Raw genomic sequence first — 230,686 nt, forward strand, 5'->3', positions numbered from 1 at the left:
AGAGAGGTAAACGTCGTCACTGTCTCATTCCCCTTGACGATCGTCGAGATATCCATTGTCTGGCTAACCCCTGAATCGTCAAGATAGGTCAATGTCGTACCGTCATAGTAAACATTGCCGCCGATCTCCTTGATCAGCTCCGTGATCTGGTTCGTAACATCCGTATTGTTAAGGATATCCTCGAAGTTCTGGATAATATCGGCAGGTACATTGATGACAGTGACCGTACTGTCCTCCGAGGTGTATTTATATTTGCCTTCTCCTAGAGAGGTAAACGTCGTCACTGTCTCATTCCCCTTGACGATCGTCGAGATATCCATTGTCTGGCTAACCCCTGAATCGTCAAGATAGGTCAATGTCGTACCGTCATAGTAAACATTGCCGCCGATCTCCTTGATCAGCTCCGTGATCTGGTTCGTAACATCCGTATTGTTAAGGATATCCTCGAAGTTCTGGATAATATCGGCAGGTACATTGATGACAGTGACCGTACTGTCTTCCGAGGTGTATTTATATTTGCCTTCTCCCAGAGAGGTAAACGTCGTCACTGTCTCTGCATCACCCACCAAATCAACCAGGTTCAGGACCGTAGCCGTACTGTCCTCATCCTTGTAGGTAAGGGTCTTCGCTGTAGCATCGTAAACAATACTGGTCAGCGTCTCGTTACCACTGATAAGGTTCTTGATCTCGTTCACCACATCCGTGTTGGAAAAGATATCACCTGCATTGCCGGTAACATCGCCTACAACATTGATGACAGTGACCGTACTGTCTTCCGAGGTGTATTTATATTTGCCTTCTCCCAGAGAGGTAAACGTCGTCACTGTCTCATTCCCCTTGATGATCGTCGAGATATCCATTGTCTGGCTAACCCCCGAATCGTCAAGATAGGTCAATGTCGTACCGTCATAGTAAACATTGCCGCCGATCTCCTTGATCAGCTCCGTGATCTGGTTCGTAACATCCGTATTGTTAAGGATATCCTCGAAGTTCTGGATAATATCGGCAGGTACATTGATGACAGTGACCGTACTGTCTTCCGAGGTGTATTTATATTTGCCTTCTCCTAGAGAGGTAAACGTCGTCACTGTCTCATTCCTCTTGACGATCCCTTTAAAATCGATTGTTATAGGGATTCCATTTTGATCGATAAATGAGATCTCAAAAGTTATCGGGTCATAGGTTATCGATGTTGCCGTTCCCGCTGAAGCTAAAACCCAACGAACACCATTGTTATAATAGATTCCCGGCACTACATCATTTCTCTTGGCTGTATTATACACCATCATTCCAGCCACATGTGCTGTTAGAGGACGTTCACTTGAAGAGGATTCCAAAGCTACCCGTGTGTGCAGCAGCCCCTTATTCTTACTAGCTAGATCCAAAATTGCATCAGCATTGACCGCAATTCCTCCCCCGTCAGTGCCATCAGAAAGCTTTTGTTGAGCAGTAGAAACAGAAACCATTAAGGTCAAAATGATTGCTAAACCAAAATATTTTATTTTCATAATTCCATATATTTTTACTCGATAGAATCTGATAAAAGGTTCAAAATCTAAGAGCTATAAATTCCTTATTAACTAAGCATAGTTCCTATTTACGCAACCCGTTTAACGCTTAAAAAAACTTTAAAATCATTTACCACCCTCATACACCACCATTTAAACTCATACCATCTATAGGTATTCATATCGATCTGCACCTGCAAATTCGTTGTTTCTACTTCAGCGAGATTAGTCGTCCAAAGAACTACATTATTCGCGTCAACCTGGAGATAGCTTCCGGGATTAAGCGAGATATTCAAATTGGTTTCATTCTCAAGGACCTGTGTAGCAAACGTCTGATAACTAACCAACTGTACTGAGGTCAGACGATTATATATCCGAGGGTCATAATAACCCGTATTGACGCCTGCCAAATTAATCTCTAACCCATCTATAGTGGGTAATGGAGCAAGTCCATTTGCCGTTACATAATCTCCCAAAATGAATGACCCCACACTACCGACAGAAACAGGTATGGAATAGATGGAAGTAATAGCCTCTCCAATAGCGAGTACTTTACCTCCAACTGACGCCGAACAACTTGAAACTCCAAACATCGAAGGGACAGCAAAAGTAGCTTTCTCTGGTGTCGACCCATTAGGAGTCCCTGTAACCGAATAAGTGATATAACCATTACCATGCGATAAGACCCCTTCCTGTAGCGTTGCTGTGAGTCCAGTGACCCCAGTAGAAGCAATTGGCGCACCTGCGGGATAAGCTCCGCCATTTCCTCCGCTATACGGAATAGTCATTGTACCAGAATATGGTACATCTTTCTCATAACTTTCTGGAGAGAGCTTCGCTTCTGAACAACGTAGCTCACCTATTATCGGGTTAACTGTGCTTATACTACTGAACAACTTCCACTCAGTACCACTCCAATACATATATCCTGTTGCTTTTAGTGCTCCAGTTCCCGTATTAAATATCATAAGCCCAACAGCTGGATTTGGAATTGTTATTATATCCGTGTTAGAAGATAAACCCACCCTTGGTCCCAGGAAACCTTTTTTACTACTCAGTGCATTTATGTTCAAGTCTAGAATCGCTGATGCCTCTGGTTCGGAAGCACCAATAGATACCTGCCCAAAAATAAACGTAGAATACAAAATTATTCCTAATGTAATAATTGCCTTTTTCATATTTTAACTAATTTCAACCATCGATGTGTTAATAATTTACCACAATCAAATAACGATGTTTAAATCGCTTCAACTGTTAATTTCACAAAAATGAAAAGTCTTAGAATTAGTTGTTAAAATACGGGTACATCTTAGGTACTACATATAAATACTACATAGATACATCAGCAGATAATCACCGGCAAAAATCAATTGATTAAACATTAAAGTAATTAATATTAAAGATACAAATTGATCAAAAAAGGTATTAGTGATATTGATCGATACACCATGTGCAGCAAGGACAATACCGTTTTGATACTAGTCCTATTTATTTATCACATAAACTCATTCTATCAAAATGGGGCTTCGACAGTAGGTTTGCAGGTTTCTATTTTCTCTATCCAGCAGTACAAATCTTCATCAGAAGGAATATCAAAAGACTTCCGCAATCTATTTTTCTTAGTTTGTACTGAGCGAACAGCAAGATTACAGTATTCCGCGATATCTTTAGTAGTGAACCCTAATTTCAGCAAAGAGCAAGTTTTGAATTCATCTGTAGTCATATTGGGATTAATCTGGAGAAGATTTGTGTAGAAATCAGGAAACACTAACTTAAACTTTGGAACAAAAGCAATATCATCTTCCATAGCAAGCTTTACGACATCTTCAATCTGGGATTTGCATCCGCTAGATTCCAACCTTCGATTGAGATCAGAAATAATATTCTTACTCTTTATCGCTTCTTCGTACAGCCTTACCGTCATTCTATTTTTTTGATTAACAAAATACCCGTAAAAACCTAGAAGAACCAGTATCTGAATAAAAGTGACCAATCGATGATTCTTCCTTAATTTTTCAGAAACCGGTGTATCATTCATGTTAAATAATGCGAAGTCGTAATGGTGACCTATATAGAACAGAACAAAAACTAAAACAAATATTGACACACAATACAAAATCAACTTCCGTTCCCCAAAAGTGTATAAAGTCATAAATAATAGCCCCCAATAATATGCAGTCAACCCACTATTGAAACCCGCCCGACAGGAGAAATAAAAAACTAAAAGAATACAAACTATAAATATAATATATAGTAAAACAGGAAGTGCACGAACTTTTATGGGGACAAACAAAAACCATAACAGAAGACCAATACCTAATACAAAAAGAACGAAAAAATCTATCGTATTCCCAAAATATAAGTCCCTAAAGGCGTCAATTAAGAAAACTCCTGAAACAAGTACCGTATATTGATTCAATATCTTGTAATCAATTGCAGTTAATTTGTCGACATCCCTTGCTATATTTCGATTTGAAATAGCTCTCCAAAACCTCCGAATTCCCATAATTTCACTTTTTATGAATTATATATTTTGTTTTTCAATACGTCAAGTCAATCCTCTGACAGACAACTCAATATACTTTGGTAGCTTGGTGTATTTCGTGAAAATGGCTTTCCCAGAAACACAGATCTATGTTAACTTATTAAAGATCCTAAAATTAGCTTGGTGCAATTTTTGCAAAAATAAGAATTAAACAGAACAAATTCAATAAATTGACTGAACACAACAAACTAAAAAACTACGTGTTATAACACGTAGACACATTTAAAAACACTACTCCATGGTAATATAGACCGTCTAATTTAAATGCAAGCAAAATATACCCTTTGTAATATACCCAAGTAATTAAATACTGGTAATCAAGCTTATTACTCTTCTTAATTTTTACAGTTACTTGCCTCCAATTTTTCCGTGGTTTAGATCTTGGTGTAATCTATTGATAATAAATCCCCACACATTAGCATCTACGGAAGAGATTTATAAAGAATAAGATACAGGAAACCATTAAATAAGTTTATCCCATTTACTTTGATAAAACAAAATACCCATTTCGCGTAGCTTTTCGCTATCTCTAATTCCCCTTATAGCACCGCGAGCGGTTATTTTTTGAACAAATACAAAGTAGATCCAATGACAATACAGGTCATCCTGCTATGTGCCGAATCCTTATTTGATCTGTGTTTTACCCGTTGCTTATCCATACCTTGTTCGGAACTGCTTCGCAACAGCTTCGTAACTTTTGTATCTTCTGCCTTATGATTCTCTACCTTTTCCCTAAGGAATACATAGAGAATAGATCGGGAATAGACAGAGAATCGATAGACATTTACTGAACGAGTGGCGAATACGGCCCGTACGAAGCAGCAGCGACTCTCCGGTCAGATGGATCGTCACAGCTTACAGAAGCATTATCTATCCGTAGTCCTTTCTCTGAGCATTGTAGGCACTTGGCCCGCTATTCGCATGCCTGTTCTTCGGTTGTTCCTTAGTTGTAGACCAAATGAAAAGCAACCAAAAAGCAACGAATAAGCAGAGAAAGACCCTCCTTGGCAACTACCAAGACCTGATCAAATACCACTTTTCCCCGATGAACTTCTGGTGAATCCCCGATGAGTCCCCGATGGTGATCGGGGACTCATCGGGGATTCACCGGGTTTTGGTAGAGTCAAGACCGAACAAAGTCAGGTCTTGGACAGAACTCAGTTGGTCGTCACTATTTATTTGTTCTATGGGGTGAATAGAAAAGCGGCTTTCAACTATGAGTGACATCGTTATTGAAAGCTACAAACTTACAACAATTGCCGTTTTTTCAATTAACGACGGGGTTCTCTTTTTTTGAGACCTTTTTAGACAGACTCCTGTAGATTACTGTGACTAGCGAGTAATCTGTTCGATCAGAATTTTGCTTCCTGTCTTGCCGTAATAGGTACAGGTCATTTTGTCCATACAGATTGTCCATTTTTCAATGCCACAATCCGCACACATTTTAATGAAGGTAATGAAATCGGTTTTGCCTTTCTGATGAGCCACCAGCACGTTTTTGAATTCTTCACTATTGGCGGTGTCAGCAATAGATAACGCTTCATAGGCTGCAGGTACCTGTGCCATGTAATTATCGGCACCGTAATAATTGATATGACCGTCCGAAACATAGGCTTCGTAATGTGTAACACCTATTGTCTTGATTTCTTTAACGTAAACAGGAAACTCAGCACCTGATTTCACCTTACTATGGGCTGCTTCGATTTGTTCTACTGTAAACACTCTGATATAATTTTAGTTGTTAACCGATTTGTTGAAGTATGCACAATTCTAATACCAAAACAGCTAAAATGTTTCTATTGTCAATTGATGATTAATCATGGCTCCTGCTAAATTTCCGCTCATCACGACATTGACTACAGATTGTATAGGTCTGGAATTATCACCTCAGGTCAATTTAAACAAGACTAGTTTCAGTAATTGCACTACCTAACCTTTAGGCTTATAAACCACATTTACGTCCGCCTCGTTTTTTTCCTTCGTGCCCTCTGTGCTTCGTCCATCGGTAATATACTGTCTTAATAATTCTGTAAGTACTGCTACGGTTTTTGGATGGCTATCGACCAAATTCTTTGTTTCCGACGGGTCTATACACATGTTATAAAGCTGTAAATCAGGCAACTTTACACCTTCTAAGTCCTTCGCTGTCGGATAACTCCACCCTCCTGAACCGGCTCCGAAAATAAGCTTCCACTCCCCTTTACGAATCGCAAAAACACCATCTCCGGAATGTAGGATGACATGATCTCTCAAATAGTGCTTCCCCACATCAGGCTTCATCAAAGGCAGTATACTATAGCTGTCCACGGCTTCATTGTCTTGCAACTTTACCCCCATTATATCTGCACAGGTACTCATAAAATCCGTGTGGCTCACCATTTTGTCGCTCACACTCCCCGCAGCGATCTGCGCCGGCCAATTCATTATAAACGGAACCCGATGCCCGCCTTCATAAATATCGGACTTAGTACCACGGTATATGCCACTGGGCTGATGCCCCAAACGTAAGGCTTCTTCCAAATCTGCGGCAGGAGCAAATCCGTTATCACTTGTGAAGACAATAAGTGTATTTTTATCAATATTGAGTTCCCCCAGCAGCACCATAATCCTACCGACTATAGCGTCGGTCATCAATACAAAATCTCCGTAAGCGTTCAACCCGCTTTTACCAATAAAGTCTGCACTGGGCAATATAGGTGTATGTGGTGAGGTTAACGATAGGTATAAGAAAAATGGACGCGCCGAGCTACTTCGTTCCCGAATATAACTCTCCGCTTCATCAGCCAATCTGTCCAAAACTTCTTCATGCTTAAAATCGTCACCGATAGGTCCTGCTCTCCAGAAACCTTTTCCCTCATTTTTAGCAATCGTATCGATCAATTTTGTCGTAACTCTATCGTTACGGATATATACATAAGGCGGAATATCCAATGAAGCAGATATTCCATAAAAATAATCAAACCCTTTTTCCAATGGACCTCCGGTGATAGGCTCGGTAAGGAGAACTTCATCTGCTTGATCTCTCTTCCATTCAAGTCCAAGATGCCATTTCCCAATACAGGCTGTATGGTAACCGTTTCTTTTTAACAACGAAGCTACCGTAGGTCGTGATTCCTCTATCAACGGCTTATCATAGCTCCACAATACACCGTTCTGAAGCTTAGACCGCCAAGCATACCTACCCGTCAAGATACCGTATCGACTTGGAGTGCATAATGAGGAATTGCTGTGAGCATCGGTAAATCGCATTCCTTCGCTAGCCAACTTGTCTATAAAAGGTGTCTGTATTTTAGATCTATTGTTAAAACTACTAATATCCCCATACCCTAAGTCATCTACCAGGATGTAGATAATATTAGGAAAATCCTCACGCTGAGCCATTGACACATCGATTTTGCCCAGTATGACTAAAAGTAAAACTACGATATAATTGACGATTTTATTCATGGTGTATTCGTTATTCAGATAACTCGATTGGGCTTTGGGGTTATATATACGTACAATAACCTCTGCAACAAAAACTAACTACCAAAAGATTTCTGACCAGGTTTTCTGCCCCAGTTAGACTTATCGATATCAAGATCATCATGGGCAATTTGCATCTCCTCTTTCAGCAAATCCCACAATTGTCGGACACGATTCTGTTCTTCCGGTCTATTCGCCAAATCATTCATTTCCCAAGGATCTTTCTTCAAATCAAAAAGCTGAACACGACTCTTACCATTCACGTTGTAGGCAATCAGCTTATACCCTTCCGGAGTTTTCACACTTCTGCTCCAATGACCATAAATGTTATAAATATTTTTACGTATGTGAGATTTTGGATTTTTGAAGATTGGCATTAAGCTTTTTGCTTCCACAGTCGCAGGCTGTACAGCTCCCAACCAATCGTATACTGTCGGCGTGATATCACTGAGATAGCTAAACGCATTAGACACTTTATTTTTTGGCACACCTGGGCCAGAGAATATAAGGGGGACACGAATACTATGCTCATACAGATTCTGCTTGCCCAAGAGCCCATGCTGTCCTACAGCCAAACCATTATCACCCGCAAAAACTATAAGCGTATTATTTCTTAATCCAGCTTTATCTAACGCGTCAAGAATCCGCCCCACCTGTGCGTCCATCTCGCTGATCATATCATAATAAAGCGCAATTTGCTCCTTGACTGCCTCTTCCGTACGCGGATGTGGCAGTAACAATTCGTCACGCACCTTTAATTCGCCATTATCAAATGGATGTACTGGTAAAAAGTTTGGTGGCAATGTTATTTCCGTAGCAATATGCATCCCCTTGAAAGCCGGAGGCGGTGTGCGAGGATCATGGGGAGAAGTAAAGGCTACATAGCATAGAAAAGGCTTCTCATGCGCAGTTTTACTTTCCAAAAAACGGATCGCAGCATTCGCATACAATTCTGTACTATAGGTATCGCTTTTACGACCAGCATCTTTAGGGTATTTGCCTTCCCTATTGTAATCGTATACGTAAGGATGAAACTGTCCTCCACTTTCTTCAAAATGCATACCTCCAAAAAACAGCTCACTTCCTGCACTAAAAAAACGATGATGCGACGTTTTGTCGCTATGCCATTTGCCACAGTGAAAAGTGGTATAACCTCGCTGGCGCAAAGCTTCGGGCAATCCCACAATACTATCAGGCACTACTGCACCATCATCTGGCAGCCTGTTGAGATACCTACCGGTTAGCATCATAATACGACTGGGCATACATATGGCCCCATGGTGTCCTCCCATCACATGAGCCTGGCGAAAACTTGTACCTTGCCTGACTAATTTATCCAGATTGGGCGTATGTATTTCATTATTTCCTAATGCTCTGATCGTATTATAACTTTGATCATCGCTATAAATTATAAGTACATTTTTATGTTGTGCCATCAACGATGTACTGATGAGGTGAATTAAAAACAACAACGTAACTAAAAAGCTTTTGATATAAAGTATGTTCATGTCTTTTTGATAAGTAAGCAATTGATTGCCTTAAAATTAAAGAAGATTTTCTATTTCCCGAAACTGAAAAAAGTATATCTAACGGAATGATTGGGGTCCGTGAAATAGAAAACTATTTTTAAAATCGGAAGAAAATGCTTTATAAAAATGTTTTTATGTGATCGTTATAACCATAAATAGCTAAAATATCTCCTTGTTCTAACTTTGTATCTGGTTTGGGTATACCATGCAAAACAGTAGTTACAACACTTTTACCAAATGTTGTTTCTTTCTCCGTACTTTTCAAAATAGTCAATACAAGCAGTTCATATCGTTCGCGGAATCCAATTTCTTGTATTGTTTTTCCGACATATTTTTCGGGCACTACAGCCTCCACAATGGAGTAGTTGCTATTCAACTCAAATGAATCTACAAGCCCCGACATACACAACCGTTTTGACCATCGTTCCGCCGATTCTTCTTCCGGATGGGCGATTTCGGATACTCCCAAAGCACCCAACACCTTTTCATGTAGCCGATTTACAGCCCTACTTATCAACCTTTTGACGTTAGCCTCTTTACATAATGCCGTAACCATAATATTCGCCCCTTCATCTTCCCCTATTGCTACGACAAACACATCTGTATTTTTGTGTGGCAAAGAGTAGAACGCCACCTCATCGGTAGCATCTAAACATACGGTATGTGTTATCTTCTCTTTAAGTGCAGTTACTTTTTCAAGACGACGGTCTACCCCTATTACTTCATTACCCTGAAGGGTTAGTTTCTCGGCGAGCGATGCTCCGAAATTCCCTAAACCTATGACTATAAACTTCATATTCTTAATATATTGTTAACTCTTCTGGAGCATATTTGTACTGTACATAATTTACTTTTTTTACAAATGCTATCAATACGGAAAGCATCGTTACTCGCCCAACAAACATGAGCAGAACTAAAATTATCTTGCTGCCCGTCATTAGGCCTGCTGTAACATTTAGCGATAATCCAACCGTACTGTAAGCCGAAAAGCATTCAAAAGCAATATCTAGCAGCGGTCTGTCCTGTTCAAAAAAAGAAATACCAAACACGGCCAATCCGATGACCATCAAAGACAAGAACATGGTTGCAAAAGCCCGCTGTATAGAAATCGCAGCTATCTCTCGACGAAAGACATCGGTTCTATTTTTGCCTCGAGCCAAACTCCAAACATTAAGTACAGCTACTGCAAATGTACTGGTCTTGATTCCTCCTCCTGTAGAATTTGGAGAAGCACCGATCCACATCAGCAGCATAACAAAAAGAATACTAGAAAAATGAAGCTGCGAAAAATCAATACTGTTAAACCCTGCGGTCCTCGGTGTAGTAGCTGTAGCAAAGGCTATTACCCACTTACCGATCCCGTCATGTCCAGCTAGTACATGCCCGTATTCATTAACATACAATACAAGAGTCGCAATAGCCGTAATCAATCCCGTAGTAATCAGGTTGATCTTACTATTGATCGTCATGATCCAAGGACGGTAGTAATTTTCGTTCAAAGTCCATTTTTTTAATAATCTATTCACCACATGCTTGAAGTATTTAAGCATGTTTATAACAATGGGAAATCCTAGTCCGCCAAAAATATAAATGCAGGCTACAGCCAGTTGAAAACCATAATTGTGAACCACGGCACTATCCATCAAGCCCAAGGGCAGCGTAGAAAATCCTGCATTACAGAAAGAAGAAACCGCATGGAATAAAGACGTGAAAGCTTTCTCCAGGATTCCCATATTACTTACGTCCCTCAAGCTCCAGAAAATAGTGGCGGCACCCACTAGCTCTATACCAAATGTGATCAATATAGTTCGTTTCAAGAGAACAAAAACTTCTCCCAGACGCTCGGTATTCGAGAAGTCACGTATAGCCAATTGGTTCTCATAACTACTTCCACCTTTGAGAAAATACGCGAACAATCCGGCAAATGACAAGATACCAATACCCCCAGCCTGGATAAGTAGCATAATGAAAGCATGTCCCCATATCGTAAAGTGAGTAGAGGTATCAACCACGACCAATCCTGTGACACACACCGCACTAGTGGCCGTAAATAAAGCATCTAGCCAGGATAGGGGCTTCTCTAGTGCAACAGGAAGCTTCAACAATATAGTTCCAAAAAGAATGAGCGCCAGAAAGCTGGAAATAAATAATTGCGCGGGATTAAATAGACGTTTTCGAATCACGTGCTAATTTAATAACAAAAGTATAAAAACAAACTCTTTTTATGAATGGATTAAAGTTATCGTCCAGATAAATTTAAGAATAGGCTCCTAAAATTGATTGACTACGAGCCTTTGCTGCTGGGGAGTTTCAGCTTGAATATTGGTCACTTACTCCATTCCTCGATTTTCTTCAACAATATTGGATATGCTGGGTATTCCATATCATGTCCATAGCCGTCCAATTCAAAAATGCTTACGTTAGTATGTCCGACTAACTTTAACATACGATATAAATAAGCATTTTCTTCGTACCTACCCATTAACTCCAACTCTCGATCTCCGGTAATAAGAAGTACTTTGGGGGCGTCTTTTCTTACCCAATACAAAGGAGCCAACTTATCTATTACTGGCTGAAGCCCGTTAATTCCAGCTTGCTTTCTTGCGGTAAAATGTGTTATAGTCTGCCCACTAAACGACACCACCCCCAACAAACTATCCGCAGAAATCCCTCTCCCTGCGAGTATATTTTTATCTAAACCAATCATAAGCGAAAGATATGCTCCCGCAGATATTCCTCCTACAACAATTTTACTTTTATTGCCGCCCACTTTTTCCACATTTTCAAATGCCCATTTCACGACATCGGCGGCGTCTTCAAGAATGTCTACCACATCTACTTTAGGTGCGAGTCTATAGCCTGCGCCAATGATGGCAATGCCTTTGTTCAATAAATAATCCGGCAACTGCTTTCCACCTCCAGTCAACCCTCCTCCATGAAACCATATTAGCGTAGTAAAATCTTCTTTATTTTCAGGATAATAAAAATCGAGTCTACATTTTTCCACTTCATAATCTGTTTGTCCATTAGTATATCTAACATCCTTTTCAATGCGATATGATATCCCCTGTCCATAGGAAACAATAGAAGAAAGCAGGAAAAATACAATAAGAATTTCTTTCATCATAAAAAATGGCTTAATTTAAAAACAGTAAAAGCCTATAAAGTAATTACAAGTCTGCTTATCTGTAACAAGTTATTTTGATGTAATTGCGAAAAATACAATTAATATCTTTTAGATTACAACTACCTATAATCTTTTCCTAAATCATTATTTCGTACTTCTGCCAACTTGGCTTTCAATTGAGTACGAAGATCCATCAAGACTTTTTCGTACCCAGGTTGTATTGCCAGATTCGTAAATTGTCTCGGATCTTGGTACATATCGTATAGTTCTATCCCAGATTCTCCTTGTTCGCCATACTGTATATAAGCCCATCTATCATTTCTAAACAGATAGGACTTTCCATTTTTTGAAACCGAAAAAACCGCATCTTTTACAGAGCGTCTAGGATTCTTCAATACAGGGCTCAAACTCTTCCCTTGAATATTACCCGGTATCGGCAATCCCGCCAATTCCGAAAGCGTCGGATACATGTCTACCAGCTCGGCAAACGATTCAGTCTTTCCTGGGGAAGTCTTCGGAGCTTTAATAATCATCGGAATCTGTACAGACTCTTCCAAAAGGCTAACCTTCATCCAATAATCATGCTCGCCGAGATGAAAACCGTGATCCGATACGAAAACTACAATCGTATTCTTTTCTAATCCTTCCTTTTTTAAGGCGTCCATAATCTTGCCGACCTGATTATCAACAAAAGACACTGAAGCGTAATATCCCGCTATGGCCTTCTTCTTTTGTGTCACGTCCATTTGTGCATTTTGAGTGGTCACATAATTAATTCCGGCTTTAGGAATGTCTGCCCAATCATTATCCACTATGGCTGGCGGGACAATCTGTTCCCAAGGATAATCGGCAAAATATTTCTCCGGTGCTACAAATGGTACATGCGGCCTTACAAAACCTACTGCGATAAAAAAAGGTTTGTTCCTATGTTCTCTGATTAATTCAATCGCTTTTTGAGCGGTCTTACCATCTGCCTGTACCAAATCATCTCCTGCAGCCCTAACAATTGTCATTACATTGCCACCTTTTCGCTCAATAGTTCCATCTGGGTTATTCTGTACCAACTCTGCCTTCCCTTCCGATAGCCATTCTGGCCCTTGGGAGTTAAATCGTTCCGTCCAGGAATCTGGATCATCTTCTCCATCCGTTCCCTTTTCGATATCAATAGGAACTCCCATATGAAAAATCTTGCCTACACGCGCCGTATAGTACCCATGATGTTTAAACCACTGCGTCATCGAAAAGCGATCAGAGCCGACCTGTTCTCTTCCGCTGACATAACCGTAGGTTTCAGTTGCGGAGGGGTAATACCCAAACATCAATGAAGCACGCGAGGGACCACAGACCGGAAACTGGGAATAGGCTCTATTAAAAACAATCCCCTCCCTTGCTAACTGATCGATTGCGGGAGTATTCATCACCTTATTGCCATACGCACCTAATGCCGAGACATTTAGATCATCGGCAATAATAAATAGCACATTGGGTTTACTACCGTTCTTTTGACCAAAAACAGTAATCGTAATAAAAAAACTAAAGACTAAAAAAGAAAATGCTAATATCCTCATCTTAAATCGTTTGTAAATATATTATTTATCTGGATAACATCACTGATTTTCCGCATGTTCTGTCAAGGCAAAATCCAAACAAAAACTATTGTTTTGAGCACGGGCAATTTTTGATTTATCTTTTGCAGTATCCTAGATAGCCATAGTGGCCATAAGGTTTCTCCATCCTCGTCAAATACAATAAATGGCCTTTCTAATCGTGTTAATTCGAATGTTCCTCTTCCTTCGATAGTAATACTACGTAAGGTTATGACAGCATACTCTTCGGCCTTCCCTTTTTATGCCGTCACTCGAAGTGTTCAGGGCCAATGCTCCGAATTGAGAGCACGTACCTTACTATTGGAACAGTATTTTACAACCACAAAAAATAATTCTTTCCGTTGGTCGGATTGTGTATTTGCTTGCACCCGACCGAGACAAGAAATAACCATAGGTACACGCACCCCTCTTTCATAAGCAGAATTTTCCACTGTTCAACGACAAATTGTGTCTATGAGGTCCCCCTAGCCTATCCTGCCAACCCATATCATCTGCCAAAAACAAATAATATTTGGGGCATCGCTATTTTGGGTCAATCCCATTTCTAGTCTGATCAACAAAATCAAAAAAAATAAAGCAGATCTGTTCATGTTAAGCAACTAAGTACACAAAATCGCTTTATTTAACGCCTGTTTTGTTCTTGTATCAACAAAGATTCCAATTCTTTACGCTTATCTGGATATCTATCAATCAGATTATGCTGTTCGGAGATATCTTTTGCTAAATTATATAACTCCTCTCCCTTTTTTCGATGCGCCGGAATATATTTCCAATCACCTTTAACAATAGCTAGATTACTATACCCTTCCTGTACCAATACTTCGCGACCTGTAGTAGACTTGCCTAAAAATACATTCAACATATTTTCACTATCGGAGGCTTCTCCTTTTGGCAATTGCTGATTGAACAGACTGGCAAAGCTAGATAAAAAATCTATCTGACAGACCAAGGCATCGGAAACGCCGCGTTTGATACCTTTCGGCCAGCTGATAATAAAAGGAACACGAGTCCCCCCTTCGTAGGCATCAGTCTTCCAGCCACGAAGCACACCATTCGGTCGGTGCTTACCATTTAACTCGACCGCTCTGTCGGCATAACCGTCGTCCAGCACTGCGCCATTATCGCTACTGAATATGATCATCGTATTATTAGCTAAGCCAAGTTCCTTAAGCTGTTTTGTGATCTGTCCAACCAACCAATCCAACTCCAGGATAGCGTCTCCTCTATATCCTAGTGGACTTAATCCTTTAAAAATTGTAGCAGGCATTCTAGGTACATGAATATTGTGCAGCGCAAAATATAAAAAGAAAGGATCATTTGAATTTTCGTTGATAAAATCCTGGGCCTTTTTCAAAAAAGCTGCACCCAATTCTTCATCTGTCCATCGAGATTGTCTCCCTCCGGACATATAACCGATACGTCCGATCCCATTTACGATAGTATGATTATGCCCCACAGAAGACTGTAACTTGAGGAGCTCAGGGTTTTCTTTTCCAGTAGGCTCGTTTCCAATTTTACCTTTGTAACTCACCTCTATAGGATCATAGCTATCCAATCCGATAACCTCATGATTTTCCATAAATACCGTGGGAACACGATCTGCAGTAGCCGGAAAGATGAAAGAATAATCGAACCCCACCTCATTAGGCCCTGGTTTGATGGATTGATTCCAATCTTTATCCACTTTGTCGCCAAGACCTAGATGCCACTTTCCAACGATAGCAGTTTTATAACCTGCGTTCTTAAAAACCTTCGGCAACGTAATCTTATCAACAGGTACAATAAGTGCCGCGTCCCCTGGTAGAATATTACGCCCTGGTTTTCTCCAAGGATATTCACCTGTCATCAGGGCAAATCGAGAGGGTGTACACGTAGCCGATGTGGTATGGCCTCGCGTAAACCGTAAACCATTTGCTGCCAATGCATCGATATTCGGAGTATGTACGGCTTTGGCCCCATAGCAACTAAGATCTCCGTAACCAAGATCATCGACATAGATCATAATTACATTGGGTCGATCTTTTTGTACTTGTGCCAATAAACTGTTTGAAGATGCTAGTATCAACATAAACACAGTCCGAATAAACACGCTAATTGAAAAAAAATGTCTGTTCATAATTACGTTACAAATCAAGTATAGTAGTTCTAAAAATAAAATATTTTATTGATTTTATTTTACAACCACAGTAAATCAATCGATTGTGTAACGCAAAAAGTACGCTCAACAAGACCGGATAGATAATAAGAAAACGGTATTAATTAAAAAAATCTGATAGCCATAAGCGCTGCTGTTAGTCGTACTATTGTAAAAAGAGTTTATCCTGCCCCTTCATCAACATTTTTAAGCGGAAAACACGCAGCAAGGCATTATCTTTGTACATTACTAGGAAGTGGAGCTATTGTACACAACCGAAAGATTGATAAACGCTCATAAATAATTACTTAGTATATGAAACAGCTATTAGCACTCACGGCCCTTGCGGTCAGCATTTTTTTACTCAGTAAAATCGGCTTTTCGCAGAAGACATCGGATTTAAAATCGTCAAACCCAAATACTATGGATACTACAAATACGCACAATCAGGTTATTTATTTTGCAGGGGGGTGCTTTTGGGGCACCGAGCATTTCTTCAAGCAGGTACGCGGCGTCACTGCGACTGAAGTTGGCTATGCCAATGGAAACACTGAAAACCCATCCTATAAAGAGGTCTGCACCGGCAATACTGGATTTGCGGAAACCGTCAAGGTGAGCTATGACCCAGAGGTAATTGATCTAAAACTATTGATCGACTTATTCTTTAAGACCATCGATCCTACCACGCTTAATAAGCAAGGTAATGACATAGGTACGCAGTACCGTACTGGAATCTATTATACCAATACTGCGGATATACCTGTTATTGAGAAACTACTTGCCGAATTAAAGAAGCAATACAGCACCGAGATTGTCGTTGAAGCAGAACCCTTAAAAAACTATTACGATGCAGAGACCTATCACCAAAAATACCTTGATAAAAATCCTGGCGGGTACTGCCACATAGGACCGGCAATGTTTGAACTGGCTCGCAAAGCCAATCCAGCTCCAGCGGCAACCTACAAGAAAGCGGACAAAGAGACATTGAAAAAGACACTTACTCCGCTGCAGTATGAGGTAACGCAAAATAATGCGACCGAACGTCCTTTTAACAATGAATATGACAACGAATTCAGGGAAGGCATTTATGTAGACGTAACTACGGGAGAACCTTTATTCATCTCGACCGATAAATTTGATTCCGGTTGCGGATGGCCAGCTTTTTCCAAGCCGATCAGCAATAGTCTTATTGAAGAGGTGTCGGACAACTCCCACGGTATGCGCCGTACAGAGGTGCGGAGTAAAACTGGTGATGCCCATCTTGGTCACGTATTCAATGACGGTCCAGCAGACAAGGGAGGATTACGTTACTGCATCAACAGCGCTTCACTCAAGTTTGTACCCAAAGAAAAAATGAAAGCAGAGGGTTACGAAAAGTACCTACCACTCTTGGAAAAGAAATAAAAGAACAATGCCCGGCATCAAATATGCCGGGCATTGTTCTTAAATCATCCCTCTTAACCTCGCCCAAGCCTTCAATCACCCTCCTACATCGGCTTAATATCGATCTGCAGGCCATAGGTGCTGATCTCTTTCATCCTTTCCTCCAATTCTCCCTTTACCTTTTGTTGGCATGCTAAGCGCAAAAAAACCATGAAACAAAAACAAAAAGTAACCCACTAGTCAGCAATAAGTTAACAAAACAACTTTATAATTACCTCTATTTTCAAATAAATTTTCAGAAAACCAAAACATTTACTCAGCGAGAATGTTTTACCACTGAGACCTATCTCTACATCTTAATTTTATGAACAACTAATGCATGTGATCTAGATCATTGTAATCGAGTACTTATAAACATCAAAACACAATTATGATTGAACAACCAAAAACTAAAACTGTTCGTGTTGTTGCAGTCCAGAAGACATTACGGCGAAGCCTCCTGATGTCCGGCGCACTGCTTCTCATCGGTAATCCGCTACTAGCAGTCCCTGCACTTTCTACAGACCTAGTTATGAATGTACACCTTATCTTCCAAGAAAATGAGATCGAAGGAACCGTCAAAGATAGTGCTACGAAGGCCCCGCTGGCCGGAGTAACCATTAAAGTTGTCGGCAAGTCTATTGCAACCTCGACCAACGATCAAGGTACATTCCAACTCAAAGCCGCTCCAAATGACTTAATTGAGATCAGTTACATTGGTTACGAAACCGCAAGAAGGGCTGTTCCTACCGGCACAGGCAGCTTACAGATCGAGCTGGTATCTGATGCCAGCAGCTTGGAAGAAGTCGTTGTAACGGGCTACGGCACCCAACGTAAGAAGGACCTCACTGGTTCTGTCGCTATTGTCGATGTAGCACAGCTCAAAGCCCAGCCTACTGCCACAGCGGTGGAAGCCCTGCAAGGTAAAGCCGCTGGTGTACAGATTGTCAATGACGGTGCTCCAGGCTCGACTCCGCAGATCAAAATCAGGGGCTATAGTACGATCAACAATAATGAGCCACTTTATGTTATAGACGGTGTGCCTTACGAGGGAAAATTAAGCTGGTTCAATCCCAATGATATCGAGACCATGCAGGTACTTAAAGATGCCTCTGCCGCGTCTATATACGGATCACGCGCCAATAATGGTGTAGTCATCATCACCACTAAAAAAGGAAGTTCCGGAAAACCACAGATCAACCTCGATGTATATGGCGGTATCCAAACCCCACAATATAGCCGTTATCCAAAAATGATGACACCGCAGCAGGTTTACGATATGAACAATAAGATTCATGGTACCAACCTACAATTGCCGGATTACCTACTTGCCGGAGCCAAAACATCACACGACATCACTCCCGCTGATGTAGACATGTCGCTTTACAATTATTCTCGGGACCAGTCCAGTTTTTATCAGATAACCAAAGCCAATAAAGAAGGAACAGACTGGCTCCGCGAAGTCTCCAGATCCGCACCGACACAAAGCTATCAGCTATCGGCCACAGGAGGAGGAGATAATGCGACCTACGCCATGTCGGGAGGGTATCTCAATCAAAAAGGAACTATTATCCACTCTCAGTTTGAACGGTTCAATGTACGTAGCAACACCCAATTCAAAGCTTTTGACAATAAGTTGCGTTTTGGTCAGAACATGCAATACAGCTTTACCAAAGGGGTAGGTATGGGTGTAAATCCCAACGCAGCAGGAGGATACATGGGAGATGCCAGTATCGTCGGATGGGCTCTTCGCGCACAACCCATTATACCAGTCTATGACGAAGGTGGCAACTTTGCCGGTAGTAAAGGTAAAGACCTTGGTAATGCCCGGAACCCCGTAGCCGAAGCCTATAGAGGCAAAGACAACGTCAACAAAAGTAATTTCTTCTTTGGCAATGCCTTTGGCGAGGTCGACATCATCAAAGGCCTTACAGGGCGAACAAGCTTTGGTTTGCGCTACGAAAACTGGGGAGGTATATCTATCACCTATCCTAATCCTGAGTTTTCAGAAGGTTCATACTCCAATAACTCAATGAGTGAGAGCCAAGGCTACAACACGGAATGGACCTGGACCAATACCTTAACCTACAACAAGAGGTTTGATAAACACAGTTTAAACATCCTCGCCGGTACAGAAGCGATAAACAGTAACAGCAGAGACATCTCAGGTAGTAGAAATAGTTTTTTCACCTTAGAGAGCTTGGATTATTTCTATCTGAATGCAGGTACTGAAGCCTTTGGTAATACAGGTACCGGATCTGTAGGCTCTTTGTTTTCTATTTTCGGGAAGGTTGATTATAGCTTCGATGATCGCTATATCCTAAGTGCCACGGTACGGAGAGATGGTTCATCCAATTTTGGCCCCAACAACAAATACGGCACATTCCCGGGTATCAGCGGGGCGTGGCGTATTTCGTCCGAGCAGTTTATGCAATCTGTTTCATGGCTTGAAGATCTAAAAATACGAGCGGGGTATGGAGTGACAGGCAATCAACGCATACCTGCCAACAATTACATAGCCCGCTATGCGAGTTCTATTACTCATTCTTCCTATCCCATAGGAGGCAAAGTACAGAGCGGGCTATGGCAGAGCCATTATGCCAACGAAGATGTCAAATGGGAGCAGGTCAACGCCTTTAACATCGGATTAGACTTTACCCTATTAAACGGTGATATCGACGGTACCTTCGATTACTACGACAAAAAGACGCAAGATATGCTTTTTAGGGTACCTCAACCAGCCACAGCAGTTGGACGTGCCACTTCTCCTTATATTAACATCGGGGACATGCGCAATCATGGTGTCGAGCTTTCTCTTGGATACCATTATGGACATAGACAGCAAAAAGATTTTACCTTAGATCTGACAGGTACCTTTAGTAAGAATATAAATGAAGTCGTTGCATTAGCACCATCTGTGTCTCAACAAAACTACGGTAAGTTCAGAGCCCTTGAGACAACCATCCTAAAACCTGGAGAGGTCTTTGGTGCATTCTACGGTTATCAGGTAGCAGGGGTATATAAAGATGCCACCGATGTCGCGAACTCTCCTAATTACGCCGATGAGAAAGCCCGCCCCGGAGGCTTGAAATATGTTGATCGAAATGGAGACAACGTAATCAATGCAGCCGATCGTACCATCATCGGCAACCCACATCCTGACTTTATCTATTCTCTATCCGTAAATGCGGCTTATAAAAAATGGGATCTAGCGCTGTTTTTCTATGGTTCTCAAGGCAATGATGTCTTTGACGCGACTGCTTATTTTACTGATTTCGGCACTTTTAATGGAGCACGCAGCACTCGACTACTTAATGCTTGGAGCCCTGAAAACCCCAACTCTAGTATGCCTTCTTTAACGAATAAACCATCGGAGTACGAATCTGCAACATCGAGCTATTATGTTAAAGACGGTAGTTTCTTAAAAATGAAGAACTTCCAGATCGGGTATACACTACCCGTCAAAACGTTATTTGGACAGAACAGCAATCTAGGAAAATTACGCATCTATGCCGGAGTCACCAACTTATTTACCATTACCAAATACGATGGGTTCGATCCCGAAGTGACCGCAACACCGAGCGATTACCCAGCCATTGGCGTAGACCTAGGGGTATACCCTCAATCGCGTCAGTACTTATTAGGATTGAATTTAGGGTTTTAATAAAAAAATATAAAGTCATGAAAAAAAGAAAACTATATATAACGATACTATCGGCCACCCTATTATTAAGCAGCTGCGGCAAAGACTTTCTAAACAAAGTACCTCAAGGCGAACTATATGGCGAACAGATCGTGAACGGAAATGGTGTAGAATCCTTATTATTAGGAGCGTACGGAATCATGAATGGCAACGTAAGCGGTTCATGGGGCAACTATGCTTCTGCTCCTAGCCAATGGGTATTCGGTGAAATAACCTCTGACAATGCACATAAGGGGTCGGATGAAAAGGATCAACCGGCAATGAACAACCTGGAATCATTGAAGCCTAGCTCCACCAATGATCAACTGCTGACTATGTGGCAGGTGTACTACGAAGGGGTCAACCGTTGTAACTCTACCTTAAAATTACTGAAACAGGATCAAAACGGCGCTAAAGATATCTCCGCGCAGCGAGCAATAGAAATAGAAGCAGAGAGCAAGATGCTACGGGGACACTATTATTTCTTTCTATGGCGAGTCTTCAAAAACCTACCTTATATCGATGAAAACACAACATCTGATGAGGCAAAAGTAAAACCAAACGATACCGATATTTATGACAAGATCATAGCAGACATCAAATTTGCGGTCGATAACCTTCCTATGACCAAATTCAAGAGTGAGTCCGGAAGAATGGACAAAAACATAGCGAAAGCTTATCTGGGCAAGCTCTACCTCTACCAAGGTAAACACGATCTCGCTTTACCTTTATTTGAGGAGGTGATAAGCGGCAAAGATCTTCTTAGCATGCCATTCCAAAACAATTTTGACATCGACAAGGAAGATGGTCCAGAAGCGATCATGGTATCCAAGCACGCCATCAATCCAAACGGATCGGCCGACAATGCTAATGTAGGCGATATGCTAAGCGGCTTATACGGCACATCACCAATAGGTTGCTGTGGCTTTTATCAACCTACAATTGACCTAGCAAATGTATACAAAGTCGATGCGAACGGCCTCCCCTATCTAAATGGAGAATACCGGACAGATCCTTATACATCAGACATGCTACTAGAGGGGAAAGACAAAACAGATTATACTGTTAACGTCAAACTTCGAGTAGACCCCCGTCTTGACTATACGGTAGGCCGCCGGGGTGTACCTTACCTAGATTATGGAATCATGCCTGGTGATGACTGGATACGCGACGCCTCGTTTGCAGGTCCTTTTGTCAGCATGAAGGCCATGATCAAAAAGAGTCAGTTTCCAGGAAATGTTGTTTCCGGCGAAAACTATATCACGGGATTAGATGTCAATATCATACGTCTAGCCGATGTGATCTTAATGGCTGCCGAGTGTGCCGTTGAAGCCTCTGATCTAGAAAAAGCCCGTAAGTATGTCAATATGGTGCGCGAACGCGCGAACACGCTGCCACGCAAGCAGGTGGGAGGTATCGCCGTTGCCGACTATCTTGTCAAGCCCTACCCTAGCTTTGCAGACCAATCGTACGCACGCAATGCCGTACGGATGGAGCGACGGCTAGAGCTTGCCCTAGAAGGCCATCGTTACTTCGACTTGGTACGTTGGGGCATTGCCAAGCAGATTCTTGAAAGCTACTCTACCTTTGAAGCTAAGTACCTGCCGTACTACGGCGGCCTGAGCTATCAGCCCCATAATGCGTACTTCCCTATTCCACAGACCGAAATCGATCGTAGCGGAGGCACATTAAAACAGCATAAAGAATATTAAACAGGAGAAGTCAGCCTACTGACAATTAACATTGAGCCGATTAAAAAGATAATCGGCTCAATTTATTGCATCCATTTTCGATACCCATACATCATTAGAATAATCAGGGGGTCCACCATACACTATCCCAATTACGTATTGACTTACGCTGCCTGTCGCTCCCTTATTTACTATTTTTTGATACCAAGACTATCCCAAGAAGTTTTACATTCTGATTGCTTTACTTCTACGCTCTTTTGTTCAATATAAGCGATTTTTCTGGATTGCCCCATCCCCTCATCGGGATGAAAATATAAGCCTGTATCTCTTATAAACTTCCAATAACGAGAAAAACTGTCTCTACCAACAGGTTGCTTCCAGGATTTACTAATTGCCAACCTACCTTCGATTTGTAGATCCTGACACATATTTTCACGAGATTATTTGCTCATCCTATAGACAGAATTACCTGCTAATATAATTAAAAATAACATAAACATATTATTGATATAATAAATCATAAAGTCCTGATAATAAGTATAAATTAAAAACAAAAACATTAAAACAAAATTTAATTTGGTTAAAAAACAGGGGTATATCATCCATAGACAACTAATTGTAAACTAAACCCACTTCGCATTGCCATGCACCATGTAAACATGTCTTTTTTCCTATTCTACCTTATTATTACTATTACCTTCGATGATGAGTATATACGACACCATTTTTTCTTTAACCGGTCCCACAGTGATTGATCCACCTGGCATAGACACTGTAGTTACCGAATACGTCGGCTTTTTTGAATATCTAGTTTCCCTTGCGGATAAGTTGGCTGATGATAGGCTTATTGAACGCTAGCCTAGATTTTGCAAAAAAACATTCATTATACCCCCTTTACGGGCGCACACCAGCTTACAAAGGAAGTACTAATAATCCTAGCTGAATAAACTGGCCTTGTATTTTGACTGCTTAATTCTTTAGAATAAGAACCGTTAAGAGTAAAATGATGTTTGAGCCCGATATATCGAGAGAGTTCCATTTTGCTTAGGTTCTTGGATAAAGAATAGCACAAAGAAATACAACCTTGACTTTTTCCTTCTTTTTAGTCAAGCAAAAAGGAGTCACCCTGCGCCGGTGACTTAGGCACATAAAGAGTCTTTAAAACATCACTCCTATCACCATTATCCCTGCATAGCGCAGCAAGAAGAAAACCGAGACATAAAGATTGTTGCCATGCTGTCAATTGATTAAAGTGATTATTTAAAGTGTTGGCGGAATACTCTGAACGGCCGCCACAGGAACTCCTGCAACCAAAGGCCGCACAATATAGCGGCGACACCAACCAGTAAGCCAAATACCGCCACCGTAAGGATGCCAAGATCGAGTACTGCCACCGAAGATCTATAGTTCGAAGAATCTTTTATGATAAAGTAAAAAATAATATAAAATAATTAAAACTATAAATATCAGAAGCTTAATATTTATAGTATGGATTTTCTATACAATATAAAAAACCTTAATTTCGTTGTTATTAGTATTGGCATTTTATTAGTTTTGATCAGTTTGTATTTTGATATCAGCTAAGTGATGAATGACGCATTAACCTTGTTATTGCGTCACGCTCTCACTTCACCTACGGAATATCGACTACAACAATACTCAGGTATTGTACAGATTATCCATCAGAGGGTAGTAAACCCCATTGATATGTTGGAACATATCAATCCCCTCCATGTGATGTAGAACATTATGGTCGAATCGACCGGTAGGTTCACCGTAAGCGTCTCTGCGGGGCACTCCCCGGTCAAAGGGATCCAGAGTCTGTTCTACTGTCGCCATTCTAAATCGCCTATGTGTAGCCCTGAGCAATAATGTGGCGGTACGCTGCCGATCGAATATGGGAATACTTCAGGAAACATCTCCTGTAGCGCGGTCAAATGCCACAGGTACAACTAAACCAAACATAAAATTTTGTTTTGCCATGATATTTAATTTTTGTTGATAGATCAACTTTGCGATAGCTACAGCTGAGGCCTGTCCAAAATGGTAGTATATGGCGTAAAGAGGCAGGAAAATGAACCTGATTAAAGAGGGTTAGATGGGGTTAGAGAGGTAGGCTATCCAACGCGATGTTCCTCTTCGTACTCGCGCATCTGCAAATCCATTAATCCACAACCTACCCAAAAGATACTGAAATGTACCAGAAAGGCACGGTAAAGCTACTAAAGAGCTCCTGGTATAGGTAAGATAGCGGCACATCGTGCAAGGCTATCGCCGTTATTGGTTTTATATTCTATTTGTTTTGTCAAAAAAAACCTAAACAACTACATTATCTATATATTATTAATACTCTAAAAACATGACTATTGAAGATTGAAAAGTACTAACTCCTGGGGAGGTGTCAAGCTAATTGGAGAATCATAGATTTACCATGGGATCAACACCTTCGTCCTGCATCTTTCATGAATTTGAAAAATCCGGTCGTGAAATCTCTTCGTGTTTTTAAAGACCATAGCCCCCTCTTTATATTTTGTTTGGGATCCGTCGGGAATTGGTTAGTTAAAAGACCTGAAGCGGGGAACTTCAGGTCTTTTTTGTATAAATACGTACGAGTTCTGTTTTGATCAAATATAAAGCTATTTAATAACGACATCTGCTCCCATAACTTTCTTATTTGAGCGAGATACATTGTTTTGATCTACAAGTAACTTCTTACTTTCCAATGCCTGCAAATTATTGGCCAGAATTTCGAGCTGAAGGGATGACATACCTTCGGTGCTCGCTGCCGAGGTACCTTTAAGCGAAAATGTTTCGCCAAAACCACCATGCTGTCCAAATGCAACAAATGACACTTCCGGATCAAACTGCCCTAAAGTAGGTCTTCCGTCAAAATCAAGCACCTGCGTACCTAATATAGATGATTTGACCGAATAACCGGCGTACGCGTTGCCTCCAATGTCAGACCAACTTCCACGCAAATTGCCCGACACCAATGAATTATAAATATGAAGGTTATTGTTATTGGCGGATGCATTGTGAATCCCCACACCGCCGGCAGCAGTAGCTGTAGTACCCGCCTCATTACCTGAAACGGTGGAGCTGATCAGATGGAAAGTGGTGGCCCCGTATAATGCTACACCACCGCCAAAGGCGCTACCTCCAGCCTTATTGCCATAAATTGTAGAATTTACTACGTAAAATAATGACTTTTCACGGGCATAAATACCTCCTCCTACTGCGTTATTACCAAATATACCTGTGATATTTCTGGCTATAGTAACATTATAAAGTATGTTCACACTTTCGACAGCAGTATTCAAGCTGTATAATCCGGCACCTACACCACCGATGCGATTCCCTACAACCTCGGAATCGTACATCACAAGACGGGAACCATCATTCCAGATACCGCCACCATTGGAAGCAGCTATCGTCGTATAATTATTCTTTACCGATACGTGATCCATAGTTACATCGGCTAATGATGTGATATAAACACCGGGAGCGTGATTTGCAGAACCATTATCAGTTACAGAAACATTCTTCAGCAATACCTTGGCCTTTGAGACAAACAAACCTCCTCCATGCTGCTTACTGACAACAGTTCCCGATGCATTGACCGATCCGGTACCTCCTGCCATACCTTTGGTAATGGTTATGCCATGCAACTCAACTTGCTGCCCTTGCGCTTTGGGCGCAATCACAGTAACAACGTGAATAGATTTGTTGTTCCCGTTAAACTCCGTCTTATGTAACTTAGGGTCTGCTACTGATCCATTGGTAGCCTGAGCGGGATACCCCCCTATGATACGCACATTCTCTGCAATTTCAAATGTAGCATCTTGGACTGATGCCCCTCCTGTCAATACCTGCGTAGGAATATACACACCTGCTGCCACATGGATATAATCGCCATTCACAGCTTCATCCAACGCCTTATGCAAAGAAGTAGCGTTCGTCCAGGAAAGCCCATCGGCAGCAGTTTGCCCATCTACGCGTACATAAAAATGACGTGTAACATCTGGAAGCGGATCTCCTGCGGATTGTTTAATTTGTATTTCGGCTCGTACCTCATCAGTAACATAGGCCACTACTTTACCTATACGTTCAGCCAAATCACGATTTCTTGCTGTAATAATTCCAACTTTTTCAGAAGATAGCCCATTGGGTTTCACAAAGGAAATCCAGCTATCATCGGTTTTCAATCTAAAAGGCAAGTTGCTATTCAGGTCTATCCAAAGTGTGTCTAATGTATTAGGAGCATCCAACGAGACACTGGCAAAACCGATACGGCCTGTACTAGGCGTAAAACTTTCGAGATCAATGTCTTTACACGAAACTAGGCAGAACAACCCGGATATTAGGATGAGAAAACTTTTTACAATACGATTCATAACATGTTCTATTTTGCTATTAACAATAAACCATTGGCCACAGCACGCTCTGCACCACCATTATCGGAAGGCCAATTGCGTAATTGAAACCTACCTATACTGAAATCTGCTGTACTTCGCTTGAAATAGGTACTAGAACCTCCGCCATCAAGATTAATAGCATCGTAGGCTCCAAGTGCTTTTAAGCATTTGCCCAACTCTTCGTAGCTCATACCATTGGAATAATGAAACCTGCGTCCGTCTACGACAAGCATAAATACCTTAGTTCCATCCTGAGAAACTCCAATGGCTGTACGCGGTTCCAAGACATCAGATGTCTGAGCTTGTAATATCCCATCAGCAACTAGAGTAACGCGTCCACCCACAGCTTCTTGGATCTCGCTTTTCACTTGTGCATAATCGGCCTGATTACCGACAAAAGCCTTTCCGCTCTTTAGTATAGCAAAGAAAGTATTCACTTGATCTGTAACGGTAGTCTTGATTGCGACACCTTCCTTATATACAATACCTTGAGGAGTACCGTTGGTCATATTGTAAAAATCAGCATTGATCCCTGCCCATACTTTATGCCCTTCATAATCCTCAAACGTAGCCTGCGCAGTCATGGGTTGCATACCAAACTGAGCAGAGTTATTGGGCGTCGAAACTTCAACACCGATGTTGGGATTGGTAAGATCTGCCTCAATGACAAATATTTTCTTCGCAAGACCTGTCTTCGATATATAGCTTATCTCTGTAGCACTGACCCCATCCACAATTTGATAGGTACTGTCCTGATGGATGTGCACCATAAGATCTGTCTGTTCGACAATTTTCTTACCTACCTCTGAGGTAGGTATAAGAGAATAGGTATCTTCTACCCTAATAAACTCTTCTTTATTGCTACAGGACAATACCGTGAGGGCAAGTCCAAGCGTTGTAGCCAATAAGGTTTTTTGTATTTGGATCATCTTCATAGTTAATAGCCGGGATTAGGTTCTAAATTTGTATTGCGTTGCAGTTCACTACCAGGAATAGGTAAAAGTGTCTGATAAGGTAAAATACCTAATGTACTTATAGCTTTTTCAGTACGGATCAAATCATAATACCGAAAGTTCTCACCCAAGAGCTCGAGCTGCCGTTCCCGAAGTAATGCCGTAATAAACTCGTTCTCCGAAGATGGTGCTACAGCAGGTAATCCGCGAAATTGACGTAGGGCATTTAAATAGGTCAAGCCTTTGTCTAAGCCTAATCCTTCCGCAGCTATAAGATACATCTCCGAAATACGGGATATGATAACCGGATCTCTCCCTGTCTGTCCGCTGGGATATTTGTTGACACAATCGGTCCCCGCAATATTGACGATGGTCATGTTACGCCGTTTATCCGTAGGAGCAAACAGATTGACCGTTTCGTTAGTGATTCTATAGTTTCCCTGCCCTTTATTCGGATGTGCATAGGAGTAAAATAGATCCGAAATATTAATGGATGACTCTTCGGAAAGGTTTTCAAATGCGAAGATGACCTCTGCATTAGCCTGCTTCCTAAAGATTTTCTCAAAGCTATCCAATGCATATTTACCAGAAGAAATAAGAGACTGTGCTGCCGCCGCAGCCTCTTGCTTTTTGCCCTGTGCCAGATACACACGCGCCTGCAAAGCCTTAACGGCATCTGCCGAAACATAATAATAAGATTTGGATGTTGTTAAGTATTTTGCAGCCTCAATAAGATTGGTTTCAATAAAGGCCCAAACCTGCTCTTTAGGTGTCCGGAAAGGCTTATCTAAAGTATTTCCAGGCAGTACCGGTACACCGCCCCAACGCGTTATAAGATTGTAATAATTTAAAGCTCTAAAATAATAAGCCTCGCCCAAAGTTAAATTACGGAGGCTACTTTCTGGCTGAGCGAGACAGATAGACAACACGTTATTGACCTGGTACAATGAGCTATAATAACCATTCCAGCCTCTAGAAACGATGGAGTTGAGTGGAGAAAGCGTAGCATTGATCAAATTAAGCGGTGAGCTATTGGCCCCTGTCTGCAAATCACCTCCTAAAAGATCAAAGATTATAAAATTGTGTACACCGGGATCATTCTGCATATTATTGTACATCCCTAGACGCAGAGCCGGTATATCGCTAGCTGTCACCGCATCTGGAGCCATAGCCGAGTGGGAATAGAGATCTAACTTGTCCGCACAGGAGCTAAACAACGATACCGTTGCAGCACATGTCAATATAAAGATATTTTGGAATTTCATGGTTTTATAGATTAATGTTTACGCCAAAGCTAAAAGTTCTAGGTTGAGGTACCCCAAATAGATCAACGCCGTAATATCGTGGATCAAGATTATTATTCACCTCAGGATCCCATCCAGAATAGTTTGTCAGTAGAAACAGGTTATCTACAGTAGCAAATACCCGAAGACCATTTAACTTAACCTGTCTTATAAATTGCTTATCAAAATTATAAGCCAATGTCATAGAGCGCAGACGGATGAAAGAGCCGTCTTCGAGAAAACGTGTTGAGTTTTTCGTATTATGACCTAATCCGACCAATGCTCTTGGGTACACATTTGTACTACCAGCCCCTGTCCATGCGTTTTCTACGTAGCTCAAATCTTTAGCGAAATTTGCTCCTAGATTGGCCATTCCTGTTGATTTCCATTGCGCATACACGTCAGCGCCATAGGAGTAGGTAAACAGAAAGTCCAATTGTACACCTTTATAGGAGAAAGAGTTATTCCAACCTCCTGTAAACTTGGGATTGGCATTTCCTAACACCATACGGTCGTTGTCATTGATAATATTATTGCCATCGACATCGCGCCAACGCACATCTCCGGCGCGCACCCCCAGTTCAAACTGCTCCTGTGGCACTTCGCCATCGTATTGAAATAGTCCATCCCAGTCGAATAAATAGAATGCACCAATACTCTCACCTACTTTTAACGCTCTATTATCACCTATCGCAATCGGTGTCTGGTCCTCCAGTAAAGAGGTAATACGATTGGTATTGTGGGCGATATTAAACGCTGACTTCCACTGTACTTGTCCCAGCGGCACATTGGTATTGATGCCAAGCTCGAGCCCCTTATTCATCATAGAGCCAACATTGCTCACGATACTCGTCATCCCTGTCGTAGCATGAATAGGCATGCTGTAAAGAAGATCGTATGTCTTTTTGTAATAAGCATCAAATACGATATTCAGCTTTCTTTTAAAAAAAGAGACATCAAAACCAACATCATACTGGTTTGCTTTTTCCCAACGTAGGTCTTTGTTACCAAAAGAAGAAACGGATATCCCGGATTCATTACCATAATTCTGTCCTCCTGACATAAGCGCTTGATAGGCATACTGCCCAATCCCCTCCTGATTTCCAGTGACACCGTAGCTTGCTCTGAACTTCAAATCATTTTCATTGATCCCCATAAACTCTTCATTGGAAATATTCCAGCCAAAAGAGAGGGAAGGGAAATATCCCCAACGATTGTCCCTATGAAATTTAGAAGATCCATCAGCCCGTAAAGTAGCAGTCATTAAATAGCGGTCTTTGTAGGAAAAAGTACCTCTTCCGAAATAAGACTCCAACGCATACTCGCCAATACCACCACTGGCGGCGAAAATTTCTGATGCTACAGATATGACCTGCAAAGATGGGGTCGGAAACCCGCGACCGTCAATGGACGAAGATCGGCTCATCTGCTTCTGATACGAATGTCCCAACATAGCCGATACAGTCAGCTCCCCAAACGTATTATTATAATTCAAAACGTTATCAAACACAACGTTTTGGATCAACCTGTTATAATCCAACAATCGACCTACTCCAGTACCATAAGGATGCTTTTGATTATAATAGGTATAATCATAGGTGTAACCGATATCTGCACTAAAAGATGATCTAAATGAAAAATGATCTAAAAAATTAGCCTGCCCATAATACGTACCCAGATATCTATAATTATCTACGTAAGCATCCTGCTCGTTTAGGATCTGTAACGGATTGTGTCGCGTCAGCTCATCTGTACCTCCCACATAATAATCGCCATTAGGCTTAAAAGGACGGTCGAAAGGGCGTTGTTCAATAGCACGCGCAATAATGGTAGACCCTAAGTTGGCACCAGGCACTTGGTTGTTTTTAATGAAATTCCCCATATTATTTGCCCCTACCTCTAGCCAATCAGCAAACTTGTGGCTGACTTTTGTATTCAGGTTATACTTACGAATCGCATTGTTCTTAACTACGCCCGACTGATCGGTAAGTCCCAGTCCAAAATAATAATTGGTCTTGGTATTTCCTCCTGAGAGTGCTGCATCATAGTTTTGAAAATACCCTGTCTGCAAGATCAGTCCTAACCAGTCTGTATCTGGAAGTCCCTGATAGGGATTTTGGATACGTATCTTATAATCACTGTCTCCTACTTTACGCCCGTATTGCTTATTGTAATTGTCCACACCGGCATTAAAGCTGGCTATATACTGCTCGGAATTAGCGAGCTTTATCTTATCCTTATTGGCAAACTGGCTAAAACCGCTTGTTACATTAATCCGTACATCATTCCTCCCAGCTTTACCAGACTTCGTGGTGATAAGTACAACACCGTTACTAGCGCGCGAACCGTAAATAGCAGCTGATGCGGCATCTTTCAAGATTTCGATGGATTCTATATCGGCATGATTAAACGCAGCTAGTGGACTGTAGGACTCTCCAAATGAAAATAACGCCATATCCGAAGTATTGATTGGTACTCCGTCGACTACGTACAAGGGGTTATTTCCAGCGCTGATAGAAGAATTACCTCGTATAGTAATTTTTTCTCCAGAAGCTAGATTGCCCGATCCCATAGATACATTTACACCAGCAATGCGACCTTCGAGTAACCTCGTGGGACTCGCCACCTGTCGCATATTCGAATCATCGATTTTAAGGCTTCCAACAGCGCTGGTCACCAGCGACCTACGCTGCGTGCCGTATCCTACCACAACGGTCTCTTCTAAAAGCTTCTCTTCAACGTTCAATATAACCTTCGGGGCTTCATGCATACGAATGGTGACAATCTTCGACTCATACCCCGTAAAACTGACACGTACGGTCGCTGATGTTCCTGTAATAGGCAAATTAAAATAGCCCTTTTCATCCGTTTGCGTAGCCTTGCTTCCATCGATGATTTGTACCGACGCGCCTGCTAGAGCTCCCCCTGTCTCCGTCACCACAAACCCGGCAACAAACTGTTGGATTACATCGATTTTTCGTAGAGCCGGAACTGGCGCAGGTTTGTCTTTTATAACGATGACACCTTGGTTCAGTTCATAGTCAAAGGGCTGTCCTTTGAAGATATCCGACAACAATTCTGCAAGATCTACATTTTGTGCCTTTATAGACACCCTATTAGCCTCACTTCTATACTGACCATCGAACAGATAGGAAACATTGGTCTGTTGTTTTATTTTTTTAAATACATCGACCAACTTTTCATTCTTAACATCTAAAGACACCCGCTGTAGGGAAGCAGCATGTACAGTGGGCATCACTGCTCCTAACTGCAGGGCCAAAGCCAGCCCCAACACTCCTTTTCTTCTTTTAAAAAAACTCATGAATTTGATTGTTTAATTAGTTTGATTACTCGCATATTATTTTTCTTGATTCGTAGCGATGGTGAGTCGGCCCTCCTTGACTATAATTTTGACATTCGAAGTGGTTTCGATCAGGTCTAACAGCTTCTTTAACGGCACATTTCTGTTGACCAACCCGTTCAATCTGTTTTCAGGAAGATTGTCAAGATTGACCTCGATATTGTACCACAGACCGATTCGGGTCATGACTTCGCCGATTGGCGTATTATCAAAGAAAAACTCGCCTTTACGCCAAGCCGCAACATCTTCTGCATTTTCTACAGTGGTATAGCGTATCTGCTTCCCAATATATGCCTGATGACCTGGAGTCATAAGGATTTTATCGTTATAATTGGATGTCGCCTCGACCGAACCTTCTATTAAAGTAACAATATCAGCCTGCTGTCCTTTGTATGAGGTAATATTAAACTTTGTCCCTAAGACTCTTGTTGATTGTTGGTCTGTGTGAACAATAAAAGGAGCTGATTTGTCATGTGAAACATCAAAATAAGCTTCGCCTGATAAGAACACCTCTCTTTTACCACTTGCAAATCGTGCAGGAAATCGTATAGCCGTAGCAGCATTAAGCCATACAGACGTACCGTCAGATAAAACCAACTGATAATACCCGCCTTTTGGTGTTACAATCTCATGCATACCAACTTCCTTCCCATCTTCTTCCCGATAAATACCTTCGTCTTCCAGCTTTGCTAAATCCTCCAAAGATGTCAGGGAATATACCTGTCCGGTCTCTGTGATTAAATTAGCACCAAACTTGCCCGGACCTACCTCGGCCAAATCAACCTCAGTCCTATTTATCGACTTCAGATAGTAGCCCCCCACCAACAACAAGGGTAAAAGCACTGCTGCTGCCCAACGTATGTACCGATGCCTAGAACGGCGTAAAGTCTTCACCTTTTGCTGCGCATGTATATTGATCCATATGCGGGATTCCATCTCTTCTAATTGTCTCGTAGACTTTTCTTTGGTAATATCGAGATCGGACTGCAAGTCATCGTAGTAATGCTCTACATGATCTATTTGCTTCTTGTCAGCTTTGCCAAGAAGATATTTTTGTATTATGTCTTTGAGGTTCTTTTTCATCATCTGTTCTTATACTAAAGACAGATGATAAACAGGAAAGCCCAGTGGGATGTAAAAAAATTAAAAGAAAAGTAGAATCAGAAACTTGAGTATACTTCGGATTGCAGAAATAGCTTTCCCAAGGTGGTTCCGAACTGTTTTTATAGAGAGTCCCATCACTGCTGCGATTTCATCTGTAGATCTATTTTCATGGTATCGCATGGCAAAAACTGCTCGCTGCTGTGGGGGCAAAGAAAGAATCTTTTCATGAACAGTATCGTAAGCTTCTTTCGTAAGTAGGTCTTTTAAAGGAGATGAATCATTCTGAATATTCTCTTCGTAGTCTGTGATTAAGGCGGGCTTATTTTTGAGAATGAAATTAAGGGTTTTATTCCTCGTTAGGACAAAAAGATAAGACTTAAGTTCCTGAATCGATGTCTTCTCCCTGTTTTCCCATAGCGTTGTAAAGATATCCTGTGTGATATTTTCAGCCTCGTCTTGATTGCGTAACCGTCTATAGGCTTCATTATAAACAAATATCCAATGCAAGCGGTACAGCTTTTCGAAAGCCTCATGACTCCCAGAAGCGAGTTGGTCAAGCAGCTGATGTTCTGCTTTATGAGAGCTGTTCAATTCATTTGGATTCACATTGGCAAATTTAGGATACCCGATATAAATCTTTTGTTATATCTAGGTTAAGTTATTTGTGCATCAAATTTATCACCATAAAAATATTGAATAAAAATCGATAAAAACAAAAATATCAACGTATTCTGATCTGTCAATGATCCCCCACGATGTAATTACGATTGCAATTGCGTAAAAAAACTAATCTTATCCAACTGTTCAATTGAAGCTAAAGACAAACAGAGCTATTCTGAAACAACTTTAGAAAGGAAAATTACGCAGTGGCCGATCATTCGTACCTTGTTAGTTGATACGTTCATAATACAGTATAACTGCACCTGCACTAAATGTTTTGGTTTTGATGAGTTTGAGGTTAATTTTATGGCTAATATTTTTAAATAGTGCCAATCCGCCACCTGCTATAACAGGGTGAATACAAAGTTGATATTCATCTATCAAATTGAGTTTGGTCAATGCTACAATCAAACTCGGGCTGCATACAAATATATCCTTTCCAGACTCCTGTCGAAGGCGTAAAACCTCTTTCTCCAGATCTTGACTAGCTAACTTTGCACTCCTCCAATCTATACTTTTCAGCATATGTGAAAAAACAAGCTTAGGTGTATTGTCTATAGCGATAGCGAAATCATCCATCGCTTTATCGCCTGTTGGATTGACCAACACGGTACGCCAAAACTCCATAAGCTGATAAGTTATTCTACCGAATAAAGCGATACTAGCCGTTCGCAACAGATCTGCATAGTGTTGATGTATCTCTTCGTCAGGGATACCTGAGGTATGATCGCAAAATCCGTCAATCGTCATATTCATTGCCGCTATTACTTTTTTCATAGGTGTTTAATTACTTGTCGATCCGCCAGCTTGGTTTGATTTTCAACAGCTCCAAGGATGTTTCGTATTCTTTCTTAGAGTATGCTTTTGAACCAAGAGACAAAATGATTGCTATATAAGCTCCATTATAGATTAGAATCACTTTCTTTCAAAAACTTATTTTTTATACAAGTCTATAAATAGATGTTGTGATAATATTTGTCATAAGGCAAGAAATTGAACACCTTAGGCAATAGTCATTACTTCTCAAAACACCGATCTGCTATTAGTTTTTGAGGAAAAATAACACCCATGTACGAACCTCGAAAAAAATCGCGACAGGAGGAATGACTCAAGGTACTTTTACTTTTTGATATGCATGTTGTATATATTGTAGGTACTTAATACACTGTAATCGGCCATACTCATGAACGAATATTTGAGGGGATAGTTGAAAATGTTTTCTGTTTGTTTGATCATCGCAAGCAGTTCCGTGACTGTTGATTGAACAGCTTTAGCCCCCTTTGGGTACTGAACGAAGCTCTCTTTGCCCCCTCCTCGATAATAAAATAACACCCGACTACGCTCTAGCACCTTTAGATCCGTATTATCTAGAGGTTTACTATCCAATAACTTTTCAAGGGCTAAATTTAGACTTACACGCGTAGAATCGCTCTCTCCCATAAGAATCAACTGACTGCCATAGGTGACCGATGCGAGCAGATAGGGATTGTAACCTTCTTTCTTTAACGGAGTAATTACTTGATCAGGGTATGCTTCATCATATTCTAAGTAATCAACGAAAAGTGTGAGCTTGTTCAGATTATTATAAAGCAATGTATTGTATTTCTTTTGGACGGTAGTCGAGTCAGAATGCCGAACGAGTGACAATACCTGTTGTACATCCTTGGAATAGCCTAAATAACCTTGAATCTCCGCATAATCGGCAAACGTAGTCTTCGAAAAATTCATACTACTGAACTGACCTGATTTCTTGAATTTATTAGCGTAAGTCAAAATCGAGTTGTAATTAGGCTCAAAGAAGCCTATATCTATGGATGGATCATTGTACGATAAAATATGGAATTTAGTATCTTTGGCTATTTTTTTCAAGCTTTCAAGCCGTAAGCCTTGTATTGTATCTTTAAGATGCCAGATACTCCCTAAAAAATAGTTCTCGTCAATATTTTGGTCGGTATAGTATTCCCTCATCTCGAGCCGAACCTGACGTTTCTCAAATATGGGTTTCGGATTAGGAGTAACTTCTTCAGTAGGCTCTTTGGGTATGCTCGCTTCTATTTCTTCAATGGCTGTCTTTTTTGAACAACTCAACCATAATAATGAGCAAATAGTAATCCAGAATATATTACGAATCTTCATTCTTTAAAATTAAACACGTTAAACATATGAAAAAATATCCTTTGAGGATAAAAAAATGTAAATTACTTAATAAAAATTAAAACACACTTCTTCTTTCAATGGATTTTTTTTCAGTTATGTCTTGTACCGTCATGCAATAGATTTTCTCTATTTTGACCAAAAATAATTAAATGGATGAGTAGCGCTACAAAATCCGTCTTTAGAATACAACGCAATTATATTGCTTGTAAAGACGAATTTATGTAGGTTTGATATACAAAACCGCAATTCATAATGAAGAATAGTACCAAAATAACAAATGCTAGTATAGAATCGTCAGGATTACCAAAAGACCCCAAACAGGTCATCGCAGAGTATATCTGGAATGGATTTGACGCAAAGGCAACTTCGGTAGTCATAGATATATCAAGCAATGAACTAGGTTATATTGAGCGTATCCGTATCATGGATAATGGTGAAGGCATCACTCCGGATTTACTGCCTTATTCATTTGGTAACTTTTTAGATTCACTGAAGAAAGCCGTACCTAAACGCACCTCCTATACACGCGGGAAGAAAGGCAAAGGACGATTTTCATTTTCTTTATTTGCGACACGTGCCACCTGGCATACCGTGGTATCCATAGGAAGTAAGCTAATGGCATATAGACTTACAATAGATAGAAATTCAAAAGAGGAATACGAAAGCTCAGAGCCACAGCTATCGCAAGCAGAAAGCACAGGCACAACAGTGGTATTGGAAGGTATATTTAGCGTGAACGCTTCGGTACTGGAATCAGCAGAATTTTTGGATTTCCTAGCTCAGGAATTTGGTTGGTTTTTACAGCTCAACAAAGAGCTTGGGTACACTATAAAAATAAATGGAAAAATTCTTTCCTATAATCAGCTCATCCAAGAGACAGATACAACATCGGTTACGATATATAGTCCAACACAAAATTCGTATCTATTTAAAGTCAACTATATAAGATGGAAGCAGCCGATAGGTGACCGCTACTACTACTATTTCCTTAACAGTCAAAAAATGGAGGTAGCCAAAGTGTTAAGTAGCTTTAACAATAATGCGATAGAATTTCACCATTCAGTGTATATAGAATCTATATTTTTCAACCATTTCGAACAATCGGAAATCGGCTTGTCCAATGAAGGCAATCTATTCAGTGAAAAAGAGCATCAGGTCGTATACCGTCGATTGATGGCGGAACTACGTGATCTTCTGGATCGTAAACAAAAAAAATATGTCCGTGAGCAAGCTGTAACCATCAAAATGCTTGAATTGGCTCAAAAAGATCTTCTCCCTCGATATAGCACGTCGGAAGAAGATAATAAGAGAAAAGCAATATTATTACAACTGGTACAAGAGCTTTACATTGTAGATCCACGTGCATTTGTCGGTATAAAACCAGATTTGGTACGAACGTACCTCGGCTTTTTAGATTTATTACTGCAAACAGAGCGGAGGATGGAGATATTACCGATAGTGGAACAGGCTATTCCCCTATCGGATAAAGAAAAGGAACGAATAAAGAAATTGCTGGAAATCAAATGCTAAGCTAAGACATGCCCTTGATTATTTTATGGATTTTGCTATCATCTAAGCGGTGTAAGAAATAGAAACGACCTTTCTTGTCATGGGAAAAGCGAGTGTTTCCCTGATCCGCTTATTTTTACATAAAAATCTATAGATGAATTCGACAAAAATATGGGCAAACCTCGGGGTAAATAATTTAGAAAGAACAACCAGATTCTATGAGGCATTAGGCTTTACCCCTAACGGAAAACACCCTGTTACAAAAGACCTTACGAGCTTCCTTATAGGAAAAGATAACTTTGTCATACATTTCTTTCTAAAAGATGTGCTTGAAGCTAATATGAAGGTTAAAATTGCCGATGCTGAAAATGCTATTGAAGTAATGTTTACGCTGTCTGCAGCCAGCGAAGAGGAGGTGGATAACTGGGCCAATATTGTAGAGCTGGCAGGGGGGAGACTTCTTTCTAGACCTCAGAAATTTGGAAAGACTTACTATGGCTTTGTCTTTGCTGATCCAGATGGACACACCTTTAACGTACTGCAGATGTAATTGTGCTGTTCTTGTATTTTAATGGACATATGCTTCAATAAATACCGAACTATGGTCTGTAACAGACCCGCATCGAAGTACAAGCCAAGTAGAAAACTCTTTCCTAAAAAAGATGCAAGCCTTCGAAATATACACCAAATAGCATGTAAAAGACCGTTTAGGTATCAAAATTGTACAGATACAATATCAGAACCTAAACGGTCACTAAAGAAATCTTATAACTCGATCAATCTAATCGAACTTGACCTTCGCAACTACAGGAAGATGATCCGAAGGGAAACGCATATGTAAGGCATCGACCAATGAAGCGTACTTCAACACCTGAACACTTTCGTTCACAAAAATATAATCGATGCGTTGTTTCATAGGAGCATCCCACTTGAACGCATTGGTAGTACCGACAGGTCCATAAGGTGCTGTCTGACTAATTTCGAAGGCATCTTTCAGGCTCTGCTTGATTGTAATAATAGGCTCACTATCAGGAGTAGCATTGAAATCCCCTAACGCAATGACCGGGGCTCCTTTTGAAATTTCGGCTATTTTCTTAAGCATTAGTTTGGCAGACTCTGCTCTTGCTTTTACCCCTTGGTGATCGAAGTGCGAACTAAATACAAAAAACCGCTTCCCATTCGCTTTATCCTTCAACATAACCCAAGAGCAGATTCTATTGCAACAGACCGCATCCCAGCCTTTACCAGGTTTGTCTGGCGTCTCGCTGTACCAGAAATCCCCCTTGTCCAAGACATCAAATTTATGTATATTATAAAATATAGCAGAATGCTCTCCTCCTTGTTGGCCGTCATCACGCCCCACACCAACATACTTGAGGTAATCAATACGTGATATATCATCGAGTTGATGTTTAAAACCTTCTTGTGTGCCGATGATATCCAGTTCATGGTACTTTAGCAGTCCATTGACCATATCTCTGCGATAAGACCATGCATCAAGACCATCTTTTTCGGTATCCATCCGGATATTAAATGTGGCTACCTGGTAAGTACGCTGTTCTTTATGCTGTGCTTGAGTTGTCCCGGCAATGCCAATTATCAGTAGGCATGCGATAACTAATTTTTTCATTCCCAACCTTTATTTTGTCCTAAATTATTGTTTCTATCTTTTGCATTTTGCGGAATTGGGTATAGATACTTTCTATCCTCCCATTTACGCACGCCTGGGTTCCATAATACCTCTCCTGAAGTGCCGTTGGACAATTGTAATTGGCCTACTGACGTAGAAGGACTTACATTAACGAATGCTATACCCGCCGTACTGGAAGTCGGCTTTTGTCCCTGGTAAAAATAAACATCCTTCTTACCGTCACCATTAAGATCATATTCCCCCAGTCCAGGCACATACATTCCATTCATTGCAGATGTCTGAAATAGCTCTCCCAGTCTCCAACGGATCAGATCATCGGTGCGCAACCCCTCAAAAATCATTTCAACAGCCCGTTCACGAATGATTTCTAGCAAAATAGGATCGCTAAATCGTCCTTTGTAGTAGTTAAGCAGGTAGGGATCGGCTACCGTAGGCAGTTGTCTTGCAGCCCCTGCAGGTATACCGGCACGCTCTCGAAGTGCCGCTATGGTATTATTCCACTCGCTTGGTGTCATCTCGCCTAGTTCGGCTAATGCTTCAGCTTTATTGAGCAGGATTTCTCCCCACCGCATAATGATGTGTGCATTATCGTTGCGACTTTCATCATCATACGGAAAGCGCTCATCATAACACCATTTAATAGGCTGGTACCCGGTATAAGTCTGTGTGAAATTAGGAGCCGAAATAACGGGCACACCATTCTCGGTACGTGCATAATTTCCTGAGCGAATCGTCTGCTTCAATCTTAGATCCCGATTTTTCACTTCGTCTACGAAGGGTTTTGTTTTGTAATTAGGGTCGTCGGTAAAACGCGAACCATCGGCATTGAGATACATCTTTACAAAATCGCGAGTAAGACTGGGCCTATTACCGTAGGTAGGACTGATAAACCTTCTATTGGCAGAACTAAAAACCTGTAAATTAGCATTGAGCACTACGGCTAGCAGAGTCTCATCAACAAAAGGTGTCTTCGCAATAAACAACTCTCGATAGGACTTTTCTACATCCGAGGATTTATGCAAGACAAATCCAGCGATCGCATTCGCTTCCTTGACCACTTCACGGTACCATTGTTGTGCGGTAGACTGTTTATTGTAATCTACATGGTATTTACGAAACGAAGCTTCATGCAAGCATATACGTGTTTTGTAGGCGCGCGCTACACTTTTGGTAATACGTGTAGCCGAAGGATCGGTAGTGAGCTCAATATGCTCTATAGCGTAATCCAAATCTGCCAGAACCTTGTCCATCACCAGAAATCTATCATCCCGTTTAGCATACAGTACAGCGTCATTATCAATAGCAATAGTCTGATCTACCCAAGGCACATCACCAAATCGCTTGACTTTTTCAAAATAGAACAATGCCCTAAAAAATCGCGCTACTCCTACAAAATGGTTCTTGTTTGCGACGGCGCTTTTATTCGCATTCTCGATAAAATAGTTGATATTCCTAAGGTCTTTCCAGTCCCATCCTCCACTGGTAATGGGGCTCAGTGCATTGGGCGTCAAAAAGTCATCTACACCATTGCGAGCGACAAGATCTGAGAGGTCGTCACGCTGAAACACCCCTACATCGGTACTGGGTAGGATATCGTAAAAGGAATTGGAATAAAGCTCCAGCCCTCCTACAGATTCAAATATCGCTTGGTTGGTAGCTGTATCTACTGGCATCTCTTCCAGATCGCATGATGCCATGGTAAACAGTGCAAATACAACAAAAATATGGTTAAGTGTTTTCATGTTTTCTATTATTGATTAAAATCCCACCATCAGACCGAAAGAAACAGCTTTCAACATTGGATAATTGTATCCGTCTCCACTGTTGCCCCCACTCAGATCTCTATCTGAACCATAAATATTAGTTACATCCGTATCCTTCGTCCATTTGTACATAGGAGACCAAGTCCAGATATTTTCTGCCGACATGTATAGTTTAAGATTAGATGCCTTTATTTTGGCGGCTACTTTTTGGGGGAGATTGTATCCTACCTGTAGATTGCGTAAACGGATATAGGCTGCATTTTGTAGAAACCTGTCATTTGGAGTATTCAATGCACGTCCTGAACCCTGAGCAATATAACCAACCAAACGAGGTAAGTAGGCATCATAATTGCCCAATTCTTCTCTAAACATATTGGCTTCATGCCATCTTGGATATGAATTGTATGGACGATTGTACTGCCCCCAGAAGCGGGACTCCGGCGCGGGATACCAATCTTGTTTTAAGACTCCTTGGAAAAATGCGGACACAAATATACCATTCCACTCTCCGCCCAGATTGACACCAAATGAGTATCTACTCGTCGAATTTCCGATAATAGTCTTATCACCCGAGTTGTCGGCCTCATTCAATCCTTGGTAGATCACTCCGTCACCATCCAGATCTTTGAATTTAAGATCCCCTGGATAGTTTTTACGGGTGTTGGTATTTGGGATATTTGATTGCGAAGGCGAATTCTTAATTTCTTCTTCCGACCGGAACAAACCTTCTACTTGATACCCCCAGATCTCGCCAAGCTTTTGTCCCACATAATAATCGTTCAAGCGCATGTCGGCATTGTTATACTTGGTAATCTCGGCTTGATAATCCGACAATACCACACGTAAATCATACTTAAAAGGCTTATTTTTCAACTCAAATTGATCTTTCCAGCTTACACTAAGTTCCCATCCCCTCGTCTCTAAATCCGCATAGTTGCCTTTTGGAACCTCTGTTCCGAATATAGCAGGCAGCGTCGGTCCCACCGTAAACATGTCGGTAGTAGCTCGCTTATAGTAGTCCATAGTAACCTGTAAGCGATTGCTGAAAGAGCCAAATTCAAGACCGATATTACTGCTTGCCGATTTTTCCCATGTTAAACCATCCGGCACCACATTGGGCTGCTCGGTCTTCTGCGGTCGTACACCATTTATAATTCTTCCCGACTGCGTAATTTTAAAGTTTTCCATAAAGGTGTAGGGATCGATATTTCCATTGCCTAACCTGCCATACGAGGCTCTCAGTTTCAGATTGGAGATGTATTTCGGATCCACTTTCCAGAATTCCTCTTCTGAAATACGCCAACCTGCTGATGCAGAAGGAAAGAATGCCCACTGTTGATCGGAAGGAAATTTAGAAGAACCATCGTAACGGCCATTTATCTCCAACAGATACCGTTCTTTGAAGTCATAATTGATTCGAAAAAAACCTCCTGCTATCGCCCATTTTCTGTAGCCTCCGGTAGTTACAATACTCTGCCCCAGCGCTAGGTTAATGTCGCTGGCATCGGCATATACGATACCATTGCGCTGAGCCGTCAGATTTTTATATTTCGACTGTTCGTAGTTGTACCCCACCAAGAAAGCTAAATGGTGACTATCTGCAAGAGCGGTCTTATAGTCTGCATAGATATTGGTAGCCATGTATTCGGTAGTTCTCCGTCTCTCCTGTAGATCGTTGGTATTGGTACCTGTATAACCGATCACACCTTCGTAGCGGCTGTATGGCACCTGAACTCTGTTCTGCTGCGATCCAATATCCGTGCTTTGAAAAGTAAAATCAGCTCTAAAATTCAACGATTTATCAAAAAAACTAGCTACAGCTCCTGTCCTATTTTTCAAAAAACGATGATCAGAGCTTATGCCATTCTTGCCAATATAGTGATCCCCTACCGTATAGGCAGATGAAAAGGACAAGGTGCCATCTGGATTTAGCAAAGGTGCCAGCGGGTGACCCTCGTCAGCAATATTGCGCCATACGCCACTCCCCTCGCCGACGTTGATCGGTTGAAAATATTGCATCTTGGAATATTCAGTATTGTTATCGACCTGTAACCAATCAGTCAATTGGATAGAACCCTTAGCGCGTAGGTTATACATATCATACTTGTCTTCGCTGTACCGAAACAGTCCATCCTGCCCGTTGTAGCGTCCACTCAGATAAAACACCGCCTTATCGTTGCCACCGGACAACGAAATATTATGATCCTGTGCGATAAAATTATCCTTATACAATTCCTTATACCAATCCGTACTGTAGAAGTACATATACTCTCCGGTAGTTGGGTTGACATCAACTCGCGGCAACGTGGGATCCTCCCATCGGCGCTTTATCTCCGCGAGATAGGCCTGCGAAAAAGGCAAGGTCTTGTTGATTGCTGTAGGTGTCGTACCACTATCATTCCAGCGGGACCAAGCATCATTAAAACCTTTGGCCCAGGGGTATGAGTCGGTAATATTGTCCGGAACAGTAGTTGGTGACTTGATAGAAAGATTCGTGCTGTAAGTGATTGATGTCTTACCTTCTTTAGCCGATTTAGTTGTAATTAATACCACACCAAAAGCAGCACGTGCTCCATAAATGGAAGCAGATGCAGCATCTTTAAGAACAGATATCGTCTCAATATCATTGGGGTTGAGCATCATGGGATCTCCCTCTACACCATCTATAAGCACCAAAGCATCCCCTTTTTGACCAATAGAGGTAGTACCACGTACATTAAAACCAGGTGATTGATTGGGCTTACCGTCGAGCATCTGAATATTCAAATTAGGCACAACCCCCACGAGCCCCTGCGCTACATTGGTAATCGGTCTATTTTCAAAAACTTCGGATGTCACTTGATCCACGGCACCAGTAAGATTTACCTTCTTCTGCTGACCATACCCCACAACCACAACCTCATCCATATCCTGCACGGACTCCTGCATAGACACCTGCGTCATCTTCCCTCTACTTAGCTTAATCTCTTTGGTCTGAAAACCTAGGATCGAAAACTGGAAAACTGGATCTGCGGCGGTGCTTTGGATCTCAAACTGTCCATTTGCATTGGTAAGTGTACGGTTAGTTTTGCCTTTTTCAGTGATTGTTACATTTTCTATCGGTTGCCCTTTGCTATCGGATACAACCCCCGAATAGGTTTTCTGCTGTAAAGCCACTATTGAAGATGATCCAACAGTAGGTCTTACAGTTTCCGTACCTCTTGTTAGTATAATGTCTTTATCGACAATTTGGTAGTTCAATTGATGCGCAGACAAAATACTCCTTAAAACTTTCTCTAAAGGCTCATTGCTGTAATTTACGTCTATCCTTTTCTTATTGGATAACAAGGACTGTGCGTAGAAGATGTTATAACCGGTCTGCTTTTGCAAATCTTTCAAGACAGATTCCAGCTTGACATTTTTCTTATTCAGTGTGATATGCTGTCCAAAAGTAAACGCATTAACTTGTAGACTTGCAGCCAATAAAAGCGGTATTGCCAACGACAATTTCATAGCTATTGGGATTTTGGTAGTATGCTCCTGCAAAACAACAGAACATCCTACCAGATTTTTTTTGTTAATTTGCATCTGGTTGTTTTTTTATTCGTTAATCTTTCAATCGATAGTCTTTTTATACGACTAAATTTCAGGGGCGGTCGCAACGCTCCTGAATCTTTAGCTATCCATTTTGAAATTATTTCATAACAGATACCCTCCTTTCTTTCAGTTCAAATTGAACACCCCCAGTCAGGGTAATTAGTTTTAATAGTTTATTAATGTCTGCGTAACGGGAGATCGTTCCTGAAAAATAAACCTCCTTAAAATCTCCCTGATAATCGACTTTTACGTCGTACCATCGGGCTATCGTAGCCATCACATCATAAAGATTAACATTGTCGAACGCAAAGGATCCATTTCGCCAAGCAACCGTATAAAATGGATCAATAGGCTTTACAGACACCTCATCTTTGTGCGGATTATAGATTGCTTGCTGATTAGGCTTTAGCAACTGTTGCTGTATATTGTCAAACCGCAATCGTACCGTCCCCTCGACCAAGGTAGTGCGTATCTCAGGGTCATAGCTATTGATATTGAATGCAGTACCCAATACCTCAAGCTCTTGCTGACGGGTCTTTACGATAAATGGAATATACTTTTGACCTATCGCCAGTCTAGCTACCTCAAAAAAGGCCTCGCCCTCCAGCTCCACTACACGTCGCTCCTTCCCAAAATTCAACGGGTATTTTAATTGAGATGAGGAATTGACCCAGATGTAGGTACCATCCGGGAGGCATAGTTTATACTCGCCACCTTTGGGCGTCACAATAGTATTATATATTACGCGGTCGGAAGGGCCGGTGCTAGTCAAGGTGTAAGATAGTTCGCCGTGCCTGTCCTTAGTAACGTTGTAGCCCTCAAGTACGATCGTTGTGTCTACATTAAGTTTATCCAAATCGATGAGTTCTCCATTATCCAATAGTAAATTTCCCTTCGGACTACCTGGCAAAACCACCCCCGAGATATCTGTTGACTCTTCCGTTCTCTTAGATTCAGAATAAAACAATAAGCTAAAACATAGTAGCAATAAGGCTGCTACCGTTCCATACCATAATCTAAAGTTTTTAAAATGCGATACAGGCACGCTGGATTCATTCACGGATCGCATAATACGATCAAACATACGCTCTGAGCGCAAAGAAGATAGTGCCTGTTGGGACTCTTCGTCCTTGAAGGAATCGATCAATTGATCCAACCACTGATCCTCAGCATCCTGGTTTACAAATTTTGTTAATGTATGTAGTTCTTCCTCACTGATATTTCCATCACGAAAGGCTATAAATAAACGGAATAACTGATCTTTTGTCACTGATAATACCTTGCTTTTAATATTATACTAGCTGAAGGGATACCGGGAGGACTATTATATCTTAGATTTTTTTTAAAACTATACGCATAGAGACAGGAAATCCACTGGTTTAGTGGTAAAGCAAAGTTAACATACTATTTATACCAGCAAGAATAAGTACGATAAACTATATAAGGAGAGAAAAGAAAACAAGAATTAAAACAAAAAAAGAAAATAATACTTTTGGAGTTGTAACCTTATTTTTTTCGAAGCAGATATAATCTGATTTTTGATTGTATTTCTCGATGCACCGGTAAAATCAGAAATCTCATCGTAACTAAGACCACTAATCTTATTGAGTGTATACATTTCCTTTTCCTTGACAGATAAATCTTCCATTGCAGACTGCAAGAGATTGCTGAGGTCATTAACCTCTAACTGCTGTTGGGTACAACGACTTGATTCTGTCCAATTTTGTTCGATATAACTGTTATATTTTGCTTGAACAAGTTTTTTACGAAAGATTTGAATCAGTTGGCGTTTGACAATAACAAATAGGTATGGATAAAGCTGCCTGGATTCTTTCATATTTTGACATCCCTTAAAAAGTTGGATAAAGGCTTCTTGTACGACCTCTTCGGCTTCGAAATCGCATTTGACTACCGCATAGGCATAACGGTACAACACCTGATGATAGCTATTGAAAACCTTTCGAAAGACGAATTCGTCTCCAGTTAAGAACTGCTGAAACTCATCATTTGTCAAATCCATATTCAATTGTCGATTCATGCCATTAGGTAACTATTTAAATCAGGTATAAAGTAAGCAATGATCCATCAACATTATATTAATGTACTTTTAAGTAAATGTTAATCTTTAGGACAGATGGAAGGCTTAATAATTGCAAAAACAATATCCTCCTATTTGGTTAACAAGTACCGAGATGATTTGTTTGGTTAGATAGGCCGTACAAAAGAAAAGTATTTTATCTACCTTTGTGATTTGATATATTAAATCATTCGACAGTGTCATTAGAGAAATTAAAGCTTAGTAAACGTCTTCATGCAACCATGAATGATCTGGGATATTTGACAGCAAAGGAATTCCAGTTAAAATCGCTCTCCCGAATTGTCGGTGGACACAGTATCATAGGTATCGCGCCAGAAGGGGCAGGAAAAACAACGACATATGTCCTGGGGGTATTGATGCGCTTAAAATACACACATGATGAGGCTCCTAAAGTGTTAATCCTGGCTCCTAACGAAGAAAAAGTTGCTGAAATAGTTGATCGTTTTCTAACGATCAGTGCCAATAGAAACCTCTATATCATGGGGCTCAAAACAGCCGGAAGTGTAGAAGAAGAGATTGAAGAACTGGTACGCGGCGTAGATATTGTAGTCGCTACTCCAACTCGCGCCCGTGCTATATATCTAAAATTAGGTCTTAATTTAAATCGTATCCAGACTTTTGTCATTGATGATGCCGACGAGATCATCAAGCAAGGAATGCAAAATACAGTAAGAGAACTGGCTCAAAGTTGTGGAAAAGTCCAATATCTGGCGTTTAGCACCGTAGAACATGAGAAGCTGCACCTGATGATTGATGATTTTATGCCTGTCGCAACGCTAATTGAGGTAGACGAACTGGGCGAAAAAACGACGGAAACACACGAACTGATACTATACCAGGTTCCTAACTTTACCACAAAAATAAATCTCCTAAACGCGTTGATGCGCGACGAAGAGGTATTTGATAAAGTAGTGGTATTTGTGAATAGTAGGTTGACAGCACAAAAACTGAGTGAAAGTCTACACGCTAAAAAGGGAGAAGCCACCGTATTACATCCTTTTTTTCATGACGACTCCGGGATTGATGACATCAATGAATTCAAACAAATCCCCGAGTGTAGGATACTGATTGTAGCAAATGAAGGAACAAAAGACATCGATTTAAGTGGGATACCATTTATATTTCATTTTGAAGTACCGGAGAATGGAGATGTTTTTGTCGATCACATTACAAAAAAATCTGACGACGAAGTCATTGCAATCACCTTCGCGACAGATATTGAGCTTCCAGAGGTGAAAAAGATCGAACAGTCTATAGGCAAAAAAATCCCCGTGATGCCTCTGCCGGAAGATCTTGTTATCTATCGTCCGTCCAATAATGCAAAGACCAAAAGCAAGATAGACGAATCTCAAGGCGGAGCTTTTCACGAGAAAAAGGAAAGTAATAGCAAGACCTACAACTACGGAGGCGGAGTAAAAGCCAAAATGACAATGAAAAATAAGAAACGGTAAATCTCAAAATACTGTATAGAATAAAAGCCGTATCACTACGGCTTTTATTCATTTTGCGAAAGGCAATATAACTATTTCCCCATCCTAGTGAGAATAGCTTCCATCTCTGACATCACTTTATTGATCTTTGCGATTGTCAGATCAAAAGGCTCGGATGTATTCATATTTACACCAGCATCTACCAATAAATCAACCGGATATTTAGTGCTACCAGAAGTTAGAAAATCAAGATATCTCTTACGGTCAGCATCGGTACCACGCAACACTTTCTCTGAGAGAGCCGTAGAAGCTGTGAAGGATGTCGCATACTGATATACGTAAAAATTGTAATAAAAGTGCGGAATATAAGACCATTCAGACTTCACGTAATCGTCGACGATACAGATATTCTTATCGTGTCCATAATATTTTCGAGTAAGTTTCAGATACATATTATCGAAGTCCTCGCCGGTCAGCGCTTCTCCCTTAGCGACTTTGTCATGGATCATGGATTCGAATTCAGCAAACTGCGTCTGGCGGAATAATGTACCTTTCGCACCTTCGAGGTAATTACCCAAAATAGCTAAACGTACCTTATCGTCTTTGATCTGTTTAAGCATGTAATCGTTCAATAGCTCCTCATTCAATGTGGAAGCTACCTCCGCAACAAAAATCGAATAATCCGCGTTGGCAAAATGCTGCTTTTTGTTCGTCAGATAACTATGCATGGTATGTCCCAGTTCATGAGTCAGCGTAGACATGTCATTGTACTTGCCGTTATAATTCATGAGAATGTAGGGATGCACATCGTAGGCCGATCCGTTGGAGTAGGCCCCCGATCGCTTACCTTCATTCGGATACATATCGATCCATCTTTCATTGAAAGCCTTTTTAGACACATCAGTATAGGCAGTACCTAAAGGCTTCAACGATTGTAGGATATTGCTGACAGCTTCCTCTACCGTATATTCTAAATCAACTTTGTCCACCAAAGGGGCATAAAGATCATAGTAATGCAAGGTATCCACCCCCATCATGCGTTTGCGAAGATTTAGATAGCGATGGAAGGTTTCTAAATTACCATTTACATTTTTGACGAGATTGTGAAACACAGCTGTCGAAATATTACCATCATCGAGAGCCCGTTCTAAAGTACTTTTGTAGTTTCTGGCTTTTGTTGTAAAGAGGGCCGCATTAATATTGCCATAAAGCTGAGCACCAAAAGTACGCTGAAACTCATTTAACTTACCAAAATAGGCAGCGAATACTTTACTCCGTACCTCACGGTCTTCACTAGCTCTGTACAAGGAAAAATTGGCTGCATTGAGCTTAACGCGTTTTCCTTTTAGGTCAACATCAGGATATGGGAACTCCGCATTCGAAAATGTATTGAATATATTTGCCGCATTGCCCGACATCAACGACGAATAAGCCATTATCTTTTCAACTTCCTCTGAGCCTCTATGTGCCCGTTTGCGAAGTAAATCCTTGATATAAAACTCATAAGTAGAAAGTGCCTTCTCCTGTCCAATAAAAGTTTTTAGCTGCTCTTCCTGTAGGGTTAGTAACTCAGGCTCCATAAACGAGGTCAACGCCCCGAATTCCGCAAATAGTTGTTGTAACTCTTGCTTCATACCTGCGTATTTGGTCACGCGTGTATCTTGATCCGATTTCATTGAAGCATATGAAGACAACCTAACCATGTCTTTAATCAACGCACTATTCAGATCCAATGCTTCCAGAAGTATGCTAGCAGACTGGGTCAATTTACCCTTGTAGGAAGCTACTTGTTGCATTTTCTGTTGTACACGGGCTTTCTCTTCCTTCCATACATCATCTGTAGCATACAGCGGGCTCAAATCCCATTTGTATTTATCAGGAAGTTCATCCCGAACCTTCATTTGGCTGACTGCAACTGTCGTTGAAAATAACATTGCAGCAGTAATCAATTGCGTTTTCTTAAACATAACTTTATCAATGTCTAGTTTGTGCCGCGAATTTACAAAATTTATCTTCCATTAGAATTAAAAACATCTGCACTTGAACCACATACACGGACATATCAAAAGCACTCATAGCACCTCTCTCCTATTTAACCAGAATCACCCCCCAAATTTCTTTGCAAAGTCCAAATAAGCGATTAATGCTTTTTGCAAAAATTCACCATAACCCTCTTTAACTAAAGTTCCATCTTCTTTAAAACAATCCTGTATATTAGCCAGATATACTTCCGGCTGTTGTAAGGTAGGCATATTGAGAAATGTGAGGACTTGTCTTAAGTGGTGATTGGCGCCGAATCCGGAAAGACCACTTATAGATGAAGAGATAACCATAGCCGGCTTGCCATTCCAGACGTTCTTGCCATAAGGGCGCGATCCCACATCTAGTGCATTCTTCAATGCCGCTGGTATAGAGCGATTATGTTCGGGAGTGATAAATATTACCCCGTCCAAAGATTTTACCTGGGACCTAAACGGGGCATAACTATCCGGCTCCCCGTTCACATCATAGTCCTGATTGTAAAGCGGGAGATCGGCGATGCCAATACGTTCAAACTGGTACCCCTCAGGCGTATGCTGACTTAAATAATCTGCGACCATTCCGGTGTACGCATCTCTGCGAATAGATCCGACGACTATACCTATTTTTTTTATTTCCATGACCTTAACCTATTTAAATGTATATCTCTCCTTGTATTAAACTTAAATATAGAACAGTGAGATGTTCCAAATGTTTGGACAGCCCCCCTGAAAATCACTACAACTAAAAAATTATTGTATTCAGGGATATGGCTCCACAAACAAACTATTAATTTTAATCGTTGGTTTTAATATAAAAAAGTATGCAGTTTGTTATAAAGAAAGATATCACAATCGACAAGGAAATAACTATTCAAGAATTTTCAGTTCAAAATTTTCCAAAATCCGTTGATTTCCCATTCCCGGAACGGCATCGAAGTATGGTAACACAGATCAAAACAATAGAAATCTCTGGTGATAGTATATTGTACAGTTCTGTTGAAGCGGTAAATGAATCCAAATAATTTTCAAATGCGGGTCTTTGGTGCTTTGCAGGGACTGGAAATGGAGATCGATGATTATTCGATAAAATGGAATGTTTTTTTTATTATGATCATGACTACAATGTGATTCAAAAAGCTAACTCAAAAGAATGCACTTCACGGATAGCGAGAAGAAATCAGCCAACATGGAAAAATAAATTTAAGCCTTATATTGCGAAGCATAGAATAACATAAAATAGTAAAAAATAACTAATGGATGAGAAACAACATACTATTCCAACATATCAATCAATTTATTCCACTGACGGAAAATGAATTTACAGAGATCATCGGCTATTTTGAACGAGAAGACATTCCAAAGAAAGGAATTTTAATGCGAGCCGGAGATCGGTTTGTGAATGATTACTTCATCTTGACGGGCTGTGTCCACATGTATTTTGTCGATCACCAAGGGGTTGAACATACGGTTCAATTTGCACTAAAAAACTGGTGGATAGCAGACTATATAGCATTACAAAGAGGGCAACCTACCGACTTCTATATTCAAGCGATAGAAAATTCGGAACTACTAAGTATATCTCTTCCAAATAGAGAAAAGCTTCTGCTCCGCTTTCCAAAAATGGAATCGTATTTCAGGGCAGTATACCAGATTGCCTATGGCTCATACCAGACGAGAATGAAATATATACTGAGTTATTCTAAAGAGGAAATATATCTTAGATTTAGGGATTCCTTTCCTGAATTTGTAAACAGCGTACCACAATACCTTATTGCCAGCTATCTTGGACTTTCAGCCGAATATGTAAGCAAATTAAGACGAAAAAATATTTCTTGAACCTGTTCAACTTTTTCCTCCATTGCAGCGCGTACTTTTGAATACACAAATTACGATATTATATGGCACAACGCTTAAACTACAGCTCATTTTCACCAGAAGCTTACCGTAAACTTTTGGAATTAGATGCATTGGTGGGAAAATCCCAATTAAGCAACCTTCTGGTACACCTTGTCCGACTGCGGGCATCACAGATCAATGGTTGCTTGTTTTGCATTGATATCCATTCCAAACAAGCTATACGAGACAGTGAAAGAGCTTTACGTCTACTCCATTTAAATACCTGGAAAGAATCCACGCTATTCTCTGAACGCGAAAAAGCAGCGCTATTATGGACAGAAGCGCTGACTACGCTTAGTCCTGAAAGCACGAACGACGACGTTTATGAATCGGTTAAATCGCACTTCGACGACATAGAAATCACGCAGCTGACCATGATTATTACAATGATTAACGCGCTTAATCGCTTTGGAGTAGGATTTCGCACGGCACCAGGGTCATTGGATAAGCTTCTAGGGCTAGACAACCTAATCCTATAGAATATTCTTCACTAAAAAAGCTTAGCAAAATCACAACCAACCCACAAAACATACTAATATAATTAGTATGTTTGTTTTATGGAGAGATTAGAAGAAAAGCTACGAATCCTCGCTGATGCAGCAAAATATGATGTCAGCTGCAGCTCATCAGGTTCAAAGAGAAAGAATACAGGCGGTATAGGTGATGCGTCATATTCAGGCATCTGTCACACTTATACCGAAGATGGCCGATGCGTATCCTTATTAAAATTGCTATTGACCAATCACTGTATATATGATTGTGCCTTCTGTGTGAGCAGACGGAGCAATGATGTACAACGTGCTGCATTTACAGTAGAAGAGGTCGTTAGGCTTACAATGAATTTTTATCGTCGTAACTACATAGAAGGCTTGTTTTTAAGTTCTGGCATATTCAAAAGTGCAGACTATACGATGGAGAGACTATTACGCATCGTCAAAAAACTACGTACAGAAGAACGCTACAACGGCTACATACATCTTAAAACCATACCCGGAGCGAGTGAAGAACTCATACAGGAAGCCGGTCTCTATGTAGATCGAATGAGTATCAATTTAGAGCTGCCTACCGATGCAGGGCTCCAACTTATGGCTCCAGAAAAGAATCATGAGTCAGTCAAAAAACCTTTAGCATTTGTCAATGACAAACTGAAACAATACAAAGAAGAAAAAAAACTTATTAAACATACGCCTAATTTCGTCCCGGCAGGACAAAGCACACAGATGGTTATTGGAGCGACAGCAGAAAGTGACTATGAAATCATGCAGGTAGCTGACAACTTTTATAAAAATTATAATTTAAAAAGAGTTTACTACTCTGGATATATCCCCATATCCAACACAAATAACCTCCTCCCTCAAATAGGGACAAAACCTCCGCTCGTACGCGAAAACAGATTATACCAAACAGACTGGCTTATGCGATTCTATGGATTCAAAATCCAGGAGGTACTGAATCCAGATTTTCAGCATCTGGATTTGGAGATTGACCCTAAATTAAGTTGGGCATTACGCAATCCGCAGTTCTTCCCCGTCGATATAAATAAGGCCGATTATTGGATGATCATTCGGATTCCTGGTATAGGAAGGCAGTCCGCCATGAAGATAATCCAAGCCCGAAAGTTCGGAAGACTCCACGAGTACCAAATCAAGAAAATGGGAATAGCTTACAACAGAGCAAAGCACTTTATGGTTTGTGCAGACTCTTTCATCCCGTTAGGTTCGATACAAATGGAAAGCGTTCGAAAACATATCTTACAGGGATCCAATCGCCAAAAGACCGTTACGCCTCAACTATCCTTATTCTAAAAATGATTTACAGGTACGACGGCAGCTATGAAGGTCTGCTGACAGCGATTTTTACAGTATTTGAATGTAGAGAGTTTGACGTACAACTACAAGTAGAATATGATTTTCAGGAGTCTCTATTTGAAACAGCTAAAAAGATCCCATCTGATGCAGTAAAGGCTAGACGTGTAAACGATGGCCTAACCAAGTTGCTCACAAAAAATGGAGCTATTGATTTTTGGCGAGCTTTTTTAGCAGAGGACTCTAAAATACATCAAATAATTTTTGAATTGATCATCGCTGTATTCAAAACTAATAGTCCAACGCTTTTGGACAACTACGGAGATGAACGTGTTTTACTATTCCGTCAAACACTTCGCAAAGTGAGCCGTGAGCGTCATCGTATGAAAGCTTTTGTTCGCTTTCATAAAGATTCTAATGGGATGTATGTGGCCATTATAGAGCCAGACTTCAACGTACTGCCATTGATTATTTCCTTTTTTAGGGATAGATATGCTGATCAGCATTGGCTTATCTATGATAATAAGCGCTGCTATGGTATTTATTATGATCTTTACAGTGTCACAGAAGTGACTCTAAGTGTGGAGCAATCAACTGCATTACAAAAATCAACAGGAACGATAACCTTAGATGCAGATGATAACTGTTACACCGTATTATGGCAGAGTTATTTTCAGAGTACGAATATAGAAGCCCGTAAAAACCTAAAGCTGCATCTTCGCCATGTTCCAAAAAGATATTGGAAATATCTTCCGGAGAAAACGAAAAAGAGCTAAAAAGTATCAAAATACATTCCTACAAATACGAACTATTTGTATAAGTCTGCTCAAATCTTTGTTTTTTTTGTAGATTCGCTGCTTTATACAAAAAATTAAGAATCTTAATATGAAAAATAAGACTACGAATATTTTGAGAATCGGTATCATTGGATATGGCAATCTTGGAAAAGGGGTAGAAAAAGCGATAAAGCAAAATCCGGACATGGAATTAGTAGCTATCTTTACAAGGAGAGACCCCTCATCGCTTGATTGTAAATCTCCGGTAATACCAATGAATCGCTTGACAGATTACGGTGACCTTGTCGATGTTATGATTCTATGTGGAGGTTCATCTACGGATCTACCTGAACAGGTCCTCGAAGTATCCAAACTGTTCCATACGGTAGATAGTTTTGACACCCATGCCAAAATACCAGAATATTTTGCCAACGTTGATGAATCCGCAAAATCGAGCAACACCTTGAGCTTAATCGCTACAGGTTGGGATCCGGGATTATTTTCCCTGGCCAGACTGATGGGACAATGTGTCCTTCCTGATGGTGAGGATTATACTTTTTGGGGAAAGGGGTTGAGCCAAGGGCACTCAGACGCAGTAAGGCGAGTAGAAGGTGTCAAAAACGGCGTCCAATATACTATTCCAATAGACCGTGCTTTAGCGTTGGTGCGGTCAGGAGAAAACCCTATTCTGTCAACAGCAGAAAAACACAAACGGGTCTGTTATGTCGTAGCAGAAACCGGGGCAGACCACAGTATTATTGAAAACACAATAAAGACCATGCCCAATTATTTCGCTGATTACGAAACAACGGTACATTTTATCAACGAAGAAGAGTTGAGACAAAACCACGGGGCAATGCCTCATGGGGGTATTGTATTTCGATCCGGCGTTTCCGGGAGTGGTGCAAAACAGCGCATTGAATTTAGTTTGGCACTAGAAAGTAATCCAGAGTTTACAGCAAGTGTGCTTGTAGCGTATGCCCGTGCCGTAGGCAAGATGGCCAGACAAGGACAATCCGGAGCTCGTACCGTGTTGGATATCCCACTATCGTACCTCTCGCCCAAATCAGACGAAGAGCTCCGTCGAACTTTATTATAATCATTTCGAGAGGTTAGATTTTTAACAAACACCATGGAGTTTTAAGGACAGCAAAGTAAACGTCACCTCGACCTTGTGGAGAGGTCTATGAACAGTACAGGATTAATATGTAGTTTCTACCTCCCTCCATATCGGTCGGGAGGTGACGGCATAGTCTACCAATCTGCATTGGTCGGATGCAATGCGACGGAGCATTATGAATCTAAGAAAAACGTGTATTGGCTTGTTTATTTCTTACTGATAGTCCCTAGGTCTTAACTATTAAAATGATATTCCGGATGTAATTTAAATGTATTTTGTAGAAAACATGCAATTACTACCGTAGATTAACTACCTTTGCGCCATGAAAAAAATAGCGGACTACAGAAGACTGTTAGATGTAGATAGCAAAGTTGATCTCAGTACATTGAAGTCGCGCTATCGCCAAATTATGAAGGAGTGTCATCCGGATAGATTTGCCAACGATCAGGAAGGCCTTTTAGCAGCAGAAGAAAAAAGCAAAGAAATGATCGAAGCCTATCATTTTTTAGTAAGTATCTGTCCTGAAACCTTAGAAAATCAACGACCTGTTTATCAGCGCACAATAACAGATTCATCTATCTCTGACTTTGATTGGAAGGGTCAAATTTTGACACTTACATTTCTTGATGGAAGTCAATATGAATATTTTAACGTACCAAGGAACGAGTATATCAAGTTGGTAAACGCCGATTCCCCTGCGCGTTTTGCCAAACGACACGTTTATCCAAAGTATTCGTATAGAAACGTACTAAAAACGAGTTAGCCTCCATATCAGAACTCCACTATATTGTATTATTATAAGTAGTGGAGTTTGTTACGAAGAGGTCATCACTAATCTGATGTAACAATTGTATTTATTCGATTAATACTATTTTAAAAGCAATAAAAACCTCCTAAGTTTACTGCTTTTAAAAACTTGATAAATGACCATTCTGACTTTTACCCTCATTCTTTTCCTAGGCACGTTTATAGCTGGTCTTTTAGGTTCATTGACAGGCTTGGGAGGCGGTGTCGTTGTCATTCCTTTGTTAACGCTTTTATTTCATGTAGACATCCGTTATGCAATCGGTGCAGCATTACTAGCCTCGATCGCCACTTCCTCAGGAGCAGCAACGACCTATGTAAAAGAGGGAATTACAAATATAAGATTAGGCATGTTTTTAGAAATAGCGACCACCATCGGTGCTGTGGTCGGTGCTATGATTGCCATCTATATGCCAACCAACACCATTGCAATTATCTTTGGTATTGTACTCATTTTTTCTGCCGTAATGACACTGCGTAAAAAAAATGAATATGCTCATGAAGGAGGTTCCATGCTTGCCGAAAAACTCAAACTTAATAATAGCTATCCAGTAGACAGTCAAAAGATCCCCTATAAACTGACCAATGTGGCCGGCGGCTTTTCGTTGATGGGGATAGCAGGAATTCTTTCGGGTCTTTTAGGCATAGGTTCTGGTTCTTTAAAAGTATTAGCCATGGACAGCATGATGAAAATCCCCTTTAAAGTGAGTACAACCACAAGCAATTTTATGATAGGTGTCACGGCTGCTGCATCAGCTGTAGTCTATTTACAACGCGGGTACATGGAGCCAGGAATTGCTTTTCCAGTCATTCTAGGCGTTCTCTGTGGGGCTATCACAGGGTCAAAGCTGTTGAAAAAGATGAACCCAAGAACATTACGCTTGATATTTGCCATAGCAATTACATTGGTTGCATTCCAGATGATTTTTAACGGCTTACAACATAAATTTTAACTATGAAACAAGTCTTCTCAAAGTATTACTGGAACGATAAGGATATCTCGATCTTAGTAGGACAGATCTTGCGTATTGGTGTTACCTTCGCCTCCGCTACGCTGATCGTAGGTGGTATACTATATTTGATGATACATGGACAGGAACCTATACCAAATTATAAAGAATTTGTAGGAGAATCTACTTCAAATACAACGATAACTGAAATTATCGTTGGTGCATTTCAGTTCAGGATACCTCAGATCATCCAATTCGGTGTACTGCTTCTTATATGCACCCCTATCCTACGAGTGATAGGCTCTCTTTTTGGGTTTGTTATCGAGAAAGACATCATGTACGTTGTTATTACTTTAATTGTTCTAGGTGTTATCATAGCCAGTATATTTAGCGGAGTAAAAGGTTAAAAAATAAAGAAAAAAACTATATAATTTTTAAAAAACACATGATGTCCAAATAAAATATCACGTAATAACACTAATACCAAATAAAAATTAACAATTTTTTAACACTTAATCTAAAATCTACATCTTATCTTTGAGCATTCATAATTTAGGTTAATAATTGGTTAGTTAATAACGCCTGTAGCTCCCCGCTACAGGCGTTTTTTTTGAATTTAGTAGGCTTCCAGATTTTTTTTTACAAGACACACAATATTATTGAACTATAGTCGTTATTATATCAAAAAGAGCAACAATTTTGAAGAGCTACTTTATTAGCGCTTTTTTAGATAAACGCTTTTTGATTGTATCTGCAAAGTTTGGACAATTGGTCTAAGCGAAAAAAGAAACAAAGAAACAGAAAAAAAAGGTACGCATACAAAAGGCCAGAAAGGGTTTAGAGAAGTCTAAACCCTTTCGCATTTCCACAATTACAACAAAATCAAACCATTCAATAGCCATCTGTTTTAAATAAAAAGAATTAACGTCAGCTAAGAAAAGTTTTACTAACTTACATCCAAAATATTTACATTTAAGTATTAAACACAACTTTCTTAAAATGGTAATAATTAACAATTATGAAGAGTACAAGTCCTATGAAGGGAAACAACTGGGCTCTTCCGATTGGCACAAAATCGATCAGGAACAGATCAACAGATTTGCAGATGCCACTTTAGATCATCAATGGATTCATATCGATCAAGAAAAGGCAAAAACAGATAGCCCTTTCAAGTCGACTATAGCACATGGGTATCTTACGCTTTCTTTAATCCCCTACTTATGGAAACAGATTGCAGACGTCAGAAATCTAAAGATGGAAATCAATTATGGTATTGAAAATTTAAAATTTGGACAGGCTGTATTAGTAGATAACGAAGTACAACTGCAAGCAAAAGTTAAATCGATACTTAACCTGAGAGGTACCGTTAAAGCTTCAATCGAAGCAACATTAATCATCAAAGACAATCCGAAACCGGCATATGTTGGCGATGTTGTGTTTCTATATCATTTCGAATAACTAACTTCTATATTCCTGGACAAGTGGGCCGATCACATTTCCACTCGTCCGGGATCTATAATATCCATGGGATCATATAGATCTTAAGATAGTACAGCACCCCTTAACGGGACACCACTTACGAAACTATCTAGTTCCTCACATTTAAAATCATATTCATGCACTTTTTTTAAAACCTGACTTACGATATGCTCGGGAGACTCGACACGCAATATACGATCTTCATCTTCAAGATCTAAACTTACCACTATCGGCATTTTTAAAGTTCTTAACCCCTCTAAAATAATAAGTTTATCAGTCAGCGTTTGAATATTTGTTTTGAAAATACTTACAAAGTTATACATAGCCATTACCGTTATCATACTTCTTTTAAATAGTAGTAAATCAAAAATCATGAATTTATCTGACCTATCTAACCAGTTTCAAGCTCAAACGGACAAAATAAAGGGCGAACCGTAACTACATATGTTATATGATATCCTTTGCTTCCAACCACCGAAGAAAAGTGGACGCTTTTTCTCTACTGACATATACTTTAGCTTCATGCGCCATACAAAGCTCCAAGGACAACTTTCTAGTTAAGGTATAACTGGCATGTCGTAGTGCTTTTCGATTGACCAGATTTTGTCTATTGGCTCGAAAAAAAACATTCCCCAATAGCTTTTCCAGATCATCTAAGCTTTTATTTACCGTATATTCTTTGGCCTCAAAAGTCTTAACAAATACATTCTCATATTCGATGTAACATAAGGCTATCTCTCCTGAAGACAAGGGTATTATACGGTCATGATGATATACGATTAAGGCATTATTATTAGTTTGCATCTGCCCTAGTAAGGCACTGTACACACCTTCTGTCCCGATACGCATAGTGGATACCACCTGGGTTAGTTGCCTTTGTAATCCAAAGTATTTTTGTATTGTTTGTTCAACTGCAGAATTTGATATAGGTTTTACGATATAATCAATTCCGTTTGTTTTAAACGCTTCCAGCAAATAATTATCATAAGCCGTACAGAAAACAATAGGCGCAGTGATATTGATCTCTTGAAAGATCTGAAAACTGAGACCATCCCCCAGTTGTATATCCGAAAAAATCAAATCAATCTTAGGATCGCTTCCAAAGAATACCAATCCTTCTTCAACCGATTGAACATGCTTTACGATTTCTGATTGGGGCAACACTTGCAGTAACGTCTGGGTCAAGTCTTCGGCTGCCAAAATCTCATCTTCTACTATAACTATCCTCATGACAGAATCCTAATACGCACTTCAAAAAAATCATTCGATTCATCAATTTCGACACCTTGTACAAACAAATATTTATACCTTTCTACAAGATTCCGAAGTCCGCTACCATTTGATTCCACTTTTTGATACTGAATATTTTTATTATTACGGACCACAATCCAGCCATCTCTTTCGTCAACGCGTATCCGAACCGGGTTCTGAACGGTAAATGAGTTATGTTTTAATACATTATCTACCAATGGTTGGATAGAGAATATAGGTAATTGCTTCGCTCTTACATCAGTTGAAACATCGACTTGATAATGCAAAGCTTCCCCAAACCGGATTTTCTGCATATTCAAATAATCTTCACAAAGCTTAATTTCCTGATCTATACTTGCCAGCTCACCATCTTTAACAGAAGCAATAGTAATTCGCAAGAAATCAGAAAGTTGCAGCAGATAATTTTGCGCCATGCCGGGATCCTTTACAATCAGTGTTTTTAAAGTCGCCAACGCATTAAATAAGAAATGAGGCTGTATCTGTTGCCGCATCATTAGGTTTATAGCCTCTTCTCTAGAACGCTCTAAACGAGAACGTTCCAGCTTATGATGTACTTTTGCATGCTCAGACATCAAGAAATAAAGCCACAGTAGAACAACAACATTTAACAAGCTACCTTGCACACTAATAAATGTAAAACTACGTAACGGACTCTGAACTAAAATACCACGCAACCGATCATCAGCAATATCAAAAAAGAGTTCTACACCATGAAAAAGCCAGATGATCCCAATTGCACTACCAAAACTTATCACCTTGACATATAGGGGGGACTTGACGGGGTCTTCTACCTTAAAATAGATATGAATACAGATATTATCTAACGCAACAATTAAGATAACTAAAAACGTAATGAAAATTTGAATAACACTACGCGTACTCATAAAACCTCCCGTAAAAGAGGCCAAAGCTATCAGTAAAGTTGCTGTCAGCGCAAAGACAAAACTTTGCTTTATCCACAAGCCAAAGGGGTAATCCATGTGCTTACATCTCATCATTAGTCTATTGAGTTCAATTAGTGATTCACGAAAGTACAGATTTTATCATAAAATCACGTAAAATCAGGATACATTGAGAAGTATCCCTAACCCCCAATTGTTGACCACAAAATAACGTAGCACAAGTAATCTATCTTACATAAAACCGAAAATTAAATGACCTAATTCTGCTGTATAACCTGGTTATTGTAACAAAACCAGTACAATACAGGAAAACTGATCTCTCACATACTAAAGACTACAAAATAACGTTATACCTGTAATTTCATAATTTAGGTTAATAATTGGTTAGTTAGAAACGCCTGTTGCTCCCCGCTCCAGGCGTTTTTCTTACCCTCATATATTACCCACATTGTATTTTACCCGTTCGTATTTCTTAAATCGCCTAGCTGTGGTACATTTTTCAAGTCAAATGGTGTCTCTTGATAGACATAATAATTCAACCAGTTGTTAAAAAGCAGATTTGCATGACTTACCCATCTTACCTTAGGTGGTAATGTAGGATCATCATCTGTATAATAATTTGATGGGATATCAATAGCTAATCCCTTATCACGATCACGTACATACTCCTCGTGTAGGTTATACGGAGCATATTCGGAATGTCCTGTCAAATAGAATTCTCGTCCTCCTCTAGAAGCTGCGATAGCTACCCCTGCATCATCAGATATTGACAACACCTCCACATCCTTACTTCTCTCCATATCCGACTGCGAAATAGTTGTATGTCTACTATGCGGGATAAAAAACTCATCATCAAAACCTCTAAACAGCGGGTTTGTTTTATCAAGAGCCGTATGCTGAAAAACACCGAATAGCTTTTTATCTAAAGGTTGCTTTTCAACGCCATAAAAATGATAGAGCGCTGCTTGAGAAGCCCAACAAATATACAATGTTGAAGTAACATGAGTTTTAGCCCAATCAAAAATACGTGTCACCTCCTCCCAATAAGTCACCTCTTCAAAAGGAAGCATCTCCACGGGAGCACCCGTAATAATCATTCCATCATAAAAATCATCAGAAACATCAGAAAAACCTTTGTAAAACATCTCTAGATGTTCAGCAGACGTATTTTTAGAAGTATGAGACTCCAAGCGTAAAAAATCAACTTCTATCTGCAAGGGATTGTTGGACAATAATCGGACAAAATCAGTTTCCGTGGAGATCTTAAGAGGCATAAGATTAAGAATAAGCAACCGCAACGGACGAATATCCTGCTCACTGGCACGGAGATCACTCATTACAAATATACTTTCGCTTTTTAAAAGTTCTATAGCGGGCAGGTTATCGGGTATCTTGACAGGCATACTAATTTACACTTATTTCACCTTAAATTCAGCAGTAAAAGTACCAAAAATACCCAGGAATTAAAAATCCACGACCAAGTAAATTAATCCCGTCCAAGGAAAATCTATTGCATTGTACAAATAGCTAAGACAGTTGCAGAAAGAAAAAAACAATCGTAAATTGCCTACTTTAATCCTGTTAACAAAGAAAACAGCAAAAGATAACCATTCTATGTCTAAAAAATTAACAACAACAATCGCAACAGCACTATTACTCTGCCTGACAGTTACACTGAGCTATGGGCAAGAAAGCAATAATGGCAAAAAACTATGGGCAAAATCCATTATCAACGAAAAAGCTCCTACATTAGAAGTTGAACAATGGCTTTCAGAGACTCCCGACACAAAAGGAAAATTTGTACTCATAGACTTTTGGGCTACTTGGTGTGGTCCCTGTCGAAGAGTTATTCCAGAACTTAATGAATGGCAAAAAAAATACAGTGATAAATTAATCATTATCGGAATATCCGATGAAACAGCCACCAAAGTTCAAAATGCAAAGAATATAAAAATAGATTACTACAATGCAATAGACACACAGGCCAGACTTAAAAAAGAACTTGAAGTCAAAGGAATACCACATTGTATTCTAATTGATCCAGAAGGTATTGTTCGCTGGGAAGGGTTCCCTACTCTTACAGACCATGAGCTTACTACCGCAGTCTTAGAGGACATTATGAAAAAGTATGACAAGAAATAATAAAAGGGGCATTCTGAAAAGCCCCTTTTATTTTAAATCAATTGGCGGAGAGCAATTTCATACGCTTTTGAAGATATATGTGTTCGCTCTTTTGAAATATCACGAATATTCTTCAGAGCATCCTGAATCACTCTTGACACATCAGAAAAGAGTGCATCATCATTTATTTCAATACCAGTCTGCATTAGGTAAGCAAACACTCTTGCCATCCCACAGTTGGCAATAAAATCAGGAATAACAGCCACATGCTGATCTGCATACTCCATTACAGGACCATAAAAGATCTCCTTGTCAGCAAATGGGACGTTGGCGCCACTTGCGATAACCTCCAAGCCGTTATCGACCAACTGTTGCACATGACTCTTCGAGACAAGACGGGAAGCCGCTGCAGGAACAAATATCTCGGCCCCTGCGCGCCAGACTTCTTCCTGCAATTTATCAAAAGGAATCATGTCCGGAGAAACAAGCTCATTACCATTACGATTCAGCAACAGTTGCGTGATTTCCTCCTCTCCAAACCCCTCCTTATTGATCAATCCACCGGCACGATCGATAATTCCCACGATGCGAACGCCCATCTTTGAAAGATAAAAAGCAGCAGCCGCGGCAACATTGCCCCAGCCCTGTATGATGGCTCTTCTGCCTTTACACCCGGTGTCATAAAGGTCATAAAAATGCCGTATCGATTCGGCGACACCAAAACCGGTAATCATATCCGCAACTTTGTACTTACGCTTCAAGTCAGGACTATAAAAAGTATCCTCCAACACTTTCGAGACACCATACCGTAACTGGCCTATCTGACGAATACGATCGCTTTCCCGAACGTTGAAATGCCCATTCAACACTCCCTCTTGTGGATGCCACAGTCCGTACTCTTCGGTTAAAGGGATCACATCATGAATCTCATCTACATTGAGATCTCCGCCCGTGCCGTAATAGTTTTTAAGCAAAGGAGTAACAACTTTAAACCATCGAGCTAACACCTCATTCTTTCTAGGATCCTTAGGATCAAAGTTTATTCCCGACTTGGCCCCACCTATCGCTGGTCCTGATACCGTAAATTTAACTTCCATGGTCTTCGCCAAAGACTCTACCTCATTGCGATCCAAGCCAGCACGCATGCGTGTACCTCCACCAGCAGCACCACCGCGCAAGGAGTTGATAACGACCCATCCCTCAGCTTCTGTCTCTCTATCTTTCCACTCAAAAACAATCTCGGGCCTTTTATATTCAAACTCCTTAAGTAATTCTTTCATAAATCAATAATCTCTAAAATCAACTATCTTTGTTCTACAAATTTCCCCTTCTTTCTTGCTCACGCTCTATAGCCTCAAACAAAGCTTTGAAGTTACCTGCACCAAAACTCTGTGCACCTTTACGCTGGATAATTTCAAAAAATAAGGTCGGACGATCTTCAACAGGTTTCGTAAAGATCTGAAGAAGGTACCCCTCTTCGTCCCGGTCTACCAAGATTCCCAAATCCTGAATGATTTTTACTTCTTCATCAATCGCACCGACCCGCTCCGGCAACATATCATAATATGCTTCGGGAGGAGCCCCCAAAAACTCTACCCCACGCGCTTTCAATGCTTTTACTGTAGAGACGATATCATTGGTTGCTAAAGCTGCATGTTGCACCCCTTCACCTTCGTAAAAATCAAGATATTCCTCAATCTGTGACTTCTTTTTGCCTTCTGCCGGTTCGTTGATTGGAAATTTCACATAACCGTTGCCGTTGCTCATCACCTTACTCATCAAAGCCGAATACTCCGTATTAATCTGTTTATCGTCAAATGATAAAATATTCACAAACCCCATCACATTCTGATACCAATCGACAGTCTCATTCATTTTGTTCCAATCCACGTTTCCAACGCAGTGATCAATGTAAAGAAGACCTGTCTCCTCCGGGTTATAGTCACTTACCCAAGCTTCGTAGCCCGGCATAAATGCGCCTTTGTAGTTCTTACGTTCTACAAACATGTGGACCGTCTCTCCATAGGTGTAAATTCCAGCCGTCCAAACCTCGCCATGCTCGTCTTGAGCGCAGATAGGCTCTTGGTACACTTTTGCGCCCCGCTTGGTTGTCTCTTCAAAAGATCTACGTGCATCATCCACCCAAAGGGCCAGTATCTTCACGCCGTCACCATGCTTTTTCACATGTTCTGAAATAGGATGTTCAGAACGCAGTGCTGTAGTTAGTACCAATCTTATTTTATTCTGCTTCAATACATAAGAAGCTCTGTCTTTAACTCCCGTTTCCGGACCTGCATAGGCCTCAGATTGGAAACCAAAAGCAGTTTTATAATAGTGTGCAGCCTGCTTCGCATTACCGACATAAAATTCAATATAATCGGTACCATTAATAGGAAGAAAATCCTGCGCCTTCGCAATTTTCTCCGCAAAAGTTTGTGTCATGATAATATGATATGTTTATTAATTAGTTACTAACTCATCCATGATTTATAATAATCTGGATCTTCCAGTGCCAAAGCATCTTCTGTGAGCATTAACGGCCTAAATGGATCTATCATTACCGCCAATTCATCTGTCCGTGTCTGGCCTATACTTTTTTCTACCGTTCCCGGATGCGGACCGTGCGGTATTCCGCCCGGATGCAGCGTGAGTTGCCCTTTGTCCACCGACTTACGGCTCATAAAATCACCATCCACATAGTATAAAAGTTCATCAGAATCCACATTACTATGATTATAGGGAGCCGGAACCGCTAACGGATGGTAGTCGTATAAACGGGGGCAGAAACTGCACAACACGAAGGTATCCGTTTCAAAAGTCTGATGTACCGGTGGTGGCTGATGCAGCATACCTGTGATCGGCATAAAATCATGTATAGAAAAAGCCCAAGGATAATGATAACCATCCCACCCGATAAAATCAAAAGGATGACTACCGTACACATAAGGATAAATCAACCCTTCCTTCTTTATTTTAACTTCAAAATCCCCCATCTCATCGAATGTTTTCAGATTTTCAGGAACACGGATATCACGTTCATAAAATGGGGCATGCTCCATCAGCTGACCAAATTCATTGCGATATCTTTTTGGGGTACGTACAGGAGAAAAAGACTCTACAATAAGCAGTCTATTACCTGTTGACTCAAAATGAATCTGATAAATAGTACCTCTAGGGATCACTAAGTAGTCTCCATAGGAAAAGCTAATTTCCCCATAACCCGTCTTCAATACACCTTTCCCCTCATGGATAAAGATAATTTCGTCAGCTTGACTATTCTTATAAAAGTAATCCTCCATCGATCGTCGAGGCGCTGCTAAGGAAATGTGGAGATCATGATTCACCAAAACCGGCTTACGGCTCTCCAGATAATCATCAGCCGGAGCCAAAGAAAACCCTTTTAAACTCGTGTGTTTGAGATGCTTCTCCCGTGCTATCTTGGGAGACACATCATAGGCTTCGCGAATTTGCTTGACCAAGGTAGGTGGGTGGCAATGATAGACCAAGGAGTAAACACTTGAAAATCCGTGCGTTGACACCAATTCTTCAGCGTATAAATCACCATTCTCCTTTTTAAATACGGTATGCCGCTTTGCGGGTACTTGCCCGAGTTTATGATAATATGCCATAATCCTCTAGTTTTAAACTGTCAAAAAATTAAAGATGAAACTACTCGACGAATATGTGTTCGAGTCTAAGAAGTAAATGTGTTAATATTGCGCAAATACAATATCCGCTATCATCGCTTTAATAAAAGCGATTAATCCAAAGGATAACTTAGCGTTATGTAAGCCAAAATTGCACATCGTTGGGTTTATAATAACGTAAAGGTAAAAATTTTATTCAATATTATTAAACGAAATATTTTAATTTTTGTAATCATACGTATATTTGCAGTATAAATCTATAATCGAATCCACTTTAACACCGCTCTTTTTATGAGAATTGTAACTTGCCTTTATAACAACACAGAACATCTTTCCCTATTGATAGCGGATAAGATATACCCTTGTTCAGCGTTAGATGAGGCATTACCAACTTCCATGCAGGATTTTCTTTTAGCTGGCGATCAGGGCATGGTTGCGCTACGTGCTCTGGAAGAAAAAATAAAACAAGGTGCCATCCACCCTCAAGGGCTATCGCTGTCCGAAGTTGCCTTACTGGCTCCAGTCCCAAATCCATCATCCTGCAGAGATGCCTATGCTTTTAGACAGCATGTTGCCACATCCCGGCGCAATCGTGGATTAGCAATGATTCCAGAGTTCGATCAGTTTCCTGTTTTCTATTTCACCAACCACCGTGCTATCTTTGGCCCCGGAGATATTCCCTGTATGCCTTTACATATGGAACAGCTTGACTTTGAGCTGGAAGTTGCCATAGTTATAAATAAGCGAGGAAAAAATATTAAGGCTGCTGATGCAGACGATTACATCGCCGGCTACATGATTATGAATGACATCAGTGCCCGTAAACTCCAAATGGAAGAGATGAAGTTGAATTTAGGACCTGCTAAGGGCAAGGATTTCGCAACCGCCATCGGTCCCTGGTTAGTGACTAAAGAGGAACTTCAGCCTTACAAAACAGCCCCCGCCAAAGGTCACACCGGTGATTGTTACAACTTAAAAATGACCTGTAAAGTCAATGGACACCAAGTCTCCTTAGGCAACCTGGCCGATATGGATTGGACTTTTGCAGAGATAATTGAACGCGCATCCTATGGTGTAGAGCTTTTCCCTGGAGATGTGATAGGATCTGGCACGGTAGGCACGGGTTGCTTTCTCGAACTGAATGGCACCGGACGCCTCGAAAATCCCGATCATCAGGATCAATGGCTCATGGAAGGTGATACCGTTTCTTTAGAAGTAACGGGATTAGGCATACTTGACAACAGAATTATTTTGACAACAGCGTAACCATAAAATAAGCACTACATTAATATAGCCAATATGAGTAACACGATAAGTTTTGATCCCAAAAAGGATCAAGCTATATTTGACAACCTGATTAAGTATGCGATCGCACCTAGACCGATATGCTTTGCCAGTACAATCAATAAAAAAGGACAGGTCAATTTAAGTCCTTTCAGCTACTTCAACCTGATGTCCCACCAGCCCCCTATCTGTGTATTTTCTCCATTAAGACGGATGCGTGATGGATCCACAAAACACACATTGGAAAACATGCTGGAGATTGAAGAGGTCGTTATTAACATAGTGAATTACGACCTTGTACAGCAGCAATCTTTAGCAAGTACAGAATACGCCGAAGGAACCAACGAATTTGAGAAAGCGGGATTAACCCCAATACCATCCCTCTATATAACCCCTCCCCGTGTGGCCGAATCACCTGTTCAACTCGAGTGCCGAGTGCAACAGATTATCCCTCTTAGTAAACTCCCCGGAGCGGGCAATCTTGTTTTAGCAGAGGTACTTGCCATGCACGTGCAAGAACACCTTCTTGACGAAAAAAACAACATACAACAACATGAATTAGATTTAGTCGCCCGATTGGGAGGTGATTGGTATTGTAGGGTTACACAGGACAATCTTTTCCTTGTTCCCAAACCGCTACGTAACCTGGGAATCGGAGTAGACAACCTTCCTGAAACTATCCGATTATCAAAAGTTCTAACTGGAAATCATCTGGGATTGTTAGCCAACGTAGAAACAATACCTCTTATTGATGATGTCTTAGCAATAAATACGGAGCATGCCGATATCGAGACGGTACATTTACATGCAGCACAATTGTTAGATCAGGGCTCCCTAGAAAAAGCCTGGCAAATCTTACTTCGTACCCTCTAATTGTAAAAAATGGTCAGGAAAAAAATGCCCTGACCATTTACACGACAGAACTATTCTTCAGCCAGCTTTATCAAACTGGCTTTTATATTTTGATTACCAAAATCTACCATCCCCGTATGTTGGGCAGCAATCTTTCCCTTTTTATCTAAGATTACCGTCATTGGGATAGAATTTGTTTCAAGCGCAGCAGGCAACGGCGTATGCAGTGTATATAGAGGTAGATCAAACTTGTTTTTAGCCATAAATTTAGCTGCTCCTTTAATATCCACATCGACATCTATTGCCATAAACACAATCTTGGTATTCGATTTCAGATCCAGAAATAGTGCATTCAAAGAAGGCATCTCCCGAATGCAGGGCGGGCACCATGTAGCCCAAAAATTCATCACCACTACTTTTCCACGGAGTGAATCCAACGTTGTAACGCCATTGTTAATATCGATAAAACTAGCTTTCACCACCTCCTCGATGGGTTCTGTAGCCAGTTCGACCGAGGTTTCCAAGTTATCTTCTTCTTTATCTCCCCTTTCTTTGGCGGTATTGGTACAACCGACCGTAAATAATCCAATCGAGATTAGTAGTATTAATTGTTGTTTCCTATTTAGCATAATATCTAACGTATTAATTCATTAAAGTTTTAACCATCTTTCCAGTTGTTAATTCCTCCGATGCGCGGTTTACAATACGATCTTCCAATCCAATACGACCAAATACCTCAATCAGATCATTGTAGGAAATACCAGTTCGCACGGATACACGTTCTGCCTTGCCATCTTCCCCTATTCTTACCACAAATATACCAGACTGGGCGTTGACCACTGCACCTTTGGGGACAAACATTGTTTTATGTTTTCTTTGCAAAGATAATTTCACATCGGCAAAGTCCCCCCCGATTAACCCTTTATCCGCATTAGGCACCTCAAACTCTAAGCTAAGTGACCGTGTCGTAGGATCAATGAATTTTGTATTTCTTTTAAGTTTTGTCGAGAATATCCGATTAGGGACGCTCAACACCTGAAACTCGGCTGTAGTGCTATCCGAAACAGATTTCCCATGCACTTCCGGCACTACGACTTTCAACTTAAGCTTATCATTACTCACCAAATTAAACATGGGTATTCCGTTGTCGCCTAAAAGAGCCCCTTTCGAAAAATTACGCTGGGTAATAATTCCAGAAAATGGTGCCCGGATCAGGAGATAATCTTCCATTTGCTTGGACTTTTGATAAGTCCCACCAGCTTCAACAACAGCAGCACTATCCCTTAGCATGTCGCCATATGCCTTCTCCAGCTCAAGAGCCGAAATAGCGCCTTTTTTACGTCTATCTACATCGTCCAGTCTCTTATAGCGGAGCTTACTCACTTCATAATTTGCCATCAGCTGATTCTGTTTTGCCCTATCGGCGGTACTCTGGATATCCATCTCCGGAGCCTCCATCCGTGCAAGCAACTGTCCTTTATGGACATAATCACCCACATCAACATGAATCTGTCTAACAAAACCCTTTACTTTAGAAAACAAAGCAACAGACTCTTGCGGTTGAAGTTCGCCTGTCAGTTTAAGACTGTATTCAGGCTGCAAGGACTGGGGGCGCGAAACCTCCAACTCCAGTAAATCCCTCTTTGTCTTATCCTTACCCTGCTTATCATCCTCCTTCGGTTTACAACCAAGGAATACGACGAAAACTAATAAAAAACTATATTTTACCATTTCTTTAATTATTATAAAACTTACTATTTACATCATCGGGATCCAGTGAAGGCGCTAGATAAGTAGCTTTCTTCATCATCAATGAAAATAAGAGTGGTATCATCAATAAGATGACAAAAGTAGAAGTGACCAACCCTCCGATTACGGCCTGTCCTAATGGAGCAATCTGTTCCCCACCATCTCCCATACCCAAGGCCATAGGAATCATCCCTGCGATCATTGCTGCTGCAGTCATCAGAATAGGGCGTAAACGGGATTTTGCAGCAACAATAGCCGCAAACTGGGCCGATATAAAATAGGTTTTGCGGTTCTGTTCTGCCTGATTGACTAACAACACAGCATTCGAGACAGACACCCCGATAGACATGATGATTCCCATGTAAGACTGCAGGTTCAATGTACTGCCAAAAAACCAGATAAAAAACGAACTGCCCGCAATTACAGCAGGTATCACGGAAAGAATGACCAAGCTAATACGGATAGATTGATAATAAGCGCTCATCATAAAGAAAATAACAACGATAGCAATAGACAACCCTATTAATAATCCAGACAGGGTCTCTTCCAGCAAGGGCAAGGTACCTTCTTTCCATATACGCATTCCTTTGGGTAAATCTCCAATTTCTAAAATAGCCTGATCGACAGCCGTGTTTGCTGTACCTAAATCCGTTTTATGGAGATCTGCCAATATCGTGACATAACGATTGGGGCCCCGCCGATTCACCTGACCAGCCACCGTACTATATGTAATAGTCGCTACATCTTCAAGTATCGGATAACCTTGGCCTTTTTGTAAAGGCATAGCGCGCAGATCTTCTACGGCCTGGATTAAATTCTCGGGCACTTGAACCTGAACCTGGAATACCAAACCAGACTTTGGATCCACCCATAGATTTTTATCTGTAAATCGCGTTGACGATGTTGTCGCTGAAATATTTCTAGACACCTGTTGTACCGTTAGTCCAAACTGAGCCAGACGGGTTCTATCCAGTTTGATGTCAATCACTGGGTAGTGCAGTGGTTCTGCAATCTGCACGTCTCTCAAGAACCCATAAGCAGACAACTTAGAAACCAACTTTTTAGCGTAAGATTCCGCGGCCTGAAGTTGCGGCGCGCTCACTTTAACTTCTACCGGTGTCATAGCTCCCTGCCCAATAATTTTATCCATCAACTCCATCGGTTCAAAATTTAGAACCACCGAAGGAAATTTTTCACGGATCCGTTCACGTATCTGCTCCTTAAGTTCGTCATTCTTTAGGCCGATCAGTTTCTTATTCAGCGACAACTGCAGAACCCCCTCTCCTGTTGTACTGTTGAACAAAAAAATGGGGTTTATTGGGTTTGCAGAAGGATGCATGCCTACAAATGCAGAGCTCATCTTGACGCTATTTACAGGTAGCATTTCTGTAATGGACTCTCCAATCTTACGAACTGTTTCTTCACTCGTCTCCAGTCGCGTTCCTTCAGGTAGCCTTATCCGTAGCTGAAAGTCCCCTCCTTCCGATCTTGGAAGAATATCAGTGCCCAATAACGAAAACATTAGAAAAATAGCGCCAATACTCAAGATCAGGTAGCCCATAGTAGGCAACATAGACCTACGGACGAGCGAACGAACTAAAAAAGCATACTTAACATTGATACGTTCCATAAAAGAACGCTTCTTACGGACAAATTGTCCATGTGTTTTGGATTTCATGATCCAATTAGCCATGATAGGCACGAAAGTCTGGGAAGCGATAAAGGATGCTATCATCGCGAAAGCAACGGCCAACGATAAAGGCATGAACATATCCCTAGGGATACCACTCATCATAAATGCAGGGGTAAGTACAGCCAAGATACTAAGTAAGATTAACAGCTTAGGAGCAGATATTTCCAAAAGCGCATCCAAAATGGCCCTAGGCTTCGATTTACCCAATTCCATATGTTGGTGAATATTTTCTATCGTCACCGTAGCCTCATCCACCAAAATACCTATTGATAGGGCCAAACCGCTCAACGTCATGATATTCACACTCTGTCCAAAGAAATATAGCGTTATCACCGCTGTAATAATAGCAATAGGGATAGTTAAGACAACGATTAACGCACCACGTACATCACCCAAAAAAAGGAAAACCATAAGTCCCGTCAGAAGAGCTCCCAACGCTCCTTCAAAAATCAGGTTAGATAGTGATCTCGATATATAAACCGATTGATCAAAAGCATAACTAATCTTAACACCCTCCGGCAAGAGGTTTTCCAACATAGGCAGCGATTTTTTCAGGTTATCGACCGCCGTTAATGTGGAGGCATCAGGCTTTTTTATGATGGGAAGGTACACCGAGCGCTTTCCATTTATCAATGCATACCCCACTGTTTGATCTGCTGCGTCCACGACTGTCGCGACATCTCCGACCAATAGTGTACCGCCAGCTACGGCCTTAATCGGCGTTTGCAAGAACTCTTCGACCCCATCAGCGATAGAATTGATGGGAGCCATCAGGTTTTTATCACCCAATCGTACATTTCCAGCCGGCGATGGCACCGAGTTTTTGGTTATGGCCAAGGTAATCTCCTCTGGACTAAGGCCAGAGGCTTTCATCTTTTGTGGATCAATATTCACGACCAGACTACGCATATTACCCCCAAAAGGGGCTGGCGCAGTAATTCCAGGTATATTCACAAACATAGGCCGCACCTTCGTGATTGCCATGGTTTGCAACTCGGTTACCGAATGCTTCTCACTATCAAATACCAATTGCCCCACAGGAAGTGAGCTACCATCAAAACGAACTACCATAGGCGGCACGGCTCCAGGAGGTAAAAACCCCATGGCACGGGACACCTGCATACTCAACTCGGCAGAGGCTTGAGACATGTCCGTTCCTGGATAAAATGTCAACTTCATCAACGAAAGCCCTTGGATACTTTTAAAATCCATTTCTTTAACGCCATTGACAAAAAGTAAAACCTTTTGAAACTCATTGGCCATAAAACCATCCATATAAGCCGGAGATAATCCGCCGTAAGGCATTGCTATGTACATAGCAGGCGACTCTATCTCGGGAAAGATGTCAATTTTTATCTTTTGGATCACGGGCCAGGAAAAATATGCAATCGCTATGATCACCATAATGAATGCAATAGGCTTCCTCAGCGCTGTTCTAATAATATTCATATGTAAATAGTTACTTCGTGATCCGCCAGTTGGCGGATCGGTTTGATTTTCAACGGCCATCCGCCAGCCGGCGGATCCAAACTATACGCATTTGTGTTTGTGTAGCCTGTGCTACATGGATATTTCATATCCTTATCATTGATTAAAAATGTTGGATGACCGGATTAAAGTCTGCTTCCAGGAAAGATCGCTTTATTACAATATTCCAATAGTTGTAATACTGTAGAAGATTCTGCTTTTCATTTTGAAGCAAAATGGCCTGTACCTGCAAAAGTTCCGCCAAATTGATTAATCCACCTTCATACCGTACCCTGTACATATCATAGGCTTCTGAAGCCTCTTTTTTGCTTCTGTCGGAGTCTATCAAACCGTCAGCAGTCCGCTTTTCCTGTGTGTCCAGATCCAATACACGCTTTTCAATTTCTCTATCCAATACCTGATACTCTTCGTTGACTTTTTGGCGTTTCGCCTCAAAAATCTTTTGGTCCGATTTTGCGGTAAACAACTGTTGCAGATTCCAACTGACACCTACTCCAACAAAGTAATTGTGTGCATAATTCCTAAACAGGTCACCGTAATTATTGGACGCGAAACCTTCTGGGGACACGCCCGAGCTACGACTGGAGACCGCTCCTATCCCCAGCACACGTGGTAGAGTCTGTCGCTTTGATTTCTCCACCAAATAATCCAGCTTTTCAGATTCTACTTTCTTTATTTCTAAAACAGGCTGAAGGATTAATCCAGGAGTGTTACCTTCCAATAGTGTAAAGAAGCGATCCGCTCGGCCTGCAGCAGTATCTATAGCATCACCCACAAACTCTGACAAAGCATACACGCTGCCTTTAAGCTGGCCCGATACCTGTGACAGCTCAGACAAAACATTATTTAACGAAGAGGAGACGAGAAGTGTATCTGCACTAGGGATAATACCACTTACCGCTAAATCCCGTGTCAACTCTAAGATATCCCGGTATCTCTTCAGGTGTACTTGATACCAATTAAAAAGCGTTTGATAGTATAAAAAATTGATGTACCGTTGGGAAAGCTCCTGCTGTATCAAGAGCTCATACTGATTAGATTCCCAAATCGAGCGCTTTACCGCAGCAGCTCCTAGATTTCTATCCATATTTTTACGCCCGAAATTGACTAGATCCCAATTAAGGCTACTCGTAGCATACTGATTGAAGGTGTTTGCGCTACTGCCCAGGGCATTGGAACCTGAGATATTGAAAATACCGGGCATGGGGTAGAATGCGCCCGACACATTATTTAAAGAGCTAAGTCCTTGTTGATATTGAAGCCAAACCTGAGGCTTATACCTTTCCAACGCCGCGGCACTGTCCAACCGGGCAATGCCGATTTCCCGGTCTTTAATAGAAAATCCCTTATAGTTTACTTTAGCTTGTTGCCAATAGTTCTGAAGCACCTGCCCATATACATCACTAGAGATAAGTGCAGCTACCATAACGAGCAAACAAGTCCATAACTTGTTGATCATGAATTAAATTTTATAGTACATAAACACAATTATAAAAAAGCCCTTAGGCGGTCAATGTGTCTGAATGCTATAAATTGAGTCGATTAATGAATATGAAAAGATTATTGGTCCCCGAACGAGGAACTTGTGGTAAGCGAATTTTAGCGTTATTCTTAGAAACGCTTAAAAATAGGAGACAGAAGAAAGCTATGAGGAATACAGCTGGCGAGAGCTCCCTCTCCGAATTGATAACCTTTGCTACACGCTCTTTTCCGTCTAACACACACCGAACTTCAGACGAATTCATAAGTTTAGATTGCTTTATACTTAATCCGGAAGAAGTCTGTTGCGTAGAATTTTGCTTGATAGATGCTTTTATCGGACAAGAGGTCAAAATAAAAACCATAAAAATCCCCACGATCCGCAAAAAGAATGCGAACGGACTATTTTTTATGACACCAAGATTATTCATCAAGGCAAACCTACATAAATTTACCACTATACGCAATATAATTGCGTTCGAATATAAAATTTTGTAGCTCTCCTCATCCTAAAAGACCTTCAATTGAGGAAAAATAGACTATTCCTTGAGACATCAAAATAGATGTAACACCTATTTTACGCTTCCCATTTTTCAGATACCGGACAGGCAAAGTTCCTAACAATAGCATATTAACAGCATCTACTCCCAAAAATTTCCATTTTACCACCTATCTTATGTAAAAAATATTTTTTTGTTAAAAAACGTTACGCAATCGATTGTTTTATCGAAAATTCATAATTTTGACTTCCTATTAACAGATTAAACTTGATACTATGTGTGGAATTGTTGGCTATGTAGGCCATCGTGAAGCATATCCTTACTTGATAGAAGGATTGCACAAACTTGAATACCGCGGATACGACAGTGCAGGTATTGCACTTCATTCGCAACAAGCGTTACTGATTTCCAAAACCGCTGGAAAAGTCGCAGCTTTAGAGGAACTGATCAAATCGACAGACCTTTCGTCTACAACAGGGATTGGACATACCAGATGGGCGACACACGGCGTACCTTCAGACTATAACGCACATCCCCATTCGTCCCAAAGTGGCAAGCTAGCCCTCGTACACAATGGAATCATCGAAAACTATGCTTCGATTAAAGAAGAGTTACTCAAAAAAGGATATGTTTTCAAAAGTGAAACCGATTCCGAAGTCCTTCTCAATTTTATTGAAGATATAAAGATCAACAACGACTGTCCCCTAGAAGAAGCAATCCGAATTGCGCTCAAACGCATTACAGGAGCCTACGTTATACTCGTCCTGGATCAGGACACGCCAGACACCATAATAGCAGCACGCAAAGGTAGCCCATTGGTCATAGGTATCGGCCAGGGCGAACATTTCTTAGGCTCAGATGCTTCTCCAATGCTTGGGCATACCAAAGAAGTGGTGTACATCAACGATTATGAACTCGCTATTATAAGACCTGACGAGCTTATACTCAAAAATCTAGGCAACGAACAGGTAACCCCATTTATTCAGCAACTCGACATGGAGCTCGCTAGTATAGAAAAGGCGGGATATCCACACTTTATGCTGAAAGAAATAGTGGAGCAGCCTAAAGCTATTAAAGATTGTCTTAGAGGAAGGGTTGATGCGGATACCCATCAAATAACGTTAAGTGGTCTTGAGAGGGTTAAGGACCAACTTCTATCAGCTCATCGAATCATTATTGTAGCATGTGGTACCAGCTGGCATGCGGCTTTACTTGCTGAATATTGGATTGAGGAATTATGTCGGATTCCTGTCGAGGTCGAGTATGCATCAGAATTTAGATACAGAAACCCTATAATTGATAAAGAAGACGTTATTATTGCTATTTCCCAAAGTGGTGAGACAGCAGATACGTTAGTCGCTTTGGAAAATGCCAAACAACAGGGCGCAACTATATTTGGAATTGTAAATGTTGTTGGTTCTTCTATTGCCCGGCTCTCCGATTCAGGAATATACACCCACGCAGGCCCAGAAATTGGGGTGGCCAGCACGAAAGCCTTCACCACACAACTCGTGGCATTATTGCTGTTCGCTATTAAACTTGCCCAATACAAACAAAAAATAGCTCCTGAACAAGCAGAATTATTGGTACGCGAACTTCAACTCATCCCCCAAAAAACTCAAGAAATACTGGATACGCAGATCGAAACAATTAAAGCCATAGCATATAAATACGCCAATGCCAGAGATTTTCTGTACCTAGGCCGTGGCTACAATTTCCCCATAGCACTCGAGGGAGCCTTAAAGCTCAAGGAGATATCCTACATCCATGCCGAAGGCTATCCTGCCGCAGAGATGAAACATGGACCTATAGCACTAGTTGATAAGAATCTTCCGGTATTATTCATCGCTACAAAAGATAAAATCCATGAAAAAATCATCAGCAATATGCAAGAGATCAAGGCACGTTCAGGGCAGCTTATATCTTTAGTATCCCGTGATGACAAGCTCGCCTCCTCCCTATCTGACGATGTTATCGAGATTCCCGAAGCGCACGAAATTGTCGCTCCAATACTCTCTACAATTCCATTACAATTATTAGCGTATTATATAGGTATTGCGAGAGGCTGTGACGTGGACAAACCTCGAAACTTAGCCAAATCCGTAACAGTAGAGTAGTATGACCTTCATCACACAAGAACCTTTAGCCAATCTTGGATATGGCTTTATTTCTCCGAAGCATATTCCGGCTCAGGCCGATGAATACTATATTAGGAATGAACAGTTGGGTACAGAAAAGGTCTTCCGTCCATTGACAAGCCTAGAGGTAAAAAAACTTACGGATCAACTTAACTACAGTTCCAATTGGTCGGAGGTGCTCGTTAGCGATCCATTTTTTCCAGAACAGATTCAAAGCTCAAAATTCTATGGATTAGTCCGTATCGGGCCAATGCGCCAGGCATATCTTTCCTATAGAGACCTTCGTCTCCCTTGCGGTATATACAACTCGACTATTGTAAGCTCAGACATTGGTGCATACTCCGCTATACATCATGTCCGTTACATGTCCCATTTTATTATCGGAGATAGTGTTATACTTTCCAACATCAATGAAATGGAAAGTAGTAACAGTGCCAAATTTGGAAATGGGATTCTCAAAGACGACGAGCACCCGGAAAAGCGAATATGGATGGAGCTCTGTAACGAAAATGGAGGTCGATCCGTAATTCCTTTTGATGGAATGCAGGCTGCCGATGTCTATTTGTGGTCACGCTATCGCAATGATAGCACCTTTCAGAATAGATTAGTTGAGATAACAGACAATAGCTTTTCCAAAAAAAGAGGTTACTACAGCACCATCGCAGATCATGTTGTTCTGAAAAACTCGAATACCATAAAAGATGTTAAAATAGGCCCCTTTAGCTATATCAAAGGAGTAAATAAGCTCAAAAATGTCACAATAAATTCCAGTGAAGAAGCGTTTACCCAAATTGGCGAAGGCTGTGAAATCGTAAACGGCATAATAGGCTACGGATGTAGAATATTTTATGGTGTAAAAGCAGTTCGTTTTATTCTCTCTTCCCATTCACAGCTAAAGTATGGAGCACGCTTGATTAACTCTTTTCTGGGTGACAACTCAACCATCTCATGTTGTGAAGTCCTGAACTCGCTCTTATTTCCCGCTCACGAACAGCATCATAACAATTCATTCCTTTGTGCAGCGCTGATCAAGGGGCAGAGTAATATGGCAGCAGGTGCTACCATTGGGTCTAATCACAATTCTCGCGCTGCAGACGGAGAGATAATTGCCGGACGGGGGTTTTGGCCCGGTCTATGCGTGAGTATCAAACATAACTCTAGATTTGCGTCATATACACTTTTAGTAAAAGGAGACTTTTTGCATGAATTAGATATCCGCATTCCCTTTTCTCTAGTCAGCAACGACATCGAGAAAAACCGTTTATTGATAGTTCCTGGATATTGGTTTTTATACAACATGTATGCCTTAATGCGCAATACGTTCAAATTTACATCCCGAGACAAGAGAACATTAAAAAATCAACACATCGAATACGATGTATTGGCTCCAGATACAATCAATGAGATGTTTGACGCATTGGATGAAATCAAAGTTGCAGTGGGGAAGACCTGGTCAGATTTGAATCCTCAAATGGATCCCAGAATATTAGGATTTAAGCTTCTGGAGGATCAGGATTTTGATCTTGATAAAAGAGAGATAAACCTGACCAATACCGAATATTCTACCCGAAAAGTCGTATTGATAAAAGTCAGAGCCTGTTACAGAATCTTTAAACGTATGATCCATTATTATGGCAGCACACACCTAGCCGATGCAATCGAAAATAGAACCTTTAAGTTATCGAACAACAAGCAGAATCCAACTGATATACAGCGTGCTAAATTTGAAAACATTGGTGGACAATTAGCTAAAAATCAACAGGTACAGACTCTCGTCGAGGATATAAAAAGCGGAAAAGTAGATTCTTGGAGCACCATCCATGAACACTATCACCTATGGAGTAGCACGTATCAAAGCGACAAAACTATTCATGCAATAGCCTCTTTGGCGGAAATAACGAACCTTCCAATCAGCGAATGGACCACCGATTTTATACAGGACTGTCTTGAACAGAGTCTTAAAACAAAGGAATGGATCTGCCAGGAAATAGAAAAATCAAGGGCAAAGGACTATGACAATCCGTTCCGCATGCTGACTTACAATTCCACGGAGGAAATGGAGACTGTAATCGGAAAACTAGCAGACAACAGCTTCTTAAACAAACAGCAAGAAGAATACATCGTCTTTAAAGAAAGAATAAGAAAATTATTAAATCAGGAATAAGTGTTCCGAAGCCCTCCCAACGAAACCGGAGGGCTTCCTTACTTAAATGCCTCTAAAGTTAAAGTATATAAAAAGTGACGAAATAGCCTATAAAAATAGTATATTGAATAAAATTCAACAACGTTCATTTCATGTTAAAGAGGACTACAAAATATATCGATATTTCAAACAGCGACAACAGCGTAACTCCAAATGGATTATACAGCATTTATATAGAACCGTTGGAAAAAGCCATCGTTGCCTCCATATTAATACTACATGGCATGCAAGAACATAGCGGCCGTTATCTGGAGTTTGCAGAATACCTCGGCAACCTCGGTTTTGCTGTACTCCTCTACGACCACGTCGGGCACGGCAACACTGCAGTCCATGCCAATGCACAGGGGTATTTTCAAAAAGAGCAACCACAAGATCGGTTAATTTCAGATGCTATAGGGGTACACCGCCATCTGAAGAACATGCATCCAGAGCTACCTCATTTTATTATCGGACATTCTATGGGATCGTTTATCACGCGCAATGTACTACAGCGGGTCGGGTCTGAATTTGATGGCAGTGTATGGATAGGTACCGGCGCTAAGACACCCGGGGCCGAAATCTTTAAGAGCTTACTGTCACTGCTAAATAAACTCAATCCAAAGAAACGGAGTAAGCTGATCAATGGAATCTTTAGCAAAATAAACAACAGTAAGTTCCAGAACGAAGCCGATTTTGACGATACTAGCTGGCTGAGCCTCAGCAAATCCAACAGACGACTATTTAAACAAGATAGTCGCTGCGGCATCCCATTTACCAACAACGCCTTTTACACCTTATTAACCATACTGTTACAAGCAACAAAAAAAGGTTGGTATACAAATATCCCAACCAATCTCCCGATACTTCTGGTCAGCGGTGAAAATGATCCTATCGGCGACTTTAGTAAAGGAATAAACCATACCGAACGACAACTTAAAGCGGCCGGTTTTAAAGATATCTCTACACAAATATACGCCGAAAAGCGCCACGAAATACTACAGGAAGATAACAAAGAACAGGTTTTCTCCGATATAGGACAGTGGCTTTTAGCGCATGTTCAATCAGTTAACGTCCAGTAATTTTTCGAATGCCCTGCGACGTGCTCCGCCTCTAAAACAGACTTCTCCACAATACACGTATCCGAGTTTATCAAATACTCGTAGCATCCCCACGTTATCATAGTTTGTATCCACCTTTATGCTTGATCGACCCCAAGATAAGCTAACTTTCTCGGCTTCCCGCATCATCCAAGTCCCCAAGCCTTTTATAGGGTTACTCTGTGAAACTGCCAATCTATGTATTACTGTATAAGGACGTATCGTGAGCCACTCCCCTTCTAATTTCTCATAGGCAGGCTCTATATCTCCAATAATAGCGATATAAGCCAGCAGTTCCGTTTCCGTTCGTTCAGCAACAAAACCATACCCCTTTTCAATATCTGCTAAGATAACGTCTCTATTGGGATACCCATCTTGCCATTGATCCGAACCTTCATCCTTACGTTTACGGATAGCTTCATCAAAGATGGGCCATATATTATCCACATCTGCTACGACAGCTTTTCTAAAGCCTATATTTTCGATCATTCGTCAAAATAAGGAAATAATAATCAACCTCCTTAACCTTTATCAACCTCCTTAACCTTATTAACCTTATTAACCTTTAACTGTAAAAGAATGACCGATCCCAAAAAAGATACCATCGCAATAATTCCCAGTCCCCATACAGAAGATTTTATCAGATCGACAGTCCCCTGCTCTATAACCAAGGTCCTGAAAATATGTAGGTAGTGCGTCAGCGGAATAAGTTTAGCAATCCATACAATCCAGTCTGGCATTTGACTCAGGGGCCAGGTAAACCCACTAAGTATGAAAGAGGGCGTTGCGATGACCATTAAGATTTCGGTCGCCTTCAGCTGATTCGGAATAGCTATACTGACGAGAATACCTAAAAAAGCAACTGCGAGTAAAAATAAAAAAGAAGCACCGAAAAAAGCTAATCCCTCTACATGCAAGGGCATTTTATAATAGGCGGAATAGCCATAATACAGTCCATAGATAAAGAATGACATGAGTATGTAAGGCATAATCTTTACAAGAATAAGGACAAAAACATTGGAACTTTTGGCGACCAGTTCTCTAAAAGTATTATTTTCAAACTCCGAGGCAAAGCTCAGCGCCAGCCCCAACATCATCACCTGTTGCAATACCGTCAGCAAAACCCCGGGCAACATAAAATACAGGTAATTACCACTACGTATATTCTGCTTTACCATAGTCGTTTTAAACGGTTCATACTGCTGTGTCGCCACATAACTAGGTACACCTTTCTTTTCCTGGGATTTTATCTGTATACCGGCTTTCATGGTCGCTGCACAGACATTGACCGCCATCATCGCATAATTAGAGGTCAGGGTATTCGAAGCATTTACAAACAACGTCAATTCGGTACTGCGGTTGTAGTTCACATCGGACGAAAAATTACGTGGGATATGCACCACCACGGTAGCCTCCTTTTTCATCGCTGCTTCCTTAGCACCAAATGGATCATTCATTAATTCAGCAACATAAATAACCTCATTTTCGTTGAACATATCGATCAACTGTTTTGACAAAGGGCTACGATCTTCGTCGACAACCACGATAGGGAGATGCGTTACTTTACCTTTCTTGTACACCCCTCCTACCAAAACACCATACATGATCGGAGCGCCTAAAAAGAGAATGAGCAAAACCTTATTTTGATAAAATAAGCCAAACTCTCTTTTGATTAAATGCCAAAAGTTCCTCATAATTATTTTTCGTCTTTAACGATAAAAGTAGCCTTTGTTAGCAGTTCTTTATTGTCTGTATTATTTGTCGGTTTCAACCGAACTTCAAAAAGGGTTTCCTGTTGCTCAAAATCAGGATATGCAGTACTGATGCTGGCATAGTTACTCAAAGATTTGATTGTCTCTACTTTTGCCGTTAGCGTCTTATAGTCGAGATAAGGGATAGCAAGCGTTTTGATCGCATTTTTTTGAAAGTCTTTAACACGGCTTTCTGGGACAGTCAACCTGAAGTAAGTACCATCTACTATGTACCCAGAAACTAGACTGTAACCAGCCAGAGCCAATTCCCCGACTTTTAAATTGATGTTTTCGATCGACATGTCCTGCGGTGCGATGATATATCTTTCTTTTGCTGCCACGTTGACCTCAGAAACAGCTCCTATAGCTCTCTCCTTCTGTCCCAATGCCATCTTCTGCTGCTCAATACGTGCTCCATGTTTCACATCGGCCAATTCTGCCTGGGCCGCTAAATATTGATTTTTTGCACCTTGGTATTTTGCATACACCTCATCATATTTTTGTTGGGCGACCAATGAATCCCGCAGCAGATTCTGCATGCGGTCCAATGATTTTTTTGCAAAATCATACTGTTCCTTCAGTCCGTCAACCTTCGCCTTAAGCTGGGTTAATTGTCCATCGGTAGCCCCTTTGACAGCCATATCATACTGCGCCTGGGCAGCCTCTAATGCGCCTTGTGCCTGAATAGATTTAGCATCTACTTCTGGAATCTCCAGAATTACCAAAGTATCTCCTTTATTGACCATCTGTCCTTCTTCCACCAAAATTTTCTGGATTTTCCCAGGTATCTTAGTAGTCACTGCGATCTGGTCCCGTTCGATTTTGCCTTCCAACACCTTTTGTTGCTTCGTATTATTACTCGAACATCCTTGTACAAATAAGGTAGCAAAGACTATATAAAGTATATTCTTCATCTTTAATAAATTATCTTATAATTGTTTCATAAAGGTTTCCATTCGCCTTTAAAAGCTCAGCCACCGCATTACGTTGATGGAGTACCTGGCTGTAATAATTCAACGATTGCTTATAAAATTCATTTTCAGCTTCCAGCCGTTCGGTGACATCGCTCAATCCTTCCTCAAACTGTCTCGAAGCCAGATGCAAATTATTCTTTGCAATAGCGACCTGCTGTTGATTCACGCCGATTTTTTTCATACTCAGCTCGTAGTCCGACCGGGTTTTACGCTGTAGTAAGCTGAGCTTTTCCCGCGTGTCTTCCAGCTTGTTTGAATTAATCTGGATATCCAACTTAGCCTTTTCAATAGCACTTTTATGCGATTTACCTTCAAACACGTTCCATTTTAAACCGATTCCTACAGCATAATTAGGGGCTAATTGCAAGTGATTGGTCTTCACTTTGACATCGCCGACCTGAGGCAAATCTTTTAAAGTAAACCGCGAATCAAATGCATTCAAATAAGAGACATTTCCAAAAGCAAACACTAATGGCAGTTTCGCCCCTTGTTCCTTTTTCAAAGCGTATCCATAGGCTTTTTGTGACGCTTCTAATGCCTGTATCTCTTTACGATTCATCACTGTTGCCTCCTCCAAAGCCAGAGCTATTTCAGTCAGTGGATAAACTACCATCTTCAGCTGATCCTTGTCCAGCCCCGTTAACTCTTCCAATTTAAAATATAGCAACTCCCGGCTACTGCTCACTTCGGCCTTTTTACTCTCCAATTCCAGCATGGCCAGTTTTATCTTGTCCCGATCATAAGGGATGGCCAATCCATTCTCAATGGCTTTAACAACCTTCAAGTGTTCTTTGTTCAGCCTACGTTCGGAATCCTTAATAAGAAGATCAACTTCTCTCAATAACATGAGTTGATCGAAGGAATACATTACCTCTTGAGCGATTTGATCCTTCCCAGCTTCACGCATCAAGGATTGAGCCTTAAATTTCTGCTCCAGAGCTTTCTGTCCATTAGTGATCTGTAGCCCACTAAAAATAACCTGCTTTGCCGTAACCCCAGCCATTGCAATCTGTGTAGAAAGGCTGGAGCGTTGTGACCCTTCAAACAGATTGATACCTGTTATAGGAAGCTGATGGGCGGATAGATCCAAATCTACTGCGCTGTTGAGGTAACCATATCCCCCATTGATAGATACTGTAGGCAGGAATTTGCCTTTCACCTCTTCCCTTTCCAAAACTACCTTTTGATTTTCCAGATAGGCATTCTGCAACCCTTTATTATGTTTAACAGCCTGTTCTACCGGCTGCTTAAAATCGGACAATTGCTGCTGCGCCTTTAGCTTCGGAAAGCAATATCCGAGAGAAAACAAGAGAAAAATACAATAAGACGTATATTTCATATCTATACAATTATTTCATATGTGTACAATTTGACTTTCAACTATCATCCGCCAGCTGGCGGATACAAAGCAAACTCATTTGTGTTTGTGCAGTCTATACTGCATGGGGTATTTCATATTCATAAACTAAAGACAAAAATACAGCTTATTTGTTGCTCGAATTTTAAGATATCTTAAAAAAAACTACTATTTTAAACCGCGTATTACAGATAATGTCTGCTGGGATACTCCCAGATAAGAAGCGATATGGCCTAATGTCGCCTGCTGAAACAACGCTGGATTTTCAAGCATTAATGACTGGTACCTTTCGCTAGCCGTCTCAAACTGCATATTATAAAACCGTCTAGAAAAACTTATCAATGAGTCCAATAATATTTTCTGAATAATATGATTCATGGTAATATTCGTCTCGGCCAGCTGCTTTATGGCTAAAAACGGAATCGCCATTACGACAGTATCCGTTAGTGCCTGAAAACCAAATACCGAGGGTTTTTGGTAAAAAAGACTCTCGATCCCCGTACCAAAAGTATCGGGTCCGAAAAAATAATGGGTTACATCGCGGTTTCCTTTGTTATAATAGATCCTCGTAAATCCAGTTTCTACAAAATAGACATGCCTCAAATAGCTGTCCGGCGCAAAGATGATATCTCCCTTACCATAACTTCTACTTTCTGCCGTTTGAGCAAAGAATAACTCCAGTTCCTCATTTATAGGGTATAGACTTTTCAAATAGTCAATAATTCTCATTTTAATTTCTTGTCAACATGATACAATTCAACTTGAATATATCCATTTGTCCCAAAAAAAGCAATGCCGATTCACTTTTTGTTTTTTATTAAGCCTATAACAAAAAAAAAGAAAAATATTTCTATCTTTGCACTTCCGTGAGTTACGGAATATTTAAATTAACATAACTATTTAAAAAATGCAACAGTACGAATCTGTAATCATTCTTACCCCGTTGCTTTCAGAAGATGCTGCGAAAGAAGTAATCGCAAAATTCAAAAGCATCCTAACAGAAGGCGGAGCCGAAATTATCGCAGAAGATAATTGGGGTTTGAAAAAATTAGCGTATCCAATCCAGAAAAAAACAACTGGATTTTATCACTTAACTGAATTCAAGGCTCCAGGTGAATTAATTAAAAAACTAGAGGTTGAATACAAGCGTGATGAGCGTGTGATGCGCTTCTTAACTATCGCTCTTGATAAGCATGCTATTGCTTACAGCGAGAAAAAACGCAGCGGTGCATTCAACAAGAAAGCTGAAACTAAAACTGAGGAGGTAGCAAACTAATGTCAAAAGAAAACATCCAATACGTGACAGCTCCTAAAGTAGAGGACAACCGTAAAAAATACTGTCGTTTTAAGAAAAACGGTATTAAGTACATCGATTACAAAGACGCAAACTTCCTAATGAAGTTTGTTAACGACCAAGGTAAAATCTTACCTCGCCGTCTTACAGGTACATCGTTGAAATTCCAGCGTAAAGTAGCTCAAGCCGTGAAACGTGCGCGTATCATCGGTCTAATGCCTTACGTAGCAGATTCATTAAAATAAGGAGGATACGATAAATGGAAATTATATTAAAACAAGATGTTAAACACCTTGGTGAGAAAGACGATATCGTAGTAGTAAAACCAGGTTTTGGCCGTAACTACTTAATTCCTCAAGGATTTGCTATTTTGGCTACGCCATCAGCAAAAAAAGTATTGGCTGAGAATATCAAACAAGCTCAGTTCAAACAAGACAAAATCAAGAAAGACGCTACAGAATTAGCTGCTAAATTAGAAAATGTAAAACTTTCTATTGGTGCTAAAGCTGGTGAAACTGGCAAAATCTTCGGTAAAGTAAACAGCATTCAGATTGCTGATGCGTTGAAAGCCCAAGGTTACGATGTAGATCGTCGTCGTATTACTTTCGAAGTAGAGCCTAAAACAATAGGTGACTACGTAGCTAACTTAAACTTACACAAAGAAGTTAAAGTTCAAGTTCCTTTCGAAGTAGTAGCTGAGTAATTCTAAAACTCACTAAAAATACAAAGGAGATAACAAATGTTATCTCCTTTTTTATTTTTTAGAACAATCCTCAAAAGCTTTAAATCCCCACATTGCCACAGCAACTGGCGGATCATAAAAGTTTTTAGTATTTTTACCCACAAATCAGAACTAAATCAGTATTTTAATATGAGGCCAAAAACAATCATCATTGCAATGCTACTGGCAATCGTTGTCATCATCTTATTTAACAATAAAGAAGAAAGTTCATTCTGGTTCTTTGGAGAGATTAGGACATCAAAGTTAATAATACTTGCTACTTTTTACGTGTTGGGGATGATTACAGGGGGTATCCTATTCAGACGTCGCAAAAAACACCCTAAAGAATACGCTGTTACTAACCCCAATCCCCCTTTAATAACAGATCAAAACACAAATCCAACATCACCCTACGCTCCCAATCCTCTTTCCGAAGAAGACCGGGAGTTTATCAGAAGAGACTAAGAATATACATGCAAGAAATAGCTATATTATTTGATATGGACGGCGTCATCGCGCATACAAATCCTTATCATTCCAAAGCCTTTGAGGCCTTTTTTGACAAGCACAATATTTCGTACAATCTCGCCCAATTTGAGCAACATATGTATGGCAAACACAACTCCTACATCATGTCCCATTTTTTCAACAGAAAAATAGAAGGGGAGGAATTAATAGATCTAGAAAGAGAAAAAGAGGGGCTATTCCGGGATATTTATGCGCAGTATGTCAAAGATATCCCCGGATATATCGACTTTTTAAAATTGCTAAAGCAGGAAAAAGTCAAAACAGGCGTTGCCACATCCGCACCACGAGCCAATATGGATCTTATTGTCGACGGGTTGAATATTAGAAATATGATGGACTCTTTTATGTGTAGCGAAGATGTCGAAAAACACAAACCAGATCCGGAAATATACCTCAAATCTGCCGCCAAACTCAACGTTCCGAAAGAGCGATGCCTTGTATTTGAAGATTCCTTTTCAGGGGTCAGCGCAGCAATAAATGCGAAGATGAAGGTCGTAGGTGTACTCAGCTCGCACAGCAAAAGCGAACTACCCCCGTGTGATTTATACATCTCAGATTATACAGAAATCCAGCTCCATAGTCTGCTAAATCTTATAGATTAATTAAAAAACTACTTATCTTTGCTATTAATGAATGTTGAAAATCTACTAGAGCGTGCACTTCAATTTGAGTTTCTTTCAAAAGAAGAAGGTATATTTTTATACCACAACGCAACCACCACAGCGCTGGCCCATGTTGCTAATCAATTGAGAAAACAACAAGTCCCACATGGCAAAGTTACTTGGCAAATAGATAGAAATGTAAATACGACAAATGTCTGTATCGCCAACTGTAAATTTTGCAACTTTTTTAGAAGACCGGGGCACGAAGATAGCTACATCACGGATATAGAGACCTATAAGCTTAAAATAGAAGAAACTTTTAAATACGGCGGCGATCAGTTATTACTACAGGGCGGGCATCATCCCGATTTAGGAATCGCCTTCTACCAAAACCTTTTCAGCGAGCTTAAAGAATTATACCCCACGCTGAAACTACACGCACTAGGACCTCCCGAAATAGCACACGTCGCAAAATTAGAGGGGATGTCCCACCTAGAAGTATTAACTGTACTCAAAGAAGCCGGGTTAGATTCACTTCCAGGTGCTGGAGCAGAAATATTAAACGACAGAGTACGTCGATTGATCTCCAAAGGAAAATGCGGTGGACAAGAATGGCTAGATGTCATGCGTGCAGCCCATAAGATCAATCTTCCAACCTCAGCTACGATGATGTTTGGTCATATAGAAACCATAGAAGAACGCTTCGAGCATCTTGAATGGATCCGACAAGTTCAAAGTGAAAAGCCCGCGGATAGCTATGGCTTTATAGCATTCATACCATGGCCCTTTCAGGACGATGGTACTTTGTTAAAAAGGCTACGCGGCATAGCAAATAATGTAACCGGCGATGAATATATACGTATGATTGCTTTAAGTAGAATTATGCTACCAAACATTAAAAACATTCAAGCATCCTGGTTGACTGTTGGAAAACCGGTGGCACAACTATGCCTACACAGTGGCGCCAATGATTTTGGCTCTATCATGATAGAAGAAAATGTGGTTTCAGCAGCTGGAGCACCACACCGCTTCACTTCAAAATCGATTCAAGACGCTATTAAAGAAGCTGGATTCGAACCGCAGTTACGCACACAGACGTATCAGTTTCGAGAGATGCCAGCATCAATGATTGAACAAGTTATAAATTATTAGTCTCCTGGAATGAAAGATATAATGCTCAATATTGAAGCCCTGATTTTCGCGTCTGAAGAGGGGATCTCCGCCAATGAAATCAAACATGTACTTCAGGATGCGCTGTTGATTGATATAAACAAAGACGAAGTGAATTCATTTCTGGATAAGATTAAGGCGAAATACGAAGATGAGAATTCCATATTCACACTCACTCCGGTCAACAACAAATACCAGTTTCTAACCAAAGTGGTATACCATGACGCAATTAATCAATTGCAAGCGCATAGGGATCGTAAAAAGTTAAGTCAGGCCGGACTAGAGACCCTGGCCATCATTGCTTATAGACAACCGATCACCAAGTTGGAAGTCGAACAGATTCGGGGAGTAAATTGTGACTATTCCATACAACGTTTGCTTGAAAAGGATTTGATAAAGATTGCAGGAAAGGCCGAAAGCATAGGAAAGCCGTTACTTTACGCCACCAGCGATCAGTTCATGAATCATTTTGGCATCAACTCTGTAAAAGATTTACCACAACTTAAAGATATCATAAACGAAGAAAACAGTATCGGCGAGATTATCGATTAAGGCCAGTCCCATTTTATTAAAAGTGAGCAACCTGATAATCAAACCTATATTTTTTAAAAAAAATTTTATGTTTTGATTTTCTTATCTAATTTTACGCTAGAATAAATAACAGAAAGAATTAGCTTACTATGATGAACGAGAGTGTCGAAAAGTTTGAAATTGAAGAGGAATTAGTCAATTTCAACGGTCCTGAGGACGATTCTGATTTTGATGATGAAGATGATTTCGGATTAGAAATGGATGCCAGTATGGGCGGGTTTGACGACTTTGACGATGAGGATGAAGATGATTTCTAGCGCTAAGTTGTAAGAAGATCCACTTATAATAGAAAAGGCGATTTTAAAAATCGCCTTTTCTATTTCTTATGAAGTTGCTCATAAAGATCAATCACTTTCTTTTGCAAATCAATTACTTCGATTTCCCGAAGCTGCAGTTTTCTATTTAATTCATTCAACTCATCCATTCTATCTTTATCGTCGTCCAAATCCGATGTAGACAGTAATTGGACTAAAGATAGACCAAATAATTTGGAAATCTGATTCAAACGTGATAAATTCACATCTGTAATTCCGGTTTCAATTTTCGAAAAAGCAGGAATAGATATATCTAACCTCTTTGCCACATCTTCTTGGCTCCAGCCTTTTTGATGTCTTAGTAATCTAATTTTCTTTCCTAAAGCATTCATTTGGTAAATGTTATGTTTTACCTCAAAAGTAAAAATAAATTGTTAAAATAAAAAGAAAAACAAAAACAGTTTAACTAACTTTCGTTAAAAATTTATCTGCAAATTTGAGCATATTAATTCCACTGTAATTACTAGAACTCATAAACAGCATATTATACCCCTTACTATCAAACACTTCCAGAAATCCGTATAAATCAACGGGATCCGTTATAACCAAAAGGTTAGGATGATTAAAGACTTTAACAATTCTATCTACGATATTATCTAAAACTACATTTTTTTCTTTTATACTGCTTTTATTGATAAAAACTATCGAAGTATCCGACTCCATCATACTGCTATCATACTGCTCTAGCTTGTCTCCCTCAATCACGTCATAGGGATTCAACTCGATAATGGTCAGTAATTTAAAAGAAGAAAACTGTTCTTTTATAGCATGTATACTGGACTTTAACTTCGTGGGTGTATGGGCAAAATCCTGATAAACAACAGACCCTTCAGCGCTTGCCACAAATTCCAGGTAACGTATTGAACTTTTAAAATTCCGGATAGCCTCATAAAACTCATCTCTCTTTATCCCTAACCACTCGCAGACCGTATAAGCCCCCGCAATATTTGACAGGTTTTGTTTGCCTATAATCTGTAATGGAATATCCTGATCGCCGATCTGCAAATAGGTGATCCCTTTGTTTATGGAGTAGTTAGGCAATCTATATCCATGTCTATTAATTTTACAATCCTTCGTCTCTCCCACGATCTTAACCACATTACTATCCTCCTTGTTATAGATCAATGTTCCTTTAGGTACGATGGTATCGATAAAAGTTTCGAACTGACCAAGATACTCCTCTTCCGTCATGAGCATTTTGAAGTTGTCCCACTGTATATTACTGATTAAGGCAATATTCGGATGATAATAGTGAAACTTAGAATGTAAGTCGATGGAAGAAGCATAAAACTCGTCCCCTTCTATAAGCATAATAGGAGCTGTAGAAGTCAGTTTAATCAGTGAATCAAACCCTTCAAGTTTAGCACCGACTAAATAATCAAAATCTCGTTTTAAATACTTAAGCACATGCATGATCATGCTGATTATGGTCGTCTTACCATACGTGCCGGCTATAACGACCCTAACCTTATCCATACTGTGCTCATAAACAAATTCTGGAAAAGAATAGATCTTGACTTTAAGCTCTTGGGCTTTCATTAACTCCACATTATCCGCCAATGCATGCTTTCCCAAGATAACAGCATCAATATCCGCAGTGATCTTATCCGCATTCCAACCAATCTGTTCAGGCAGTAAGGAAGCTTCCTGCAGACGTGATTTTGAAGGTTCTACAATTTGATCATCAGAACCAGTAACCTGATGCCCCAATTTGGCTAAGCTGATCGCCAAATTATGCATCACACTGCCCCCAATCGCTATAAAATGTATCCGCATGATTATCCTTTAACAAACTTTGCTGCACACCACTGATCCATAACCTTTCTTTCTTTAAAGAAGAGACCTAGGCCTTCACATTTATGCTTTATAATATCCAAATCTTCAGCTTCATAAAAACCACTTAAATACAATTCACCACCTTTTTCGAGTACAGATTCATAAGTATCTAATTGATCTAACAAAATATTCCTGTTTATGTTTGCCAAAATAGTGTCGTACATCCCCCCTTCTATCACTTCTTTAGAGCCGAGTCTACTTTCCAGATTCGTTACGCCGTTAAGCACTTTATTCTCTTCCACACTTTCCACACAGATCGAATCATAATCCACGGCCAATAGCGATGAAGCACCTTTCTTTGCTGCCAATATCGCTAAAATCCCGGTTCCACATCCCATATCCAACACCCGCTTCCCGTTAAAGTCATTGGCTAAGATAAAAGACAACATCATAGAAGTAGTCTGATGATGTCCTGTTCCAAAAGACATCTTAGGATCGATGACGATTTCGTACTTGTATTCCGGTTTGGCTTCGTGAAAAGTAGCCCGCACATAGCAGACGTCATCTACCAGGATCGGATTAAAGTTACTTTCCCAAAGTGTGTTCCAGTTTTCCTCTTCGATTTCATTTATAGAATAATCCAACTGATAATCCACGACCTGATCCAACAATAACGTTTCCAAGCGCTGAACATCCAGGTTTGAACTCGGGATATACGCGTCAAATCCCTGCTCACTATCTTCAAATGTATCGAATCCAATATCTCCAAGATCAGCAATAAGCAAATCCTTTTGCCAGTCCTGAATGTCAGCACTTATAAAATTAACAGCTGTATATTTCATATTTAAATAACTTGTTCTTTAATGGTCATATGGAATATCCGAAGTATATTATGCACGCTTTTATAACGAATGGGTGTGCATGCTGCTTCGCGGTCATTCGCGTTTGTACAGTCAATGCTACTGGATATTTCATTCTTTTAATTAAATACTTTCACAATTTCCAAGAAATCTCTAGATTTCAAGGACGCCCCTCCGATCAATCCACCATCGATATCTTTCTGCGCAAATAAGGTAGCAGCATTCGACGGGTTAGCACTTCCACCGTATAAAATAGTTGTATTATCCGCCACGGTAGCATCATAGCGGTTGGCAATTACCTCGCGGATATAAGCATGAACTTCTTGCGCTTGCTCTGGCGAAGCGGTCAATCCCGTTCCAATTGCCCAAACCGGCTCATACGCCAATACGATCTTAGCAAATTCATCTGCCGACAGGTGAAATACGCCTTGGTCTAATTGGGTTTTTATGACTTCAAAAAAGCGGTTTGACTCACGTTCTTCTTTCGTCTCTCCGATACAGAAAATAGGCTTTAAGTCGTGTTTTAGCGTCACATTAACTTTTTCTGCCAATAGTGCGTCAGTCTCTCCAAAATAAGCTCTACGCTCCGAGTGACCCAAAATTACGTAGCTCGCGCCAACAGATTTTACCTGGGAAGCCGAAATCTCTCCTGTAAAAGCACCTGACTCTGCCTGATGGACATTCTGGGCTCCTATACTCACATTCGTGACCGCAGCACCCAATTTGGCAATGGAAGACAGGTGAATAAAAGGACTACATACCACGACCTCCTGATCGCCTATAACTTCATCCTTCACCATATTGACGATTTCAGAAAAAAGGCTTAACCCATCTTCATAACCTAGATTCATTTTCCAGTTTCCTGCTACGATTTTTTTACGCATAATATTATTTTATTTAGTGTTGATTATTTACCTATACATTTCGCGATTCTTCATAAACAAGAGACAATATCTTCTCTTCTTCATGCCCAAAACACTCCCCTTTGACCAAAGCTTTCCGTTGTAGCATAGCTATAAACGCTGCAAAGATATAACGATCCTGGGTCAAATCAGTCAGCCAACCAAAGTCAGGCACAAATTTCGGAATAAAATTCGAGATTGCAATCTGAGCACCTACCCCAATCACCGTTCCTGTATTAATTTTACAACCAATTCCCAGCATAACATGGTCGCCAATAATTACGCCACACTTTTGGAGGCCCGTGTCTCTCATCCCCGCCTGCGAATAGTCATACAGACGCACGGTCTTCCAATCGTTTCTTAAATTGGAATTATTCGTTCCAGCCCCAATATTACAACCTTCCCCCACTACCGCACAGCCCAGATACCCCAGATGCCCTTTAGCAGAATTACCCCAGATAACCGTATTATTTAATTCGCCGCAAATTGTGCAGTTTACACCCACGCTTACGTTTGAATACACGACAGTCCCACTTTTGACACGACAACCTGCTCCAATAGCCGCAGGGCCATGGATCACCGCACCTGCCTCTATAACAACTCCCTCACCAATATAAATCGGTCCCTGCGTAGCATCTAAAATACAGTGTTTTAATACAGCATTCTTATCTATATAGATTGATGTGCCCAGAAAATGACTATCCGGATACCCATCAGCGCCGACAGCCTGTATCCCCATACAGTCCAGATCAAACCTGATCTGATCCGCATTATTTAAATAAATATCTTCCGGATAGTGCAGTCGATTGATCCTACTGTGGGACAAAACAGCTACAGCCCGCTCCAACGCAGGCACATTAAAATCATCTAGAGTCGCCAGCTTTAATGCGATCCAGTCACCATCATCCGATATAAGTTTTTGATTTAGCTGTAGACCCCATATTTCGTCCACTAATTCGGCATTGGGCAGCACGCGGCCATCAATGATTAAATAACCTTCAGAGTCCATAGGTGGCATCGGGAATTTCTCACGCAGGTAATCTTGCGTTAGATAAGCCACGTCGGCATCAAAAGCATGATGCCATTTTTGGTCCAAAGTCCATATTCCAACGCGAAGATTGCCCGTAGGGCGGGTTGTAGTCAAAGGTCGTAATCGTTCTCTAGAGGAACAATCGTCAAATAAAACAAGGGAAAAAGACATGTCTCTAAAATACAAAAAAATCCCGATAATGCACTTATCGGGATTTTCATACCATATATAATATGGTGATTACTTTTTGTTATAACGGCTACGGAATTTATCGATACGTCCAGCTGTATCAACCAATTTCATTTTACCCGTATAGAAAGGGTGTGATGTATGAGAGATCTCCAATTTAACCAATGGGTACTCATTACCATCTTCCCAAGTGATAGTTTCTTTAGTATCTACACATGATTTAGTTACAAAAGCATAGTCGTTTGACATGTCTTTAAAAACAACTAATCTGTAGTTTGATGGATGCAAATCTTTTTTCATTTTATCTTATGATTACTACTATATATTCAACAATTGAGGTGCAAAGATAATCTATTTAACAATAATTTGCAAAATAATATTTATCCACACCGGGATAATTATCCACTATGTAAAACAGAGGCGTACTTATCAATGGACAAAAGTAACATTATTTTAAAATATAAGGCGATTAATCGATCTTTTTTAGCTACGTTTTTGCTATTTTTGCTGATTATTTAAACAAACCTTCGCAGTAAGACGATATCATATCCAATATGTAGGGTTGTTTCTAGCCATATGGGCACACACATTTTTCAAAAAAATAACACATGAGTATTGCATTATCCGAACAGGAATTACAACGTAGACAAAATCTACAAGGCATCATTGACTTAGGCATTAACCCCTTCCCTGCCGACGAATTCAAGGTGAATGTTACTGCTGCTGATATATTAGAAAATTACGAACGCGACAAGATTAATTACAAGCATATTTTAATCGCTGGCCGGATCATGAGCCGTCGTATCATGGGCAACGCCTCTTTTATCGAAATCCAAGATTCTACAGACCGTATCCAAGTCTATGTAAAACGAGATGACCTTTGCCCTGGAGAGGACAAATCCTTATATAATACCCTGTTTAAAAAACTTTTAGATATTGGTGATATCATCGGTATCGAGGGCTTTGTATTCACGACCCAAAGTGGTGAAATATCTGTACACGCCGAAAAACTAACTGTACTTACCAAATCTTTGCGTCCACTTCCTGTCGTTAAAGAAGCCGAAGGCAAAACGTTTGATGCTTTTACCGATCCAGAGCAGCGCTACAGAATGCGCTATGTAGATCTTATCGTAAACGCACAGAACAAAAATATATTTGTCAAACGCACAAAGCTTTTCAACGCTATGCGCCAGTTTTTCAATGAGGCGGGCTATATGGAAGTAGAGACACCGGTGTTGCAGGCGATCCCCGGTGGAGCAGCTGCCAGACCATTCATCACGCACCATAATGCGCTAGATATTCCATTGTACCTACGTATAGCCAATGAACTGTATCTAAAACGTCTGATCGTTGGGGGCTTCGATGGTGTATACGAGTTTTCCAAAAACTTCAGAAATGAAGGAATGGACCGCACACACAATCCGGAATTCACCGCCATGGAAATATATGTAGCCTACAAAGACTACAACTGGATGATGGATTTCACAGAAAGACTTTTAGAGCACTGTGCTCAACAGGTCAATGGCGACACCAAAGCAGTATTCGGCGAACATCATATCGACTTCAAAGCTCCTTATCCACGCGTCACGATGACGGACGCTATCAAGCAGTTTACCGGATTTGACATTACCGGAAAATCCGAAGACGAGATCCGTGCTGCCGCCAAAGGAATGGGTATCGATGTCAACGATACTATGGGTAAGGGTAAATTGATCGATGAGATCTTTGGTGAAAAATGTGAAGGCAACTTTATTCAGCCGACATTCATTACCGACTACCCTGTCGAAATGTCTCCGCTTACAAAAAAACACCGCGACAACCCTGAGCTCACCGAACGCTTTGAGTTAATGATCTGTGGTAAAGAAGTGGCTAATGCCTACTCCGAGTTAAATGACCCTATTGATCAACGCGAACGCTTCGAAGAGCAACTCCGTCTTTCAGAAAACGGGGATGACGAAGCCATGTTTATCGACCAAGATTTCCTTAGAGCACTCGAGTACGGTATGCCACCAACTTCGGGCCTTGGTATCGGGATGGACAGACTGATTATGTTCTTGACCAATAACCCATCGATTCAAGAGGTCTTATTTTTCCCGCAGATGAGACCCGAGAAAAAGGAAGTAGCGATAGAACTAACAGGCGATGAAAAAGCCGTTTTAGACCTGTTGACGGAAGAACATTCCTCCCTATCAGAAATCAAAGAAAAAGCTGGTTTAAGTGGAAAAAAATGGGACAATGCCACCAAGAGTTTACGTCAGAAAGACCTGATCGACATCGTTTTGGATGGTGACAATAAATATATCTCCAAAAAATAAGAACTGTAAAAATAGAATAGCAAAAAGCAGAAATCTCTTGATTTCTGCTTTTTTTTTATCCGACTGTAGCTTTTCAAAAAAACCTTCCGTTATAATCCCAAACAAAAGCATTAAGAAAGATGAAAACAAATACTATTAAATTATTCTTTATTGCCCTCCTAAGTGTATCAGTGTTGAGTGGATGTCTTAAAGATAATGACGATATCAATAACATCCCGAGGGCAACGTTGACAATGGTCAATGCTTACACGCCTTCTCCATATATTATGCATATGGCAGACAACAACAACTTACAATCGGCGTACAACCCTTTGCATTATAATACATACGGCGTACCACCAACTTTTCTGTACACGGGAAATCGAAAAATCAAAACAATATCTGCCGAGAACAAAACGCTGATTGACACGGTATACACTTTCAAAGACAGCTCTTACTACACTTCTTTTGTGTATGGAACGGCAGAAAAACCAAAGCAGATTATTGCAGAAGACAAAGAAGTTGAGAATCTAGGTAGCAAATCAGCACTGCGTTTCTTTCATCTCGCAAACAATACAGGCAAGGTTAATGTTTATATAAATAGTAAGGAAACTCCCATATACAGCAACAGAGCTATCGAAGGTGTGTTGACCGGAGAGAACTTAGCACACGCTACCTTCGTGGCACAAAACAGCGGCAAAACCAATATTATTGTAACAGACGAAAGCAACAATACGCTGGTCGAACGTTCGGTAGACCTCGCTTCAGGTAGGTACTACAGCATTATACTGGCGGGAGACAAAAACTCAACAGAAAGACCATTATACCTTGGTGTCGTGGCGCAATATTAAAATTACATCTTAATTCTATATAGCGGGTATGTCTCACGGAGGCATACCCTTTTTTGTATTACTCGCTCCTTATAAAGTAGAAAGTCACAAAACAACCTAGCCCCAGGAATACTATAATCCCAATTAAAATGCGTCCTTGCATCTCCTTTCTGCTTCGCGAGGAAGTCTTCCATAAGCTGCTATTTTTTCGCTCGACCGCCTTGGTATTATTACTATCCATTACGGACGTCCAAGCCTGTTTTTGCAGCTTATTCTCCCACAGTGATAACAGACCTTGCCTTGCGCGTAATCCGCTATCAGGGTGATAATAGAAAACACTGTCGGCGCGGAATGTCCAATATCGACCGATGCTATCTACCCCCCAAAGGCTTCTGTATATTTATGCTGCTGATGGGTATAAGCCTGTTCTCTTTCGTAAAATTGTTGTTTTTTTTGCTTTGACTGTCTGGCAACCTAGAATAGCGTAGAAAAAGATCGCGAAAGCACCGATTCTGAATAGAATATAAGATATCATATTATTTGTTTCCATAATATTAATGTTTTATAGTCTTCTATGCCAGACGGGCATGACACTTGGTATCGGCCAAATGTTGTCTCGTCCTGAATTTTACCGATCACCGGAATAACACCATCACCTTCCTTAAGTTCTTCGTACGCCTATAAAATAAATAACGGTGTATCCTTATAAATTATGCAATTCGTAACTTTTGAAAACACAAGAGCCACAACCAGAGAACAAGCAATATATATAAAGATATTTCTATTTATTTTCGTTTCATTCTCAACATTTACTTCTAATCTTCCGCTGGTGTCACAGTGCTTATGGCATTCTAATCAGACTCCCCCTATCCATTACAACATAATTAGCAATCATCATTAAGCAAATCTAAAATACAAACAAAACAATAGTATCGTTCAAGAGATTCCGCCACATCAGAGTATATCCAGATTATTCAAATCTGCATTTAATATAACATATAATACTTGTAACTAATTTTCTTATTGTCTATTCGCTCGTTAACATAGTTTCTAAGTTTTCGGTCTAGAAGCGACGAAACACTGAATTCACAACCATCCCCCATCTTGAAAACTATATTGTAGTAATCAGGATTAATTAGAAAAGGAATATTACGCTCCGTCAATTTAACATGACAGTGATAGATAACACTTTTAGCTTCTGTCAAATTAACCTGCTCATGTCCCTTTAAAACCAATAATATCTCTTGGTCGAAGAGCAGCACCTTTTTTGTACTATCGCCTATCTGATATTTAAAATGTAGATAAAGAGTTGGCAGCATCATTATTGCAACCCCATAATAAAAATAGACGGGGAGATCTAACAAAAAGACTACTCCTAAATATACAACAACTCTGATTATCATAAAAGACAATAGAATTAAATCATTTGACACTGAGACTTTAATTTCTTTATTCATTGAAATTTCACTATCTATATTGATTTCTATTTCTGTGAATTATTTGAATTTTAACTTGATATAGCTGAAATCTACTCATAATATTTAAAATAGGGTTGATTAAAAATTATTCTTTCGTATTCAGAACCAAAAAGAACAGTATATTTTATTCCATAAAACATATTAGTATATGCGATGTCAATTAGCCTTTTTGACAGATCCTGAATAGCAATAGAAGTATCGGCATCATTTACAGTGATTTTCAGAGAGTCGGCTTGACGGCTATACCTGATGACAGAATCAATACTTACATTGATATTATCTCTACTATCTACGATAGTAGAGAAGAGAACGTTTTTAAGATTATCTTTCACTGTGATTTTTAGAGCTTCTATTCCCATAAAATAATCTGCGCGAAATCGAACTTCCTTTTTCTCATTGCACGAGATTATTAACAAAGAGAAAAGAAACAATAACAAATAAGTGATAAGATAATGTTTCATAGCATTTCTATTTTAAAGCCCGAAAAACGGCTCACATTACCCCCACCTCGTAAGCAATGATTACATTTATTTCGAACTCTTAGATTTTTCGAGACATTACCAATTGCTATTGTAGACTACTAGGTATTAACTCAATCGTAGTTAGCTTTTTCATTAAATTATTCCTTTTATTAGTTTCGATCTGTAATTAAGAACTTTTCACGATTTAACAATAAAAGTTCCAACTAGATCTAAAGAAATTTTCTTTAAATAATTCAGTCGCTTTAACCAATTATCAAACTTGATATAATTCTCAGCATCCATAACCTTAACTATGCTCGAATCACATCTACCCCTGAGAAAGAAAACCATTTTTTGTTCTGCACTAAAAAGTTAACCTCCTATTAACATCAGCTTAAAGATCAATGCTTACTTTTCGTAAAATCAAATTCGTTTATATGTTAACATCAAATAAAAGCCACTTAAAAAAGTGGTTTTTAGGAGTTTTGTTTTTAGTTATCGGTTTCTTTTGCTTTGAATTTTTCAGAAGACAAATAGGAGGATTTGCAGGTTCTTATCCCTTTGCAGAAGCATGGCAAATTACTGGATCTATCGAAGAAACTGAACGTAAATTAATAAAACTTCATGAAATAGAACCTGACTTATTTTTTGAAAATGGCAAATTATCCTTTAAAAACGACCATACAGGGTATTGGAAAAAAGTAGATTTTTACTATAAAGAAAGACAGGAAATTGTTCACGCCCTGATTAGAGATAATGGAAATAATACTAATATCTATTTAGTTAGTTTCGTCGATACGGTAACTGGCGATCTCCGTTTGATGAATAAAGATTTTGGCTTTTTTACCAACCTCAGTGAAATGAAAGTTTTTGAAAAAAACATTCTAAATAAAATAAACGCTATTAAATAATTTCAATATAAGCATCGGATAAAATAGCGAAATGAATACACAAGATTTTTCCAGATTCCCCACATCATTGGGATACTAATCGCACATCCACATGAAAGCTTACTTAATTGCATTCTCCTTACTATCGTGTTTCTATCTTGCATGTATACCAAAAAAACATGAAAGCAATTCGTCAAATTTTATCGACCAAATCTATAAAAAAATTAACACTATTACGGAAGGTGATACATTAGATTTAAACCCTCCAAAATTGTCCTTTGACAAAATCATCATTCTAAGTCATGAAAATAACACAACCCAATTGAAAACTGAAACATCGATACCGGATGATGCAAAACAGCAACCGTTTGATTTAAATCAGGGTAATTGGGCTATTATCTGGATAAAAGATTCTTCAATTATAGATAAAATAGAATTTTCTTCAGAGAAGTTAATGTTTAATAATATTGTAAATGGTGATGGTTTTAAAATCATCAAGCGAAAAGACTTGAAGAAAATATTAATTATTAACAATTCTGGTGATAAATTTCTGAACTCAGATAAAAAAGTTTTAGATACTGAACTTTTAAACTGAAGGTATCTTATTAGGTCCGTAATTATTACTGCACTATGTTTTTACATCAAAAGACTATATGTGGCAAAAAAAGCACCAATTACTCAACAACCTCTCATCAATAGCCTACCCCTAAAGTTCCCTTATATATTATCTATTCATTCACAACACTTCCAACTTTACCAATCCCCTGCCACCACTGTAATCTATCGCACTACTATATTGCAAAAAATGCCCTTCTGGAACAAATCCAGCCTCTATCCCCTCTCTTTCCATCATCCAAATTAACCATTCCCTTCTACTTTCCAGTACATTATCTTTAATTTCATGTATAATCTTGCTTTGCCGTATATTTCTTAAAATCCTGTTATAATCGCTGAGGATCCTCATTGGAAGAACGAAAAAGAAGATGTAGATGACTGGGCATGATACACCAGGAATAAATTCGCATTCCCTTTTCCTTTACACAGTAATTTAATGAATTAACAAGAATGTCAGCGTATAATCTCCGAACAAATACATCCCCCAATTGATTGTAGCAAAACTGACAAACTATACCCCTTCAGGATTATGGAATTTGTATTTTCGAGACATAATTGGTTGTCATTTTTCCACTAAGCTAAGATAAAAATGATATTAAAAAAATAGCATTGCTCAAAGGGTAAAGTTTAACTGTAATTATTTCAGAAAGACCTTGGGGATGGTATATGTTAGCAGCAGTGCGATGACTTATTCGTTAACAAAGAAATTCATCTCTTAACACCCGAAAAGAGAGAAAACAAAAAAGGATCCTCGAATGAGAATCCTTTAACCTGTGCACTCCAAGGGAGTCGAACCCCTAACCTTCTGATCCGTAGTCAGACGCTCTATCCAATTGAGCTAGGAATGCTTTTCGAAGCTTTGTAAAACCGTAGTTTTACGCCGTTTCAGTGATGCAAATATCAGCACTTTTTTCAATATTTCAAACATTTTTCTTCCTTTTTAGTCAAAAAAAAGCATTATTCTTTATATATTGCTGATAGTAATTGAATTACATTTTATTTTTTATGACAGAGCGTATTATTCATAGCAGCAAAATAAGAGTAGAAGATATCAGTCTATCTTATCACACCAAAAAGGCGACAGAGATAGAAGAACGTACTATTATTTTTATACATGGTTTCCCCTTTAACAAGAACTCTTGGCGGCCTCAAATGGAATCACTGGAAGACAATATCACGGGGATCGCAGTAGATGTACGTGGTCATGGACTGTCCACGAACGGACATGGTTTTTTCAGTATTGATGTCTTTGCAAAAGATATCATAGCACTTATCGCCAAGTTGGATCTCGAAAAAGTAACGCTATGCGGAGTCTCTATGGGCGGCTATATAGCGCTACGGATCTATCAGTTGATACCCGAAAAAATAGAAGGGCTCATCCTGTCGGATACCCACCACAAAGCAGACGACAATACAGCCAAGCAGAAACGTTTTGATAGTATACAGGCTATCCTGAGGCACGGCAGAAGACCCTTTGCCCTGGGGTTTATAGATAATATCTTTGTCCACAAAAACGAGGAGGAAAACCAAGAAGCGATAGAACTGATAAAAAGCAGTATTCGGCGAAATTCAATTCGAGGCATATGCGCTACCCTATTGGCGCTGGCATCCCGAACGGATAGTACGGAGACGCTAGAAAATATAAAGGTTCCGACCCTTCTGATCCGAGGTAGTGAGGATAAGATCACCCCGAAGAACCTAATGGAAGAGATGAGCCAACGCATTGCTGACGCAAGATACGTCGAAATAGAAAATGCGGGACATCTTCCAAACCTGGAACAACCGTTGGCTTTTAACAGACATATGAACAGTTTTCTTCTTCGGTAAGAATGACAGATTATCGACAGTGAGCTCGCAAGCTCGGTTTGTAAATTGTGCCGTCATCCCGACCGAAGTGGAGGGATCTAGAAGCTATATATTAACCCTATACAGTTGATAGACCCGTTCGATTCCGCTCCGCTACACTCAGGGTGACGTTACCTTTACTACCAATGACGAGAATTCAAACCTTTTTAAACAGCCTCTATGGTCAATGCGCCCACCGTCAAATTGCTGCGGGGATCGATCAATATAGCCCGTGCGTTCAACGCCAATTCGTTGTTTAAGTCAAAAACCACCTCGTCCGCTGCCTTTACGACAATCCGTCCGATATCATTTAATCCAATCCGCTCGTCATAAACCATCTCTTGCGTATTGACATCATACCTATACTTGATCTCGACCACCTTAACCTTGGTTACCTTGGTTTGATTTTGCAAAAGATAGACCTGATTTGTATCCAACGATTTGTTTTCAAACCAACTGATATTGGCTTCAAAACTACGCTCGGCGTAGGGTTGCGAATAGGCGCTAACAATAAAATCGCCTCTGGAAATATCAATATCGTCTGTCAGATGCACAATGACGGACTGCCCATCCTCGGCCTGCGCTAGATCCGCTTCATCAAAGGTAATGGCCTTCACCTTACTGCTTACGCCACTAGGTAATACGACAACGTCATCGCCTACTTTCAATCCCTCACCTATTACCCGGCCGGCATACCCTCTATAATCAGGCAGATCTGCGGTCTGAGGGCGTACCACCCATTGTACAGGGACACGCCAAGCGCCGCTGCCTTGGTCTGCAAACTGAACCGTCTCCAGATAACGCAGCAAGGTCGCTCCTGTATACCAAGGCATATGCTTGGAAGAAAACACAATATTATCTCCTTTAAGCGCAGAAACAGGCACAAAATCTACGTCCTGTAAGTTCAGATTATCGGCCAGACGCTGATAATCTGACTTGATCGTATCGAAAACAGACTGACTGTAATCGACCATATCCATTTTATTGACACAGACAAGCACCTTTTTTAAGGACAGTAGCTTCGCGATGAAGGAATGTCTTTTCGTCTGTTCGATCACGCCCTTGCGCGCATCTATTAAAATAATAATCAAATCAGAATTGGATGCACCTGTCACCATATTACGGGTATACTGAATGTGCCCCGGCGCATCCGCAATGATGAATTTGCGCGCCTCGGTCTGAAAGTACTTGTAGGCTACATCAATCGTGATACCCTGCTCCCGCTCGGCTTTCAGCCCATCGGTTAAGATAGCCAGATCTACGGTACCGTCGTCATTCTTGCGATTGGCCTTCTGGATAGCCTCCAATTGATCATCCAATATAGAATCTGTATCGTATAACAAACGACCGATCAATGTACTCTTGCCATCATCGACAGACCCTGCCGTTATAAATTTTAATATGTTCATTTCTTTTCTAATAATCAGAGACTAGAAATTAGAGACTAGACACTTCTGACATCTCATATCTCATATCTCAATACTATGTACTAAATACTAAACACTAAAAATATCCTTGTTTTTTGCGTTCCTCCATGGCTGCTTCAGATACCTTATCGTCCATCCTGGCCCCTCTTTCACTAACGGTCGAAGCTTTTATTTCGGCAATAATATCATCAAGCTCTACCGCGACAGAATCTACTGCTGCAGTACAGGTCATATCCCCTACCGTCCTGAAACGTACGGACCGGTGCTCGACCCTGTCCTCTGCATCGATCTGCAAACAGTCTGCACTAGCCATCCATTGCCCATTGCGCCATACCACATCACGTTCGTGACTGAAATAGATGGAAGGCAATTCTATTTGTTCCCGTTTTATGTAGTTCCAGACATCCAACTCGGTCCAATTGGAGATAGGAAACACGCGCACATTCTCTCCTTTATGTATCCTACCATTAAAGATATTCCACAATTCGGGGCGTTGACGCTTGGGATCCCACTGTCCAAACTCATCGCGTACCGAAAAAATACGCTCTTTGGCCCGTGCCTTTTCCTCATCTCGCCTCGCCCCTCCAATACAGGCATCAAAACCATACTGCTCGATCGTATCCAGCAAAGTCACCGTCTGCAATGCATTTCTACTCGCATTTTTGCCTTTTTGCTCCACAACGCGTCCTGCATCTATGCTATCCTGAACCGAGCCAACGATCAGCTTTTCGCCGGTTTGATCGATAAGCCAATCCCTGAATAAAATAGTTTCTGGAAAATTGTGCCCGGTATCAATATGTACCAAGGGAAAAGGAAATTTGCCCGGACGAAACGCCTTCTTGGCAAGGTGCACCAATGTAATACTATCTTTTCCCCCGGAAAACAACAAGGCCGGCTTCTCAAATTGTCCCGCGACCTCACGGAGAATATAAATGGCTTCTGCCTCTAAATGATCTAAATAATCCATTTTTATTTGACTTCTAACTTCTAACTTTTTATCCCGATACGTTTCACTACTTCCCGAGGCGTCGGGACAGGCGAGACTTCGCAATGCTCAGCTTCCACCGTGTAATCCACACTCTTTTTTACTTTTATCTTCCCACCACCACCGGCCTGCACGAAAATCTTCGCCCTTCTTTATGGCTCTGGTACAAGGTTGACATCCAATACTTGGAAATCCTTTATCATGCAACGGATTGTACGGGACATTAAACTGTTTTAAGAAAGCCTCCACATCTTCTAATGACCAATAAAATAAAGGATGTACCTTAACGATTGAATTCACGGCATCCCACTCTATAAAATCCATCTCCTCCCGATTGGCCGATTGCTCGGCCCGTATACCGGTGATCCAGATATCAAACCCCTTTATCGCCCGCTGCAACGGTTCGATCTTACGGATAAAACAGCACTCCTTCTTATTAGCAACGCTCTCGTAAAAACTAGAAGGGCCTTTGTCCGAAACCATCGCCTCCACCGCATCTGCCTGTGGATAAAAAGCTTTTATTCGTAAACCATACCGCTCTAGTGTTCTATTCCATACATAATAGGTTTCAGGGAATAGCCGCCCCGTCTCTAAGGTGAAAATAGATACCTGCCGGGGCTCTTTCGAAAGCATCGCAGTGATAACCTGATCTTCTATACCAAAGGACGTGGAGAACACGGTACGCCCACTATAATTTTGAGCAATATAAGAAACAATCTGCGCTGCATCTAAACCCGCTAACGCATTCTTCAATAAATCGATCATTCTATGCGTTATTTTATCAATTCACGTGTATGCGCATTAAGCGCTTTTACTTTTTCCTGAAAATCTCCTTTCAGCTGTTCGCGCATCTCGTGCATCAAGCCTAGCGTCTCATCGATCTCCTCGGGCAGCAAGTCGTTTAAAAACTCTTTCAAGCGCTTGGCAATAGTAGGCGACTTACCATTCGTGGAGATGCCGATCTTAAGATCTCCCTTGGTCACGATAGAACCTAAATAAAAGTCACATAGATCGGGCTTGTCTGCGACATTCAATAGTATATTACGCTGTCTGGTCAATGCGCGGACTTCTTCATTAAACGTTGGATTGTTGGATGCTAATACGACCAGATCGACCCCCTCCAAATCCTCCTCCCTAAAATTTCGCTCATACAACTCGACATACGGTCGATCGGCAATGTATTCCCGAAATGCATCAATCACCGTATGGGCCACCACCCGAATCTGGGCACCTGGACTGCTTTGCAGCAAGGCCGTGATCTTTTCCAAACCTATCGGCCCGGCACCGACTAGCAATACCTGCAATTGTTCGAGTTTAAGAAATATAGGGAACAATCTATTCATTTTATCCTTCCAAACATTGAATCTCTTTACGCAAATCATTAAATGCTTCATGCTTACGTACCACTTCGCCGATCACGAGTATAGCAGGGGCGCCTATATTAGATTTCTCGACCTCTGCCACGATAGAATCGATAGTTCCTAATGCGATACGCTCATTGGGTAAAGAACCATTTTGAATGACCGCAATAGGAAGCTCCGATTTTTGATGCGACTTATACAACGCAACAATCTGCTGTAACTTGGCATACCCCATCAACACCACAACCGTAGCATCTGTATCGGCGGCACGTGTAAGATCATGGGACAGGCTACCGTCTGACTTTGATCCTGTAATAACCCAGAAGCTCTCACTGATCCCACGGTAGGTCAATGGAATTTTCTGCAGACCGGTCAACCCGATAGCCGACGAAACGCCCGGAACCACCGCTGTGGCAATACCAAAGCCATGTACATAATCCAGCTCTTCGCCCCCACGGCCGAAAACAAAAGGATCGCCCCCTTTGAGCCGTACCACATGCCCATGCGTCAATGCATAATCCACCATCAGCCGGTTAATATAATCCTGTGAGGTAGACAATTGCTCGGCACGCTTGCCGACATATATCTTGGTACAGCCAGCTTTAGCATGAGACAATAACGATTCATTCACCAATGCATCATATAAAATGACATCGGCACTCTCTATCGCCCTTATTCCCTTTAACGTGATCAAATCTGGATCACCCGGACCTGCCCCTACTAGCGTGACAAATGGTTGTATCGTATTCATTCGTTATTCTCTTTTTTTAATTCAACTTTAGAACCGCTCTCCGTTCAGCTCCTTCATAATAAAATGCTGTCGCTTGGGTCAGATAAGCCTTTGCAAAATCCTTTGATGGTTCGTATTTATTAATCTGCAGCACTCGATCTGAAAAGGAGGTCGGAAATTGAAAATCACCGTTTGCAACATAGGTCTCATCGAAAGCATCGATCACGGCGATCTGTGTACTTGCGTTGATGCCCTTATCCAATAATAAAGCTTTCGCCGTCCACACGAACGCACTGTAGCTATGATAGATGGCATCGGCATATTGCTCCTTGTCCAGCGCCTGCTTGGCCCAATCTATTTTTTCCTCGGCCTCAAACAGCAAAGTAGCGACAAGGTCGATCACCACACCGGCACACTCGCCAACACCTATCGCTGTCGCAAAGGTATCCTGATGCCCCCAGTCGATAAACTCTTCGCCTGCCAATGTACTCAGATCTGACAATGGCTTCAAAAGCTTGTAAAAATAGTCTTTGCCAAATCGATCGTAGTAACTATGAAAATCTTCTTCTACGCCCTTATTTACCTTATAATCTGAAAGAATCAGATCGACCACCTGAAGAACACGTTTTGTAGGCACCTTTATGACGCGCTCGGCAACCCTTCCCTTGCCGTCACCAACAGTACCACCTCCAAGCATCACCTGCGCTGCCGGTACTACTTTACCGTCCGCTTTGACCGAACTGCCATGAAAGCCAATATGGGCCAATCCGTGTTGTCCACAGGAATTCATACAGCCCGAAATTTTTATTTTCAACCGTTGCTCTACTACAAACTCTTGATAGAACTCGTGTATATACCGTTCGAGCACACGTGCCATCTCTGTAGAATTAGAAATCCCAAGATTACAGGTATCTGTACCGGGACAGGTCGTAATATCGGCTGTACTGTCAAATCCAGCCTTGGCCAGATCCAGCGTAGTCAACAGGTTGAACAAATGAGGCAACGACTCTTCGCGGACATATTTGAACAGTAGATTTTGTCCCTGCGTAATACGGATATCATCCGCGACATGGCCTTTTATGCCTTCAACTAATTTCCGGGCTTTGTCTGTCGATACATCACCTGTCAAAACCTTTACATACACGCCGTAATAGCCATCCTGTTTCTGGCGAAACACATTGGTCGATCTCCACAAGGTATAGGACGTCTCGTCTACAGGCGATGTAGGCTCCACCTTATCGGTAGGCAACTCGGGTAATTCTACCGCGCTGCGATCCACCACGTAAGTCTGATTTTTATTTGCGATTCTTTCCTCCTCTATAAGGCGCAATACTTCCTCCAAACCCATCTTTTGGACTAAATACTTAAACCGGGCTTTATTACGGTTATTGCGCTCTCCATAGCGGTCAAATACACGAAGTGTAGCTTCCATATAAGGTATGATGTGATCTTCATGAAGAAAATCGAACACTTCCTCCGCCAAGATAGGCTGGGCGCCAAGCCCTCCTCCTAATAGTACCTTAAATCCGCGCTGCTCTACGCCATCAACCAGCTTGATCTTAGGGATAAATCCGAAATCATGTATATAGGAGAATGCTGTATCTTTATCTGATGATGAAAAGGCTATTTTGAATTTACGCCCCATCTCCGCACAGACGGGATTGCGCAGAAAGTATTCAAATGTTTGCTGGGCATAAGGCGATACATCAAAAGGTTCGTCGGGGCCTACCCCTGCCGTCGCCGAAGCCGTAACATTGCGAACGGTATTACCACAGGCCTCCCGAAGCGTAATATCATCAGCCGCCAATTTGGCCCAGAGTTCGGGTGTTTTATCTAAGCTTACGTAATGAATCTGTATATCCTGTCTTGTGGTAAGATGCAGGTTACGGCTCGCGTACTCGTCAGAGATCGCGGCAATCTTCAGCAATTGCTTAAATGTAACCTTCCCAAAAGGTAACTTAATGCGAACCATCTGAACACCTGCTTGACGCTGTCCATACACTCCTCTTGCCAAACGAAGCGATCTAAACTTTTCCTCGGGCAACTTCCCTTCCTGGTAAGCCCTAATCTTCCTATCTAGCTCAATTATTTCCTGCTCGACAATAGGATTCTCTAATTCAGTACGAAAACTCTGCATATTTTTTACCTAAAACATCATTAATCTTTAGCTTGCCATTCCTGTATTTTCATGAACGACGAAACAAATGTATAAAAGAAAAACTATAATAACTACATAATCTACCAAATTAGTATATATTTGTAAAAAAAGAGATGAACTGAAATTACCAAAGTCAAAAAATAGACAATGAACAAACTAACTATCAGTGTATTGATAACATTATCCTTATTAAGCTGTGCGCCAAAAAAATCAAACAGCTATGATAACAAGACTGGTTATTCTGGAAATATATCTATTTCTGGTGCTTTTGCTTTGTACCCAATTGTCGTTTTATGGAGTGAGGATTTTAAGAAAATACACCCGAATGTACGTTTTAATATTTCTGCCGGAGGCGCGGGAAAAGGGATCACTGATGTGCTGACCGATATGATGGATATAGGTCTGGTGTCGCGAGATCTGCACCAACAGGAATTAACAAATGGGGCCCTCCCCATATTTGTAGCAAAAGATGCCGTACTGGGCACCTACAACGCTAAACATCCAAATGCAAACCTCATTAGAGAGCGGGGCTTGACGCAGAAGGAACTGGAAGGTATCTTCGTAACACAACGGTATAAAAACTGGAGTGATATCGATACTAAATTTGTGAATCTCCCCATCCGCGCTTACGTAAGATCTGATGCTGCGGGAGCAGCCGAGACATGGGCCAAATTTTTCGGACAGAACCAAGAAGACCTAAAGGGTGTAGGCATATTCGGCGATCCCGGTTTGGCACAGGCCATCAAAGATGAACCAACGTCGATCGGCTTCAATAACATTAATTATGTATACGACCTGTCCAGCAAAAGAACGGCGGAAAACATAGCGGTCATTCCGCTAGACCAGAATGCCAATGGCAAAATAGATAAAGAGGAAAGCTTTTACGGTACTATTGATGAATTGACTAGCGCAGTGGCAGCGGGACAATACCCATCCCCACCTTCACGGCCTTTGGCATTTGTCGTTAAGAAGGGTAATATAAACCCACTGATGCGGGAATTTATCCGATTTGTCCTCGACAAACAACAACAAGAACACCTGCTCGCGAACGGGTATGTGCCCATGACCGCAGCACAACGGACTACCGAATTAGAAAAAATCAAAGCGGATACAGTGAATAGTAACAATAAAATAACGAACCGATGAGAATAAGACTATGGAAGGACCTATGGATACGAAGAGCATTTCTTACGTTGCTTATATTAATGCTATCCGTAATTGCCTTTATATGTATTGGATTAACCGTTAAAGCGCTGCCCCTTCTCGAGGATCAAAGTCTATTTTCTATATTGACAGATAGTATCTGGTCGCCGTTAAGGGGAAAATTCGGCTTCCTGCCATTTATTATGGGCACGGTGTGGGTAACTGTGATCGCGCTGGCGATAGCAGTCCCTCTTTGTATCCTGGCCTCCTTATACCTTGTCGAATATGCCTCCGATAGGCTCCGGAATACCGTGCTCCCCTTGATGAATGTGCTGGCCGCTATTCCTCCCGTACTCTATGGGGTCTGGGGCGTTCTATTTGTCGTACCACTAATAGGAAATTATATCGGTCCTTTTTTCGGAAGCTCGACATCGGGATACTCTGTAGTATCGGGAGGAATGGTGCTCGCGGTCATGATTTTCCCGATTATGATCAGTATTATGGTAGAGGTCTTGCAAACAATCCCTGCTGAATTAAAATCCGCATCACTATCTCTAGGGGCCACCAAATGGGAAACGATACAAAAAGTAATCATCAAAAAAGCAAGACCTGGGATAATCGCTGCCGTAGTACTGGCTATATCGCGGGCTTTCGGAGAGACTATTGCGGTATTGATGGTCTGTGGGAATATTCCGCAGGTGCCAAAATCTCTATTTGATGCGGGCTACCCAATTCCGGCATTGATAGCAAACAACTTCGGAGAGATGATGTCCATCCCCCGTTATGATGCGGCTTTAATGTTTGCGGCACTACTATTACTGGTCATCATCTTCGGGTTCAACCTGATTTCGCGTGTTATTCTAAATAAACTGGAGGGAAAAGTCTAATGTCAACTGTCAAATCAAGATTACGAAAAGAAAAAATTGCGAAACTATTGATGCAATTCTCAGGGATATCTATAACGGGTTCTCTTTTTTTAATAATTGGAATCATCCTATTTAAAGGACTCCCCTTTCTGAGCTGGGAAATGATAAGCCAAACTCCTCAGGGAGGCTTTTACATCGGAAAAGAAGGAGGCATATTAAATGCTATCCTGGGCTCGCTTTACCTGGCGGGATTGTCGACCATTCTTGCCTGTCTACTGGGTATCCCTATAGCCATATATCTGAATATTTACAGCAATCAAAGCGCTATAATGGTGCGGGCTTTCAGACTATTATTTGACGTGCTATTTGGCATTCCATCTATTGTGTATGGCGCCATAGCGTTCAGCATTATGGTGTGGTTTGGTATCCGCGCGTCCTTATTGGGGGGCGTAATAACGATAACGCTACTCACCATCCCAATAGTGGTACGTACGTTGGACGAATTGCTCAAAACGATCCCTTTGGACCTCAAAAACATAACCACATCGCTAGGGGCTACAAAATGGGAAACGGCACAGGTATTATTAAAATACATAAAACCAGGCATATTCACCGCTGTACTTCTGGCCTTTGGCCGAGCCATAGGTGATGTTGCAGGGGTCCTCCTTACTACTGGATTTAGCGACAACCTTCCGTTATATATTGATGAACCGGCAGCGACATTGCCACTGGCTATATTTTTTCAGCTGAGCAGTCCTATACCTGAAGTTCAAGGACGGGCGTACGCTTCTGCATTAATTTTAACATTTATAATTTTATTTATTGTCATATGCACACACATTCTAGCTTCCAAACAGAAGAAACACAAATTATAAGCTTCCCTGTGTTGCCGCACATACAAATCAAGGATTTGAATGTGTACATAGAAGACAAACATATATTAAAAAATATCAACCTCGATATTCCGAATAATTCAATAACCTCCATTATTGGCCCCTCAGGCTGTGGAAAAACGACCCTGCTCAAAACGTTGAATCGCCTTATGGATGACAGTAAGAATGTAAAAGTATCTGGATCGGTACTCGTAAACGGAGAGGATATCTATGCAAAAGACGCCGAAGTAACTCATATCCGGAAGAAAATGGGACTACTCTCCCAACGCCCTTTCCCATTGCCTATGTCGATCTTCGACAATATAGCCTATGGCCCGCGGATACATGGGGAAAGAAACAAAAAAGTACTGCACCATATTGTTGAAAATCAGCTGAAAAATGTAGGACTATGGGAAGAGGTCAAAGACAGGCTGGACAGCTCGGCAACCAGCCTGTCTATCGGACAGCAACAAAGGCTCTGCCTTGCACGGGGCCTCGCAGTCCAACCGGAAATCATTCTTGGGGATGAGAGCACCTCTGCCCTAGACCCCATATCTACACAGACCATTGAAAACCTGCTGATAGATCTAAAGAATGACTATACTATTGTGTTGGTAACCCATATCCTTAGACAGGCTCGTCGGGTTTCGGATTACATCATTTTTGTATACAACGGCGAGATAATAGAATTTGGAAAAACGGAAGATATTCTTTTGAACCCACAGCATGAACTCACCCAACAATATGTAAAGGGCTTTATAAGTTAAAAAGAGAGGCTGTTTAAACAGCCTCTCTTTTTATTACTTGATAAGATCTCGGAGTAGTGATATCGGTAAACTTGTGACCGTGCTATCCGATAGTTTTCCGGAAATGCGATTTATCGAAATTCCTTTATTAAATTGCACTCTCGACTTACCTGCTGTAGTCAGCTTCAGATCTTCGATTGCATACTTTACGCTGTCTTCCCCATTCTGTTCAAAAAAAGCATTTGAAAGCCCAGAATTATTCAAATATGCATCTATCTGATGATAATTTTTCGTATTCAACGCTAGGTTGCTTTTATCCAAATTGAGAGACAATACCTTTAAAGCTTCCAACTCATTCGGAGCCCAATCCTCCAAAGCACTTCCTAAATTAATGTTGGAATTTGTCAAAGATAGTGACAAGCTTTCGAGCTTTTTATTTTCTCCAAATCGGATCGTATTACGTATCCGGTCACCAAATATACGAAGACTATCTAAATTCGTTTCCAGGTTTCCGATTTGCATATTCGACAGGTGTACTTCGTCGATTACAGGTGCAAATACATAAATCGATATCATTGAAAATCGACTTCCCGGATTTGACTCAATCTTTAATCCTCCAGATGCATCAACACTACATACAACATGCCCTTCATTTCTCTTATCCACCTTTACAGCATAATCCTTGCTCTCGACCAAGTACAGGTTCACATAACTATACCCATCACTAGCAATATGGATATTATTAAATGTTTTTAGCTTATGGGTTACCAGGAAATGATCCTGAGCATTGGGGTCCTGCCCTTCCTTTTTTACGGATTCTGCATATTCCTTTGAATCTACATTAGTCGATGCCGTATACAACACCACAGCTCCTACAGGTATCACAAATAGTAATATCGCTAAAGTGATTAATAGCTTTGTACTTCTGTTCATAACTAACTTGTTTTAAAATTTTGATCTACAAATAATTGATAACGATCTTTCAACTCGTCCAGCCCTATATCCAATAAATAGATATTTCTAAAAACCCGAGGCAACTCTTCTTCTATAAAAATACCTTTCTTGTACGCCTGCACCTCGCTCTTTGAATTTGGACTAACAAAAAAACCAATCCCGCGTTTATTATAAATAATATTCCGCTGCTGTAAAAAATCATAGGTACGCATTACCGTATTGGGATTCACCTCCAGCTCAACAGCAAGCTCCCGTACCGACGGGACCCTATCCTCGGCCTTCCAATGTTCCAACATAATCTGCTCGCATACATGTTCTGCAATCTGCAAATAGATCGCCTTACCGTTATTAAAATCCATTTAAACCTCCTTCTCTTTCAATCTCAAATACCCAATCCCCCATACAGCGACTGTCACCAATACTCCTAGAACGCAGATAACTCTTAATATATATACCTCTTCACTAAACACTCCTTCACTAATACGTATAGTATCCTGTGTAAAAAACTGAATCACCTTTAGCATAAATAAGCTATATAATAAAATGTAAACCGTTAGTAAGACAGCTGATTTGATATACTGGAACTTCGTAAACATTATCGATCCCAAAAGGAAAAGGGCGCTTAATAAATAAGGCAAAAAGGTCATTAAATACACTTTAGGATTGATTTCTTGCTTATAAAAAAACATCAATTGATCAACTACGACCTCACGCCCGCTTTCCTGATCGAAATAGCTGTATGAAGAAGAAAAATTTGACCGGATATAACTGACAAAGCCTAGATCGACCAAAAAGAAAATCAACAGGTACGATACCGTGGTCAAAATGACCGTATAGAATATAGCTACACTGAATTTTTCCAGTCTTGAAGCGGGCAACAACAACTCAAATATAGCTTTAGGCTTTTGCCCAAGATTAGAAAAATAGGTTCCCGATATGATGGTGATAAATAATAAGCCCATAAAGACAAAAAGATAAGGGCGAAAAGACAACATAGACTGTAAAGCATGGTTATCTGCATTTTGTCGGTATACCTCATAGATACTATAGCCATAGAAAGCTACAAATATACCTGTCAGCACAGCCAATGACATCAGGTAAATTTTGCCAAATTCAATCCACTGTCTATGAATCAGCATACCTAGGCGGCGGCTATTAAGCGTATTGTTCATTGTTCGAGGTATTTAAAAGGTTTTCAAATTGTATCTTTTGTTCTAAAACAGCGTTAAACAGTAGTTCGAGGTCTACTTTCGAATGTTCCTCTCCGTGATTAACCGAAATCGTATTATAGCCTCCCATAGCTTGCTCTGCATAGATTACTGTCGAAGGAAGTTCGACCATTTTGCGAAACAAAAACGCATTGGCCAACTGATCGATGGTAGCATTCATCACGACCTTACGATCATTGAGTATGATCACAGTATCGATTAAATTATCCAGGTCGCGAACCTGATGCGTGGAAATAATAAAACATCGGTCGTCCGTCAAAGCCGACGCCATAACCTTTCTAAACTGCGCTTTAGAAGGTATATCCAAGCCATTCGTAGGCTCATCCATGATAATTAACTTTGTTCGACTCGCTAAACCAAAAGAAATAATGTATTTTTTCTTTTGTCCATAACTCATGTCCGCCAACCGCTGTTCATGAACAGGAATAGCAAACTCTTGAATAAGTTCTTTAAAATACTGGTGATCAAACTCGGGATAGAACCCCGAGTTTGCCTTTACAAAAGCATCAGATTTGACTGCGGGTAGATGAAACTCTTCCGGAATAAAACTGATCTGTTGCAATGTTTCTACCGATCTTTGGCTAGGATCTTTACCGAGAACGGCTATGCTCCCTCCTTGAGGATAAACCAGTCCTGCAATGTTTTTCAATAAGGTGGATTTCCCTGCTCCATTTTTCCCAAGTAATCCATAAATCCGTCCCCCCTGTAGACTTAAATCCAAGTCTGTGAATAAAGGACGGGATCGGGAATAGCTAAAATTTAAGTTTTTAATAGTTATCATACTAGTGTACTATTTAAATAATACACTAATATAGTTTAGATATTCCAACTTTCAAAAAATACTTATAAAAAAATATGGAGCGACCATGCATAGGTCGCTCCATATACGAAATTGTTATATTTCCTTTAATCAAAGCCCGGCATTAAATCACCCCAGCCTGTATAAGCTCTAGCGCCATTTCTTTTTGGAGCTTCTGTGCTTCTTCACGCGCACGTTCAGCAAAGTCCTTGCCGTTTGACGCGTATATAATACCTCTTGTACTATTAACCAATAGGCCACAGTCTTTATTCATACCGTATTTACAGACATCCTGAAGAGATCCCCCTTGTGCACCTACTCCCGGAACCAATAGAAAGTGATCTGGAGCATGCTCCCTAATTTTCAAAAAAGCTTCTCCACGCGTCGCTCCCACCACATACATCAGATTCTCATCTGTACCCCAACAGTTCACCTTATCGATGACCTCTTCAAACAGATGTTTACCACTGCTGTTCGAAAAATTCTGAAAGTCCTTGCTTCCTTCATTAGAGGTCAATGCCAACACGATAGCCCACTTGCCTTCAAAATCCAAAAAAGGGGTCACCGAATCTTTCCCCATATAGGGCGCTATCGTAATGGAATCAAACCCCATTCCAGAAACTGCTTCATCAAAAAAAGCCTGCGCATACATGTTGGAGGTATTTCCGATGTCACCTCGTTTGGCATCAGCGATACTGAAACAGCTTTTAGGAATTATCTGCCAGGTCTTCTGTAAAGACTGCCAGCCCCTTACACCATAACTCTCATAAAATGCAATATTGGGCTTATACGCTACACAAAGATCTTCAGTAGCCTCGATGATAGCTTTATTAAACGTAAAAATAGGATCCTCTTCTTCTAAGAGATGTTCCGGTATCTTCGTAATATCTGTATCCAATCCCACACAAAGGAAGGATTGCTTTTCTTTAATCTGCTCTATGAGCTCTTGTCTATTCATAAGTAAATAATTATTTCATGAGCTCGCAAACTCGGTTTGACTTTTAATGATCCTATGGAATATCCAAAGTATACTATACACGATTTTGTTGCAAAGTGTATGCTTCTTCGCGGCCATTCGTGTTTATACTGTTCTGTAACATGGATATTTCATTTAATTATTATTGGTTAATCAAGTTTTGAACAAACTCTTCTACTTCTTTCGTAGAATAATCGTACATACCTTCTTCCTTGGCCGCAATCTTTCCGTTCTTGTCTAAAATGACAGTAGTCGGAATAGAACCTCCTAACCAGTTGGTAGGAATCTCCCCATTTGGATATACAATAGGAAGCTGCAAATCCTGCTCTTTCAAAAACTTATCCGTCCCCTCGACGTCTCCCTCAATCTCCACGATTAAAAATTCTATCTGGTCATTGCCTTTGAATTTATCGTATAATGTCTGAATCGACGGCATCTCTGCTCTGCATGGAGGACACCAGGTCGCCCAAAAATTGATAAACAATACCTTTCCCCGAAGCTGTTCGGTATCGTATATCTTGTTATCAGCACCGACGAATGAGGCCTTATCGACTGCCGCAACAGCTGCACTTGGATTTACTTCGGATTTTGCCAAAGTGGCATCTTCAACAGGTTTTTCCAGTTTTGGTTTAAAAAAACCTATTTTCATCAGCTGCTGTTGGATAAAAATCCGGCTTGGCGACCATAAAATAAACCCCATTGCCAGAACAAAAACCACCCAGCTAATTATATTTTTTACTTTCTTTTTATCCGCCATAACGCTTATCGACTAGGAATCAAATTTTTCTAATTGTTTTAACAAAGTTGCGAAGTCTTTCGGGTAATCAGCCTCAAAGGAGTAACTCTTGCCATCGATGATAAAATCGGTCCTTTTCGAGTGAAGAGCAAAACGCTTCATGATAGGCTGTTCTTCCTCGTCTTTCGACATCGTAAATCCACGCTTCTTGATCTGAGATAGATATACGGGTTTACCACGGTACATTGTATCTCCAACAATAGCAGCATGTTGGGTAGCCAGATGTATGCGTATCTGGTGCATGCGGCCGGTTATAGGCTTACACTCTACCAATGTAAAATGTTTAAAATAACGAATACTATTAAAAATTGTCTCAGCGGGTTTCCCGTTGGCCCGATCGATACTTACATTTTTATTTCCCTGATTCAGAATAGGAAGATCAACTTTCAGGTTGTCAAATGTATGCGTGCCTTGTATAATGGCATGATATACTTTATTTACTCTTCGTTTTTCAAATTCGATAGAGACAAGACGGTAAGTTTCTGGATTCTTAGCAATCAGAAGTATGCCGGATGTATCTTTATCCAATCGATGACAGATCTGTGCATCCGCGTAATACCGCTTTGCTAAGCGAAGAATATTAACCTCACCTCCTTCACGCTCGTCCAAGGAAGCTATAAATGGGGGCTTGTTTATGACAATAAGGTTGTCGTCTTCGTGAATAATAAGATCACTGAATTTTGGATATTTAAATAAACGGGTATCGTTTTGAATCATAATACAAAAATATAAAAACTAGCCGATTATTTAGCAACCTGAGTTCGATTGTTATTTTACTGAATATCAATATTTATTGATGGACTTTATAGCTATGTTGCTATAAGATCGATTTGTAGCCCAGCAATGACGCCTCTTATTTGTCTTTGAGAGGTCCGTATTTTAATAAACACGGCGGTGATTTGATGACAGTAAAAGTAAATCTGTAATTGGTAGAAGGAGCGACGACAGCCGAAGGCAGATGCCTAGCAAACCAGTCTAGTTTTTAGATGCTGCAAAAGAAGGTTTATTAATCGAATTCAAGTTGGTAACACAAGGTTTTTACATTATTATGCCGACCAGCGGTATATTATTTATAATTTTGCAGCATAACATTTATATCATGTCCGTAAATAAAATCATTAAGCGCGTTACCGTTTCTATTATCAAAGAAATGAAATTACGTGGCGAAAAAATAAGTATGCTGACAGGCTATGACTATTCAATGGCGAGAGCTTTAGATGAGTCTGGAGTAGATATCGTTTTGGTAGGCGACTCAGCAGCCAATGTATTCGCTGGTTATGAAACAACGCTCCCTATTACATTAGACAATATGATCTATCATACCGCGGCTGTTGTTAGAGGCTGTCAACGAGCGATGGTACTGGCAGACCTGCCTTTTGGAACGTATCAGGGATCAATAGAAAAAGCCTATGACGCTGCTGTAAGGATGATGAAGGAATCCGGCGCCCACGCGCTTAAACTGGAGGGTGGAGAAGAAATAATCGACAACATAAAAAAGATAGTAAAGGCAGGTATACCGGTATGTGGCCACTTGGGATTAACTCCCCAATCGATCCATCAATTCGGTAGTTTTGGTGTCCGTGCCAAAGAAGATGCGGAAGCCGACAAACTAAAAAGAGATGCCTTAGCGCTACAACAAGCTGGGTGTTTTGCAATAGTTCTTGAAAAAATACCGGCTCAATTAGCAGAGGAAGTTTCTAAATCGCTACAGATCCCGACTATAGGTATCGGCGCTGGAGCTGGCTGTGATGGACAAGTGTTAGTAGTAAACGACATGCTGGGCATGACGAAAGACTTCAAACCGAAATTTTTACGTCAATACGTCAATCTTTACGAACAGATCACTACTGCTGTTGCTCAGTACGTAGCCGATGTAAAAGCGGTAGAATACCCCAACGAAAACGAACAGTACTAAAGAAATAAGCTTTGGGTAAAATCATCATTATAGGTATTTTGCTGGCGGTATTGATATACTTTATCCTCTGCCGGCTTAACTTTTTCAATTTCGGTAAAGTCCAAGAAATCCCCTTATCCCCTGGTGTGACAGAGATTGGAATCCCTACTCCTTTATTAAAACGGGGATTAAAACGCGTACTATATACCGTGGGGACAGGTATGATATTACTATGTATCATTCTACTTATTGCTGCAAAATTCAAAATTGCACTGATCATGCTACCGATAAGCCTATACCTTATCGGCCAATTTTTCGTATTCAACAATCATGTTAAGACAATCAGGAATCAAAAAATAAACTATGATTCTGAATCACAGGTGATATACATCGAATGGTTGGATGGCAGCTCCATTAAATTCAACTTGCTGACGGATATCAAAAAACTCAGTGAGGTACAAGCTGTGCAAAAAAACAACGGTATGTTGCTGGGCTATTACCAGATTGCAATCGGAACAAAAATGATATTTTTACCTTACCTCCTTTTAGAAAACCCGAAGAATAAGCTTTTCTTTGACAAATTGAAATCGCTCAGCAGACAGTCAGAAACTAAATTATTCCCAATCATCTAATGGCATGCCTGCTGAAACAGCTTGTCCTCATTACGCTTTTCCAACAACACACCAAAGGGCTAGGGCTGTACCGTCTTTTTTTAACCAGGGGAGTATAGGTGCTTACACACTGAAACACACTTCGGGGTACTTGACGTAATTTACATGTAGCATAATGGCTGAAAACAGCTGTTTTTAGAGCTAAAGATCAAATAAACACAAATTCAACCGATTTTGGTACAAACGTTGCTATATTCTTTTTTAATTATTAAGATTAGCCCTTATATGAAATATACATGTAGTACAGGACGTACAAACACATACGAGAATATTTTGGATATTCCCTATGACGATCAAAAGACAAACCAAGTGAAAGGAGCTCATTTATACAAATGAAAACAAACACTCTAAAATAATTATTTACATATGAAATTTTCACTTAGTATAAGCTGCGCAGGTAATTTTATGTTTTTTGTTATAGCGCTAACTTTGTTTGTTTCTTGTGACCGGCAGGCATCACCCAAAAACGTTGACAGCAAAAAAATAAAGCTCGATAGTATCGCCTTGGTAAAAAAAGCAGAAGAAGAAGAAAAACAAAAAGCTAAACCACGTACAGCATCAGATATCGTACTGACAAAAGATTTGATATACGACAAGTACACTTTAGAAGATAGATACAAATACAGGGACACTTTTAGGGTATTTCAATGGGAAAAGATTAAAGAGAAACTAGCATATATCGAAAATTTCCAACGTGAACATAATAACTACGGACTGGTCGTAAACTATAAAAACAGAAATGGAGAGGCCCCTACGGTAGCGAATTTCAAAAGGAATGCTTATAAAAGAGTATCCGATACTTTGGGTACCGAACGGTACCAATCCGCACCTTTATACAAACTAGGCGAGACAAAAACACCAACCATTTATGGAAGAGATGGGTCGTTGGTAAAACTATTATCCAGTGATACGTTAAAAATGGTTCGAATCAAGGGGCTCACCAATATTGATGGGGAATGGGATATCCCAAAACGCTATGTCAAATCTATCGGTGATACAGCTACTTTCAAACATGTTGTAGTTGTTGATGTTACAAATCAAAATATTTGTGCTCTAGAACACTCAGAAAAAGAATGGATCATCCGAAGTATGAATCCTGCAACAACTGGAAAGCATAATCCTCCTTATGCCATGGAGACGCCCGTAGGTATATATTTACTCCAGGAACAAAAAAACAAGATGTTCTACTACGCTGATGGCACTACAACAATAGCCGGTTATGCTCCTTGGGCCAGCAGATTTACAAATGGTGCATATATCCATGGAGTACCTACTAATGATCCAAAAGCTAAAATCATCGAACATAGTTGGACACTCGGTACCACCCCTCGATCACATATGTGTGTTAGGAATGCATCCTCGCATGCAAAGTTTGTTTATGACTGGATTAAGCCGTTTTCTTCCCTCGTAATTGTCATAAATTAACCATTTCGACAAGAATTAACATTTCTTAACATTTTTATAACACATTGGTAACGACCTTTGTATACGGAAGGAAATGTATGTATATGAAATACTCATGTTTAGCGCTAAGCAAAAACACTCATGAGTATTCCATATGTAAGATAAGGAACAAGGGAGACACATATGAAAAAAACAATAGCTATTATAGGACTAATATCACTTGCAGGTCTCTTTGCAATCCATAGTCATTCTAATCAACTAAAATCTCAACCGCTCGCTACTATCCAAAATGTAGACTCTTTAAAGGAAGAGAATAATCTATCCAAAATCGAAAAATTATACCAGGAAATTGCGCTAAAAGGAAAACTTAAATTTGAAGCATTTGAGATGGCCATGAACGGGTATGAAAATATGTCTTTTAAAAACAAAGATATTATCAGTATTATAGATTTTTCATTGCCATCGACCGACAAACGAATGGTCGTTATTGATTTGAAAAACAGAAAAGTACTTTTTCATACTATTGTATCACATGGTAGAAACAGTGGTGAGAAGTATGCGACTTCTTTTTCAAACAGACACGGTTCCTATCAAAGTTCATTGGGATTTTATAAAACCGCGAATACTTATCAAGGAGGGAATGGTTATTCTTTAGTACTTGACGGACTAGAAAAGGGAATTAACGACCAAGCTAGGCCACGGGCAGTGGTAATCCACGGTGCAGCATATAGTAGTCAGGCGGTTATTGATGCTACCGGGAGGCTCGGTCGCAGTTACGGCTGTCCCGCATTGCCCAGAGAACTGAATACTCCCATAATAAATACGATAAAAGACGGTTCAATGTTGTTTATTTACGCAAATAATAAAGAATACCTAGCTCAGTCAAAAGTTTTCAAAAAAGCACCTACAACATTAATCGCTCGAAAAGATATTGGTGAAACTGGAACAGCAAAAGGATCTTTAAATTAAACGCCTTTGTTTTTTTTTTAGCTATAAATTCGCTACTTTTAGCTGGAAGTCAATAAAATATTAATGAAGCGAATACTTTCTATTGATGGTGGTGGAATAAGGGGAATTATCCCCGGTATGGTAATCGTAGCCCTGGAGGAGAGACTAAAGCAGCTTAGCGGCAATCCGAAAACCAATATTTCAGAATATTTCGACTTTTTCTCGGGCACCAGTACGGGAGGTATATTGACTTCTATACTATTATATCCTTCAGACCAAGATCGTACAAAACCTAAGTATTCCGCAAGAGAGGCATTGGATATCTATTTAGAACATGGCGAAAGTATCTTCTATGCAAGTAACTGGCGAAGGTTCTTAAGCAAATTTGGTCTGGTGAGCGAAATCTATAATGAAGAGGTGATCGAAAAAGTATTATACGACTACTTTGGTGACACCAAGCTCAGTGAATTAATTAAACCCTGCATCATAACTGCCTACAACATAGAACTACGAAAAAACCAGCTCTTTAGGCAGCAAAAAGCCATAACTCACGGTGACTCGAGAGATTTCTATTTGCGGGATGTGTGTAGAGCAACCTCTGCGGCACCTACTTTTTTTTCAGTAGCCGAGATCTTCTCTCTCGCTAACACACGCTATGTCCTTGTCGATGGCGGACTATTTGCACATAACCCGGCCATCTCAGCGTTAATTGAAGTTTTAAAAAACTTCAATACCTTCAACATACACGACATACACATCCTTTCATTAGGAACCGGAGTTACAAAAAATGCTTACAACTACGAAGATTTCAAGAAAAAGTGGGCCATTTCCATCGGACCGGCCTTAGTCGATATCATGACGTCAAGTTCATCTGAAAGTAACGATTATTTTATCCGACAGCTATTCCGATCCGTAAATCGGGCCGATAATTACATTCGTATCGAACCAAATAATTTGTCATCCATAGCTCCAGGAATGGATGCCGCAAGTAAGTCCAACATCCAAAAAATTGTCGCACTGGCAGATAAGATAATAAGCGAGAATGAAGCGGTACTGGAAAAACTAGCGAAAGAACTGATTCATGATCAAAAGGAAGTGGAGCGACGAAAAAAGTCGGTATGGAATTTCCTTTCCAAAGGATAGTGTATAAAAAACCCTAGGCTGTAAGCTCCTACAGACTAGGGTGCAAAATATTTATTCTTTAATCAGTGCCCGATCCAAATGAACATAACCTCCATCTACATAAACGAGCTGTCCTGTGGTATGACTGGATCTACTGGACAACAAGAAAACAGCTGTATCTGCAATTTCCTCCGCTGTAGTCATTCGATTGCCTAATGGAATACGATCGGTGATTTTCTTCAACATTTCTTCGGGATTATTCAATGTCTTTATCCAGGTGTCGTATTGTGGCGTCGCTGCTTCAGCCACAATAATCGCATTCACACGTATACCGTAAGGTAATAACTCTACCGCCCATTCTCTGGTTAACGCATTCCGTCCACCATTTGACGCCGCATAAGCCGAAGTATTCCCTTGCCCTGTTTCCGCTGTTTTGGAACTAATATTAATAATAGCCCCTTTAGCTTCTTTCAGGGCATCCAATGCGTGATGGGCCATCAAGTAGTAATGAATCAAATTTTTATGTAAAGAAGCCACAAAACTTTCGTAACTTCCACTTGCCAATCCCACACCATCATTCTGTCCGGCATTATTGACCAATCCATCGATTCTTCCGAAAACACGTAGTGTCTGGGCTACGGCACGCGTACATGCACTCGGCTCTGATAACTCGGCCTCTATAGACAAGCACCTACCTCCAATAGCTTCAACCTCGTGTTGGACCACTAGATTGTCTTCCTGTCTACGCCCGACAATTACAGGAATAGCACCTTCCCTAGCCAAAGCCAGTACTATTGCACGGCCAATCCCCTTTGCTCCGCCCGTTACGATAAAAACTTTTTCTCTCAAATTAAGATCCATATTATTTCAAATTATAAAATCTAACGGCATTACCTCCAAAAAACTCAGCTTTTTCTATATCCGTAAAACCTTCTAGATAAGCTTCCGAAACTTCCAATATTTGCGCATATGTAGCGGCGAGTGTACTAACAGGCCAATCTGAGCCAAAACAGATCCGTTGCCTACCAAACGAGTCAATAGCGTGTTTGATAAATACCTCGAAATCTCCGATTGACCAGGCCTTCCAGTCCGCTTCGGTAACCAACCCTGAAATTTTACAGTACACGTTGGGAAAAGCAGAGAGCGCTGTAATAAATGCGGCCCACTCAGCAAACTCTCCTGTTGCGATAGCCGGTTTGGCCATATGATCCAGCATAAATTGTTGCTCTGGATTGTCAGTAACACATTTTAAAGTACTTGCGTAATGCCTTGGTCTAATCAATAAATCATACGTATAATTATATTTAGTCAGTGCCTTGATGCCGCGCAGAAATTCAGGTTGACTCAAAAAGTCCCCTTGAGGTTCTCCTTCAACAATATGACGAAATCCTTTGATAATAGGAAAATCAGAAAACTTTAGAAGCTGACTTTCGATATCATCCGCACGCAAATCGACCCACCCGACGACTCCTTTGATCATTTTGTAGGCTGTCGCAAGTTCTACCAAAAATTCTGTCTCCCGGACAGACTGATCGGCTTGGACGGCGACAACCCCATCTATTCTATTATCCTTAAGTGTCTTTGAGATATCATTCGGCAAAAAATCACGTTGAATAACCTTCATATCATCCGTTATCCACGCATCTTTGACCGAATCATACAACCAAAAATGCTGATGACAATCTATTTTCATTTCAGTTCTTTCTAGTCTCTAATTACTATTCTCTAGTTTCTAATCCTTATTTGCGCCAAGCCTTAACTTCCTGACGCTGCTCGCCCAAATAATCTGCTCCGAGTTCAATAACATCACCTTCTTTGAGGTAAATCGGCGGATTAAAACCGAGGCCCACTCCTGCTGGTGTGCCTGTTGAAATAACATCACCTGGCAGTAAAGTCATAAATTGGGAAACATAAGAAACAACATGTTGTACAGAAAAAATCAGATTTTTTGTATTTCCATCTTGATAAGTCTTACCATTCACCTTTAACCAGAGATGTACGTCATTGATATCGGGGATTTCTTCCTTTGTAGTCATGACGGGTCCCATAGGCGCAAAAGTATCACAGCCCTTTCCTTTATCCCAAGTCCCCCCCCTTTCGATTTGAAACTCGCGTTCGGAAACATCATTGTGCAATACATATCCGGCAACATAATCCAAAGCTTCCGATTCTTCCACATAAGTCGCCTTCTGCCCGATTACAATACCAAACTCCACCTCCCAGTCGGTTTTTACTGAATTCTTAGGAATCACAATATGATCATTGGGTCCCACTAAAGCCGTGGTAGACTTCATGAATATAATAGGCTCAGCAGGAATTGCTGCTCCGGTTTCGGCAGCGTGATCCTTATAGTTAAGCCCGATACAAACGATCTTCGAAGGTCTCGCAAATGGAGAGCCTAATCGGCTGTCCGCAGGTATCTCGGTCAACTTACCTTCGTTTGCTTTGACAAACTGCTCTAATCTCGCTAGTCCATTCTCCGCAAAAAACTGTTCGTTATAATCACTGCCAAAGGCAGATACATCATAATTCACACCATCAACCTGAACACCTATTTTTTCTTTACCGAACTCGCCGTAACGTATTAATTTCATATGTATTTAATTTTGTTTTTTTATCTGTCATATGGAATAGTAATAGGGATTTGTGCTTCGCCAGACATGAGTTATTCCATATGTATATAATATTTATTAGCAGATGGTTAAGCGCTTACAGCTACCTATTTTCCTGATTTAATTATTCAATTTTATAAATCCACCATCTATAGGATAATCATTTCCCGTGATAAAAGAAGCATCATCCGAACATAAGAATAATGCTAATTTAGCAATTTCTTCTGGTTTCGCCATTCTTCCGATAGGTTGGGATTGAGAGAGTTTCTCAAACATTTCCGTCTCTTTGCCAGGATAGTTTTTTGCAATAAACCCATCCACAAAAGGCGTATGAACCCGTGCCGGAGATATCGAGTTAGATCGAATATTATCCTTCATGTAATCTCTTGCTACCGACATACTCATCGCATAGATAGCTCCTTTGCTCATGGAATAAGCAAATCGATCCGAGATACCTACAACCGCAGCAATAGAAGCTAAATTCAAGATCGCACCCCCACCATTTTCTTTCATACACGGTACCACCGCGTATAGCGCATTGTAAGCGCCTTTAACATTCACATTAAACACACGCTCAAAATCAGCCTCCGCACAGTGTTCTAGATTCCCTACATGAGCTATCCCGGCATTGTTGACTAAGATATCTACCTTTTCTATTTTCGAGACAATTTCCTGAACCTGTCCTTGATCCGCTACACTGCATACGTGCAGCATCGCATTCCCACCTTTTTGATGAATCTCCTCTACGACAGCTTCACTTCCTGTCTGATCGAGATCCAATATATGTACAAAAGCCCCCTGTTCAGCAAATAACTCACTTATGGCTTTCCCTATTCCACTACCACCCCCGGTAACGATGGCCACTTTTCCAACTAATTTTGACATGCTATTTTGTGTTTATCATTAATACATAAGGTTCATCACCCTTTCGGACGGGCAGAACAATCTGAAGATTTGAACCTTCTAATTTATATTCTACTTTGTCTTTCGAATCAAACAAAACTATTGACTTAGCTTTTGCTGTAAAATCGGCTACATTAATAGTGTAGAGTTGCGTATTCAACACATGGAGATAAACTACATCCCCCTTACGCGTAAACGCATAGTCATCGGTAGGGCTAATATCACCACCTTGGGTACCATAAATACTATCTCCATACTTCTTCAACCATGCTCCGATCTCCCTTAAACGTTCCTGTTGATAATCCTGTATAGCTCCATTCGGCATGGGGCCTACATTCAACAATAGGTTTGAACCATGTCCTCCGGCTTTAACAAGATAGCTCAACACCTCTTTGAAGGTCTTTCGCTTTCGATCTTTAATATCAAAACCCCAAGATCCCGCAATAGTACCACAGACTTCTTTTGGCAGAGCACCTATATCTTCAGCCTTAGTACCAAATCCCGTGGTATTATGTCCAGGAAGATCCCGTTCAAACATCTGAAAATCTTCTCCTGCAATAGGGGCAATATGATGATTGTTCCCTACCAAACACTGTGGTTGTAGACGATGGATAAGGCTGTATATCTCATCGTAATGCCAGTTAGCATCTGGCTTGTCCCAATGACCATCAAACCAAATTCCGTCTATCTTACCGTAGTTTGTCAACAATTCTGTCAGTTGGCTTTTCATAAACCTTACATAACCATCCCAATTTCCCTTTGTCGAATCACGGCCAATAATCCCTTTACCTGTACGCCCAAAAGGCAAATAATCATCCCTTTTCCAATCGAGCAACGAATAATAGAACATGACCTTGATACCCTCTTTGCGGCAAGCATCCACCAGTTCCTTTACAATATCACGCTTAAAAGGGGTGGCATCTACGATGTTATAATTAGACTGCTTTGTATGCCACATCGAAAAACCATCATGATGTCTTGTCGTAAACGTAATATACTTGGCCCCGCTTTGCTTAAACAACTTCGCCCACTCTCGTGCGTCAAAGTCAATGGGATTAAAAAATTTAGGTAGTAATTCGTATTCATTTAACCCAAAGTTTTGATTATTCATTACCCATTCGCCATCTCCCAACACACTATAGACTCCCCAATGGATAAATACACCGAAACGGGCTTCTTCAAACCATCTTCTATTCGCTAAGTTTTCCTTAGTCGGTTGATACTGTTCTTGTCCCGATGATACGAACACCTGAAACAGTAACAAACATGCAAATACAATTTTTTTCATATGTGTATGATTATTGATGAGTTTTTGTTCAAACTGATATCAATGAACTCGGCCCACTCGCTTTGTTCTTATCTGCCATTAACTTGTACCGACACCTCGGGATGGAATACTCCTGGGTGTTTGCGCCTCGCTAAACATGCGTATTTCATCTGTAAGCAACATTTTAATAGTTATATCAACAGCTACTTATCTGTAGCAGAACTAGTATATAAAGACTACAACGATACACCTCTACGCCACGGGATAAAATCATCTTGTCCCAATTTGACTGCTTTAGCAATCTGTTCTCCACTTGCTACAGCAATAACGTAATCTAAAATACGATGAGCGGCTTCTTCTATAGTTTCCTCACCGTCTATAATGTGCCCACAGTTGATATCAATGATATCTGGCATCTTCTCAAAGGTCTCCGTATTCGTAGAAAGCTTAATAACGGGGACTATGGGATTTCCTGTCGGAGTTCCTAATCCGGTTGTAAATAACACTACATTGGCCCCTGCGGCAACTTCTGCTGTAGTACTCTCAACATCATTACCTGGAGTACATAAAAGATTCAGTCCCGGACCATTAGCTAGCTCGGGGTAATCTACCACTGCAACCACTGGAGACGTACCTCCCTTTTTGGCCGCTCCAGCAGACTTGATCGCATCGGTAATCAACCCATCACGGATATTTCCAGGAGAAGGGTTCATATAGAATCCAGATCCATCAGCTTCCGCTTTCGCATTATAAGTCTTCATCAGATGCATAAACTTTTCCGCAGTAGGTTCATCTATACAGCGATCACTCAATTCCTGCTCGACACCGCAAAGCTCCGGAAACTCTGAAAGTATAACTGAACCACCGAGCGCAACGATAATATCCGACAAATACCCTAGAGCCGGATTCGCAGAAATCCCCGAAAAGCCATCCGAACCGCCACATTCCAATCCCACGCATAGTTTATCCAATCCCGCCTCCTTACGTTCCTGTAGATTGGCCGTAACCATTCCGGTAAATGTTGCCTTAATGGCTTTCTGCATCAGCTCTTGTTCTGTGCCTTCCAACTGCTGTTCGAAGACAAACAACGGCTTATCAAAGTTGGGATCTCTTTTTAATATTTCAGCCTTTAAGATCGAAGCCTGGGCATGCTGACAACCTAGGCTCAACACAGTGGCCCCTGCTACGTTGGCGTGTGTAATATACCCTGCCAACAAACCACACAAGGCATCAGCGTCCATTCTCGTCCCCCCGCATCCCATGTCATGATTCAAAAACTTGACACCGTCGATATTGGGAAACAAGCGATTTTTAGATTTATCTACCCGGGCAGAAGAAAGATCTACCTGAAGTAATTCCTCTACAGACGCACCTGCATTATACCTTGCGATCAGCTCATCAACCTCATCCGAATAATCTTTACTATCCAACGCATAACCCAATTTTTCCTCAAGTGCTGCTTTAAGTGTCAGCACGTTTCTATTTTCACAGAAAACCAGTGGAATGACTAGCCAATGATTGGCTGTTCCGACAGCACCATTGCTGCGGTGGTAACCGCGAAAAGTACGGTTTGAAATTTTAGACACATCCGGTTTATGCCAATCTAACTTTCGATTCCCCAACTTAAAACCCTCAGATGCATGCCGTAGATTGTCTACCGTAAGCGGTTCCCCGGCTTTCAATTCATGATTCACCTTTCCTACAAGCACTCCATACATGTAAACCTCAGTATCTTTTGCAAAAGCATGTATACTAAACTTGTGCTTAGCAGGAACATCTTGCTGCAACTCAAAAGACCGCCCTTCAAAATTAACCGAAAAACCCTTAGAAAGATCGCTCAGCGCCACCAATACATTATCCTTTGGATGGATTTGCAAAAACAGCATTTTCTCTTTATTCATGATTTCAATTCAAATATCTTATCCATTATCACCCATTTCTCGCCTTCTTTAGCGCCAGGAATAGCACGTTGATATTTCCACATCAATGCCTCCCACTCTTGGACTTTACCATTAGCGGCATCCATGTCTCTTTTTTGCTCAAAACTAAAGTCATCAGTTACATTCATCAACATAAAAAGCCTATTTCCAAAGCGGTATATTTCCATCGAAACGATACCGGCATTCAGTATAGATTCTTTTATCTCTGGCCATACCGCCCGGTGATAATTTTCGTACTCTTCAATCAAAACAGGATCATTCTGTAGATCCAATGCCAGTGCATGTGTCTTCATATACTATATATTTTTTAATCTTGCGTACTACTTAACTATCTCTTTCCCTTTATTATTCCATGCAAAGAACAATACTACAATGAAACAAAGTAAAGTAATATAATAGGATAAATGAATGTTTCCTGTCATATCGGTCACTTTGCTCGCCAAAGGAGGTATCACCGCTCCCCCAACGATAGACATAATGATCAAACTAGATGCAGACTTGGTATCCGCACCTGCACCTTCAATGCCTAACGCAAAAATAGTTGGGAACATGATAGACATAAAAAATGTAATCCCAACCAATGCATATAAAGTAGCCATCCCTGTGCCGTAGATAACGACTAAACACAGTAGGCTGGCCATAATACTATAGATAATCAACAATTTATAAGGCTTCACATAACGCATAAAAAAAGTACCGATAAAACGGCCTATCATAAAGAGAAAGCCTGCCAATCCAGCATAATATTTACCTTCCTGACCGCTCATACCTAATGCATCTTCCGCAAACACCAATAAAAAGCTAAATACGTATATCTGTGCTCCAACATAAAAAAACTGAGCCAATACGCCCCACCGCACATTCTTATGACGCAATGCGCCGAGAAAGCCTTTTGACGATTCACCTTCCTCCTCTTTAATCTCAGGAAGCTTTGTTAAAAAAAATAATATAGCGACAAAAAGAATAAGAAGTCCTAAAATAAGATAAGGACCTTTTACCAACGACGTTTCAGCCTGAATATAGGCGGACTTAGCCTGCTCCGTCATTGAAGCCAACTCCGTTGCAGATTTAGGTTCTTCGCCAAGTATAAACACCCCTCCAACGATTGGTGCCACCGAGGCAGCCAGCCCATTAAACGACTGTGCAAAATTTAAGCGTTGTGTTGCCTTGGCCGGGTCTCCCAAAACAGTAATATATGGATTTGCCGCAGTCTCCAATATAGTCAATCCACAAGAAAGGACAAACAAAGCCCCTAGAAAGAAGGGATAACTGACTGTATTTGCTGCAGGAATAAATAAAAAACAACCCAAAGCAAATAAGGAAAGTCCAACTAGAATACCTGATTTATAACCATAGCGTTTCATAATAACGCCTGCAGGAATAGCTAAAAAGAAATAGGCTACAAAAACAGCGGAATCTACCAATGATGCCTGAAAATGGGTCAAACTGAAAGCACTCCGCAGATGCTTGATTAAAATCGGATCAAGATTATGAATAAAGCCCCAAAAGAAAAATAAGGACGTTATCAAAATAATGGCAAATGTGTACTTCTTTACTTGTGTCATAGTATCTATGGATTATATTGGTAGTACTAAATACGCTATATTTCTCGATTAAAACATAAACCAATTTACCATATAAATAAACTATTTTACCTGCATCTAAAAAAAACAATAACTATATTTGAATATAAAGTTAACTATTCGCAAAAATGAAACTGAAACAGCTTTCTCTGGACCGTACCTATTACAACAGTTTTCATATCCGTCAGGATAGCTATCCACGTAACCACAACAGCTGGCATTATCACGAAGAGCTCGAATTTATATGGATATACAAAGGTTCAGGAACTCTTTTTATAGGCGACTGTATTCAAAATTTTGCAGAAGGAGACGCTGTCCTGATAGGTTCGAATCTACCGCATTACTGGTTGTTTGAAAACTTCAGAAGCGATAATCTGGATGCCCCCATAGACTGTATTGTAGTTCATTTCAAAAAAGACTTTGCGGGTTCAGATTTCTTCAACCTTCCAGAAATGGTACAGCTTAAACAGCTAATACAAGATTCAGAAAAAGGATTGATGATCAGGGACGCCGCCTCCCCTTCCTTAGGGCAGCATCTTAAATCAATGCTGGATACAGAAGGGGTTTTGAAGTTTACTTTTTTACTTCAGTCGTTAGCACAATATGCGACTCTACCCTATGAAAAACTAGTAAGTGACAACTATGCAATCCTCAATCATTCTAATGACGAGCGTAGGATGAATGATGTTATGAATTATATCCGTGAATACTACAAGGGAAAAATCGAGCTCAGCAAATTAGCAAATCAGGCCAAAATGACCAAAAACTCGTTCTGTCGGTATTTTAAATACAAAACGGGAAAGACTCCCATACAGTTTGTCAGTGAAATCCGGGTCGCGCATGCTTGCCGTTTGCTAAAGAATACTAATCTTAGCCTCAAAGAGATTTGCTATGACAGCGGGTTCAATAACTTTGTAAGCTTTCATAAGACCTTCAAAGAACAATTAAAACTAACCCCCACGGAATACAGAAAAAATTAAATCCGGTGTCCTTTTCTTAAAAAAACGAAACACCAACCCTTTGACTACCTACTCAACGAGAATGGTCTGTCTTCAGCACTTACTCCCCTCGATTTATTAGGTATGCCATCCATTAAAAAATGGACTGTCCCACCTTTTATTAGTTCGCTATGACGTAGGTAGTTTTTGGTATAACGCTTACCGTTAACAGTCATAGATTTAATATAACGATGATCTTCATTGTTATTTTCTGCTTTAATAATCAAAACTTTACCACCATCTAAATGCAATGTTACTTTATCAAAAAGCGGCGTACCTACGATATATTCATCTGTAGCGGGAGTTACGGGGTAGAATCCTAAGGCTGAAAAAACGTACCAAGCAGAAGTCTGCCCATTATCTTCATCTCCACAGTAGCCATCGGGATTGGGCGTATACATTCTATTCATCGTCTCACGAACCCAATACTGAGTCTTCCAAGGTGCTCCTACATAATTATAAATGTAAGGCATATGCTGAATAGGTTGGTTTCCATGTGCATATTGCCCCATGTTTGCAATCTGCATCTCTCTGATTTCGTGAATCGGGAACCCATAATAAGAATCGTCAAAAACCGGAGGCAAAGCAAATACGGAATCAAGCTTTATTTCCAATGCATGATGCCCTCCCATTAATTGGGCTAAACCTTCAAAATCCTGAAATACAGACCAACTGTAGTGCCAACTGTTGCCTTCTGTAAATGCGTCTCCCCACTTGAATGGATTAAAAGGTTTTTGAAACGAACCATCCTTATTCTTACCTCGCATTAAGCCCGTCGATGGATCAAACAGCTTCCTGTAATTGAAAGATCTTTGCTTATAAAAATCAACATCTGCTTGATCTTTACTCAACGCTTTGGCCAATTGGTATATAGAAAAATCATCATATGCGTATTCTAAGCTTCGCGCCGTATTCTCATGTATTTTGACATCGTAAGGGACATAACCTAACTCATTGTAATAAGATGCCCCGGCCCGGCCTACGGCCGTAATCGGACCTTCTTTTAAGGAACCTTTTTTAACCGCTTCGTATAAAACCTCAATATCTTTTGAACGCACCCCTTTAACCCAAGCATCTGCTACTACAGAAGCTGAATTATTACCTACCATAATATTTCTGTATCCCGGGCTAGCCCACTCCGGCAGCCAGCCTCCTTCCCTATACGCATTTGCAAGCCCCTCCTGCATTTTGAGACTTACTTCTGGATACATGAGATTAAGAAACGGAAACAAAGCTCTGAATGTATCCCAAAATCCCGTGTCTGTAAACATATAGCCCGGCAACACTTGGCCATTATATGGAGAATAATGCACGACCTTACCTGTGGCATCATACTCATAAAACATCCTCGGAAAAAGCAACGATCGATACAAGCAAGAGTAAAACGTACGGAGTTGGTCCATGCTCCCTCCTTCAACTTGTAATTTGCCTAGTTCCTTATTCCAAATAGAGGCGGCTTTTTGAACCGCTTGATCAAAATTAAGACCATCCAATTCTCTTAAATTCAGATCAGCCTGCATCGAAGAGATAAATGAAGAAGCCACTTTCACTAAAACTTGATCAGACTTACCTTTGGACTGAAGCCCCACAATAGCACCTACGTGTTCGGCCTTGACTCTCAGTCTACCATTCTGCATTACCGAGTCTGCGAAAGTGGAGACATTGTTGAATGAACGATCGAATTGAAGAACAAAGTAGTTTTTAAAGTTGTCTGGTACGCCTCCACTATTTTTTGTGGAATAACCTATGATCTTATTCTCGTTAGGTAATACCTCCACAAAAGAGCCCTTATCAAAAGCGTCTATAAGTACAAAGGCAGAATCAGTTTTAGGAAAAGTAAACCGGAAATAAGCAGCACGTTCGGTCGGTGTAATCTCCACTTTCGTATCGTAATCGGCCAGATATACCGAGTAATAATGCGGCTTCGCAATTTCAGCTTTATGTGAGAAATAACTAGCACGTTTATTTTCATCGAATGTGGCTGTGCCTACCATAGTCATAATACTAAACTGCCCATAATCATTCATCCAGGGCGAAGGCTGATGTGTCTGTTTAAATCCCCGAATCTTTTCTGCCGTATAGGTATACATCCATCCATCGCCCATTTTTCCGGTCTGCGGGCTCCAGAAGTTCATCCCCCAAGGAACCGCTATTGCCGGATAGGTATTGCCACTGGATAGAAAATAGGTAGACTGTGTCCCCACTAACGTACTTACATAATCCAATGGATCTTCGATTTTACCAATCCTTTGAGCAAAACTAGATCGGATAAACAGTACAAATACTAAGGATAAGATTAGATTCAGTTTCATGCTGGTTATATTTGAATGTATAAATATCCTAAAATATTCCAACAATACAAATAGCTAAATTATTTTAGCAACATCAAAAAGTCAATATAATTTTTCCGCGAAATCCCCGACTCTCCATCAGTTCATGTGCTAGATCAGCTTTATCATACGGAAAACATGCAGCAATGTGAGTTTTATACCTCCCCGAGGCTATCCATGGCATAACCTCCTGTCGAATAGAATTTGTCAGATCTTGCTTAAACTCCACTGATCGGCTACGCAAGGTGCTTCCAGTAATATGAATACGTTTCAACATTACTTTCATCAAATTCAATTCGACCTTAGCTCCCTCCATAGCATTGATCATAACAAGCCGTCCTTCTTCCGCCAAAAGGTTTATATTTTTGTTAAAATAGGTTCCACCGATACTATCTAAGATGACATCAATTCCTATTCCCCTCCAAGCCACTTCAAAATCTGAATCTGAATAATCAATAACATGAGAGGCACCCAATAAACTGACAAATAAAACCTTATCGATAGAACCGACAGTCGTAAACACCTCAGCGCCCCAAAGCTTGGCTAACTGAATTGCCGTGCTACCAATACCTCCGGCACCACCATGGACTAAAAAACGTTCTCCTTTAGCCAGACCTCCTCGCTGAAAAACATTGTGCCATACTGTAAATAGAGTCTCTGGCATACCGGCAGCCTCTTCATAAGATAGATTCTCAGGAATAACCAAACATACGCCAGCATGTGCAGCAACGTACTGTGCATATCCTCCTCCAGCCACCAAAGCCATTACCCGATCTCCGATCTTCAAATTCTCACAAACCCCATTCACTTCAACAATTACACCCGACACTTCCAGTCCTGGAATATCAGCAACAACACCGGCGGGCGCCGGATAATTACCTTTACGCTGAAAGATATCAGGCCTATTGATTCCTGCAGCTTTTACCTCAATAAGTACCTCATTATATCTAAGTACTGGAATCGAGCGTTCCTCCACCAGTAGCACCTCGGGCCCGCCCATTTGTGTTATCACGACTGCTTTCATCATTTCTTCTTTGGAAACTTTTGAAGCCGAACATTCAATGACAGCATAAAATAACGTCCCAGTCGACTGTTCTTTGCTTCGTAAACATCATTACCTATATATTCCGAATAGATACCCATCGCTTTGTTTTGATCAAACAAATCATAGCCCTGCAATCGTAATAGAGCCGATTTATTCCGAAAGAAAGTCCACTCCACAAAACCATTCATTATAGTTTGATTTTCATTCATAAAATTACTGGTGTAACCATTATTGTAGCGCTGAGACATCTCTAGCCCCAAAGAAAGGTTATCATTCAGATAGCCTCTAGCCCCCAAGCCCCAGAACATTGTTTCCACATTGATGTTCGTTTTAAACGGGATATCGTAGCGGGTATTGTTCCACACATAGTTTGCGTTAAATACAGATTCCACATAATCACTCCACGCGTATTTCAATTGCATAGACTGTGTCAATATCAACTGCTTCGTTGTTCTTTTTTTCTCGTCAATAAAAGAAAGATTATTGTAATAGTCTGTATTTCCTGTCAAATCCAACTGAAAATCATCATTGATAAAAGGCGTATTAAACATATAATACCACCGAACATCATAATAACCAGAGGTATTTTTAAAGGTAGTTTCCTGAACAGTGGAGTTAGTTGCCGAACGCTTGTCGCTCACAATCTTATTCAAAATAAAATTGTAGGCGAAATTGGTTTCGAAGTACTGCATACGTGATGTAAAGGTCTTTCGCAAAGTTGTTGCAACGCGATGCGCAGATTCCGCTTTCAGCTCTGGATTTCCAATAATGACATTGCGCGAATTAGTATTATCAACAACCGGTGCTATCTGGTTAAAATAAGGTTGGTTATTCTTACCCTTATAGTTCATCTGCCAGTCCATATTTTTCGAGAAACGATAAATAACATTTGCGCTGGGTATTAAATTGATATTCTCATACTTATAGACGACATTGTCCTTGGTCAATCTCCCTTCCATGTACAGCGGCTGCACCGCAAACCCAAAGTTCATTTTAAACCGCTTATTTGGTTCGTATTGATAAGTTACACCAGTTTTATTATTTCTAAAAAAATAATCGTAATCAACGGTCAGCGAATCAGAGTTAACAGAAAGAGGCGTTACGGACGGTAGTTTATCCTCTACTTGACGTATAGCTTCGATACGCGTAATATCAAATTCATAACTAAATTCAAACAAACTGTGTTGAAGAAAGGGCTCTACATAAGAAACGGACGCTTTCGTCGAATTCGTATAGTTATTCTGTTTGATAAATTGATTTTGACGAAATTCTCCAGAATCAACCCTTGTTACATTTCTTTCTGCTTCATCATACTCCTCAAATACGCTCTCCCGCTTCTCTACATTGTTGGAATTTAACAAAATATTTGCGACTAGCTTTCGCCCTTTCATTCGAAATGACTTGGAGTACATCGCCTCAAGATCTCCATTCGGACTGATTTGGGAAGTAGAATCACGGTACACCCCGGAATTGGTCTTTTCGTAGTTGCGTAGGTCGGTACGTTTTCTGTTTGATCCATTCAGTTGATTGAAAGTAAGATTTCCCTGTATCTTCAGCAGGTCCGAATTCTTAAACTTCGTATCAAAACCAAATTTCATCTTGTGATTCTGGTCGATATTCCGAATCCTGTAAGTCTCCTCTTTAGTAATTGTGTTTCCAACATAAGTAGAGGTCAATTTAGATATACCGTCAGTAACATTCTCCTGACGCACAAAATTATATGTCGCATTAAAGGACGTATACTCCCCCCACTTATCGGAGACATTGACACCCGCAGAGCTCACTTCGTTCAGACCATCTATAGGATCAGCATATTCACCTATATCCATCGAGTTACGACTTCTATCCCCTCCCTCTGGGTTACCAAAGCTAAAAAGATTCGTGTTGGTGTTATTAAAAGAACCCAAGATAGAAATCTCCCGACCATCATCAAATTTATTCGCTCCAAAGCTCCCAAGATACCTGGAGTTGGTTCCCCCACCACCTGTAGCTTGCCCAAAATAGATTTTCTTGTGATCGTCTTTCAGGCTTATATTCAGTATTTTTTCTGGTTCACCATTTTTTAAACCGGTCTCCTGCTCTTTATCACCGTAAAAATCAATCACCTGTAGATTCTGTATAAAGTCGACCGGCAGATTTCGTGTAGCCGTCAACAGATCTCCACCAAAAAAATCTCTATTATCGACCTTTACTCTTTTGATCGTTTTGCCATTATAAGTCACAGAACCATCTCGAAACACCTGGAAACCTGGAAGATTTTTTAACGCGTCTTCCAACAACGAATTTTTTCGAAAATCGAAAGCGTTAAAATTAAACTGCAAAGTATCTCCGTTCACGACAACAGGTATTACTTTCAAAATATTAACATCCGGTATTTCCAAAGAAAATAGCTCAAGATAAACAGTAGGAACCTCTAACTGAACTTTGTCTCCTGCGATAAGCATTGATTTGTTTGCACTCTTATACCCCAACATCTTATAGTCGAAATTGAGATTCTTGCCTTTAAAATCTGTGAAATTAAAATTACCGAGTAAATCTGTTATTTTATGAAGCGTATCCAATTCACTGGTCATACGGACACTAACGGACTTAAGGGGATTCCCTCTTTTATCCAATACCCGACCATATACACTATTTTGCGCATGTACATAATTTGTCAGCATTTGACAAGCAAACACAACAATGATAAACCTTATTTTATACCACGAGAATTTCACCAATAAGTTCGCAAAATCTAACTTAGTTCAATATACTAAAATATTGTTATTCAAAAAACTTTCATCATTCTACAAGTAGACTAATCATATACTTACAAATAAGAAAAAAACTCACTTTAGGCTTTCGGCATTAACAATCTCGTCCTAAACATCAAAAAGTCCTATATAACTAAAACGATAAATATTACACAATCGTATATAAAAAAGGCTGTCGATTCCGACAGCCTTTCACAAAATATTATACAAATTTAATAATGACTATTCGCCATCAAAAGCTACTTTAACCAAATGTCTATCGATTTCCCAACGTCCAGTTCCTTCTTCACCGATAACATCAAATATTTCCAGAATACGTCTAGCTACATATTCTTCTTCCACCTGCTCCGCCAAGAACCATTGTAAAAAGTTGAACGTGACATAATCTTTAGCTTTCATACATTTGTCTGCCATATTATTAAACTGCTCTGTTACAAACATTTCCTGCTCCAATGTCTGTTCAAAAACACCACGGAACGATTCAAAATCTACGGGGATATTAGTAACCTCTGGCGAAATTGCTCTCCCACCACGGTTGCTTATATAGTTGAACAACTTCAACATGTGCGCACGCTCTTCGTCAGATTGCTTCGCGAAAAAACGAGATGCATTATCCAACCCTTGATCATCACACCATGCAGACATCGCTAAATACAAAGCGGAAGAATGTGCTTCTACTTTAACTTGGGCATTTAATATATTTTCTATTTCTTCAGTCAAAGATGACTTCAATTTTAATAAGTCTTTCATATCGTTATATTTTTATATTTCCACTTTTACATTAAACCACAGCGAGCCATACACACCTGCGATTTACTAACACAAAGATAAAGCCGATCTATAGGATAACAATAAAAAAAATGCAATACAAATTAAGTCTAAATTAGAAATCATTAAGCTAACTTGTTTAGAATCAGTATGATTTTAAACAGCTTTTGATTAGATAGCCAAGAGGGAATTATGACGTAAAATTGACCGGATCTGACCATTTAACTCCAACATAAATTTTGCCCCTGAAAGCAACTCACGGAGATTGAGTACGTCTTCTACAGAAAGAATAAAACAACGTTCTGTACGAAAAGGCATAATGACTTCAAAATCAAAAGAACGCGAAGAGTTACATAACATTGCTTCTATATCGACCTGTTCGATACGCTTTTTAAAAACAAAAAAATCGTTGACCTTAAAAGCCGTGGTATTCCCCTGAAATTCGAGCCAATAACAATTTTTTCTACTACACTGATAAACGGCACCATGTTCCGTTATATACACCTCTTCTACGTTAGCCAATGGACAAATCATTTCCGGTTATTTTATCTTTTAGACCACTAATCATTAAACGATGTGCAAATATAAAATTAATTAAGAATCAATCCAAATAAAATTTCGCAACAGAAAATAAAAAAGCGGTTTAGTAATACTAAGCCGCTTTCCTTTTTTATAAATGGGAACTTCCTCCCATTAAAATTCATCTTCCTCCGCCGAAAGTAATTCCTTATGATTACTAACGTTAGTTCTAGTTTTCGTCTTGTGTTTATTAATCTGTCGTCTCAACGACTCCACTGCGATATCCGTCGCCTCCTCAAAACTCTTCGCCTGCGCCTTCGCGAAAAGCTGGCTTCCTGGAATATTAAACTTCAACTCTACCACTTTGTTCTCCTCGTCTTCTACATTTTCCAAACGAAGATAGCATACGCCCTCAATGATATTGTCCAAATACTGCTCTAACTTGTCAGTTCTCCTTTTGATAAAATCTACCAATTTTTGGTCTGCATCGAATTTAATTGATTGCACAGTAATGTTCATTTTTCCTCCTTTTTTAAGCCTTTGGATGTGCTTGTTTGTAAATTGATTTTAATCGCTCAGCCGAATTATGCGTATAGACTTGCGTCGCTGCCAATCCTGCATGACCTAATAATTCTTTGATCGCATTTAAATCTGCGCCGTTGTCTAACAATGAAGTAGCAAAACTATGTCTAAGTACATGTGGACTTTTTTTCTTTTGTGAAGTGATCATACTTAAGTACCTTTTTACTACTCTATATATTAACATCGGATATCCTTGCTTTCCTTCTTTAGTAACGACTAAATATCCGGAATTGTTTTCTACATGTTGAAGTTTCTTTTTTTCTAAATATCTTTTTAATTCTTCGATTAAGGGTAAATGTAAGGGTACAAAACGCTCTTTGTTCCGTTTCCCTAATATAAGAATTTTTTTATTGTAAAAGTCAATATCCTGCTCCTTTATTTGTAAAAGTTCGGAAAGTCGAATCCCTGTACCGAAAAGTAGCTCCATAATAATAAAATCTCTCACCGACTCAAAATCATCAGCCACTTCGTCCATATGTTCTAAAAGATGATTCATCTTTTGCTTCTCTATCACCACCGGTAATTTCTTCGGTGTTTTTAATGCCTGTACCAGACGTACTGGATTTTTAGCAATTAGCTGCTCCCTTTGTAAGAATTTATAAAATGACCGCAAAGTAGAAATAGACCGATTGACCGATGTAGCTTCTTTTCCTTTCTCCCGCAACAGCGAAAAGTAATATCGCATCAATTTATGATCCACCTCTTCAAAAGGTATTTTTTCAGCTTCAAGAAATTCTAAAAAACATTTCACCTCCATTTCATACGCCTTTATCGTATGCGGTGAATAACGTTTTTCAAACGTCAAAAAGCGAATAAACCGATCTTTAAACATATCTTCTTCTTTACGTACCTTGTAACCAAACTTAAGTAAAATGAACTGCATTAACCAATATCTAATCAAAAAAATTAACGTCTCAACAATCTATATCATTTATTAAAAATTATATAACATATCTGCTAACAATAAGCCGAAATTCGTGTTAACTTACAATAAAGACACTAATAAAAAGCCAATATGCATAAACACATATATCATATACATGGTATGACCTGCGACGGTTGTCGTAGGCATATCGAAGCCAAACTGAATGAGATCGAAGGTATACAAGCAACAGTTTCATTAGAAAAAGAACAGGCCGAAATAGAAAGCGCTACCCTACCAAACCTTCCTCTATTGCAACGGAAGTTAGCTGAGCTCGACACGAATTACCACATTCACGAATACGAGCACAGGCACACCAACAATTCCCCGGTTCAAAAAGAAAGAGCTGACTCAGCAAGCGGACAGTATATATGTCCTATGTTTTGTGAGGGACATGATAAGAATTATCCCGAAAAAGGCCGTTGCCCGGTATGTAATATGCACTTAGTCGCTTTAGAACAAATACACGAACAGCAGCCCAGTAAACATCATCAATCACATTTTTCCGACAACAGCTCATCCAACGCTGGAAAATACTATTGCCCGATGCATTGTGAAGGAGACAAAGTATATGACAAGGCTGGGATGTGTCCCGTATGTGGAATGAATCTGGAAAAAATCCCGGAGGCCACAGTAAAAGTCGTATTCAGCTGCCCGATGCATCCAGAAATACAACAAGACAGTCCAGGCGCCTGTCCTATCTGTGGTATGGATCTCGTTGCAAACCAACAAATAGAAACAGAAGACGACACTTATCAGAATTGGAAGAAGAAACTGATTATCAGCACCCTATTCACCTTGCCCGTATTTCTACTATCTATGGGCGATATGCTTCCCGGAAATGCGGTTAGCAAGTTAATACCTCCCCACATAAATGGATGGATCCAATTTATTTTAACTTTACCAGTGATCTTTTATACCGGTTGGACTTTCTTTCAAAGAGGCTGGATCTCCTTTAAGACCTGGAATCTGAATATGTTTAGTCTGATTGCTTTAGGAACAGCTGCAGCTTTTATATTCAGTATTATTGCCCTGCTGTTTCCTCAAATTCTTCCGGCCGAAATGCGTGCCCATCACGCACACCCACCACTTTATTTTGAATCGGTAGTCGTAATTATCACTTTGGTGATACTCGGACAACTGATGGAAGCTAAAGCGCATTCCAAAACAAACTCCGCTATCAAAGCCCTCATCAAGCTGACACCTGCAGAAGCCATTTGGCTACATGAAGGGACCGAGCAGCGGATAGCTGTAAACGATATCAAAAAAGATTACATATTACGGGTTCGTCCGGGCGATAAAGTCCCAATTGATGGAGTCATTACGGAGGGTTCATCGTCCGTAGACGAATCGATGATTACAGGCGAATCTATTCCTGTAGAGAAAAATAAGGATGATAATGTCATCGGCGGAACCATCAATGGCAATCAGAGCTTCTTAATGAAAGCTACACATATAGGCGCCGAAACATTACTTTCACAAATCATACAACTAGTCAATGATGCGAGTAGAAGTCAAGCTCCTATACAAAAGCTCACGGACAAGATTTCAAAAGTATTTGTCCCTATAGTTATTCTCATAGCAGTCGCTACTTTTATCATTTGGATGTTAAGCGGAGTGGAAGATCGACTAGCCTACGCCATCACCAATGCGTTAGCCATTCTAATAGTTGCCTGTCCCTGTGCCTTAGGATTGGCTACACCGATGTCGGTTATGGTGAGTATTGGAAAGGGAGCAAAAAATGGAATATTGGTTAAAAAAGCGGAAGCCTTAGAGCAACTTCGAAAAATAGACTATCTTATCTTGGATAAGACGGGCACCATAACAGAAGGAAAACCTGAGGTGACCACCTATGAGAATAAAAACGGGACGATAGACAATCACATTCTAAAGGTTGCCGCTTCTATCAACAAACAAAGTTCACATCCACTTGCAGAGGCTATGGTCAACAAAGCTGAAGCTGAATCTATACCTCTATCCCCTATTAGTGACTTTACAAATGTCACGGGTAAAGGCGTATCAGCTACACTAGACCGTACCGCTGTACTTTTAGGTAATGAAGCCCTACTCAACGACAATAAAATTGAAATCCCCTCTCCAACAAAAGATAAGGTAAGTCGATTACAGTCAGAGGGATCCAGTGTCTCTTATCTCGCAGTAGGTAATGAATACTCCGGTTTTATAGCTGTCCGGGATAAGATAAAAGCTAACGCGAAAGAAATAATTTCGCATGTGCAAAGCTTGGGAATAGAAGTCCTAATGCTTACAGGAGACAATGAACTTACTGCCCAGGCTGTGGCCAAAGAAACAGGAATTAATTCCTTTAAAGCAAGACTGTTACCGCAGGACAAGCTCCATGAAATAAAGAGACTGCAAGGAGAAGGTAAGATTGTAGCAATGACTGGCGACGGTATAAATGATGCGCCCGCCCTCACTCAGGCAGATGTGGGCATAGCCATGGGCTCTGGTACCGATGTGGCCATACAGAGCTCGGACATTACCTTACTTAAAGGCGAACTAAGAGGCGTCTCCAAAGCGATTGACTTAAGCCGCATGATGATGCGAAACATTAAGGAGAATTTACTCTTTGCTTTTCTTTACAATGTGATAGGAATACCGATTGCTGCAGGCTTGCTTTACCCCGTATTTGGGATGCTGATGTCTCCAATGATAGCAGCAGCAGCTATGAGTTTAAGTTCGGTTTCTGTGATAGCAAATTCATTACGTCTTAATTTAAAGAAGCTGTAACAAACAGTCGACAGTATGCATTCAAGAAATACTTAGTGACATCCCCTGCCAAATCGGACTGTCACTAAGTACTTGTCTTTTTTGGCCATTTCCTCAATATAAAAGAATCTAAATTGATGAGGAAAGCTACAAAATTCGATTTTATTTTACTACGCAATTGTATTGCGCATAAAAGCGAATTTATGTAGGTTTGTATAAATAAGTAATGTAACCTACTTATTTAAAACAGTTACGAACCCTATTATACTATAAACCGTGAAAAGAAGATTATTCTTAAAAAATGCTGCCTTAATAGGTGGATCCACTTTACTCACCCCTATACTTCCATCCTTTTCCGCTCAACAAAATAAAGTACGGGTAGCAGCGATTGGAATCAATGGAATGGGGTGGTCAAATTTAAATTCCATTATCAAGCACCCTGATGTTGTATGCACAGCATTATGTGATGTCGATGCCAATGTCCTCAAAAAGAGGGAAACCGAACTTGCGCAACGGGGGATTAAGGTACAGACTTTCGAAAACTACAAAGATCTACTCACCTCAAAAGAAGTAGATGCTGTAATCATTGGTACACCGGATCATTGGCATGCGCTACAGATGATGGATGCTTGTAAAGCCGGAAAACACGTATATGTAGAGAAACCATTAGGCAACAGCATAGAAGAATGTAATGTGATGGTGGTAACGGCAAAAAAACACAACAGCATTGTGCAGGTCGGGCAATGGCAACGTAGTCAACAACACTTTGCTGATGCAATCAGTTTCGTTCATTCGGGCAAGCTCGGCAAAATTAGAATCGTCAAAGCCTGGTCTTATGTCAGTTGGAAACAAGGCATCCCTATCGTTGAAGATACGGTGGCACCGTTGGATGTCAACTATGATCTATGGTTAGGCCCGGCAAAGAAAAGACCGTTCAACGCAAATCGCTTTCATTTTGAGTTTCGTTGGTTTTGGGATTATGCCGGAGGGTTAATGACAGACTGGGGTGTGCATATGCTAGACTATGCGTTATTGGGCATGCAGGTATCTGAACCTAAATCAATTATATCCTCGGGAGGAAAATTTGCCTATCCTACCGATGCTTCAGAGACTCCTGACACCTTAAATACAGTTTACGAATTTGACAATTTTAATATCGTGTGGGAACACACCAAAGGAATAACCTTAGGGCCTTATGAACGGGATCACGGTGTTGCTTTTGTCGGCGAAAACGGGACTTTGGTTCTCAATAGGAGAGGTTGGGAAGTTATTCCGGAAAAAGACAAGATGGAAGCAATTCCACTTCAAAAACCGCTGGATAATGGGTTGGACAAACACACCACAAATTTTGTTGAAGCAATACGCCGTCGTGATCCCAAAGCAGTTAATGCTCCTGTAGAGGCTGGTGCCCACATCGCCATTTTTTCTCAGATGGGCAATATTGCCTACCGTGTAGGTAAAAAAATACATTGGGATCCACTCAAAAAGAAATTTGACATCCCAGAGGCCAACACCTTGATAAAAGCAAAATATCACAACGGCTATAAATTAACTTAACACCTTTTAAAGTCCTATTGGGATTCTACAACAAAACTGCTTATTTTTACAGCAGTTTTGTTAAAAATATAAACGAGTTCCCTATTATGAAATTTGGACAAGTAGCAGATCCTTCCCTTATTGATTTTACAATACCTGACACCCCGCAAGAGACCTTTGATTTACTCCAGCGTAATAAACAAGACAAACCCATGGAAGTATATGTGGGCTGTGCCAAATGGAATAAAAATGATTTAAAAGGATTTTATCCTCGGGGTACTAAAGACGAATTGGCCTATTACTCTACCCAATTCAACGCAATCGAGTTAAACGCTACGTTCTATAACTCTCCTTCTAAAGATCAGGTGGAGACCTGGAAACATAAAACACCCGAAGGCTTCAAATTCTTCCCAAAAATACCGCAATCTATCAGTCATTTTGGAAGATTGCTTAATTCGGATGAGAAAGTCGCCGCATTTGTAGACTCTACCGTATTATTTGAGGAAAAACTAGGAATGGCTTTTCTTCAGCTTATAGATAACTTCAAACCCAAGGATTTTGACCGTTTAGAGGCTTTTCTAAAAAATTTCCCTAAGGGTTATCCTTTAGCAGTAGAGGTCCGTAATGAAGAATGGTTTTCTGCAGATATCGCTGAACGATTTTATCAGCTTTTGGAAGAAACCAACAAAACAAATGTACTGGTTGATACGGCAGGAAGGCGCGACATGATGCATATGCGTCTTACTACTCCCACCGCTTTTGTACGCTATGTAGGAGCAAACCATCCCTCGGATTATACCAGATTAGATGAATGGATCAAAACCATCCTACAATGGAAAGAGGCAGGCTTACAACAACTGTACTTTTTTATCCATCAAAATATTGAAGTGGAGTCTCCACTACTAGCGGCTCATTTTATCGAAAAACTGAATAAGGCCTTAGGAATTAAATTAAATATCCCACAAAAACCAGGAGATCAAAAAAACAACACTCCACCTACCTTATTTTGAGATGAAGATAACCGGTATTCATCATATTGCTATTATCGTTAGTAACTACCACAGGTCCAAGAGTTTCTATACAAAGATCTTAGGATTATCGGTTTTAAATGAGACATATAGGGAAGAACGGGATTCATTCAAACTGGACCTGGCCATCAATGAACATTATATCATTGAATTATTTTCATTTCCCACACATGTACCACGCCCCTCCTATCCAGAAGCCTTAGGGCTACGGCATCTCGCATTCGCAGTGGATCAGTTAGAAACATGGATAGAAAAACTAAAAGCCAATAACATAGTCGCAGAACCCATCCGAACAGATGAATTCACGGGCAAGAGATTTACCTTTTTTCAAGATCCCGATGGATTACCCCTGGAACTTTACGAAAGGTAACTCATCACGACCTTGATCGTTAAAAACTACAGATTTTTTCTAAATAGTGTGTCCGAATTCCAAAATAAGCTTTCAGCTCCTGAAGTTTCTTCTTTATTTCCTGCTGCTTTTCCGTATTTATCTCCCGCTTTTCCGCGACGATCATTACATTTTTGGGGGTATGTGCATCTGAAATAAACTGCATGACTTTGGTCTGATATCCGTAGTATTCGAGAATAAGCGCACGAATACTATCGGTCAACATTTCGGCATGTCTTTCCAAAAAGATGCCGTGTCTCGTCATAAAATCTAATTCATTTTTGGCCTTGACCAGTTCCAATTCCCGACGCACCTGCTTATGACAACAAGGGGCTACAACGATAAGCTTTGCCTGATTTTGAATTCCCTTGTAGATAGCATCATCGGTAGCGGTATCGCAGGCATGTAGCGCGATCAACACATCAAGTTTAACAGAAGCCTCATACGCATCGATCGTTCCTTGCGAAAAATGCAGGCCATCAAAACCAGCTTGTCCAGCGATCCCATTACATAACTCGACGAGATCACGTCGATATTCAACACCTTCTACAAAGGCTTTTTTCTTGAGTTCATTATTAAGATAATCATACAACGCAAACGTTAAGTACCCTTTACCAGCTCCCATATCCACAACATTGATTCTATCATCCGAATGCAGATTATTCAGCGAATTACTTAACAGTTCTATATAATGGTTAATTTGTTTCCATTTGTCCTGAGCGGCGTTGTATACTTCACCGTTCTGATCCGTCAGCCGCAAAGCGTGGAGATAGGGCTTGTTAGCAGATCCAATCTTTCGTTTCTTTTGGACATCGTGACTCATCGATTGCGTCTTCTTCGCCGTCGCTTTTTCAATCCGTTCAGACCACTCCCCTTTGTTATTCATCTGGCACACAACATTAGCGTTGGCTGTAAAAAGTGTCGCCACTTTAAATTGTCCCAAATTTAGATATTCAGTGATTTGCAACAAGCCAGCTTCCACCGCAAAGTTCTTCGTGATATCTTTCGTCTTATGACGGAAAGTAAACGACAGGTGCAACTCCCGTTTTATAGACACGAGTTTTACATGGATTTGCTTCAGCCCATTTTCGGTGCCTTGATAGTTCCCCAGGGATAACTTTATGAAACTTTCCTGTGTTATACTTTGTCTTAACTTTTCGATAAAAGAAGATACTGCCATTTTACAGATAATAATTTTAGGCTACAAAGATACAAAATCATTGTTCACTTATTTATATTCTAACTTGGTGATTTAGGGATTGACCGTAGTCTGTTTTTATTGGACTAGGGTTGGTTTGTTGTTGACCATGGTTGTTTCCGATACAACCATAGTTAGTTTACGTTCGACCTTAATTGGTTTCGATGGTTATTACATCATTTTACAATAAACATTCGCCAATGCAAAGCATTTTATCTAAGTTTGAAATAGACTCAGATTTACTATGCAGAATCCAGAAATTGAAGCCGTATTCTTTGATATTGACGGTACCTTACTAAGTTTCAAGACACATGAAGTGTCTCCCTCTACAGAAGAAGCTCTAGCACAATTACAAGCTAAAGGAATTAAAACCATACTTTCCACCGGGCGATCTATTAATAGTATAGACCACGTTAAGTACTTAAACTTCGATGGATATATTACCTTCAATGGCGGTTATTGTGTTTCCAAAGAAGGACATATCCTTTTCAAAAAAGCCATTGATCCAAAAGACATAGAAAGCCTTCTGAGATATGTCGGTGAAAGATCATTGAGTTTTTCATTTATGTCAGAAAAAGAAGTCAGCATACATGATGTCACCCCCGAGATCGCGGGAATGTACGCCCACCTCAACCTTCCAGTCCCACCATTGGTCGACATGAACAATGTAGAGCATGATTCTATCCTTCAGACCAATATCTTCATGGGGCCAGAAGAAGAAGATCAATTTATGACCGAGGTGATGCCCAATTCACTTGCTTCCCGTTGGACACCACTATTTGCGGATGTCAACCCGAAAGGACAAAGTAAAAAAGTAGGTGTCGATATCTTTTGCGAACATTATGGCATTGATCTATCCAAAACAATAGCTTTTGGCGATGGCGGTAACGATATCACCATGCTCCAACATGTTGCCTTAGGCGTAGCTATGGGCAATGCTAATCCCGAGGTAAAAGCCATAGCAGATCATATTACCGATGATGTCGATAATGATGGCATCTGGAATGCTTTAAAGCATTTCGGTATTTTATAAGAACTTTCATGATGACTTTGCATCATTAGGGCCCTTGATGAGCTTGGAAACAAACATTTTCAAAAAAAGAGGAGGCTAATTCTAAAATTGCCTCCCTTAAAAAAAACAACAGTGTACTAAATACGTTTTCGGTTATCTTCCGAGTTGGTATCGATCAATTTATTATAAGGATCTACGCCTACCTCAAATGGCTTTTTGTCCACAAATAGCGTAATTTTATTATCGATCTTATTTATTTTATGTTTTTCCAGGTAGATTGCCTGTTCCGTCTGAAAACCATGATCCGATTTCTTAGGTTCTGCAAAAACACCGATCTCCACATAGTCCGCCAAGGGTAATGATACAATCTCTTTACCGTCAATCGTAGTTTTCAGACTATCCATGGCATTGCGTCCTTCGCTATACACACGCTTCCCTTTGTCATCTGCACGGTACTTTGCTACATTAAATTCAATCTCTAGCTGATATTTACCTTCTGTTATTTTCTTGAAAGTTACTTTCCGCATTGTATTATCGTATAAAGTAATAGTCTCGTACATATCTTTAATAGCGTATTGTAGGGAATCCGGGGTATTTCTTTTCAAGAGATCAACAAATTCTAATGAGGTCGTATAAGGCGCATCTTGAAATGCCACCTGAGCGATATATTGCTTTAAAAATGAATTGAATACCTTCTCACCAAGAAAATCACTCATTGCATACATCACCAACGACCCTTTATTATAGTGTATATATTGCTGATTTTCATTAAACATCAATGGATTTTCCTTCAATTGTTCCATAGTCCGGCCACGTAGATAGCTATCTAATCCTTCTTTAAGGTATTTACGCATCTGTCCTTTTCCATAGGTATGCTCTAAAACTTTTAGCGAACTATACTCGGCCAGAGACTCGGATAGCATTGTAGCTCCTTTTACGTTGGCTCCTATCACTTGATGTGCCCACCATTGATGTGCCAGTTCATGCGCAGTCACCGAATATGGATAATCTACCTGATCAGGATTATCATCATCCACCTTAGCTATAAAACCGATTGCTTCCGAAAAAGGTACTGTATTAGCGAAAGCCTGAGCAAAAGTACCATGCGTACGAGGGAACTCAACAATACGCATTTGCTGAAATTGATAAGGACTAAACTCTGCTCCGTAATATCCTAAGGATTTTTTCATAGATGTCATCATTCGATCCAAATTAAACGTATGATCCTTATGATAATAGATTTCCAGATTAATTCCATTCCACTTCTCTTTCTTAACAGCATATCGCGCAGAAATAAATGAATAAAAATTTAACATCTTCTGATCCATCTTATAGTGAAAATACCGCCGTCCATCCTTCACCCACTCCTTGATCAGATAGCCCGGTGCCAAGGCAATCTGATCCTCAGCAGTACTAATTGTAGTCTCGAACTGAATCCAGTCAGCTTCATTAGAAATATATGTATTAGCTAGCGCAGCGCTATCCGTTGGATCGGCCATACGATCTCGCTTTGGCAGTTTATACTTTGCGCGCACTTCATTATCCACCAATTCGTAACTATCGCTATAGCCGATACTTGGGAACAAGCTATTATTAAGAAATGTTCCATTTTCCAGAATAGGAGATTTATCTTTCAAAAATGTATTTGCTTTGTTCTTCAATACACTTTTTATCTCCATGCTCTCCTTTGGCATTAAAGGTTTACGCAAGGCATAAATATTGACGTACAATAGTGAATCCCGTTTTACCAGATGTGCATCATTACCTATTTCCATATGTTGCAGATCCTCCGAATAGTTGATTAACAATGTGTCGATAGCTACTTTACTTTTGTTTTCAACTTTAAAAAGTACCTCTGCATAATAATTTCGTTCACTTGGATAAATATCCAAAAGGACTTTGGTATCAACAATTCGAGGTTGAGCATGCTTATGATAATGTTTATACTGGCGTTCGTAGGTAACACGTTCCAACTCCTTCTCTATTTGTGATACATAGCGCTCCGAAACATTGTTATGGTAATAAATAGCTCCCCCCAAACCGAGAAACGAACCCAAAAAAACAATCAGCGGCAGGTAGATCGCTGGTTTAAAACGTAGTCTAGCAATTGTCAACCGTTCTTTTGCACTGGATAGTATGCCACGTTTCCAAAACAAAAGTGCCATGCATGTCAGCACCATAGCAAACAGTAACCAATAGATTTTATAAATCATATAGTCCTTAAACATCCCATACCCATTCATGTCGGAATAGCTATAGCCCGGGCCACTATTGAACTTAAATATAGCTTGTTCTACGCCAATCTTAGAAAGCATCGGTACTCCGATAGTAACGAACAGACACAGCATAAATCCTGCCATGTAATTTTTGAACAGGGACTGAACAAATAAGGCAAATAAGATAAGAATTAGATACTTCATCATATCTAAGCCAAAAAGTTCCTTTACATAATTCCCTATTTCAAAGTGATAGTATCCTTGATACATCTGATACATGATCGCCGAAAGCATACTAATTACTAGTACAAGGCAGGTCATTTTTAACAATGCTAAAAACTTGGAAAGTAACATTGTCCAGTTAGGAACTGCGGTAGCATCAATCAAAAGATTCATCCGATCTGTTTGAGCTCTTTGGATGAGCATACCTGCAAAAAGAAAAATCAGAATCTGTAAAAAGAAACTATATACCCCCCCTATTGTATCAAGCATTTTCCAGGTTACAGGGTAAGTCTCCGTACCATACATCTGCCCAGCGGTAGAGGCAACTACAAGCACCATAAGCACTGTAATCACCATAATGACAATAAAAGTCCAATTACGAACTATATACCTAAAGTCGTATTGCGAAATATTCCACGCTACTTTTAAGTAAGAAAGAAAAGAAAAACTGTAGTTAACATCCGATAATTTCACTCGGATAATGCTGCCAAAATTATCTTTGACTACGCGATCACCTTTCTTATTTCGAGAAAACGTAAAGACGCTTTGTGCAAATGAAAATGTGTAATAAACAAACCCTAGAATTAGTGCAGCAGCGCCTAACCATATCAAACGGTTATATAATACTACCCCCATAAATGGTAAATCCTTCGTATTTTGTTCTTCAATAGTCCAGTATTTAGTATAATACTGAATAGGTTCGAAACCAAAAGGATCAAGAAGTGCTACCAGATACCTATTGTCCATATCCTGTGTCAATGTACTCAACAATGATTGGAATACAAATAACAGAAGGACAAAGATAAAGCCCACATAAATATTCCGACTGAAAGTTACCAAACCAAAAACCATTGCGCCAAATAGTATTAAGTTGGGAATAACCAACAGCACCAAGGCCTGTAAATATGCCCAAGCACGCGTAGGACCTAGCAAGTCCTTATTGATACCAGGCAGATACTGGGCTACAACGAACCCAATTATAGTTGTAAAAACCACCAAAATGGTAATGACTAATGCGCTCAGAAACTTGGCAGACAAATAGGTTCCTTTTGTCAGCGGATAGGAAAACAAAACGCTGTGTACCTGATATTTAAAATCTCGATATACGGCAGCTCCTATGATCGTAGGTAGTAAAAAGTATACAAAAGTAGATAGTCCGTTTAAAAAACCGTTTATATTCAATGGTGAATTGACTTTGATCGGACTTGAAGTTGTACCTGTCGCTCCATCAAACATACCTAACGCCGATGCCATCACGAATATCGACAAGATAAAAAAGACAAAGCAATAAATATAAAGGGCCGGCGTATTAAGCCAACGCTTGATTTCAAACTTAAAAATAGTACTAAACATGAGCCGTATCGTTTTTAAGTGAAACAAAATATACGTCTTCTAAAATCGGCTTGGCTATTGAAAAGTTGTCCCCTGGGCTCTCTTCACTATATACGCGTACATTCAGGGTATTGTCCGGGTTATAGTTAGCAAAAATCACATTTTTTTCGTTGCTTAATGCCTCGTACTCGTCTCTCAAAATCACCGTACTCCAGATTTTTCTCCGTAAGGCTTCTTCTCCAGCCTGCGCAGTACCGCGATACAGCACACGGCCTCCATTCACAATAGCCAATTCATGGCACAACTCACGTACATCATCCACGATATGCGTAGAAAATATTACCGTATTGGATGTACCGATCTCTCTCAATACATTCAAGAACCGATGGCGCTCAGCCGGATCTAGCCCTGCTGTAGGCTCATCAACTATAATAAGTTTGGGTTTATTCAATAACAACTGAGCGATACCGAAACGTTGCTTCATCCCACCTGAATAACCACTCACACTTTTCTTCCGAACGTCATACAAATTGGTTACTTCCAGGACTTCTTTCACTATTTTCTTTCGGTCTGAAGCGGAGGATATTCCTTTTAGCTGCGCAAAATAGGACAGCAACTCCTCTGCCGACAAATTCGGATAAACACCAAAATCCTGCGGCAAATACCCCAATACCTTTCGAAAATCCATCTGACTGGCAAATACATCCACACCATTAAACAAGATGGAGCCAGCGTCTGCAGATTGCAAGGTAGCTATCGTACGCATCAAAGAAGATTTACCGGCCCCATTTGGTCCTAAAAGCCCAAACATCCCCACGCCAATTTCTAAATCTATACCATCAAGTGCACGTACACCATTACTATAAGTCTTTGTCAGTTGGTTAATTTTTAAGCTCATATTTTGAATAATTTTGTAATTAGTTACTTAGTTAGTAGCTCGCACGAGGGAAATGTTACAGTATTAAACAAAAATTTACCTAGAAAGTATTAAAAGAAGTCATTCCGATTGTGGCCACAAACCGCTAATTTTATTATTTACAGCTTCTTGTACATTAAATTAATCAACTTTTCAGCCTTTTAACACAAGGCGTTGAGAAGATCATATCCGAAATGTACCATCGCTGTAAAAAAGCACTTTATTTTCATGCCAACATATTGGGCAAACGTGATTCCCTATACGTTTCCACTTATGTAAATGCCTATCTCGATGAAGATACATATCATTTTAAGAGTCCTTTTGTGCTAGCCGCTATATCAAATTAGCTAGGCAATGATGCAAATGAGCCAGAAGATGAAGCAAAAATGGAACAATCTCGAGGCAGTGTCCTATAAAGTGTGTATACCATTAATTAGACTTTTAGATTCCATTACCATCAAAAACAACAGCATAACAGTATTATTTTTAAATAGTTAAAACAAAAATTAAACATCATTGTTATCCTTTTACTTCTGATCTTTTTTCATCACCGATAAATCTTACTCAAAGAACAACTCTTAACAAATAAACTTCTCTTAAAACGCATCAAAAATAAAATCAGAGTTGCTTTTTTAATACTGATCATAATATGAAAGTGGATACAAATACCGTTTTAGAAATGCTATCCCGATTGAAAGGATATTTCCAGAAGAACTATAACTACTGGAATAACGGTACAGATGAATCCTTTAGATCCGATATTTTCAACAATGAGCAGATGATCGATCTCGCTAAGAAATTAGCTAAATCACATAAACTATCGGATAAAAACGTTAGTGATCAACTACTAAAAAGACTGGATGACAATGAAAAAACATTGCTGGAGGTGCGTAACCTACTATTAGAAGGTCTTAAAACGGACAAAACTATAACTCCGGCAGCGGAATGGTTACTCGACAATTTCTACTTTATAGCGGAACAAATTGTAATTGCCCGAAAGCACTTACCCAAAGGATATAGTGAAGGGTTACCTTCGTTAGCAAACGGCATTTCGATAGGGTTGCCCCGGGTATATGGCATCGTATTGGAAAACATCTCACATAGTGATGCATGGGTAGGAATGAAAAGTCTAATGGACTTCATGTCATCTTATCAATCTATCGCAACATTGACCCTTGGCGAACTATGGGCAATCCCTATCATGCTGCGACTTGCTGTCATTGAGAATTTGCGGAGATTAGCTATGAAGGTGGCACTGGACATGATTGACAATAATCTGGCCGACTATTGGGCTTTAAAACTGATGGATACGCTACAGGAAGAACCTAATGATCTAATTGTAACTATCGCGGATATGGCCAAGTCAAAGCCGGAGTTAAATGCTCCTTTTGTAGCAGGTATTACAAGAAAACTTCAGGGGAAGGGTTCGGCTTTGGCACTCCCATTGAGCTGGATCGAACAGCAACTTGGTAGAATAGGAACCAACAGTATGGAACTCATACGATCTGAAAACCAGAAGCAAGCCGCACGACAGGTCTCGATCCGTAACAGCATAGGAACGCTACACTTTCTGGATACAACAGACTGGCATGAATTTGTAGAAAAATTGAGTACAGTAGAACAGGTGTTGCGGCAAGATATTTCAGAAACTTATCCACTAATGGACTTCGCAACACGCGATAGATACAGACACGTCGTGGAATCTATCGCTAAGTCTTCCTCGCTCTCTGAAACGGAAGTGGCAGAAAAAGCACTTCAGCTTTCCAAAGCGGACCATCCTAACAACGATCAAATATATAAAACAAAGCACATAGGATATTACTTAATCGATGCCGGCCGAAATAAACTCGAACGTGAGGTCAATATGCGCTACACATGGAAACAACGGTTAAATAGTACCATTGAAAAAAGGCCTTTGTTTATTTATCTATCCCTTATCTTCTTATTGACGTTGATCGCTGCGGGAGGGATGTTCTATCTAACCTATTGGCACGGTATAAAAAAAACAATACTATTAGCTTGGATTGCGCTTACTTTTTTACTGGGATCTGCACAGCTAGTCATCTCTTTAATTAACTGGATATCCACATTGTGTGTCAAACCAAAATTACTCCCAAGGATGGACTTCTCTTCTGGTATCCCCTCTGAATACCGAAGCTTGGTCGTGATCCCTACACTCCTTCTTAGTAAAGGATATATCGAAGAGCAGCTGGAGGCACTAGAGATACATTTTTTGGCCAATAAAGAAGAACATCTTCACTTTGGCCTGTTGACCGACTTCAAAGATGCACCGACCGAAAGCTTATCCGGAGACCATCTCTTACTTCAAACAGCCTCTGACAAAATCAATGCGCTAAATCTGAAGTATAGTCCGTCTGACCACGATATATTTTTTCTCTTTCATCGTGCTAGAACCTGGAACCCCAAAGAAAAAAAATGGATGGGGTATGAACGAAAAAGAGGAAAACTGGCCGCACTGAATAAGCTGATAAGAGGATTGGGGTCTAACGTATTCTCCGTCATTATTGGCAGATTTGATATATTAACGAAGGTCAAATATGTTATTACATTAGACTCGGACACCCAAATGCCTAGAGATGCAGCCTGGAAGTTGATAGCAACAATGACCCACCCGCTTAACCAAGCCGTCTACAACCGCGAAAAGCAACGCGTTACAGAAGGCTACGGCATTTTACAACCCCGAATTGCTTCAGGTATACCTAAATCTGAAGCTTCGTTGTATCTCCGTATGCAAGGCGATATTTTTGGTATAGACCCCTATACGCAGGTCTCTTCGGACGTATACCAAGATCTTTTTGCAGAAGGTTCATTTATCGGTAAAGGAATTTATGATGTAGACATATTTGAAAAAAGCGTTCACAAAGTCTTTCCGGACAACCGCATCCTTAGCCATGATCTTGTAGAAGGATGTTATGCAAGAGCTGGACTGGTCAGCGATATCTTATTTTACGAACAAAATCCGATGCAATACGAGGCCGATATAAAACGGCGCCACCGATGGACGAGAGGTGATTGGCAGATCGCTGCCTGGACATTGCCTTTTGTAACCACTAGAAGTGGCCGTATGCGAAGAAATAAATTGTCTTTATTATCCAAATGGAAGATTTTTGACAATCTCAGAAGAAGCCTTCTGCCACAGACATTAATTACAATGCTGCTGATGGGTTGGACAATACTGCCCTTCCCTTGGCTCTGGACATTAACCGTATCTTTCATTATTCTCCTGCCAGTAATGGCCGCTGCACTATGGCAACTCCTACATAAACCCATAGACCTCACGCTAAATGCACATCTGAAAGAAGTAGCGACATCAGTAAGAAACACGCTCATCCGCTTTATTTTTGGGATTGCAGTATTACCATATGAAGCATTCGTGTTTACCGATGCGATTATACGAGCCAACTGGCGCGTCATGGTAAGTCGTAAGAACCTATTAGAGTGGACCTCTTCAGCAGCGATCGCCCAACATCCGCACTATAAGTTATTGTGGGTATTCTACAGATCCATGTGGATAACTCCGCTATTGACCGTTATTTGTATTGTTTTGTTTTTATACATCAATTCTAGCGTCTTTTTTGTAGCCTTTCCTATATTGATCCTGTGGATGCTGGCTCCCGCTATTTCTTGGTATTTAAACAGGCCGATCAAAGAAGAAAGTACAACCCTATCAAAGGATCAATCGTTATTTCTTCATAAAGTGGCTCGAAAAACCTGGGCTTTCTTTGAGCAGTTTGTAACCGCTGAAGAAAACTGGCTTCCGCCAGATAACTACCAAGAGCAACCCGTAGAACGCATTGCACACCGTACCTCACCAACCAATATAGGCATGGCATTACTGGCCAACCTAACTGCTTATGACTTTGGATTCGTCTCCAATGGAGAGCTAATAAACAGATCTGGAAGTACGTTAAATACATTATTCTTGCTCGAACGATTTAAAGGTCACTTTTATAACTGGTACGACACGCGTTCGTTGGAACCTTTAAAACCACGCTATGTCTCATCCGTAGATAGTGGCAATCTATTAGGCCATTTGCTCACTTTACGACAGGGACTTTTAGGTCTTGTGAACGAACCTATATTTAGCCAACGAGTATATAAGGGATTGCACACCACCCTAGCGGTGCTTCGAGAATATGTAGGGATAGATGATATGGCAAAAATAGATGAGATGGATAGTGTACTGAATGCCGCAATGAAAGTAAAAGCTACCTTAGCTACTATAAAAACTAACTTAAGCAAACTGCTTGTACTCGTAAACAAATTGAATAATTTGTCTGTCAAAGATGAAACAGCTTATAAAAGATGGACAAGTAGGCTATCTATACAGATCAAATACGCGATTGACGATGTGAGAAATCAAATTCCCTGGCTTGATCTAATGCCAATTCCAGAGAAATTTATAAAGCTCGCTGAGATAGATCACATCCCTTCTATATCATCATTAATAAAGATGCCGGAGCAACTAGCCCGGTTTTGCGATCACTTTGCAGGCATGGAGAACACAGTTGAAGAGAATGATTGGTTAAATGCACTGCAGGAATGCATAATACGCGCAGCCCAGCAGGCAAAAGAAAGACGCGACTTAATCCACCTATTGAGTGACCAATGCGAACAACTGAGTACGGTAGAATATGATTTTCTGTTCGATAAATCGACTAACTTGTTACGAATCGGATATAATGTGGAAGAACAAAAGAAAGAAAACACATACTATGATCTGCTGGCGTCGGAAGCAAGGCTAGGAATTTTTGTCGCTATCGCTCAAGGGAAAATACCGCAAGAAAGCTGGTTTGCACTCGGTCGGTTATTGACACACTTCGGAGGCGAACCTATATTACTATCCTGGAGTGGTTCAATGTTTGAATACCTGATGCCACAGCTGGTCATGCCCTCTTACAAAAACACACTACTGTACCAAACCAGCAGAGCTACGGTAAAACGGCAAATCGATTATATCAGGAAACGGAATACGCCTTGGGGAATTTCTGAGTCGGCCTATAATATGGTAGATGCCGATCTCAACTACCAGTATCGCGCATTTGGTGTCCCTGGACTTGGTCTCAAAAGAGGCCTCGAAGAAGATCTGGTTATTGCCCCCTATGCATCTATGCTAGCCTTATTAATGTCTCCTGAGAAGGCCTGCAATAACCTAAAATTGCTAGAAAACCAAGGATTTGAAGGAGAGCTTGGCTTCTACGAAGCCATTGACTATACCCCTAGCCGCCTATCAAGAGATCGCAAGTATAGCTTGATACAAAGCTATATGGTCCACCATCAAGGTATGGGCTTGCTGTCACTTGCCTACACCTTACTCAACAAACCTATGCAAGAACGCTTCGTCTCCGAGCTTCGGTTTCAAGCCACGCTGTTGTTACTTCAGGAACGTATCCCAAGAGCTACGCTATTTTATGCACACACAGCCGACTTGATAGAAACACACGCAAAAGTAGCTGATGTTGAAATCCGGCACATTGCCACGCCCCACTCTACCATGCCCGAAATTCAACTGCTCAGCAATGGCCGTTATCAAGTGATGATAACCAATGCCGGTGGCGGCTACAGTCGATGGAACGAGATAGCTATAACCCGCTGGAGAGAAGACGCTACTAGAGACCACCATGGTATATTTTGCTATATCAAAGATGTGGATACCGGATTTTTTTGGTCCAACACCTATCAACCGACACTTTATCCGCCCAAAGATTATGGAGCGGTATTTTCACATGGTCATGTGGAGTTCAAGCGACACGATCAAGGCATAGAAACCAAAACGGAGGTTATCATCTCACCTGAAGATGACACCGAAATGCGCCGGATCAGGATTTTGAATAAAACACAATCTATTCGCGTGCTAGAAATAACCAGTTATTGCGAGGTCGTAATTGCTAGCCAGGCTTCTGATGAAGCTCATCCAGTATTCAGCAATCTATTTGTTCAGACTGAAATTGTAACCAAACATAAAGCTATAATTTGTACCCGGAGGCCGCGTTCGGTAGAAGAAAAATCTCCTTGGGTATTTCATCTAATGGATGTAAAAGGTGCCGAGATAGAGGAAATATCCTACGAAACCGACCGAATGCGTTTTATAGGCCGGGGAAAAACCTTAGTCCATCCACAGGCCATGGATACAAAGCTGCTTTCAGGTGCGCAGGGAGATGTTCTTGATCCTGTGATGGCCATTCGATATAGAATCCATATCAAACCTGGTCAGACAGCTACTTTTGATTTGATATACGGGATTTGTGATGGCAACGACGCATGTGAGAATCTAATGCGCAAGTATCAAGACCAACACCTAAAAAACCGTGCTTTTGAACTCTTTTGGACGCACAATCAGGTATTACTACGACAAATCAACGCAACAGAAGGAGACGCTCAATTGTATGACCGAATAGCTGCTTCGCTTATATATGCCAACGCCGATTTACGCGCAGACGAATCTGTGATACTAAAAAATGTCAAAGGACAACCAAGCTTATGGAACTACTCTATATCAGGTGATCTTCCGATAGTATTATTACGCATCACCGATATAGGAAACATCGATCTGGTAAGGCAAATGATCCAAGCTCACTCCTATTGGCAACTAAAAGGACTAGCTGTTGATCTAGTGATATGGAACGAAGACTATGGTTCCTATCGAAATATTTCTCATGAACAAATATCAGCTTTAATACCATCCAGCACTAAACCTGGAAAAGTATACATCCAAGCGGTCGATCAGATTTCATCACAAGACCATATATTTTTCGAAAGTATTGCTCGCGTGATCATATACGATGACAAGGGATCCTTATCCGAACAGATAAACAGACGAGTCCCAGGTATAGCCCTTCCCCCGTTACTGCAAACAAAACAAAAAGTAATGAACAGTGTTGCACCACCAATATCCCTTCCAACTGATCTTCAATGTTTCAATGGGATGGGCGGTTTTTCAAGAGCTGGCAACAGCTACAGCTTTATGGTCGATAGAACCAAAACCACACCTCTCCCTTGGGTGAATGTCCTTGCCAACTCTAACTTTGGGACAGTGATATCCGAGAGCGGGTCGGCTTATACTTGGTTTATCAATGCGCATGAATATCGGATTACGCCTTGGAACAATGACCCTATCAGTGATGTATCTGGCGAAGCCTTCTATATTCGAGACGAGGAGAGCGGCATTTTTTGGTCTCCATCGCCCTTTCCCGCTATTGCAAAGACTGTTTACCGGGTTACACATGGTTTGGGTTTTTCGACGTTTGAATGTATGGAGCAAGGTATATCTTCTGAAATGTGTGTGTATGTAGATAAAGATCTACCTATCAAATTTGTCACACTGAAAATAAAAAACAATTCGGGAAGAATGCGGTACCTATCGGCAACAGGATTCGTAGAGATCATCTTGGGAGATGTAAGATCGAAGACCAATATGCATATTCTATCAGAATTCGACAGCAAATCAGGTGCATTATTATTTAGAAATCATTATAATGCTGCCTTTTCTGACTATGTAGCATTCTTCAAGGTGAATATACCGGGCTTTAGTTTCACGACAGATCGAGCAGAATTTATAGGTAGAAACAAAAATTTAAAAGATCCTCAAGCTTTATACCGGAAGAAGCTCTCAGGAAGACGTGGGGCTGCTATGGATCCTTGTGCCGCTATCCAAACAAAATTCACTTTATTAGAAGGAGAAGAAAGGGAAATCACCTTTCAGCTAGGTGCCGGAATCCATATCAACGAAGTAAATGAACTACTTCAAAAGCTATCTGATACTTCCATAAACGCAAGATCACTGGAAGAAGCAAAAACGTACTGGCACAATATCACCGATACCATTAAAATAAATACACCAGATACAGCGACTAACATACTGGCAAATGGCTGGCTAACCTACCAAACCATGGCAAGTCGACTATTTGCAAGAAGTGGCTTTTATCAATCAGGAGGTGCTTATGGTTTCCGGGACCAGTTACAGGATGTATTAGCACTACTCCATACCCAACCCCAATTGGCTAGGGAACAGATCCTACTAAGTGCCTCCAGACAATTTTTGGAAGGCGATGTACAACATTGGTGGCACCCACCAGAAGGAAGAGGTGTGCGTACACGATGCTCGGATGACCGGCTTTGGTTGCCCTATGTGGTATCACGATACATTGCAGTTACTGGAGACATGGAACTTCTGGACGTCGTGGTTGGTTTTTTAGATAGTCGTCCATTACATATTCAGGAGGATTCGTTGTATGACTTGCCAGTCAGTGGGAATGGATGCGGAAGCTTATACGAACATTGTACAAAGGCAATAGCATGTAGCCTCGATTATGGCACACATGGATTACCATTGATTGGTTCAGGAGACTGGAATGATGGGATGGACCGGGTGGGAAATAGAGGTATGGGTGAGAGCGTATGGTTGGCTTTTTTTCTCTATGACGTGCTTCGCAGATTCGAAAGCATAGCTAAAAACCGTAATGATATTATGTTTGCGGAAACTTGCTCTCGGGAATCTAGCGCCCTTCAATCTGCTATTGAAACTGAAGGTTGGGATGGTGAATGGTACTTGCGCGCTTATTTCGACGATGGTACGCCGCTTGGCTCTAAACAGAATAAAGACTGTCGAATTGATGCCATAGCCCAGAGTTGGTCTGTGCTCTCCACTGCGGGACTTGAAGACAGAAAGATGAAGGCAATGGATGCACTGGATAAACATTTAGTAAACAGAAAACTAAAAATAATCCAGCTTCTTACTCCTGCTTTTGACAGGTCAGATGAGCCCAACCCAGGATATATAAAAGGTTATATACCTGGAGTGAGAGAGAATGGAGGCCAGTACACTCACGCTGCAATATGGAGCTTAATGGCCTTTGCCTCATTGGGAAACAGAAAAAAAACCTGGGAATTATTTGATATGTTAAGCCCTATCACGCATACGTTAGATCTGGCCGCCGTGGATACCTACAAAGTGGAACCTTATGTAATGGCAGCAGATGTCTATGCAAATGAATTAAACCCAGGCAGGGGTGGTTGGACTTGGTACACGGGATCTTCTGGCTGGATGTACCAGTTTATCATTAATTCGCTACTTGGTCTAGAACTATCGGTCAACCGATTACGGTTTAAACCCTGTTTTCCGCTAACTTGGCCATCGGTAAATATCGCTTATAAATACCATTCTACGACTTACAACATCACCCTGTTACAGAGTCTCGACGCTCCTTTCAGTCACTGGAAAATAGATGATCAGCAAGGTGAAGGAGATACCATTCTATTAATCGATGATGGTCTGCTACACCAAGTAGAGGTTGTTATTAATAAATAATTAGGGACATATGACCATAACGTAAAATCTATTTATTACAAACCGACAGAAAGAAACTTTACTAAACGGACAAAAAACATAACCACTAGCATTTAGGCCAGAATTCAGCAGTCCGAAAAATGATAGCAATTAAATTTTATTTTGATAGCTCAACTATATATCGTAATATTGCGATATACAAAGATACTATGGGCGTAAGTAAAACAAATCACTTTACCGATCAGCAAAATAGGATTGCCAACATTGCGAAAGCATTGGGGCATCCTGCACGTATTGCGATAATAGAACATCTTCTAAAAGTTAATGCATGCATCTGCAGTGATATTGTAGATGAACTGCCTTTGGCTCAGTCGACCATATCACAACATCTTAAGGAATTAAAAAACGCAGGTCTCATTAAAGGTAGCATTGAAGGTACATCTATATGTTACTGCATAGAAGAGTCAACGTTCGCCGTATTGAAACAATATTTTGCAGCTATAATAATTTCAGCAAGCAGTACTAAATGCTGTTAGACTTGATTCATAAGCAAATGAATATGAACAGTCTATTTTGCTCTTGCTTTTTTTTGCTCACTTATATCGTAATATAACGATACTTAAATTTAAAACACGATGAAACTATCAGAAATCAAAACAATTCTACCTACACTGGAGAATGTAGCTTTTCAATTGGAAGACGGCTCTTTTGTGCCAGAAAATTTTCATGTGACCGAAGTCGGCCAAATCAATAAACACTTTATTGATTGTGGTGGTGTGACACGAACAGAAAACACGGTCAATTTCCAATTATGGAATGCAGACGACTACGAGCACAGATTGAAGCCAGGAAAATTATTGCACATTATCGAACTATCCGAAAAGACCTTAAACATTGGCGACTACGAGATTGAAGTCGAGTATCAAAGCGGCACTATTGGAAAATATGGCCTGGACTTTAATGGTAAACATTTTATTCTAACGAGTAAAACCACAGCATGCTTAGCGGAAGACGCCTGTGGTATACCGAAACGTCTGAACGTAGTCGAATCTAATTCAAATAGTTGTACACCAGGCTCCGGCTGTTGTTAAAAAAATCTATTATGTATTCAAAGTTAACCGATACTATTTCGTTCATTCAGAAATTGGAGATCAGCCAAGGTCGTAATCCCATCTTACGTCCTTTGGTTGAATACATTCAGCATAGATTGGATTTGGGCAAAGATATAAACCTCAACTTTATATGCACGCACAATTCGAGACGCAGTCACCTATGCCAGGTCTGGGCACAGATTGCAGCAGCACATTATCAGGTACCAAAAGTATATTGTTATTCTGGAGGTACGGAAGAGACGGCACTATTTCCAAAAATCGCCGACACACTCCGAAATCAGGGCGTGGATGTTCAAATTATTTCAGAAGCTCCTAACCCTATCTATGCCTTGAAGTACGATATCAATGCGCTGCCTATTATCGGATTTTCCAAAAAATACGATGATCCATTCAATCCACAGTCTGATTTTGCAGCAATTATGACCTGTTCGCAGGCAGATGGCGGATGCCCTTTCATCCCCGGTGCTGAGAAACGGATACCCATTACCTTTGAAGATCCAAAATTGTCGGACAACACCCCCCAGCAGGATGAGGTATATCACAACCGAAGTTTAGAAATAGCTGCAGAAATGTTTTACGTCTTTTCACAAATTAAATAATACAAACTATGCAGGTAAAAATGAAGTTTCTGGACCGATACCTTACCCTTTGGATCTTTCTCGCTATGGCACTGGGTGTGCTCCTTGGGAATATATTTCCTGGAATATCCGATATGATGGATAAACTATCTATTGGTACAACCAACATTCCATTGGCGATCGGCTTGATTATAATGATGTACCCGCCATTGGCCAAGGTTAAGTACAATTTACTGCCATTAGCATTCAAAGATAAAAAGGTGCTTAGTTTATCCCTGATACTCAACTGGCTGGTAGGTCCAATCCTCATGTTCATTCTAGCTGTTATCTTTTTAAGAAACCAGCCAGATTACATGGTAGGTGTTATTCTCATTGGCCTTGCTCGATGCATAGCTATGGTGATCGTCTGGAATGACCTAGCAAAAGGAAATCGAGAATATGCAGCTCTACTTATAGCATTGAACAGTGTCTTTCAAATACTTTTCTATAGTATGTTTGTCTGGTTGTTTATCAATGTGTTGCCGGCTTATTTTGGTTTTGCAGAGTATGCTATTTCCATCGAGATGAGCGAAGTCATCAAAAGTGTACTGATATACCTAGGCATTCCTTTTTTAGCGGGTTTTCTAACCCAAAGATATCTATCAAAGATAAAAGGCGTAAATTGGTATACCCTTAAATTTCTACCATTCATTTCACCTTTTACCTTATACGCCTTATTGTTCACCATAGTATTGATGTTCAGCCTTAAGGGGGAGCAGATCGTACAGTTGCCTATGCTCGTGCTGAAAGTCGCAGTACCGCTGGTGGTCTATTTCATTCTGATGTTCTTTATCAGTTTTTTCATAAACAAATCTATGGGTGTAGCCTATGACAAGAATGCAGCGATATCCTTTACCGCCACAGGTAATAATTTTGAGCTAGCTATAGCGGTAGCCATAGCGGTCTTCGGTATACATTCTCCACAAGCCTTTGTTGGCGTTATAGGACCTCTTGTAGAAGTCCCCGTACTCATTGCTCTCGTGAGAGCGAGTTTATGGCTCAAAAAGAAATATTATAGTTAACTTTTTATACCAAAGTTACGAGATAATGAAAACAACGACATGGATAACACCTGAATATATTAAGGTCATGTTAGAACTCCACGAAATGGGAATAGTCTATAGCGTAGAAACCATGATGGAAAGCTGGTAGGTGGCGTTTTGGGTTTATCTCTAAATGGCTACTTCATAAACCTGAGTCTTTTCCGAACGATTAATAATGCCAGCAAAATTGCTTTTTGTTATTTACTAGCCAAGTTGAAAGAGGATCGGTTTAAGTTACATATCAGCGGGGCTGCAGATAGTTGGTTTTCCCAATTCGGATCGGTCAACATATTCAAAGAGGATTTTAAGAAGAAACTAATTCCAGCAATTACTGCGCCTGTTACTTTCAGTTCCAGCATTCCCGAACCAGCCCTATAGTTAGCTCGTCTAACTTGAAAAACCTTAATTATTTCAACCAAAAAAAAAACACAAAATCCGACTATGGAGACTCGGATTTTGTATTTAACTGTAAACACCTATTGCTCTTTTACGGAAAGATAAGTTTCTACTTCGGCATTATCTCCATCGTAGTACTTACGACCGTGTACTGTAAAGTCCGCTGTGTAAGCTCGTCTAGAATCTAGCTCCTGATCCGACCATATTGCTAACCAGGTATTTCCAATGGCTTCAGGCATTTTTCCTTTGGAAACGATCTTATGGTACGTTGCAGCTTCTATGGTTATTCCAATCATGCCTTCAGGAATTTCACCCAACGAGTGTACAGGCAAACCTATAACGGTGGTGTATTCTCCTGTGAAATCCGTTTCATAATCAGTATAAACGGCATAAATCTCCTCACTTACTTTATTCGGAATTTGATTCTGAATTTCTTCTTTCCAGAATTTTTGCCATAGAGATTCAATATCTATCGCGGATTGTCCATTGGTATTGATTGTTCTGGTAGAGATTCCAACTATGTGAATCTTTTGAATAGTCTGATTGATCATTTTGTATCTATTAATTACTTCTTATTTGCTCTTTTGCTTGATAACAAATATAGAATGACCGAATGACAACTATATGTCAGGAGCCCTAAGTGGATGCACCATCCCTATTTATCTTTAAGCAACTGATAGAGGGCGTGTATCTTACTTTCTTTCAGCAAGACCTGCCCAGCAAAACTACTAGACACCCCCTCTCCTCGTCCACTTATTAAGATCTGCTTTATGTTATCCAGCTGAGGAACCCATCCTAGATACCTTTGTACAGCATCATTATGCTGATAAGAAATGTGAAGCGCATCATTTGTACGGTGATAAGGGTAATTATTCTTTGCCTCTGCATCGGTACTTAATCCAATCTGATCGCCATCCATCGTTTTATAAAACTTATAAAATAGTCTTTCCGGTAGATAAGATTTTAAATGAGGTGATGCCTTGAACGTGAATAACAGGTTGGGCACCGATTCCTCACGAAGCTCCTTCTTTTCGATGCGATTAAAGTTATCGTCATAATCATAAGCAATGACACTATCCATCTGTACAACATCCTCGCTACGCCATTGTAAATCTAGGTAACCGCCATAATAACGCATTAGCGTATCAACAGGTATATTGTAGCGTTTCAGATTATCCTTATACTTCATTAACAGGGGGCTTAAATCTGCCTGACAATAGACATTTAACACATTTGATGTTGGCAATGCCCGCACTTGGGCTTCGCTCGGCAGTCGAAGAACACTATTCGCCAGTGAAAGCTCTAATGCAATCATTCCTTGGTTAAATGACATTATCCCTGATGTCGAAACACCACGCTGTTGCCATTGTATATCTACAGCGCTGTTTTCTAAATTAAAGTCTTCAGCAGTGGAAATAGGTAGCATGTGATCTATTCTTTGGTTCCAAAGCTCCATAATTTCTTGCTTTTTACCCGTCTTTTCTAGGCTTAGCGCGACCAACACCTGCTTTGAATCCCCATAAAACGACATCCTATCATCATTGCTACTGACCCACCAGTTGCTCCCCTCCTGTTCGATCTGTATGGAATCTCCAACAACGCGTTGGCGAAGGAATGTCTGCAACTTCTGATGATCGTCAACCTCCAATAGGGTATACCATGTCCCCTCCTTGTCCTTAAACGTAAAAAGATAAATGCTTGCTGGTATATGCAGACCTAGATCGGAGCTCTTTATGCGATCAGGAACCGTACTGCTTGTGGTATCTTTAGTCAAATAGTACCCTGGATTCTTAATGGCATTCCGAGCTATATCCGATAAAATCTTATCCACCGAAACACGCATCACATACTCGCTTTCCGAATGTACGAGCGCTTGTTTTGAATGCTGTTCACGTACCTTCAAAAATAGATAAAGGCTTATCGCAATTAATGCGATAAGCCCCACTAGTATAAGTATGAGTTTTTTTAATAACTTCATTATTCTTTAAGTTTCAACGACCAGCGATCCAGAACATCGAATAAAAATGCCAATGCATTTCCTTTTTTATTCGGGAATTCAACACCAATCTCTCCCATAAGTCTATTGCCTTTTATTCCAGGAGAAGTCATATAGAAGTCTCCATACTGCTGCAAATCAGAAACAGTCTCTTCGATAGATCTTTCAACAGGAATATCTAAATCGTCCAATAAAACAGGAATACGTTTGGTATTGAACAATAAGCTTAAGCTGTTCTTTTTGGCCATAGCTACATATGGAGCGTGCCCTTTACTCGTTACACGATTGGAGTTTATCGCTTCCATTTTATCCTTATCATTACCGATAAAAACTATCCCTTGTTTAATCAAGAAATACACCGTAATACCCGAATTGTTTTTTTCCTTGACTTCGTAAACACCATCGTGATCAAGCAATTCATTTTCTTGTACACCAATCTGTATTAATTTTTCAAAGATACGGGTATCATCCGAGGAGAACATCCACAGAAACTGAGGTATAGTCTCCGTCTTAGTCTTCTCTACTTCGGTATAATTATAATCTTCATCATACTCATAATCCGTGTAGGTAACGTCTACCTTAGTGACGCCATTCAACACAAAAAGGTTATCGCCTTTGAAAACTTTCCCAATCGCCTTTTGATCTAATACAACGTCAAATAAAGTAGCTCCTAAACTGATAAAATTAGAATACCTTGGCATGAAAGAACCGTAGTACTTCTCCATAATCTTAGGGATATTCTGAATGTAGGCTTCTGTATTCAGGTTGAAGGAAAAGAAACCCAAAGCATCTTTTTCCAGGAATGGATAAAACTTAGGGTTTAGCTTCTTATTGTAAATTGCTTTATAGTAAGATGCCATGTCTTTATCCAGTGTAGCCGAACCAATAAACTTTAATTTATTGCCTTGTACGACGATACTGCCATCCATTCCTTCTATACCATAGTCAAATTTAGGTTTGACTCCAAAAAACTCACTAATCGCCTCTTCTGGATAAAGGTACTTATAGTAGGAGAATACATCTTTTGCATGGATATGCGCAATAGTATTTGCATCTAATTTTGGTAAACGCTTCGCGTCAAAAGATTTGTAATGTCCGGCCAAGACCAGTTCCATCTCCGCATTTACCCACTGCTTTACAAGTACGTTCTTAATCGAATCATTATGTCTATTGATACTATCATATACAGAATAATAATCATCGGAATATTCTTCTTGTTCCAAAATAGAATCGACAATGCCATACTCATCCTCTTCCAGAGTATCTATTGCCGCATCTGCCAACATCGGAGGACCAACTGGGACAAGCAATTCTTCTTCCTCTTCTCCCACCTCCACCGCAGCAACTGCTGAGTCTACCGCAGCTGAATCGAAATCATAAGCATCCCAAGTGGTTGCAGCCGAATCGACTAATGCTTCTTCAGCATACTCGGCTTCATAAGCCTCATAACCTGTTGAAATCAAACCGTAACGATTGATAATTTCTTCTTTACGAAAGTAATAATCCATAGCCAAACCGCCCAAAACATAGACAGTATTGTCATCCCAGCTTAAACGCATAGATCTATCTGTGGAATAAATTGTAGGAAGAGCGTTTACTATTTCTACTTTTTTATGTTTTGGTATAATCGCTTCAAACTGACTCCGATTAGCAAGCGGGATTAATGCTCCTATATATTGAATACTATCGGTTCCACGTACGTACGCATAGGCTTTAGACTTGAAATCGATGCCCAAGTCTTCAATTTTTGACGCTTTAAGCATATCGTTACCACTAATCTTATCAAAGAAACCTAGACGTGTCAACGTAAGATTGACATCAGCAATATTTAAATGATCTAATACGGCTTTGTTATTGAAGGTAACAACCACAGTAGCATCGTGGGGCACTTTTCGAATCAGATCCTGAGCGCTCAGAGACACTGTAATGGACAAGCCGAAAATCAGCGCGGCAAATTTGTGTAAATACATATATTAATTATAAAGTTGTTAAGCGTTTATTTTAATGTTATTTTATTGGATAGACCGACGTTTCCATTTACCAGGTCTAAAACCCCGATTTTCATCATAACGGCTTTTTTATTGTCGGCGATTCTCCCGGCTTTATTGTCTTGTTTGATCACATTATCTTGAAATCTATAAATACTGGTAAAATAAGCGTCTGAAAATGATTTTTGGTTTTCTGCTTTTAACTTTGCCAATCCATTCTTTGCTTCCGCACTATACGTATAACTGCGGGCAAATACCTTTGTCTTCGGATCGTAGGAATAACTGGAGTAACTGGATATTTTAGTTTTAAAATGTGTAGAAAGCGTCTTTGTAAAGCTATTCAAAACCGCCACATTGGTAAAATCACAGGACAACGTACCGATAAAATTATTAAAATCTAAACTGTGTTTAACATTCGAGATACCGGGTGTCTGTCTCAAAATCTTCACCACGTCATTCATTTCATTTTGTATTTCGGTCTTAGAAGGTACTTTCATGCCGTCAACTTTATCCAATTTCATTAAAGAGGCAGCTTTGGTCTTACTCTTGCTTAAATTGAATGTCGCTTTAATGTCTCCTGCCCCATTCGATTTGAGGTAAATCTCTTCGACTACATCAAAACAGCTGGTTAAACTAAAAACAGTACTAAAAAACAGAAAGAAAACAAACAGCTTACGTCTTATTATTTTGGTGTTGGTCATATCTTAATTTCTTAAATTCATATTCGCTGTAAAGGTAACAAGTACCTTCAAAAAATAATGAAGGCATAAGTACAAAAGCTATTCCAAATCGTATTTTAATACAAAAAAAGTACAATATTCACTGTTTTCAGGGATACTTTCCTCTTTAAACCTGTCTTAAGGTCATATGCATCGATATCTAGAATCAAAAAATTACAATAAGTTAATTTGTTACTAAAGCCATTCTTCTTAGCTTCGCATAATATATTTTATGCTATGCGTACTTTTAAGACACTATCTTTAGCTATAGTTATTGCATGGACATTAGCCGGTTGTAGAACTACCTACATTCCGAAACTCAGCGAGCCGACTACATATGCCATCAACTCATCCCTACCGGAAGACAGTACTATTGTTCGTTACTACACTCCTTTTAAGCAACAAATGGATCAAGAGATGAATAGAACGATAGGCTATTCGACACATCATTTAAACAAGAGCCGGTCTGATGCAGAAAGTCTAGCGGGCAACTTCTTTGCCGATGCACTACTGGCTATGGGTAAAAAAATAGACCCAGAAGTACAACTCTCTCTAGCCACGAAGGGGGGCATTAGATCTGAGATCAAACAAGGTGATGTCACGATAGGCGCTATGTTTGAATTGATGCCTTTTGAAAATACGGTCACTATACTTGAATTATCAGCCAAAGATATAGCTGTTATAGCCGACTTTATTGCCAAAACCGGTGGACAACCCATTGCGGGATTTACCGTAAAAATTAAGGAAGATAAAGCCGTAGAAATACGAATCGATGGCAAGGAAATAGACCCAAACCGTTCTTATAAATTGGTCACTTACGATTATCTGGCAAATGGTGGTGATTATATAGAAGGTATTACCCATCCAATAAAACGGACCGACAGCAGTCTTCGGGTAAGAGAAGGATTAATAGAATACGTACAAGGATTAACTAAAGAAGGCAAAAACATAAACACGGAGTTAGATGGAAGAATTTCAATCATTAAATAGACGGTTATTTCTTAAAAAAGCAGCTACATTGGGGCTTCTTGCATCTTTTGCTCCATTCGATAGTTTTGCCCGTAATTCATCCAGCAACAAAGAGGTCAAGATAACCATCTTACATAGTAACGATGTACACAGTCGTATAGAACCCTTTCCTATGGATGGTTCAAGAATGCAAGGTTTGGGCGGTGTGGCCAGACGTAGCACCCTAATTGAAAAGATTAGGAAAGAGGAGAAAAATGTATTGTTATTTGACGCGGGTGATATGTTTCAAGGTACCCCTTATTTCAATTTATTTGATGGACAGGTAGAGCTTGAGCTTATGTCTAAATTAAAATATGATGCAGGAACATTCGGCAATCATGAATTTGATAACGGTATAGCGGGTATTCTCAAGCACTTTGACAAAGCGAACTTCCCTTTTATAACTTCCAACTATGATTTTTCAGAAACGGTATTAGCTGGAAAGACGAAAGAATATTTGGTCTTTAAAAGGGATGGTGTCAAAATAGGCGTGTTTGCTCTCGGTGTCAATGTCGAGGGATTGGTAGATCCAAATGGTTATAAAGGCATGAAATACCTCGACCCCATGGACGTAACCAACCGCCTGGTTCCTAAATTAAAAAATGAATTAAAATGCGATATGATCATCTGCCTGTCGCATATGGGGTATTCCTACAAAGAAGATACGATCTCTGATCTGAAACTGGCCACTAATAGCAGAGATATAGATCTGATCATAGGTGGACATACACATACTTTTTTGGAAAAACCTACAGAAGTGAAGAATCTGGATGGAAAAATAACATTGGTAAACCAGGTGGGTTTTGGTGGAGCTAGCTTCGGACGGATCGACTTTATATTTAATCCAAAAACGAAACAAAAACAAGTTCTATTGAGTAATAACTACGCGATAGACAACACGTTAGAACAGGTAACCGCATAATTTCAAGGCTATTGAAAACACTAATACGCCTCTATATAAATTCGTACAAAGGATTATCTCCTGCAGCTTGGCTGTTGGCACTGGTTATGTTGATCAACCGTACCGGTTCAATGGTCATTCCCTTTTTGGGAATCTATATGTCATCCGAGCTTGGTTTTTCGAAAACACAGATCGGGTTGGTATTGGGCTGCTTTGGCTTGGGGTCGGTGGCGGGCTCTTGGCTTGGCGGTTGGCTCACGGATAGATTAGGCAACTTTAAAGTACAAACCTGGAGCCTAATTTTGGTCATCCCTTTATTCCTCGTCCTGCCTTTATTTCGCTCTTTCGAGAGTTTAACGATCATGATATTTGTACTGACTTTGGTAGCAGATACCTTTAGACCTGCAAACTCGGTATCGGTCGCTCGTTATGCTAAACCCGAAAATATCACAAGAGCTTATTCACTCAATAGAATGGCTGTAAACCTAGGATTCTCTATAGGCCCAGCGCTTGGTGGATTCCTAGCAACATTTTCATACAACTGGATTTTCTATGGCAATGCCATAGCTGCTAGTATTGCCGTCATTGTCTTTATTTATTTCTTCAGAAATAAAAAGGCTACAACAAAGCAGCCTACAGAGATGAAAGAGACAAAAAAGACAACGTTACAAACTATTCCTGAAAAAAACGCCTATCGGGATGGGCTCTTTATCGCATTCAATCTCTTTTGTTTTCTCTTCTCTATGGCTTTTTTCCAATTAATCACTACACTACCGCTGTTTTATCGGGATGTATACCAATTGGATGCCAGTCAGATCGGCTTATTGTTAGGATTTAGTGGCTTTGTTATTGTCTTGTTTGAAATGGTTTTAATCCACCTTATTGAACACCGAATGACGGTAAGACAGATTATGTTGGTCGGCACAGCCATATCAGCTATATCTTATTATATGCTTAACCTGGATTTTGGAATGGTGTGGCTTTTTCTAGCAATGCTTGTTCTCTCGACCGGAGAAATGCTAACATTGCCTTTTACAGCGACTATCGCGATAAAACGTGCGGATACAAACAATCAGGGAGCATATATGGGATTCAATTCATTGGCATTCGCTGCGGCTAATGTTTTCTCACCTTATTTGGGCACCTATATCGCTGAGCATTGGGGCTATCAGGTATTGTGGACCACCACGGGAACTGTTTTACTAATCGTCAGTATAGCGTTTTATTGGATAATATCCAAGATGAAGGAAGGCTAACCGACATTACGTTCATAAGGGACTCTTGTCAGAATGGATCGTCCCAAAGTAATTTCATCTACATACTCCAGCTCGCCCCCGAATGCAATACCTCGAGCAATCGTACTCACCTGCACATCAAATTCACGTAGCTTGCGATAAAGATAAAATATAGTGGTATCACCTTCCATCGTGGCACTCAGTGCCAATATCACCTCTTTCACCTCGTCCTTGCGCAAGCGTTCCAGAAGGCCCTCTATCTTTAAATCGGAAGGCCCTACACCATCCATCGGTGAAATAAGCCCTCCTAGAACATGGTATACTCCTTGATACTGATTTGTATTTTCAATAGCCATCACATCCCGCGTATCTTCGACCACACATATTATGCTTTTGTCCCGCTTTACAGATTGACAGATTTCGCAGGTCGGCTCATCCGATATGTTATAACATACCTGACAGTACCGAATCTTCTCTTTGAGCTGATCTATTGCTTGCGTAAAACGGCTTACCTCCTGATTGGATTGCTTCAATAGATGTAAAACCAGACGTAAAGCGGTCTTATTACCAATTCCTGGTAAACGACCAAACTCTTCGACGGCATTCTGCAATAATTTGGATGAGAAGTTCATTCCGCAAAAATAAAAAGTAATTTTCTATTTACAGCATTAACAAACTCTTTTCAATTCTGGTGTTGCATACTCCTCGACGTTTCGCTATATTGTGGCATATTGTTCAAGATATTTAGGTATATATGACAGGAGAAACTAGAATTAGAAATTCATTCGCCAATAAGACATGGCAAGAAATAAAAGTTAAGGACTCGTGGCAGATTTTTAAGATCATGTCGGAGTTTGTAGACGGTTTTGAAAAACTGGCAAAAATAGGACCATGTGTATCCATATTTGGATCTGCACGTACGCCCGAAAATCATCAATATTACGAGATGGCGGTAGAAATTGCAAAACTACTGGCCGAGAAAGGATACGGCGTGATTTCAGGAGGAGGTCCTGGTATTATGGAAGCGGCCAATAAAGGGGCTTACCTTGCTGGCGGTAAATCTGTAGGTCTAAATATTGAATTGCCTTTCGAACAGTTTCACAACAAATACATCGATAGGGACAAGATTATGGAGTTTAACTATTTCTTTGTCCGTAAAGTGATGTTCATGAAATACTCACAAGGATACATCGTAATGCCGGGAGGATTTGGAACGATGGATGAACTCTTTGAAGCGATCACATTGATTCAAACTGGAAAAATCGCTCGCTTTCCGATTATCTTAGTAGGCTCGGATTATTGGGGTGGCTTATTGGAATGGGTCGAAAAAACAATGCTAACCAACAGTTACATTTCTTCGGAAGATTTGAAACTTTACCGTTTGGTAGATTCGGCAGAAGAAGCTGTAGAGCATATCTTGCGTTTCTATGACAAGTATCTGTTAAAGCCAAATTTTTAATAGCTTTGGTTCGGAAAAAGGAATCCCCTTCGAAATTCGAAGGGGATTCCTTTTTATTTGGTTAACTACTTCTTAGTTGAAAATATAACGAATACCAAATTGGCCTTGCCATCTGGAGCTTAAGTCAGAAACGTTATATGGCAGATTGTCCTTAGGTGCACTAAACGTATACCCTCCATTATTATTATTATAACTAACCAACGTCAACGCTTGATTACCCACAAAATAACTTCTTCCCCAATCTTTATTCAATAGATTCCCAACATTAAAGATATCAAAAGTAAGCTGCAATCTATTTTTACTACCAGAAACCAATACACCTAGATCTTGGGTAATCCGTAAATCAAATTGATGTTGCCAAGGAAGTGAAGATCCGTTCCTTTCAACATATTGTCCACGCTTAGACTTCAAATAATCATCTCCTTCAATGTAAGCATTTAAAGCCTCCCATTGTTGCTGAGGTGTAGCAATAACTTTCCCGCTTCTATCTTTTAAGTCTATCAATTTAATTTCACCCATCGTATTTGGAACATACAGTAAATCATTACTGAATGCACCATCTCCATTTAAGTCACCGTTATACAAATAGGTGAAAGGAGAACCTGAAGTTCCAGCATAAAACAAATTGACAGAAGTTGAATATAATTTATTTTTACCGTAAGAAACCCCATATCCTAATGAACCAATTACCCTATGCTTGAGGTTATAGTTTGAAACTGTTAAAGCTGGATCATTCGGGTTATTCACAATCTGCACATACTCCCAATTCGATAACGCAGTACTACTTGCTCCATCATTGACAGATTTTGCACCTCCATTTGTATAAGCAACCATAGCATTAATACCGTTATTAAATCGCTTCTTTAATTGAGCTGTTAAACTGTATGTATATCCCTTATTCGTATTGTCCATCAATATAACATTTGTAAAAGCACCTGAATTAACACGTTGTCCAGCATAAGAAGGTCGAGTGTCTGCTCCTCCAGTCAAAGCTGGATCTATAGCTGCTTTAGAACCAGAAATATTAATATCTGAATAGACTATATTATTAAGAGTTTTAGAATAAATCCCTTCTAAGGTTGCTTCAATTCCGTAGGGCAATCTAAAATCACCTGCTAAATTAAATCTAGCAACCTGTGGGATTTTAAAATCTTCATTTACTAAATTGACCTCTGCTCGAGTAGACCCTGCTCCCATATTTTTTTGGTTTTCGATATTAGGATCAAATCCATTCCCACCATTAATACCAGTAGTTCTAGCATCCACCGTACCAAACAACATACCACTATTAGAGAATTGGTTTGAAAGCCATACAAATGGTACTCGTCCCGTAAATATTCCTGCACCACCTCGTACAATAATTGAACGATCACCTTGAACATCATAGTTAAAACCTAGACGAGGAGCCCATAACAATTTTCCGCTAGGCGTATTATCAGTTCTATATCCAGGAAAAGATGCTTCAATCTTTTCATTTCTTAAAGGCTTATCACTAATTACAGGAACATCGATACGAAGACCATAGGTAAGTTTTAAATTATCTATTACTTCGGATTCTCCCTGTACGTAAAACCCTAACTGAGCAGCATTAAACTCAGCAGAAGGTCTATCGTTGCCTGGAATTAAAGAATATGTTGCTCGAACACGATTTGGCTTATTATCTAGATAGTCTTGAACACTATTAAAATCCCATCTTCCGTTTAGATTATTAATAAATAAGTTCCTAAAATTGAAGAATTCATTGTGTGTCCCAAAAGTAAACGTATGTTTACCAACATACCATTTAAAATTATTAGTAAATTCAAATATAGTTTGATCTAATTCGTTTGCAACAGAACTTCTCTGTGAACCGAACTCAACTGAATTTGAAGAGACACCACCAATATTTCCTATTGTGATTTGAGGGAACAATCCGCCTGCAATATCTCTGGAATCTTTAATAGAGGAATATCCTATAATCAAATTATTAGAAAATCTGTTGTTAAAATTACTCCTCAATTCAGCCACAGCTACATGTTGCTTGTTCGAAAACTTGTATGCATTATTTCCAAAACGGAAGAACGTTCCAGTCCGACTGATGTTGTCATCGAAAGCATCAATATAATTATACCTTACCGCTAAGGAATGTTTTTCGTTAATATTCCAATCTAATTTCGTAAATATTTTATTATTTTGAGTATTAACATCCTGTGGTCCCACTGCCCCCACATCATAACCATACTTATCTAATGTATATTTGGCAATAGCTTCGGCTGTTGCTAAATCAATAGCAGCTCCAGGTTCACCAGCATTGTACGATAACGGTGACGATCTTCTTCCCATTTCTCCATTTAGGAAGAAAAACAATTTATCCTTTACAATAGGTCCACCTACTCTAAAACCATATTGGTTGTCTGAAAATTTGTCTGATTTCTTATTTGTAAGAACATTCTTTCCGATCGTATTTTGATTTCTGAAGAAAACATAAGCCGAACCTTCAACCTGATTAGTACCCGAACGTGTTACTGCATTCACACCTCCACCAGTAAAATTACCAAAAGTAACATCATAGGGAGCAAGTACAACTTGAATTTCTTGAATGGCATCCAAGGAGATAGGTTGTGTGCTTGCCTGTCCTCCAGGCGTACCTGAACTTGCTAGACCAAAAACATCATTATTTACAGCTCCGTCTATTGTTATGTTATTGAACCGATTATTAGCACCGCCAAATGAGTTTCCATTGGCTTGAGGTGTCAACCTGGTGAAATCCTGAAGGCTGCGGCTTAAAGTCGGCATTTCTTCCAACTGCTTTTTACCAATAACAGTTGAAGCTCCTGTTTTTAGAGTTCTGCTGCCTTTTACTCCCGTCACAGTAACTTCTTCCAAAGCTTTGGCTTCATCACCGAAGATAGGATTCAATACGAAGGCTTGTCCTAATTGTAGATAAACATCCTCATAAACTATAGGATTTTGGCCTACATAGGTCACTTCAACACGGTAAGGTCCGCCAACCCGCATATTTGCAAGGTTAAAACGTCCTGTGGAATTGGCTGAACCAGAGTAAGCGGTACCCGATGGCAAGTGGGTAGCTTTGATTGTCGCACCAACCGTAGCTTGACCAGCGGCTTCGGTAACAACCCCTGTCATACTGCTGGTTGTAACTTGGGCTTGGATGGTACCATAGCTGGCCAAAACCAAAGCGAAAAAAAGTAAAGATTTTTTCATATTAAATTTAGATAGTTATATCGGCGACAAAATTAACAAGAGTATTAGCAAAAAGACACACTTAACATAAACTTAATCTTCAGTAAACCAACAACTAACAAGTAAAACCATAAACATCACGCAACAAAAATTAGCTATATTTCAAAACATAACAGAAATAACCAACTCTTATTAAAAAATTACAATTTTTTTGAAGATTAAATTATCATTTTAACAAAAATTAACATTTTAAAAATTATATCAATAAACTCTAATAAATTAAAACCTCAAGTAACAACAAAATTTTACCCTAAATAACAAATTGACCGAATAGAATAAAACATACAAATAATCACTTATTTCACTCTTATATACATACTTATTATTAACTAAAAAGTTATCTTTGCAACCATATTTATAAGTTAATCTAATAATGCAAAAAAAATCCACTCTCTTGTATGCTGCCTTAGCATGCATGCTTACTGGTAATATTGCTTTAGCCCAACAAGTAATCACTGGTAAAATCACGGACGGGAAACATCCCATCGCCGGAGCAACAATTTTGGTTTCTGGAAGTAAAATCGGGACATCTTCGGATGCCAATGGTAATTTCATCCTAAAAACAGAACACAACAATGGACAATTAGAAATCAAATACATTGGTCATGCAACACAGTCACTTACATTTTCGGAAAAAAGTACTATCGGAACGATAATTTTAGTTCCTACTGCAGATCAGTCTCTGGATGAAATCGTTATTGTCGGAAAAGGGGTAATTGATATCGCTGAAGGCAGACAAACGCCAATCGCTGTATCTACTATCCGTCAAGAAGAAATTGAAGAAAAGGTAGGTGCACAGGATATTACTGCTGTATTAGCAAATACTCCATCTATTTACATTACGAGTCAGGCGCGTGGTTTTGGTGAATCGTCTATGACTACCCGTGGTTTTGATCAATCCAACACCGCTTTCCTATTAAATGGACAACCCATCAATGGTATGGACAATGGTCGCGTTTATTGGTCAAACTGGAATGGTCTAGCTGACATTGCTTCTTTAGTACAGATTCAACGTGGATTAGGATCTTCCAAACTTGCGATATCTTCTGTAGGTGGTACAACAAACTTTGTTACCAAATCAACAGATAAAAAAGTAGGGGGAGGCTTTAGTCGCACTATTGGTAATGACATGTACCGTAAATCGACCTTAGCTTACAATACAGGTTTGCTAAAGAGTGGATTTGCTGTATCAGCAATGATTACAGACTGGCGTGGAGATGGTTATATGGACAGAACCGAAGGAGCTGGTCAAAACTACTTTTTATCCGTCGGATACAAAGTAAACGAAAAGCACAACTTGAACTTAATGGTAACTGGTGCACCACAATGGCATAACCAAGGTTATACATCGAGATTAAGCAATTTCCTAAAAAATGGACGTAGATACAACGACAACACAACTATAATCAACGGTGTAGAAATGAATCCACGTAAGAATTTCTACCATAAACCAGTTGCTAATCTTAACTGGGATTGGCAAATATCAGACAAAGCGTCTTTATCTACAGTAGTGTATGCTTCTATGGCTAGAGGTGGTGGTCAGTCTTACCAAAAAGCGGATAAAACTTTTTCAGCGCCTTTATTAGTTGCAGACGTTAACAACCATCAGTGGTTTGGTATCGTTTCTAATTATAACCGTAAATTGAATGACTACTGGAATTTCAATATTGGTTTTGACTTACGTGATTACAAAGGTGAACATTACAAACAAGCAACTGACTTACTTGGAGCTAACAGCATAGGTCACCAAGGAAATGTTAATTTACCTGGAATCACTAACATCAGCAACACCTATGCGACAAATCCTTGGAAAACTTGGGGTGATCGCCCTAAAAATGTAGAAGACCGTCTTGCTTGGGACTACGATCAAATGATACGTTATGGAGGAGTCTTTGGACAACTTGAATTTGCAAAAGACGGATTTACAGCTTTCTTCCAAGGATCCGCTTCACAACAACAGAATATCCGTGAAGACTATTACTTGTACAAAATAGGAGAAGGTAGATCTGAAAATGTAAACAATTTCGGGTATAATGCCAAAGGGGGATTAAGTTACACGTTAGACCAACACACCCTATTCGGTAATGCAGGTATCTACTCTAGACAACCGTATCAAAATAACATTTTTATGAATTATAGAAATGATATAAACACCAATGCGGAGAATGAAGAAATCATCGGTTTAGAACTCGGTTACAAATTTTCTTCAGAGTACTTTGACCTCAACCTTAATGCTTATCGTACAACTTGGGACAACCGTGTTACGGGCAGCTCTTCACGTGCTACAGCCAATGACGTAAAAAAATACAACCCTGCAAATGACCCTGCAATTCTTGCTGAAAATGATTATTTGTACTTCTCTAACTACGGGGTTAAACAAGTACACCAAGGTTTGGAACTGGACTTTGTAGTTCGTCCTTTCAAAGGCTTCCGATTAAAAGGTTTTGGTTCATTAGGTGATTGGAAATATGACGGAAACGCAACGACTATCGTGCGCAACGAAGCTCGTGTTGAACTTGCCACAACATATCGTGACTTGACTGATGTACACGTGGGTGATGCCGCACAGACTTCATTTGGTGCAGGAGCAAAATATTCTTTACCAATGGGATTGTCTTTTGACGCTGATTATAGACGTTATGAAAGGCTATACGGTAGCTTACCTAAAGTAGGGAGCACACTTCATTTACCAAACTACGAATTGGTGGATGCTGGTATATCGTACAAGCTTCAATTAAGCCACAAAAACACACTGAGTATAAGAGCAAACGTAAACAACCTGTTTAACAGCTTGTATATTACAGATGCTACTTCAAATGTAGAATCAAAACCAGATGCTACTTATTGGAAAGGTATTGACACATCCAATTTCGTATTAATGGGATGGGGTCGTACTTGGAACGGATCAGTGAAAATGTCATTCTAATCCTTTTGCCAGAATAACATAAGAAGAATAAAGAGGGGGCTTTATAAAGTCTCCTCTTTTTTTTAAGAAAAATTACTAAATGAGTCTACATAATCTAAGGAAATTATCTGTTCATTCATCATCCGTACACGCTTCTTTCGACTCGATATCTCATACATTACGGTCAACTTTTCTCCTTTTTTTTCAATACCTTTCCGTAGAAATGCGATACTAGTATCCCTTAAAAAGGTTTCAAACTCATGCAATCTTCCCATTTTATTATCGATAAAGGTTACGTAAATCGTCTTTGAAAAATAAACATTCGATAAGAATGTTTCCATCTTTTGGAATAACGACAACACAACGACCATGAGTATCGCAAGCCCAATAGCTAACGTAAACTGACCAAATCCAACGAGCATGCCCACAGCAGCCATGGTCCATATTACCGCTGCTGTAGTAAGTCCTTGAACAGAAAATTTGCCCTGATATATAACCCCCGCACCTAAAAAACCTATGCCGGTTACAATATTGGCCGCAATTCTATCATCCGAGAGATTACCTAAGCGAGATCCCATCGTAAAGATTGTTGCACCGAGGCAAATCAAAATCACCGTACGAAAGCCTGCCGATTTATTCCGATATTCACGTTCCATCCCTACCACAGAGCCACAAAGAAGAGAAACTAAAATTGTTTGAAAGTTTTCGTTCGAAATTAAATCATCAATCATATCGTTATTAAGGTAAATCTATTATAGTATAAAATTAACTGCATACGCAACGTGCAATCCTTGGGAAAGTTATCTATAAACCCATAAAAAAGCAAGAAGATTATTGCAGTTTAACCTACTAAAGTTTACATTTATATCAACTTAGATATCGAATATTATGAACTTAAAAGGAAATCATCCCAACGTGCGAGGACAGCGCTATCGTACAATTCAATTTTCCTTGTGGAACAAAACTATCCGGATAATTTTTATTTCCTTCACACTACTGTTAGGCGCCTGCGCTTCCTACAATAATTCTTCTTTCTCTTCCCAATTGAGACACAGCAACTGCAATCAACAAAATATATACAGTTATAGTGAAAATGATTTACCGACCCCACTCTATCAATTACAAATAGATAGTGTGCTCAACTCCAAAATATCGAGAAAGAGTCTTAATATAGCAAATGCTATTGGTATTATAGACCAGTTGACTAAATATGCCAACACCAAAGAACACAACAACGTCGCATCTGTCGAACAGAAACTAGATAGGGTTAGTTTAAAACTGGACATCTTTCAGAAAATAAATAATGCTTCGTTGATCGTATCGGCCGTCTCTTCGGAAATGGACTGTGAAGAAGAACGTACCAGTCAAATAGCCAACTTTTTAGAAGGCAAACAAAGTGACCTGGAATCAAGATTAACCATTAGCGCTATTGTCATCGGTGCCAGTGGTGCTATCGCGACCGGCGGGACCATCAGTAACGAGCGAGTCAGTAATACCATAGGTATAACCACAGGTATCGCTGAAGCCTCTCTGGGTCTATTAATGTTATTTAATAAACGTAAAATTGATTTTTACCACGAACGAAATGCCTTGAAGGATGTATGGCTCGGTAGCGATACTTCTACAAACTTTCCTCCGTTTATCTGGTACTATCTCAACTATGCCGATCCTAATGTTACCGAAAGTAAATCGGTACGGCTTCAGATAATCGAAAAATGGAAAAATTTTGGTCAAATTGATGAAGATGATGACAAAGAGCAACTGGATGGATTATATTTCGGAAAAGGCGGTAAATATAATGCGGACCAGCTCAATAACCGTGCGGATATGTATGATCAAGTAGAGTCCCATATTAATTTACTAAAGCAAGAACTGATGGCACTCTCGCTCGAAATCGAAAAACTATAATAAGTAAAGGACACCGTTAATGTAATATTTTTGTCGAAAAACGACATGAAAGATCAATCTTAATCGCTAATTAACATTGATATTGGTAATATTGGATATAATTAAAACTAAAAACTCATGAAACTAGTTAAAACAGCTTTATTTGCTGCGGCATTGTTCTCCGCACAATTTACTTTTGCACAGTTTAAACAGACTCCCTTGCCATATGGATACAATGCATTCGAAGAATCAATTGATGCAAAAACCATGGAGATCCATTATTCAAAACACGCAGCAGCCTATACAGCCAATCTTAATAAAGCAATAGCAGGAACAGCAACTGAAAAAGAAAGCATCGAAACACTTTTATCCAAAATTTCGGGACAAAGTGCAGCCGTGAGAAACAATGGTGGTGGGCACTATAACCACGAGCTTTTCTGGACGATCTTAACACCAGAGAAAAACACAAAACCTTCCGACAAACTAGCAAAAGCAATCACAGAAACTTTCGGTTCTATTGATGCCATGAAAGAAAAAATAAATGCTGCTGGAGCTGCTCGTTTTGGATCAGGTTGGTCATGGTTAGCCGTTGATAAAAACGGTAAGTTATTTGTTAGCTCTACTGCTAACCAAGATAACCCACTAATGGATGTTGTTGAAGAAAAAGGAACGCCAATTCTTGGATTGGATGTCTGGGAACACGCTTATTATTTAAAATATCAAAACAAACGCGCTGACTACTTGGCTTCAATCTGGAGCATTATCAACTGGAAAGAAGTAAGCAACAGATACGAAAAAGCTTTGAAAAAATAAGCATACATAAAGAAGGCATCCCTTAGGGATGCCTTCTTTATGTATGGAGTCACTAAACACAAGTGTTTCTGGTTTAAGCAGTAGTCGCTCCAAGTGCCATATATCCTCTTGGATACATTTTATTAGACAGATACGGAGCTAATTACCCGCATAAATGATTTCTAATTACTATTGATTGTATTTGATCTCATATTTCTAGCTTAACAACTAACGTACCAATCGCTCGATTGTCTGTTCCAGGTCCACTAAGTCAAATGGTTTAGGCAGATAGGCTTCAGCTCCTGCCCTATTCGCTAATGATTCTATATCACTATTCGCAGAACAATACACAACAGGAATATGTTTAAATTTAGAATTGTTTTTCAATAGTTGCGTTGCTTCAATACCACCAATATCTGGAATCCAATTGTCCATTATTATAACATCAGGCATTGCCACTTCTACTCGCTCAATAATATCATGTGATGTCTCGGAAATCTCTACAGTATATCCAGAGGCTTCTAAAACAATAGAGAAAATACTCAATATCGTCTTATCGTCATCAAAAATCATGATTTTCTTACTCATAAATAGATCTCCTTTTTAAATTTTACTCTCCTAAATTATTAATATAAGCAGCCATATCTGAAGGAATCAATACATTATCGACCCGTAATTGCTGCAACGCCTGTTTAGGCATAAAATCAACCTCCGCCGTGCTAGGCTCCTGTACACAGATCACACCTCCATATTGTAAGATATAAGATAAACCTTCAACCCCATCGCTATTTGCCCCCGACAATAACAGAGCGACTGCATCAGCTCCAAATACCTGTGCCGCCGAATAAAAAGAAACATCGATTGAAGGTCTGGAGAAATTGACCTTTTCCGAAACATCTAAGGACATCGATCCATCACGTTCAAACAGCAAATGATAGTCCGCCGGAGCCAAATAGACTTTACCTTTCTCTAAATTCATTTTATCAGTCACTTCTACTACAGGCAACGTGCTATAGGCATTCAGTAGCATACTCAAGGTACTTTCAGGGTACGCCTTTCGATGCAAAATTATAATGATACTCAGCAAAGAATTGGGATCAAGCTGAGGTAAGATCCCAAGAAGTACATGTATGCTTCCTGCGGATCCACCAATTAACACAACTTTTGATCTACCTGTCATATATTTCAGTGCTTTCTCCAAATTTTCTCTTCACTAACCTGTCTGTACCGCCCCTCTATGCTCGAAAAGCGTAACGTTTCTTTTGTACCTAAAGCCAGATACCCTAGATTTTGAAGACTTTCGTCAAAAACTCTAAACACACGCTCCTGTAGGTTCTTGTCAAAATAAATCAAAACATTTCGACATAATATCAATTGAAATTCATTAAAAGAACTATCCGAAACCAAGTTATGCGTGGAAAATATCATTCTTTCGCTCAATGAAGAGTCAAATTTAGCAAACTCATACCCAGCGACGTAATACTGGGAAAAGTCATTCTTTCCTCCAGAGAGAATATAATTTTCCGAGTATAATTTCATCTGATTCAATGGAAATATTCCATTAGCGGCTTTTTCTAGGACAGTAGGATTAATATCCGTAGCATACATCAATGATTTATGATACAGATTTGCCTCTTTAAGCAATATTGCAATCGAATACGCCTCTTCTCCGGTGGAGCATCCAGCGATCCAGATACGGATCAATGGATAGGTTCCAAGCCTGGGCATCACCTCTTGTCGGAGCATTTTATGAAAGCTCGGATCCCTAAACATTTCGGTCACATTTACAGTGATTTCTTCAATAAATCGCTGTAAGTATGAACTGTCATTAACGACCCGATACCGTAGCTCCGCAAAACTCGAAAAACGATCAACAAGGCAAATTCTATTCAACCGTCTCTTGAGAGAAGCCTGGCTATACTGTGTAAAATCATAGCCATACAGTGTTGCTACATCATTAAGTAACAAATTGATTTCTTCGTCTTTCAAGATATCCGGTTCCAGCATCACATCCACTTTTTTATTACATCCAACAAAACATCCACCTGTATCGGCTTTGAAACATAATCATTCGCTCCCGATGCAATACATTTCTCCCGATCACCACTCATTGCTTGAGCTGTCACAGCTATCATTGGAATTTTGGGATATTTAGCAGAGTTTCTAACCGTGCTTATCGCTTCATACCCATCCATATCAGGCATCATCATATCCATCAAGACCAATCCAAGTTGATTATTTTCTTCAATTATTTGTAGCGCTTCTCTAGCATCTTGGCATGATATAACTTTATATCCTTTAGCTTTTAATGTAAGCTCAAGTGCGAAAATATTACGCACATCATCGTCAACTATCAATATCAAGTTTTTGATTTCCATTTCCAACAAATCATACTTTAGATTCATACAACCATACGCGCAATAAGGAAAGCAATTGATCCTTATCAACAGGTTTCGAAATATAGTCCGAAGCCCCTGCTTGAATACATTTTTCACGATCCCCGATCATTGCCTTAGCCGTGACCGCTATTATTGGTAACCGGGCAAACGCAGGCATTTTCCTGATTTCCCTTATCGTTTCGTAGCCATCCATCTCGGGCATCATCATATCCATCAACACGACAGCAATATTCGGATTTTGCTTTACTACATCCAATGCTTCTTTACCATTGGTCGCAGACAGAACTTCCATCTGATAAGGTTCTAATGTCTTGGTCAATGAAAAAATGTTACGAACATCGTCGTCTGCGACCAATACGGTCTTACCGACCAACACTTCACTCAAAGAGCCTAATTTATTGATCCGTTTCTTTTCGACATGTCCATTATTCTCTTCAACCAAATGTAAAAACAACCCTACTTCATCAAGAATACGCTGGAATGAGTGCGCCGTTTTTACAACAATAGAATCTGCAAACTGTTTGATTTTTAACTCTTCAATCTGTGACAATTGCTTACCTGTAAATACAATAATGGGCAGGTTCTCTAGACCTGGATTAGCTTTAATTGCTTCCAATGTTTGATACCCGATCTTATCAGGAATTCCCATATCCAATATCACACAATTTACATCTTCTGACAGCAATGCATCTACTGTCTCAGAAACATTTTCCTTGATCTCCGATTGAATATTGAAATTGCTCAAAAAATAGGATAGAGCGGTAGCGTGTTTTTCGTTTTCCTCTACAATAAGTACTTTTTTGGGATTTCGGTTTAGCGCGTCCTCAATCCGTTCGAAAATCCGTCCAATCTCCTCAATAGCGATAGGCTTATTGATAAAATCTATAGCCCCTTTCATCAAGCTCTCGCGTTTCATTCTGAGCGAAGACATCATATGAACAGGAATATGCCGTGTTTTAGAATTATTTTTCAAATCATCCATAACCTGCCAACCGTCTTTTATCGGCAACTGAATATCTAACAAAATTGCCAAGGGCTGATATTTATCGGCTATTTCCAAGACAAGATCACCTCTTACCAATACAATACCCTTATATTTTTGTTGTCTCGTATATTTCAACAATGCCTTTGCAAAATTTGTATCATCTTCAACAATCAAAATCAATTTATCTCCCTCTCGGATGTTATCTCGATCATCAGCTACATCTTCCGGTATCTCTATCGTACGATATGATAAAGAATCAATAGCGATAGGATCCTCAACTGTGGACACAGGCTCCTGCGGTACCAATTCTATATCTGCAGAATCGACTACAACCGTCTTGCTTTTGTCCAGCGGGATTGCAATCGTAAAAGTACTTCCTTCCTCCGGCTTACTCACTAAAGTAATCTCTCCCCCAAGTAGACGCATGATCTCCCTACTGATAGAAAGACCAAGCCCGGTCCCACCAAATTTTCTTCTTGTCGAACCATCTGCTTGTTGAAAGGCTTCAAAAATCAATTTTTGATTATCCGGGCTAATACCGATACCCGTATCCTTTACAGCAAATTGAATAAAATTGGAATTGGTACGACATGAGCTCACTCGAAACGAGACACCACCTTCAATTGTAAATTTAATCGCATTAGATAATAAGTTTCGAAGTACTTGTTCCAACCTAAGTTTATCGGTCTCGATAATATCAGGAATACTATCATCTATATCGATAGACAAGTCGATTCCTTTCTCCTGTACCAATGGGCGAAATAGACTTTCTAATTCCTTACAAAGTGCCGAGATACTAACTTGTTGATATTCGAGATCCATTTTTCCCGCTTCAATCTTAGAAAGATCCAAAATTTCATCTATCAGCGTTAATAGTCCTGTTCCTGAACTCTGAATGACATTAGCGGATTCCACTTGTTCATCTGTCAGATTCTCTTCGACATTTTCGGACAACAAGCGTGAAAGCAATAAAATAGAATTTAGCGGCGTGCGTAGCTCATGAGACATATTAGCCAAAAACTCTGATTTATATTTCGTGGTGAGAGCCAATTCCTCGGCTTTCTTTTGAATTTCTTCATTCCTTGAAGCAATGAGCTCATTCTTCTCTTCCAACAGCTTGGATCGCTCTTCAAGTTCTTGATTACTCTGTAACAGTTCCTCTTGCTGTACACGAAGCTCTTCTTCAGAGGCCTGCAGTTTTTGTGCTTGGGCTTCTAGCTCAGTGTTTAGATTTTCCAACTCACTATGTTGCGTTTGCAGTTCTTCCGACTGGGCTTGCGTCTCTTCTAATAAATTTTGGACCTTATTTCTTCCATGAGCAGCCAATAACTCCAAAGCTATAATTCTACCTGCTTCTTCAAAAAACGAAACAGTTAACGCTTCAAATTTATCAAATGTGCCCAATTCAAACACACCATAGCATTGTCCCTCCAGCATCAATGGTAACCATAAGATATGCTTTAGTTTCAACTGTCCGTTCGTAAAACTAACCGTAAACTCCGAGTTATCAATATCCTCCAAAAGTTTAATACGCTTGTCCAAAAAGACTTGCCCCACAATCCCTTCGCCAAATTTCAAATTCTCACGCATCTGCCCCTCTAACCCATAATAACTTCGCAACACTAACTGATTCTTATCTAATAAATATAAAGCACCATTAATGCAACGCCCATAGTTAATTAAATGAGCTAACGCATCTTCCGCGATCATACGTTCATTTTTATTTCCCACTAGAACTTCATTTAGGAGTGCCAATCCAGTTTGCTTCCACTCATTATCATGTATTTTTCCAAATGCATTATCTAGCGAAATTGTCATTCCATTAAGCGAATTTGCTAAACTGCCCAACTCATCTTTTTCAGCATCATCAACCCGCACAGAATAATCTCCAGCAGAAACTCTCTTAGCAATCTGTTCGATCATTCGGACTCTGGTTCTCATTTCCTCATCCTTCTCTTTAAGTATGTTCTGAAGTTTTTCACGCCTTCTGAATTCACCACGAATCTGCATATAAAATACGATAGTGATTAACAAAGAGAAAATTGCGGCTATCACAATAAATATAGAGGTAATATTAGAAGAGCTGTCCAGTTCTGCATTTTGCTTCTTTAAGACAACATGTTCAGCTGTTAAAAACCGCTCTATCAGATTCCGGCAACTGTCCATATAGACCTTGCCCTCTTCCAGTTGTTCAGATGCTATATTTATGCCTGCCCTCTTTTGCTTTTCCCATTTGCCTAAAATAGACATTCTCGTGTCTACCAAAGATGATAGGCTATCCAAACGTAGCCCTTGATTTGATTCTTTAGACAGCAATGATCTCGCGTCACGAAAGGATTGAGGCAATGAGGCTTGGCTCTTCAAATATGGTTCTAAAAAAGACTCCTTATTGGTGAGATAGAATCCCCGCTGTCCAGTTTCCGCATTCTGAAGATCAATAAGAATATGATTTACAGATTGAATCAATTGTTGTGTAGTGACCAATTGATTCCGGTTATCAATCTGCTTTTTAATACTGATATAAGAAGCCGTCGAACTTGCAATAAGAACAAGCAATGAGATTCCGAAACCTATCTGTAATTTTCTGATAATTTGTTTAGGCATCCTTCCTTAATTTAATGGTATACTGAAATAAAAAGTAGTTCCTTCTCCACTTACGCTATTGACACCGTAAGTACCTTTATGCTGCCTCACTATTTCAGCGCAGATATACAGTCCAATCCCTAATCCCTGAAACTTAACAGATGATTCTTCGACCCGGTAGAATTTCGAAAAAACATAGTCCTGCTTCTCTTTGGGAATACCTATTCCAAAATCCTGAACTGCAATATATGCATGCGAATCACGTTGTTCGGTTTTAACCAATACCTTTTCAGATCCTGGAGAATATTTTATGGCATTCGTCAAGAAATTGATCAGTACTTGCTCAATACGGATTGCATCTGCGTTAACTTCATCTACAAAAGGCTCGCCCTCGCGCTCGATGCGAATAGCTACATGTTGATGTGTATGTGAGATGGTGTCTATGGCATTAACAACCAAAGATTCTAAATCAAAAGGTCTACAGTTAACCTTTAGCTTACCGTTCTCTATCTTAGAAATATCAAGAAGATCAGCAATAAGACTCTCTAATTTAATTACTTGATCTTGTGCACGATGGATATATGTAGAAACCTGTTCATTTCCTGTCGAGACAATCAATCTTTCCAAAAGTTGAATGTAAGCCTTTATACTGGTCAGGGGTGTTTTCAACTCATGACTAGCAATACTTAAAAATTCATCCTTCTTATTCTCGATCTGCTTTTGATCTTCAATATCAGTAAACGTACCAACCCAGCTGTTTCTCTCAACTCCTTCCTTAACAGGTATGATTCGAAGCAAGTGAAAACGATATACCTTTGTATCGACATTTCGGATACGTACTTCAGCTTCAAAAGGTTCACCTGATTTTATATTTTCTTCATAAAATGTATCGATCGAAGTATCATCGATATGAATTTCAGGAAAATCTATAGCTGTCTTTGCATATTTAAACCAATTTTCATTAACAAAAGTAATCTCTCCCGAAGAGTCTGCGGTAAATGCTATCTGTGGAATAGCTTCCAGAACAGTATGAAAGAAGTCTACTTTTACTTTCAGTTCTTCCTGCGCTTTCTTTCTACTCTCAACCTCAAGTTGCAATTTACGCTTCACCTCATTCAAGGCTAAAGTCTGCTCATACAATCGGTAAAAAGTCTTTACTTTGAGCATCAGTATATCAGGATCTACAGGTTTAGTAATATAATCAATACCTCCTGAAGCATAACCTTTCGCTATGAATTTTTTATCGGTGTTGACTGCCGATAAGAAAATAATAGGGATTTCCTTTGTTTTACTATATCCAGCCAATATCTCTGCGACTTCAAATCCATCCATTCCAGGCATCTGAACATCGAGGATGATCAACGCATAATCTATTTTCAAGACCTTTTTTAAAGCTTCCTCCCCAGAAAGCGCAGTATCCACATCAAAACTCTTCGATTCTAATAAGCTCCTAAGCGAAAAAATATTTTCTGGCTTATCATCCACAATCAAAATCATCGATAAACAATTAGTTGTTCTATTTCAATTAAAGGCCATATATGCTACATGCAGGAGAAGCCTCTACCAAAATAATAAAAAAAAGAAAAAGAATCGAACCTAGCACCTATAAAACTTGGTTGATAATAAAAGATTGATTGTTAAACATTATATTATCTCCTAGCGCTTTACCTAAAAACAATTTACCTATTGGAGACTTTGGAGAAACGACATATAAATCAGGACACATTGGTAGACGACCGATACTTACCGCTATAAGATACCAAGTACTCTTATTAACCTCAACTAAACTACCAATAGACAAAACAGATGAGGCTTGATAAGTATGCTTAATTCGTTCAAGGCTCTGTAGATCTTCATTAGCTAAGCTCAACTGTTGTTGAAATCGACTTAAATCCTGCTGAATCATCTCTCTACTTGTTTCATATTTATCCCCGGCACTACTTTTCGTATCTTCCAACAGGGAGTTGTTCGCAGAATCTATAGCCAAGGTAATTTCCTTAATTCTATTCTGTACATATTCAAAACATGCCTCTAATATATCTTCTCTATTCATATGTATATAACTTGTTTTTTATCTGTCATATGGAATATCCAAACTATATTATGCACGCTTTTATAACGAAAGGGTGTGCATGCTGCTTCGCGGTCATTCGTATTTGCGCAGAACTGCTCCATGGATATTTCATTACATATCACCACTATTATAAACGATGAACGCCCGATTAACACGGGCGTTCACAAATTTCATTGTATTTGTAAGTCTAGTTTTTCAAAGCTTCTTTTACGTTTTTAGCTTTTCTCTCCGCTTCATTCGCTGTTTCTTTAACAGCATTTTCAGCTTTCGCACCAGCATCTTTCAACTTTTCTCCAGCCTCATCAGCAGAATTTTCGATCGCAGCGCCTGTCTTTTTTGCTGCATCTTTCGTAGCGTCTACCGCATTCGTAACACCAGACTCCACCTTTTGGCCAGCATCTTTCAATGCTTCTTTGGCTTTATTCCATGCAGCCTCAGCATCTGCAAGGGTTTTGCGCGCAGTTTCTTCCGCTTGCTTGTCACCTTTGGCGACAGCTGCCTCTAGATCGGCCTTAGCTTTATTATAATCCGCTTCTGCCTTCGCTGCAGCATCTTCGGATATTTGATCCATCTTGTTCAAAGAGTGATCCAATTGTTCACCTGCTGTAACCTCACTGTCCGCATTTTTGTCCTTAGAAGGAGAATTGTTGCACGATGCAAATGTTATTGCTCCGGCTACCACTGCTAATAATACATTTTTTTTCATTAGATATAAATTTTAAATGGCGATGGATCTATCAGCTATACCGATATCTTCTAGAATACGATCGACGCATGATCCATACAAATGAGTTTAGTTAACGCTACTAAATACTCAATTTGTGTGCCAAAACAAAACTCTTACCATTCTACCCAATAGGTACATGCTACCCGGATTGTAAGGGGTGAATTTCTAAATCAAAAAACTAAAATTTGGGATAAATTGTACCCTTTGCAGCTTCTAATGTATTTTTTAGCAAACCGACGATAGTCATTAATCCTACTCCACCTGGTACAGGGGTAATCCATGAAGCTTTTGCCGCTACATTATCAAAATCAACATCACCGTAGAGCTTAAAACCAGACTTTGTTTCTGTAGAGTTTTCTCTATTGATTCCCACATCGATTACGATCGCTCCTTCCTTCACCATATCAGCCGTTACAAAGTTCTTTTTACCTATCGCTGCAACAATGATATCGCCACGCAAAACCTCTGTCTTAAGATCTTTTGTTCTACTATGCGTCAAAGTAACTGTACAATTTCCGGGATTACTATTTCTAGCCAACAGGATACTCATTGGCGAACCGACGATATTGCTTCTCCCTACAACCACAGCATGTTTTCCTGCTGTGTCAATACCATAATGCGAAAGCATCAACATAATACCATAAGGTGTTGCAGGAATGAAGCATGGCAAATTACGCTGCATCCGACCTAAATTAATGGGATGGAAACCATCAACATCCTTTCTATGATCGATAGCCTCCGTTACCTTATCCGGGTCAATATGAGCTGGTAAAGGCAACTGTACAATCAATCCATCAATAGTAGGATCTGCATTTATTTCCTGAATTTTAGCGATCAATTCCGCTTCAGAAACAGCAACATCATAACGGATATTAGTTGACTCAAAACCTACCAGTTCACAGTTTCTCATTTTACTGGCTACGTAAGTTTCACTACCGCCATCATTTCCTACTAAAATAGCAACAAGATGAGGCTTTCTTCCAGCAGCAGCGGTGAAAGCCGCGGCTTCAACTTTTATATCTTCTTTAATCTTTGCAGATACTTCTTTACCGTCTAATATATTCATAGTACTTAGTAGTTCGTATTTAGTAGTTAGATACCGTATTTAAACAGGAGATTTGAGTACTCATATAGTCTTTCATCCTCGCTCCGTGCCCGTTGATTTTCTAACTTTTAATCTCTTAACCTTATAACTCTTTTTAGTCTAATTTCAACACTGCCATAAACGCCGACTGAGGAATCTCGACGTTACCTACCTGACGCATCCGTTTTTTTCCTTTTTTCTGTTTTTCCAACAACTTACGTTTACGGGAGATATCACCTCCGTAACATTTTGCAGTTACGTCTTTACGTAGAGCGGATATAGTCTCTCTGGCAATGATCTTTGCTCCGATAGAAGCTTGGATCCGGATTTCAAACTGTTGTCTAGGCAATAATTCTTTTAATTTCTCACAGATTTTTTTACCAAAATCATAAGCATTACTTCTGTGAATCAACGAGGACAATGCATCGACCGGTTCATCATTCAGTCGTATATCCAACTTCACCAAATCCGAAGTGCGGTAACCAATCTGATGGTAGTCGAATGAAGCGTATCCTTTTGAAATCGTTTTCAACTTATCATAAAAATCAAACACGATCTCTCCCATAGGCATCTCGAAAACCAATTCTACACGATCTGATGTCAAATAAGATTGATTCATTATCGTACCCCTCTTTTGGATACACAGAGACATTACAGGGCCCACAAACTCTGCCTTGGTAATTATATTAGCTTTGATATAAGGTTCTTCAATGGAGTCCAATTTACTCGGATCAGGCAGGTCTGATGGGTTATGAACGACCACTTCCTCTTTATCCTTACTTAGGAATGCACGGTAAGATACGTTGGGAACAGTAGTGATCACCGTCATATCAAACTCTCTTTCTAAGCGCTCTTGGATAATCTCCATATGCAGCATACCTAAGAAACCACAACGGAAACCAAATCCTAAAGCTGCAGAAGACTCTGGCTCAAAGACCAAAGAAGCATCGTTTAATTGTAATCGATGCATGGACTCGCGCAACTCTTCATAATCTTCCGTATCGACAGGGTAGATACCGGCAAAAACCATGGGCTTCACCTCTTCAAATCCTTGGATTGCATTCTGACATGGGCGATCTTTATGCGTGATTGTATCACCCACTTTTACTTCGCGCGCTTCCTTAATACCAGAGACGATATAACCGACATCACCTGTCTTAATCACATCTTTAGCGACTTGGTTCAATTTCAAAGTACCAACTTCATCTGCATAGTACTCTTTACCGGTAGCAACAAATTTGACTTTATCTCCTTTTCTGATTTCACCATTCTCCACTTTAAAGTAAGCCATAATCCCTCTGAAAGAATTAAAAACAGAATCAAAAATCAGAGCCTGTAAAGGTCCATCTGGATCTCCTACCGGAGCAGGAACCCGTTCTACGATTGCTCGTAAGATGTCAGGTATTCCCAGACCTGTTTTTCCAGATGCAGGGATAATATCTTCTCTTTTACCGCCGATAAGATCGATAATTTGATCTTTAACCTCTTCCGGCATAGCACCAGGCAAGTCCATCTTGTTCAATACAGGAATAATCTCCAGATCATGCTCCATCGCAAGATACAGATTGGAAATAGTTTGAGCCTGTATTCCTTGAGATGCATCCACAATTAATAAAGCACCTTCACACGCAGCGATAGATCTGGATACTTCGTAAGAAAAATCAACGTGTCCCGGAGTATCAATGAGATTAAAGATGTATTGCTGTCCATCTTGAACATAGTCCATCTGAATAGCGTGACTCTTGATGGTAATCCCTCTCTCCCTTTCCAAATCCATATTATCCAACAGCTGTGCCTGCGCTTCACGTTGGGAGATTGTATTCGTATATTCCAATAATCTATCTGCCAAGGTACTCTTTCCGTGGTCGATATGTGCTATTATACAAAAATTGCGTATATGCTTCATATAGGTTTTATGCCTTCTTTTTATAAACGGCAAATATACTGTATTTAAGTGACTTTTTTTTTTGAAAAAGCTTGTTTTTTAACGATTCTTTTTTTAATCGGAGACCATTTTTCCAAAAAAAGGCTACCCCAATGAAGGATAGCCTTTTGCCTATTTTATAAACAAAGGATTTACAATTTACTATTTACATTGACTGCGTTTAATTCTTCAAAAGCCTGAGTCAATCTCGTTACAAAAGCCTCTTCGCCCTTACGCAACCACACACGTGGATCATAATACTTTTTATTTGGCGAATCAGTTCCCTCAGGACTTCCAATTTGTCCCTGTAGATAATCATGATTCTTTGCTTCGTAACCCCGTACACCGTCCCAGAATGCCCATTGCATATCCGTATCGATATTCATCTTGATCGCACCATACGAAATTGCTTCCGCAATTTCCTCTGGAGATGACCCTGATCCACCGTGGAATACGAAATTAACTGGCTTATCTGCTGTCAGGCTATATTTTTCACGAATATGGTCTTGCGAATTCTGTAAAATCACAGGTTGTAACTTTACATTTCCTGGTTTGTACACACCATGCACATTACCAAAAGCAGCCGCTACTGTAAATTTATCAGAAACTTTTGACAACTCTTCATAAGCATAAGCTACCTCTTCTGGCTGTGTATATAATTTGGAGCTATCCACATCCGAGTTATCTACCCCATCTTCTTCTCCACCTGTCACTCCTAATTCGATTTCTATGGTCATACCTAGAGGCTTCATACGCTCCAAATAGCGTTTAGAAATTTCTATATTTTCTTCAATAGGCTCTTCTGACAAATCTAACATATGCGAAGAAAACAAAGGCTTACCGTTTGCTGCAAAAAACTTCTCGCCGGCATCCAAAAGACCATCAATCCAAGGCAACAATTTCTTGGCGGCATGGTCTGTATGCAAAATAACAGCAACACCATAATGCTCTGCCAACAAATGAACATGTTGTGCAGCCGAGACAGCTCCCAGTATACAAGCTTTCAGTCCGTCATTATTTAAAGACTTTCCAGCATAAAACTGAGCACCACCATTTGACAATTGAATGATCACCGGTGAATTCACTGCCTTTGCAGTCTCCATTACTGCATTGATAGAGTTTGTACCTATTATGTTTACAGCTGGAAGGGCAAACTTGTGCTCTTTAGCGATTTCAAACAACTCTTGAACTTGGTCCCCGGTTAGTACACCTTTATAATCTTTTAGGCTCATGATTTTTTTCTTTTAGTTTTACTTCTTTGATTGGATAAAGTTAAGTGTTTTAAATGAGAATGAAAATAGTAGTGTAAAAAATACACTAAGAAAACCCGATCAATTGTCTTTGACTCACCTGACAGCACGGCTACAGAAGAGATTTCTATTGCATATGAGATCAAAATTATCTAAGTTTAACAAATATAAACTCAATTAAAATACGGCATGCTGGACATATACGGAATCAAAAATTGCAATACAGTAAAAAAGGCTCTGGATTGGATGAATGAAAATCAAATTGCTTACACGTTTCACGATTACAAAAAGGAACCTGCTACCCTTGAAAAACTGGAAGCTTGGGAAAAAAGTGTCGATTGGGAAAAATTAGTTAATAAAAAAGGGACAACCTGGAAAAAACTAAGCCCTGAAGAACAAGCCAACGTCATCGATGCTGATACTGCAAACCAGGTACTTCTACGCAACAACAGTATGATTAAAAGACCCATTATCGAGCTAAGTAATGATATAATACTGGGATTTGATGAAACTTTATATCAAGAAAAACTGTCAAAATAATGATTCGTAAAACATTCAAATATTTACTTTACATAGGTTTGGCATCACTTACGATCCCTTCCTTTGCACAGCAAAAGAGTGCATACAATTATTCAGAAGCTTTCGGACCTAACTTCTACACTTCAAACGGTACAGAATACCGCTCTGCAAGTGGTAAACCAGGGTCTGCTTACTGGCAAAATGCCGCTAGCTATGTTATAAAAGCAAAGCTCAACGATCAATTGGATCGAATTTCAGGATCAGTACAGATCAAGTATACCAACAATAGTCCAGAGAACCTAGACTTTATTTGGCTTCAGTTGGACCAGAACCTCTTTAGCAATGAGTCGAGAGGACAAGCCACTATCCCTTTAACTGACAGTCGTTACGGCAGTTCAAACAACAAGTTTGAGGGTGGGTATAAGATTAATAATATAAAGATTTCTGATCAGAATCAGAAGCCTTCCTACACCATATCCGATACGCGGATGCGTATAGACTTGGCAGCGCCTCTAAAATCCAAAGGCGGAACCATTACGTTAAGTATGGATTTTGAGTTTTCTATCCCTGAATATGGTGCTGACCGTACCGGCATTCTACCCACCACTAATGGAAAAATTTATGCAATAGCCCAATGGTATCCTCGTGTATGCGTATTCGATGATATTTTAGGATGGAATACCCATCCCTACACGGGACCCGGAGAATTTTATCTAGAGTTTGGAGATTACGATGCAGAGATTACCGCACCGGCCAACCATATCGTTGTATTAGGCGGCGAGCTATTAAATCCGGAAGAAGTCTGGACAACAGAACAACTTCAGCGTTATAATTCAGCAAAAACTTCGGACCGTACTCTGATGATACGCAATGAAGGAGAAGTTACTCAAAAGTCTTCCCGTCCGAACAAGAAGGAATTAACATGGAAATATAATTTAAAAAATGCGCATGACGTCGCTTGGGCATCGTCTCCTGCTTTTATTATTGATGCAGCCCGCATAAAACTACCTTCAGGAAAGTCCGCCCTTGCGATGTCCGCTTACCCGAAAGAAAGTAATGGCGGGAATGCTTGGGAACGATCAACAGAATACACAAAGGCCTCTATCGAACATTACTCGCAGAAATGGTTTGAATACCCCTACCCTGTCGCGGTAAATGTCGCTTCTAATGTAGGCGGCATGGAGTACCCGGCACTTTCTTTTTGTGGCTATAAAGCCAAAGCAGGAAACTTATGGGGTGTGACGGATCATGAATTTGGGCACAACTGGTTTCCAATGATCGTAGGCAGCAATGAAAGACTACATGGCTGGATGGATGAAGGCTTTAACACCTTCATTAATGACATCTCCACAGAAGTCTTTAATAAGGGAGAATATGCGATGAAGTATGGCAAAAAAAACAGTCTATCTTTGGCTTTATTTAACCCTGCACTGGAACCGGTGATAAACAGTCCACAAACAATGAAAGAGCGTAATATAGGATACCTTGTTTATTACAAACCCGCTTTTGCTCTACATTTATTAAGGAACGAAATCATCGGAAAAGACCGCTTTGATAAGGCTTTTCGTAAATACATCGAACACTGGGCTTATAAACACCCATCACCAAATGATTTCTTTCGGACTATTGAGAATGAAACCGGGGAGAATCTAAATTGGTTTTGGCGAGGCCTGTTTCAAAACAATTGGCAGATGGACCAAGCTATTACAGACGTACATTATATCGAGCTTGACCCAGCAAAAGGAGCTATCGTCACGGTAGAAAATCTGGACAAGCTCCCTATGCCTGTAGAATTAGAGGCTACAACTGAAAGCGGCAAAAAAATCACTGTTAAGCTCCCTGTTGAAATTTGGGAACGAAATAACAAATGGACGTTCAAACTCCAAAGCACAGAAAAACTCACCCAAGTAAAATTAGATCCACGTAGCGTTTTTCCGGACACCAATCCAGATAACAACACATGGCCAGCAAATTAAAAATGAAAACGATAAATAAAATACTAATAGCAATATGCTTGACAATTGGGCTACAATTATCCAGCGTACAGGCCCAGGAGATAAAAGGATACGTCTACGAACTAGTGAGTAGTAATCCGCTTTGGAATACTACCATAAAAAACCTGAGAACGCAGCAGATCGTGCAATCAGATAGAGATGGAAGTTTTAAAATTTCGGGACAACTGAACGACTATCTTGTCTTTTCGAACCCGGGATACAAACAGGATACCATATTCTACTACGAAGACAATATCCGACGGGTATACATGACACGGGATGAGAGTTTAATTTTGATTGACGAGGTCGTGGTAAGTCGAATGACGGACAGCAGATTAGCCGCTGAAATTGCTAAAGCACAAAATGAAGGTAAAGCCGTAGATGTAAGTCAACAGCGTGGAGGTCTACGTGTTTCTCCGTCCAGATTATTCGGCAAAAAAGCTAAAGAGGCGCGTAGCAATCTCAACCTGTTGGTCGCTGAACAGGAGAAGAGGGAAATCGATCGTAGGTTCACGACACAGCTAATAGCCACCACTATACCGCTCAGTCCAGATGAGATTGCGCTTTTTAGAGAGCGGTTTAGACCTACACTGGATTTCACCAAAAAAGCCTCTAATGAGGATTTAAAATTGTACATTCTCGACTCCTATAAAAAGTTTAAATCGGATAAGTAAGCACTCGATATGGCGTTAAAATTAAGCAGTATAATTTCGCTTTTATGGTTAGCCAGCACCGCGGTTTATGCCCAGAAAATCGATCGGACGCTCGAAAAAAAAATAAAGAAGGAAATCAATGGCTTCCAAGGAGATGTCGGTATTTATGTACAGCACCTGAGGACGGACAAAATAGTCTCTATAAATGCAGACACAGTCTTCCCTACCGCCAGCATTGTTAAGGTACCGATTTTAGTAGGCGTATTTCAAAAGATTGCTCAAGGAGAACTGAAGTTAAATCAAGCGTTTCAATATTCCGACAAAAGAGCTTATGGAGGATCAGGTCTCATGCAATTCTATAAAGACAGTGCACAGACCGATCTCTCTACCATGATTTCGCTCATGCTTACCTATAGCGATAATGTTACCTCTATCTGGCTCCAAGAACTTTCTGGTGGCGGAACAGCCATCAACCCGTTGATGGACCAGCTGGGCTTGCCACATACAAAGGTCAACTCTAGAACTCCGGGCCGTGAAAAGATATGGGAAGAATATGGTTGGGGACAGACCACTCCTCGAGAAATGGCTAAACTGTTCACGCTGATACGAAACGGACAAGTAATAGATGCCCGCCATTCGGACAAAATGTACAGATACCTCAAAAATCAGTTTTACAATGGTAGATCACTATCCCAACTACCAGCTTGGGTCAGTACCATTGCAAAGACGGGTTCGGTAGATCAGGCACGGGGTGAGGTAGTATTAGTCAATGCACCTAGTGGGGACTATGTGTTCTGTATACTAACAAAAAATAATAAAGATGCCAGGTGGACAGATGATAATGAAGCTGAGGAGTTGACAAGAAAACTCTCTAACATAATCTGGAATCATTTCGAACCCAAACATCCCTTTCAAAGCTTTAAACCCATAAACTAAATAAGGTGTCCAATGGGACACCTTATTTAGTTTATTTATATAAAAATAGTTATTCCCAGCCGCGTTCGCGTTAAACGAAAAAAAGCTCGCCAAAGAATTCAGGCAAATGAAAATTAGGGGTAGCATTAGCGATATTATTCCAAGCCATAAAATGCGGATCAGGCAACCCGTCTCCACACTTATAGAAGTTAGCATGATATGTTTTTCCTGAGTAAGGAATCTCTCCAAAGATATCTTTAGGGATCACGAGGTAGTTTTCCCACACCTTTGCGCCCCCTTTCTTTACTACCTGAACACGGGCATCCACAGTCTCGACCACCACATCATCCAATCGATTACGTTGCGATTTTTCAGCAGGACCATAACCAATCAATCCTGTCGCCAACACATTAAATTCAAAGTTGTAATAGGTCTGTTTTTGATCCAACGAAAGAAAAAACTCCACACAACTATCTTCCCATACATTTTCATTCGGACGGATATACTGTCCCTTCACAAACTCCTCTTTCACCTTGTAATGGATATAAATGTATTTTTCAGCGTGTGCCATCTGAAATTCAGCTTCCGGACGATACGGAAACTCAGACTCCCAAGGACACTGGTCTATTGCATTCCAAGTAAGTTTTTCGAATGCAGCTTCCAATTTCTTAAAGTCTTCACCTATATCTGTTATCTTTTCAACAGTGAGCTTCTTCATAATTTTAAGTTATAACCAAACTTAATTAAAATTCATTGTATTCGCGAACGTATGTCAGCAAAATTACAAGACAATTTAATCGCTTTCGTCTGTTATTGATTGATCAGGCTCTGACTTAAAATCTCTTTCAACTCGTCCTCATAAGCCTCCAATTCTTTCACTAATTTCAACTGCGTATTTGTCCTAACCAAATTATGATCCGCATAATAGGTCTTATAATAAAGATCACCATCGATATAGTCGGTTAAAAACCGGACAGCCTGCATATACGGCAACAACAAAACGCCATACCACAAGGACTCTATTTCCTTTTCTGTCAAAAAGTCCTTCGCCTCACTAAAATATCCATCTGTATAAGCCTGAAATAAAGGTACGTTTAAGACCACTTTATTCAGATCCTTTTCATCCTCTGCGGCTGAATTTATAATAGTGCGGATAGCATCCCCAAAATCATAGGCTATATATCCCGGCATTACCGTATCCAAGTCAATAACACACTGCACATTATCATCCTGATCCAACAATACATTGTTAAATTTGGTGTCATTATGCGTGATACGCAATGGCAATTCGTTATTTTTTCCCATCACGATAACACGTCGCATGCGCTCTTCCCGTTCAAAGATATAATCCAATATATCCTTAACTTCATTCAGACGACCTGCTTTATTTTCCACTATCGCTTTTCTTAAATTGGATAGACGAAAGTCAATATTATGAAAATTAGGTAGTATTTCAACTAATTTGGTCGCATCCAATGTGGAGAGTTGCTTTTGAAATCTTCCAAACGCCAATCCGCCCGAAAAAGCCTGGCGGGCGGTCTCCACGATATCATAACTTTTGGTTCCTTCCAACAAGATAAAAACCCTCCAATAATCGCCCTTTGGATCTCTAAGATATTTTGTTCCCGATTTCGTAGGAATAATGGTCAGGGTATGTTTATCAACATCCGTCACCACTCCTTTCAAAACAGATTTAAGATGCGTCGTGACTAAGTCAATATTGTGCATCAACCCCTCTACATTGGGGAAAATATGATGGTTAATCCGCTGCAGTAAATAGGAAGTTTTTTCATCTTCCATCTTAAGTCTAAAAGTATCATTTATATGTCCAGACCCAAAACGCTCTATACTAACAACCTTACTACTTAATTCAAAATTACTTGCTACACTCTCCACTTCCTCGGAATCGTACACTGACATAGATAAGATTTATAATTATTTTATTCAAAAACAGTTTAAATTAATGCAATATCCATAATTCAAAACATTAAAGAAAGCTTTTTTTTCAATCAAACGTTTGCACAATTTAAGATAATATATAACAGAATATTCTACGTTTTATTTTGCCGATTTACTATATTCGTAAAATATACCCTGTATATCCACATGATAACTGAAATAATCATCATTCTTCTACTCATTTTATTAAATGGTATTTTTTCTGCATCCGAAATTGCTATCGTCTCCAGCCGAAAAGCTCGACTACAAGCTACAGCGAACAATAACCTCGGTGCAAAACGGGCTCTAAAACTCAAAGAACACCCTAATCAATTCCTTTCTACCGTACAGATTGGTATTACATTAATAGGCATATTAACCGGTTTTTTCTCCGGCGGGTCCATCTCCACCTATATAGCTGGCGTGTTACAAACCATTCCTGTACTAGCTCCTTATAGCCAATCTTTATCTGTCCTTCTTGTAGTTATCCTCATCACATATCTATCCTTGGTAATTGGTGAATTAGTACCCAAACGCATCGGCATGGCTATTCCGGAAAAATATGCTTCTCTGGTAGCAATACCAATGGATACGCTGAGTAAAATTGTTAAGCCTTTTGTGTGGGTGCTATCGGCCTCTACCGACTTTATCGTAAAACTACTTAATATCAAAGTTTCGAAAAACACCGTTACCGAAGAAGAGATCAAAGCGCTCGTGGACGAAGGCGTGGACAGCGGTATCATTGAAGATTTTGAACACGATATGGTAGACCGTATTCTTAACATAGGAGACAAAAAAGCGATCAATATGATGGTACACCGTAGCGATATAGCTTATTTAGATCTGGAGGACTCTATTGAAGATATCAAAGCATACATCATTAAGAATGAGCACACCGAATACCCAGTTTGTGATGGCAATTTTGACCAGATCAAAGGGATAGTACATGCTAAGAGCTTATTGAAAGCCATTTTAAATGAAGGCAAAATAGACTTGGAGAAGCTGGTGCACCCGATCCCATTTGTCAATGAAAATAGCAGCATCTACTCCGTTCTTGAAGTTCTAAAATACGGAAGCGTTTTGCAAGCTGTAGTCATAGATGAATACGGAAGCCCCCAAGGAATAATAACGTTAAAAGATATTATGACAGGTTTGGTAGGAGGTTTTGATGAATATTCATCAAACAGCAAATCTAAGTTATTCAGACAGCGTGAAGATGGCACGTATATTCTTGAAGGCCGCTATCAACTCGATGACTTTTTTGAAAAATTCGAAATTGGAATCTCCGAAGAAGATGAAGAAGAGCTTGGTAACATCACCACCCTCGCCGGACTTGTATTTTTACTATTAGATCATATGCCTGTCGAAGGAGAGACTGTATTCTATAAAGACTATCGTCTAGAAGTGTTAGATATGGATGGCAACCGTATAGATAAAATCGCTTTATCCAAAATACACGACAACAAAAACGAAATATCGAATATAGACTAATTCCGGTACTGGTCGATGACAGCCAACAATTGTGATTTAGTGAGCAATCCACTTTGTCTCCACACCTGCATGCCATCTTTATATAAAATCATTGTGGGAACCCCTTGCACAGCAAAGTTCTTGGATAGAGCTTGATTTCGGTCTACGTCAACCTTCAATATAGACAACTGCTCACCAAAGTGATCTTTTACTTCTTTTAATATTGGAGCCAGCGTCTGGCAAGGACCACACCAGGCCGCAGAAAAATCGATAAGCACCAACTTATTTTTTTGAATCAACTCGTTAAAATTTGCCATATTATTACAATAACCAATAAAAACTTCTTTTGTTTTACTATGCTCACTACTTGAAAGGAATACACAGCTTTTCTAGATCTTCAATATCCCCCTGAAACATATTCAGATCAACATATCCCCTAATTCCAGACACAGCTCCGCGTTCTGAAAACTGCCAAAAATCCCAATGCCTTTTAGGTTTCTCTACCCAAAAATTATAGTTTGCGATCCACAGCGTATAGTCTGCAAATTCTTTTTCCAAAAAATCAGAGAAATAGCTATCTCCTGAATAGACAATAGGCTTGACTTTGTAGTGCTCTTCCACTTTATCCAACCAACGCTTTAACCCTACTTTCAAACTATCCATTGACTGACTCTTCGGCCGTTCTTCAATATCAAGCACAGGCGGCAAATCGCCCGACTCCAGCTTCACTGTATTTATAAAATTCTGAGCTTGCTTTACTGAATTTTCATTAGGTCTAAAATAATGATAAGCTCCACGCAACTTATTTTGTTGTTGCACGCCGACCCAATTTTTCTGAAATCTCTTATCCTTATTCCGCTGCCCCATCGTGGCACGAACAAAAATGAAATCCACGGGAAACTCTCCATTGATATGCACTACGGACGGCCAATCGATCTTGCCCTGATACTCGCTCACATCTACTCCAAATATTTTGTCACGGTGTTCCGACATCAAAAATATATTTCGGGCATCGTGCTTATTTTTATCCGAATCCGTAAAACGGGCTTCTTTCCCAACGATAGCTTTGAAATAATAGAAAATCCCGGTGCGATAATGCCAGAGTGCAAACAGAAAAATCAATCCAATGGGTATGAGAATACTCCAAATCAAATAAGGCTTTCTATCACTGGCGGCTGATGCCAATTTCTCCTTGCTCCTTTTCTGATATTTTGCCATATTGCACCGAAAATAATGTATTTATCAGTTCCAAACAATACTTTTATGTATGAAATAACTATTAATTACAACTTATACCACCAAGAACAGCTGTACCCTAGATATTCCATCCCGACAAGTCGGGACAAGTTAAGGGCCATTAAAAAGCAAACCGAGCTTGCGAGCTCATCGAAGATAATTATATACATATGAAAGTTTACAATCCTAAAGATTGGTTTAATCTCATCGGTTACTTCTATAAATCAGATTACATCAAAAAAATAGCTCCGTTATTAGTTGTTACGGCATTATTTTCCTGGGGGGTAGCTTATCTCGAACTAGAATACCTCAAACTATCTGACAAAAGCTGGGTCAAGAACATCACTATAGTCCATAGTCTATTGGGATTTGTACTCTCTCTGATATTGGTATTTCGCACCAATACAGCTTACGATCGCTGGTGGGAGGCTCGTAAACAGTGGGGAGCATTGACTAATGTCAGCCGCTCATTGGCGATCAAGCTCAATGCCATGTTACCTCTTGATGATAAGGTAAATCGTAGCTTTTACAGAAAAGCAATACCACTCTATGCCGAAACACTGTACAACTTCCTCCGCTCGGAATATACCAAGTTTATGCTTGATGAAGCCTTACATCCCGAACTAAACGGACTAGATGATAAGAAGCACGGTCCCAACCAGGTCGCATCACTCATCTTCAGGAAGACAAACAACCTTTACATACAGCATATCATTACGGGTGAACAATTCCGAATGCTCAATGATGAACTCACAGCGATGACTGGCGTATGTGGAGCCTGCGAAAGAATCAAGAACACTCCGATCCCTATTGCTTACAGCTCATTTATTAAAATATTTATCATCATTTACACCGCTACTCTACCTTTTGGCTATGTGTTTTCGATTGGTTATTTCGTTGCACTAGCTGTTCCCTTTATATTTTATGTCCTTATCAGCATCGAGATGATAGGCGAATCTATTGAAGAGCCTTTCGGTCGAGATTCGGATGATTTACCTATCGATAAGATAACTGCGAACATAAAAAAACATAGCGGAGAACTTCTTTTACCTTGATTTTTGCCTATTTTTAATTGCTCCAACAGGTAAAAACAAATTAATCGTTCTCATTTTCAAGCGGTAAGAAGTTAGTGTCTATTTTAGTTTTGCAGAATTAGTTAGTTTTTCTACTTTTGTGGCGGAGAGCTGGCAGAGTGGTCGAATGCGGCGGTCTTGAAAACCGTTAACTGTCACAGGTTCGGGGGTTCGAATCCCTCGCTCTCCGCAGAAAAACCTTCATCGAAAGATGGAGGTTTTTTGCGTTTAGAGGGATGAGAACCAGAAGGGATGGCCGGGGTTCGATTCTAGAAGGCTCTCGGTTTCGTGCAGGTGCCCTGTGGGACTGAGCCAATCCCTCGCTCAAAGTCCCCTTAAGTCCGCTAAAGTCCGTTCAAGTGCCTCCTACCTTCGGTATAGCGTAGGTATATACAGTACCTCTTTAGTACATTATTGGTACATCTCCCTACTACTTCTCTAAAAACAGCTGAGCCTTCAATTTGATTGAAGGCTCAGAAGTATTCCAATCGGTAAATTAATTACCGCTGGTTCTTTTGGCTTTGATATTAGTCGGCCACTCCATTTGTTTGCCTTGTTTATCTATCGGTAAGACTATTTTATCCCGTGGCACCAATTCCGGCTCTTCACAGGCTAAATAGGTAAGAATCGCAACGATAATTGCATTCTGCTTCACTTCGTCAAAGACAATCTTATCGTAGGTATCTCGGTTGGTATGCCAAGTCAACTTACCATAATCCCATGATGTCGATGACAGACCAAAAGCTGGTATCCCTCTTTGGACAAACGAAGAATGGTCACTTCCCCCCGTGCCTGGCATACCGGGGAAAGTTGTCTGGATTTCCCGACGAAACTCTTCCGGCAGATATTGAAGCCAACGGCCTATATATTCATACGATTTTTCAAAACCACTACCGGCAATGCGTACAATACGTCCCGTACCATTATCCTGATTCCATACGACCTGGATATTCTTAGCGATCTCGGGATGATCTTCTACAAAAGCCGAAGAACCATTCAACCCCTGCTCCTCGCTACCCCAGTTTCCGACCAAGATGGTCCGTTTATTATCAGGATATATTTTTCGCAAGATACGTACCGCTTCCATCATCGTGATCACCCCTGTGGCATTATCGGTAGCCCCGTTTCCTCCGTCCCAAGAATCAAGGTGGGCGGACAAGACCACGTATTCATTCGGTTTTTCCTTGCTCTTTATTTCAGCTATACTATTATACGTCTTCGCTGTTCCGAGCTCTTTAGAGTTACCCTCTAAAAGTACCCTCGGTTTGACACCACGCTCTGCCATACGATATAGTAATCCGTAATCCTCCAAGGCAATGTTAAAAACAGGAATCTGCTTCGATTTTGCATCAAATATCCGGGTCAATCCGGGTAATTCAGTCCAATAAGAATCAATGACACCGACCGCACCTGCTGTCTCTAGAATGATAGGTAGGGTACGTCGACTGCTTTCGGTATAAGACATACTAAGATCCCATTTTTTAAGCTGTTCATTCTTTTGGGACAGATATTTTGTATAGCCTTCTGATGAGGCTGATTCTTTCCAATTGGCTTCCGACCGACCAGATAAGGGGTTCATTCCGATCAAGACCATCTTCCCTTTTATGGTTTTTAACCAAGCCTGAAAATCTGCTGCGGAATTAAATACAGGCATCGCAATCACTTCGGCCTCGACTCCCTTTCCCTTTGTCATCGGGCTAAACGCCAATTGCGTACCCTCCAATGATTTTGTCCTCGGAAATACCATAGTCGCCTGTGAGGTACCCCTATCCCACGAACGCCATTCGCCATAGGCTTCATTGCGCGCGTCTACTCCCAGTGCAATGTATTTCTTGACTACCCAATCATGCGCTTGTTGCATCTGTGGGCTTCCCACCATACGCGGCCCAATCATATCTACCAATTCAAAAGCATAGTTTTCCAATTGCGAGTTTGTATTTGCTTCCTGAACGATAGCCGAAACTATTGCGTCTTTATTCTGCGCAACAATAGAAGTACTACACGCCAGCATACATGCTAGGGCAACGGTTTTTAAAGCGTTGTGCTTAGATAATATCATTCTCATCAGTTTATAAGTTGTTTGTTATTTACTATACAAGTATTCGTAATTCTTATAAAATAAGCTACAGAATATTAATAAATTCAAGATCTTTTTCGGGATCGGAATAGGTTCGAAATTGTTGTAAGAAGAACAATTTGACATCATCTACCCCGCAGTGCTTTTTCAAAAAATCAGAAACATTGTCCTTTCTCATATCTTCTCTCCGCATAAACTCCTTCAACGCTTGTTCTCCATTTCTTTGGATAAAATAGTTGGTTGCTATAGCATTAAATACAAAATGAGGGTTTGTCTCATCATCATAATAATAAAAGGCGTTCAAATCATCTAAAACTTTGGGATTTTCAAGAATGTATGGGGCTAGTTTACGTAGATGATACATAATGGGTTTGCCTGCAGCTCCGCCTATTAAATTGGTGAATCCATCCATCACTATAGCCGGGTACTTAGGATACAATACCGTTAACAGACGTAAAAGTTCATGTTTATGCAAAGTAGTATCCGAACTAAACAAGATACGATTCTGTGGGTCAGTCAAGCCACATACCGTACTTTTGGTCGACATCATATTGGCGACATAATCATAACCTCGCATGTAAAACAAAGCCTCACATCCTGGTGCGTAAACATATCGTAATTTAAAAGGAACTTCTTTGCCAAAGTACGTTTCTATTTTTTTTACATAGTTGTTAATCTGATCGATGTCCTTTGTTAGAAAAGGATGATCTTTGGGATAATAAAAATCAAAGTATTGATCTTTTTTTAACTGGTAATTTTCATTATTGAGTCTAAATCCGAGGATATCCTGCATTTTCAAGCCAGATGAAGTTTGCTTGATAATGTAGTTCTGTATAGCGTAAACCATGGTAGAGACGCTATCCGTATTTGTTTCCAACATTACTTTGACGTTATATTGATTCTCGGAGACCTTTGACAGTCCCAAAATTGTCTGTATTCGATAAGAAAACATATTGTAAAGCCACGGCTCATAGCTGTCATTTCTCGGTAAATTGAAATTTTCCTCTTGGAACCAAAAATCTGAATCGTCCTTCCCTGCAGACTTCACATCGATATATTTTCCAAAAAAATCGATCAGATTCCTATTTAATGCGCTTATTGTATCTACATTATTAAACTTGAATTTCATTTGAGAAAAACTGCTCGTTGAAAACAGTAAACAAATGACCAAACTGAAGATGTATCTTTTTAACATAAGAGGTATATAATAATCTAAATTAAACAAAAGACTACTTACTTCGACCATATTCCTCAATTTTTAATACAAGTCCCCCTCTCCTAACTCGGTAAAACAATAGTCTCATTTTTCACCGAAATAATCAGCGATTTTACCGAGAAATAGAAAATACTGGTCGAAAGATCATTTCGTCACAGCGGATTCTACCCTACTTTTGAATCAACAAATACGACAAGAGTTAAAACAAAAAATAACAACAACTAAAAAAATTACAACTATGAAACGGACTATCGCAACCATCGCAACATTATTCACGCTAGCATTTTCTTTCAGTTCATTTGCAAAAGAAACAGTCAACCCATTGAAAGATGTGAATACGAAGAAAATCGCACTTACTTATGTAGAAGCCATCTCTCTAGGTAACGTCGAATTCAACAAACACCTTTTTACACCGGATTTTGCATATACAAATGCAGCAGCCAATCAGTCATCAAACAGATCTGAATACCTTGCATTCTTGAAAGCGAATAAAGACATAAAGTACAACTGTAAAACTACCTATGAAATACTGGACGAAGCTGGTACGACATCTGTAGCAAAAGCCACCATGAAGTTTGAAAATTTCACCCGTGTAGACTACATCACGATGGTACAGACCAAAGAAGGATGGAAAGTAAGCAAAGTGGTGACAACATACCCATAACAATTAGAAATTTTCTCTAGAAAAGTTAATTCCTCACATATAAAAGCTCCGAAAAATCGGGGCTTTTTTGCTTTAATACGATTTCAATAATTTTGCCCCGCTCTTTAGCAATCGAAATCGCTTTCCATAAATTAAATACCAGTTTTCATATACTACCTTTCTGTTTAACAGTGTATATTTGCTATTATTTAGAATTGATTTAAATAAACATAATAAATAAAAATGTGTAACTCATCCCGAAGAACATATACTATCAGTCCCTATGTTCTATTACTTTTACTTTTTGCTTCCATTGGTAGCTCCTGCAGTAAGAATAATAATCCCGATCAGGAAGTAGATATTCCTACCGATGAAAAAATGTTCAACCGTCTGATCACCGTTTCCAATTTTGGAGAGTCTTTGCCGGAGGGCGCCAAACCAGATAGCGAACAGGAACCGATATTCTTCAGTCTCGAACAAAACCAAGCCATAAGCCAAACCTTGAAACGTACCAACCGTTGGGATCTTTCTTTCTCCAGTGTGTACCGCTCCTATGTAGGTGGAAACAATGGTTCGAATAAAGACAATTTCGGCTTCGGTGGTCCAGGCCTGGGTGCTGTATTTCTCGTCAAGAAAAAATTTGAAGATGTTATCGATATTCCGACTAATGAAAATTTTAGTACGCTGAGCGTGGCCTTTGGTCCTGACGAGAATGGGGATATCGGTGATAAAATTGGTTGGTATCTCTACGATTTCAGTGGTTTATTAGTTCGTGATGGCACATTCGACAATGAGCACATCGCTTATGCATTGGACAAAGAACTTTCTATTACCACCACTAATGGAACAAAGAAAACTATAGAACCCCGTACCATCATAGTTCGCACAGCTAAAGGAAATTATGCTAAAATAAGAATACGTAGTCTCTATAAGAATGAACTCGATAGAGATAAATGGAAAAGAAAGACGGAAAAGCCATTCTTCACCTTTGACTACGTACTCGCCAAAGCAGGCAGCACCAAATTTGAAATCAAAAACTAATCTTATTAACCTGTACTGAAATGATGAATATAATTAAAATCTATTGCTGGCTGTTTCTAACACTTTTCACCTTTAACTCCTGTACGAAGACGGTCGACTTGGAACCATTAGCAGCAGATCGTATATTGGAATACAAAGTTTCCAATGTTCCTGCAGGTGAGAGTCTCTATGCTGCGATAGATCATGCTGCCAAAACAATCACGTTATACGTTCCTTTTTATTACGGTTTAGAACTGATTGATCCTGAGATAAAATTATCCACAGGTGCAAAACTCGCGGAAGAAATTGTACCAATCGGTACAGAGACCAAAAACCATACTTACACCGTAATCGCCAGCAACGGCACACGTAGCAGTTATACACTTCATATAGAGCCACAAAGCACACCGACACTGGAAGCAATTTGGGGAATATTTGGATACCCTAAGAACCAACCGCTGACTTATCCATTACAGGTACTACCTTTTATCCATGGAAACTTTTATGGCAACAACCCAACCTTGGTAAAAGCAACCTTACAATCCAGGAATACAAAAAAAGAAGTCATTCTAAATAGCTTGCACAACAATGTCAGACTAGTACCTATCGCAAACAAAATAAATCTCTATAATCTCACCAATCTACCTATCCCGGCAAATATAGACACGGGTTATCACGACGTTAAACTCGATTACCTGGGTCACAGTATGACATTGGCCGATCCTATTAATATTCGATACCGGGCACCGAAAATAAACTTCTCCACATCTCAGGTCGTCAAGCAGGGAGGTGAAATTACCTATAGAGCGATTCCCTTTATGCTAATCCTTGATCCGCAATCGGTCAAAGTAACGGCGAATGGACAAGTCTACGATTTCAAAATCGTCAAACATGACTTAGAATCCATTACACTGCGTATTCCAGAAGATTTTCCACTAGGTCAAGCCTACTATGATGGAGTAGCCACCTATAAAGGATGGCCTAATCAAACCGGATCATTGAATCTAGCCGTCAATCCAAAATAGCACCTTGTTTATCCCCTGAGGGATGTCATGTATATTTTAGTTCAATTTTAAAAAAAACCACAAAATGAAAAGAACCCAATTTTTCCGCAACGCACTAGCTCTTACGGCTATGGCTACACTTATGTTCTCTTTTAATACTAAATCGGAAATAAATACTATATCTCCAGATCAACCGGTTACGGTAGCCGTTATTCCTTGTGGGTATGAGTATGCCGTATTAGGAAATATCGGTAGCCCACGTACACCATCCAGTTTTGGAAATGTATACGTCACGCTCGGTACGACCTCGGCTACACAGAGTACGACATCTTCGACTTCGGCTCAGCTGATATTCACGGATCGTGTCAACTCCTTTGTCACCACTAATGTAGGCTTTGAATTGAGAAAACTTGATAACACAGACATCTGTGATGTCACAGCTACTGATTGGACAGGAGCTTCCACTATTACCGCTCCAGCAGGAAACAATGTATGGTATACTTACGTAGGTCAGACTGCAACATCTATTCCAGGTGTCGTTATGCTAGTTCGTAATGCATTGGGTGAGATCTGGGCATTTACATTGGAATCGGCTACCGCAGCTACGATTACAACTTCGCCGTTGACTATACAGGGCACTAACACTATCAATGTGCGCAAACTGTAATCTATACTTTTTATCTATTAATACCCCTCCCAAAAGAAACATGGTGAGACCTTTTGGGAGGTCTTTTTAAAATAATAAAAATGAACTTAAAATCTACATTCCAATTGTTCAAATACCCTTTCCTTTGCTTTGCGCTGGCTACCGGACTATCATCCTGCAAAAAAGAATACCCAGACTTACCCTATAATGATATTGAGGCATTTACAATTCCAGATGCCAACGGAAAGCCACTTCACGCCGTTATCAAAGGGGAAGAAATTATTATTTATTGGACTCCGCTCAAAGACGAACCTGAGTTTATTACACCGACTATACAGATATCCCAGCAGGCAAAGATCAGTCCGGCTTCCGGAATAAAAGTTACCTACAACGAGGGTACCAAATACACGGTCACTGCGCAAAACGGAGAGAAAAAGACCTACACCCTACGTACTGAGGGCGGACAACCTCCTCCTTACTTTTCGTTGGTTAATCACGCAGCGTTTAAATTCAATATTGATTTTAACATACAAGGCGATTATTTTCTTCCAAATACGGAAAACACAAAACTTTACCTGGTTCAAGGCAGCAAAGAGACGGAAATAACTGATATCAATAGGATAACGAACTCCTCTATAACCATGTATGTTCCGGTAACGTTGGATATTGACACAGGGCAGTACCATATTAAATTAGTAACCGGCAAGCGTAACGTAAGCAATGGTCCTTATACTTTGCTAAGACCGGATCTCAATTCTTTGATCGATCGTGCACAGGTACCTACATCAGGAGCTCCAGGTGAAACCATCAGCTTAGATCTAAGAGACTCAAAAGGCGCAGCATACTACAAGGACGAGCAGTACGAGATATCCGCACAATATCATACAGATCCAACAGCTTCGGTATGGCCTGGCAAGATAAAATTACAGGGCACAAAACTGAGCTTTAAGATTCCAACAGATGCCAGCAAAGGAAATTTGCAGATACTTATACAAGAAGTTAAAACAAAAGCTATTAGATATCCTATTCCAAGCTTTGTTATTGAGTAAACTGACATGTACAAAGCACATAGCTTTTTTTGGGGCATAATGACCTTGCTGTGGATATCCTGTTCGAAGTCCACACCCGATCCCAAACCTGTAGATCCTTATGAGGAGGATAATCGCAAGTTGAGGGAGCGCTACAGTACTACCACAGCCAATTGGCCCAAAGCGGAATGGTACACAGGTATCTCACAAAGAGAACTGGCGGAGTTACCGGTCAATCCCTCTAGCGCTAGGCCTGAATTGATACAACTAGGCAAAGTACTTTTTTTTGACAGCCGTTTGGGACGAGGTGACAATAGCTGTGCCTCATGCCATAATCCAAACACGCACTGGATCGATCAAAAAAAAGTCGCAGTAGGTGTAGGTGTTCATCACCGCAACACGCCCACCATGGAGAATGTATGGTATCTAGATGGTGGATTATTTCATGACGGCCGCGCAGATACTTACGCCGAGCAGATCGCAGAAGCCATTGAATCTCCTATAGAGATGGGGGGCAATTTGGAATCTTTACCATGGGCACTGCAACTTATCTCGGGTTACGGCGTTATGTTCAAACAAGCATACGGCGATGAACAAATAACAAAAGAGCGAATCTTGGATGCCCTTACGGCTTTCTCTAATTCAATAAACAGCAGTACTACAATATTCGATTCTTTTCTAAAAGGAGAGTACACGGCTTTAAGTGATGAACAGTTAAGGGGGCTACACTTGTTTCGCACAAAAGGAAAATGTATCAATTGCCATAATGGCCCATTCTTTACAGATCTTCAATACCATAATCTCGGGTATGCATTAGACTGGAACGGTAAACTGGATAACGGCCGATATGAAGCTACGAAATTAGAGGTTGACCTTGGCAAATTCAGAACGCCGGGACTGCGCAATACTGTCCATACCGCTCCCTACTGGCATAATGGTGAAATAGCTACACTTGCAGAAATCCTCGACCTAAAGAACCGTGGCATGCCTCACTCTGGACGACAAAAGGTGAATGGTCAACTCTCGAATTTGGCACAACCTTTACAACTTACAACCGAGGAGCAACAGGCCATAATAGCTTTTTTACGCACATTGAGCAGCAAAACTACCGAAATCAGCAGACCTGTTCTACCTTAATAAAAACATAAGGCCCCTCTGCTCTGGAGCAAAGAGGCCTTTTCTCTCTTTTAATATAAAATTAACGGAGAGATGTCATTATTTTAGTTCAAAGGCAAAACTAAACATATATAACATGATATCCAAAATCAGTGTGTTACAATCCTGATATAGATCTAAGCCAACAAGGTTCCATGGTTCATCATTCATTCGATAGAATGATTAGTTGCCTGGTTATTTTTTCACATAGTTTTCATACTTTTACGACATGAGTAATAATGATATTATGAAAAAGCTCCGTGTAGCTTTAAAATTTACAGACGACGATATTATTGAGGTATTATCCTTGGTGGACTTTAGGGTAACGAAAACTGAGTTGGGAGCAATATTCCGTAAGGATGATCACCCCAATTTTAAACCTTGCGGCGATCAGCTACTACGGAATTTTCTCAACGGTCTAATTATTTATAAACGCGGGCCTCGGACTAGTCCTAATTCAAAGGCACCATCTGACCTATAAGAACTAAAAAGGAAGAGAAACAATAGAAAAATTAAAAGGAAACTATTCCAAATATGGCTTTAGCATATCGACATGTTCTATTCCGTCTTCATCGTAGGGCTCGCCCTGGGGTTCAAAACCCAACGACTGGTACATAGTTAACAGGTGGTACTGCGCTCCTATTTTTATATCAGCTTTGCCCAAAATAGCATAACAAGCCTGTATTGTTTCTTGAACAATAGTCTTTCCTAGTCCCTGTCCTCTGAAATCCGGATTGACCAAAACCCTCCCCAGAGAGATTTCTTCATAAGAAAGTCCCGCAGGTACAACCCGACTATAGGCCGCAAGATTATTCCCTATATATAACATCACGTGATGGCATGACTCGTCTTTACCGTCGATATCTTGATAAATACAGGTTTGTTCTACCACAAAAACCGCACTTCTTAGCCTTAGTATCTCATAAAGTTCCCTATTCGTCAACTCCTCAAAAGACTTAATTACTATGTGCTGTTCCATTTTATCACTGGCTATTTTATGTTCAATTTTTCAAATGTAGGGATTTAACAGGTGATGATTACATAACTGATCGATCTAATTCCTAAAAAATATAAATAGCATTCCTATTCAGTCTCGAAAAAGCTATTTAAAAACTAGATACGACGTATTTTATTAGATATGATAACTATATTTAGCACAGTATTAAAAAAAGATGCATAAAGCGTATGAATGATAAGGAAAATAAAGATGCTATGCAGGAACTGGCATCGCAGCTCCGCTGTCCTTCGGGACATCAGGCCGAAGCCATTGCAGACAATATGTCCACCTCCAACCATACCATGATACAGGAAGCGATCTATACGTTGACCTTAACGGATAAGAGCACGATACTGGAGATCGGTTTCGGTAATGGTAAGCATATCGCTCAACTTCTCGATGTATCGCCTAGTATAAAATACTACGGCATCGAGGTGTCGGAGGCCATGCAAGATCTCGCTATTCGCCACAACCAATCTGCCATCGAGACCGGCAGGGCTCACTTCACTAAAGTAGATGGCAGTGGCTCGCTCCCTTTCCCGGACAATCATTTTACGCATATTTTTTCTGTAAACACCTTGTATTTCTGGCCTGACATTGAGCTTTCACTACGAGAAATACACCGTACATTACAAGATGAAGGCCAGTTGGTACTCACTTTCGTAGAAAAGGAGTTTGGATCAAAGCTTCCTTTTATACAGCATGGATTTACTTTATATACGGACGACGAACTTGCAGAATACCTCTATGAGATTGGATTTGAAGAGATACAATCTATGACGTACCATGATGATACGATCAGTAAAGATGGAACACCTGTAAAACGTACTTTCCTAACGGTGCATGCTGTGAAAAGTGAAAATGGATAATAACTGGATTACATGATACTAAAATGCCGAAACATCATCAGTCCGCCGATACCGATAGAAACAAAAGGATAGCCTTTCTGTAGGGGCATAGCATAATCATAGCCTACTTTACAGTGGAAAAATCCCTGATACTCTACATAGAGGTGTGGACTCACACGAAACTGATTGTCCATTCCTTTATTAAAATCAAATAGATAGCCGGTCTGCACATTGGCCGAGACCAAGAAGTCTTTGTATCTATTATCAACTATATACCGAACAAAACCGAGCTGCGGGGCTAACCCCGAAGGCAGTTTAGAATTTTTACTGGTATAATCTACCCCTACCGTAAAATCATAATTCTTATCGGTATTGAACACAAGAGGCACATTCAGTGCGGCCTGAAACATAGGCCTTTTATCTTGCTTCATTCCTAAACTGAAAATTTGGGCAACGGCTCCCGATATACCGATAAACACAGCTAATAATAGACACAGACAATATCTCTTCATGAACAAACTATAGCAATATATATGCCTTAATTTATCATTAGATTATTTCTTGTCAGACAAACAATTACAAATCGAACATTAGTCTATAATAAGTGTTAGATTGCATAAAAAACAGACTAAAATGGAAGAATATTTGCATAACTTCTATCTCGATAAATCGGAACCGAATAAAAGTTGCTTATTAGCCTTGCGTTCAATCATCCTTCGTAGAGATGCTCATATGATGGAAACCACCAAATATGGTATGCCCTGCTTTTGTTATAAAAACAAGGCATGCTGTTATCTTTGGGTTGATAAAAAGAACGCTGAGCCTTACATTCTTTTTGTCGAAGGAAACCTATTGGCACATCCTGAACTTGAGGTAGGCGACCGCTCCCGTATGAAAATATTACGTATTGATCCCAATCAGGACATTGCGATTGATACCGTAACCGAGATACTGGATGACGCTTTAGAACTGTATCGCAATGGTACTATTAAAACTAAGGGCTAAGTTTCGACTTAGCCCTTAGTTATCAAAATTCATCTAGCTATCAAAGCACCTAAAATTACAACCAAGTATTAAACTCTTTGATAAACCAATTCTTGACTATCTGAGTAAGCATACAATACTAGTATTCCGATCAACTAAGGTAAGTAGCTAAGTGGTAAAGGTAACCGAATAAACCTTAATTGATTTTGAGATTTTGTCTTTTATCGAAAACATAACCTCCTTTTCACTGCTAGACCATCACGTCATAAGTCGGGTCTTCTATTCTATTGACCTCGATCACTCCCTCTGCATTTTTCAATAATTTACGACAGTCAGCAATGAGGTGACGTAATCGAAGCGTTTTACCCTGTTGATTATATTTTTCGGTCAGCTTATGCAATGTATCTATCGCTGACATATCTGCTTCTTTACTCGCTTTGAAATCTATGATTACTTCATTAGGATCTTCAGCCACATCAAACTTTTCCAAAAAAGCCGTAGTCGAACCGAAAAAAAGAGGACCCATTATTTCGTAATGTTTTACCCCATGCTCATCGGTGTATTTACGTGCACGAATCCGTTTTGCATTCTCCCAAGCAAGTACCAAAGCTGATATAACCACACCGACCAGCACAGCAAATGCTAGATTATGAAGGATTACCGTTATTGCAGATACCAGAACACCCACAAAAAATATCTTATTTCGGAAATTTGTTTATCATCCGAAGGTTGCCCCATTGAAAGGTTTTAATACCTATCATCATCATCACTCCTACCAATGCGGCCATAGGAATCTGTTCAATAAATGGAACTCCCACTAATATCACCAGTATGATGGGGAATAGCACCGATGAAAGCAGATAGACGAGTACGGGCTCCTGCTCCGATATTGACCAAAGTTTGCGCTACCATAGCCCCCCCATTCCACCGAAAAAAACTAAATAGTATAAATGCCTTCTACCGTTCGTTGGGAGGCGGTGCAGAATAGACAATAAAAGGCGGTCTTTAGGACCACCTTTTATTGTCTATTCTTTTTCTTTGGCTTTGACCGAAGCTTTATTACCATCTTTATCCATTACATAATACCAGTCATTCTTTTTCACGATAATGGGCCATGTTTTGTCTTTGCCGTGATAATTTCTACGGATGTCATCATAAATAGCAGTGACAATCCTATTTCCGTTTTTATCGGCCATGCCTGACTTACCATCCTGTGCCAGCATAATATTCGGATAGCTGGCACTCAGCTCTACATAATCAAAAATAGATTCCAGTAAGATATGACCGTCACGACGTGCCAGGCCATAGTGCATTCCCTTCTGTATTTGCAAAATACCATCTTCGCTCCCTGTAGCATACACATTATCATACTCAAAAGGCAGTACCACGCGACCTGCTACATCAATCATCCCATATTTATATTTCGTTCTTTCACCTTCTCTCCCGACATCACGCTTAGCTGCCAATGCCACTCCTTCATAGAATGCATCGACCTGCTCTATGCCCTCGAATCGTTTTTCTTCCCCGCGTTCATTGATAAACAGATTTCCGTCTTCACCATATATTTTCTTCAATCCGCTGTAAAATCCGCCATGATTTTTATCATTGTATGTCGGAAAACGAAGTAAGTTATACCCCGCATCGGTCCTCCATGTTGGATTTTCATAGATCAGTCTACCTTGTAAATCGACGAGCTTATACTCCTTATTCTTCATCTCGAGCAGCCAATAGCGATTATCTACCAAATGACATTCCGCTATTTGATGTAATAAAGTGTCCATCCGATTTTGCTTTATATTATAACTGTAAAAGGCATTATCATAGTTTTCCAAACGTTTACGCACTAGCATCCACTCTTCATTTAGTATATCGATATACTGCTCAGCCATTGGTATAATTAGCTTTTTCGTCTCCAAATCGAAGAGTCCGATTTGCTCAAGGTAACTTCCTTCCCGCTTTCCTTTAGAGAAAGCCAAATACCGCTTAAGCACCTGAGGTTGGTATTCTACGCCCCTATTTGAAAACTGATAGGAGTTTTCAACAACATAATCCAGAGGAAGAATTTCCTCGCCAAGCTCATCAGCTACTCCTATTTTACCTTGATTTTCTACTCGATAAACCGTCTTTCCATTATAATAATGTGCATCTATACCGCTATACTTGCCCATAGGAAGAATAGATTTTCCCTCACAGTTATAAATCCCCTTCTGTCCGTCATTCATTGCTGCTATTAAATAAGGCATTTTATGAACTTCGCTTTCGTAGTCCATACGGGCTTTCCATTTGGGGTCACGATCGTAAGCACTCCTTCGCCCGCCCAAGGAAATTGTTGGGACAGATTCATCGGTATATCTGCCATCAGCCTTTAAGAAGCTGACTTCATCGTATTCAAAATCAAGCACTATCTCTCCTTGTGCACCAATCACACCGTATTGCCCCTTCTTTTTTGCTCTCGCTAGATTACGATTAAATCCGCCAATATACTCCAACGAAGCTGGTACAATCACTTTTTTGGACACAGGATCTATAATGCCTAAATAATCCTTTTCTTTAAACACCAATAAACTAGACCCTTCGATAGCCCGATAGAGCTCATGACCGGAGATCAGCACATTCCCGGTAGTATCAAAGACATAGGAACAAGTTGAAATATTCGCTTCAAAGCGGACCTCCTCCCCATCGTAAAGTATACGCATATAATCATCGTACTTTATAGGGATAATGACATCACCTGTCGCTTTTGCCAATCCGGCCTGTTCGCCGTTCCTAATCTCTACGAAATCATCATTATAGAAATTTGTTACATACTCGAATTGTGGTTCTTGTAATAATTGTCCTGTCCGCGCAGAAACCCAGCCCCATACTTCTTTTCGAGATACCGCTATCACTGCCTTATTGATGACTTTAGCGTCTTCATAATCAAAGGGAACAATAATAGTTCCTTGTTCATCTGCTACCCCAACGCTACCTTTACGCTTCAAAACCGCAAATTTATAGTCATAAGCTATCCCTTCCTCCCATTGTCCTTCATAACGTGTCTCGAGCTTGATATGGTCGTATACACAGGGCAGCAGTACTTTTCCATCCTCTCTCAACATACCATATTTACCGTCCTTAACAACAACAAACAAACCTGCGGAATGCTCTTCGACATCATCTATCCAAAAATCACTAGCTGGATGGTAATAATAAGTTTTACCTAATTTCTTAATTTTCATTAGGGGAGAAAGGTAATCCCCGAAGTCTATAGATTCTACAACTTGATATTCCTGAGTGTAACTCAGGCTAAACTGAAATAATAAAAAAAGGCAGACCATAAACTTCATATACAACAAAATATACTCAAATATCGCTATTATTTGTCACTATAAAATCCCTGAATACAGTTATATCTATAGTTTATAACACCCCTACCTGAGTATGGGTCTAGCCCTCCAGCCTCCCATCAAAAGATCCGATAAACGTCAAAAAACGGACTAAGTGACAAAACTATCTTAGGAAATACCGATGTACGTCCTTCCAATCCTGCAGACGTTCAAACCGATGTTCATTGATATTGTGAAAACTATTAAACATTAAACCTTTTCCTTTAAAAGTAAGCAAATTCTTAACATGATCATCGATTAGATAGTGGGTATTGATAATATGCTTATGTCCACAGAAGACAATATTATGCCAAGAGATAAATGGAAAATACTCAGCTAACCAGTCTCTTTTTTCCCGAAAGCTCCACGGAAACTCCATCGCTGCCGATACCACAAAAACATCGTATCTATCGTGTAGTTCTTTCACGACCTCTTGTGCGTCCTTTGCTACAGGAAGTGTTCTAAAAAAACCTTCGGAGCCAATGTAACGTCTCACCGCTGTTTTATCGGGCACACATTCTCCTTCAGGTAATCCTAATACATCCGCTTCAGTAAGCTGTATACCTGTCTCTTGGTGATAATAATTGAGATAATGATCCAGATTGTCGGCCAAGACCCCATCCATATCCAACGCTATTGTTTTTCTATTATGCATATCTTATAATTTTAATCAAATATAGCAAAACTTAGAAATACAAAGCAAAACATTGCAAATAACAGCAATATATAGAAACAATAAATCTTATCAATTTTACATTACCGCGCGATTATATTGCGTACAATATTGAATTTATGTAGGTTTGCCTTATGTTAAAAGAGGATCGTCATAATATTATTGTTAAAGAGACCGTTACCAATGGCTCGTCTTCCTTTCAATCGCTATCTAAAAAACTAGCTGTTTCAGAGGATACAATAAGACGAGATATCAAAGAACTTGACAACAAAGGCTTACTACGTGCCGTTCGTGGTGGGGCAGTATCTGTATCCCGTATTCCCCATCATTATCGGGATCGGGAGAATACCGATATCGATCAAAAGAAAATTATCGCACAGAAAGCAGTATCACTCATCAAAAGTGGACAAGTGCTATTCTTTGACGGCGGAACATCTGTTTTAGAATTAGCTAAAATTCTACCTCTAGACTTAAAAGTAACAATCATCACCAATAGTTTTCCCGTCGCTAATGCTATTGAAGATCATCCTACTGCGGAGCTTATTTTTTTAGGCGGAAAGCTCAATAAAACTTCGTTTGCAACCTACGGCAACGAGACACTGCAAGGTATTGCTAAATTTAAAGTGGATATCTACTTTTTAGGAATATGCAGCATTGCCCCAGATAACGTTTCCTGCAAGGACCTGGAAGACGCAGAAATAAAGCTAGCGATGATGAGTCACAGCATCAAAACCGTGGGGTTATGTACTTCGGACAAAATAAATAGTGAATCCCCCTATTTTGTAGCCCAGACAGACTGTATGCACACCTTAATAACGGAGAATTCAAAAGGTACGCCAGGAACTAAAGCACTGGCAAAACTGGGAATAGAAATTCTATAGTTTCTGATTTCTTCGCATAATCTTAATCTTTACATAATATACAATTAACAGAAAACCAGTAGATTTATGTAAACATTATTCCAAAACAGGATTAATAAATTTACATGGCCATGAAAACAATAATCTACTTTTTTCAGAACGTTGTCTATCGTCTATTTTTAGCCCGGTTCAGCTCATTTTATTCGCCACTTCGGTCACACAGAAGCTAATCGAACAAATTGAAATAGATGTTAATAACTAAAAACACTTTTGGTAAGAATTTTATTTGGGGTGTTTCTACCGCAGCTTATCAAATAGAAGGAGCGCATGACCATGATGCAAAAGGTCCCTCTATCTGGGATATTTTTGTCCAAAAGAAAAATAAAATTGTACATAATCAGCATGGCAATATCGCTTGCGATTTCTACTATCGGTATGAAGATGACCTGAAACTGATGCGGAGTATGCATATTCCTAACTATAGATTTTCTATTGCTTGGAGCAGAATACAACCCGATGGGATAGGAAACGTAAATCAGGCTGGTATCGATTTTTACAATAGACTTATCAATTATTCGCTAAGCTTGGGAATCACTCCTTGGGTTACACTATATCACTGGGACCTCCCCCATACACTCGAAGAAAAGGGTGGCTGGACAAACCGAGATGTAAAAGATTGGTTTGGCGAGTATGTGGCTCTCTGTGTCAAGTATTTTGGCGATCGTGTAAAAAACTGGATAGTCCTCAATGAGCCTACTGTATTTACAGCTGCGGGTTATTTTTTTGGAGTACACGCACCTGGTAGAAAAGGCTTGAACAACTTTCTAGCTGCGGCGCATCATGCAGCATTGGCTCAAGCCCACGGAGGCAGAATCATCAAATCACTGCAAAAAGAAAGTTATGTCGGCACGACCTTCTCCTGCTCCCATGTCGAACCTTACTCTACGAAGGAAAGAGACATCATTGCCGCGAGAAAAGCAGATGTACTGCTCAATCGCTATTTCATTGAGCCTCTATTGGGAATGGGATACCCTACTCAAGAGATCAAGGTCTTAAATCGAATCGAACGCTATATGAAACAGGGCGACGATACGGATTTAAAATTTGATATGGACTTTATTGGTGTACAGAATTACACCCGAGAGGTGATACGGCATTCGCTATTTGTTCCCTTCTTACGTGCTAAGATTGTAAGTGCAAAAAAACGAAAGGTTGAAACAACGGCTATGAACTGGGAAATCTATCCTGAATCGATGTATCATATACTTAAGAAATTTGATGCTTACCCTAATATTCCTCCGCTTATTATCACCGAAAATGGGGCGGCATTTAAGGATCTAGTTGAAGATGGCCGTGTCGATGATTTACAAAGGACACAATACCTAAAAGATGTTATCGAACAGGTATTCCGCGCGAAAAATGAAGGTGTAAATATTAAAGGCTATTTTGTCTGGACTTTCTTAGACAACTTTGAATGGGCCGAAGGATATCATCCCCGATTTGGACTGGTACATGTTGATTTTAAAACGCAGCAACGTATTATCAAAGCATCCGGACATTGGTACGGAAACTTTCTCCGCTAAATAATTAGCGAAACAAAGCCACTAAAGTATGCTCTTTAGTGGCTTTATATTCAATCAAACGAAGTTTTTATTTTCTAATACCCCCATTTAACATTCAATTGATGCTTATCGGCATATTTCTTTCCTAAACCATAAACATTCTCGAACAAACCATCTACTTTAGGCAAGTATTCCTTTTCAATTGTTTCAATAATTTGTTGTTTTTCTTCATCCGTCCCCTTGGTATCGCAAAGCTTCGCGTAAGCTGCGTATTCATTTTTATAAACGGGAAGTACCGCTTCAAATAATTGAATAGATTGCTCTTGCAAAGCCTTTGCGTCATCATCCGATACCGTTAACCCCTTGATGTCTTTGATGGCCTTCTCTACCGTTAGGACTTTCAGATTGACAATCTGTTGTGCTTCATCTCCATTCTTCTTACTAGATGGGATATCAGGGAATTCGACCGTCTCTTGTTGAAGACGTTTGCCAAAAGTTGCCGGATCAAAATCGGCAATCAGATTTGTGTTGAGTACCACTTGTCCAAAAAATTTATCTGGACTGGTAGATTGACAAGCAATAAAAAATAAACTAGCTAATAAAAAAATAATAAAACGGAACTGCTTCATAGATATATAAAAATTTAAGAATACAAATTAACCAAATCCAGTATATATACACAAATTGATAATCTTCCCATTGTTCTGAAGACATACGTTTTAACGAAAACTGTTCCATATTTCCTTCTACTTGTAATCATCATGTTTGTTCATTAACAATCCATTCCTCTAATTTACGAAAATATATTTTCAGCAAATGATCAAGAGTCTTTGATTTGTAATTCCATATTATTTTCTGATTTTTATTTCAGACTTTATTGGTTTGATATTTGTTCTCTAAAATCAAATTGTGGATATGACGAAATTCTTAACTCTCCCTTTTTACATCAAATTAGCCTGTACGTTAATCAGTATTATGACCTCTCCCCGAATTTAGGAGTGTTCTAAAGTTCAGGTAAACTCCATGGTAGCTATGATGGCTATCTTTTTCGGAGAGTTACTATGGGGAATATCAGGAATGTTCTTGGCCATTCCCATCCTTGAGATCTGTAAAATTGTCTTTGACCGTATCTTAGAATTAAAACCATGGGGATTCCTCTTGGGAGAAGACGATGACAAAGATCATTACATGAAACTCAAAAAGGAGATCTGTGATAGAAAATCATGATTTCAATAAGAAATTGACATAGAAATCAGGAATCTCACTATTGTAGATAGCATTTGCTACAGCGTGTTTCGGATATTCCACTTTGTGAATTTCAGCGATTATGCCATCAGCAGAAATAGTCAAAATGGTGTATGTCGCTTTCCTATCCGCTTCCTTACTACGACCTACCGACCCACAATTGACCAAAAGAGCTTCAGGGAATTTCTGTATGTAGGAATGATGGGTATGCCCCATGACGAGGACGTCCATGCCTCTCCTTGCTAATTCCGATAATATAGCTCCTTTATCATCTTCTTCAAATAGGTATTCTTCATTACTGCTGGGGTTGCATGCACTAATAAAACACGCTTGAATATACCGTCTATTTTAAATGTCAGAGAAAGCTCAAAAGGAAGGTTTGAAAGCCATAACTTATTTTCCCGAGAAATAGTCCGTTTGGAGAATGCAATCGCAATATCACGATTTGCCGTCTCTACCGCATCATGATGTGTCAAAGGTACCACCGGATAATCAAAAGCAATAAGCTCATCGTGATTGCCCAGTAAGCAAGGGATCTCCCTCTGTTTAAGTAGAAAAATCACTTCATTGCCCCAAGGTGCAAAGTCTACCAAATCACCTAAACAATATATTTGCGGTATCCCTTTTTGACAAATATCGGTTAGAACATGTTCTAACGCTGTAAGATTACCATGGATATCACTAATTACTGCTACTTGTATTGATTTCACCAAATTTGCTTATTTATGAAAAAACAAAGATATCAAATCATCTTTCTGCAGAGAAGTGCTTTTAATCTAATCTGTGGAACAATTATCTCTTGGCATCTCGGAAAAGAGGGAAAAGGGTTCTTTTGAAAATTATTTGGCAAGTAAAAAGTCATTCATAAGTTTTTGCACCTTGGTACGATTTTAGCACGAAAGCTGAAACGAAACCCTAGTTTATGGAAATATTATTGATTGTACTTGGATTTACCGTTATGGTATACTTACTAAATAGGCAGAAAGAAGAAATCAAGGGATTGAGAGAAGGCCTAGCCAGACCGAGTACCGTTAATCAGGGAAGAGAATCTGATAGAAAAAATCGTACCGACTCCTCCTCCATTACCAGAGTTTTTATCACAAGAGATACCAATCGCCCTCAATCTATCATCTGACTTACCTCTTGCCAAGCTAGACAAAGTGGAGGAACTCTCTAAAAATACACCTACGAAAAAAGAGAACTATGATAGGATCATCCTGACCGTATGTCTAGCACTTGGAGCGATCCTTATCTTCTATTTTGGCCGCGTCCTACTCAAAGACTTAAAAAAGGAATAATATAACATTAGTAGCAGAAAGACATGAAGACAGAGCCCAAAGACCAATCTTTGCAAGAAAGATATATCCTCGAAAATGAAAGGATTGCCTTACATACACTTTCCGAGATCCACTTGGATGATCTGGCTCAGTTTTCAGATCACGAGCCTGAAATCTGGAAATTCTCATTGGAGCAACCTACAAGCAAGCAAAAAATGGCTACTTACATCGCTAATACCTTGCAAAAGAAGAAAGAGGGTAAAGAACATGCGTTTATCGTTTTTGACAAACAACAAAGAGAAACAGCGGGTTCTACCCGATTGTATGAAATAGATCTAAACCAAAAGGTATGCTCCATCGGCTATACTTGGTACGGTAA

Annotated in this window: 201 protein-coding genes, 2 tRNA genes and 2 pseudogenes (1 of these 205 cut by a window edge); 87 read left to right on the forward strand and 118 right to left on the reverse strand. The window is 40.0% G+C overall.

The features are described from left to right. From G7B18_RS03250 to G7B18_RS03300, 11 genes are all read right to left on the reverse strand, one after another. Window positions 1-1,508, reverse strand: a 1,508-nt coding sequence (locus G7B18_RS03250) for a hypothetical protein (protein ID WP_205601697.1), incomplete at its 3' end; no start/stop codon positions are given. 89 nt (window positions 1,509-1,597) lie between these two features. Beyond that, on the reverse strand, window positions 1,598-2,686 hold the full coding sequence (locus G7B18_RS03255; protein ID WP_164122066.1) for a hypothetical protein: 1,089 nt from the start codon (window positions 2,684-2,686) through the stop codon (window positions 1,598-1,600). Between the two features lie 335 nt (window positions 2,687-3,021). Beyond that, window positions 3,022-4,014, reverse strand: coding sequence for a helix-turn-helix transcriptional regulator (locus G7B18_RS03260; protein WP_205600155.1), 993 nt, complete (start codon window positions 4,012-4,014; stop codon window positions 3,022-3,024). Window positions 4,015-5,385: 1,371 nt separating this feature from the next. Further along, window positions 5,386-5,775, reverse strand: coding sequence for a DUF1398 domain-containing protein (locus tag G7B18_RS03265; RefSeq protein WP_164108408.1), 390 nt, complete (start codon window positions 5,773-5,775; stop codon window positions 5,386-5,388). A gap of 207 nt (window positions 5,776-5,982) precedes the next feature. Next, window positions 5,983-7,500 carry a sulfatase family protein gene (locus G7B18_RS03270; RefSeq protein WP_205600156.1) on the reverse strand — a complete coding sequence of 506 codons (1,518 nt, stop codon included), beginning with the start codon at window positions 7,498-7,500 and terminating at the stop codon, window positions 5,983-5,985. A 74-nt stretch (window positions 7,501-7,574) separates the two neighbouring features. Next, window positions 7,575-9,026 carry a sulfatase-like hydrolase/transferase gene (locus G7B18_RS03275; RefSeq protein ID WP_164122067.1) on the reverse strand — a complete coding sequence of 484 codons (1,452 nt, stop codon included), beginning with the start codon at window positions 9,024-9,026 and terminating at the stop codon, window positions 7,575-7,577. Window positions 9,027-9,165: 139 nt separating this feature from the next. Then, complete coding sequence (locus tag G7B18_RS03280; RefSeq protein ID WP_164108406.1) at window positions 9,166-9,843, reverse strand: potassium channel family protein; 678 nt, start codon at window positions 9,841-9,843, stop codon at window positions 9,166-9,168. Between the two features lie 4 nt (window positions 9,844-9,847). Next, window positions 9,848-11,230: a TrkH family potassium uptake protein gene (locus G7B18_RS03285; RefSeq protein WP_164108405.1), complete on the reverse strand. Its 1,383-nt coding sequence runs from the start codon at window positions 11,228-11,230 to the stop codon at window positions 9,848-9,850. A gap of 143 nt (window positions 11,231-11,373) precedes the next feature. After that, entirely contained in the window at window positions 11,374-12,174 is an 801-nt protein-coding gene (locus tag G7B18_RS03290) for an alpha/beta hydrolase (protein WP_240452758.1), read from the reverse strand. Window positions 12,175-12,293: 119 nt separating this feature from the next. After that, window positions 12,294-13,742, reverse strand: coding sequence for a sulfatase (locus G7B18_RS03295; protein WP_164108404.1), 1,449 nt, complete (start codon window positions 13,740-13,742; stop codon window positions 12,294-12,296). Window positions 13,743-14,403: 661 nt separating this feature from the next. After that, window positions 14,404-15,849 (reverse strand): sulfatase family protein, encoded by a 1,446-nt coding sequence (locus G7B18_RS03300; protein WP_240452759.1) that lies wholly within the window; start codon window positions 15,847-15,849, stop codon window positions 14,404-14,406. A gap of 489 nt (window positions 15,850-16,338) precedes the next feature. On the opposite strand from G7B18_RS03300, the pseudogene msrA reads away from it, so the two are divergent. The 4 genes and pseudogenes from msrA to G7B18_RS03315 all read left to right on the forward strand — a co-directional run. After that, window positions 16,339-16,806: pseudogene (gene msrA, locus G7B18_RS19375) on the forward strand (peptide-methionine (S)-S-oxide reductase MsrA); the annotation flags it as partial. Between the two features lie 24 nt (window positions 16,807-16,830). Further along, on the forward strand, window positions 16,831-17,319 hold the full coding sequence (msrB, locus tag G7B18_RS19380) for a peptide-methionine (R)-S-oxide reductase MsrB (protein WP_205600165.1): 489 nt from the start codon (window positions 16,831-16,833) through the stop codon (window positions 17,317-17,319). 409 nt (window positions 17,320-17,728) lie between these two features. Continuing rightward, complete coding sequence (locus G7B18_RS03310; protein ID WP_164108401.1) at window positions 17,729-21,001, forward strand: SusC/RagA family TonB-linked outer membrane protein; 3,273 nt, start codon at window positions 17,729-17,731, stop codon at window positions 20,999-21,001. Between the two features lie 17 nt (window positions 21,002-21,018). Continuing rightward, complete coding sequence (locus G7B18_RS03315) at window positions 21,019-22,731, forward strand: RagB/SusD family nutrient uptake outer membrane protein (RefSeq protein WP_164108400.1); 1,713 nt, start codon at window positions 21,019-21,021, stop codon at window positions 22,729-22,731. A 170-nt stretch (window positions 22,732-22,901) separates the two neighbouring features. On the opposite strand, the gene G7B18_RS03320 is transcribed toward G7B18_RS03315, so the two are convergent. The 10 genes from G7B18_RS03320 to G7B18_RS03365 form a co-directional block, all read right to left on the reverse strand. After that, window positions 22,902-23,138 (reverse strand): hypothetical protein, encoded by a 237-nt coding sequence (locus tag G7B18_RS03320; protein WP_164108399.1) that lies wholly within the window; start codon window positions 23,136-23,138, stop codon window positions 22,902-22,904. Between the two features lie 1,231 nt (window positions 23,139-24,369). Beyond that, window positions 24,370-24,549 carry a hypothetical protein gene (locus G7B18_RS03325; RefSeq protein WP_164108397.1) on the reverse strand — a complete coding sequence of 60 codons (180 nt, stop codon included), beginning with the start codon at window positions 24,547-24,549 and terminating at the stop codon, window positions 24,370-24,372. Window positions 24,550-25,346: 797 nt separating this feature from the next. Then, window positions 25,347-27,104 carry a BACON domain-containing protein gene (locus tag G7B18_RS03330; RefSeq protein ID WP_164108396.1) on the reverse strand — a complete coding sequence of 586 codons (1,758 nt, stop codon included), beginning with the start codon at window positions 27,102-27,104 and terminating at the stop codon, window positions 25,347-25,349. 8 nt (window positions 27,105-27,112) lie between these two features. Continuing rightward, window positions 27,113-28,060 carry a phosphodiester glycosidase family protein gene (locus G7B18_RS03335; RefSeq protein ID WP_240452760.1) on the reverse strand — a complete coding sequence of 316 codons (948 nt, stop codon included), beginning with the start codon at window positions 28,058-28,060 and terminating at the stop codon, window positions 27,113-27,115. A gap of 2 nt (window positions 28,061-28,062) precedes the next feature. Further along, window positions 28,063-29,343: a RagB/SusD family nutrient uptake outer membrane protein gene (locus G7B18_RS03340; RefSeq protein WP_164108395.1), complete on the reverse strand. Its 1,281-nt coding sequence runs from the start codon at window positions 29,341-29,343 to the stop codon at window positions 28,063-28,065. Window positions 29,344-29,347: 4 nt separating this feature from the next. Continuing rightward, window positions 29,348-32,683, reverse strand: a complete 3,336-nt coding sequence (locus tag G7B18_RS03345; protein ID WP_205601698.1) for a SusC/RagA family TonB-linked outer membrane protein — start codon at window positions 32,681-32,683, stop codon at window positions 29,348-29,350. A 36-nt stretch (window positions 32,684-32,719) separates the two neighbouring features. Next, complete coding sequence (locus G7B18_RS03350) at window positions 32,720-33,808, reverse strand: FecR family protein (RefSeq protein ID WP_164108394.1); 1,089 nt, start codon at window positions 33,806-33,808, stop codon at window positions 32,720-32,722. Window positions 33,809-33,865: 57 nt separating this feature from the next. Beyond that, window positions 33,866-34,432 carry an RNA polymerase sigma factor gene (locus tag G7B18_RS03355; protein ID WP_164108393.1) on the reverse strand — a complete coding sequence of 189 codons (567 nt, stop codon included), beginning with the start codon at window positions 34,430-34,432 and terminating at the stop codon, window positions 33,866-33,868. Between the two features lie 282 nt (window positions 34,433-34,714). Continuing rightward, window positions 34,715-35,263 carry a dihydrofolate reductase family protein gene (locus G7B18_RS03360; protein WP_164108392.1) on the reverse strand — a complete coding sequence of 183 codons (549 nt, stop codon included), beginning with the start codon at window positions 35,261-35,263 and terminating at the stop codon, window positions 34,715-34,717. Between the two features lie 342 nt (window positions 35,264-35,605). After that, complete coding sequence (locus G7B18_RS03365; protein WP_164108391.1) at window positions 35,606-36,622, reverse strand: hypothetical protein; 1,017 nt, start codon at window positions 36,620-36,622, stop codon at window positions 35,606-35,608. Window positions 36,623-36,895: 273 nt separating this feature from the next. Between G7B18_RS03365 and G7B18_RS03370 the strand changes: the two genes are divergently transcribed. Beyond that, the gene (locus G7B18_RS03370) at window positions 36,896-38,173 is read left to right on the forward strand and encodes an ATP-binding protein (protein ID WP_164122068.1); all 1,278 of its coding nucleotides are present in this window, start codon (window positions 36,896-36,898) and stop codon (window positions 38,171-38,173) included. Between the two features lie 133 nt (window positions 38,174-38,306). Continuing rightward, window positions 38,307-38,702 carry a VOC family protein gene (locus tag G7B18_RS03375; RefSeq protein WP_164108389.1) on the forward strand — a complete coding sequence of 132 codons (396 nt, stop codon included), beginning with the start codon at window positions 38,307-38,309 and terminating at the stop codon, window positions 38,700-38,702. A 231-nt stretch (window positions 38,703-38,933) separates the two neighbouring features. On the opposite strand, the gene G7B18_RS03380 is transcribed toward G7B18_RS03375, so the two are convergent. The 5 genes from G7B18_RS03380 to G7B18_RS03400 form a co-directional block, all read right to left on the reverse strand. Further along, window positions 38,934-39,782 (reverse strand): endonuclease/exonuclease/phosphatase family protein, encoded by an 849-nt coding sequence (locus G7B18_RS03380; protein WP_164108388.1) that lies wholly within the window; start codon window positions 39,780-39,782, stop codon window positions 38,934-38,936. Then, a complete protein-coding gene (locus G7B18_RS03385) occupies window positions 39,779-41,545 on the reverse strand; it encodes a RagB/SusD family nutrient uptake outer membrane protein (RefSeq protein ID WP_164122069.1) in 1,767 nt (588 codons plus the stop codon). The genes G7B18_RS03380 and G7B18_RS03385 overlap by 4 nt, the downstream gene beginning before the upstream one ends. A 15-nt stretch (window positions 41,546-41,560) precedes the next feature. Further along, on the reverse strand, window positions 41,561-45,133 hold the full coding sequence (locus G7B18_RS03390) for a TonB-dependent receptor (protein ID WP_205600158.1): 3,573 nt from the start codon (window positions 45,131-45,133) through the stop codon (window positions 41,561-41,563). A gap of 106 nt (window positions 45,134-45,239) precedes the next feature. Next, the gene (locus G7B18_RS03395) at window positions 45,240-46,412 is read right to left on the reverse strand and encodes a FecR family protein (protein WP_164108386.1); all 1,173 of its coding nucleotides are present in this window, start codon (window positions 46,410-46,412) and stop codon (window positions 45,240-45,242) included. Window positions 46,413-46,607: 195 nt separating this feature from the next. Next, window positions 46,608-47,180 carry an RNA polymerase sigma factor gene (locus G7B18_RS03400; RefSeq protein WP_164108385.1) on the reverse strand — a complete coding sequence of 191 codons (573 nt, stop codon included), beginning with the start codon at window positions 47,178-47,180 and terminating at the stop codon, window positions 46,608-46,610. Window positions 47,181-47,416: 236 nt separating this feature from the next. Here G7B18_RS03400 and G7B18_RS03405 point away from each other — a divergent pair, with 236 nt between their 5' ends. After that, the gene (locus tag G7B18_RS03405) at window positions 47,417-48,691 is read left to right on the forward strand and encodes a DEAD/DEAH box helicase (protein WP_240452761.1); all 1,275 of its coding nucleotides are present in this window, start codon (window positions 47,417-47,419) and stop codon (window positions 48,689-48,691) included. A 71-nt stretch (window positions 48,692-48,762) separates the two neighbouring features. Here the strand turns inward: G7B18_RS03405 and pepF are convergent, their stop codons facing one another. Both pepF and G7B18_RS03415 read right to left on the reverse strand, forming a co-directional pair. Continuing rightward, a complete protein-coding gene (gene pepF / locus G7B18_RS03410; protein WP_164108384.1) occupies window positions 48,763-50,637 on the reverse strand; it encodes an oligoendopeptidase F in 1,875 nt (624 codons plus the stop codon). 135 nt (window positions 50,638-50,772) lie between these two features. Then, entirely contained in the window at window positions 50,773-51,330 is a 558-nt protein-coding gene (locus G7B18_RS03415; protein WP_164108383.1) for an NADPH-dependent FMN reductase, read from the reverse strand. Between the two features lie 182 nt (window positions 51,331-51,512). Here G7B18_RS03415 and G7B18_RS03420 point away from each other — a divergent pair, with 182 nt between their 5' ends. The 10 genes from G7B18_RS03420 (at window position 51,513) to G7B18_RS03465 (ending at window position 59,500) form a co-directional block, all read left to right on the forward strand. Next, window positions 51,513-51,713: a hypothetical protein gene (locus G7B18_RS03420; protein ID WP_164108382.1), complete on the forward strand. Its 201-nt coding sequence runs from the start codon at window positions 51,513-51,515 to the stop codon at window positions 51,711-51,713. A gap of 235 nt (window positions 51,714-51,948) precedes the next feature. Next, window positions 51,949-52,527 carry a Crp/Fnr family transcriptional regulator gene (locus tag G7B18_RS03425; RefSeq protein ID WP_164108381.1) on the forward strand — a complete coding sequence of 193 codons (579 nt, stop codon included), beginning with the start codon at window positions 51,949-51,951 and terminating at the stop codon, window positions 52,525-52,527. A 62-nt stretch (window positions 52,528-52,589) separates the two neighbouring features. Further along, the gene (locus G7B18_RS03430; RefSeq protein ID WP_164108380.1) at window positions 52,590-53,066 is read left to right on the forward strand and encodes a carboxymuconolactone decarboxylase family protein; all 477 of its coding nucleotides are present in this window, start codon (window positions 52,590-52,592) and stop codon (window positions 53,064-53,066) included. Window positions 53,067-53,144: 78 nt separating this feature from the next. Continuing rightward, on the forward strand, window positions 53,145-54,392 hold the full coding sequence (locus tag G7B18_RS03435; protein ID WP_164122070.1) for a putative DNA modification/repair radical SAM protein: 1,248 nt from the start codon (window positions 53,145-53,147) through the stop codon (window positions 54,390-54,392). Between the two features lie 2 nt (window positions 54,393-54,394). Continuing rightward, window positions 54,395-55,168: a TIGR03915 family putative DNA repair protein gene (locus G7B18_RS03440; RefSeq protein WP_164122071.1), complete on the forward strand. Its 774-nt coding sequence runs from the start codon at window positions 54,395-54,397 to the stop codon at window positions 55,166-55,168. Window positions 55,169-55,277: 109 nt separating this feature from the next. Further along, a complete protein-coding gene (locus G7B18_RS03445; protein ID WP_164108377.1) occupies window positions 55,278-56,267 on the forward strand; it encodes a diaminopimelate dehydrogenase in 990 nt (329 codons plus the stop codon). A gap of 343 nt (window positions 56,268-56,610) precedes the next feature. Next, complete coding sequence (locus tag G7B18_RS03450) at window positions 56,611-57,051, forward strand: KTSC domain-containing protein (protein WP_164108376.1); 441 nt, start codon at window positions 56,611-56,613, stop codon at window positions 57,049-57,051. A gap of 160 nt (window positions 57,052-57,211) precedes the next feature. Continuing rightward, complete coding sequence (locus G7B18_RS03455; RefSeq protein ID WP_164108375.1) at window positions 57,212-58,045, forward strand: sulfite exporter TauE/SafE family protein; 834 nt, start codon at window positions 57,212-57,214, stop codon at window positions 58,043-58,045. A 2-nt stretch (window positions 58,046-58,047) separates the two neighbouring features. After that, on the forward strand, window positions 58,048-58,449 hold the full coding sequence (locus tag G7B18_RS03460; protein ID WP_164122072.1) for a DUF1634 domain-containing protein: 402 nt from the start codon (window positions 58,048-58,050) through the stop codon (window positions 58,447-58,449). Window positions 58,450-59,041: 592 nt separating this feature from the next. Beyond that, window positions 59,042-59,500 (forward strand): MaoC family dehydratase, encoded by a 459-nt coding sequence (locus G7B18_RS03465; protein WP_164108373.1) that lies wholly within the window; start codon window positions 59,042-59,044, stop codon window positions 59,498-59,500. 83 nt (window positions 59,501-59,583) lie between these two features. Here the strand turns inward: G7B18_RS03465 and G7B18_RS03470 are convergent, their stop codons facing one another. The 4 genes from G7B18_RS03470 to metA form a co-directional block, all read right to left on the reverse strand. Next, window positions 59,584-59,844, reverse strand: coding sequence for a hypothetical protein (locus tag G7B18_RS03470; RefSeq protein ID WP_164108372.1), 261 nt, complete (start codon window positions 59,842-59,844; stop codon window positions 59,584-59,586). 124 nt (window positions 59,845-59,968) lie between these two features. Beyond that, a complete protein-coding gene (locus G7B18_RS03475) occupies window positions 59,969-60,751 on the reverse strand; it encodes a LytR/AlgR family response regulator transcription factor (protein WP_164108371.1) in 783 nt (260 codons plus the stop codon). Next, a complete protein-coding gene (locus G7B18_RS03480; protein WP_164108370.1) occupies window positions 60,748-61,791 on the reverse strand; it encodes a sensor histidine kinase in 1,044 nt (347 codons plus the stop codon). Before G7B18_RS03480 ends, G7B18_RS03475 begins: the two co-directional genes overlap by 4 nt. Before the next feature lie 359 nt (window positions 61,792-62,150). Further along, entirely contained in the window at window positions 62,151-63,098 is a 948-nt protein-coding gene (gene metA / locus G7B18_RS03485; protein WP_164122074.1) for a homoserine O-succinyltransferase, read from the reverse strand. Between the two features lie 133 nt (window positions 63,099-63,231). Between metA and G7B18_RS03490 the strand changes: the two genes are divergently transcribed. Continuing rightward, the gene (locus tag G7B18_RS03490) at window positions 63,232-63,837 is read left to right on the forward strand and encodes a thioredoxin-like domain-containing protein (RefSeq protein WP_240452762.1); all 606 of its coding nucleotides are present in this window, start codon (window positions 63,232-63,234) and stop codon (window positions 63,835-63,837) included. Window positions 63,838-63,869: 32 nt separating this feature from the next. On the opposite strand, the gene G7B18_RS03495 is transcribed toward G7B18_RS03490, so the two are convergent. Genes G7B18_RS03495 through G7B18_RS03505 form a run of 3 tightly spaced genes read right to left on the reverse strand, consistent with a single transcriptional unit; the run spans window position 63,870 to window position 67,445 of the window. Next, the gene (locus G7B18_RS03495) at window positions 63,870-65,096 is read right to left on the reverse strand and encodes a Glu/Leu/Phe/Val dehydrogenase dimerization domain-containing protein (RefSeq protein WP_164108368.1); all 1,227 of its coding nucleotides are present in this window, start codon (window positions 65,094-65,096) and stop codon (window positions 63,870-63,872) included. Window positions 65,097-65,130: 34 nt separating this feature from the next. After that, window positions 65,131-66,258, reverse strand: a complete 1,128-nt coding sequence (gene hppD / locus G7B18_RS03500) for a 4-hydroxyphenylpyruvate dioxygenase (RefSeq protein WP_205600159.1) — start codon at window positions 66,256-66,258, stop codon at window positions 65,131-65,133. A 29-nt stretch (window positions 66,259-66,287) separates the two neighbouring features. Further along, window positions 66,288-67,445, reverse strand: coding sequence for a homogentisate 1,2-dioxygenase (locus tag G7B18_RS03505; RefSeq protein WP_164122075.1), 1,158 nt, complete (start codon window positions 67,443-67,445; stop codon window positions 66,288-66,290). Window positions 67,446-67,754: 309 nt separating this feature from the next. On the opposite strand from G7B18_RS03505, the gene G7B18_RS03510 reads away from it, so the two are divergent. Together G7B18_RS03510 and G7B18_RS03515 are read left to right on the forward strand one after the other, a co-directional pair. Next, the gene (locus tag G7B18_RS03510; protein ID WP_164108366.1) at window positions 67,755-68,729 is read left to right on the forward strand and encodes a fumarylacetoacetate hydrolase family protein; all 975 of its coding nucleotides are present in this window, start codon (window positions 67,755-67,757) and stop codon (window positions 68,727-68,729) included. Window positions 68,730-68,762: 33 nt separating this feature from the next. After that, window positions 68,763-69,620: a flavin reductase family protein gene (locus G7B18_RS03515; RefSeq protein WP_164108365.1), complete on the forward strand. Its 858-nt coding sequence runs from the start codon at window positions 68,763-68,765 to the stop codon at window positions 69,618-69,620. A gap of 50 nt (window positions 69,621-69,670) precedes the next feature. On the opposite strand, the gene G7B18_RS03520 is transcribed toward G7B18_RS03515, so the two are convergent. The 4 genes from G7B18_RS03520 to G7B18_RS03535 form a co-directional block, all read right to left on the reverse strand. After that, window positions 69,671-70,228 (reverse strand): TlpA family protein disulfide reductase, encoded by a 558-nt coding sequence (locus G7B18_RS03520; RefSeq protein WP_164122076.1) that lies wholly within the window; start codon window positions 70,226-70,228, stop codon window positions 69,671-69,673. A gap of 13 nt (window positions 70,229-70,241) precedes the next feature. Beyond that, a complete protein-coding gene (locus G7B18_RS03525; protein WP_164108363.1) occupies window positions 70,242-71,330 on the reverse strand; it encodes an efflux RND transporter periplasmic adaptor subunit in 1,089 nt (362 codons plus the stop codon). A 4-nt stretch (window positions 71,331-71,334) separates the two neighbouring features. Then, complete coding sequence (locus G7B18_RS03530; protein ID WP_164122077.1) at window positions 71,335-74,490, reverse strand: efflux RND transporter permease subunit; 3,156 nt, start codon at window positions 74,488-74,490, stop codon at window positions 71,335-71,337. A 142-nt stretch (window positions 74,491-74,632) separates the two neighbouring features. After that, window positions 74,633-75,988, reverse strand: coding sequence for a TolC family protein (locus G7B18_RS03535; protein ID WP_164108361.1), 1,356 nt, complete (start codon window positions 75,986-75,988; stop codon window positions 74,633-74,635). Between the two features lie 92 nt (window positions 75,989-76,080). On the opposite strand from G7B18_RS03535, the gene G7B18_RS03540 reads away from it, so the two are divergent. From G7B18_RS03540 to G7B18_RS03555, 4 genes are all read left to right on the forward strand, one after another. After that, complete coding sequence (locus G7B18_RS03540; protein ID WP_164108360.1) at window positions 76,081-76,506, forward strand: hypothetical protein; 426 nt, start codon at window positions 76,081-76,083, stop codon at window positions 76,504-76,506. A 277-nt stretch (window positions 76,507-76,783) separates the two neighbouring features. Next, the gene (glmS, locus tag G7B18_RS03545; RefSeq protein WP_164122078.1) at window positions 76,784-78,625 is read left to right on the forward strand and encodes a glutamine--fructose-6-phosphate transaminase (isomerizing); all 1,842 of its coding nucleotides are present in this window, start codon (window positions 76,784-76,786) and stop codon (window positions 78,623-78,625) included. Between the two features lies 1 nt (window position 78,626). Then, window positions 78,627-80,810: a DUF4954 family protein gene (locus G7B18_RS03550; RefSeq protein ID WP_164122079.1), complete on the forward strand. Its 2,184-nt coding sequence runs from the start codon at window positions 78,627-78,629 to the stop codon at window positions 80,808-80,810. Between the two features lie 131 nt (window positions 80,811-80,941). Further along, a complete protein-coding gene (locus G7B18_RS03555; protein ID WP_164122080.1) occupies window positions 80,942-81,907 on the forward strand; it encodes an alpha/beta fold hydrolase in 966 nt (321 codons plus the stop codon). Here the strand turns inward: G7B18_RS03555 and G7B18_RS03560 are convergent. The 5 genes from G7B18_RS03560 to G7B18_RS03580 form a co-directional block, all read right to left on the reverse strand. Further along, window positions 81,890-82,414 (reverse strand): GNAT family N-acetyltransferase, encoded by a 525-nt coding sequence (locus tag G7B18_RS03560; RefSeq protein ID WP_164108356.1) that lies wholly within the window; start codon window positions 82,412-82,414, stop codon window positions 81,890-81,892. The genes G7B18_RS03555 and G7B18_RS03560 overlap by 18 nt on opposite strands. Before the next feature lie 32 nt (window positions 82,415-82,446). Next, window positions 82,447-83,619, reverse strand: a complete 1,173-nt coding sequence (locus G7B18_RS03565) for an ABC transporter permease (protein ID WP_164122081.1) — start codon at window positions 83,617-83,619, stop codon at window positions 82,447-82,449. 2 nt (window positions 83,620-83,621) lie between these two features. Further along, entirely contained in the window at window positions 83,622-84,590 is a 969-nt protein-coding gene (locus G7B18_RS03570) for an HlyD family secretion protein (RefSeq protein WP_164122082.1), read from the reverse strand. Between the two features lie 10 nt (window positions 84,591-84,600). Then, complete coding sequence (locus tag G7B18_RS03575) at window positions 84,601-85,989, reverse strand: TolC family protein (protein WP_164122083.1); 1,389 nt, start codon at window positions 85,987-85,989, stop codon at window positions 84,601-84,603. 186 nt (window positions 85,990-86,175) lie between these two features. Then, the gene (locus G7B18_RS03580; RefSeq protein ID WP_164108352.1) at window positions 86,176-86,736 is read right to left on the reverse strand and encodes a Crp/Fnr family transcriptional regulator; all 561 of its coding nucleotides are present in this window, start codon (window positions 86,734-86,736) and stop codon (window positions 86,176-86,178) included. Between the two features lie 178 nt (window positions 86,737-86,914). Between G7B18_RS03580 and rpsF the strand changes: the two genes are divergently transcribed. The 8 genes from rpsF (at window position 86,915) to G7B18_RS03620 (ending at window position 91,170) form a co-directional block, all read left to right on the forward strand. Further along, window positions 86,915-87,283, forward strand: a complete 369-nt coding sequence (rpsF, locus tag G7B18_RS03585; RefSeq protein WP_164108351.1) for a 30S ribosomal protein S6 — start codon at window positions 86,915-86,917, stop codon at window positions 87,281-87,283. Continuing rightward, complete coding sequence (gene rpsR / locus G7B18_RS03590) at window positions 87,283-87,546, forward strand: 30S ribosomal protein S18 (RefSeq protein WP_021072256.1); 264 nt, start codon at window positions 87,283-87,285, stop codon at window positions 87,544-87,546. Before rpsF ends, rpsR begins: the two co-directional genes overlap by 1 nt. Window positions 87,547-87,560: 14 nt before the next feature. Beyond that, window positions 87,561-88,004, forward strand: a complete 444-nt coding sequence (gene rplI / locus G7B18_RS03595; protein WP_164108350.1) for a 50S ribosomal protein L9 — start codon at window positions 87,561-87,563, stop codon at window positions 88,002-88,004. 168 nt (window positions 88,005-88,172) lie between these two features. Further along, window positions 88,173-88,487 carry a hypothetical protein gene (locus G7B18_RS03600; protein ID WP_164108349.1) on the forward strand — a complete coding sequence of 105 codons (315 nt, stop codon included), beginning with the start codon at window positions 88,173-88,175 and terminating at the stop codon, window positions 88,485-88,487. Window positions 88,488-88,495: 8 nt separating this feature from the next. Next, entirely contained in the window at window positions 88,496-89,152 is a 657-nt protein-coding gene (locus tag G7B18_RS03605; RefSeq protein ID WP_164108348.1) for an HAD family hydrolase, read from the forward strand. 27 nt (window positions 89,153-89,179) lie between these two features. Continuing rightward, window positions 89,180-90,304, forward strand: a complete 1,125-nt coding sequence (gene mqnC / locus G7B18_RS03610; RefSeq protein ID WP_164122084.1) for a cyclic dehypoxanthinyl futalosine synthase — start codon at window positions 89,180-89,182, stop codon at window positions 90,302-90,304. A 9-nt stretch (window positions 90,305-90,313) separates the two neighbouring features. Then, a complete protein-coding gene (gene scpB, locus G7B18_RS03615) occupies window positions 90,314-90,874 on the forward strand; it encodes an SMC-Scp complex subunit ScpB (RefSeq protein WP_164108346.1) in 561 nt (186 codons plus the stop codon). Between the two features lie 128 nt (window positions 90,875-91,002). Further along, window positions 91,003-91,170: a hypothetical protein gene (locus G7B18_RS03620; protein ID WP_164108345.1), complete on the forward strand. Its 168-nt coding sequence runs from the start codon at window positions 91,003-91,005 to the stop codon at window positions 91,168-91,170. Window positions 91,171-91,229: 59 nt separating this feature from the next. Here G7B18_RS03620 and G7B18_RS03625 read toward each other — a convergent pair whose 3' ends face one another. From G7B18_RS03625 to G7B18_RS03650, 6 genes are all read right to left on the reverse strand, one after another. Continuing rightward, on the reverse strand, window positions 91,230-91,559 hold the full coding sequence (locus tag G7B18_RS03625) for a helix-turn-helix domain-containing protein (RefSeq protein ID WP_164108344.1): 330 nt from the start codon (window positions 91,557-91,559) through the stop codon (window positions 91,230-91,232). A 70-nt stretch (window positions 91,560-91,629) separates the two neighbouring features. Continuing rightward, entirely contained in the window at window positions 91,630-93,003 is a 1,374-nt protein-coding gene (locus G7B18_RS03630) for a Mur ligase family protein (RefSeq protein ID WP_164108343.1), read from the reverse strand. A gap of 2 nt (window positions 93,004-93,005) precedes the next feature. After that, the gene (gene prmA / locus G7B18_RS03635) at window positions 93,006-93,845 is read right to left on the reverse strand and encodes a 50S ribosomal protein L11 methyltransferase (protein WP_164108342.1); all 840 of its coding nucleotides are present in this window, start codon (window positions 93,843-93,845) and stop codon (window positions 93,006-93,008) included. Between the two features lie 137 nt (window positions 93,846-93,982). Next, window positions 93,983-94,747 carry a triose-phosphate isomerase gene (gene tpiA / locus G7B18_RS03640; RefSeq protein ID WP_164108341.1) on the reverse strand — a complete coding sequence of 255 codons (765 nt, stop codon included), beginning with the start codon at window positions 94,745-94,747 and terminating at the stop codon, window positions 93,983-93,985. Window positions 94,748-94,778: 31 nt separating this feature from the next. Next, the gene (locus G7B18_RS03645; RefSeq protein ID WP_164108340.1) at window positions 94,779-95,966 is read right to left on the reverse strand and encodes a putative sugar nucleotidyl transferase; all 1,188 of its coding nucleotides are present in this window, start codon (window positions 95,964-95,966) and stop codon (window positions 94,779-94,781) included. A gap of 69 nt (window positions 95,967-96,035) precedes the next feature. Beyond that, entirely contained in the window at window positions 96,036-96,284 is a 249-nt protein-coding gene (locus G7B18_RS03650) for a type B 50S ribosomal protein L31 (protein ID WP_093096812.1), read from the reverse strand. A gap of 308 nt (window positions 96,285-96,592) precedes the next feature. On the opposite strand from G7B18_RS03650, the gene lysS reads away from it, so the two are divergent. Together lysS and G7B18_RS03660 are read left to right on the forward strand one after the other, a co-directional pair. Continuing rightward, window positions 96,593-98,299 carry a lysine--tRNA ligase gene (lysS, locus tag G7B18_RS03655; protein ID WP_205600160.1) on the forward strand — a complete coding sequence of 569 codons (1,707 nt, stop codon included), beginning with the start codon at window positions 96,593-96,595 and terminating at the stop codon, window positions 98,297-98,299. 119 nt (window positions 98,300-98,418) lie between these two features. Continuing rightward, window positions 98,419-99,129, forward strand: coding sequence for a DUF4397 domain-containing protein (locus tag G7B18_RS03660; RefSeq protein ID WP_164122085.1), 711 nt, complete (start codon window positions 98,419-98,421; stop codon window positions 99,127-99,129). 379 nt (window positions 99,130-99,508) lie between these two features. Here the strand turns inward: G7B18_RS03660 and G7B18_RS03665 are convergent, their stop codons facing one another. From G7B18_RS03665 to G7B18_RS03675, 3 genes are all read right to left on the reverse strand, one after another. After that, window positions 99,509-99,658: a hypothetical protein gene (locus tag G7B18_RS03665; RefSeq protein WP_164122086.1), complete on the reverse strand. Its 150-nt coding sequence runs from the start codon at window positions 99,656-99,658 to the stop codon at window positions 99,509-99,511. A 436-nt stretch (window positions 99,659-100,094) separates the two neighbouring features. Continuing rightward, window positions 100,095-100,511, reverse strand: a complete 417-nt coding sequence (locus tag G7B18_RS03670) for a hypothetical protein (RefSeq protein WP_164108337.1) — start codon at window positions 100,509-100,511, stop codon at window positions 100,095-100,097. A gap of 125 nt (window positions 100,512-100,636) precedes the next feature. Next, window positions 100,637-101,047 carry a hypothetical protein gene (locus tag G7B18_RS03675; protein WP_164122087.1) on the reverse strand — a complete coding sequence of 137 codons (411 nt, stop codon included), beginning with the start codon at window positions 101,045-101,047 and terminating at the stop codon, window positions 100,637-100,639. A 437-nt stretch (window positions 101,048-101,484) separates the two neighbouring features. On the opposite strand from G7B18_RS03675, the gene G7B18_RS03680 reads away from it, so the two are divergent. Together G7B18_RS03680 and G7B18_RS03685 are read left to right on the forward strand one after the other, a co-directional pair. Beyond that, window positions 101,485-101,958, forward strand: a complete 474-nt coding sequence (locus G7B18_RS03680) for a hypothetical protein (protein WP_164122088.1) — start codon at window positions 101,485-101,487, stop codon at window positions 101,956-101,958. Window positions 101,959-102,049: 91 nt separating this feature from the next. Further along, window positions 102,050-102,532 carry a hypothetical protein gene (locus G7B18_RS03685; protein WP_164108334.1) on the forward strand — a complete coding sequence of 161 codons (483 nt, stop codon included), beginning with the start codon at window positions 102,050-102,052 and terminating at the stop codon, window positions 102,530-102,532. Between the two features lie 141 nt (window positions 102,533-102,673). Here the strand turns inward: G7B18_RS03685 and G7B18_RS19060 are convergent, their stop codons facing one another. Both G7B18_RS19060 and G7B18_RS03695 read right to left on the reverse strand, forming a co-directional pair. Beyond that, window positions 102,674-102,901, reverse strand: a complete 228-nt coding sequence (locus G7B18_RS19060; RefSeq protein WP_240452763.1) for a hypothetical protein — start codon at window positions 102,899-102,901, stop codon at window positions 102,674-102,676. Between the two features lie 425 nt (window positions 102,902-103,326). Beyond that, a tRNA-Arg gene (locus tag G7B18_RS03695) sits at window positions 103,327-103,400 on the reverse strand. Between the two features lie 157 nt (window positions 103,401-103,557). Here G7B18_RS03695 and G7B18_RS03700 point away from each other — a divergent pair. Continuing rightward, complete coding sequence (locus tag G7B18_RS03700) at window positions 103,558-104,379, forward strand: alpha/beta fold hydrolase (protein WP_164122089.1); 822 nt, start codon at window positions 103,558-103,560, stop codon at window positions 104,377-104,379. Between the two features lie 185 nt (window positions 104,380-104,564). Here the strand turns inward: G7B18_RS03700 and G7B18_RS03705 are convergent, their stop codons facing one another. The 6 genes from G7B18_RS03705 to G7B18_RS03730 form a co-directional block, all read right to left on the reverse strand. Further along, the gene (locus G7B18_RS03705; protein ID WP_164122090.1) at window positions 104,565-105,806 is read right to left on the reverse strand and encodes a sulfate adenylyltransferase subunit 1; all 1,242 of its coding nucleotides are present in this window, start codon (window positions 105,804-105,806) and stop codon (window positions 104,565-104,567) included. A 94-nt stretch (window positions 105,807-105,900) separates the two neighbouring features. After that, window positions 105,901-106,791, reverse strand: coding sequence for a sulfate adenylyltransferase subunit CysD (cysD, locus tag G7B18_RS03710; RefSeq protein ID WP_164122091.1), 891 nt, complete (start codon window positions 106,789-106,791; stop codon window positions 105,901-105,903). Window positions 106,792-106,878: 87 nt separating this feature from the next. Next, window positions 106,879-107,574 (reverse strand): phosphoadenylyl-sulfate reductase, encoded by a 696-nt coding sequence (locus G7B18_RS03715; protein ID WP_164122092.1) that lies wholly within the window; start codon window positions 107,572-107,574, stop codon window positions 106,879-106,881. An 8-nt stretch (window positions 107,575-107,582) separates the two neighbouring features. Continuing rightward, window positions 107,583-108,152, reverse strand: a complete 570-nt coding sequence (locus G7B18_RS03720) for a bifunctional precorrin-2 dehydrogenase/sirohydrochlorin ferrochelatase (RefSeq protein ID WP_164108329.1) — start codon at window positions 108,150-108,152, stop codon at window positions 107,583-107,585. Window position 108,153: 1 nt separating this feature from the next. Then, window positions 108,154-108,921, reverse strand: a complete 768-nt coding sequence (gene cobA, locus G7B18_RS03725) for a uroporphyrinogen-III C-methyltransferase (RefSeq protein WP_164122093.1) — start codon at window positions 108,919-108,921, stop codon at window positions 108,154-108,156. A 16-nt stretch (window positions 108,922-108,937) separates the two neighbouring features. Beyond that, window positions 108,938-111,037: a HEPN domain-containing protein gene (locus G7B18_RS03730; protein ID WP_164122094.1), complete on the reverse strand. Its 2,100-nt coding sequence runs from the start codon at window positions 111,035-111,037 to the stop codon at window positions 108,938-108,940. Between the two features lie 168 nt (window positions 111,038-111,205). Between G7B18_RS03730 and G7B18_RS03735 the strand changes: the two genes are divergently transcribed. Genes G7B18_RS03735 through G7B18_RS03750 form a run of 4 tightly spaced genes read left to right on the forward strand, consistent with a single transcriptional unit; the run spans window position 111,206 to window position 114,706 of the window. Then, the gene (locus G7B18_RS03735) at window positions 111,206-112,204 is read left to right on the forward strand and encodes a PstS family phosphate ABC transporter substrate-binding protein (protein WP_164108326.1); all 999 of its coding nucleotides are present in this window, start codon (window positions 111,206-111,208) and stop codon (window positions 112,202-112,204) included. Next, window positions 112,201-113,088, forward strand: coding sequence for a phosphate ABC transporter permease subunit PstC (gene pstC, locus G7B18_RS03740; RefSeq protein WP_164122095.1), 888 nt, complete (start codon window positions 112,201-112,203; stop codon window positions 113,086-113,088). The genes G7B18_RS03735 and pstC overlap by 4 nt, the downstream gene beginning before the upstream one ends. Continuing rightward, window positions 113,088-113,942: a PstA family ABC transporter permease gene (locus G7B18_RS03745; RefSeq protein WP_164122096.1), complete on the forward strand. Its 855-nt coding sequence runs from the start codon at window positions 113,088-113,090 to the stop codon at window positions 113,940-113,942. The genes pstC and G7B18_RS03745 overlap by 1 nt, the downstream gene beginning before the upstream one ends. Next, entirely contained in the window at window positions 113,897-114,706 is an 810-nt protein-coding gene (locus G7B18_RS03750; protein WP_164108323.1) for a phosphate ABC transporter ATP-binding protein, read from the forward strand. The genes G7B18_RS03745 and G7B18_RS03750 overlap by 46 nt, the downstream gene beginning before the upstream one ends. Before the next feature lie 33 nt (window positions 114,707-114,739). Here G7B18_RS03750 and G7B18_RS03755 read toward each other — a convergent pair whose 3' ends face one another. The 7 genes from G7B18_RS03755 to G7B18_RS03785 form a co-directional block, all read right to left on the reverse strand. Beyond that, entirely contained in the window at window positions 114,740-115,618 is an 879-nt protein-coding gene (locus G7B18_RS03755) for a hypothetical protein (protein ID WP_164122097.1), read from the reverse strand. Window positions 115,619-115,620: 2 nt separating this feature from the next. After that, window positions 115,621-115,998, reverse strand: a complete 378-nt coding sequence (locus G7B18_RS03760; RefSeq protein ID WP_079642332.1) for a GntR family transcriptional regulator — start codon at window positions 115,996-115,998, stop codon at window positions 115,621-115,623. Further along, the gene (locus tag G7B18_RS03765; RefSeq protein ID WP_164122098.1) at window positions 115,999-116,811 is read right to left on the reverse strand and encodes a hypothetical protein; all 813 of its coding nucleotides are present in this window, start codon (window positions 116,809-116,811) and stop codon (window positions 115,999-116,001) included. Continuing rightward, entirely contained in the window at window positions 116,795-117,649 is an 855-nt protein-coding gene (locus G7B18_RS03770) for an ATP-binding cassette domain-containing protein (RefSeq protein WP_164108320.1), read from the reverse strand. The genes G7B18_RS03765 and G7B18_RS03770 overlap by 17 nt, the downstream gene beginning before the upstream one ends. Before the next feature lie 142 nt (window positions 117,650-117,791). After that, a complete protein-coding gene (gene pyrF, locus G7B18_RS03775; RefSeq protein WP_164122099.1) occupies window positions 117,792-118,625 on the reverse strand; it encodes an orotidine-5'-phosphate decarboxylase in 834 nt (277 codons plus the stop codon). A 160-nt stretch (window positions 118,626-118,785) separates the two neighbouring features. Further along, window positions 118,786-119,400: a TlpA family protein disulfide reductase gene (locus G7B18_RS03780; RefSeq protein WP_164108318.1), complete on the reverse strand. Its 615-nt coding sequence runs from the start codon at window positions 119,398-119,400 to the stop codon at window positions 118,786-118,788. Window positions 119,401-119,412: 12 nt separating this feature from the next. Next, a complete protein-coding gene (locus G7B18_RS03785) occupies window positions 119,413-120,156 on the reverse strand; it encodes an RluA family pseudouridine synthase (RefSeq protein WP_164122100.1) in 744 nt (247 codons plus the stop codon). A 382-nt stretch (window positions 120,157-120,538) separates the two neighbouring features. On the opposite strand from G7B18_RS03785, the gene panB reads away from it, so the two are divergent. The 5 genes from panB to G7B18_RS03810 all read left to right on the forward strand — a co-directional run bounded on the left by panB (window position 120,539) and on the right by G7B18_RS03810 (window position 125,499). Further along, window positions 120,539-121,354 (forward strand): 3-methyl-2-oxobutanoate hydroxymethyltransferase, encoded by an 816-nt coding sequence (panB, locus tag G7B18_RS03790; protein WP_164108316.1) that lies wholly within the window; start codon window positions 120,539-120,541, stop codon window positions 121,352-121,354. Between the two features lie 11 nt (window positions 121,355-121,365). Next, window positions 121,366-121,965, forward strand: coding sequence for a hypothetical protein (locus G7B18_RS03795; RefSeq protein WP_164122101.1), 600 nt, complete (start codon window positions 121,366-121,368; stop codon window positions 121,963-121,965). A 405-nt stretch (window positions 121,966-122,370) separates the two neighbouring features. Beyond that, window positions 122,371-123,429 (forward strand): L,D-transpeptidase, encoded by a 1,059-nt coding sequence (locus tag G7B18_RS03800; RefSeq protein WP_164108314.1) that lies wholly within the window; start codon window positions 122,371-122,373, stop codon window positions 123,427-123,429. A 162-nt stretch (window positions 123,430-123,591) separates the two neighbouring features. After that, window positions 123,592-124,377 carry a murein L,D-transpeptidase catalytic domain family protein gene (locus G7B18_RS03805; protein WP_164108313.1) on the forward strand — a complete coding sequence of 262 codons (786 nt, stop codon included), beginning with the start codon at window positions 123,592-123,594 and terminating at the stop codon, window positions 124,375-124,377. 63 nt (window positions 124,378-124,440) lie between these two features. After that, window positions 124,441-125,499, forward strand: coding sequence for a patatin-like phospholipase family protein (locus tag G7B18_RS03810; RefSeq protein WP_164108312.1), 1,059 nt, complete (start codon window positions 124,441-124,443; stop codon window positions 125,497-125,499). A gap of 51 nt (window positions 125,500-125,550) precedes the next feature. Here G7B18_RS03810 and G7B18_RS03815 read toward each other — a convergent pair whose 3' ends face one another. From G7B18_RS03815 to fucP, 8 genes are all read right to left on the reverse strand, one after another. Continuing rightward, window positions 125,551-126,339, reverse strand: a complete 789-nt coding sequence (locus tag G7B18_RS03815) for an SDR family oxidoreductase (protein ID WP_164108311.1) — start codon at window positions 126,337-126,339, stop codon at window positions 125,551-125,553. Window position 126,340: 1 nt separating this feature from the next. Further along, window positions 126,341-127,171: an amidohydrolase family protein gene (locus tag G7B18_RS03820; protein WP_164108310.1), complete on the reverse strand. Its 831-nt coding sequence runs from the start codon at window positions 127,169-127,171 to the stop codon at window positions 126,341-126,343. A 46-nt stretch (window positions 127,172-127,217) separates the two neighbouring features. Next, entirely contained in the window at window positions 127,218-128,072 is an 855-nt protein-coding gene (locus G7B18_RS03825) for a fumarylacetoacetate hydrolase family protein (RefSeq protein WP_164108309.1), read from the reverse strand. A gap of 138 nt (window positions 128,073-128,210) precedes the next feature. Next, window positions 128,211-128,975: an SDR family NAD(P)-dependent oxidoreductase gene (locus G7B18_RS03830; protein ID WP_164108308.1), complete on the reverse strand. Its 765-nt coding sequence runs from the start codon at window positions 128,973-128,975 to the stop codon at window positions 128,211-128,213. Window position 128,976: 1 nt separating this feature from the next. Then, entirely contained in the window at window positions 128,977-130,281 is a 1,305-nt protein-coding gene (locus G7B18_RS03835; protein WP_164108307.1) for an alpha-L-fucosidase, read from the reverse strand. Between the two features lie 215 nt (window positions 130,282-130,496). Continuing rightward, window positions 130,497-132,161 carry a UxaA family hydrolase gene (locus G7B18_RS03840; RefSeq protein WP_164108306.1) on the reverse strand — a complete coding sequence of 555 codons (1,665 nt, stop codon included), beginning with the start codon at window positions 132,159-132,161 and terminating at the stop codon, window positions 130,497-130,499. Further along, window positions 132,158-132,493 carry an L-rhamnose mutarotase gene (locus tag G7B18_RS03845; RefSeq protein ID WP_164108305.1) on the reverse strand — a complete coding sequence of 112 codons (336 nt, stop codon included), beginning with the start codon at window positions 132,491-132,493 and terminating at the stop codon, window positions 132,158-132,160. Before G7B18_RS03845 ends, G7B18_RS03840 begins: the two co-directional genes overlap by 4 nt. 27 nt (window positions 132,494-132,520) lie before the next feature. After that, window positions 132,521-133,765, reverse strand: coding sequence for an L-fucose:H+ symporter permease (gene fucP, locus G7B18_RS03850; RefSeq protein WP_164108304.1), 1,245 nt, complete (start codon window positions 133,763-133,765; stop codon window positions 132,521-132,523). A gap of 146 nt (window positions 133,766-133,911) precedes the next feature. Between fucP and G7B18_RS03855 the strand changes: the two genes are divergently transcribed. Further along, a complete protein-coding gene (locus tag G7B18_RS03855; protein WP_164108303.1) occupies window positions 133,912-134,763 on the forward strand; it encodes an AraC family transcriptional regulator in 852 nt (283 codons plus the stop codon). 44 nt (window positions 134,764-134,807) lie between these two features. On the opposite strand, the gene G7B18_RS03860 is transcribed toward G7B18_RS03855, so the two are convergent. From G7B18_RS03860 to G7B18_RS03890, 7 genes are all read right to left on the reverse strand, one after another. Continuing rightward, a complete protein-coding gene (locus tag G7B18_RS03860) occupies window positions 134,808-137,093 on the reverse strand; it encodes a GH92 family glycosyl hydrolase (RefSeq protein ID WP_164122102.1) in 2,286 nt (761 codons plus the stop codon). 73 nt (window positions 137,094-137,166) lie between these two features. After that, window positions 137,167-138,138, reverse strand: a complete 972-nt coding sequence (locus G7B18_RS03865; RefSeq protein WP_317164371.1) for an NAD(P)H-quinone oxidoreductase — start codon at window positions 138,136-138,138, stop codon at window positions 137,167-137,169. Further along, window positions 138,135-140,819, reverse strand: a complete 2,685-nt coding sequence (locus G7B18_RS03870; RefSeq protein ID WP_164108301.1) for an outer membrane beta-barrel protein — start codon at window positions 140,817-140,819, stop codon at window positions 138,135-138,137. Before G7B18_RS03870 ends, G7B18_RS03865 begins: the two co-directional genes overlap by 4 nt. 312 nt (window positions 140,820-141,131) lie before the next feature. Next, on the reverse strand, window positions 141,132-141,659 hold the full coding sequence (locus G7B18_RS03875; protein ID WP_164108300.1) for a ferritin: 528 nt from the start codon (window positions 141,657-141,659) through the stop codon (window positions 141,132-141,134). Window positions 141,660-141,848: 189 nt separating this feature from the next. Beyond that, on the reverse strand, window positions 141,849-142,211 hold the full coding sequence (locus G7B18_RS03880; protein ID WP_164108299.1) for a hypothetical protein: 363 nt from the start codon (window positions 142,209-142,211) through the stop codon (window positions 141,849-141,851). Between the two features lie 159 nt (window positions 142,212-142,370). Then, window positions 142,371-142,715 (reverse strand): ribosome hibernation-promoting factor, HPF/YfiA family, encoded by a 345-nt coding sequence (gene hpf, locus G7B18_RS03885; RefSeq protein WP_164108298.1) that lies wholly within the window; start codon window positions 142,713-142,715, stop codon window positions 142,371-142,373. A gap of 13 nt (window positions 142,716-142,728) precedes the next feature. Continuing rightward, window positions 142,729-143,661, reverse strand: coding sequence for a tyrosine-type recombinase/integrase (locus G7B18_RS03890; protein ID WP_317164253.1), 933 nt, complete (start codon window positions 143,659-143,661; stop codon window positions 142,729-142,731). A gap of 132 nt (window positions 143,662-143,793) precedes the next feature. Here G7B18_RS03890 and G7B18_RS03895 point away from each other — a divergent pair, with 132 nt between their 5' ends. From G7B18_RS03895 to G7B18_RS03910, 4 genes are all read left to right on the forward strand, one after another. Next, on the forward strand, window positions 143,794-146,448 hold the full coding sequence (locus tag G7B18_RS03895) for a heavy metal translocating P-type ATPase (protein ID WP_164108297.1): 2,655 nt from the start codon (window positions 143,794-143,796) through the stop codon (window positions 146,446-146,448). 255 nt (window positions 146,449-146,703) lie between these two features. After that, window positions 146,704-147,984 (forward strand): Gfo/Idh/MocA family protein, encoded by a 1,281-nt coding sequence (locus G7B18_RS03900; RefSeq protein WP_164122103.1) that lies wholly within the window; start codon window positions 146,704-146,706, stop codon window positions 147,982-147,984. An 86-nt stretch (window positions 147,985-148,070) separates the two neighbouring features. Continuing rightward, window positions 148,071-148,973 (forward strand): DUF72 domain-containing protein, encoded by a 903-nt coding sequence (locus tag G7B18_RS03905; protein WP_164108295.1) that lies wholly within the window; start codon window positions 148,071-148,073, stop codon window positions 148,971-148,973. A gap of 1 nt (window position 148,974) precedes the next feature. Beyond that, complete coding sequence (locus G7B18_RS03910) at window positions 148,975-149,361, forward strand: VOC family protein (protein ID WP_164108294.1); 387 nt, start codon at window positions 148,975-148,977, stop codon at window positions 149,359-149,361. 19 nt (window positions 149,362-149,380) lie between these two features. On the opposite strand, the gene G7B18_RS03915 is transcribed toward G7B18_RS03910, so the two are convergent. Continuing rightward, window positions 149,381-150,559 carry a class I SAM-dependent methyltransferase gene (locus G7B18_RS03915; RefSeq protein WP_164108293.1) on the reverse strand — a complete coding sequence of 393 codons (1,179 nt, stop codon included), beginning with the start codon at window positions 150,557-150,559 and terminating at the stop codon, window positions 149,381-149,383. Window positions 150,560-150,821: 262 nt separating this feature from the next. Here G7B18_RS03915 and G7B18_RS03920 point away from each other — a divergent pair, with 262 nt between their 5' ends. Continuing rightward, window positions 150,822-151,610, forward strand: coding sequence for a Cof-type HAD-IIB family hydrolase (locus G7B18_RS03920; protein ID WP_164108292.1), 789 nt, complete (start codon window positions 150,822-150,824; stop codon window positions 151,608-151,610). 116 nt (window positions 151,611-151,726) lie between these two features. On the opposite strand, the gene G7B18_RS03925 is transcribed toward G7B18_RS03920, so the two are convergent. Next, window positions 151,727-155,380, reverse strand: a complete 3,654-nt coding sequence (locus G7B18_RS03925; RefSeq protein ID WP_164122104.1) for an ABC transporter permease/M1 family aminopeptidase — start codon at window positions 155,378-155,380, stop codon at window positions 151,727-151,729. Then, entirely contained in the window at window positions 155,373-156,257 is an 885-nt protein-coding gene (locus tag G7B18_RS03930; protein ID WP_164108290.1) for an ABC transporter ATP-binding protein, read from the reverse strand. Before G7B18_RS03930 ends, G7B18_RS03925 begins: the two co-directional genes overlap by 8 nt. A gap of 667 nt (window positions 156,258-156,924) precedes the next feature. On the opposite strand from G7B18_RS03930, the gene G7B18_RS03935 reads away from it, so the two are divergent. The 6 genes and pseudogenes from G7B18_RS03935 (at window position 156,925) to G7B18_RS19385 (ending at window position 168,732) form a co-directional block, all read left to right on the forward strand. After that, the gene (locus tag G7B18_RS03935; RefSeq protein WP_164108289.1) at window positions 156,925-165,603 is read left to right on the forward strand and encodes a GH36-type glycosyl hydrolase domain-containing protein; all 8,679 of its coding nucleotides are present in this window, start codon (window positions 156,925-156,927) and stop codon (window positions 165,601-165,603) included. Between the two features lie 188 nt (window positions 165,604-165,791). After that, window positions 165,792-166,118 carry an ArsR/SmtB family transcription factor gene (locus G7B18_RS03940; RefSeq protein WP_079644337.1) on the forward strand — a complete coding sequence of 109 codons (327 nt, stop codon included), beginning with the start codon at window positions 165,792-165,794 and terminating at the stop codon, window positions 166,116-166,118. A 99-nt stretch (window positions 166,119-166,217) separates the two neighbouring features. Next, window positions 166,218-166,673: a DUF6428 family protein gene (locus tag G7B18_RS03945; RefSeq protein WP_164108288.1), complete on the forward strand. Its 456-nt coding sequence runs from the start codon at window positions 166,218-166,220 to the stop codon at window positions 166,671-166,673. 11 nt (window positions 166,674-166,684) lie between these two features. Beyond that, window positions 166,685-167,293: a low molecular weight phosphatase family protein gene (locus G7B18_RS03950; protein ID WP_164108287.1), complete on the forward strand. Its 609-nt coding sequence runs from the start codon at window positions 166,685-166,687 to the stop codon at window positions 167,291-167,293. Window positions 167,294-167,301: 8 nt separating this feature from the next. Beyond that, a complete protein-coding gene (arsB, locus tag G7B18_RS03955) occupies window positions 167,302-168,333 on the forward strand; it encodes an ACR3 family arsenite efflux transporter (protein WP_164108286.1) in 1,032 nt (343 codons plus the stop codon). A 67-nt stretch (window positions 168,334-168,400) separates the two neighbouring features. Next, window positions 168,401-168,732, forward strand: a pseudogene (locus tag G7B18_RS19385) (hypothetical protein). 98 nt (window positions 168,733-168,830) lie between these two features. On the opposite strand, the gene G7B18_RS03970 reads toward G7B18_RS19385, so the two are convergent. The 4 genes from G7B18_RS03970 to G7B18_RS03985 all read right to left on the reverse strand — a co-directional run bounded on the left by G7B18_RS03970 (window position 168,831) and on the right by G7B18_RS03985 (window position 173,435). Then, the gene (locus G7B18_RS03970) at window positions 168,831-169,301 is read right to left on the reverse strand and encodes a GyrI-like domain-containing protein (protein WP_164108283.1); all 471 of its coding nucleotides are present in this window, start codon (window positions 169,299-169,301) and stop codon (window positions 168,831-168,833) included. A gap of 104 nt (window positions 169,302-169,405) precedes the next feature. Next, entirely contained in the window at window positions 169,406-170,728 is a 1,323-nt protein-coding gene (locus tag G7B18_RS03975; protein WP_164122105.1) for a hypothetical protein, read from the reverse strand. After that, window positions 170,728-172,716 carry a hypothetical protein gene (locus G7B18_RS03980; RefSeq protein ID WP_164108281.1) on the reverse strand — a complete coding sequence of 663 codons (1,989 nt, stop codon included), beginning with the start codon at window positions 172,714-172,716 and terminating at the stop codon, window positions 170,728-170,730. Before G7B18_RS03980 ends, G7B18_RS03975 begins: the two co-directional genes overlap by 1 nt. A 26-nt stretch (window positions 172,717-172,742) precedes the next feature. After that, window positions 172,743-173,435: a hypothetical protein gene (locus G7B18_RS03985; protein ID WP_240452764.1), complete on the reverse strand. Its 693-nt coding sequence runs from the start codon at window positions 173,433-173,435 to the stop codon at window positions 172,743-172,745. 255 nt (window positions 173,436-173,690) lie between these two features. Here G7B18_RS03985 and G7B18_RS03990 point away from each other — a divergent pair, with 255 nt between their 5' ends. From G7B18_RS03990 to G7B18_RS04000, 3 genes are read left to right on the forward strand one after another with little or no spacing between them, the layout of a single operon-like run. Then, window positions 173,691-174,443, forward strand: coding sequence for a 5'-nucleotidase C-terminal domain-containing protein (locus G7B18_RS03990; RefSeq protein WP_240452765.1), 753 nt, complete (start codon window positions 173,691-173,693; stop codon window positions 174,441-174,443). Further along, window positions 174,418-175,383: a bifunctional metallophosphatase/5'-nucleotidase gene (locus G7B18_RS03995; RefSeq protein WP_164122106.1), complete on the forward strand. Its 966-nt coding sequence runs from the start codon at window positions 174,418-174,420 to the stop codon at window positions 175,381-175,383. The genes G7B18_RS03990 and G7B18_RS03995 overlap by 26 nt, the downstream gene beginning before the upstream one ends. A gap of 11 nt (window positions 175,384-175,394) precedes the next feature. Then, window positions 175,395-176,618, forward strand: a complete 1,224-nt coding sequence (locus G7B18_RS04000; RefSeq protein WP_164108279.1) for an MDR family MFS transporter — start codon at window positions 175,395-175,397, stop codon at window positions 176,616-176,618. Here the strand turns inward: G7B18_RS04000 and recR are convergent. Continuing rightward, entirely contained in the window at window positions 176,615-177,229 is a 615-nt protein-coding gene (gene recR / locus G7B18_RS04005; RefSeq protein WP_164108278.1) for a recombination mediator RecR, read from the reverse strand. The genes G7B18_RS04000 and recR overlap by 4 nt on opposite strands. A gap of 122 nt (window positions 177,230-177,351) precedes the next feature. Here recR and G7B18_RS04010 point away from each other — a divergent pair, with 122 nt between their 5' ends. Beyond that, entirely contained in the window at window positions 177,352-178,056 is a 705-nt protein-coding gene (locus tag G7B18_RS04010) for a TIGR00730 family Rossman fold protein (protein ID WP_164108277.1), read from the forward strand. Between the two features lie 72 nt (window positions 178,057-178,128). Here the strand turns inward: G7B18_RS04010 and G7B18_RS04015 are convergent, their stop codons facing one another. Beyond that, window positions 178,129-181,260, reverse strand: coding sequence for a carboxypeptidase regulatory-like domain-containing protein (locus G7B18_RS04015; RefSeq protein WP_164122107.1), 3,132 nt, complete (start codon window positions 181,258-181,260; stop codon window positions 178,129-178,131). Window positions 181,261-181,672: 412 nt separating this feature from the next. On the opposite strand from G7B18_RS04015, the gene G7B18_RS04020 reads away from it, so the two are divergent. Then, window positions 181,673-184,225 carry a TonB-dependent receptor gene (locus G7B18_RS04020; RefSeq protein ID WP_164122108.1) on the forward strand — a complete coding sequence of 851 codons (2,553 nt, stop codon included), beginning with the start codon at window positions 181,673-181,675 and terminating at the stop codon, window positions 184,223-184,225. Between the two features lie 62 nt (window positions 184,226-184,287). Here the strand turns inward: G7B18_RS04020 and G7B18_RS04025 are convergent, their stop codons facing one another. Beyond that, window positions 184,288-184,935: an MgtC/SapB family protein gene (locus tag G7B18_RS04025; protein WP_164108274.1), complete on the reverse strand. Its 648-nt coding sequence runs from the start codon at window positions 184,933-184,935 to the stop codon at window positions 184,288-184,290. Between the two features lie 157 nt (window positions 184,936-185,092). Here G7B18_RS04025 and G7B18_RS04030 point away from each other — a divergent pair, with 157 nt between their 5' ends. Both G7B18_RS04030 and G7B18_RS04035 read left to right on the forward strand, forming a co-directional pair. After that, entirely contained in the window at window positions 185,093-186,112 is a 1,020-nt protein-coding gene (locus G7B18_RS04030; protein ID WP_164108273.1) for a hypothetical protein, read from the forward strand. Between the two features lie 117 nt (window positions 186,113-186,229). Next, window positions 186,230-186,904 carry a superoxide dismutase gene (locus G7B18_RS04035; RefSeq protein ID WP_164108272.1) on the forward strand — a complete coding sequence of 225 codons (675 nt, stop codon included), beginning with the start codon at window positions 186,230-186,232 and terminating at the stop codon, window positions 186,902-186,904. Window positions 186,905-187,111: 207 nt separating this feature from the next. On the opposite strand, the gene G7B18_RS04040 is transcribed toward G7B18_RS04035, so the two are convergent. The 11 genes from G7B18_RS04040 to fbaA form a co-directional block, all read right to left on the reverse strand. Further along, entirely contained in the window at window positions 187,112-187,471 is a 360-nt protein-coding gene (locus G7B18_RS04040) for a response regulator (RefSeq protein ID WP_164108271.1), read from the reverse strand. Between the two features lie 22 nt (window positions 187,472-187,493). Further along, a complete protein-coding gene (locus tag G7B18_RS04045) occupies window positions 187,494-188,063 on the reverse strand; it encodes a chemotaxis protein CheB (RefSeq protein WP_164108270.1) in 570 nt (189 codons plus the stop codon). 5 nt (window positions 188,064-188,068) lie between these two features. Next, complete coding sequence (locus tag G7B18_RS04050; RefSeq protein ID WP_164122109.1) at window positions 188,069-188,890, reverse strand: CheR family methyltransferase; 822 nt, start codon at window positions 188,888-188,890, stop codon at window positions 188,069-188,071. Next, window positions 188,890-189,261, reverse strand: a complete 372-nt coding sequence (locus tag G7B18_RS04055) for a response regulator (RefSeq protein ID WP_164108548.1) — start codon at window positions 189,259-189,261, stop codon at window positions 188,890-188,892. The genes G7B18_RS04050 and G7B18_RS04055 overlap by 1 nt, the downstream gene beginning before the upstream one ends. A 10-nt stretch (window positions 189,262-189,271) precedes the next feature. Further along, a complete protein-coding gene (locus tag G7B18_RS04060; protein ID WP_164122110.1) occupies window positions 189,272-192,871 on the reverse strand; it encodes a response regulator in 3,600 nt (1,199 codons plus the stop codon). 6 nt (window positions 192,872-192,877) lie between these two features. Next, complete coding sequence (locus G7B18_RS04065) at window positions 192,878-194,347, reverse strand: ATP-binding protein (protein ID WP_164108268.1); 1,470 nt, start codon at window positions 194,345-194,347, stop codon at window positions 192,878-192,880. 106 nt (window positions 194,348-194,453) lie between these two features. Next, window positions 194,454-194,903 (reverse strand): 3-oxoacyl-ACP synthase, encoded by a 450-nt coding sequence (locus G7B18_RS04070; protein ID WP_164122111.1) that lies wholly within the window; start codon window positions 194,901-194,903, stop codon window positions 194,454-194,456. 208 nt (window positions 194,904-195,111) lie between these two features. Then, the gene (locus G7B18_RS04075) at window positions 195,112-195,630 is read right to left on the reverse strand and encodes a hypothetical protein (RefSeq protein ID WP_164122112.1); all 519 of its coding nucleotides are present in this window, start codon (window positions 195,628-195,630) and stop codon (window positions 195,112-195,114) included. Window positions 195,631-195,829: 199 nt separating this feature from the next. Beyond that, window positions 195,830-196,717 carry a bifunctional 5,10-methylenetetrahydrofolate dehydrogenase/5,10-methenyltetrahydrofolate cyclohydrolase gene (locus G7B18_RS04080; protein WP_164108265.1) on the reverse strand — a complete coding sequence of 296 codons (888 nt, stop codon included), beginning with the start codon at window positions 196,715-196,717 and terminating at the stop codon, window positions 195,830-195,832. A gap of 133 nt (window positions 196,718-196,850) precedes the next feature. Continuing rightward, window positions 196,851-198,641, reverse strand: coding sequence for a translation elongation factor 4 (gene lepA, locus G7B18_RS04085; RefSeq protein ID WP_164108264.1), 1,791 nt, complete (start codon window positions 198,639-198,641; stop codon window positions 196,851-196,853). 170 nt (window positions 198,642-198,811) lie between these two features. Next, window positions 198,812-199,891, reverse strand: coding sequence for a class II fructose-bisphosphate aldolase (gene fbaA / locus G7B18_RS04090; RefSeq protein WP_164108226.1), 1,080 nt, complete (start codon window positions 199,889-199,891; stop codon window positions 198,812-198,814). 207 nt (window positions 199,892-200,098) lie between these two features. On the opposite strand from fbaA, the gene G7B18_RS04095 reads away from it, so the two are divergent. The 4 genes from G7B18_RS04095 to G7B18_RS04110 are packed head-to-tail and all read left to right on the forward strand — an operon-like array spanning window position 200,099 to window position 204,011. Then, window positions 200,099-200,449, forward strand: a complete 351-nt coding sequence (locus G7B18_RS04095; protein WP_164108225.1) for a Spx/MgsR family RNA polymerase-binding regulatory protein — start codon at window positions 200,099-200,101, stop codon at window positions 200,447-200,449. Then, window positions 200,449-202,404, forward strand: coding sequence for a M1 family metallopeptidase (locus G7B18_RS04100; RefSeq protein ID WP_164122113.1), 1,956 nt, complete (start codon window positions 200,449-200,451; stop codon window positions 202,402-202,404). The genes G7B18_RS04095 and G7B18_RS04100 overlap by 1 nt, the downstream gene beginning before the upstream one ends. Before the next feature lie 2 nt (window positions 202,405-202,406). Further along, on the forward strand, window positions 202,407-203,096 hold the full coding sequence (locus G7B18_RS04105; protein ID WP_164108223.1) for a carboxypeptidase-like regulatory domain-containing protein: 690 nt from the start codon (window positions 202,407-202,409) through the stop codon (window positions 203,094-203,096). A 9-nt stretch (window positions 203,097-203,105) separates the two neighbouring features. Beyond that, the gene (locus tag G7B18_RS04110; RefSeq protein ID WP_164108222.1) at window positions 203,106-204,011 is read left to right on the forward strand and encodes a serine hydrolase; all 906 of its coding nucleotides are present in this window, start codon (window positions 203,106-203,108) and stop codon (window positions 204,009-204,011) included. 70 nt (window positions 204,012-204,081) lie between these two features. Here G7B18_RS04110 and G7B18_RS04115 read toward each other — a convergent pair whose 3' ends face one another. Together G7B18_RS04115 and G7B18_RS04120 are read right to left on the reverse strand one after the other, a co-directional pair. After that, window positions 204,082-204,708 carry a carbohydrate-binding family 9-like protein gene (locus G7B18_RS04115; protein WP_164108221.1) on the reverse strand — a complete coding sequence of 209 codons (627 nt, stop codon included), beginning with the start codon at window positions 204,706-204,708 and terminating at the stop codon, window positions 204,082-204,084. 92 nt (window positions 204,709-204,800) lie between these two features. Further along, on the reverse strand, window positions 204,801-205,910 hold the full coding sequence (locus G7B18_RS04120; RefSeq protein ID WP_164108220.1) for a phosphotransferase enzyme family protein: 1,110 nt from the start codon (window positions 205,908-205,910) through the stop codon (window positions 204,801-204,803). Window positions 205,911-206,096: 186 nt separating this feature from the next. Between G7B18_RS04120 and G7B18_RS04125 the strand changes: the two genes are divergently transcribed. Beyond that, window positions 206,097-207,419 (forward strand): hemolysin family protein, encoded by a 1,323-nt coding sequence (locus tag G7B18_RS04125; protein ID WP_164108219.1) that lies wholly within the window; start codon window positions 206,097-206,099, stop codon window positions 207,417-207,419. Here G7B18_RS04125 and trxA read toward each other — a convergent pair. Together trxA and G7B18_RS04135 are read right to left on the reverse strand one after the other, a co-directional pair. Beyond that, window positions 207,416-207,715 carry a thioredoxin gene (gene trxA, locus G7B18_RS04130; RefSeq protein ID WP_164108218.1) on the reverse strand — a complete coding sequence of 100 codons (300 nt, stop codon included), beginning with the start codon at window positions 207,713-207,715 and terminating at the stop codon, window positions 207,416-207,418. The genes G7B18_RS04125 and trxA overlap by 4 nt on opposite strands. Window positions 207,716-207,761: 46 nt before the next feature. Then, window positions 207,762-208,616, reverse strand: coding sequence for a glycoside hydrolase family 25 protein (locus G7B18_RS04135; protein ID WP_164108217.1), 855 nt, complete (start codon window positions 208,614-208,616; stop codon window positions 207,762-207,764). A 188-nt stretch (window positions 208,617-208,804) separates the two neighbouring features. Between G7B18_RS04135 and G7B18_RS04140 the strand changes: the two genes are divergently transcribed. Together G7B18_RS04140 and G7B18_RS04145 are read left to right on the forward strand one after the other, a co-directional pair. Then, on the forward strand, window positions 208,805-209,689 hold the full coding sequence (locus G7B18_RS04140) for a bestrophin family protein (RefSeq protein ID WP_164108216.1): 885 nt from the start codon (window positions 208,805-208,807) through the stop codon (window positions 209,687-209,689). Window positions 209,690-209,812: 123 nt separating this feature from the next. Continuing rightward, window positions 209,813-209,897: transfer RNA gene (locus G7B18_RS04145), tRNA-Ser, on the forward strand. A 306-nt stretch (window positions 209,898-210,203) separates the two neighbouring features. Here the strand turns inward: G7B18_RS04145 and G7B18_RS04150 are convergent. Both G7B18_RS04150 and G7B18_RS04155 read right to left on the reverse strand, forming a co-directional pair. Further along, window positions 210,204-211,766: a M20/M25/M40 family metallo-hydrolase gene (locus G7B18_RS04150; protein ID WP_164108215.1), complete on the reverse strand. Its 1,563-nt coding sequence runs from the start codon at window positions 211,764-211,766 to the stop codon at window positions 210,204-210,206. A gap of 64 nt (window positions 211,767-211,830) precedes the next feature. Further along, entirely contained in the window at window positions 211,831-212,913 is a 1,083-nt protein-coding gene (locus tag G7B18_RS04155; protein ID WP_164108214.1) for a hypothetical protein, read from the reverse strand. A 325-nt stretch (window positions 212,914-213,238) separates the two neighbouring features. On the opposite strand from G7B18_RS04155, the gene G7B18_RS04160 reads away from it, so the two are divergent. From G7B18_RS04160 to G7B18_RS04190, 7 genes are all read left to right on the forward strand, one after another. Then, window positions 213,239-213,664 (forward strand): nuclear transport factor 2 family protein, encoded by a 426-nt coding sequence (locus G7B18_RS04160; RefSeq protein ID WP_164108213.1) that lies wholly within the window; start codon window positions 213,239-213,241, stop codon window positions 213,662-213,664. 222 nt (window positions 213,665-213,886) lie between these two features. Next, a complete protein-coding gene (locus G7B18_RS04165) occupies window positions 213,887-214,684 on the forward strand; it encodes an HmuY family protein (RefSeq protein ID WP_164122114.1) in 798 nt (265 codons plus the stop codon). A 20-nt stretch (window positions 214,685-214,704) separates the two neighbouring features. Then, window positions 214,705-215,688 carry a hypothetical protein gene (locus G7B18_RS04170; RefSeq protein ID WP_164108211.1) on the forward strand — a complete coding sequence of 328 codons (984 nt, stop codon included), beginning with the start codon at window positions 214,705-214,707 and terminating at the stop codon, window positions 215,686-215,688. Window positions 215,689-215,752: 64 nt separating this feature from the next. Continuing rightward, window positions 215,753-216,334, forward strand: a complete 582-nt coding sequence (locus tag G7B18_RS04175) for a hypothetical protein (RefSeq protein WP_164108210.1) — start codon at window positions 215,753-215,755, stop codon at window positions 216,332-216,334. Between the two features lie 80 nt (window positions 216,335-216,414). Next, a complete protein-coding gene (locus G7B18_RS04180) occupies window positions 216,415-217,362 on the forward strand; it encodes a hypothetical protein (protein WP_164108209.1) in 948 nt (315 codons plus the stop codon). A gap of 6 nt (window positions 217,363-217,368) precedes the next feature. Next, window positions 217,369-218,478 carry a cytochrome-c peroxidase gene (locus tag G7B18_RS04185; protein WP_164122115.1) on the forward strand — a complete coding sequence of 370 codons (1,110 nt, stop codon included), beginning with the start codon at window positions 217,369-217,371 and terminating at the stop codon, window positions 218,476-218,478. Between the two features lie 247 nt (window positions 218,479-218,725). Continuing rightward, window positions 218,726-218,977: a DUF1456 family protein gene (locus G7B18_RS04190; RefSeq protein WP_164108207.1), complete on the forward strand. Its 252-nt coding sequence runs from the start codon at window positions 218,726-218,728 to the stop codon at window positions 218,975-218,977. Between the two features lie 42 nt (window positions 218,978-219,019). Here G7B18_RS04190 and G7B18_RS04195 read toward each other — a convergent pair whose 3' ends face one another. After that, window positions 219,020-219,475 carry a GNAT family N-acetyltransferase gene (locus G7B18_RS04195; RefSeq protein WP_164108206.1) on the reverse strand — a complete coding sequence of 152 codons (456 nt, stop codon included), beginning with the start codon at window positions 219,473-219,475 and terminating at the stop codon, window positions 219,020-219,022. 206 nt (window positions 219,476-219,681) lie between these two features. Here G7B18_RS04195 and G7B18_RS04200 point away from each other — a divergent pair, with 206 nt between their 5' ends. Continuing rightward, on the forward strand, window positions 219,682-220,362 hold the full coding sequence (locus G7B18_RS04200; RefSeq protein WP_164108205.1) for a class I SAM-dependent methyltransferase: 681 nt from the start codon (window positions 219,682-219,684) through the stop codon (window positions 220,360-220,362). An 8-nt stretch (window positions 220,363-220,370) separates the two neighbouring features. Here G7B18_RS04200 and G7B18_RS04205 read toward each other — a convergent pair whose 3' ends face one another. Next, window positions 220,371-220,853 (reverse strand): hypothetical protein, encoded by a 483-nt coding sequence (locus G7B18_RS04205; RefSeq protein ID WP_164108204.1) that lies wholly within the window; start codon window positions 220,851-220,853, stop codon window positions 220,371-220,373. Between the two features lie 121 nt (window positions 220,854-220,974). Here G7B18_RS04205 and G7B18_RS04210 point away from each other — a divergent pair, with 121 nt between their 5' ends. Beyond that, entirely contained in the window at window positions 220,975-221,346 is a 372-nt protein-coding gene (locus G7B18_RS04210) for a DUF1801 domain-containing protein (protein WP_164108203.1), read from the forward strand. A gap of 229 nt (window positions 221,347-221,575) precedes the next feature. Here the strand turns inward: G7B18_RS04210 and G7B18_RS04215 are convergent, their stop codons facing one another. Continuing rightward, a complete protein-coding gene (locus tag G7B18_RS04215; protein ID WP_240452767.1) occupies window positions 221,576-222,013 on the reverse strand; it encodes an STAS domain-containing protein in 438 nt (145 codons plus the stop codon). Between the two features lie 162 nt (window positions 222,014-222,175). Here G7B18_RS04215 and G7B18_RS04220 point away from each other — a divergent pair, with 162 nt between their 5' ends. Then, window positions 222,176-222,313, forward strand: a complete 138-nt coding sequence (locus G7B18_RS04220) for a hypothetical protein (RefSeq protein ID WP_164122065.1) — start codon at window positions 222,176-222,178, stop codon at window positions 222,311-222,313. Window positions 222,314-222,350: 37 nt separating this feature from the next. On the opposite strand, the gene G7B18_RS04225 is transcribed toward G7B18_RS04220, so the two are convergent. Both G7B18_RS04225 and G7B18_RS04230 read right to left on the reverse strand, forming a co-directional pair. Next, the gene (locus G7B18_RS04225; protein WP_164122116.1) at window positions 222,351-224,543 is read right to left on the reverse strand and encodes a WG repeat-containing protein; all 2,193 of its coding nucleotides are present in this window, start codon (window positions 224,541-224,543) and stop codon (window positions 222,351-222,353) included. A gap of 271 nt (window positions 224,544-224,814) precedes the next feature. After that, the gene (locus G7B18_RS04230) at window positions 224,815-225,345 is read right to left on the reverse strand and encodes a 5' nucleotidase, NT5C type (protein ID WP_164122117.1); all 531 of its coding nucleotides are present in this window, start codon (window positions 225,343-225,345) and stop codon (window positions 224,815-224,817) included. Window positions 225,346-225,497: 152 nt separating this feature from the next. Here G7B18_RS04230 and G7B18_RS04235 point away from each other — a divergent pair, with 152 nt between their 5' ends. Together G7B18_RS04235 and G7B18_RS04240 are read left to right on the forward strand one after the other, a co-directional pair. Next, the gene (locus G7B18_RS04235; protein ID WP_164108200.1) at window positions 225,498-226,244 is read left to right on the forward strand and encodes a DeoR/GlpR family DNA-binding transcription regulator; all 747 of its coding nucleotides are present in this window, start codon (window positions 225,498-225,500) and stop codon (window positions 226,242-226,244) included. Window positions 226,245-226,471: 227 nt separating this feature from the next. After that, window positions 226,472-227,806 carry a GH1 family beta-glucosidase gene (locus G7B18_RS04240; RefSeq protein WP_164108199.1) on the forward strand — a complete coding sequence of 445 codons (1,335 nt, stop codon included), beginning with the start codon at window positions 226,472-226,474 and terminating at the stop codon, window positions 227,804-227,806. Window positions 227,807-227,880: 74 nt separating this feature from the next. Here the strand turns inward: G7B18_RS04240 and G7B18_RS04245 are convergent, their stop codons facing one another. After that, on the reverse strand, window positions 227,881-228,414 hold the full coding sequence (locus G7B18_RS04245) for a hypothetical protein (RefSeq protein ID WP_164122118.1): 534 nt from the start codon (window positions 228,412-228,414) through the stop codon (window positions 227,881-227,883). 403 nt (window positions 228,415-228,817) lie between these two features. On the opposite strand from G7B18_RS04245, the gene G7B18_RS19065 reads away from it, so the two are divergent. Next, window positions 228,818-229,012 carry a hypothetical protein gene (locus tag G7B18_RS19065; RefSeq protein WP_164108197.1) on the forward strand — a complete coding sequence of 65 codons (195 nt, stop codon included), beginning with the start codon at window positions 228,818-228,820 and terminating at the stop codon, window positions 229,010-229,012. Here the strand turns inward: G7B18_RS19065 and G7B18_RS19190 are convergent. Together G7B18_RS19190 and G7B18_RS19195 are read right to left on the reverse strand one after the other, a co-directional pair. Beyond that, entirely contained in the window at window positions 229,007-229,261 is a 255-nt protein-coding gene (locus G7B18_RS19190) for a metallophosphoesterase family protein (protein ID WP_262886550.1), read from the reverse strand. The two genes, G7B18_RS19065 and G7B18_RS19190, sit on opposite strands and share 6 nt — an antisense overlap. 11 nt (window positions 229,262-229,272) lie before the next feature. Then, complete coding sequence (locus tag G7B18_RS19195; RefSeq protein ID WP_262886551.1) at window positions 229,273-229,740, reverse strand: metallophosphoesterase family protein; 468 nt, start codon at window positions 229,738-229,740, stop codon at window positions 229,273-229,275. Between the two features lie 212 nt (window positions 229,741-229,952). On the opposite strand from G7B18_RS19195, the gene G7B18_RS04260 reads away from it, so the two are divergent. Together G7B18_RS04260 and G7B18_RS04265 are read left to right on the forward strand one after the other, a co-directional pair. Then, window positions 229,953-230,165 (forward strand): hypothetical protein, encoded by a 213-nt coding sequence (locus G7B18_RS04260; RefSeq protein ID WP_164108196.1) that lies wholly within the window; start codon window positions 229,953-229,955, stop codon window positions 230,163-230,165. Between the two features lie 186 nt (window positions 230,166-230,351). Further along, window positions 230,352-230,686 carry the 5' portion of a GNAT family N-acetyltransferase gene (locus G7B18_RS04265; protein WP_164108195.1) on the forward strand. It continues 277 nt past the right edge of the window, so only the first 335 of its 612 coding nucleotides appear in the window; the start codon lies at window positions 230,352-230,354; its stop codon lies beyond the right edge, outside the window.

The organism is Sphingobacterium sp. xlx-130 (assembly GCF_011007405.1).
Lineage (GTDB): Bacteria > Bacteroidota > Bacteroidia > Sphingobacteriales > Sphingobacteriaceae > Sphingobacterium > Sphingobacterium luzhongxinii.

Coding starts and splice junctions, on each gene's coding strand:
- G7B18_RS03290 (WP_240452758.1), bottom strand. CDS start 12,174: ATGATGAAAGAAATTCTTATTGTATTTTTCCTGCTTTCTTCTATTGTT.
- G7B18_RS03680 (WP_164122088.1), top strand. CDS start 101,485: ATGTTAACATCAAATAAAAGCCACTTAAAAAAGTGGTTTTTAGGAGTT.
- G7B18_RS03895 (WP_164108297.1), top strand. CDS start 143,794: ATGCATAAACACATATATCATATACATGGTATGACCTGCGACGGTTGT.
- G7B18_RS03435 (WP_164122070.1), top strand. CDS start 53,145: ATGGAGAGATTAGAAGAAAAGCTACGAATCCTCGCTGATGCAGCAAAA.
- trxA (WP_164108218.1), bottom strand. CDS start 207,715: ATGGCAAATTTTAACGAGTTGATTCAAAAAAATAAGTTGGTGCTTATC.
- G7B18_RS03350 (WP_164108394.1), bottom strand. CDS start 33,808: ATGATGAAAAAGAACCTCAAAGACATAATACAAAAATATCTTCTTGGC.
- G7B18_RS03785 (WP_164122100.1), bottom strand. CDS start 120,156: ATGATTCAAAACGATACCCGTTTATTTAAATATCCAAAATTCAGTGAT.
- G7B18_RS03835 (WP_164108307.1), bottom strand. CDS start 130,281: ATGAAAAAAATTGTATTTGCATGTTTGTTACTGTTTCAGGTGTTCGTA.
- G7B18_RS03875 (WP_164108300.1), bottom strand. CDS start 141,659: ATGAAAGACTTATTAAAATTGAAGTCATCTTTGACTGAAGAAATAGAA.
- G7B18_RS04070 (WP_164122111.1), bottom strand. CDS start 194,903: ATGAATAGAGAAGATATATTAGAGGCATGTTTTGAATATGTACAGAAT.
- G7B18_RS04100 (WP_164122113.1), top strand. CDS start 200,449: ATGATTCGTAAAACATTCAAATATTTACTTTACATAGGTTTGGCATCA.
- G7B18_RS04230 (WP_164122117.1), bottom strand. CDS start 225,345: ATGCATAATAGAAAAACAATAGCGTTGGATATGGATGGGGTCTTGGCC.
- G7B18_RS03705 (WP_164122090.1), bottom strand. CDS start 105,806: ATGAACATATTAAAATTTATAACGGCAGGGTCTGTCGATGATGGCAAG.
- G7B18_RS03990 (WP_240452765.1), top strand. CDS start 173,691: ATGCGTACTTTTAAGACACTATCTTTAGCTATAGTTATTGCATGGACA.
- G7B18_RS03260 (WP_205600155.1), bottom strand. CDS start 4,014: ATGGGAATTCGGAGGTTTTGGAGAGCTATTTCAAATCGAAATATAGCA.
- G7B18_RS04235 (WP_164108200.1), top strand. CDS start 225,498: ATGTTAAAAGAGGATCGTCATAATATTATTGTTAAAGAGACCGTTACC.
- G7B18_RS03820 (WP_164108310.1), bottom strand. CDS start 127,171: ATGAAAATAGATTGTCATCAGCATTTTTGGTTGTATGATTCGGTCAAA.
- G7B18_RS03845 (WP_164108305.1), bottom strand. CDS start 132,493: ATGAAGACACATGCACTGGCATTGGATCTACAGAATGATCCTGTTTTG.
- G7B18_RS03300 (WP_240452759.1), bottom strand. CDS start 15,849: ATGTTGATACTAGCATCTTCAAACAGTTTATTGGCACAAGTACAAAAA.
- G7B18_RS03600 (WP_164108349.1), top strand. CDS start 88,173: ATGAGGCCAAAAACAATCATCATTGCAATGCTACTGGCAATCGTTGTC.
- G7B18_RS03825 (WP_164108309.1), bottom strand. CDS start 128,072: ATGAAATTAATACGTTACGGCGAGTTCGGTAAAGAAAAAATAGGTGTT.
- G7B18_RS03420 (WP_164108382.1), top strand. CDS start 51,513: ATGCAGTTTGTTATAAAGAAAGATATCACAATCGACAAGGAAATAACT.
- G7B18_RS03275 (WP_164122067.1), bottom strand. CDS start 9,026: ATGAACATACTTTATATCAAAAGCTTTTTAGTTACGTTGTTGTTTTTA.
- G7B18_RS03550 (WP_164122079.1), top strand. CDS start 78,627: ATGACCTTCATCACACAAGAACCTTTAGCCAATCTTGGATATGGCTTT.
- G7B18_RS03770 (WP_164108320.1), bottom strand. CDS start 117,649: ATGATAACTATTAAAAACTTAAATTTTAGCTATTCCCGATCCCGTCCT.
- G7B18_RS03650 (WP_093096812.1), bottom strand. CDS start 96,284: ATGAAAAAAGATTTGCATCCATCAAACTACAGATTAGTTGTTTTTAAA.
- G7B18_RS03870 (WP_164108301.1), bottom strand. CDS start 140,819: ATGCTGACAAATTATGTACATGCGCAAAATAGTGTATATGGTCGGGTA.
- G7B18_RS03310 (WP_164108401.1), top strand. CDS start 17,729: ATGATTGAACAACCAAAAACTAAAACTGTTCGTGTTGTTGCAGTCCAG.
- rpsF (WP_164108351.1), top strand. CDS start 86,915: ATGCAACAGTACGAATCTGTAATCATTCTTACCCCGTTGCTTTCAGAA.
- G7B18_RS03570 (WP_164122082.1), bottom strand. CDS start 84,590: ATGAAGAATATACTTTATATAGTCTTTGCTACCTTATTTGTACAAGGA.
- G7B18_RS04120 (WP_164108220.1), bottom strand. CDS start 205,910: ATGTCAGTGTACGATTCCGAGGAAGTGGAGAGTGTAGCAAGTAATTTT.
- G7B18_RS04225 (WP_164122116.1), bottom strand. CDS start 224,543: ATGAAAATTAAGAAATTAGGTAAAACTTATTATTACCATCCAGCTAGT.
- G7B18_RS19060 (WP_240452763.1), bottom strand. CDS start 102,901: ATGAGGATCCTCAGCGATTATAACAGGATTTTAAGAAATATACGGCAA.
- G7B18_RS03370 (WP_164122068.1), top strand. CDS start 36,896: ATGAAGAATAGTACCAAAATAACAAATGCTAGTATAGAATCGTCAGGA.
- cobA (WP_164122093.1), bottom strand. CDS start 108,921: ATGAATACGATACAACCATTTGTCACGCTAGTAGGGGCAGGTCCGGGT.
- G7B18_RS03505 (WP_164122075.1), bottom strand. CDS start 67,445: ATGGCATATTATCATAAACTCGGGCAAGTACCCGCAAAGCGGCATACC.
- G7B18_RS03915 (WP_164108293.1), bottom strand. CDS start 150,559: ATGGCAGTATCTTCTTTTATCGAAAAGTTAAGACAAAGTATAACACAG.
- G7B18_RS03660 (WP_164122085.1), top strand. CDS start 98,419: ATGAAAACAAATACTATTAAATTATTCTTTATTGCCCTCCTAAGTGTA.
- G7B18_RS03400 (WP_164108385.1), bottom strand. CDS start 47,180: ATGAATCGACAATTGAATATGGATTTGACAAATGATGAGTTTCAGCAG.
- G7B18_RS03685 (WP_164108334.1), top strand. CDS start 102,050: ATGAAAGCTTACTTAATTGCATTCTCCTTACTATCGTGTTTCTATCTT.
- G7B18_RS03830 (WP_164108308.1), bottom strand. CDS start 128,975: ATGTCAAAATTAGTTGGAAAAGTGGCCATCGTTACCGGGGGTGGTAGT.
- G7B18_RS03450 (WP_164108376.1), top strand. CDS start 56,611: ATGAAAAAAATAGCGGACTACAGAAGACTGTTAGATGTAGATAGCAAA.
- G7B18_RS03805 (WP_164108313.1), top strand. CDS start 123,592: ATGAAAAAAACAATAGCTATTATAGGACTAATATCACTTGCAGGTCTC.
- G7B18_RS03780 (WP_164108318.1), bottom strand. CDS start 119,400: ATGGCGGATAAAAAGAAAGTAAAAAATATAATTAGCTGGGTGGTTTTT.
- G7B18_RS03995 (WP_164122106.1), top strand. CDS start 174,418: ATGGAAGAATTTCAATCATTAAATAGACGGTTATTTCTTAAAAAAGCA.
- G7B18_RS04015 (WP_164122107.1), bottom strand. CDS start 181,260: ATGAAAAAATCTTTACTTTTTTTCGCTTTGGTTTTGGCCAGCTATGGT.
- G7B18_RS03530 (WP_164122077.1), bottom strand. CDS start 74,490: ATGAATATTATTAGAACAGCGCTGAGGAAGCCTATTGCATTCATTATG.
- G7B18_RS03415 (WP_164108383.1), bottom strand. CDS start 51,330: ATGGAAATAAAAAAAATAGGTATAGTCGTCGGATCTATTCGCAGAGAT.
- G7B18_RS03980 (WP_164108281.1), bottom strand. CDS start 172,716: ATGTATTTACACAAATTTGCCGCGCTGATTTTCGGCTTGTCCATTACA.
- G7B18_RS03755 (WP_164122097.1), bottom strand. CDS start 115,618: ATGAACAGAAGTACAAAGCTATTAATCACTTTAGCGATATTACTATTT.
- prmA (WP_164108342.1), bottom strand. CDS start 93,845: ATGAAATATACAGCTGTTAATTTTATAAGTGCTGACATTCAGGACTGG.
- rplI (WP_164108350.1), top strand. CDS start 87,561: ATGGAAATTATATTAAAACAAGATGTTAAACACCTTGGTGAGAAAGAC.
- G7B18_RS04020 (WP_164122108.1), top strand. CDS start 181,673: ATGCAAAAAAAATCCACTCTCTTGTATGCTGCCTTAGCATGCATGCTT.
- G7B18_RS03465 (WP_164108373.1), top strand. CDS start 59,042: ATGGTAATAATTAACAATTATGAAGAGTACAAGTCCTATGAAGGGAAA.
- hppD (WP_205600159.1), bottom strand. CDS start 66,258: ATGACACAAACTTTTGCGGAGAAAATTGCGAAGGCGCAGGATTTTCTT.
- G7B18_RS03340 (WP_164108395.1), bottom strand. CDS start 29,343: ATGAAATTCCAAAATATCTTTATATTGACATGTGCTGCAACGGTATCG.
- G7B18_RS03750 (WP_164108323.1), top strand. CDS start 113,897: ATGCACACACATTCTAGCTTCCAAACAGAAGAAACACAAATTATAAGC.
- G7B18_RS03280 (WP_164108406.1), bottom strand. CDS start 9,843: ATGAAGTTTATAGTCATAGGTTTAGGGAATTTCGGAGCATCGCTCGCC.
- G7B18_RS03890 (WP_317164253.1), bottom strand. CDS start 143,661: ATGCAGTTCATTTTACTTAAGTTTGGTTACAAGGTACGTAAAGAAGAA.
- G7B18_RS03555 (WP_164122080.1), top strand. CDS start 80,942: ATGTTAAAGAGGACTACAAAATATATCGATATTTCAAACAGCGACAAC.
- G7B18_RS03970 (WP_164108283.1), bottom strand. CDS start 169,301: ATGATCAATCAGACTATTCAAAAGATTCACATAGTTGGAATCTCTACC.
- mqnC (WP_164122084.1), top strand. CDS start 89,180: ATGAATGTTGAAAATCTACTAGAGCGTGCACTTCAATTTGAGTTTCTT.
- G7B18_RS04060 (WP_164122110.1), bottom strand. CDS start 192,871: ATGCCTAAACAAATTATCAGAAAATTACAGATAGGTTTCGGAATCTCA.
- tpiA (WP_164108341.1), bottom strand. CDS start 94,747: ATGCGTAAAAAAATCGTAGCAGGAAACTGGAAAATGAATCTAGGTTAT.
- G7B18_RS04195 (WP_164108206.1), bottom strand. CDS start 219,475: ATGGAACAGCACATAGTAATTAAGTCTTTTGAGGAGTTGACGAATAGG.
- G7B18_RS04245 (WP_164122118.1), bottom strand. CDS start 228,414: ATGAAGCAGTTCCGTTTTATTATTTTTTTATTAGCTAGTTTATTTTTT.
- G7B18_RS03800 (WP_164108314.1), top strand. CDS start 122,371: ATGAAATTTTCACTTAGTATAAGCTGCGCAGGTAATTTTATGTTTTTT.
- G7B18_RS03345 (WP_205601698.1), bottom strand. CDS start 32,683: ATGAGTTTTTTTAAAAGAAGAAAAGGAGTGTTGGGGCTGGCTTTGGCC.
- G7B18_RS04065 (WP_164108268.1), bottom strand. CDS start 194,347: ATGATTTTGATTGTGGATGATAAGCCAGAAAATATTTTTTCGCTTAGG.
- G7B18_RS03430 (WP_164108380.1), top strand. CDS start 52,590: ATGGCACAACGCTTAAACTACAGCTCATTTTCACCAGAAGCTTACCGT.
- pyrF (WP_164122099.1), bottom strand. CDS start 118,625: ATGAATAGACAAGAGCTCATAGAGCAGATTAAAGAAAAGCAATCCTTC.
- G7B18_RS03335 (WP_240452760.1), bottom strand. CDS start 28,060: ATGAAGATGATCCAAATACAAAAAACCTTATTGGCTACAACGCTTGGA.
- cysD (WP_164122091.1), bottom strand. CDS start 106,791: ATGGATTATTTAGATCATTTAGAGGCAGAAGCCATTTATATTCTCCGT.
- G7B18_RS04055 (WP_164108548.1), bottom strand. CDS start 189,261: ATGGAAATCAAAAACTTGATATTGATAGTTGACGATGATGTGCGTAAT.
- G7B18_RS04175 (WP_164108210.1), top strand. CDS start 215,753: ATGAAAAGAACCCAATTTTTCCGCAACGCACTAGCTCTTACGGCTATG.
- pstC (WP_164122095.1), top strand. CDS start 112,201: ATGAGAATAAGACTATGGAAGGACCTATGGATACGAAGAGCATTTCTT.
- G7B18_RS03320 (WP_164108399.1), bottom strand. CDS start 23,138: ATGTGTCAGGATCTACAAATCGAAGGTAGGTTGGCAATTAGTAAATCC.
- G7B18_RS03760 (WP_079642332.1), bottom strand. CDS start 115,998: ATGGATTTTAATAACGGTAAGGCGATCTATTTGCAGATTGCAGAACAT.
- G7B18_RS03605 (WP_164108348.1), top strand. CDS start 88,496: ATGCAAGAAATAGCTATATTATTTGATATGGACGGCGTCATCGCGCAT.
- G7B18_RS04045 (WP_164108270.1), bottom strand. CDS start 188,063: ATGACAGGTAGATCAAAAGTTGTGTTAATTGGTGGATCCGCAGGAAGC.
- G7B18_RS04160 (WP_164108213.1), top strand. CDS start 213,239: ATGAAACGGACTATCGCAACCATCGCAACATTATTCACGCTAGCATTT.
- lepA (WP_164108264.1), bottom strand. CDS start 198,641: ATGAAGCATATACGCAATTTTTGTATAATAGCACATATCGACCACGGA.
- G7B18_RS03925 (WP_164122104.1), bottom strand. CDS start 155,380: ATGTTTAGTACTATTTTTAAGTTTGAAATCAAGCGTTGGCTTAATACG.
- G7B18_RS04030 (WP_164108273.1), top strand. CDS start 185,093: ATGAACTTAAAAGGAAATCATCCCAACGTGCGAGGACAGCGCTATCGT.
- G7B18_RS03470 (WP_164108372.1), bottom strand. CDS start 59,844: ATGTATAACTTTGTAAGTATTTTCAAAACAAATATTCAAACGCTGACT.
- G7B18_RS04095 (WP_164108225.1), top strand. CDS start 200,099: ATGCTGGACATATACGGAATCAAAAATTGCAATACAGTAAAAAAGGCT.
- G7B18_RS03495 (WP_164108368.1), bottom strand. CDS start 65,096: ATGAAAGAATTACTTAAGGAGTTTGAATATAAAAGGCCCGAGATTGTT.
- panB (WP_164108316.1), top strand. CDS start 120,539: ATGTCCGTAAATAAAATCATTAAGCGCGTTACCGTTTCTATTATCAAA.
- G7B18_RS03315 (WP_164108400.1), top strand. CDS start 21,019: ATGAAAAAAAGAAAACTATATATAACGATACTATCGGCCACCCTATTA.
- G7B18_RS04125 (WP_164108219.1), top strand. CDS start 206,097: ATGATAACTGAAATAATCATCATTCTTCTACTCATTTTATTAAATGGT.
- G7B18_RS03730 (WP_164122094.1), bottom strand. CDS start 111,037: ATGCAGAGTTTTCGTACTGAATTAGAGAATCCTATTGTCGAGCAGGAA.
- G7B18_RS03560 (WP_164108356.1), bottom strand. CDS start 82,414: ATGATCGAAAATATAGGCTTTAGAAAAGCTGTCGTAGCAGATGTGGAT.
- G7B18_RS04075 (WP_164122112.1), bottom strand. CDS start 195,630: ATGAAAAAAAATGTATTATTAGCAGTGGTAGCCGGAGCAATAACATTT.
- G7B18_RS03295 (WP_164108404.1), bottom strand. CDS start 13,742: ATGAGGATATTAGCATTTTCTTTTTTAGTCTTTAGTTTTTTTATTACG.
- G7B18_RS03620 (WP_164108345.1), top strand. CDS start 91,003: ATGATGAACGAGAGTGTCGAAAAGTTTGAAATTGAAGAGGAATTAGTC.
- G7B18_RS04155 (WP_164108214.1), bottom strand. CDS start 212,913: ATGAAATTCAAGTTTAATAATGTAGATACAATAAGCGCATTAAATAGG.
- G7B18_RS03985 (WP_240452764.1), bottom strand. CDS start 173,435: ATGACCAACACCAAAATAATAAGACGTAAGCTGTTTGTTTTCTTTCTG.
- G7B18_RS03910 (WP_164108294.1), top strand. CDS start 148,975: ATGAAGATAACCGGTATTCATCATATTGCTATTATCGTTAGTAACTAC.
- G7B18_RS03935 (WP_164108289.1), top strand. CDS start 156,925: ATGAAAGTGGATACAAATACCGTTTTAGAAATGCTATCCCGATTGAAA.
- G7B18_RS04260 (WP_164108196.1), top strand. CDS start 229,953: ATGGAAATATTATTGATTGTACTTGGATTTACCGTTATGGTATACTTA.
- rpsR (WP_021072256.1), top strand. CDS start 87,283: ATGTCAAAAGAAAACATCCAATACGTGACAGCTCCTAAAGTAGAGGAC.
- G7B18_RS03930 (WP_164108290.1), bottom strand. CDS start 156,257: ATGAGCTTAAAAATTAACCAACTGACAAAGACTTATAGTAATGGTGTA.
- G7B18_RS03940 (WP_079644337.1), top strand. CDS start 165,792: ATGGGCGTAAGTAAAACAAATCACTTTACCGATCAGCAAAATAGGATT.
- G7B18_RS03810 (WP_164108312.1), top strand. CDS start 124,441: ATGAAGCGAATACTTTCTATTGATGGTGGTGGAATAAGGGGAATTATC.
- G7B18_RS03365 (WP_164108391.1), bottom strand. CDS start 36,622: ATGAAGATTCGTAATATATTCTGGATTACTATTTGCTCATTATTATGG.
- G7B18_RS03535 (WP_164108361.1), bottom strand. CDS start 75,988: ATGATCAACAAGTTATGGACTTGTTTGCTCGTTATGGTAGCTGCACTT.
- msrB (WP_205600165.1), top strand. CDS start 16,831: ATGTTTGAACTGGCTCGCAAAGCCAATCCAGCTCCAGCGGCAACCTAC.
- G7B18_RS03480 (WP_164108370.1), bottom strand. CDS start 61,791: ATGATGAGATGTAAGCACATGGATTACCCCTTTGGCTTGTGGATAAAG.
- G7B18_RS03630 (WP_164108343.1), bottom strand. CDS start 93,003: ATGCGGATACATTTTATAGCGATTGGGGGCAGTGTGATGCATAATTTG.
- G7B18_RS03270 (WP_205600156.1), bottom strand. CDS start 7,500: ATGAATAAAATCGTCAATTATATCGTAGTTTTACTTTTAGTCATACTG.
- G7B18_RS03975 (WP_164122105.1), bottom strand. CDS start 170,728: ATGAAGTTATTAAAAAAACTCATACTTATACTAGTGGGGCTTATCGCA.
- scpB (WP_164108346.1), top strand. CDS start 90,314: ATGAAAGATATAATGCTCAATATTGAAGCCCTGATTTTCGCGTCTGAA.
- G7B18_RS04035 (WP_164108272.1), top strand. CDS start 186,230: ATGAAACTAGTTAAAACAGCTTTATTTGCTGCGGCATTGTTCTCCGCA.
- G7B18_RS04170 (WP_164108211.1), top strand. CDS start 214,705: ATGATGAATATAATTAAAATCTATTGCTGGCTGTTTCTAACACTTTTC.
- lysS (WP_205600160.1), top strand. CDS start 96,593: ATGAGTATTGCATTATCCGAACAGGAATTACAACGTAGACAAAATCTA.
- G7B18_RS03670 (WP_164108337.1), bottom strand. CDS start 100,511: ATGATAATCAGAGTTGTTGTATATTTAGGAGTAGTCTTTTTGTTAGAT.
- G7B18_RS03945 (WP_164108288.1), top strand. CDS start 166,218: ATGAAACTATCAGAAATCAAAACAATTCTACCTACACTGGAGAATGTA.
- G7B18_RS04025 (WP_164108274.1), bottom strand. CDS start 184,935: ATGATTGATGATTTAATTTCGAACGAAAACTTTCAAACAATTTTAGTT.
- G7B18_RS03565 (WP_164122081.1), bottom strand. CDS start 83,619: ATGAGGAACTTTTGGCATTTAATCAAAAGAGAGTTTGGCTTATTTTAT.
- G7B18_RS04050 (WP_164122109.1), bottom strand. CDS start 188,890: ATGCTGGAACCGGATATCTTGAAAGACGAAGAAATCAATTTGTTACTT.
- G7B18_RS03425 (WP_164108381.1), top strand. CDS start 51,949: ATGAGAAACAACATACTATTCCAACATATCAATCAATTTATTCCACTG.
- G7B18_RS03445 (WP_164108377.1), top strand. CDS start 55,278: ATGAAAAATAAGACTACGAATATTTTGAGAATCGGTATCATTGGATAT.
- G7B18_RS19065 (WP_164108197.1), top strand. CDS start 228,818: ATGATGGCTATCTTTTTCGGAGAGTTACTATGGGGAATATCAGGAATG.
- G7B18_RS03950 (WP_164108287.1), top strand. CDS start 166,685: ATGTATTCAAAGTTAACCGATACTATTTCGTTCATTCAGAAATTGGAG.
- G7B18_RS04180 (WP_164108209.1), top strand. CDS start 216,415: ATGAACTTAAAATCTACATTCCAATTGTTCAAATACCCTTTCCTTTGC.
- G7B18_RS04190 (WP_164108207.1), top strand. CDS start 218,726: ATGAGTAATAATGATATTATGAAAAAGCTCCGTGTAGCTTTAAAATTT.
- G7B18_RS03515 (WP_164108365.1), top strand. CDS start 68,763: ATGAGTAACACGATAAGTTTTGATCCCAAAAAGGATCAAGCTATATTT.
- G7B18_RS03815 (WP_164108311.1), bottom strand. CDS start 126,339: ATGGATCTTAATTTGAGAGAAAAAGTTTTTATCGTAACGGGCGGAGCA.
- hpf (WP_164108298.1), bottom strand. CDS start 142,715: ATGAACATTACTGTGCAATCAATTAAATTCGATGCAGACCAAAAATTG.
- G7B18_RS03380 (WP_164108388.1), bottom strand. CDS start 39,782: ATGAAAAAATTAGTTATCGCATGCCTACTGATAATTGGCATTGCCGGG.
- G7B18_RS03745 (WP_164122096.1), top strand. CDS start 113,088: ATGTCAACTGTCAAATCAAGATTACGAAAAGAAAAAATTGCGAAACTA.
- G7B18_RS04080 (WP_164108265.1), bottom strand. CDS start 196,717: ATGAATATATTAGACGGTAAAGAAGTATCTGCAAAGATTAAAGAAGAT.
- G7B18_RS04240 (WP_164108199.1), top strand. CDS start 226,472: ATGTTAATAACTAAAAACACTTTTGGTAAGAATTTTATTTGGGGTGTT.
- G7B18_RS03455 (WP_164108375.1), top strand. CDS start 57,212: ATGACCATTCTGACTTTTACCCTCATTCTTTTCCTAGGCACGTTTATA.
- G7B18_RS03865 (WP_317164371.1), bottom strand. CDS start 138,138: ATGATGAAAGCAGTCGTGATAACACAAATGGGCGGGCCCGAGGTGCTA.
- G7B18_RS04040 (WP_164108271.1), bottom strand. CDS start 187,471: ATGAGTAAGAAAATCATGATTTTTGATGACGATAAGACGATATTGAGT.
- G7B18_RS03735 (WP_164108326.1), top strand. CDS start 111,206: ATGAACAAACTAACTATCAGTGTATTGATAACATTATCCTTATTAAGC.
- G7B18_RS03580 (WP_164108352.1), bottom strand. CDS start 86,736: ATGAGAATTATTGACTATTTGAAAAGTCTATACCCTATAAATGAGGAA.
- G7B18_RS03360 (WP_164108392.1), bottom strand. CDS start 35,263: ATGAAAAAAGTAATAGCGGCAATGAATATGACGATTGACGGATTTTGC.
- G7B18_RS03840 (WP_164108306.1), bottom strand. CDS start 132,161: ATGAATAAAGAGAAAATGCTGTTTTTGCAAATCCATCCAAAGGATAAT.
- G7B18_RS04210 (WP_164108203.1), top strand. CDS start 220,975: ATGGAAGAATATTTGCATAACTTCTATCTCGATAAATCGGAACCGAAT.
- G7B18_RS03375 (WP_164108389.1), top strand. CDS start 38,307: ATGAATTCGACAAAAATATGGGCAAACCTCGGGGTAAATAATTTAGAA.
- arsB (WP_164108286.1), top strand. CDS start 167,302: ATGCAGGTAAAAATGAAGTTTCTGGACCGATACCTTACCCTTTGGATC.
- G7B18_RS03525 (WP_164108363.1), bottom strand. CDS start 71,330: ATGGTAAAATATAGTTTTTTATTAGTTTTCGTCGTATTCCTTGGTTGT.
- G7B18_RS03665 (WP_164122086.1), bottom strand. CDS start 99,658: ATGGAAACAAATAATATGATATCTTATATTCTATTCAGAATCGGTGCT.
- G7B18_RS03325 (WP_164108397.1), bottom strand. CDS start 24,549: ATGGCGACAGTAGAACAGACTCTGGATCCCTTTGACCGGGGAGTGCCC.
- G7B18_RS04115 (WP_164108221.1), bottom strand. CDS start 204,708: ATGAAGAAGCTCACTGTTGAAAAGATAACAGATATAGGTGAAGACTTT.
- G7B18_RS04135 (WP_164108217.1), bottom strand. CDS start 208,616: ATGGCAAAATATCAGAAAAGGAGCAAGGAGAAATTGGCATCAGCCGCC.
- G7B18_RS03860 (WP_164122102.1), bottom strand. CDS start 137,093: ATGAAACTGAATCTAATCTTATCCTTAGTATTTGTACTGTTTATCCGA.
- G7B18_RS03390 (WP_205600158.1), bottom strand. CDS start 45,133: ATGCAAATTAACAAAAAAAATCTGGTAGGATGTTCTGTTGTTTTGCAG.
- G7B18_RS04010 (WP_164108277.1), top strand. CDS start 177,352: ATGACAGGAGAAACTAGAATTAGAAATTCATTCGCCAATAAGACATGG.
- metA (WP_164122074.1), bottom strand. CDS start 63,098: ATGCCTGTCAAGATACCCGATAACCTGCCCGCTATAGAACTTTTAAAA.
- G7B18_RS03880 (WP_164108299.1), bottom strand. CDS start 142,211: ATGATTTGTCCATTGGCTAACGTAGAAGAGGTGTATATAACGGAACAT.
- G7B18_RS04105 (WP_164108223.1), top strand. CDS start 202,407: ATGAAAACGATAAATAAAATACTAATAGCAATATGCTTGACAATTGGG.
- G7B18_RS03510 (WP_164108366.1), top strand. CDS start 67,755: ATGAGAATTGTAACTTGCCTTTATAACAACACAGAACATCTTTCCCTA.
- G7B18_RS04140 (WP_164108216.1), top strand. CDS start 208,805: ATGAAAGTTTACAATCCTAAAGATTGGTTTAATCTCATCGGTTACTTC.
- G7B18_RS03920 (WP_164108292.1), top strand. CDS start 150,822: ATGCAGAATCCAGAAATTGAAGCCGTATTCTTTGATATTGACGGTACC.
- G7B18_RS04165 (WP_164122114.1), top strand. CDS start 213,887: ATGTGTAACTCATCCCGAAGAACATATACTATCAGTCCCTATGTTCTA.
- G7B18_RS03905 (WP_164108295.1), top strand. CDS start 148,071: ATGAAATTTGGACAAGTAGCAGATCCTTCCCTTATTGATTTTACAATA.
- G7B18_RS03255 (WP_164122066.1), bottom strand. CDS start 2,686: ATGAAAAAGGCAATTATTACATTAGGAATAATTTTGTATTCTACGTTT.
- G7B18_RS04200 (WP_164108205.1), top strand. CDS start 219,682: ATGAATGATAAGGAAAATAAAGATGCTATGCAGGAACTGGCATCGCAG.
- G7B18_RS04110 (WP_164108222.1), top strand. CDS start 203,106: ATGGCGTTAAAATTAAGCAGTATAATTTCGCTTTTATGGTTAGCCAGC.
- G7B18_RS03520 (WP_164122076.1), bottom strand. CDS start 70,228: ATGCTAAATAGGAAACAACAATTAATACTACTAATCTCGATTGGATTA.
- G7B18_RS03460 (WP_164122072.1), top strand. CDS start 58,048: ATGAAACAAGTCTTCTCAAAGTATTACTGGAACGATAAGGATATCTCG.
- G7B18_RS04220 (WP_164122065.1), top strand. CDS start 222,176: ATGAAAGCAGATAGACGAGTACGGGCTCCTGCTCCGATATTGACCAAA.
- G7B18_RS03645 (WP_164108340.1), bottom strand. CDS start 95,966: ATGTCTTTTTCCCTTGTTTTATTTGACGATTGTTCCTCTAGAGAACGA.
- G7B18_RS03475 (WP_164108371.1), bottom strand. CDS start 60,751: ATGAGGATAGTTATAGTAGAAGATGAGATTTTGGCAGCCGAAGACTTG.
- G7B18_RS04205 (WP_164108204.1), bottom strand. CDS start 220,853: ATGAAGAGATATTGTCTGTGTCTATTATTAGCTGTGTTTATCGGTATA.
- G7B18_RS04185 (WP_164122115.1), top strand. CDS start 217,369: ATGTACAAAGCACATAGCTTTTTTTGGGGCATAATGACCTTGCTGTGG.
- G7B18_RS03330 (WP_164108396.1), bottom strand. CDS start 27,104: ATGAATCGTATTGTAAAAAGTTTTCTCATCCTAATATCCGGGTTGTTC.
- G7B18_RS19190 (WP_262886550.1), bottom strand. CDS start 229,261: ATGGACGTCCTCGTCATGGGGCATACCCATCATTCCTACATACAGAAA.
- G7B18_RS04150 (WP_164108215.1), bottom strand. CDS start 211,766: ATGATATTATCTAAGCACAACGCTTTAAAAACCGTTGCCCTAGCATGT.
- G7B18_RS03700 (WP_164122089.1), top strand. CDS start 103,558: ATGACAGAGCGTATTATTCATAGCAGCAAAATAAGAGTAGAAGATATC.
- pepF (WP_164108384.1), bottom strand. CDS start 50,637: ATGTTTAAGAAAACGCAATTGATTACTGCTGCAATGTTATTTTCAACG.
- G7B18_RS03720 (WP_164108329.1), bottom strand. CDS start 108,152: ATGAATAGATTGTTCCCTATATTTCTTAAACTCGAACAATTGCAGGTA.
- recR (WP_164108278.1), bottom strand. CDS start 177,229: ATGAACTTCTCATCCAAATTATTGCAGAATGCCGTCGAAGAGTTTGGT.
- G7B18_RS03575 (WP_164122083.1), bottom strand. CDS start 85,989: ATGAAATATACGTCTTATTGTATTTTTCTCTTGTTTTCTCTCGGATAT.
- G7B18_RS03440 (WP_164122071.1), top strand. CDS start 54,395: ATGATTTACAGGTACGACGGCAGCTATGAAGGTCTGCTGACAGCGATT.
- G7B18_RS03675 (WP_164122087.1), bottom strand. CDS start 101,047: ATGAAACATTATCTTATCACTTATTTGTTATTGTTTCTTTTCTCTTTG.
- G7B18_RS03765 (WP_164122098.1), bottom strand. CDS start 116,811: ATGAACAATACGCTTAATAGCCGCCGCCTAGGTATGCTGATTCATAGA.
- fucP (WP_164108304.1), bottom strand. CDS start 133,765: ATGACACAAGTAAAGAAGTACACATTTGCCATTATTTTGATAACGTCC.
- fbaA (WP_164108226.1), bottom strand. CDS start 199,891: ATGAGCCTAAAAGATTATAAAGGTGTACTAACCGGGGACCAAGTTCAA.
- G7B18_RS03540 (WP_164108360.1), top strand. CDS start 76,081: ATGAAAAGATTATTGGTCCCCGAACGAGGAACTTGTGGTAAGCGAATT.
- glmS (WP_164122078.1), top strand. CDS start 76,784: ATGTGTGGAATTGTTGGCTATGTAGGCCATCGTGAAGCATATCCTTAC.
- G7B18_RS03625 (WP_164108344.1), bottom strand. CDS start 91,559: ATGAATGCTTTAGGAAAGAAAATTAGATTACTAAGACATCAAAAAGGC.
- G7B18_RS03715 (WP_164122092.1), bottom strand. CDS start 107,574: ATGATCGATTTATTGAAGAATGCGTTAGCGGGTTTAGATGCAGCGCAG.
- G7B18_RS03855 (WP_164108303.1), top strand. CDS start 133,912: ATGAAACTGAAACAGCTTTCTCTGGACCGTACCTATTACAACAGTTTT.
- G7B18_RS03385 (WP_164122069.1), bottom strand. CDS start 41,545: ATGAAAACACTTAACCATATTTTTGTTGTATTTGCACTGTTTACCATG.